This window comes from Rhizobium sp. SAFR-030, from assembly GCF_059415005.1.
In genome coordinates this window covers 165358-392244 of record NZ_JBPFDO010000004.1, presented here as the reverse complement: position 1 = coordinate 392244, position 226887 = coordinate 165358, and the positions used below count along the sequence as shown (strand labels likewise).

At 63.6% G+C, this 226887-nt stretch carries 215 protein-coding genes, 1 tRNA gene, 1 other RNA gene and 3 pseudogenes (1 of these 220 only partly in view); 117 read left to right on the top strand and 103 right to left on the bottom strand.

What is annotated here, in order from left to right:
* Position 1 precedes the first annotated feature (1 nt).
* Genes cysT through ACR65N_RS14835 form a run of 3 tightly spaced genes read left to right on the top strand, consistent with a single transcriptional unit; the run spans position 2 to position 2732 of the window.
* Positions 2 to 823, top strand: coding sequence for a sulfate ABC transporter permease subunit CysT (gene cysT, locus ACR65N_RS14845; RefSeq protein WP_440457634.1), 822 nt, complete (start codon positions 2 to 4; stop codon positions 821 to 823).
* 2 nt (positions 824 to 825) lie between these two features.
* On the top strand, positions 826 to 1713 hold the full coding sequence (gene cysW, locus ACR65N_RS14840; RefSeq protein WP_440457633.1) for a sulfate ABC transporter permease subunit CysW: 888 nt from the start codon (positions 826 to 828) through the stop codon (positions 1711 to 1713).
* Entirely contained in the window at positions 1710 to 2732 is a 1023-nt protein-coding gene (locus ACR65N_RS14835) for a sulfate/molybdate ABC transporter ATP-binding protein (protein WP_440457632.1), read from the top strand. Before cysW ends, ACR65N_RS14835 begins: the two co-directional genes overlap by 4 nt.
* Before the next feature lie 234 nt (positions 2733 to 2966).
* Here ACR65N_RS14835 and ACR65N_RS14830 read toward each other — a convergent pair whose 3' ends face one another.
* Entirely contained in the window at positions 2967 to 4403 is a 1437-nt protein-coding gene (locus ACR65N_RS14830; protein WP_440457631.1) for an NAD-dependent succinate-semialdehyde dehydrogenase, read from the bottom strand.
* 283 nt (positions 4404 to 4686) lie between these two features.
* Complete coding sequence (locus tag ACR65N_RS14825) at positions 4687 to 5181, bottom strand: winged helix-turn-helix transcriptional regulator (RefSeq protein WP_440457630.1); 495 nt, start codon at positions 5179 to 5181, stop codon at positions 4687 to 4689.
* Here ACR65N_RS14825 and ACR65N_RS14820 point away from each other — a divergent pair.
* A complete protein-coding gene (locus tag ACR65N_RS14820; RefSeq protein WP_440457629.1) occupies positions 5180 to 5764 on the top strand; it encodes a glutathione S-transferase C-terminal domain-containing protein in 585 nt (194 codons plus the stop codon). The two genes, ACR65N_RS14825 and ACR65N_RS14820, sit on opposite strands and share 2 nt — an antisense overlap.
* 78 nt (positions 5765 to 5842) lie before the next feature.
* On the opposite strand, the gene ACR65N_RS14815 is transcribed toward ACR65N_RS14820, so the two are convergent.
* Entirely contained in the window at positions 5843 to 7030 is a 1188-nt protein-coding gene (locus tag ACR65N_RS14815) for an acyl-CoA dehydrogenase (RefSeq protein WP_440457628.1), read from the bottom strand.
* Positions 7031 to 7130: 100 nt separating this feature from the next.
* Between ACR65N_RS14815 and ACR65N_RS14810 the strand changes: the two genes are divergently transcribed.
* From ACR65N_RS14810 to ACR65N_RS14740, 15 genes are all read left to right on the top strand, one after another.
* A complete protein-coding gene (locus tag ACR65N_RS14810) occupies positions 7131 to 8048 on the top strand; it encodes a LysR family transcriptional regulator (RefSeq protein WP_440457627.1) in 918 nt (305 codons plus the stop codon).
* A gap of 13 nt (positions 8049 to 8061) precedes the next feature.
* Positions 8062 to 8754 (top strand): phosphoribosyltransferase, encoded by a 693-nt coding sequence (locus tag ACR65N_RS14805; RefSeq protein ID WP_440457626.1) that lies wholly within the window; start codon positions 8062 to 8064, stop codon positions 8752 to 8754.
* Between the two features lie 85 nt (positions 8755 to 8839).
* Positions 8840 to 9895, top strand: a complete 1056-nt coding sequence (locus tag ACR65N_RS14800) for a dipeptidase (protein WP_440457625.1) — start codon at positions 8840 to 8842, stop codon at positions 9893 to 9895.
* Between the two features lie 48 nt (positions 9896 to 9943).
* Positions 9944 to 11584 (top strand): ABC transporter substrate-binding protein, encoded by a 1641-nt coding sequence (locus ACR65N_RS14795; protein WP_440457624.1) that lies wholly within the window; start codon positions 9944 to 9946, stop codon positions 11582 to 11584.
* Positions 11585 to 11602: 18 nt separating this feature from the next.
* Entirely contained in the window at positions 11603 to 12670 is a 1068-nt protein-coding gene (locus ACR65N_RS14790; protein ID WP_440457623.1) for an ABC transporter permease, read from the top strand.
* On the top strand, positions 12667 to 13596 hold the full coding sequence (locus ACR65N_RS14785) for an ABC transporter permease (RefSeq protein ID WP_430304699.1): 930 nt from the start codon (positions 12667 to 12669) through the stop codon (positions 13594 to 13596). Before ACR65N_RS14790 ends, ACR65N_RS14785 begins: the two co-directional genes overlap by 4 nt.
* Positions 13593 to 14426 (top strand): ABC transporter ATP-binding protein, encoded by an 834-nt coding sequence (locus tag ACR65N_RS14780; protein ID WP_440457622.1) that lies wholly within the window; start codon positions 13593 to 13595, stop codon positions 14424 to 14426. Before ACR65N_RS14785 ends, ACR65N_RS14780 begins: the two co-directional genes overlap by 4 nt.
* The gene (locus ACR65N_RS14775; RefSeq protein ID WP_440457621.1) at positions 14423 to 15175 is read left to right on the top strand and encodes an ABC transporter ATP-binding protein; all 753 of its coding nucleotides are present in this window, start codon (positions 14423 to 14425) and stop codon (positions 15173 to 15175) included. Before ACR65N_RS14780 ends, ACR65N_RS14775 begins: the two co-directional genes overlap by 4 nt.
* A 47-nt stretch (positions 15176 to 15222) precedes the next feature.
* On the top strand, positions 15223 to 16155 hold the full coding sequence (locus tag ACR65N_RS14770) for a LysR family transcriptional regulator (RefSeq protein WP_440457620.1): 933 nt from the start codon (positions 15223 to 15225) through the stop codon (positions 16153 to 16155).
* A gap of 132 nt (positions 16156 to 16287) precedes the next feature.
* Positions 16288 to 17820 (top strand): ABC transporter substrate-binding protein, encoded by a 1533-nt coding sequence (locus tag ACR65N_RS14765; RefSeq protein ID WP_440457619.1) that lies wholly within the window; start codon positions 16288 to 16290, stop codon positions 17818 to 17820.
* A gap of 211 nt (positions 17821 to 18031) precedes the next feature.
* Entirely contained in the window at positions 18032 to 18979 is a 948-nt protein-coding gene (locus ACR65N_RS14760) for an ABC transporter permease (RefSeq protein WP_440457618.1), read from the top strand.
* Positions 18976 to 19800, top strand: a complete 825-nt coding sequence (locus ACR65N_RS14755) for an ABC transporter permease (RefSeq protein WP_440457617.1) — start codon at positions 18976 to 18978, stop codon at positions 19798 to 19800. The genes ACR65N_RS14760 and ACR65N_RS14755 overlap by 4 nt, the downstream gene beginning before the upstream one ends.
* A gap of 21 nt (positions 19801 to 19821) precedes the next feature.
* Positions 19822 to 21258, top strand: coding sequence for an amidase (locus ACR65N_RS14750; protein WP_440457616.1), 1437 nt, complete (start codon positions 19822 to 19824; stop codon positions 21256 to 21258).
* Between the two features lie 103 nt (positions 21259 to 21361).
* Positions 21362 to 21688, top strand: a complete 327-nt coding sequence (locus ACR65N_RS14745; RefSeq protein ID WP_430304690.1) for an ElaB/YgaM/YqjD family protein — start codon at positions 21362 to 21364, stop codon at positions 21686 to 21688.
* Between the two features lie 46 nt (positions 21689 to 21734).
* Positions 21735 to 22130 (top strand): hypothetical protein, encoded by a 396-nt coding sequence (locus ACR65N_RS14740; protein ID WP_430304689.1) that lies wholly within the window; start codon positions 21735 to 21737, stop codon positions 22128 to 22130.
* A 75-nt stretch (positions 22131 to 22205) separates the two neighbouring features.
* On the opposite strand, the gene ACR65N_RS14735 is transcribed toward ACR65N_RS14740, so the two are convergent.
* Positions 22206 to 22964 carry a Crp/Fnr family transcriptional regulator gene (locus ACR65N_RS14735; RefSeq protein ID WP_440457615.1) on the bottom strand — a complete coding sequence of 253 codons (759 nt, stop codon included), beginning with the start codon at positions 22962 to 22964 and terminating at the stop codon, positions 22206 to 22208.
* Between the two features lie 132 nt (positions 22965 to 23096).
* Here ACR65N_RS14735 and ACR65N_RS14730 point away from each other — a divergent pair, with 132 nt between their 5' ends.
* Positions 23097 to 23450 carry a response regulator gene (locus ACR65N_RS14730; RefSeq protein WP_440457614.1) on the top strand — a complete coding sequence of 118 codons (354 nt, stop codon included), beginning with the start codon at positions 23097 to 23099 and terminating at the stop codon, positions 23448 to 23450.
* Between the two features lie 26 nt (positions 23451 to 23476).
* On the opposite strand, the gene ACR65N_RS14725 is transcribed toward ACR65N_RS14730, so the two are convergent.
* The gene (locus tag ACR65N_RS14725; RefSeq protein ID WP_440457613.1) at positions 23477 to 24043 is read right to left on the bottom strand and encodes an RNA polymerase sigma factor; all 567 of its coding nucleotides are present in this window, start codon (positions 24041 to 24043) and stop codon (positions 23477 to 23479) included.
* On the bottom strand, positions 24040 to 24222 hold the full coding sequence (locus ACR65N_RS14720; RefSeq protein WP_430305014.1) for a NepR family anti-sigma factor: 183 nt from the start codon (positions 24220 to 24222) through the stop codon (positions 24040 to 24042). The genes ACR65N_RS14725 and ACR65N_RS14720 overlap by 4 nt, the downstream gene beginning before the upstream one ends.
* 170 nt (positions 24223 to 24392) lie before the next feature.
* Between ACR65N_RS14720 and ACR65N_RS14715 the strand changes: the two genes are divergently transcribed.
* Positions 24393 to 25187: a response regulator gene (locus ACR65N_RS14715; protein ID WP_430304685.1), complete on the top strand. Its 795-nt coding sequence runs from the start codon at positions 24393 to 24395 to the stop codon at positions 25185 to 25187.
* A gap of 301 nt (positions 25188 to 25488) precedes the next feature.
* The gene (locus ACR65N_RS14710) at positions 25489 to 26499 is read left to right on the top strand and encodes a sensor histidine kinase (RefSeq protein ID WP_440457612.1); all 1011 of its coding nucleotides are present in this window, start codon (positions 25489 to 25491) and stop codon (positions 26497 to 26499) included.
* Between the two features lie 311 nt (positions 26500 to 26810).
* Here the strand turns inward: ACR65N_RS14710 and ACR65N_RS14705 are convergent, their stop codons facing one another.
* The 3 genes from ACR65N_RS14705 to ACR65N_RS14695 form a co-directional block, all read right to left on the bottom strand.
* Positions 26811 to 27734 carry an ABC transporter permease gene (locus ACR65N_RS14705; protein ID WP_440457611.1) on the bottom strand — a complete coding sequence of 308 codons (924 nt, stop codon included), beginning with the start codon at positions 27732 to 27734 and terminating at the stop codon, positions 26811 to 26813.
* Positions 27727 to 28737: an ABC transporter permease gene (locus tag ACR65N_RS14700; protein WP_440457610.1), complete on the bottom strand. Its 1011-nt coding sequence runs from the start codon at positions 28735 to 28737 to the stop codon at positions 27727 to 27729. The genes ACR65N_RS14705 and ACR65N_RS14700 overlap by 8 nt, the downstream gene beginning before the upstream one ends.
* Positions 28738 to 28814: 77 nt before the next feature.
* The gene (locus ACR65N_RS14695) at positions 28815 to 30518 is read right to left on the bottom strand and encodes a peptide ABC transporter substrate-binding protein (RefSeq protein ID WP_440457609.1); all 1704 of its coding nucleotides are present in this window, start codon (positions 30516 to 30518) and stop codon (positions 28815 to 28817) included.
* A gap of 303 nt (positions 30519 to 30821) precedes the next feature.
* Between ACR65N_RS14695 and ACR65N_RS14690 the strand changes: the two genes are divergently transcribed.
* From ACR65N_RS14690 to ACR65N_RS14625, 14 genes are all read left to right on the top strand, one after another.
* Entirely contained in the window at positions 30822 to 31985 is a 1164-nt protein-coding gene (locus ACR65N_RS14690; RefSeq protein ID WP_440457608.1) for a M20 aminoacylase family protein, read from the top strand.
* 27 nt (positions 31986 to 32012) lie between these two features.
* Entirely contained in the window at positions 32013 to 33860 is a 1848-nt protein-coding gene (locus ACR65N_RS14685) for an ABC transporter ATP-binding protein (protein WP_430304679.1), read from the top strand.
* Positions 33861 to 33968: 108 nt separating this feature from the next.
* Positions 33969 to 34163, top strand: a complete 195-nt coding sequence (locus ACR65N_RS14680) for a hypothetical protein (protein ID WP_440457607.1) — start codon at positions 33969 to 33971, stop codon at positions 34161 to 34163.
* Positions 34160 to 34726, top strand: coding sequence for a Fic/DOC family protein (locus tag ACR65N_RS14675; RefSeq protein WP_440457606.1), 567 nt, complete (start codon positions 34160 to 34162; stop codon positions 34724 to 34726). Before ACR65N_RS14680 ends, ACR65N_RS14675 begins: the two co-directional genes overlap by 4 nt.
* Positions 34727 to 34867: 141 nt before the next feature.
* Complete coding sequence (locus ACR65N_RS14670) at positions 34868 to 35821, top strand: sugar-binding transcriptional regulator (protein ID WP_440457605.1); 954 nt, start codon at positions 34868 to 34870, stop codon at positions 35819 to 35821.
* A gap of 145 nt (positions 35822 to 35966) precedes the next feature.
* On the top strand, positions 35967 to 37280 hold the full coding sequence (locus ACR65N_RS14665) for an ABC transporter substrate-binding protein (protein WP_430304673.1): 1314 nt from the start codon (positions 35967 to 35969) through the stop codon (positions 37278 to 37280).
* Between the two features lie 151 nt (positions 37281 to 37431).
* Positions 37432 to 38304, top strand: coding sequence for a carbohydrate ABC transporter permease (locus ACR65N_RS14660; protein WP_440457604.1), 873 nt, complete (start codon positions 37432 to 37434; stop codon positions 38302 to 38304).
* Between the two features lie 9 nt (positions 38305 to 38313).
* The gene (locus ACR65N_RS14655; RefSeq protein WP_440457603.1) at positions 38314 to 39138 is read left to right on the top strand and encodes a carbohydrate ABC transporter permease; all 825 of its coding nucleotides are present in this window, start codon (positions 38314 to 38316) and stop codon (positions 39136 to 39138) included.
* Between the two features lie 13 nt (positions 39139 to 39151).
* Positions 39152 to 40153, top strand: a complete 1002-nt coding sequence (locus tag ACR65N_RS14650; protein WP_440457602.1) for an ABC transporter ATP-binding protein — start codon at positions 39152 to 39154, stop codon at positions 40151 to 40153.
* Positions 40154 to 40198: 45 nt separating this feature from the next.
* Positions 40199 to 40975, top strand: coding sequence for an L-iditol 2-dehydrogenase (locus tag ACR65N_RS14645; RefSeq protein WP_440457601.1), 777 nt, complete (start codon positions 40199 to 40201; stop codon positions 40973 to 40975).
* Between the two features lie 61 nt (positions 40976 to 41036).
* Positions 41037 to 42518: a mannitol dehydrogenase family protein gene (locus ACR65N_RS14640; RefSeq protein ID WP_440457600.1), complete on the top strand. Its 1482-nt coding sequence runs from the start codon at positions 41037 to 41039 to the stop codon at positions 42516 to 42518.
* A 10-nt stretch (positions 42519 to 42528) separates the two neighbouring features.
* Positions 42529 to 43239 carry an HAD family hydrolase gene (locus tag ACR65N_RS14635; protein ID WP_440457599.1) on the top strand — a complete coding sequence of 237 codons (711 nt, stop codon included), beginning with the start codon at positions 42529 to 42531 and terminating at the stop codon, positions 43237 to 43239.
* A gap of 56 nt (positions 43240 to 43295) precedes the next feature.
* Positions 43296 to 44888: an FGGY-family carbohydrate kinase gene (locus ACR65N_RS14630; protein WP_440457598.1), complete on the top strand. Its 1593-nt coding sequence runs from the start codon at positions 43296 to 43298 to the stop codon at positions 44886 to 44888.
* 93 nt (positions 44889 to 44981) lie between these two features.
* On the top strand, positions 44982 to 45728 hold the full coding sequence (locus ACR65N_RS14625) for a sulfate transporter family protein (protein WP_440457597.1): 747 nt from the start codon (positions 44982 to 44984) through the stop codon (positions 45726 to 45728).
* Here the strand turns inward: ACR65N_RS14625 and nth are convergent.
* Positions 45681 to 46469, bottom strand: a complete 789-nt coding sequence (gene nth, locus ACR65N_RS14620; RefSeq protein WP_440457596.1) for an endonuclease III — start codon at positions 46467 to 46469, stop codon at positions 45681 to 45683. The two genes, ACR65N_RS14625 and nth, sit on opposite strands and share 48 nt — an antisense overlap.
* 24 nt (positions 46470 to 46493) lie before the next feature.
* Between nth and ACR65N_RS14615 the strand changes: the two genes are divergently transcribed.
* From ACR65N_RS14615 to ACR65N_RS14605, 3 genes and pseudogenes are all read left to right on the top strand, one after another.
* Positions 46494 to 46988, top strand: coding sequence for a DUF2244 domain-containing protein (locus ACR65N_RS14615; protein WP_440457595.1), 495 nt, complete (start codon positions 46494 to 46496; stop codon positions 46986 to 46988).
* Between the two features lie 95 nt (positions 46989 to 47083).
* Positions 47084 to 47968 carry a methylated-DNA--[protein]-cysteine S-methyltransferase gene (locus ACR65N_RS14610; RefSeq protein ID WP_440457594.1) on the top strand — a complete coding sequence of 295 codons (885 nt, stop codon included), beginning with the start codon at positions 47084 to 47086 and terminating at the stop codon, positions 47966 to 47968.
* A gap of 59 nt (positions 47969 to 48027) precedes the next feature.
* Positions 48028 to 48168: pseudogene (locus ACR65N_RS14605) on the top strand (ribbon-helix-helix domain-containing protein); the annotation flags it as partial.
* 26 nt (positions 48169 to 48194) lie between these two features.
* On the opposite strand, the gene ACR65N_RS14600 reads toward ACR65N_RS14605, so the two are convergent.
* The 3 genes from ACR65N_RS14600 to ACR65N_RS14590 all read right to left on the bottom strand — a co-directional run bounded on the left by ACR65N_RS14600 (position 48195) and on the right by ACR65N_RS14590 (position 49842).
* Positions 48195 to 48473 carry a BrnA antitoxin family protein gene (locus ACR65N_RS14600; protein ID WP_440457593.1) on the bottom strand — a complete coding sequence of 93 codons (279 nt, stop codon included), beginning with the start codon at positions 48471 to 48473 and terminating at the stop codon, positions 48195 to 48197.
* Positions 48457 to 48759 carry a BrnT family toxin gene (locus ACR65N_RS14595; protein ID WP_440457592.1) on the bottom strand — a complete coding sequence of 101 codons (303 nt, stop codon included), beginning with the start codon at positions 48757 to 48759 and terminating at the stop codon, positions 48457 to 48459. The genes ACR65N_RS14600 and ACR65N_RS14595 overlap by 17 nt, the downstream gene beginning before the upstream one ends.
* Before the next feature lie 105 nt (positions 48760 to 48864).
* Positions 48865 to 49842 carry a sugar-binding transcriptional regulator gene (locus ACR65N_RS14590; protein ID WP_440457591.1) on the bottom strand — a complete coding sequence of 326 codons (978 nt, stop codon included), beginning with the start codon at positions 49840 to 49842 and terminating at the stop codon, positions 48865 to 48867.
* A 175-nt stretch (positions 49843 to 50017) separates the two neighbouring features.
* Between ACR65N_RS14590 and tal the strand changes: the two genes are divergently transcribed.
* Positions 50018 to 50977, top strand: coding sequence for a transaldolase (tal, locus tag ACR65N_RS14585; protein ID WP_430304654.1), 960 nt, complete (start codon positions 50018 to 50020; stop codon positions 50975 to 50977).
* A 227-nt stretch (positions 50978 to 51204) separates the two neighbouring features.
* Here the strand turns inward: tal and ACR65N_RS14580 are convergent, their stop codons facing one another.
* The 4 genes from ACR65N_RS14580 to ACR65N_RS14565 are packed head-to-tail and all read right to left on the bottom strand — an operon-like array spanning position 51205 to position 54704.
* Positions 51205 to 52047 (bottom strand): metal ABC transporter permease, encoded by an 843-nt coding sequence (locus ACR65N_RS14580; protein WP_440457590.1) that lies wholly within the window; start codon positions 52045 to 52047, stop codon positions 51205 to 51207.
* Positions 52044 to 52904 (bottom strand): metal ABC transporter permease, encoded by an 861-nt coding sequence (locus ACR65N_RS14575; protein WP_440457589.1) that lies wholly within the window; start codon positions 52902 to 52904, stop codon positions 52044 to 52046. Before ACR65N_RS14575 ends, ACR65N_RS14580 begins: the two co-directional genes overlap by 4 nt.
* The gene (locus ACR65N_RS14570) at positions 52885 to 53817 is read right to left on the bottom strand and encodes a manganese/iron ABC transporter ATP-binding protein (protein WP_440457588.1); all 933 of its coding nucleotides are present in this window, start codon (positions 53815 to 53817) and stop codon (positions 52885 to 52887) included. The genes ACR65N_RS14575 and ACR65N_RS14570 overlap by 20 nt, the downstream gene beginning before the upstream one ends.
* Positions 53814 to 54704, bottom strand: a complete 891-nt coding sequence (locus ACR65N_RS14565) for a metal ABC transporter substrate-binding protein (protein ID WP_440457587.1) — start codon at positions 54702 to 54704, stop codon at positions 53814 to 53816. The genes ACR65N_RS14570 and ACR65N_RS14565 overlap by 4 nt, the downstream gene beginning before the upstream one ends.
* Before the next feature lie 248 nt (positions 54705 to 54952).
* Between ACR65N_RS14565 and ACR65N_RS14560 the strand changes: the two genes are divergently transcribed.
* A complete protein-coding gene (locus ACR65N_RS14560; RefSeq protein WP_440457586.1) occupies positions 54953 to 55963 on the top strand; it encodes a hypothetical protein in 1011 nt (336 codons plus the stop codon).
* A 94-nt stretch (positions 55964 to 56057) separates the two neighbouring features.
* Here the strand turns inward: ACR65N_RS14560 and lysS are convergent, their stop codons facing one another.
* From lysS to ACR65N_RS14535, 5 genes are all read right to left on the bottom strand, one after another.
* Positions 56058 to 57554, bottom strand: a complete 1497-nt coding sequence (gene lysS, locus ACR65N_RS14555; protein WP_440457585.1) for a lysine--tRNA ligase — start codon at positions 57552 to 57554, stop codon at positions 56058 to 56060.
* Positions 57555 to 57643: 89 nt separating this feature from the next.
* Positions 57644 to 59101: a glutamate--tRNA ligase gene (gene gltX, locus ACR65N_RS14550; RefSeq protein WP_430304645.1), complete on the bottom strand. Its 1458-nt coding sequence runs from the start codon at positions 59099 to 59101 to the stop codon at positions 57644 to 57646.
* Between the two features lie 145 nt (positions 59102 to 59246).
* Positions 59247 to 61019: an SLC13 family permease gene (locus ACR65N_RS14545; protein ID WP_440457584.1), complete on the bottom strand. Its 1773-nt coding sequence runs from the start codon at positions 61017 to 61019 to the stop codon at positions 59247 to 59249.
* 111 nt (positions 61020 to 61130) lie between these two features.
* Positions 61131 to 61880, bottom strand: a complete 750-nt coding sequence (locus ACR65N_RS14540) for a TerC family protein (RefSeq protein ID WP_440457583.1) — start codon at positions 61878 to 61880, stop codon at positions 61131 to 61133.
* 99 nt (positions 61881 to 61979) lie between these two features.
* Positions 61980 to 62660 (bottom strand): TetR/AcrR family transcriptional regulator, encoded by a 681-nt coding sequence (locus ACR65N_RS14535; protein WP_430304641.1) that lies wholly within the window; start codon positions 62658 to 62660, stop codon positions 61980 to 61982.
* 136 nt (positions 62661 to 62796) lie between these two features.
* Here ACR65N_RS14535 and ACR65N_RS14530 point away from each other — a divergent pair, with 136 nt between their 5' ends.
* From ACR65N_RS14530 to xylA, 5 genes are all read left to right on the top strand, one after another.
* Positions 62797 to 64002 (top strand): HlyD family secretion protein, encoded by a 1206-nt coding sequence (locus tag ACR65N_RS14530; protein WP_440457582.1) that lies wholly within the window; start codon positions 62797 to 62799, stop codon positions 64000 to 64002.
* Between the two features lie 26 nt (positions 64003 to 64028).
* Positions 64029 to 65606 (top strand): DHA2 family efflux MFS transporter permease subunit, encoded by a 1578-nt coding sequence (locus tag ACR65N_RS14525; RefSeq protein WP_440457581.1) that lies wholly within the window; start codon positions 64029 to 64031, stop codon positions 65604 to 65606.
* Between the two features lie 140 nt (positions 65607 to 65746).
* Positions 65747 to 66772, top strand: coding sequence for a LacI family DNA-binding transcriptional regulator (locus ACR65N_RS14520; protein WP_440457580.1), 1026 nt, complete (start codon positions 65747 to 65749; stop codon positions 66770 to 66772).
* A gap of 22 nt (positions 66773 to 66794) precedes the next feature.
* On the top strand, positions 66795 to 68249 hold the full coding sequence (gene xylB, locus ACR65N_RS14515) for a xylulokinase (protein WP_440457579.1): 1455 nt from the start codon (positions 66795 to 66797) through the stop codon (positions 68247 to 68249).
* Between the two features lie 95 nt (positions 68250 to 68344).
* A complete protein-coding gene (gene xylA, locus ACR65N_RS14510) occupies positions 68345 to 69655 on the top strand; it encodes a xylose isomerase (RefSeq protein ID WP_440457578.1) in 1311 nt (436 codons plus the stop codon).
* A 70-nt stretch (positions 69656 to 69725) separates the two neighbouring features.
* Here the strand turns inward: xylA and greA are convergent, their stop codons facing one another.
* On the bottom strand, positions 69726 to 70208 hold the full coding sequence (gene greA, locus ACR65N_RS14505) for a transcription elongation factor GreA (protein ID WP_440457577.1): 483 nt from the start codon (positions 70206 to 70208) through the stop codon (positions 69726 to 69728).
* A gap of 109 nt (positions 70209 to 70317) precedes the next feature.
* Positions 70318 to 70719 (bottom strand): RidA family protein, encoded by a 402-nt coding sequence (locus ACR65N_RS14500; protein ID WP_440457772.1) that lies wholly within the window; start codon positions 70717 to 70719, stop codon positions 70318 to 70320.
* Between the two features lie 162 nt (positions 70720 to 70881).
* On the opposite strand from ACR65N_RS14500, the gene ACR65N_RS14495 reads away from it, so the two are divergent.
* Positions 70882 to 71475 carry a TetR/AcrR family transcriptional regulator gene (locus ACR65N_RS14495; RefSeq protein WP_430304631.1) on the top strand — a complete coding sequence of 198 codons (594 nt, stop codon included), beginning with the start codon at positions 70882 to 70884 and terminating at the stop codon, positions 71473 to 71475.
* Positions 71476 to 71493: 18 nt separating this feature from the next.
* Here the strand turns inward: ACR65N_RS14495 and ACR65N_RS14490 are convergent, their stop codons facing one another.
* On the bottom strand, positions 71494 to 72507 hold the full coding sequence (locus ACR65N_RS14490) for a LacI family DNA-binding transcriptional regulator (RefSeq protein WP_430304630.1): 1014 nt from the start codon (positions 72505 to 72507) through the stop codon (positions 71494 to 71496).
* Positions 72508 to 72688: 181 nt separating this feature from the next.
* On the opposite strand from ACR65N_RS14490, the gene ACR65N_RS14485 reads away from it, so the two are divergent.
* From ACR65N_RS14485 to ACR65N_RS14430, 12 genes are all read left to right on the top strand, one after another.
* Entirely contained in the window at positions 72689 to 74215 is a 1527-nt protein-coding gene (locus ACR65N_RS14485; RefSeq protein ID WP_440457576.1) for a sugar ABC transporter ATP-binding protein, read from the top strand.
* Positions 74216 to 74287: 72 nt separating this feature from the next.
* Positions 74288 to 75298: an ABC transporter permease gene (locus ACR65N_RS14480; protein ID WP_430304628.1), complete on the top strand. Its 1011-nt coding sequence runs from the start codon at positions 74288 to 74290 to the stop codon at positions 75296 to 75298.
* Between the two features lie 126 nt (positions 75299 to 75424).
* Positions 75425 to 76366, top strand: a complete 942-nt coding sequence (locus ACR65N_RS14475) for a substrate-binding domain-containing protein (protein ID WP_430304627.1) — start codon at positions 75425 to 75427, stop codon at positions 76364 to 76366.
* 135 nt (positions 76367 to 76501) lie between these two features.
* Positions 76502 to 77557, top strand: a complete 1056-nt coding sequence (locus ACR65N_RS14470) for a sugar phosphate isomerase/epimerase family protein (RefSeq protein ID WP_440457575.1) — start codon at positions 76502 to 76504, stop codon at positions 77555 to 77557.
* Between the two features lie 154 nt (positions 77558 to 77711).
* A complete protein-coding gene (locus ACR65N_RS14465; RefSeq protein WP_440457574.1) occupies positions 77712 to 78884 on the top strand; it encodes a Gfo/Idh/MocA family protein in 1173 nt (390 codons plus the stop codon).
* Between the two features lie 226 nt (positions 78885 to 79110).
* Positions 79111 to 80484: a GH1 family beta-glucosidase gene (locus tag ACR65N_RS14460; protein ID WP_440457573.1), complete on the top strand. Its 1374-nt coding sequence runs from the start codon at positions 79111 to 79113 to the stop codon at positions 80482 to 80484.
* 82 nt (positions 80485 to 80566) lie between these two features.
* Positions 80567 to 81316 carry an EAL domain-containing protein gene (locus ACR65N_RS14455; RefSeq protein WP_440457572.1) on the top strand — a complete coding sequence of 250 codons (750 nt, stop codon included), beginning with the start codon at positions 80567 to 80569 and terminating at the stop codon, positions 81314 to 81316.
* A 156-nt stretch (positions 81317 to 81472) separates the two neighbouring features.
* Complete coding sequence (locus tag ACR65N_RS14450; protein WP_440457571.1) at positions 81473 to 82105, top strand: NAD(P)H-dependent oxidoreductase; 633 nt, start codon at positions 81473 to 81475, stop codon at positions 82103 to 82105.
* Positions 82106 to 82452: 347 nt separating this feature from the next.
* Positions 82453 to 83493, top strand: coding sequence for a methionine ABC transporter ATP-binding protein (locus ACR65N_RS14445; protein WP_440457771.1), 1041 nt, complete (start codon positions 82453 to 82455; stop codon positions 83491 to 83493).
* A complete protein-coding gene (locus ACR65N_RS14440) occupies positions 83483 to 84151 on the top strand; it encodes a methionine ABC transporter permease (RefSeq protein WP_440457570.1) in 669 nt (222 codons plus the stop codon). Before ACR65N_RS14445 ends, ACR65N_RS14440 begins: the two co-directional genes overlap by 11 nt.
* Positions 84152 to 84191: 40 nt before the next feature.
* Entirely contained in the window at positions 84192 to 84971 is a 780-nt protein-coding gene (locus ACR65N_RS14435; RefSeq protein WP_440457569.1) for a MetQ/NlpA family ABC transporter substrate-binding protein, read from the top strand.
* A 215-nt stretch (positions 84972 to 85186) separates the two neighbouring features.
* Positions 85187 to 87316, top strand: coding sequence for a bifunctional diguanylate cyclase/phosphodiesterase (locus tag ACR65N_RS14430; RefSeq protein WP_440457568.1), 2130 nt, complete (start codon positions 85187 to 85189; stop codon positions 87314 to 87316).
* Between the two features lie 13 nt (positions 87317 to 87329).
* On the opposite strand, the gene trhO is transcribed toward ACR65N_RS14430, so the two are convergent.
* The 3 genes from trhO to ACR65N_RS14415 all read right to left on the bottom strand — a co-directional run bounded on the left by trhO (position 87330) and on the right by ACR65N_RS14415 (position 89761).
* Entirely contained in the window at positions 87330 to 88262 is a 933-nt protein-coding gene (trhO, locus tag ACR65N_RS14425) for an oxygen-dependent tRNA uridine(34) hydroxylase TrhO (RefSeq protein WP_440457567.1), read from the bottom strand.
* Between the two features lie 109 nt (positions 88263 to 88371).
* The gene (locus ACR65N_RS14420) at positions 88372 to 89289 is read right to left on the bottom strand and encodes a CHAD domain-containing protein (RefSeq protein WP_440457566.1); all 918 of its coding nucleotides are present in this window, start codon (positions 89287 to 89289) and stop codon (positions 88372 to 88374) included.
* Positions 89264 to 89761 carry a CYTH domain-containing protein gene (locus tag ACR65N_RS14415; RefSeq protein ID WP_430304614.1) on the bottom strand — a complete coding sequence of 166 codons (498 nt, stop codon included), beginning with the start codon at positions 89759 to 89761 and terminating at the stop codon, positions 89264 to 89266. The genes ACR65N_RS14420 and ACR65N_RS14415 overlap by 26 nt, the downstream gene beginning before the upstream one ends.
* Positions 89762 to 89923: 162 nt before the next feature.
* On the opposite strand from ACR65N_RS14415, the gene ACR65N_RS14410 reads away from it, so the two are divergent.
* The 4 genes from ACR65N_RS14410 to ACR65N_RS14395 all read left to right on the top strand — a co-directional run bounded on the left by ACR65N_RS14410 (position 89924) and on the right by ACR65N_RS14395 (position 92359).
* A complete protein-coding gene (locus ACR65N_RS14410) occupies positions 89924 to 90562 on the top strand; it encodes a 2-dehydro-3-deoxy-phosphogluconate aldolase (protein WP_440457770.1) in 639 nt (212 codons plus the stop codon).
* A 106-nt stretch (positions 90563 to 90668) separates the two neighbouring features.
* Positions 90669 to 91382 (top strand): tellurite resistance TerB family protein, encoded by a 714-nt coding sequence (locus ACR65N_RS14405; protein ID WP_430304611.1) that lies wholly within the window; start codon positions 90669 to 90671, stop codon positions 91380 to 91382.
* A gap of 84 nt (positions 91383 to 91466) precedes the next feature.
* The gene (locus tag ACR65N_RS14400; RefSeq protein WP_440457565.1) at positions 91467 to 92159 is read left to right on the top strand and encodes a GNAT family N-acetyltransferase; all 693 of its coding nucleotides are present in this window, start codon (positions 91467 to 91469) and stop codon (positions 92157 to 92159) included.
* Entirely contained in the window at positions 92156 to 92359 is a 204-nt protein-coding gene (locus ACR65N_RS14395) for a hypothetical protein (protein WP_440457564.1), read from the top strand. The genes ACR65N_RS14400 and ACR65N_RS14395 overlap by 4 nt, the downstream gene beginning before the upstream one ends.
* Before the next feature lie 21 nt (positions 92360 to 92380).
* On the opposite strand, the gene ACR65N_RS14390 is transcribed toward ACR65N_RS14395, so the two are convergent.
* The 5 genes from ACR65N_RS14390 to ACR65N_RS14370 form a co-directional block, all read right to left on the bottom strand.
* Positions 92381 to 93427, bottom strand: coding sequence for a nickel/cobalt transporter (locus ACR65N_RS14390; RefSeq protein WP_440457563.1), 1047 nt, complete (start codon positions 93425 to 93427; stop codon positions 92381 to 92383).
* Positions 93421 to 94062 carry a DUF1007 family protein gene (locus ACR65N_RS14385; protein WP_440457562.1) on the bottom strand — a complete coding sequence of 214 codons (642 nt, stop codon included), beginning with the start codon at positions 94060 to 94062 and terminating at the stop codon, positions 93421 to 93423. The genes ACR65N_RS14390 and ACR65N_RS14385 overlap by 7 nt, the downstream gene beginning before the upstream one ends.
* A 63-nt stretch (positions 94063 to 94125) precedes the next feature.
* On the bottom strand, positions 94126 to 95031 hold the full coding sequence (locus ACR65N_RS14380) for a LysR family transcriptional regulator (protein ID WP_430304606.1): 906 nt from the start codon (positions 95029 to 95031) through the stop codon (positions 94126 to 94128).
* Positions 95032 to 95052: 21 nt separating this feature from the next.
* Entirely contained in the window at positions 95053 to 95391 is a 339-nt protein-coding gene (locus ACR65N_RS14375) for a type II toxin-antitoxin system PemK/MazF family toxin (RefSeq protein ID WP_440457561.1), read from the bottom strand.
* Positions 95388 to 95612, bottom strand: a complete 225-nt coding sequence (locus ACR65N_RS14370; RefSeq protein WP_440457560.1) for a hypothetical protein — start codon at positions 95610 to 95612, stop codon at positions 95388 to 95390. The genes ACR65N_RS14375 and ACR65N_RS14370 overlap by 4 nt, the downstream gene beginning before the upstream one ends.
* A 548-nt stretch (positions 95613 to 96160) precedes the next feature.
* Here ACR65N_RS14370 and odc2 point away from each other — a divergent pair.
* The 6 genes from odc2 (at position 96161) to ACR65N_RS14340 (ending at position 101127) form a co-directional block, all read left to right on the top strand.
* Positions 96161 to 97294: an ornithine/lysine decarboxylase gene (gene odc2 / locus ACR65N_RS14365; protein ID WP_430304603.1), complete on the top strand. Its 1134-nt coding sequence runs from the start codon at positions 96161 to 96163 to the stop codon at positions 97292 to 97294.
* 87 nt (positions 97295 to 97381) lie between these two features.
* Positions 97382 to 97972, top strand: coding sequence for a GNAT family N-acetyltransferase (locus ACR65N_RS14360; protein ID WP_440457559.1), 591 nt, complete (start codon positions 97382 to 97384; stop codon positions 97970 to 97972).
* 232 nt (positions 97973 to 98204) lie between these two features.
* The gene (locus tag ACR65N_RS14355; protein ID WP_440457558.1) at positions 98205 to 98897 is read left to right on the top strand and encodes an OmpW/AlkL family protein; all 693 of its coding nucleotides are present in this window, start codon (positions 98205 to 98207) and stop codon (positions 98895 to 98897) included.
* 112 nt (positions 98898 to 99009) lie between these two features.
* Positions 99010 to 100023, top strand: coding sequence for a serine hydrolase domain-containing protein (locus ACR65N_RS14350; RefSeq protein ID WP_440457769.1), 1014 nt, complete (start codon positions 99010 to 99012; stop codon positions 100021 to 100023).
* 119 nt (positions 100024 to 100142) lie between these two features.
* A complete protein-coding gene (locus ACR65N_RS14345; RefSeq protein WP_440457557.1) occupies positions 100143 to 100382 on the top strand; it encodes a hypothetical protein in 240 nt (79 codons plus the stop codon).
* Between the two features lie 52 nt (positions 100383 to 100434).
* The gene (locus tag ACR65N_RS14340) at positions 100435 to 101127 is read left to right on the top strand and encodes an SDR family oxidoreductase (RefSeq protein ID WP_440457556.1); all 693 of its coding nucleotides are present in this window, start codon (positions 100435 to 100437) and stop codon (positions 101125 to 101127) included.
* Between the two features lie 35 nt (positions 101128 to 101162).
* Here the strand turns inward: ACR65N_RS14340 and ACR65N_RS14335 are convergent, their stop codons facing one another.
* From ACR65N_RS14335 to ACR65N_RS14315, 5 genes are all read right to left on the bottom strand, one after another.
* On the bottom strand, positions 101163 to 102149 hold the full coding sequence (locus ACR65N_RS14335; protein ID WP_440457555.1) for a WD40 repeat domain-containing protein: 987 nt from the start codon (positions 102147 to 102149) through the stop codon (positions 101163 to 101165).
* An 85-nt stretch (positions 102150 to 102234) separates the two neighbouring features.
* On the bottom strand, positions 102235 to 103329 hold the full coding sequence (locus ACR65N_RS14330) for a CobW family GTP-binding protein (RefSeq protein ID WP_440457554.1): 1095 nt from the start codon (positions 103327 to 103329) through the stop codon (positions 102235 to 102237).
* Positions 103330 to 103437: 108 nt separating this feature from the next.
* Positions 103438 to 103830, bottom strand: a complete 393-nt coding sequence (locus ACR65N_RS14325) for a type II toxin-antitoxin system VapC family toxin (protein WP_440457553.1) — start codon at positions 103828 to 103830, stop codon at positions 103438 to 103440.
* Entirely contained in the window at positions 103827 to 104105 is a 279-nt protein-coding gene (locus ACR65N_RS14320; protein ID WP_440457552.1) for a type II toxin-antitoxin system Phd/YefM family antitoxin, read from the bottom strand. The genes ACR65N_RS14325 and ACR65N_RS14320 overlap by 4 nt, the downstream gene beginning before the upstream one ends.
* Before the next feature lie 55 nt (positions 104106 to 104160).
* Positions 104161 to 104952 carry a creatininase family protein gene (locus ACR65N_RS14315; protein WP_440457551.1) on the bottom strand — a complete coding sequence of 264 codons (792 nt, stop codon included), beginning with the start codon at positions 104950 to 104952 and terminating at the stop codon, positions 104161 to 104163.
* 86 nt (positions 104953 to 105038) lie between these two features.
* On the opposite strand from ACR65N_RS14315, the gene ACR65N_RS14310 reads away from it, so the two are divergent.
* The 3 genes from ACR65N_RS14310 (at position 105039) to ACR65N_RS14300 (ending at position 107644) form a co-directional block, all read left to right on the top strand.
* Complete coding sequence (locus ACR65N_RS14310; protein ID WP_430304592.1) at positions 105039 to 105554, top strand: MarR family winged helix-turn-helix transcriptional regulator; 516 nt, start codon at positions 105039 to 105041, stop codon at positions 105552 to 105554.
* Positions 105555 to 105638: 84 nt separating this feature from the next.
* The gene (locus tag ACR65N_RS14305; RefSeq protein WP_430304591.1) at positions 105639 to 106661 is read left to right on the top strand and encodes a LacI family DNA-binding transcriptional regulator; all 1023 of its coding nucleotides are present in this window, start codon (positions 105639 to 105641) and stop codon (positions 106659 to 106661) included.
* A 20-nt stretch (positions 106662 to 106681) separates the two neighbouring features.
* The gene (locus ACR65N_RS14300) at positions 106682 to 107644 is read left to right on the top strand and encodes a 2-hydroxyacid dehydrogenase (protein WP_440457550.1); all 963 of its coding nucleotides are present in this window, start codon (positions 106682 to 106684) and stop codon (positions 107642 to 107644) included.
* Between the two features lie 2 nt (positions 107645 to 107646).
* Here ACR65N_RS14300 and ACR65N_RS14295 read toward each other — a convergent pair whose 3' ends face one another.
* On the bottom strand, positions 107647 to 108399 hold the full coding sequence (locus ACR65N_RS14295; RefSeq protein WP_440457549.1) for a gamma-glutamyl-gamma-aminobutyrate hydrolase family protein: 753 nt from the start codon (positions 108397 to 108399) through the stop codon (positions 107647 to 107649).
* Positions 108400 to 108699: 300 nt separating this feature from the next.
* Here ACR65N_RS14295 and ACR65N_RS14290 point away from each other — a divergent pair, with 300 nt between their 5' ends.
* Positions 108700 to 109806, top strand: a complete 1107-nt coding sequence (locus tag ACR65N_RS14290; RefSeq protein ID WP_440457548.1) for a TRAP transporter substrate-binding protein — start codon at positions 108700 to 108702, stop codon at positions 109804 to 109806.
* A 132-nt stretch (positions 109807 to 109938) separates the two neighbouring features.
* Here the strand turns inward: ACR65N_RS14290 and ACR65N_RS14285 are convergent, their stop codons facing one another.
* Both ACR65N_RS14285 and ACR65N_RS14280 read right to left on the bottom strand, forming a co-directional pair.
* Positions 109939 to 111825 carry a TRAP transporter large permease gene (locus ACR65N_RS14285; RefSeq protein ID WP_440457768.1) on the bottom strand — a complete coding sequence of 629 codons (1887 nt, stop codon included), beginning with the start codon at positions 111823 to 111825 and terminating at the stop codon, positions 109939 to 109941.
* A gap of 13 nt (positions 111826 to 111838) precedes the next feature.
* The gene (locus ACR65N_RS14280) at positions 111839 to 112399 is read right to left on the bottom strand and encodes a TRAP transporter small permease subunit (protein WP_440457547.1); all 561 of its coding nucleotides are present in this window, start codon (positions 112397 to 112399) and stop codon (positions 111839 to 111841) included.
* Between the two features lie 292 nt (positions 112400 to 112691).
* On the opposite strand from ACR65N_RS14280, the gene ACR65N_RS14275 reads away from it, so the two are divergent.
* Positions 112692 to 112916: an aa3-type cytochrome c oxidase subunit IV gene (locus tag ACR65N_RS14275; protein ID WP_430304585.1), complete on the top strand. Its 225-nt coding sequence runs from the start codon at positions 112692 to 112694 to the stop codon at positions 112914 to 112916.
* A 97-nt stretch (positions 112917 to 113013) separates the two neighbouring features.
* Here ACR65N_RS14275 and ACR65N_RS14270 read toward each other — a convergent pair whose 3' ends face one another.
* Both ACR65N_RS14270 and rpsU read right to left on the bottom strand, forming a co-directional pair.
* Positions 113014 to 113901: a tetratricopeptide repeat protein gene (locus tag ACR65N_RS14270; protein WP_430304584.1), complete on the bottom strand. Its 888-nt coding sequence runs from the start codon at positions 113899 to 113901 to the stop codon at positions 113014 to 113016.
* Between the two features lie 117 nt (positions 113902 to 114018).
* Positions 114019 to 114249: a 30S ribosomal protein S21 gene (gene rpsU / locus ACR65N_RS14265; protein ID WP_430304583.1), complete on the bottom strand. Its 231-nt coding sequence runs from the start codon at positions 114247 to 114249 to the stop codon at positions 114019 to 114021.
* Positions 114250 to 114700: 451 nt separating this feature from the next.
* On the opposite strand from rpsU, the gene ACR65N_RS14260 reads away from it, so the two are divergent.
* The 4 genes from ACR65N_RS14260 to ACR65N_RS14245 are packed head-to-tail and all read left to right on the top strand — an operon-like array spanning position 114701 to position 119822.
* Positions 114701 to 115954, top strand: a complete 1254-nt coding sequence (locus tag ACR65N_RS14260; protein ID WP_440457546.1) for a sarcosine oxidase subunit beta family protein — start codon at positions 114701 to 114703, stop codon at positions 115952 to 115954.
* Between the two features lie 13 nt (positions 115955 to 115967).
* On the top strand, positions 115968 to 116309 hold the full coding sequence (locus tag ACR65N_RS14255) for a sarcosine oxidase subunit delta (protein WP_440457545.1): 342 nt from the start codon (positions 115968 to 115970) through the stop codon (positions 116307 to 116309).
* On the top strand, positions 116306 to 119281 hold the full coding sequence (locus ACR65N_RS14250; protein WP_440457544.1) for a sarcosine oxidase subunit alpha: 2976 nt from the start codon (positions 116306 to 116308) through the stop codon (positions 119279 to 119281). Before ACR65N_RS14255 ends, ACR65N_RS14250 begins: the two co-directional genes overlap by 4 nt.
* Entirely contained in the window at positions 119274 to 119822 is a 549-nt protein-coding gene (locus ACR65N_RS14245; RefSeq protein WP_440457543.1) for a sarcosine oxidase subunit gamma, read from the top strand. Before ACR65N_RS14250 ends, ACR65N_RS14245 begins: the two co-directional genes overlap by 8 nt.
* A gap of 21 nt (positions 119823 to 119843) precedes the next feature.
* Here the strand turns inward: ACR65N_RS14245 and ACR65N_RS14240 are convergent, their stop codons facing one another.
* From ACR65N_RS14240 to glgX, 5 genes are all read right to left on the bottom strand, one after another.
* A complete protein-coding gene (locus ACR65N_RS14240; RefSeq protein ID WP_440457542.1) occupies positions 119844 to 119972 on the bottom strand; it encodes a hypothetical protein in 129 nt (42 codons plus the stop codon).
* Complete coding sequence (locus ACR65N_RS14235) at positions 119969 to 120199, bottom strand: hypothetical protein (protein ID WP_440457541.1); 231 nt, start codon at positions 120197 to 120199, stop codon at positions 119969 to 119971. Before ACR65N_RS14235 ends, ACR65N_RS14240 begins: the two co-directional genes overlap by 4 nt.
* 12 nt (positions 120200 to 120211) lie before the next feature.
* Positions 120212 to 121453: a class I SAM-dependent methyltransferase gene (locus ACR65N_RS14230; protein ID WP_440457540.1), complete on the bottom strand. Its 1242-nt coding sequence runs from the start codon at positions 121451 to 121453 to the stop codon at positions 120212 to 120214.
* Between the two features lie 81 nt (positions 121454 to 121534).
* Positions 121535 to 122023, bottom strand: coding sequence for a MaoC family dehydratase (locus tag ACR65N_RS14225; RefSeq protein ID WP_440457539.1), 489 nt, complete (start codon positions 122021 to 122023; stop codon positions 121535 to 121537).
* Between the two features lie 59 nt (positions 122024 to 122082).
* Positions 122083 to 124053 carry a glycogen debranching protein GlgX gene (gene glgX, locus ACR65N_RS14220; protein ID WP_440457538.1) on the bottom strand — a complete coding sequence of 657 codons (1971 nt, stop codon included), beginning with the start codon at positions 124051 to 124053 and terminating at the stop codon, positions 122083 to 122085.
* A gap of 138 nt (positions 124054 to 124191) precedes the next feature.
* Here glgX and ACR65N_RS14215 point away from each other — a divergent pair, with 138 nt between their 5' ends.
* Positions 124192 to 124806 carry a TetR/AcrR family transcriptional regulator gene (locus ACR65N_RS14215; protein WP_440457537.1) on the top strand — a complete coding sequence of 205 codons (615 nt, stop codon included), beginning with the start codon at positions 124192 to 124194 and terminating at the stop codon, positions 124804 to 124806.
* 5 nt (positions 124807 to 124811) lie between these two features.
* Positions 124812 to 125258, top strand: coding sequence for an SRPBCC family protein (locus tag ACR65N_RS14210; protein WP_430304570.1), 447 nt, complete (start codon positions 124812 to 124814; stop codon positions 125256 to 125258).
* Between the two features lie 78 nt (positions 125259 to 125336).
* Here ACR65N_RS14210 and ACR65N_RS14205 read toward each other — a convergent pair whose 3' ends face one another.
* From ACR65N_RS14205 to ACR65N_RS14165, 9 genes are all read right to left on the bottom strand, one after another.
* Complete coding sequence (locus ACR65N_RS14205; protein ID WP_440457536.1) at positions 125337 to 126965, bottom strand: alpha-D-glucose phosphate-specific phosphoglucomutase; 1629 nt, start codon at positions 126963 to 126965, stop codon at positions 125337 to 125339.
* Complete coding sequence (glgA, locus tag ACR65N_RS14200) at positions 126965 to 128410, bottom strand: glycogen synthase GlgA (RefSeq protein WP_440457535.1); 1446 nt, start codon at positions 128408 to 128410, stop codon at positions 126965 to 126967. The genes ACR65N_RS14205 and glgA overlap by 1 nt, the downstream gene beginning before the upstream one ends.
* A 20-nt stretch (positions 128411 to 128430) precedes the next feature.
* Positions 128431 to 129693, bottom strand: coding sequence for a glucose-1-phosphate adenylyltransferase (gene glgC, locus ACR65N_RS14195; protein WP_440457534.1), 1263 nt, complete (start codon positions 129691 to 129693; stop codon positions 128431 to 128433).
* Positions 129694 to 129721: 28 nt separating this feature from the next.
* Positions 129722 to 131935, bottom strand: a complete 2214-nt coding sequence (glgB, locus tag ACR65N_RS14190) for a 1,4-alpha-glucan branching protein GlgB (protein ID WP_430304566.1) — start codon at positions 131933 to 131935, stop codon at positions 129722 to 129724.
* Positions 131935 to 134397, bottom strand: a complete 2463-nt coding sequence (locus ACR65N_RS14185; RefSeq protein WP_440457533.1) for a glycogen/starch/alpha-glucan phosphorylase — start codon at positions 134395 to 134397, stop codon at positions 131935 to 131937. The genes glgB and ACR65N_RS14185 overlap by 1 nt, the downstream gene beginning before the upstream one ends.
* Before the next feature lie 233 nt (positions 134398 to 134630).
* On the bottom strand, positions 134631 to 135935 hold the full coding sequence (locus ACR65N_RS14180; protein WP_440457532.1) for a vWA domain-containing protein: 1305 nt from the start codon (positions 135933 to 135935) through the stop codon (positions 134631 to 134633).
* 113 nt (positions 135936 to 136048) lie between these two features.
* Positions 136049 to 136930 (bottom strand): transglutaminase family protein, encoded by an 882-nt coding sequence (locus tag ACR65N_RS14175; protein ID WP_440457531.1) that lies wholly within the window; start codon positions 136928 to 136930, stop codon positions 136049 to 136051.
* Between the two features lie 3 nt (positions 136931 to 136933).
* Complete coding sequence (locus tag ACR65N_RS14170; RefSeq protein ID WP_440457767.1) at positions 136934 to 139333, bottom strand: circularly permuted type 2 ATP-grasp protein; 2400 nt, start codon at positions 139331 to 139333, stop codon at positions 136934 to 136936.
* A gap of 16 nt (positions 139334 to 139349) precedes the next feature.
* The gene (locus ACR65N_RS14165; RefSeq protein ID WP_440457530.1) at positions 139350 to 142673 is read right to left on the bottom strand and encodes a transglutaminase family protein; all 3324 of its coding nucleotides are present in this window, start codon (positions 142671 to 142673) and stop codon (positions 139350 to 139352) included.
* Between the two features lie 61 nt (positions 142674 to 142734).
* On the opposite strand from ACR65N_RS14165, the gene ACR65N_RS14160 reads away from it, so the two are divergent.
* Positions 142735 to 143049: a hypothetical protein gene (locus ACR65N_RS14160; protein WP_440457529.1), complete on the top strand. Its 315-nt coding sequence runs from the start codon at positions 142735 to 142737 to the stop codon at positions 143047 to 143049.
* Positions 143050 to 143053: 4 nt separating this feature from the next.
* Here the strand turns inward: ACR65N_RS14160 and ACR65N_RS14155 are convergent, their stop codons facing one another.
* Positions 143054 to 143251, bottom strand: a complete 198-nt coding sequence (locus ACR65N_RS14155; RefSeq protein WP_440457528.1) for a DUF2735 domain-containing protein — start codon at positions 143249 to 143251, stop codon at positions 143054 to 143056.
* A gap of 424 nt (positions 143252 to 143675) precedes the next feature.
* On the opposite strand from ACR65N_RS14155, the gene ACR65N_RS14150 reads away from it, so the two are divergent.
* Entirely contained in the window at positions 143676 to 144716 is a 1041-nt protein-coding gene (locus ACR65N_RS14150) for a glutamine synthetase beta-grasp domain-containing protein (protein WP_430304558.1), read from the top strand.
* Between the two features lie 124 nt (positions 144717 to 144840).
* Here ACR65N_RS14150 and ACR65N_RS14145 read toward each other — a convergent pair whose 3' ends face one another.
* Positions 144841 to 146646, bottom strand: coding sequence for a chloride channel protein (locus ACR65N_RS14145; RefSeq protein ID WP_440457527.1), 1806 nt, complete (start codon positions 146644 to 146646; stop codon positions 144841 to 144843).
* Between the two features lie 309 nt (positions 146647 to 146955).
* Here ACR65N_RS14145 and ACR65N_RS14140 point away from each other — a divergent pair, with 309 nt between their 5' ends.
* Positions 146956 to 147261: a GCG_CRPN prefix-to-repeats domain-containing protein gene (locus ACR65N_RS14140; RefSeq protein ID WP_430304556.1), complete on the top strand. Its 306-nt coding sequence runs from the start codon at positions 146956 to 146958 to the stop codon at positions 147259 to 147261.
* A 71-nt stretch (positions 147262 to 147332) separates the two neighbouring features.
* Here the strand turns inward: ACR65N_RS14140 and ACR65N_RS14135 are convergent, their stop codons facing one another.
* From ACR65N_RS14135 to cpdR1, 3 genes are all read right to left on the bottom strand, one after another.
* Complete coding sequence (locus ACR65N_RS14135) at positions 147333 to 147710, bottom strand: PH domain-containing protein (protein WP_440457526.1); 378 nt, start codon at positions 147708 to 147710, stop codon at positions 147333 to 147335.
* Between the two features lie 306 nt (positions 147711 to 148016).
* Positions 148017 to 148091: transfer RNA gene (locus tag ACR65N_RS14130), tRNA-Val, on the bottom strand.
* 105 nt (positions 148092 to 148196) lie between these two features.
* Positions 148197 to 148556: a response regulator CpdR1 gene (cpdR1, locus tag ACR65N_RS14125; protein ID WP_430304554.1), complete on the bottom strand. Its 360-nt coding sequence runs from the start codon at positions 148554 to 148556 to the stop codon at positions 148197 to 148199.
* Positions 148557 to 148736: 180 nt separating this feature from the next.
* Between cpdR1 and ACR65N_RS14120 the strand changes: the two genes are divergently transcribed.
* Together ACR65N_RS14120 and hisN are read left to right on the top strand one after the other, a co-directional pair.
* The gene (locus ACR65N_RS14120) at positions 148737 to 149621 is read left to right on the top strand and encodes an N-formylglutamate amidohydrolase (RefSeq protein ID WP_430304553.1); all 885 of its coding nucleotides are present in this window, start codon (positions 148737 to 148739) and stop codon (positions 149619 to 149621) included.
* A 280-nt stretch (positions 149622 to 149901) separates the two neighbouring features.
* Positions 149902 to 150672 carry a histidinol-phosphatase gene (hisN, locus tag ACR65N_RS14115; RefSeq protein ID WP_430304552.1) on the top strand — a complete coding sequence of 257 codons (771 nt, stop codon included), beginning with the start codon at positions 149902 to 149904 and terminating at the stop codon, positions 150670 to 150672.
* Positions 150673 to 150691: 19 nt separating this feature from the next.
* Here the strand turns inward: hisN and ACR65N_RS14110 are convergent, their stop codons facing one another.
* Positions 150692 to 151660, bottom strand: coding sequence for an alpha/beta fold hydrolase (locus ACR65N_RS14110; protein ID WP_440457525.1), 969 nt, complete (start codon positions 151658 to 151660; stop codon positions 150692 to 150694).
* A gap of 404 nt (positions 151661 to 152064) precedes the next feature.
* Here ACR65N_RS14110 and ACR65N_RS14105 point away from each other — a divergent pair, with 404 nt between their 5' ends.
* A complete protein-coding gene (locus ACR65N_RS14105) occupies positions 152065 to 152547 on the top strand; it encodes an Hsp20 family protein (RefSeq protein WP_430304550.1) in 483 nt (160 codons plus the stop codon).
* 78 nt (positions 152548 to 152625) lie between these two features.
* Here the strand turns inward: ACR65N_RS14105 and ACR65N_RS14100 are convergent, their stop codons facing one another.
* Positions 152626 to 153624 (bottom strand): bile acid:sodium symporter family protein, encoded by a 999-nt coding sequence (locus ACR65N_RS14100; protein ID WP_440457524.1) that lies wholly within the window; start codon positions 153622 to 153624, stop codon positions 152626 to 152628.
* An 88-nt stretch (positions 153625 to 153712) separates the two neighbouring features.
* On the opposite strand from ACR65N_RS14100, the gene ACR65N_RS14095 reads away from it, so the two are divergent.
* Positions 153713 to 154573, top strand: coding sequence for a LysR family transcriptional regulator (locus tag ACR65N_RS14095; protein ID WP_430304548.1), 861 nt, complete (start codon positions 153713 to 153715; stop codon positions 154571 to 154573).
* Between the two features lie 18 nt (positions 154574 to 154591).
* Here ACR65N_RS14095 and ACR65N_RS14090 read toward each other — a convergent pair whose 3' ends face one another.
* Positions 154592 to 155644 (bottom strand): threonine aldolase family protein, encoded by a 1053-nt coding sequence (locus ACR65N_RS14090; RefSeq protein WP_440457523.1) that lies wholly within the window; start codon positions 155642 to 155644, stop codon positions 154592 to 154594.
* A gap of 416 nt (positions 155645 to 156060) precedes the next feature.
* Here ACR65N_RS14090 and gltB point away from each other — a divergent pair, with 416 nt between their 5' ends.
* From gltB to ACR65N_RS14075, 3 genes are all read left to right on the top strand, one after another.
* Positions 156061 to 160779: a glutamate synthase large subunit gene (gene gltB / locus ACR65N_RS14085; protein ID WP_440457522.1), complete on the top strand. Its 4719-nt coding sequence runs from the start codon at positions 156061 to 156063 to the stop codon at positions 160777 to 160779.
* A 177-nt stretch (positions 160780 to 160956) separates the two neighbouring features.
* Positions 160957 to 162411: a glutamate synthase subunit beta gene (locus ACR65N_RS14080; protein WP_440457521.1), complete on the top strand. Its 1455-nt coding sequence runs from the start codon at positions 160957 to 160959 to the stop codon at positions 162409 to 162411.
* Positions 162412 to 162485: 74 nt separating this feature from the next.
* Entirely contained in the window at positions 162486 to 163073 is a 588-nt protein-coding gene (locus ACR65N_RS14075; protein WP_440457520.1) for a nucleoside 2-deoxyribosyltransferase, read from the top strand.
* Positions 163074 to 163080: 7 nt separating this feature from the next.
* Here ACR65N_RS14075 and ACR65N_RS14070 read toward each other — a convergent pair whose 3' ends face one another.
* Complete coding sequence (locus tag ACR65N_RS14070; protein ID WP_440457519.1) at positions 163081 to 164265, bottom strand: SGNH/GDSL hydrolase family protein; 1185 nt, start codon at positions 164263 to 164265, stop codon at positions 163081 to 163083.
* Between the two features lie 77 nt (positions 164266 to 164342).
* A complete protein-coding gene (locus ACR65N_RS14065; RefSeq protein WP_440457766.1) occupies positions 164343 to 165506 on the bottom strand; it encodes a lytic murein transglycosylase in 1164 nt (387 codons plus the stop codon).
* A 323-nt stretch (positions 165507 to 165829) separates the two neighbouring features.
* Here ACR65N_RS14065 and galU point away from each other — a divergent pair, with 323 nt between their 5' ends.
* The gene (galU, locus tag ACR65N_RS14060; RefSeq protein ID WP_440457518.1) at positions 165830 to 166714 is read left to right on the top strand and encodes a UTP--glucose-1-phosphate uridylyltransferase GalU; all 885 of its coding nucleotides are present in this window, start codon (positions 165830 to 165832) and stop codon (positions 166712 to 166714) included.
* An 87-nt stretch (positions 166715 to 166801) separates the two neighbouring features.
* Here the strand turns inward: galU and ACR65N_RS14055 are convergent, their stop codons facing one another.
* Positions 166802 to 168373 (bottom strand): outer membrane beta-barrel protein, encoded by a 1572-nt coding sequence (locus tag ACR65N_RS14055; RefSeq protein WP_440457517.1) that lies wholly within the window; start codon positions 168371 to 168373, stop codon positions 166802 to 166804.
* 129 nt (positions 168374 to 168502) lie between these two features.
* Between ACR65N_RS14055 and ACR65N_RS14050 the strand changes: the two genes are divergently transcribed.
* A complete protein-coding gene (locus ACR65N_RS14050; RefSeq protein ID WP_440457516.1) occupies positions 168503 to 169498 on the top strand; it encodes a KpsF/GutQ family sugar-phosphate isomerase in 996 nt (331 codons plus the stop codon).
* A gap of 16 nt (positions 169499 to 169514) precedes the next feature.
* Here ACR65N_RS14050 and ACR65N_RS14045 read toward each other — a convergent pair whose 3' ends face one another.
* On the bottom strand, positions 169515 to 169976 hold the full coding sequence (locus ACR65N_RS14045) for an NfeD family protein (RefSeq protein ID WP_440457515.1): 462 nt from the start codon (positions 169974 to 169976) through the stop codon (positions 169515 to 169517).
* Entirely contained in the window at positions 169973 to 170989 is a 1017-nt protein-coding gene (locus ACR65N_RS14040; RefSeq protein ID WP_440457514.1) for an SPFH domain-containing protein, read from the bottom strand. The genes ACR65N_RS14045 and ACR65N_RS14040 overlap by 4 nt, the downstream gene beginning before the upstream one ends.
* Positions 170990 to 171186: 197 nt before the next feature.
* On the opposite strand from ACR65N_RS14040, the gene queC reads away from it, so the two are divergent.
* Positions 171187 to 171906: a 7-cyano-7-deazaguanine synthase QueC gene (queC, locus tag ACR65N_RS14035; RefSeq protein WP_440457513.1), complete on the top strand. Its 720-nt coding sequence runs from the start codon at positions 171187 to 171189 to the stop codon at positions 171904 to 171906.
* A gap of 291 nt (positions 171907 to 172197) precedes the next feature.
* A complete protein-coding gene (locus tag ACR65N_RS14030; RefSeq protein WP_440457512.1) occupies positions 172198 to 173100 on the top strand; it encodes a GGDEF domain-containing protein in 903 nt (300 codons plus the stop codon).
* 82 nt (positions 173101 to 173182) lie between these two features.
* Here the strand turns inward: ACR65N_RS14030 and hemH are convergent, their stop codons facing one another.
* The 5 genes from hemH to ACR65N_RS14005 all read right to left on the bottom strand — a co-directional run bounded on the left by hemH (position 173183) and on the right by ACR65N_RS14005 (position 179808).
* On the bottom strand, positions 173183 to 174217 hold the full coding sequence (gene hemH / locus ACR65N_RS14025) for a ferrochelatase (protein WP_440457765.1): 1035 nt from the start codon (positions 174215 to 174217) through the stop codon (positions 173183 to 173185).
* Between the two features lie 153 nt (positions 174218 to 174370).
* The gene (locus ACR65N_RS14020; RefSeq protein WP_440457511.1) at positions 174371 to 176368 is read right to left on the bottom strand and encodes a 5'-nucleotidase C-terminal domain-containing protein; all 1998 of its coding nucleotides are present in this window, start codon (positions 176366 to 176368) and stop codon (positions 174371 to 174373) included.
* Between the two features lie 208 nt (positions 176369 to 176576).
* Positions 176577 to 176942, bottom strand: coding sequence for an outer membrane lipoprotein Omp10 (gene omp10, locus ACR65N_RS14015; RefSeq protein WP_430304533.1), 366 nt, complete (start codon positions 176940 to 176942; stop codon positions 176577 to 176579).
* A 364-nt stretch (positions 176943 to 177306) separates the two neighbouring features.
* Positions 177307 to 178755, bottom strand: a complete 1449-nt coding sequence (locus ACR65N_RS14010) for a homospermidine synthase (protein WP_430304532.1) — start codon at positions 178753 to 178755, stop codon at positions 177307 to 177309.
* A 135-nt stretch (positions 178756 to 178890) separates the two neighbouring features.
* Complete coding sequence (locus tag ACR65N_RS14005; protein ID WP_440457510.1) at positions 178891 to 179808, bottom strand: heme-dependent oxidative N-demethylase family protein; 918 nt, start codon at positions 179806 to 179808, stop codon at positions 178891 to 178893.
* Positions 179809 to 179935: 127 nt separating this feature from the next.
* Here ACR65N_RS14005 and budC point away from each other — a divergent pair, with 127 nt between their 5' ends.
* Positions 179936 to 180697 carry a meso-2,3-butanediol dehydrogenase gene (gene budC, locus ACR65N_RS14000; protein WP_440457509.1) on the top strand — a complete coding sequence of 254 codons (762 nt, stop codon included), beginning with the start codon at positions 179936 to 179938 and terminating at the stop codon, positions 180695 to 180697.
* 12 nt (positions 180698 to 180709) lie between these two features.
* On the opposite strand, the gene ACR65N_RS13995 is transcribed toward budC, so the two are convergent.
* Positions 180710 to 181600 (bottom strand): LysR family transcriptional regulator, encoded by an 891-nt coding sequence (locus ACR65N_RS13995; protein ID WP_440457508.1) that lies wholly within the window; start codon positions 181598 to 181600, stop codon positions 180710 to 180712.
* Positions 181601 to 181711: 111 nt separating this feature from the next.
* On the opposite strand from ACR65N_RS13995, the gene ACR65N_RS13990 reads away from it, so the two are divergent.
* From ACR65N_RS13990 to ACR65N_RS13980, 3 genes are all read left to right on the top strand, one after another.
* The gene (locus ACR65N_RS13990) at positions 181712 to 182434 is read left to right on the top strand and encodes an SDR family oxidoreductase (protein ID WP_440457507.1); all 723 of its coding nucleotides are present in this window, start codon (positions 181712 to 181714) and stop codon (positions 182432 to 182434) included.
* Between the two features lie 25 nt (positions 182435 to 182459).
* Positions 182460 to 182951, top strand: a complete 492-nt coding sequence (locus tag ACR65N_RS13985) for a carboxymuconolactone decarboxylase family protein (RefSeq protein WP_440457506.1) — start codon at positions 182460 to 182462, stop codon at positions 182949 to 182951.
* A gap of 95 nt (positions 182952 to 183046) precedes the next feature.
* Positions 183047 to 183316 carry an Atu4866 domain-containing protein gene (locus tag ACR65N_RS13980; RefSeq protein ID WP_440457764.1) on the top strand — a complete coding sequence of 90 codons (270 nt, stop codon included), beginning with the start codon at positions 183047 to 183049 and terminating at the stop codon, positions 183314 to 183316.
* 20 nt (positions 183317 to 183336) lie between these two features.
* Here ACR65N_RS13980 and ACR65N_RS13975 read toward each other — a convergent pair whose 3' ends face one another.
* The 3 genes from ACR65N_RS13975 to ACR65N_RS13965 all read right to left on the bottom strand — a co-directional run bounded on the left by ACR65N_RS13975 (position 183337) and on the right by ACR65N_RS13965 (position 187048).
* Positions 183337 to 184008, bottom strand: coding sequence for an aminotransferase class IV family protein (locus tag ACR65N_RS13975; protein WP_440457505.1), 672 nt, complete (start codon positions 184006 to 184008; stop codon positions 183337 to 183339).
* The gene (locus tag ACR65N_RS13970) at positions 183948 to 185120 is read right to left on the bottom strand and encodes an aminodeoxychorismate synthase component I (RefSeq protein WP_440457504.1); all 1173 of its coding nucleotides are present in this window, start codon (positions 185118 to 185120) and stop codon (positions 183948 to 183950) included. Before ACR65N_RS13970 ends, ACR65N_RS13975 begins: the two co-directional genes overlap by 61 nt.
* 107 nt (positions 185121 to 185227) lie before the next feature.
* A complete protein-coding gene (locus ACR65N_RS13965; RefSeq protein WP_440457763.1) occupies positions 185228 to 187048 on the bottom strand; it encodes a M3 family oligoendopeptidase in 1821 nt (606 codons plus the stop codon).
* A 229-nt stretch (positions 187049 to 187277) separates the two neighbouring features.
* Between ACR65N_RS13965 and ACR65N_RS13960 the strand changes: the two are divergent.
* The 3 genes and pseudogenes from ACR65N_RS13960 to ACR65N_RS13950 all read left to right on the top strand — a co-directional run.
* Positions 187278 to 188469 (top strand): annotated as a pseudogene (locus tag ACR65N_RS13960) (sigma-54-dependent transcriptional regulator); the annotation flags it as partial.
* Between the two features lie 146 nt (positions 188470 to 188615).
* Positions 188616 to 188822, top strand: a pseudogene (locus ACR65N_RS13955) (helix-turn-helix domain-containing protein); the annotation flags it as partial.
* 208 nt (positions 188823 to 189030) lie between these two features.
* Complete coding sequence (locus tag ACR65N_RS13950; RefSeq protein WP_440457503.1) at positions 189031 to 190947, top strand: peptidoglycan L,D-endopeptidase MepK; 1917 nt, start codon at positions 189031 to 189033, stop codon at positions 190945 to 190947.
* Positions 190948 to 191043: 96 nt separating this feature from the next.
* On the opposite strand, the gene ACR65N_RS13945 is transcribed toward ACR65N_RS13950, so the two are convergent.
* From ACR65N_RS13945 to ACR65N_RS13935, 3 genes are all read right to left on the bottom strand, one after another.
* Complete coding sequence (locus tag ACR65N_RS13945; RefSeq protein WP_430304522.1) at positions 191044 to 191313, bottom strand: DUF2312 domain-containing protein; 270 nt, start codon at positions 191311 to 191313, stop codon at positions 191044 to 191046.
* Between the two features lie 91 nt (positions 191314 to 191404).
* Positions 191405 to 191710, bottom strand: coding sequence for a DUF1244 domain-containing protein (locus ACR65N_RS13940; RefSeq protein WP_440457502.1), 306 nt, complete (start codon positions 191708 to 191710; stop codon positions 191405 to 191407).
* A gap of 15 nt (positions 191711 to 191725) precedes the next feature.
* Positions 191726 to 192529 carry an N-formylglutamate amidohydrolase gene (locus ACR65N_RS13935; RefSeq protein WP_440457501.1) on the bottom strand — a complete coding sequence of 268 codons (804 nt, stop codon included), beginning with the start codon at positions 192527 to 192529 and terminating at the stop codon, positions 191726 to 191728.
* 247 nt (positions 192530 to 192776) lie between these two features.
* Between ACR65N_RS13935 and ACR65N_RS13930 the strand changes: the two genes are divergently transcribed.
* Positions 192777 to 193184 (top strand): DUF1036 domain-containing protein, encoded by a 408-nt coding sequence (locus tag ACR65N_RS13930; RefSeq protein WP_440457500.1) that lies wholly within the window; start codon positions 192777 to 192779, stop codon positions 193182 to 193184.
* Positions 193184 to 194623: a pyruvate kinase gene (gene pyk / locus ACR65N_RS13925; RefSeq protein WP_430304519.1), complete on the top strand. Its 1440-nt coding sequence runs from the start codon at positions 193184 to 193186 to the stop codon at positions 194621 to 194623. Before ACR65N_RS13930 ends, pyk begins: the two co-directional genes overlap by 1 nt.
* An 81-nt stretch (positions 194624 to 194704) precedes the next feature.
* Here pyk and ACR65N_RS13920 read toward each other — a convergent pair whose 3' ends face one another.
* From ACR65N_RS13920 to ACR65N_RS13895, 6 genes are all read right to left on the bottom strand, one after another.
* Positions 194705 to 195745, bottom strand: coding sequence for an alpha/beta fold hydrolase (locus ACR65N_RS13920; RefSeq protein ID WP_430305003.1), 1041 nt, complete (start codon positions 195743 to 195745; stop codon positions 194705 to 194707).
* Positions 195746 to 195755: 10 nt separating this feature from the next.
* Entirely contained in the window at positions 195756 to 196370 is a 615-nt protein-coding gene (locus ACR65N_RS13915; RefSeq protein ID WP_440457499.1) for a tetratricopeptide repeat protein, read from the bottom strand.
* 91 nt (positions 196371 to 196461) lie between these two features.
* Complete coding sequence (ykgO, locus tag ACR65N_RS13910) at positions 196462 to 196587, bottom strand: type B 50S ribosomal protein L36 (RefSeq protein WP_062279996.1); 126 nt, start codon at positions 196585 to 196587, stop codon at positions 196462 to 196464.
* 148 nt (positions 196588 to 196735) lie between these two features.
* Positions 196736 to 197794 carry a 5-(carboxyamino)imidazole ribonucleotide synthase gene (locus tag ACR65N_RS13905; protein WP_440457498.1) on the bottom strand — a complete coding sequence of 353 codons (1059 nt, stop codon included), beginning with the start codon at positions 197792 to 197794 and terminating at the stop codon, positions 196736 to 196738.
* Positions 197791 to 198258: a 5-(carboxyamino)imidazole ribonucleotide mutase gene (purE, locus tag ACR65N_RS13900; protein ID WP_430305002.1), complete on the bottom strand. Its 468-nt coding sequence runs from the start codon at positions 198256 to 198258 to the stop codon at positions 197791 to 197793. The genes ACR65N_RS13905 and purE overlap by 4 nt, the downstream gene beginning before the upstream one ends.
* A 50-nt stretch (positions 198259 to 198308) precedes the next feature.
* Positions 198309 to 198512 carry a YdcH family protein gene (locus ACR65N_RS13895; RefSeq protein WP_440457497.1) on the bottom strand — a complete coding sequence of 68 codons (204 nt, stop codon included), beginning with the start codon at positions 198510 to 198512 and terminating at the stop codon, positions 198309 to 198311.
* 372 nt (positions 198513 to 198884) lie between these two features.
* Between ACR65N_RS13895 and ACR65N_RS13890 the strand changes: the two genes are divergently transcribed.
* On the top strand, positions 198885 to 199061 hold the full coding sequence (locus ACR65N_RS13890; protein WP_430304513.1) for a YdcH family protein: 177 nt from the start codon (positions 198885 to 198887) through the stop codon (positions 199059 to 199061).
* A 512-nt stretch (positions 199062 to 199573) separates the two neighbouring features.
* Here the strand turns inward: ACR65N_RS13890 and ACR65N_RS13885 are convergent.
* Complete coding sequence (locus ACR65N_RS13885; RefSeq protein WP_430304511.1) at positions 199574 to 199834, bottom strand: ArsR/SmtB family transcription factor; 261 nt, start codon at positions 199832 to 199834, stop codon at positions 199574 to 199576.
* Between the two features lie 79 nt (positions 199835 to 199913).
* Positions 199914 to 200690 (bottom strand): sulfite exporter TauE/SafE family protein, encoded by a 777-nt coding sequence (locus tag ACR65N_RS13880; protein WP_430304510.1) that lies wholly within the window; start codon positions 200688 to 200690, stop codon positions 199914 to 199916.
* A 201-nt stretch (positions 200691 to 200891) separates the two neighbouring features.
* Between ACR65N_RS13880 and ACR65N_RS13875 the strand changes: the two genes are divergently transcribed.
* The 5 genes from ACR65N_RS13875 (at position 200892) to ACR65N_RS13855 (ending at position 205837) form a co-directional block, all read left to right on the top strand.
* Complete coding sequence (locus tag ACR65N_RS13875) at positions 200892 to 201545, top strand: thiamine phosphate synthase (RefSeq protein ID WP_440457496.1); 654 nt, start codon at positions 200892 to 200894, stop codon at positions 201543 to 201545.
* The gene (locus tag ACR65N_RS13870) at positions 201542 to 202678 is read left to right on the top strand and encodes a tetratricopeptide repeat protein (protein WP_440457495.1); all 1137 of its coding nucleotides are present in this window, start codon (positions 201542 to 201544) and stop codon (positions 202676 to 202678) included. The genes ACR65N_RS13875 and ACR65N_RS13870 overlap by 4 nt, the downstream gene beginning before the upstream one ends.
* Before the next feature lie 156 nt (positions 202679 to 202834).
* The gene (locus ACR65N_RS13865) at positions 202835 to 203635 is read left to right on the top strand and encodes an inositol monophosphatase family protein (protein ID WP_430304506.1); all 801 of its coding nucleotides are present in this window, start codon (positions 202835 to 202837) and stop codon (positions 203633 to 203635) included.
* A 126-nt stretch (positions 203636 to 203761) separates the two neighbouring features.
* On the top strand, positions 203762 to 204802 hold the full coding sequence (locus tag ACR65N_RS13860) for a flagellar motor protein MotA (RefSeq protein WP_440457494.1): 1041 nt from the start codon (positions 203762 to 203764) through the stop codon (positions 204800 to 204802).
* Positions 204803 to 204805: 3 nt separating this feature from the next.
* Positions 204806 to 205837 (top strand): peptidoglycan -binding protein, encoded by a 1032-nt coding sequence (locus ACR65N_RS13855; RefSeq protein ID WP_430304504.1) that lies wholly within the window; start codon positions 204806 to 204808, stop codon positions 205835 to 205837.
* Positions 205838 to 205967: 130 nt separating this feature from the next.
* Here ACR65N_RS13855 and ACR65N_RS13850 read toward each other — a convergent pair whose 3' ends face one another.
* On the bottom strand, positions 205968 to 207767 hold the full coding sequence (locus tag ACR65N_RS13850; RefSeq protein WP_440457493.1) for an ABC transporter transmembrane domain-containing protein: 1800 nt from the start codon (positions 207765 to 207767) through the stop codon (positions 205968 to 205970).
* Between the two features lie 186 nt (positions 207768 to 207953).
* Between ACR65N_RS13850 and rpmE the strand changes: the two genes are divergently transcribed.
* Together rpmE and ACR65N_RS13840 are read left to right on the top strand one after the other, a co-directional pair.
* Entirely contained in the window at positions 207954 to 208175 is a 222-nt protein-coding gene (gene rpmE, locus ACR65N_RS13845) for a 50S ribosomal protein L31 (RefSeq protein WP_137131594.1), read from the top strand.
* A gap of 128 nt (positions 208176 to 208303) precedes the next feature.
* Positions 208304 to 209167 carry a D-alanyl-D-alanine carboxypeptidase family protein gene (locus ACR65N_RS13840; RefSeq protein ID WP_440457492.1) on the top strand — a complete coding sequence of 288 codons (864 nt, stop codon included), beginning with the start codon at positions 208304 to 208306 and terminating at the stop codon, positions 209165 to 209167.
* A gap of 93 nt (positions 209168 to 209260) precedes the next feature.
* Here ACR65N_RS13840 and rcdA read toward each other — a convergent pair whose 3' ends face one another.
* From rcdA to ACR65N_RS13785, 11 genes are all read right to left on the bottom strand, one after another.
* A complete protein-coding gene (rcdA, locus tag ACR65N_RS13835; protein WP_430304501.1) occupies positions 209261 to 209770 on the bottom strand; it encodes a protease adaptor protein RcdA in 510 nt (169 codons plus the stop codon).
* 348 nt (positions 209771 to 210118) lie between these two features.
* Positions 210119 to 210310, bottom strand: coding sequence for a DUF1192 domain-containing protein (locus ACR65N_RS13830; protein WP_440457491.1), 192 nt, complete (start codon positions 210308 to 210310; stop codon positions 210119 to 210121).
* A 15-nt stretch (positions 210311 to 210325) separates the two neighbouring features.
* Positions 210326 to 211150, bottom strand: a complete 825-nt coding sequence (locus tag ACR65N_RS13825; protein ID WP_440457490.1) for a TIGR00282 family metallophosphoesterase — start codon at positions 211148 to 211150, stop codon at positions 210326 to 210328.
* Between the two features lie 10 nt (positions 211151 to 211160).
* Positions 211161 to 211742: a 5-formyltetrahydrofolate cyclo-ligase gene (locus ACR65N_RS13820; RefSeq protein ID WP_440457489.1), complete on the bottom strand. Its 582-nt coding sequence runs from the start codon at positions 211740 to 211742 to the stop codon at positions 211161 to 211163.
* Complete coding sequence (locus ACR65N_RS13815) at positions 211739 to 213025, bottom strand: hemolysin family protein (protein ID WP_440457488.1); 1287 nt, start codon at positions 213023 to 213025, stop codon at positions 211739 to 211741. Before ACR65N_RS13815 ends, ACR65N_RS13820 begins: the two co-directional genes overlap by 4 nt.
* Before the next feature lie 200 nt (positions 213026 to 213225).
* Complete coding sequence (locus ACR65N_RS13810) at positions 213226 to 214254, bottom strand: sensor histidine kinase (RefSeq protein WP_440457487.1); 1029 nt, start codon at positions 214252 to 214254, stop codon at positions 213226 to 213228.
* Positions 214255 to 214269: 15 nt separating this feature from the next.
* Positions 214270 to 214707 carry a response regulator gene (locus ACR65N_RS13805; RefSeq protein WP_430304494.1) on the bottom strand — a complete coding sequence of 146 codons (438 nt, stop codon included), beginning with the start codon at positions 214705 to 214707 and terminating at the stop codon, positions 214270 to 214272.
* Entirely contained in the window at positions 214704 to 216203 is a 1500-nt protein-coding gene (locus tag ACR65N_RS13800; protein ID WP_440457486.1) for a sensor histidine kinase, read from the bottom strand. The genes ACR65N_RS13805 and ACR65N_RS13800 overlap by 4 nt, the downstream gene beginning before the upstream one ends.
* An 80-nt stretch (positions 216204 to 216283) precedes the next feature.
* Positions 216284 to 216442: non-coding RNA, 6S RNA (gene ssrS, locus ACR65N_RS13795), on the bottom strand.
* A gap of 81 nt (positions 216443 to 216523) precedes the next feature.
* A complete protein-coding gene (locus ACR65N_RS13790; protein WP_430304492.1) occupies positions 216524 to 216901 on the bottom strand; it encodes a cell division protein ZapA in 378 nt (125 codons plus the stop codon).
* Between the two features lie 22 nt (positions 216902 to 216923).
* Positions 216924 to 217196: a DUF4164 domain-containing protein gene (locus tag ACR65N_RS13785; protein ID WP_430304491.1), complete on the bottom strand. Its 273-nt coding sequence runs from the start codon at positions 217194 to 217196 to the stop codon at positions 216924 to 216926.
* Between the two features lie 319 nt (positions 217197 to 217515).
* On the opposite strand from ACR65N_RS13785, the gene tkt reads away from it, so the two are divergent.
* The 6 genes from tkt (at position 217516) to ACR65N_RS13755 (ending at position 226348) form a co-directional block, all read left to right on the top strand.
* Positions 217516 to 219495 (top strand): transketolase, encoded by a 1980-nt coding sequence (gene tkt / locus ACR65N_RS13780; RefSeq protein ID WP_440457485.1) that lies wholly within the window; start codon positions 217516 to 217518, stop codon positions 219493 to 219495.
* A gap of 73 nt (positions 219496 to 219568) precedes the next feature.
* Positions 219569 to 220579, top strand: coding sequence for a type I glyceraldehyde-3-phosphate dehydrogenase (gap, locus tag ACR65N_RS13775; RefSeq protein WP_440457484.1), 1011 nt, complete (start codon positions 219569 to 219571; stop codon positions 220577 to 220579).
* A 364-nt stretch (positions 220580 to 220943) separates the two neighbouring features.
* Positions 220944 to 222878, top strand: a complete 1935-nt coding sequence (locus ACR65N_RS13770) for a potassium/proton antiporter (RefSeq protein WP_440457483.1) — start codon at positions 220944 to 220946, stop codon at positions 222876 to 222878.
* Between the two features lie 71 nt (positions 222879 to 222949).
* Positions 222950 to 224149: a phosphoglycerate kinase gene (locus ACR65N_RS13765; RefSeq protein WP_440457482.1), complete on the top strand. Its 1200-nt coding sequence runs from the start codon at positions 222950 to 222952 to the stop codon at positions 224147 to 224149.
* Between the two features lie 222 nt (positions 224150 to 224371).
* Positions 224372 to 225268, top strand: coding sequence for a fructose bisphosphate aldolase (locus tag ACR65N_RS13760; RefSeq protein ID WP_440457481.1), 897 nt, complete (start codon positions 224372 to 224374; stop codon positions 225266 to 225268).
* 165 nt (positions 225269 to 225433) lie between these two features.
* Positions 225434 to 226348 carry a PhzF family phenazine biosynthesis protein gene (locus ACR65N_RS13755; RefSeq protein WP_440457480.1) on the top strand — a complete coding sequence of 305 codons (915 nt, stop codon included), beginning with the start codon at positions 225434 to 225436 and terminating at the stop codon, positions 226346 to 226348.
* 21 nt (positions 226349 to 226369) lie between these two features.
* Here ACR65N_RS13755 and ACR65N_RS13750 read toward each other — a convergent pair whose 3' ends face one another.
* Positions 226370 to 226887, bottom strand: partial view of an FAD/NAD(P)-binding protein gene (locus ACR65N_RS13750; protein WP_440457479.1) — the final stretch only. 853 nt of this gene lie beyond the right edge of the window; only the last 518 of its 1371 coding nucleotides appear in the window; its start codon lies beyond the right edge, outside the window; it ends in the stop codon at positions 226370 to 226372.

The window sequence follows — 226887 nt, the reverse complement described above, 5'->3', positions numbered from 1 at the left end:
CGTGAAACGCAATGTCCTGCCCGGATTGCGGCTGTCGCTCGGGATTACTCTCTTCTACGTCGGCCTGATCGTGGTGTTGCCGCTGGCGGCGCTGGCGGTGAAGGCCGCGAGCCTCGGTCCCTCCGAATACTGGTCGATCGTCTCGTCGCCGCGGGCCGTTGCGAGCTACCGGGTGACGCTTCTTGCGGCTCTTGCGGCGACGCTCTTCAATCTCGTCTTCGGGCTGGCGCTCGCCTGGGTGCTGACGCGCTACCGCTTTCCCGGCCGCCGGCTGATCGATGCCATGGTGGATCTGCCGTTTGCGCTGCCGACGGCGGTGGCCGGCATCTCGCTCACCGCGCTGTTTTCCAGCAACGGCTGGTTCGGCGCGCTGCTCTTAGACTTCGGCATCAAGGTGGCCTATACGCCGATCGGCATCATGATCGCCATGTGCTTCACCAGCCTGCCGTTCATCGTGCGCACGGTGCAGCCGGTTCTGGAGGATCTCGATCCGGCGCTGGAAGAGGCGGCGCAGTCGCTCGGCGGCTCCGACTGGACGATTTTCGCCAAGGTCATCCTGCCGCTGCTGATGCCGGCCCTGCTGGCCGGAACGTCCCTGTCCTTCGCCCGCTCGCTCGGCGAGTTCGGCGCCATCATCTTCATCGCCGGCAACCAGCCGATGTCGACGGAGATCACCGCATTGCTGATCTTCATCCGGCTGGAGGAGTATGACTATCAGGCGGCAGCGGCCATCGCCTCGGTGCTGCTGATCGCCGCCTTCGTCATGCTGGCAGTCACGAACTGGATGCAGGCGCGCGCCCTGCGCTACACGGTGAGGGGATAATCATGAGCCAGCCGTCTTCCCGCCGCAAACCGCCGCGCGTCGGTGACAACCCGCTCTTCCGCCGGGCGCTGATCGGCCTCGTTCTGGTGATCGGCGCGCTGCTGGTTCTGGCGCCGCTGATCGTCATCGGCGTCGAAGCGCTTAGCCAGGGCTGGAAGGCCTATGTGGCGACGCTCAACCATACCGACACTCGCCACGCAATCCTGCTGACGGTGATCACCGCGCTGATCGCCGTGCCCATCAACACGATCTTCGGGGTTGCCGCGGCCTGGGCGATCACCAAGTTCGACTTCCGCGGCAAGCGCCTGCTGCTGGTGGTCATCGAGATCCCGTTTTCCGTCTCGCCGATCGTCGCCGGCGTCGCCTACCTGTTCGTCTACGGGCTGCAGGGCCTGTTCGGGCCGCTGCTCGACGCCTACGAGATCAAGATCCTGTTCGCGCTGCCGGGGATCGTGATTGCCTCGATGTTCGTCACGGCGCCGTTCGTGGCGCGCGAACTGATCCCGCTGATGCAGGCGCAGGGGCGCGATCTCGAGGAGGCGGCGACCTCGCTTGGCGCATCCGGCTGGCGCACCTTCTTCTCCGTGACGCTGCCGAACGTCAAATGGGCGCTGCTCTACGGTGTCGTGCTCTGCAACGCCCGGGTGATGGGCGAGTTCGGGGCCGTGTCGATCGTGTCGGGCAATATCCGCGGCCAGACCAATACGCTGCCGCTGCATATCGAACTGCTCTACCACGATTACCAGGCGGCCGGTGCCTTTGCCTCGGCCTCCATCCTGGCGGTCATCGCCGTCTTCACCATCATCGCCAAGGTGGCGCTGGAGCGGCAGGGCGCCGGTCGCCGCTCCAAGCCTGCCATGGCCCCCATCACGCCGGGAATACGCCCATGAAAATCCGCCTTGATACAGTCGTCAAGACCTTCGATACCTTCCGCGCCGTGCACGGCGTGTCGCTGGAGATCGAAAGCGGCGAACTGGTGGCGCTGCTCGGCCCGTCGGGATCCGGCAAGACGACGATCCTGCGCATGGTCGCCGGCCTCGAATATGCGGACGAAGGGCGGATCTTCTTCGGCGATCAGGACGCGACGGATATCCCGGTGCGTGACCGCGGCGTCGGCTTCGTCTTTCAGCATTATGCGCTCTTCCCGCACATGACGGTGGCCGAGAACATCGGCTTCGGCATGAAGGTGTCGAAGGTGAAGCGCAGCCGGGCTGAGGTCGAGACGCGCGTTGCGGACCTTTTGCGGCTCGTGCGGCTGGAGGGTCTGGGCGAGCGCTTCCCGGCGCAGATCTCCGGCGGTCAGCGTCAGCGGGTGGCGCTGGCGCGTGCACTCGCCGTCGATCCCAAGGTGCTGCTGCTCGACGAACCGTTCGGCGCGCTGGATGCCAATGTCCGCCACGACCTGCGCCGCTGGCTGCGCGAAATCCACCGGGAGCTCGGCATCACGACGATCTTCGTCACCCACGATCAGGAAGAGGCGCTGGATCTCGCCGACCGTGTGGTGATCCTCAAGGAGGGCAGGATCGTCCAGCAGGGCACGCCGCAGGAAGTGTGCCGCGATCCGAAAGATGCCTTCGTGCTCAAATTCCTCGGCGACGCCAACCGGCTGACCGGCACCGTCATCGGCGGGCGGGCGCTTGTCGGCGAGGCAGATGTCGCGGCTTCGGACCTTGCCGACGGTCCGGCGGAAATCTTCGCCCGTCCGCGCGATCTCGACTGGTCGGCCACCGGGCCGGGTTTGGCAGCCACGGTTACCCGCGTTCTGGACCGGCCGGGCGAGCGGCGCGTTATTGCCACGGCCTCGACCGGCGAACCGCTGGAATTCGACGTGGAGCCGGAGCAGGCTGTTAGCGCAGGCGATACGGGCTTCGTGACGCTTCGGCGGGCCAAGGTGTTTCCGCTGGGGTGACGTTTGAGAAAAGTCTCCCTCTGGCTGCCCTTTTCCTGCATCAGCGGCGCGGCCGGGTTAAGCCCTTCCCGTTGTGGGGAGAGTTTGAGAATCGCCTTCCATCCTGCGCAAATGTCTTGCCCTCTGTGGGAGAGATGGCAGCAGCCAGAGTGGAAAGCCTGAAAATTACTCTGCTAAATAGAAAAAGGCGCCGGTTTCCCGGCGCCTTTTCGATTTTCAGAACGGTTAAAAACCTCAGTTCATCTGGCTGACGAAGCGGGTTTCCATGTAGGCCTCGACGGCTTCCGAGCCGCCTTCCGTGCCGTAGCCGGAATCCTTGATGCCGCCGAACGGCACTTCCGGGATCGCCAGACCATTGTGGTTGATGGTCAGCATTCCTGCTTCCAGCTTCTGGCTGAGTGCATGGGCAGTCTTCACCGAGCCGGTGAAGGCATAGGATGCAAGGCCGAAGGGCAGGCGGTTGGATTCTTCCAGCGCGTCTTCCAGCGTCGAGAAGCGGTTGACGATGGCGATTGGCCCAAACGGCTCCTCGTTCATCATCGCGGCAGAGGTCGGCACGTCGGTCAGAACCGTCGGCTCGAAGAAGTGGCCCTTGTTGCCGATCCGCTTGCCGCCCGTCTTCAGCACGGCGCCCTTCGACACGGCGTCCTGGATCATCTCTTCCATGGCCGGGATGCGGCGCTCGTTGGCGAGCGGCCCCATGGTGATGCCGTCTTCAAGCCCGTTGCCGACCTTCAGGCCTTCCGCATACTTGACGATACCGTCGATGAACTGGTCGGCGACGCCGTCCTGGATCAGGAAGCGGGTCGGCGCAACGCAGACCTGGCCGGCATTGCGGAACTTCGCCATGGCCGAGACTTCGATGGCCTTTTCCAGATCCGCATCGTTGAACACGACCACCGGCGCATGACCGCCGAGTTCCATCGTGGCGCGCTTCATGTGCTTGCCGGCGAGGGCTGCGAGATGCTTGCCGACGGGGGTGGAGCCGGTGAACGAGATCTTGCGGATGACCGGGTGCGGGATCAGGTATTCGGAGATTTCGGCCGGGACGCCGTAGACCAGGTTGACGACACCGGCCGGCACGCCGGCATCGGCGAAGGCACGGATCAGTTCGGCCGGCGAGGCCGGGGTTTCTTCCGGTGCCTTGATGATGATCGAGCAGCCGACCGAGACGGCAGCGGACAGCTTGCGGACGATCTGGTTGATCGGGAAATTCCACGGCGTAAAGGCGGCAACCGGGCCGATCGGGAACTTGATCGCCATGTTGGAGACGCCGCCGAACCGGGCCGGAATGATCTGGCCGTAGGTACGGCGGGCTTCTTCGGCGAACCAGTCGATGGTGTCGGCGGCATTCATGATCTCGCCCTTCGACTGGGCGATCGGCTTGCCCTGTTCGCGGGTCATCAACCAGGCGATCATGTCGATGCGTTCCCGCAGCAGGTCGGCGGCCTTGCGCATGATCTTCGAGCGCTCGAAGGCCGGCGTATCGCGCCAGATCTTGAAGCCCTTGTCAGCCGCTTCCAGCGCCAGGTCGAGGTCGGCCTTTCCGGCATGCGCGATCTTGCCGATGATTTCCTGCGTTGCCGGATCCTCGACCGGGATGGTCCTGCCATCGATGGCATCGCGCCATTCGCCTGCAATGAACAGCTTTACGTCGGGATAGGTGTGCATAGGGACCTCAATTCGATCTAAAAAGTCATGGGAAGCCGAACCCTGTCGCAGGGCCGCGCGTTCCCGGAAAAGGCTTGAGGCCCTGACGTAGGACAATTGGTTTCGACATTCAACGCTGATGGTCAAAAGTATGATTAAATAAAATGACAGTGAACCTGCGTCCGCCATCACCGCCATCCACCAAACCTCGGTTTTCCGACGGACCGTCAACATGGCAAGATTTGCAGGCGTCGACGCGCCTGCCGAAGAACTCGCGCTGAAGACCAGCTTCGGGTTGCAAGGCCTATGTGCCGCGACGCGCGTCGTAGGCGAGGCGGTTTTCCTCAATCGGCCGGCGGTTTGTAGAAGCCCATTCTGCAAGCTCTCGCACGGTTTCCGACAGGGAATAGCCGAGCGGCGTCAGGGTGTATTCGACCTGCGGCGGGGTGCTGGAATGAACGGTGCGCTTGACCATACCGTCGCGCTCAAGGGTCTTCAGCGTTCGTGCCAGCATTTGCTGCGAGATGCCGCCGACCTGCCGCTTGACGGCGTTGAAACGCTGCGGGGCTTCCCGAAGTGCGACGACCACCTGAATCGTCCACTTGTCGCCCACCCGGCTGAGGATCTCGCTCGCCTTGCAGCCAGCTTGCGTGTGCGCGGCAGTCACATCCATCTGACCAACTCCCAAAGATATGCTTTTGACGGCGAATTTTAGGTCACATAAATGGTCGTGGTCAACATTGTAGACCTGTGCCTTTGGAAACTCCCGGAGCTGGTCTGCAAACAAGGAGACCAGCATGATCCTCTTTTATTACCCTCTTGCCTGCAGCCTGGCCGACCACATCGCGCTCATCGAGGCGGGACTTGCCTATACGCTGGTCAGCATCGACCACGCGAAAAAGACAGCGGACGGCCGCGATTTTTTGACGATCAATCCGAAGGGCTACATCCCGACGCTCGAACTCGACGACGGGCACCTGCTGACGGAGAACCCCGTCATCCTGCACTATATTGCGGACACGAGCGGCAAGCTTCTGGCGAGGAACGGGATCGAGCGGTGGCGGACGCTCGAAGTACTCGCCTTCATGGCCTCCGAGATCCATGGCAGCTATCAACCGTTCTTCCGCAACCTTCCGGAGCCGGAGAAGGCGCGCGCCCGCACCAAGCTGAAGGCCTCCTTCGCCATTCTAGCCGACCAGATGGGTGACAAAGCGTTCCTCGTCAGCGACGAGATGACGATTGCCGATTGCTACCTCTTCTGGGTTCTGATGGTCGCACCCACGAGCGGGGTCGAACTGCCGGTAACGCTCGGCGACTATTTCGAACCTCTGAAAGTACTGCCTTCTGTGGTGCGGGCACTTGCAGAAGAGAATGCAGGCTGACGGCCCTTACCAAGCAGAAAAAAGCCCGGCCTCACTCCGCGGGCCGGGCTGTCTCGAACTTGATCGGGGTCGTGCGTATCAGAAAAACGCCTGGATGCCGGTCTGGGCACGGCCGAGGATCAGCGCATGGACATCATGCGTGCCTTCGTAGGTGTTGACGGTCTCCAGGTTCTGCGCGTGGCGCATAACGTGGTACTCGATCTGGATGCCGTTGCCGCCGTGCATGTCGCGGGCCTGGCGGGCGATGTCGAGCGCCTTGCCGCAGTTGTTGCGCTTGACGATGGAGATCATCTCCGGCGCCATGCGGTGCTCGTCCATCAGCCGGCCGACGCGCAAGGATGCCTGCAGGCCAAGCGCGATCTCCGTCTGCATGTCGGCGAGCTTCTTCTGGTAAAGCTGGGTGCCGGCGAGCGGCTTGCCGAACTGCTTGCGGTCAAGCCCGTACTGGCGGGCCCGCAGCCAGCAGTCTTCGGCCGCACCCATGACGCCCCAGGAGATGCCGTAGCGAGCGCGGTTGAGGCAGCCGAACGGACCCTTAAGGCCCGAAACGTTCGGCAGCAGCGCATCTTCGCCGACTTCGACGCCATCCATGACGATTTCGCCGGTGATCGAGGCGCGCAGCGACAGCTTGCCGCCGATCTTCGGGGCAGACAGACCCTTCATGCCCTTCTCCAGCACGAAGCCGCGGATCTCGTTGTTGTGGGCTTCCGACTTCGCCCAAACGACGAAGACGTCGGCGATCGGCGAGTTGGAAATCCACATCTTGGCGCCGCGCAGACGGTAGCCGCCCTCGATCTTTTCGGCGCGGGTCTTCATGCCGCCCGGATCGGACCCGGCGTCCGGCTCGGTGAGGCCGAAGCAGCCGATCAGTTCGCCGGAGACGAGACCCGGCAGGTACTTCTTCTTCTGCTCGTCCGAGCCGTAGGCGAAGATCGGATAGATGACCAGCGACGACTGGACGCTCATCATCGAGCGGTAGCCGCTGTCGATCCGCTCGACTTCGCGGGCAACCAGGCCGTAGGCGACGTAGCCGGCATTGGCGGCACCGTATTCTTCCGGCAGGGTCACACCCAGCAGACCGGCCTGGCCCATCAGCCGGAACAGTTCCGGCTCGGTCGTTTCGCCGAGATAAGCCTCGTTGATGCGCGGCAGGAGTTCAGACTTGCCGAACGCAGCGGCGGCTTCGCGGATCATCCGCTCGTCTTCGGTCAGCTGATCGTCGAGCAGGAAGGGGTCTTCCCAGGAAAATGCCGCGCGGTCGCTCATGTGAGCCTCCATCTAGAAAATCGTGGGCGGACTATCGGCAAAACCCGGAGGTAGGTAAAGCGCAGTTTACTCACGAAGCCATGAGCTATAGGAATGCGGGATGACCAATCTCAGCCGCCGACTCCTGCCATCGACAGCTGCTCTGGCCGCTTTCGAGTCGGTCGCGCGGCTTGGCAGCTTCTCCAGCGCCGCCGACGAGCTTTCGCTGACGCAAGGGGCGATCAGCAGACAGATTTCCGGGCTGGAAGAGCAGCTTGGCATCGTGCTGTTCGACCGCTCGTCGCGCGGCGTGGCGCTGACCGAACCCGGCCGATCCTATGCCAAGGCGATCGGCAGCGCGCTGTCGCAGATCCGCGCCGCCTCGCTGCAGGTCATGACCAAACGTCATGGCGATACGCTGAACCTTGCCATGCTGCCGACCTTTGGCACGCGCTGGCTCTTGCCGCGCATCCCGCGTTTCGTCGCCCAGCATCCGGATATCACGCTGAACTTCGCCACCCGTATCGGCATCTTCGACTTCGAGCGCGACGGCCTCGACGTGGCGATCCATATCGGCCAGCCCAACTGGCCGGGCGCCGAATGCACCTTCCTCATGGATGAGATGGTGGTGCCCGTCTGCAGCCCCAAATTCCAGGCCGACCACCCGGTCCAGTCGGCTGAAGACCTGATGCGGCTGCCGCTGCTGCACATGGCTTCCAGGCCGGGCGGCTGGGCGCATTTCTTCGAGACGCTGGGTGTTCCCGGCGCGCCGGCGCAGGGCATGCGCTTCGAGCAGTTCGCCAGTGTCGGCCAGGCCTGCAGCGCAGGCCTCGGCGTGGCGCTGATGCCGCTCTTCCTCATCGACGCCGAACTGAAGAGCGGCGCGCTGGTGCAGGCACTGCCGCAGCAGGTCCGCAGTCCGAGTTCCTATTATCTGGTGGCGCCGATCACCAAGATGGATTTTCGCCCGGTGGCGCTGTTCCGCGCCTGGCTGATCGACGAGGTCGGCCGCTACAGCAACGAACCCGACTACGCCTGAGGACCGCGCATTCATGCAGCCAAACGAGTTTCGGCCACACGATTTCTGGCAGGAGATCCATCCCGCCGGGAGTTTTTCGACCAGCGGACCCTTCGAGAGCTTCTTCCCGGCGACACTGAGGGACGAAAGACAGTTGCGGTTGCCGATCCGGCCACTGCCCGACGGGCAGCATGCGCTCTGCTCGCTGATCATCAACCAGGCAAGTTTTCCCGTCGTCGATGCGCTGGCGCAGCAGCTTGCCGAGCAGGTCGCGCCACTCGATCCGCAGGTCGTCGTCGGACTGCCGACGCTCGGCCTGACGCTTGCCGCAGCACTGGCCCAGAAGCTCGGCCATTCGCGCTACGTCGCTTGCGGCACATCCCGCAAGTTCTGGTACGACGAGGGGCTTTCCGTGCCGCTGTCGTCGATCACCACGCCGGAGCAGGCAAAGCGCCTGTATCTCGACCCGCGCATGCTGCCGCTGCTCGAGGGACGGCGGGTCGTGCTGGTCGACGACGTCATCTCCAGCGGAACGTCGATCGTCGCCGGCCTGTCGCTGATGCGGGCGGTCAACGTGCAGCCTGTCGCCATCGCTGCGGCAATGCTGCAGTCGGAACGCTGGCATGCGAGCCTCGACGCTTACGGTCCGGATTGGCGCGAACGCGTACACGGCGTGTTCCGCACGCCGCTGCTGACGCGCTCAGGCGAGGCGGGATGGCTGCCTTAAGTTCCACTTTGCGGCTTGCGGTCGGTTTCCCGATCGGCCTAGGATCAGCTTCACCTATCCTGGAATATCAATTCGGAAACTTCTGATGGAATTCGTGTTCGACGGTCACAACGACGTGCTCCTTCGGCTGTGGCGCACTTTGCGCAACGGAGCCGACCCGGTGGAGGAGTTCCTGCACGGGACGCCCGAAGGCCATATCGACGGCCTTCGCGCCAAGGCCGGTGGTCTCGCCGGCGGTCTCTGCGCAATCTACATTCCGTCCGGCGACCTGATCCTCAAGGAGCCCGATGACAGCGGCCACTATCACACGCCGCTTGCCGCGCCGCTCGATCACGCGCCGTCGCTTGGCATCGCCATGGAGAAGTTCGCGCTTGCGCTGCGGCTGGAGCGGGCAGGCGCCTGGCGGATCTGCCGGTCGACGGCAGACATTCGCTCGGCCATGGCGGACGGCATCTTCGCCGCCGTCGTGCATATGGAAGGCTGCGAGGCGATCGGCCCGGATCTTTCCGAACTGGAGGTCTTCCATGCCGCCGGACTCCGGTCTCTCGGGCCGGTGTGGAGCCGCAACAACATCTTCGGGCACGGCGTGCCGTTCGCCTATCCCTTGACGCCCGACACCGGGCCAGGGCTGACCGCTGCCGGCTTCGAGCTCGTCAAGGCATGCGACCGGATGGGGATTGCCATCGATCTCGCCCACATCACCGAGCAGGGCTTCTGGGATGTCGCCAAGACCTCCGAAATGCCGCTGATCGCCAGCCACTCCAACGTCCATGCGCTCACCCAGGTGGCGCGCAACCTGACCGATCGCCAGATGGATGCAATCCGCGAGCGGCGCGGCGTCGTCGGCCTCAACTATGCCGTGACGATGCTGCGGCCCGACGCACGCGACGATGCGGCGACCTCGCTCGACCTGATGGTCCGCCATATCGACTACATGGTGGAGCGCATGGGAATCGATTGCGTGGCGCTTGGATCGGACTTCGACGGGGCCACCGTTCCCGAGAGTATTCGCGATGCGGCCGGCAACCAGAAACTGGTTGCAGCCCTGAAAAGCGCGGGCTACGCTCAAGACGATCTTGCCAAGCTTTGCCGGGAAAACTGGATGAGGGTTCTTGGCCAGGTCTGGCGGGAAACCCGCTGAAAGACCTGCTCGCGACTTGCTCAACATAAAAAAATGGGAACATACGACATGAAGAACGCGATTGATCGCACGCTTAGAATTCTGACGACCAGCGCCGCGCTGTCGCTCGTCATGCTGTCGGCTCCGCAGGCGTTCGCCGCCACGCCGGCAGATACGCTCGTCGAGGGCTTCGCCATCGACGACATCATCTCGCTCGATCCGGGCGAAGCGTTCGAACTTTCGGCGGCCGAAGTCACCGGCAACAGCTACAGCAAGCTCGTCACGATCGACATCAGCGACACGTCGAAGGTCATCGGTGACCTTGCCGACAGCTGGACGACCTCGGAAGACGGCCTGACCTATACGTTCAAGCTGAAGTCCGGCCTCAAGTTCGCTTCCGGCAACCCGCTGACGGCAGCCGACGTCGCCTATTCCTTCGAGCGCGCCGTCAAGCTCGACAAGTCGCCGGCCTTCCTGCTTACGCAGTTCGGCCTGAAGGGCGACAACGTGACGGAAAAGGCGAAGGCAACCGACGACGCGACCTTCGTGCTGACCGTCGACAAGCCCTATGCACCGAGCTTCGTGCTGAACGTGCTGACCTCGACCGTCGCATCGGTCGTCGACAAGAAGCTGATCGAAGAGAAGGCCAAGGCCGTCACGCCGACCGCCGACTACAAATACGAGACCGATTTCGGCAACGAATTCCTGAAGACCGGTTATGCCGGTTCCGGCCCCTACAAGGTGCTGGGCTGGAAGGCCAACGAAGCCGTCATCATGGAGGTCAACCCGAACTACTACGGCGAAAAGCCGAAGCTGAAGCGGGTCGTCTACCGTCACATGAAGGAAAGCTCCGGCCAGCGTCTGGCACTGGAGAACGGCGATATCGACATCGCCCGCAACCTTGAGCCGGGTGACGTGGAAGCCGTGTCGAAGAAGGACGGCCTCAGCACGACGTCGGCGCCGAAGGGCACGCTCTATTACTTCAGCCTCAACCAGAAGAACAAGAACCTGGCCAAGCCCGAAGTTGTTGAAGCCTTCAAGTATCTCGTCGACTACGACGCGATCGGCGAAACGCTGATCAAGGGCATCGGCGAAATCCACCAGACCTTCCTGCCGAAGGGCCAGCTTGGCGCGCTCGACGAGAAGCCTTACAAGCTCGACGTCGCCAAGGCGAAGGAACTGCTGGCCAAGGCTGGCCTGGCAGACGGCTTCACCGTCACCATGGATGTGCGCAATACGCAGCCGGTGACCGGCATTGCCGAAAGCGTGCAGCAGACGCTGGCGCAGGCCGGCATCAAGCTCGAGATCATCCCGGGCGACGGCAAGCAGACGCTGACCAAGTTCCGCGCCCGCACGCACGACATCTATATCGGCCAGTGGGGTTCGGACTATTTCGACCCGAACTCGAATGCCGAGACCTTCACCATCAACTACGACAACTCCGACGAAGGCAAGAACAAGACGCTTGCCTGGCGCAACGCCTGGGACGTTCCGGAGCTGACGAAGCAGACGCAGTCGGCGCTGCTCGAGAAGGATAGCGCCAAGCGCGCGGCAATCTACGAGGACCTGCAGAAGAAGGCGCTCACCACCAGCCCGTTCGTGGTGATCTTCCAGCAGACCGAAGTTGCCGGCTATTCCGCGAAGCTGAAGGGCTTCAAGCTCGGACCGAGCTTCGACACCAACTTCGTCTACAATATCTCCAAGGATTGAACCGGTTAGGTTCCCGCTTTGAGCATCGTTGAGACACAAATGCGCGCGGGGCGCGGCAGACGCCGCGCCCACGCCCGCGGCCGGGCAATCCTCGGCTTCATCATCACCGTCATCACCACCTTCCTGGGGCTGATGGCGGTGACCTTTTTCATCGGCCGGGTCATTCCCATCGATCCGGCGCTGGCGATCGTCGGCGACCGGGCGCCGGCGCATGTCGTGGAGCGCGTCCGCGAACAGCTGGGCCTCAATCTGCCGCTGTGGCAGCAGTTCTTCCTCTACATGAAGCAGGCGCTGTCGGGTGATTTCGGCATCTCGGTGCTGACCACCAATCCGGTGATGACCGACATCAAGCGCGTCTTTCCGGCGACCATCGAACTTGCGACGCTCGGCACCCTCATCGGCTCGGTGCTCGGCATTCCGCTCGGCGTCCTGGCGGCCGTCAAGCGGGGTAGCATCGCCGACCAGATCGTCCGGATCATCGGCCTGATCGGCTATTCGGTACCGATCTTCTGGCTCGGCCTTCTGGCGCTGCTGGTGTTTTACGCCCGGCTGAACTGGGTGGCCTATCCCGGCCGCATGGATCTGGTGTTCGAATTCACCTTCACTCCGCAGACCGGCTTCTATCTGATCGATGCCCTGTGGCAGCGGCAATGGGATGTGCTGTGGGACCTGTTCCGCCACATCATCCTACCGGCCGGCCTGCTCGGCTATTTCTCGCTTGCCTATATCAGCCGGATGACGCGGTCCTTCATGCTGAACGAACTCAGCCAGGAATACATCGTGGCGGCGCGCGCCAAGGGGCTTTCGGAGACCCGCATCATCTGGTTCCACGCGCTGCGGAACGCCGCCGTGCCGCTGGTGACGGTCATTGCGCTGTCTTATGCCGGCCTGCTCGAAGGCTCGGTGCTCACCGAGACGATCTTCGCCTGGCCAGGGCTTGGCCTCTACATCACCAATTCGCTGCAGAACGCAGACATGAACGCCGTGCTCGGCGGCACGATCGTCATCGGTGCCGTGTTCATCGGCATCAACCTGTTCTCCGACCTGCTTTACCGGACGCTCGATCCAAGGACACGCAGCCGATGAGCGCCGCGACCGACCTCAAACCCTACAGCCGCGACTGGCTGCTCTCCGACCGGCCCACATCGCGCCGGCAGGCGAAGCTCGGACGCGCCTATGTCATCTGGCAGCGCTTTTCGGAAAACCGGCTGGCGCTTGTCGGGCTCGGCATCATCCTGGCGCTGCTGTTCATCGCGGCCTTCGCCGATATTCTGGCGCCGTACAATCCGGTGCAGGGTGATCTGCGCAATGCTCGCCTGCTGCCGCCCGGCACCGCCGGCTACTGGCTCGGCACCGACGACCAGGGTCGCGACATCCTCTCGCGCCTGCTGCACGGTTCGCGGCTGACGCTGTTCGTGGTGGTGCTGGTGGCAATCATCGCCGCGCCGATCGGGCTGATCGTCGGCACCGTGTCCGGCTATGCCGGCGGATGGGTCGATGCCATCCTGATGCGCATCACCGACATCTTCCTGGCGTTCCCGAAGCTTGTCCTGGCACTGGCGCTGGTTGCGGCACTCGGTCCCGGCATCGAGAACGCAGTGCTTGCGATCGCCGTCACCTCCTGGCCGCCCTATGCGCGCATCGCCCGGGCCGAGACGCTGACGTTCCGCAACTCGGAATTCATCTCTGCGGTCCAGTTGATGGGCGCGTCGCCGTTCCGCATCGTGTTGCGCCATGTCATGCCGCTCTGCACCTCGTCGCTGATCGTGCGCGTCACGCTTGACATGGCCGGCATCATCCTGACCGCTGCCGGGCTCGGCTTCCTCGGCCTCGGCGCCCAGCCGCCGCTGCCCGAATGGGGTGCGATGATCGCGTCGGGTCGCCGCTTCATTCTCGATCAGTGGTGGGTCGCGGCCATGCCGGGCTTTGCCATCCTCATCGTCAGCCTCGGCTTCAACCTGTTGGGCGATGGTCTGCGCGATGCGCTTGATCCGAAGGAGGCCGGCCAATGAGCACGCTTCTGACAGTCGACAACCTGCGGGTATCCTTCCCGACGCGCACCGGCGTTATCGATGCGGTGCGCGGCGTATCGTTCACGCTCGGCAAGGAGCGGCTCGGCATCGTCGGCGAAAGCGGCTCCGGCAAGTCGCAGACCGGCCGGGCGATCATGGGGCTCACCCCAGGCCACGCGAAGATCACCGCCGACAGGCTGAATTTCGACGGCATCGACCTCCTGTCGGCTTCGGCCCGCCAGCGACGCGATCTGCGTGGCAAGCGGGTGGCGATGATCCTGCAGGACCCGAAATACTCGCTCAACCCGGTGATGCCGATCGGCAAGCAGATCATCGAGACACTGCGAACCCACGAGCGCGTGTCGGCCAAGGAGGGCAGGGCGCGGGCGCTGGCAATGCTTGAGGCGGTGCAGATCCGCGATCCGGAACGGGTCTTCGATCTCTATCCGCACGAAGTCTCGGGCGGCATGGGCCAGCGCGTCATGATCGCCATGATGCTGATCTGCGGCCCGGAACTGCTGATCGCCGACGAACCGACCTCGGCGCTCGACGTGACGGTGCAGCTCGACGTGCTCGGCATTCTCGACAAGCTCGTGGCCGAACGTGGCATGGGGCTGATCTTCATCAGCCACGACCTGCGGCTGGTCTCCTCGTTCTGCGACCGGGTACTGGTGATGTATGCCGGCCGGGTGGTGGAGGAACTGTCCTCGGCCAATCTTTCCGAAGCAAGGCATCCTTATACGCAGGGATTGCTGAACTGCCTGCCGACGATCGGTTCTGACCGGCATCCTCTGCCGGTCCTGGAGCGCAAGCCGGAGTGGGCGGCATGACGGCGAGTGCAGTTTCCATCCGTGACATGGTTGTCGCCTTCGACGAGTTCGTGGCGATCGACGGCGTCAGCCTCGACGTGGCCAAAGGGGAATCGTTCGGCATCGTCGGTGAATCCGGCTCCGGAAAATCGACGCTTCTGCGGGCGGTGGCAGGCCTCAACGCCTTCGAATCCGGATCGCTGTCGGTCTCCGGGCACAACTATACCGGCCGCAAGCGCGACAAGAGCTTCTATCGCACCGTGCAGATGGTGTTCCAGGATCCCTACGGCTCGCTGCATCCGCGCCAGACGGTCGACCGGCTGCTGCTGGAGCCGCTCGAGATCCACGGCTTCACCGATGTCGATACGCGCATTGCCCGGGCACTGGACGAGGTGGGCTTGGGGGCCGGCTTCCGGTTCCGCTACTCGCACCAGCTCTCGGGCGGCCAGCGGCAGCGCATCGCGATTGCCCGGGCTCTGATCCTCGAGCCGAAAATCCTGCTGCTCGACGAGCCGACATCGGCTCTCGACGCGTCAATCCAGGCGGAAATCCTCAACCTGCTCGAACAGGCTCGCAAGGATCGCGGCCTGACCTTCATCATGGTCAGCCACGATCTCGGCGTCATCAGCCATATGTGCGAGCGGCTTGCGGTGATGCGCAAGGGCAAGGTCGTCGAGATGGTGTCCGTCGAGGCGCTGGAGCAGCGGGAATTCTCCGCCGATTATACGCGCCAGTTGCTGGTCGCCAGCGAAGGCTTCCGCCGGACCTGAGCGAGGTCCGGCGTCGGGAACATGTCATTGCGGCGGGCGGACCCTCCATGCAGCTTCGTGCCCTCATGTATTTCGACGAGCTGGTGCGCACCAACTCCATGCGCGCGGCCGCCGAGAACCTGAACGTCGCACCGACTGCCGTCAGCCGGCAGATCGAGAACCTCGAGCACTATTTCGGAACGACGCTGGTCGAACGCTCCAATCGCGGCATCCGGCTGACGGCAGCCGGGGAGCTTCTGGCAGCGCGGGCAGGGCGGACGCTGCGCGAGCTTGAACATGTCCACCAGCTGATCGACGACCTGCAGGGGCTGCAGCGCGGCAAGGTCACCATCTATGCCAACGGCGCGACGGTCGCCAATCTGCTGGCGCCGGTGCTGGCACAGTTCAGCCTGCGCTACCCGAAGCTGCGGTTCGAAGTCGCGATCACCAGCGCCCGCCAAGCGATCGAGGCGCTTGCCAGTGCCGAGGCGGATCTGGTGGTGACCCTGTTTGCGCAGAAGATGGCCGGGGTGAAGGTGCGGCTGCGCTCGGAGATCACCTACGAACTGATCACCTGGGGCAACCATCCGGCCGCCGGCCGCCCGGAGATCACGCTGAAGGAGATTGCCACCCTGCCGCTGGCCTTGCCGGACAAGACTTTTGGCGCCCGCCAAGCGTTCGAGGAGCAGTTCGCCAAACTTGGCATCGAGCTTGATCCGGTCTTCGTCACCGGCTCTCTGGAAATGCTGAAGGAACTGGTGCTGCGCGAGGCGGCGGTGACGCTGCTGCCGGCGCTGACCGTGCAGCGGGAGGTCGATCTCGGCCTGCTGGCCGCCATCCCGATCTCGGCCGGCAAGGGCGTGCGCACGGCCATCGACCTCTGCGTAGCGCCGGACCGTCAGCTGTCCTACGCTGCCGGCAAGCTCGTCGATTTCATCGAGGCGTTCATGCACGGTGCGGAGCATGCGAAGACCGGTTCGAGATCGAAGAAACCAGTGTAGCGATTACCGCTACACGCAGCACACAAAAATGCTAATTGTGTGTGCGCATGCGAAGTGCCACTCTCTTCGCATAAATGTCCGCCGGCCGGTCATCGACGTTCGGCAGGACGAGAAACAAGGGGATTTCGACGCATGGCCAGCAGGTTCCGCTCCAACTCGACGGCCTTGACACGCCGCGCCCTTTTCAGCCTCTCGATCACCGCCGGGCTGCTGCTCTCCACCGGCGCCTCAGCGCAGGCGGCACCGAAGACCGGGTTGACGCTCGGCATGGCGGTTGAGCCCGCAGGCTTGGACCCGACGATTGCCGCTCCAGTGGCGATCGGTCAGGTCACCTGGCAGAATATCTTCGAGGGACTGACCACGATCGATCGCCAGGGCAAGGTGCAGCCGCAGCTTGCCGAGAGCTGGTCCATCGCGCCGGACGGTCTGACCTATACGTTCAAGCTGCGCCCAGGCGTGAAATTCCATGATGGCGAAGCCTTCGACGCAAGCGTTGCGAAATTCTCCATCGACCGCGCCCGGGGCGCCGATTCCGTCAATCCGCAGAAGCGCTATTTTGCCGCGATCGACACCGTGGAAGCACCCGACGCCGGGACGCTTGTGCTGAAGCTGAAGCAGCCGGCCGGCAGCCTGCTTTACTGGCTCGGCTGGCCGTCCTCGGTCATCGTCGCGCCGAAGTCGGCAGACAACAACAAGACGACGCCGGTCGGGACCGGCCCCTTCAAGTTCGCCGGCTGGGCCAAGGGCTCCAAGGTCGATCTCGCAAAGAATGCCGACTACTGGAATGCGGCGGCTGCCGCGAAGCTGGAGAATGCAACGTTCCGCTTCATCGCCGATCCGCAGGCGCAGGCGGCCGCCCTGAAGGCCGGCGACGTGGATGCCTTCCCGGAATTCGGCGCGCCGGAGCTGATCGAGAGCTTCAAGGACGATCCCCGGCTGGCGACGGTCATCGGCAATACCGAGCTGAAGGTGGTTGCCGGCATGAACAATGCCAGGAAGCCGTTCGACGACAAGCGGGTCCGCCAGGCGCTGATGATGGCTATCGACCGCCCGTCGCTGGTGGAAGGCGCATGGTCGGGCTTCGGTACGTCGATCGGCAGCCACTATACGCCCAATGACCGCGGCTATATCGACCTGACCGGCACTCACCCGTATGACGTGGAGAAGGCCAAGGCACTGCTGGCGGAGGCGGGATATCCTGATGGCTTCGCGTTCACGATGAAGGCGCCGCAGATGGCTTATGCGCAGCGCTCGTCGCAGATGCTGCAGGCGATGCTTGCGGAAATCGGTGTGACCATGACCATCGAGACCACCGAGTTTCCGGCGAAATGGGTGGCCGACGTGTTCAAGGGCGGCAATTTCGACATGACCATCGTCGCCCATGCCGAGCCGATGGACATCGATATCTACGCTCGTGATCCGTACTACTTCGGCTACAAAAACCCGGCCTTCAACGAGATCCTGAAGAAGGTCGAGGCGACGGCCGACGCTTCCGAGCAGGAGACGCTTTACGGCGAGGCGCAGAAGATCCTTGCCGACGACGTGCCGGCGCTGTTCCTGTTCGTCATGCCGAAGCTCGGCGTGTGGGACAAGAAGGTGCAGGGTCTGTGGGAGAACGAGCCGATCCCGTCGAACGTGCTCTCCGAGGTTCATTGGGTGGAGTGATCATGACCTCCGCCGAACCGCTTGCCGTTGACGTTCCATTCTTTCCTACCGGCCATTTACTCGCCAAGGGTAGGGGTGATGCGCGGCACGCGCACGCATTGATCGAAACTCGGCGGTTCGGTCCGGTTCAGCCACCCCGATTGTGGGAAGGGCGGGGAGAGGTTCTCAAGCAGTCAGCGCTGTCGAGCCAGTTTTTGGGGACACGGCTGCGATGATCTCACTGCTTGCCCGCCGGCTCGCGGGTCTCGTCGTCACGCTGATGGTCGTGTCACTGCTGATCTTCACGGTCATGGACCTGCTGCCGGGCGATCCGGCCTCCGTCATTCTCGGTACGTCGGCAAGCCCGGATACGCTGGCGGCCCTGCAGAAGGAGATGGGGCTCGACCGGCCGCTCGCCGTTCGCTACCTCGCCTGGCTTTTCGGCGTCCTGCAGGGTGATCTCGGACAGTCCTATACCTACGGCGTTCCGGTCGCCGGACTGATCGCCGAGCGGCTGGTGGTAACGATCCCGCTCGCGCTGATAGCCGTTCTTCTGTCGGTGGCCATCGCCGTGCCGCTCGGCGTGCAGGCGGCGCGCCACCAGAACGGCCTGATGGATGTGGTCGCCGGACTGTTTTCGCATCTCAGTATCGCGGTGCCGGCCTTCTGGGTCGGGCTGCTGCTGATCATCCTGTTCTCGACGATCCTCGGCTGGATGCCGGCGGGCGGCTTTCCCGGTTGGAGCGCCGATCCGTTTGCCGCTCTGAAGGCTCTGGTGCTGCCGGCCGTGGCCCTGGCCCTGCCGCAGGCGGGGGTGCTCACCCGCGTCACTCGCTCGGCCGTGCTGGAGGTGATGAACGAGGATTTTGTTCGCACCGCTCGCTCGAAGGGCCTGTCGGAGGGGCTTGCTCTCTGGCGCCATGCCGTGCCGAACGCCCTGATCCCGGTCGTCACCATGCTCGGGCTGCAGTTCACCTTCCTGATCGCGGGGGCGGTGCTTGTCGAGAACGTCTTCAACCTTCCCGGGGTCGGCAGGCTTGCGTTCCAGGCGCTTGCCCAGCGCGACGTCGTCGTCATGCAGGACGTGGTGCTGTTCTTCGCGGCGCTGGTGATCGTCATGAACTTCATCGTCGATGTCGCCTATCTGGTGATCGACCCGAGACTGCGGGCGGGCGCATGAGAAGGCTTTCGGTTCTGCGCCGCCCGACCTTCGTCATCGGGCTCGTCGTGACGCTGTTGCTGGTGGCCGTTGCGCTCCTGTCGCTGGTCTGGACGCCGATGTCGCCGACGAAGATGCAGATCGTCCACAAGCTGAAGCCGCCGCTGGCGCAGGGACTGCTGGGCACCGACCAGTTCGGCCGCGACGTGGCGTCGATGCTGATGGTCGGCGCTTGGAACTCGCTCTCCACCTCGGCGCTCGCGGTCGCGCTTGGTGCTACGCTCGGCACCGCGCTCGGCGTTTCTGTTGCGGCCACGCGCGGCTTCATTGAAACGCTGGTCATGCGCGGCTGCGACATCGTCTTTGCCGTGCCGCCGATCCTCTCAGCCATGCTGCTCGGCGCCTTCATCGGCTCCGGGCGGTTCACGGCAATCATCGCCATTGCCGTGTTCATGGTGCCGGTTTTCGCCCGCCTGACGCTGGGTGCCGCGCGACAGATCTGGGCTCGCGACTATGTGACGGCTGCCATCGGCATGGGCCGCAACCGGACGAAGATCACGCTGACGCATATCCTGCCGAACATCTCCAACCAGATCATCGTGCAGGTGACGATTCAGCTCGGTCTGGCAATCCTGACGGAGGCCGGCCTCAGTTTCCTCGGGCTTGGCATGCCGCCGCCCACCCCCACCTGGGGGCGAATGCTGGCCGATGCCCAGACCTATCTCGGCCAGGCCCCCTGGCTCGCCCTTCTTCCCGGCCTTGCCATCGCGCTTGCGGTGCTCGGCCTCAACATGCTGGGCGACGGCCTGCGCGACCTGCTCGATCCCCGTGACCAAAGCTGACCTCGAGACGAAGACATCGCCATGAACGAACTGCTGACGTTGACCATCCGGCAGGTCCGGGACCTGTTTGCTGAGAAAAAGCTGTCTCCCGTCGAGTACTGGCAGGCGGTGGAGGAGCGTGTTGCGGCATTCGAGCCGCATGTGCAGGCGCTCTATCTGTACGATCCGGAAAGCGCCCGGGCACAGGCGGCGGCCTCGAGCCATCGCTGGCTGCACGGGGAGACGCTCGGCGGACTCGACGGGATCCCGGTGACGCTGAAGGAGCTGATCGCCACCAAAGGCCAGCCGGTGCCGCTCGGGACGAGGGCGGTCGAACTCGTTCCCGCCGCGGAAGATGCGCCGATCGCCGCGCGCTGCCGTGAAGACGGGGCGGTGATTTTTGCCAAGACCACCTGTCCGGACTACGGCATGCTATCGTCCGGTCTTTCAAGCTTCCACAAGCTGAGCCGCAATCCGTGGGACCTCAGCCAGAACCCCGGCGGATCGAGCGCCGGTGCTTCGGCGGCGGCGGCTGCCGGCTTCGGCCCTCTGCATATCGGCACGGATATCGGCGGATCGATACGGCTGCCGGCGGGTTGGACCGGGATTTTCGGCTTCAAGCCGAGCCAGGGCCGCATCCCAGTCGATCCCTATTACGTCGGCCGTTGCGCCGGCCCGATGACACGCACCGTCGAGGATGCAGCTCTGTCGATGGCGACGCTGTCGCGCCCCGACTGGCGCGACGGGACATCGCTGCCGCCCAATGACTTCGACTGGCTGGACCTCGACATCGACGTGCGCGGCTTGAAGATCGGCCTGATGATGGACGCCGGCATCGGCCTTGCCGTGGAGGAAGAGGTCGCGGATGCGGTGCTTGCCGCCGCCCGCCTGTTCGAGCAGGCGGGCGCCGAGGTGATCCCCGTTGGACCGGTCATGACGCGTGGCATGCTGGACGGCCTCGACAATTTCTGGCGGTCGCGGTTCTGGGGAGATATCGAGGCGATGAGCGATGAACGCCGCCAGATGATTCTCCCCTACATCTACGAATGGGCGAAAGGCGGCGCGGACGTCTCGGGAGCCGATGCGGTGCGCGGCTTCAACCAGACAATCGAGATGCGCAAGAGCTGCGGCAGGCTGTTTTCCGGGCTCGACGCGGTCATCTCGCCGACCAATCCGATTGTTTCCTATCCGGCGGAGTGGGCATCGCCGACCAATGATCCCGCACTGCCGTTCGAGCACATTGGCTTCACGGTCCCGTGGAACATGTCCGAACAGCCGGCGGCCTCGATCAATTGCGGATTTTCGCGATCCGGCATGCCGATCGGGCTGCAGATCGTCGGCCCGCGCTATGCGGACCAGTTCGTGCTGCGCCTGTCCAAAGCGTTTGAAACCTGGAGCGGCGGGGTGGCGGCATGGCCGGAGCCACCGTCGTCTACGGCCGGCGCGGCGGATGGAACAAAATCGGCCGATCGTCGTTGACGGGGCGAAACGGCCGACTGCGGACTTCTTCCGCGCGGGCGGGAGATGATGGGAGCAACTGTTGCTCCGGTCGTCTAACCTTCAGTTCCTTGAGGAGAACGATATGTCCATGAATTCGCCGAACGACTTTTCGCGTGCTGGCTCGCAGGCAGACATCGAGAAGCAGTTGCACCAGCTGCGCGAAGACATTGCCGGCCTGGCCCGCGCAGTCGCCGCGGCCGGCAATTCGAAGGCGGATGATCTCAAGGTCAAGGCACGCCGGGCTTCCAACGAAGCGATGGGCGCCTCTGCGCAGATGATGGATGCCGCGCGCGCCCAGGCAATGTCGATGGAAAAGGACCTGGAACGCCAGATCCGCACCAAGCCGCTGCAGTCGGTGGCGATCGCCGCCGGTCTCGGCTTCCTCTTCGCGCTGCTGTCGCGTCGCTGACATGGGCGGATTAGCGCCTCTTCTGGCGTCGCTTCTGGCGGTGGACATGCGTGCCACCGTCGGACGCCTGCGACGTACAGCCGTCTTTTATGCGATTGCCGGACTGTTCATCCTGACCGCCTATGGCGCAGGTGTTGCCGCGCTGGCGATCTACCTGTCGACGATGATGCATCCGGCGGCAGCGTTCGGTCTGATCGCCCTTGTGTCACTGATCATCGCGCTGATCGTCGTCGGCATCCTCGCTCTCAAGAACAAGGCGGAGGAACGCCATCGGCGCGAAGCTGCCGCGGGCAATCGCACGCTGATGGTGACGGCGGCTCTTTCGGCGCTTCCGATCATGATGAAGTCGCGGCCGTTGATGGCTGCCGCCGTCACTGGCGGCGTCGGTCTCGTGGTGCTCCGCATGCTGGGCGGTTCTGCCCGCAACACGCCGGGCGAATAGGCCGGTTCCGCTCTCATAGAGCATGTGTTGCGTGCCTGCGAGAGACTGCCGTCCACCGCTAATAACTGCGCTCGGTCAGATGAACGGGCGCAGTTTTTCGTTAGCTGGTCGCCAGCCTGCAATATCCATCAGCTTTTCCCGCTCCAGGGCCTCGCAGCCGCGATCCAGCCACCGGATGGTGCCGAGATCGGCCAGTTTGCGGAGCGTCTTGTTGGTATGCACCAGCGATAGGCCCAGCGTATCGGCGACGTGCTGCTGGGTCAGCGGCAGGATCTTCGGGCCATCCTCGCCGAACACGCCGACCACGTGCGCACGGTTGTCGAGGAACGACAGCAGATAGGCGGCCCGCTCGATTGCCGTGCGCCGGCCGATGCTCAGCAGGTGCTCGTCGAGCATGGATTCCTCACGCGACGCAATCCAGGTGAGGTCATAGGCCAGCGACGGATGATTGCGGAACAGCGATGTCAGTCGGTCGCGCTCGAAAATGCACAGCGTCATGCGCGTCAGCGCTTCCACCGAATGCAGCATCTCCGTCATCAAGGTGCCCTGCAGACCGATCAGGTCTCCCGGCAGGATATAGTTGAGGATCTGCCGGCGGCCGTCCTCGAGGATCTTGTAGCGGAAGCCCCAGCCGGCCATCGCCGTGTAAAGCTGCGGGTGCATTTCGCCCTCGACGATGATCGTCGCACCGGGATCGGTTGCCAATTCGCCGATCTTGAAGGACGACACGAAGGCCAGTTCTTCGGCGGTGAAATCGCGAAAGCTCTCGCGCCGACGCAAGGGACAGAGTTCGCAGGGAATTCGTGAGGGGCTTAGCGGCTTGGTCTGTGCCATCTACGACTCGGAAAATACGGGATGTTGATCGACCTTAGATGAACAATCCCGATTCCGATGTGTCTTTTTTAAATGACCGGCATCGAATTAGTTGGTCTACGCCACTTGTCCTCGTGACAAGGGAATAACCGTGTGCACGTCCTTATCATCGATGTTGAATTTCTTGTAGCCCTCGAATCGGAACAGGTTCTGGGCGATTCATTGGGATGTTCGACTGAAATCGTCGTTCCGCGCGATGCGGCAGCGTCGATCGAGACGTCGCATGCCGACGTCATCCTCATCGATACGGAGCTGCTGTCGGATCCTGTTGTGGCGCTGCTTCAACGGCGAAGCCGGACCGGAACGGGACTGGTATTCTCGTCCGTCGACAAGCGCGAGCGGCTCGGACTTGCGGATTTTCCCGGCGTAGCCGTGATTGCCAAACCATTCGACGACGAAAAGCTGGTGGAAGCCGTGCTCGCCGCCTCACAGGGCGAGATGGCTTGAACGGCTTCCACCAGCTCTAACGTCTTTTAGCTGCCGAAAGCGCGCGATGTGATCGCCGCATCGCCCGGATCAGGACCGTAGTCGCCTTCACCCGCGACGCCCAGAAGTTCCTGGAGACGGGTGCGGGCACGGCTGACACGGCTCTTGATGGTGCCGACGGCGCAGCCGCAGATCGATGCGGCTTCCTCGTAGGCAAAGCCTGCTGCGCCGACCAGGATGATCGCTTCGCGCTGGTCGTCCGGAAGCGTGTCGAGCGCCTTGCGGAAATCCTGCAGATCGAGGCGGCCATACTGTTCCGGATGCACGGAAAAGCGTTCGCTGAACAGGCCATCGCTGTCCTGAACTTCGCGACCGCGCTTGCGCATCTGGCTGTAGAATTCGTTGCGCAGGATCGTAAACAGCCAGGCACGCATGTTTGTGCCAGGCGTAAAGCTGGTCTGGTTGGCCCAGGCCTTCATGATAGTGTCCTGCACCAGGTCGTCGGCCTTGTCGTGCCGGCCGGTCAAAGAAACTGCAAAGGCGCGCAAATTCGGCAGGGATGCCAAAAGGTCGCGCTTAAAAGCGCGGTCGACGTCCTCGTCCTTGATTGTCATTTCGCAGTCACCGACTTGGCGTTCTTTTCGGCCTCGTCGAGACGCTCGAGAAGCTCCAAAAACCGATCCGGGATGCCCTCTTCCTGGACAGCGTCGTAGAACTCCCGCAGCTTGCGCGAAATCGAGGCGTTCGGCTGCGGAGCGCCTGCCCGGATGCTATTCGATTGTGCTGTCGTCATTTTTTCTTGTTTTCTGGTTTCGTCGTCACTCATCACGCAGGCAGCCTATTGCGGTATCGTCGGATGGGAATGGATGGAATTAAAAATAGTTCCCCACAGACGGAACTATTTTGTCTAGATGTCCGTTGATACCACGTAAATTGCCCATTGGGCATCAGGGGAGATTCTGTATGTCACTCACCACACGCGTTGCGTCCCACCTTCCTTATCTGCGCCGTTACGCTCGTGCCGTAACCGGCTCGCAGACGTCGGGAGACGCATATGTCGCTGCGGTCCTGGAAGCGTTGATCGCCGATGTTTCCATTTTTCCGGAGACGTCCAAGGACCGCGTTTCGCTCTACAAACTCTTCGTCAAGATCTTTGGTTCCACCGCCATCGAGATCCGCCCGATCGAATCTCCCTTCGCCTGGGAGCAGCGCGCGGTTGCCAATCTTGCCAATCTTCCCTCCCAGTCCAGGCATGCTTTTCTGCTGATCTCGGTCGAAGGCTTTACGCTTGAAGAGACGGCCGAAATCCTCGAAGTCGACATGGAAGAAGTCACCCGCCTGCTCGATGAGGCATCGCGTGAAATCTCGCGTCAGGTCGCGACCGACATCATGATCATCGAGGACGAGCCGCTGATCGCGCTCGACATCGAGCAGATGGTTCAGGACCTGGGTCACCGCGTCACCGGCATCGCTCGCACTCACAAGGAAGCCGTTGCTCTGTTCCAGAGCTCGCATCCGAAGATGGTGCTGGCCGATATCCAGCTTGCCGATGGCAGCTCGGGCATTGATGCCGTCAACGAGATCCTCAAGGCCACCACCGTGCCGGTCATCTTCATCACCGCGTTCCCGGAGCGCCTGCTGACCGGCGAACGTCCGGAGCCGGCCTTCCTGGTCACCAAGCCGTTCAACCCGGACATGGTGAAGGCTCTGATCAGCCAGGCACTGTTCTTCAACGAGGCAGTCAAGGCAGCCGCCTGAACCCAGCCTCGTACTCCATCCTGCGGAACCTTCTCAGCAACCGGACGTTTTTGGCTGCGGAAGGCTCTGCGGGATGTCTCTCAAAGAGCTTTTGTCGCACCAGGCGGCTCGACAATTGTCGAGGCGGACCTGAATCACGTGGGCTGACAGGGGCTTTCCGATAGCTGTCGCCTTGCCACAATTTCACCTTTCGTCGGGTTGTTCTGACGTGGTGAAACTCATATAACCGGCGTGTTGTCCGGTCAGGTTGCGCCTCCTGCAACTTCGAACGCACGGGCCAAAAAGAGGCGGAGTGGAATTCTTGTCGCATCAGCTGACATGGAAACAGGCTGGTGAGAGTGACGACAAGTTGCGTGAATTCTTCATGCCGGCACTTGTCGACCTCGGTGCCAGCGTCATCATCCAGGATCTCCAGCGCGACTACCTGTTTGTTACCAACCTTCCGCCCGTCTGGTCGGCCGGTCTTGGGAACGCTCCGAGCGACCTCAGCCTGTTTGGCGAGGACATCGCTGAAAAGCTGCGGTTGCTGAAGGACGGCATCGCCGAGACCGGCGAAAAGAGCCATCTCGAAGTCACCGTGAACGCTGACCTCGTCTATGAATTCCGCGTCCAGGCCATCAACCTGACGGGCGGCGGCCGGCATCTCGTAACCACAATCGTTGACCGCTCCGAGGAGCGCCACCGTGAGCGTTTGTTGCGGGCGCTGCTGCGCGAAGTCAGTCACCGGTCGAAGAACCTGCTGGCGATCATCCAGAGCATTGCGCTGCAGACGGCGCGGTATTCGGTTACGCTCGACATGTTCCTCAACAAGTTCCGCGGCCGGCTGTATTCGCTGTCGCAGTCCCAGGACCTGATCACCGATTCAAGCTGGCGTGGCGCTTATTTCTACGAGCTCGTTCAGCAGCAGACCGAGAAATACCTTCCAGAGAATGCTCATCTGGTGAGAGTGAGCGGCGACAATGTCCTGCTGACGCCGAATGCATCGCTGCACCTGGGGCTGGCGCTTCATGAGCTGATCGTCAATGCCGTGTCGCACGGATCGCTGGTCAAGAACGGTCGGGCGATCATGGTCAACTGCCACCGGGTGCAGGCCAATGGTCAGGATTCACTTGAGATCCGCTGGGAAGAGGGCCTGGTCTCGCCGGCGAGAGGGCTGACTGGCCATGAGGACGAGATGCTGAAGGCGCATTTCGGCAGTACCGTCCTCGAACGCGTTGTCCCAGCCTCGGTTAATGGCAAGGCGCGCTACCAGATCTCGCATGATCGGATCACCTACAGCCTGGTGTTCCCGATGGACCACGCTTCCGAATAGCACCTACGTCAGACATGCATCCGCGTCGCCTTTGCTAAAGAGCATTGGCGGGCGCCTGAGAAGTAGTGTCCTGAGTACAACGAAAAACGGTCTCGGTTTCCAGGGAAACCGAGACCGTTGGCCTCTTCGAGGGGGATGAAGAGTCATCTGGAAGCTTGAAGGGCGGGGGACGGGGGCGCTTCCAGATGTGTTAATAACGAGCGTCAGGATGCTTGGTTCCCGAAGGTCCAAGAATTTTTCGAAAAAAGTGGATTTGCCAGTTTTATGCGGCTGGGCGTCCCGCTTCGATCGAAGCGGAACGCCATGGCTGATCAGCGCGAAAGCGTGCGCGGGTCGAGTGCATCTCGCACGGCATCGCCAACATAGTTGACGCTAAGCACCGTCAACGAGATGGCAAGTCCCGGCCAGATTACGCGCGATGGAGTGATCTGCAGGAAGTTCGCCCCATCGAACAACAGCCGACCCCAGGTGGGGAAATCGGACGGGAAACCCAGTCCAAGGAAGCTCAGTGCCGACTCTGTGATGATGGCAGAAGCGATGCCAAGCGTCGCCGACACCATGATCGATGACAGGACGTTCGGCAGGATGTGCCGCAGGACAATCCGGTACTCGCGCATGCCACTGCTTTTCGCCGCGACGATGTACTCCTGGCTTTTCACAGACAGCACGTCGCCACGGACGATGCGCGCGGTGTGCATCCAGCTGGTGATGCCGATGACGAAGACAATCAGGATGAAGATACCTGTCTCGGGACCAAAAGCCGCCCGCAGCGTGTCGCGAAACAGCATGATGATGACCAGCAGCAGCGGCAGCAGCGGCAGGGCCAGAAACAGGTCCGTCAGCCGCATCAGCGGACCGTCGAGCCTGCGGAAGTAGCCAGACACGACGCCGACCAGCGTGCCGAGCAGCAGCGACAGGAGCATGGCGGTCATGCCAACGGCGAGCGAAATCTGGCCGCCGGCCATCACCTGCGCCAGCATGTCGTGGCCGAGATTGTCGGTGCCGAACGGGTGCAGCAGCGACGGTCCCTGGTTCTTGGCGCGGATGTCGATCTTGTTGGGGTCGACCGTGTGGACCAGCGGGCCCAGATAGACGACGACCAGGATGGCGACGAAGACGATCAGCCCCGCGACGCCGCCCTTGTGAGCGGAAAACTTGCGGCGGAAGACCTTCATCGGCGTATCGGTGTCGGCCTTGGCGAGGACCGGCGTGGTCATGATGGTCGCGTCAGTCATAGCGGATCCTCGGATCAAGGATGCCGTACAGGACGTCGGCGATCAGGTTGAACAGCACGATCAGCACCGCGAAGATGAAGGTCAGCGTCTGGACGAGTGGGATATCGGCGCCCTGCACGGCGGTGATCAGCAACTGGCCGAGCCCGTTCACGCGAAAGATCTGCTCGGTGATGATGGCGCCGGAGAAGATCGTCGGCACGCCGAGCGCGATGACGGTGACGACCGGGATCAGGCTGTTGCGCAGCACATGCACCAGCAGCACGGCCTTTTCCTTGACGCCCTTTGCGCGGGCGGTCCGAACATAATCCTGCGTCAGATTGTCGAGCATCGAGGCCCGCACGAAGCGGGTGATCTGTGAGGCGTTGTAAAGCGACAGAACCGTCACCGGCAGAACCATCTGCTTCACCTGGGCGAGGAAGCTCGACCAGTCGTTCACCTGCAGGTTCGTATCGTAGATCGACGGAAACCACTGCAGGTAGGAGGAGAAGATCACGATCAGCAGCACGCCTGTGAAGAAGGTCGGCACCGAATAGCCGACCATGGTGACGAAGGTGCCGACCTGGTCGAAGACCGAATACTGTCGGTAGGCGGAGATGACGCCGACGGGAATGGCGATCAGGATGCCGAACACATAGGCCATGCCGACGACCCATAGCGTCTGTGGCAGGCGCTGGACAATCAGATCGACGACGGGGCTGCGCGTCGCCCAGGAAAGAACCCGCATGCGCTCACCCGATCCGATGGTCAGGCCGGTCAAGCGCTCGAAGATGTTGAGGGGCTCGTTGATGAAGAACTGCTGCAGCCATTTCAGGTAGCGGATCAGGAAGGGCTGATCCAGCCCCATCGCGGCACGGATCTGCTCGCGAACTTCCGGCGGAATGGTGAGCGGCAGGTCGCCTAGCGGATCGTTCGGCGCAAGATCGAGCAGTGCGAAGATGACGAAACTTATGACAAGCAGCGTCGGTACGGCGAACATCAGTCGCCGGATCGTAAAGGTGAACATCAGTCGGTCTCCAGACGGCCTCGGAGAAGCAATTACCGGCCCCGCCCTTTGAGGGAGCGGAGCCGGCGCATCATCGATTACTTCTTGCGAGACCAGTCAGCGACGTTCCACAGTTCGCTGTCCCATGCGTTCATCTTCACACCGTTCAGCGTGACGGCATGCGAGGAGATCTGGCCGCGGTGGATGAGCGGGATGTGCGCTCCTTCGGCGGTCAGCATGTCGTTGGCCTTCTTGGCGATCTCGGCACGCTTGCCGAGATCCGCCGTCTTTGACAGTTCGGCGACGACCTTGTCGTAGTCCGGGTTGCAGTAGCGCGGCATGTTCTGCCCCTGCCAGCCATTGGCCGGTGCGGGGATCTTGTCGCACAGCCATTCCGTCAGATACTTTTCCGGGTCCGTGCCGTCGAAGTTGTTGGTGTACATTTCGACGTCGGCATAGAACTTCTGGAAGGTGTCCGGGCTTGCCGGGTCGCCGCCGAAGAAGACCGAGGCGGAAACGTTGCGCAGTTCCGCTCCGACGCCAATCTGCGACCACATGTCCTTCACCAGCGCCTGGGTGCCCTGGCGGACGGAGTTGGTCGAGGTCTGGTAGAGGTAGGAGAGCTTGACGCCGTCCTTGGCGCGGATGCCGTCGCCGCCCATCTTCCAGCCAGCTTCGTCGAGCAGCTTGTTGGCGCCTTCGATGTCCTGCTTCAGGCACCAGTCATTGGCGCTCGACACATAGGCATCGGGAGCCGGCACGATGTTGCAGGTCGGTTTGCCGGCTTCGCCGTAACCGGCTTCGTCGATGATGTCGCGATCGATCGCCATGGACAGGGCCTTGCGCACGGCCGGGTCCGAGAGCGACGGATGCTTGCCGCCTTCCTTCGTCGAGCGCTTGTCGCCAAGCGCCGGGTCGGGGTTGGTCCAGTTAAGGTTGATACGCTCGACCTGGGTGCCGAATGCGGTCACCAGTGTGCCCTTGCCGGCCTTCATCATGGTTTCGAGCACTTCCGGCTCGACCTGCATGTTCCAGCCGTAGTCGTATTCGCCGGTTTCCAGAACCGCGCGTGCTGCCGATGCCGCGTCGCCGCCGCCCTTCAGCGTCACCGTGGCGAAGGCAGGCTTCGAGGCATCGCGGAAGTTGGGGTTGGCGGTAAAGGTGATCACGTCGTTTGGCTTGAATTCCTTGACGACGAACGGACCGGTGCCGACCGGGCCAAAATTGGCTGCGGTGCAGCCCGGAGCCTTGGCACCGAGGCAATCCTTGAACTGCGCCTTCTGGATGATCGGCGACTGGGCGCCGACAAAGGCGCTGTAGGGGTAGTATTTGGGCTCGGTGAAGGACACCTTGACGGTCGCCGGATCGATCGCTTCAACCGACTTGATGCCCTGGTACTGGGCTTTCTGGGCGCAGCCGCCATCCGGAGCCGTGCAGTACTGCCAGGTGAAGACGACGTCTTCGGCGGTAAAGGCGGAGCCGTCCGACCACTTGACGCCGGGCTTCAGCTTCCAGGTGACGCTCAGCATGTCCTTGGCGACGCCGCCATTGTCGACGGTCGGGATCTCGCTGACAAGGAACGGCACCAGCTTGCCGGTTTCGTCGTAACGGGCGAGCGGCTCGATGACCATCGACGAGCTGTAGATTTCCTTGGTGCCGCCCGACAGGTACGGATTGAGCGTCGAGACCGCCTGCCAGAACAGGATCTTCAGGTCTCCGTCGGTTCCACGCTCGGCATGGGCCGATCCGGCGAGCGCCAATGCCGCCACGGTCCCTGCGAGCAGGATGTTTGTTCTCTTCATCGTTTTCCCCTTGATGATATTTATCGTTGCGGCCGTTGTGGCCACGGTCGCCAGACCACATCCCCAGCCGACTGTTTCCTCCCAGTCGGTGGTGAATTCTGCGTATCGTCTCCTTCGAGATCCCGGGCTGCACGTCCACGTTTTCGCGGTTCCGGCGCCAAATTGACCAAATTTTAAGCCATCTAAGCACAAGCCTATTTTCCGTTCAAGAACGAAAATTGAGGCTTGCTAAATCGGCCGATCCAGTCCCATTATCCCCGCCAACAAGCAGGGAAACAGCTGAAAAATAACGGGGTTGCCGCAATGCCAGTTCTCAATCGTGCCGCAGAAATGCAGGAAGAAGTTGCCGGGTGGAGGCGTCACCTTCACGAAAATCCGGAGCTTCTCTACGACGTTTTCCTGACGTCTGCGTTCGTGGCCGACAAGCTGAAAGCCTTCGGTTGCGACGTGGTGGAAACCGGCATCGGCCGGACCGGCGTCGTCGGGATCATCAAGGGAACGCTCGGCGACGGACCGGTGATCGGCATGCGCGCCGACATGGATGCCCTGCCGATCGTCGAAGACACCGGCATGCCGTGGGCCTCGAAGACCCCCGGAAAGGCGCATTCCTGCGGCCATGACGGTCACACCGCCATGCTGCTCGGGGCGGCTCAGTATCTGTGCGAGACGCGCCGCTTCGCCGGCTCGGTCGCGGTCATCTTCCAGCCTGCCGAAGAGGGTGGCGCCGGCGGTCTGGCGATGGTCGAGGACGGCATGATGGACAAGTTCGGCATCAAGGAAGTCTACGGCATGCACAATTCGCCGGGTCTGCCGCTCGGCGATTTCTCGCTGCGCAAGGGCGGCCTGATGGCGGCCGCCGACAGCTTCGAGATCGTCGTCAAGGGCAAGGGCAGCCACGCCGCGCAGCCGCATTTTTCCATCGATCCGGTTCTGACATCGGCGCATATCGTCATCGCCCTCCAGTCGATCGCCTCGCGCGGCGTCGATCCGCTGAAGTCGGTGGTCGTGTCCGTCACCACAACGCACGGCGGCGACGCCTTCAACGTCATCCCGATGGAGGTGAAGCTGACCGGCACGGTGCGGACGCTCGATCCGGCGGTGCGGGATTTTGCGGCAAAGCGGCTGGTCGAGGTGGCCGAGAGCACGGCGCTCGCGCATGGGGCGATTGCCGAGGTGACCTATCACCGGGGTTATCCGGTCACCGTCAACCATCCCGAGCAGACGGATTTTGCCGCCTCCGTGGCCGCCAATGTGTCGGGCGAGAAGCGCGTCGAGACCAATGCGCCGCCGAAGATGGGTGCCGAGGACTTTTCCTACATGCTGGAGGCGCGTCCGGGTGCCTTCATCTTCCTCGGCGTCGGCGAGACCGCAAACCTTCACCATCCGGCCTACGACTTCAACGACGAGGCGATCCCCTACGGCATCAGCTACTGGGTAACGCTTGCCGAAACCGCGCTAGCCGCCTGATCCGTCAGCGAAACCGAGGAGAAACCGGTGCTTCTTTCCGCGACACTTTCGGAGCAGACGGGGGGCGCGGTGACCCCGGTCCTCTCCGTCGAAAACCTGACGACCTCGTTCCGCGTCAATGACGAGTGGCGGTCGGTCGTCCGCAACATGAGCTTCTCGGTTGCGCCGCGGGAAACCGTCGCCATCGTCGGCGAAAGCGGCTCCGGCAAGAGCGTCACCTCGCTGTCGATCATGCGGTTGCTGCCGAAGAATTCGAGCCGCATCGAGGGCAAGGTCATGCTCGGCGGCAAGGAGTTGTTGTCGCTGCCCGAAGAGCAGATGCGCCAGGTGCGCGGCAACGACATCTCGATGATCTTCCAGGAGCCGATGACGAGCCTCAATCCGATCTTCCCGATCGGCAAGCAGATCGCCGAGGCGCTGACCGTCCACCAGAACATCTCCGGCGCGGCTGCCAAGGCCGAGGTGATCCGGCTGCTCGAGAAGGTCCGCATCCCGAATGCCAAGGGCCGGTACGATGAATATCCGCATCAGTTTTCCGGTGGCATGCGGCAGCGCGTGATGATCGCCATGGCGCTCGCCTCGAAGCCGAGGCTGCTGATCGCCGACGAGCCGACAACGGCGCTGGACGTTACCATCCAGGGGCAGATCCTCGACCTGATCAAGGATCTGCAGCAGGAGGAGGGGATGTCCGTCCTGTTCATCACGCATGACATGGGCGTTGTGGCGGAAATCGCCGACCGCACCATCGTCATGTTTCGCGGCGAGCAGGTGGAGACAGGCCTCACCGACGACATCTTCCACCGTGGCCAGCATCCCTATACGCGAGCGCTGCTGGCAGCCGTACCGCGTCTCGGCTCGATGAAGGATCGCCGCCTGCCGCTCCGCTTTCCGATCATCGACGTGGCATCCGGCGATGCGCAGCCGATGCAGGACGTGACAGACACGGTGGTCAAGAGCAAGACGCCGATCCTCGACGTCAAGGACCTGACCACGCGGTTTGCCATCCGTTCCGGCCTGTTCGGCCGCCAGACGGGCGCCGTGCATGCGGTGGAGAAGGTGTCGTTCCAGCTGTTCGAAGGCGAGACCCTGTCGCTGGTCGGCGAAAGCGGCTGCGGCAAGTCGACGACGGGTCGTTCCGTGACCCGGCTCGTCGAACCGGACAGCGGCGAGGTGACGCTCGACGGCTACAACGTGATGAACCTCGACCGTACGACGCTGCGCATCATGCGCCGCTCCGTGCAGATGGTTTTCCAGGACCCGTTCGCTTCGCTCAACCCGCGCATGTCGGTCGGCTCGGCGGTCATGGAGCCGTTCATCGAGCACAACCTCGGCACGAAGAAGCAGGCGAAGGAGAAAGCCGCCGACCTGCTGGCCAAGGTCGGTCTGTCGCCTGACATGATGCGCCGCTACCCGCACGAGTTTTCTGGCGGCCAGCGTCAGCGTGTGGCCATCGCCCGGGCACTGATGCTCGATCCGAAGGTGATCATCGCAGACGAGGCCGTCTCGGCTCTTGACGTGTCGATCAAGGCGCAGGTGTGCAATTTGCTGCTCGACCTGCAGCAGAGCTTGAAGCTTGCCTACCTGTTCATCAGCCACGACATGGCGGTGGTCGAGCGCGTCAGCCACCGCGTCGCGGTGATGTATCTCGGCGAAATCGTCGAAATCGGGCCCCGTGCCGCCGTCTTTGAGAACCCGCAGCACCCCTACACGAAGAAGTTGATGGCGGCGGTGCCGGTGCCGGATCCCTCGCGCCGCACCATCAAGCGCAACCTGGCGGCCGACGAGATCAAGAGCCCGGTCCGCGCCGCCGGTTATGTACCGCCGGTGCGGCAGTATCGCGAGATATCCGAGGGGCATCTGGTGCAGGTGGAGTAGCGTTCTCGGTCGCTGCGCCACCTCGTCGAATTGCCTGATGCGCAGATTGCTGGTAGATTTTAGTTACTCGAAATCGGGTACCGGCAGTTGGCGGAGGGCATGTCTTCCATGCGTGACAGGGACACGATCCGGCAGCGCACGCTTGAGGCCGCGCATCTGCAGGCGATAGAGAACAACCCGCTTAGCCCCGAGCAGGTTGAGATGTTCGCGATGTTCGACCGTGAGGGATGGTCGGCAGAAAAGCAGCGAAAGCATATTCTTGAGCGAGCTAGGGTCGCAGGCGCATCTCAAGCGGCGGAATGACCGACGATCCCTACGTTTACCCGGGAACGGCAGTCCTTCGAAACAAGCTCGGCATTACCGACCCCGCGACGCTTGACTACCATGAGCGAGAGATCGTCGTCATGCGAGCGCGCGAAGGCATCCCCACCGGCAATTTCGACCTCAAGCACTTGCGGTCGATCCACCGCCATCTTTTCCAGGACGTCTTTGAGTGGGCCGGCGAAGTTCGAACCGTCGAGATCTCCAAGGGGGACAGCCAGTTCCAGCTCCGCCAGTACATAGAGACCGGCATGGCCGACGTGCACCGTCGCTTGTCGCGCTCGAAACTTTTGCAAGGGCTTGAGCGCACGACATTTGCCGCGACGGCCGCGGCAATCATCGGCGACATCAATTACGTGCACCCATTCCGCGACGGCAATGGCCGCACCCAGCTTCAGTATCTGAAGCAGTTGTCGATCCGTGCCGGCCATCCGATCGATCTGACAAAGATCAATGCAACAGGCTGGATCGAGGCGTCGAAGCAGGCGCAGCTTGCGCGCTATGACCGGATGGAGACGGTGATCGGCCTGGCACTGGGTACCTGACAGCCAAGTACGCACGTTCCCCCCACGGCGTTTTCCAAGCTTATGCCTCGCGGGGCGCTGGGAGCGCTATGGTGACACCCGTATTTGACAGCGACGCGGAAAGCATGCCAGCAAAAGCCGAGGAGAACTGAAGGGCGGGGCATGGCGAAGAGGTCGGATACCCAGGGGCGATTGGACGATGCGGCGCGTGCCGGCTGGCTCTACTACGTCGCCGGGCGCACGCAGGACGAGATCGCCGCAGCGATGAGCATCTCGCGGCAATCGGCCCAGCGCCTCGTGTCGCTGGCGGTGGCCGAGCGCCTGATCAAGGTGCGTCTCGACCACCCTATCGCCGCCTGCCTGGAACTCGGAGAAGCGCTGAAGGACAGGTTCGGCCTCGTCCATGTGGAGGTCGTCCCGTCCGATCCGGCCGGGAGTTCGTCGACCGTCGGCATCGCCGAGGCGGCGGCGGCGGAAATCGAGCGCTGGCTCAGGCGCCCCGATCCTATCGTGCTGGCGATTGGCACAGGCCGTACGCTGAAAGCGGCCGTCGACCAGTTGCCGCCGATGGATTGCCCGCAGCACCGCATCGTCTCGCTGACCGGCAATATCGGGCCGGACGGCTCGGCCGCCTATTACAACGTCATCTTCTCGATGGCCGATGCGATCAAGGCGCGGCATTTCCCGATGCCCCTGCCGGTGCTCTGTTCTTCGGCGGAAGAGCGCGATGCGCTGCACATGCAGTCGATCGTGCAATCGACGCTCAAGCTCGGCGCCACCGCGGATGTCACCTTCGTCGGTGTCGGCGAACTGGGTGTCGAAGCGCCGCTTTGCGTCGACGGGTTTCTGGCACCCGACGAGATGACCAGCTTGATGAAGTGCGGGGCCGTCGGCGAGATCTGCGGCTGGATGTTCGACCGCGACGGGCAGCTGCTGGCCGAGCCGATCAACGACCGCGTGGCGAGTGTTCCCATCCCTCCACGCAGCAGTGGATCGGTGATCGGGGTGGCACTCGGCAGGCGCAAGCAGGCAGCGATTCACGGAGCGCTGACCGGTGGCCTGCTCAACGGAATCATCACCGACGAGGCGACGGCTGAGCATCTGCTCAAGCTGTGAGTAAATTTTTCCGATTTGAAAACAATGGTTTATGCATCGGGCGCTGCTGTGCAGCGACGAATGTCGCTTGACATTGTTCCAGATAAAATGAGTAATTGCCCATGGGTAAAGCGAATGCCCGTAATATTTCTTCTGGGAGGAAGATATGACATTGAAGACAATTCTGCTCGGCGCATGCTCTGCGCTGGCCTTCGTCGGCATCGCGTCCGCCGAAACCCTGACCATTGCCACCGTCAACAATGGCGACATGGTGCGCATGCAGGGACTGACGTCCGAATTCACCAAGGCAAACCCGGACATCCAGGTCGAGTGGGTCACCCTCGAAGAAAACGTCCTGCGCGAGCGCGTGACGACCGACATCGCTGCCGGTGGCGGCCAGTACGACATCGTCACCATCGGCAACTATGAAGTGCCGATCTGGGCCAAGCAGAAGTGGCTGCTGCCGCTCGACGGCCTTGGTGACAAGTACGACATGGACGACCTGCTGCCGGCGATCCGTGGTGGCCTGTCGATGGACGGCAAGCTCTATGCCGCTCCGTTCTACGGCGAATCCGCCATGATCATGTATCGCAAGGACCTGTTCGAAAAGGCCGGCCTGAAGATGCCGGACATGCCGACCTGGGAATTCATCGCCGACGCAGCCCGCAAGATTACCGACCGCAAGGCCGATGTCAGCGGCATGTGCCTGCGTGGCAAGGCCGGCTGGGGCGAGAACATGGCGTTCGTTTCGGCGCTCAACAACTCGTTTGGCGGCCGCTGGTTCGACGAACAGTGGAAGCCGCAGTTCGATCAGCCGGAATGGAAGTCGTCGCTGCAGTTCTACGCCGACCTGATGAAGGATACCGGTCCTGCCGGTGCCTCGTCGAACGGCTTCAACGAAAACCTGACGCTGTTCCAGCAGGGCAAGTGCGGCATGTGGATCGACGCGACCGTCGCCGCATCGTTCGTTTCGAACCCGAAGGACTCGAAGGTCGCCGACAAGGTCGGCTACGCGATGTTCCCGAACAAGGAAGGCGTAGACAATCACGGCAAGTGGCTGTGGTCGTGGAACCTTGCCGTTCCGGCTTCCTCGAAGAAGGCTGAATCGGCTCAGAAGTTCATTGCCTGGGCAACCAGCAAGGAATACACGACGCTCGTCGCTTCCAAGGAAGGCTGGGCCAACGTTCCTCCGGGCACGCGCACCTCGCTCTACAAGAACCCGGAATACACGAAGGCTGCCGCCTTCGCTGCTCCGACGCTTGCCGCCATGGATGCCGCCGATATCACCAAGCCGACCGTCAAGCCGGTTCCCTATACGGGCGGCCAGTTCGTCGCGATCCCGGAATTCCAGGCTCTCGGCACCACGGTTGGTCAGCTGTTCTCGGCTGTCATCGCCGGCCAGTCGACGGTCGACGAAGCGCTTGCCGCCGCTCAGGCAACGGCAACCCGCGACATGACCCGCGCCGGCTACATCAAGTAAGGTCCTCCCAAGGACAGTGTCTGCCCGGCCTCAGCGCCGGGCAGACACCACCGCGCCCCCGGTTGCGGGCAAATCCATAACAAGAAGATGCGACCATGCGAGCGCCTCCGCCGGGGCGGAACGCGTGGCCACTCAAGGGAGGGTCGCTCGAATGGCAACGCAAAATACCAAGACGTTGGCGCGGCTGATGATGGCCCCCTCCGTTATTGCGCTTCTCGTCTGGATGGTCGTGCCGCTGTCGATGACGCTGTACTACTCGTTCCAGAACTACAATCTGCTGACGCCGCAGAGCGTCAGCTTCGGTGGGTTCTTCAACTACCAGTATTTCTATACGGACCCGGCCTTCTTCCAGGCAATCTGGAACACGCTGGTGCTGGTTCTCGGCGTGCTGGCGATCACCGTCATCGGCGGCATCGCCATCGCGCTGCTGCTCGACCAGCCGATCTTCGGCCAGGGTATCGTGCGCATCCTGGTGATCTCGCCATTCTTCGTCATGCCGCCGGTTGCGGCACTGATCTGGAAGAACATGATCATGCATCCGAGTTACGGGGTGCTTGCGGACCTGGCGCGGTTCTTCGGGCTCCAGCCGATCGACTGGTTCGCCCAGTACCCGCTGTTTTCGGTGATCATCATCGTTGCCTGGCAGTGGCTGCCCTTTGCGACACTGATCCTTTTGACGGCGCTGCAGTCGCTTGACGGCGAGCAGAAGGAAGCCGCCGAAATGGACGGCGCCAACTTCGTCAACCGTTTCATCTATCTGACGCTTCCGCATCTTTCCCGCGCCATCACGGTCGTCATCCTCATCCAGACGATCTTCCTGCTCGGCATCTATGCGGAGATCCTGGTCACCACCAATGGCGGCCCGGGCTACGCATCGACCAACCTGACCTTCCTGATCTACCGCACCGCGCGTCTCGGCTATGACGTCGGGGGCGGTGCCGCAGGCGGCATCATCGCAGTCGTGCTCGCCAACTTCGTCGCCTTCTTCCTGATGCGCGCCGTCGGCAAGAACCTCGATCGATAGGAGACGAAGATGGCTCGCACAGTCACCACGCAAAGCAAGATCGCCTGGACCATCCTTGCCTGGATCGTCGCCCTGCTGATCTTCTTTCCGATCCTCTACGCCTTCATTACCAGCCTGAAGACCGAGACCGAGGCCATCGATGGTTTCAGCCTCATTCCGTCTGGCACGTTCGAGAACTACGTCACGGTTCAGACGCAGCGCGACTATCTGAAGCCGTTCATGAACTCTGTCATCCTGTCGCTCGGCTCGACCGTGCTTGCCCTGATCTTCGCCATCCCGGCGGCCTGGGCCATGGCGTTCGCACCGACCCGGCGGACCAAGGACGTGCTGATGTGGATGCTGTCGACCAAGATGATGCCGGCTGTTGCGGTGCTGCTGCCCATCTTCATCCTGTTCCGCAACTTCGGCCTGCTCGACACCCGCATCGGCCTGACGATCATGCTGACGCTGATCAACCTGCCGATCGTGGTGTGGATGCTCTACACATACTTCCGCGAAATTCCGGGCGAGATCCTGGAAGCGGCGCGCATGGACGGTGCCAACCTGTGGAAGGAAATCGTCTACGTGCTGACGCCGATGGCGGTTCCCGGCATCGCCTCGACGCTGCTCCTCAACATCATCCTTGCGTGGAACGAAGCGTTCTGGACGATCCAGCTGTCGACCACCAATGCGGCGCCGCTGACGGCCTTCATCGCCTCGTTCTCGTCACCGCAGGGCCTGTTCTGGGCAAAGCTATCGGCGGCCTCCACCATGGCAATCGCGCCGATCCTCATCCTCGGCTGGTTCAGCCAGAAGCAACTCGTTCGCGGCCTCACGTTTGGCGCGGTTAAATAAGGACACGGGTATCATGGGCAGCATTACCCTTCGCAACGTCTCCAAGCTGTTTGGGGAAGCGCAAGTCATCCCTTCGATCGATCTTGAGATTAACGACGGCGAATTCGTCGTCTTCGTCGGACCGTCCGGTTGCGGCAAGTCGACCCTGCTGCGGCTGATCGCCGGGCTGGAAGACGTCTCCGGCGGCCAGATCCTGATCGATGGCAAGGATGTCACCCAAAATGCACCGGCACAGCGCGGGCTGGCCATGGTGTTCCAGTCCTACGCGCTCTATCCGCACATGAGCGTGCGCAAGAACATCGCCTTCCCGCTGAAGATGGCGAAGATGGACCAGTCGGCGATCGACAAGAAGGTCGACGATGCGGCAAAGGTCCTGAACCTCACCGACTATCTGGAGCGTCGTCCCGGCCAGTTGTCGGGCGGCCAGCGCCAGCGCGTCGCGATCGGCCGTGCCATCGTCCGCGAGCCGAAGGCCTTCTTGTTCGACGAACCGCTGTCCAACCTCGACGCGGCGCTGCGCGGCACGATGCGCCTGGAAATCAGCGAGCTTCATCAGCATCTGAAGACGACGATGGTCTACGTGACCCACGACCAGGTCGAAGCGATGACCATGGCCGACAAGATCGTCGTGCTGAACCGCGGCAAGATCGAGCAGGTCGGATCGCCGCTCGATCTCTACAACAGCCCGGCCAACATCTTCGTCGCCGGCTTCATCGGCTCGCCGCGCATGAACCTCATCGACGGTGCCTATGCGCAGTCGAAGGGCGCCAAGACGGCCGGCATTCGTCCGGAGCACATCGGCATCTCGCGCGACAGCGGCCTCTGGACGGGCACGATCACGGTTGCCGAACATCTCGGCTCCGACACTTTCCTGCACATCAACAGCGAAGTGGGCACGCTCAACGTCCGCACCAATGGCGAGCTTGGTTACCACCACGGCGACAAGGTGTTCCTGACACCGGACGAGAGCAAGCTGCACCGCTTCGACGACAAGGGCCTGCGCATCCAGGCCTGAGAACATGGGCCTGGCAATCGGGGTCCGAGAATGAGGAATGAGACTGTGACTGGCAGACTTGAAGGTAAATCGGCAATCATCACCGGCTCGGCCCGCGGCATCGGTCGCGCGTTCGCCGAGGCCTATGTGCGCGAAGGCGCAACCGTTGCCATCGCCGACATCAATCTGGAGCGCGCGACGCAGACCGCGACCGAGATCGGCGAGATGGCCTATGCGGTTGAGCTCGACGTGACCCGCCAGGAATCGATCGACGCCGCAGTGCGTGCGGTCGAGGAGAAGACCGGCGGCGTCGATATCCTAATCAACAATGCCGCGCTGTTCGACCTGGCGCCGATCGTCGAGATCACCCGGCAGAGCTACGAGACGCTGTTCTCCATCAATGTCGCGGGCTCGCTGTTCATGCTGCAGGCCATAGCGAAGTCGATGATCGCCCGCGGCAAGGGCGGCAAGATCATCAACATGGCAAGTCAGGCCGGTCGTCGCGGTGAAGCGGTGGTGGGCGTCTACTGCGCCACGAAGGCTGCCATCATCTCGCTCACCCAGTCGGCCGGTCTCGATCTCATCAAGCACGGCATCAACGTCAACGCGATCGCGCCGGGCGTGGTCGATGGCGAGCACTGGGACGGCGTCGACGCAAAATTCGCCAAATACGAGAACCGGCCGCTCGGCGAGAAGAAGCGCCTGGTCGGCGAGGCCGTGCCGTTCGGCCGCATGGGCCGCGCAGAGGACCTGACAGGCATGGCCGTCTTCCTCGCCTCGAGCGATGCCGAGTACATCGTCGCGCAGACCTACAATGTCGACGGCGGCAACTGGATGAGCTGACCGCCCGGCATCGGGCGATCGCACCTTCCTTTTCAATTCGGGGACCCTCGAGGACCGCATCATGACTGTCACACTTTCTTCCGCAACGCTCCCAGAGGTCGCCAAGACGGCCGCCATTCCCTCCTACGATCCAGCGGGGCTGACGGCCGGCATCCTGCATTTCGGCGTCGGCAATTTTCACCGCGCCCACCAGGCGGTCTATCTGGACGATCTGTTCAACGAAGGTCTCGACCATGACTTCGCCATCCTCGGCGCCGGCGTGCTGCCGTCCGACCAGGCGATGCGCGACAAGCTGGCAGCGCAGAACTTTCTGACGACGGTGGTCGAGCAGGACAACAACAAGACGGCGGCCCGCGTGACCGCGCCGATGGTCGACATCCTGCCGGTCGGCGACACCCAGGCGATTGTTGCGGCGCTCGCGGATCCGAAGATCCGCATCGTCTCGATGACGATCACCGAAGGCGGCTATTTCGTCGATGCCTCCGGTCACTTCAACCCGAGCCATCCGGCGATCGTCGCTGACAGCCAGAACCCGACGGATCCGAAGACGGTGTTCGGGCTGATCATCGCCGGTCTCAAGGCGCGGCGCGAGAAGGGCATGGCACCGTTTACCGTCATGTCCTGCGACAACATTCCCGGCAACGGCCATGTGACGGAGAACACCGTGTGCGGCCTGGCGGAGCTTTCGGACCCCGCTTTTGCCGCCTGGATCAAGGCCAATGTTGCGTTTCCGAACTCGATGGTCGACCGGATCACGCCGGCGACCGGGCAGCGCGAGGTCGACATCCTGAAGAATGACTTCGACATCGTCGACAACTGGCCGGTGTTCTGCGAAGAGTTCAAGCAGTGGGTGATGGAAGACAATTTCCCGGCCGGCCGTCCGGCGCTGGAAAAGGTCGGCGTCCAGTTCGTCCAGGACGTGGCGCCCTACGAGCTGATGAAGATCCGCATCCTCAACGGCGGTCATGCGACGATCGCCTATCCGGCAGCGCTCCTCGACATCCACTTCGTGCACGAGGCGATGGAGCATCCACTGATCCGCGCCTTCCTCGCCAAGCTGGAGCGCGAGGAGATCATTCCGATCGTGCCGCCGGTCCCCGACACCAGCCTTCAAGACTATTACCAGTTGATCGAGCGTCGCTTCCTCAATCCGAAGATCGGCGATACCATTCCGCGCCTGGCGCAGGACGGTTCCAACCGGCAGCCGAAGTTCATTCTGCCGTCGACCGCCGACCGACTGGCGCGCAGCGAGGACGTCGTCGGCCTGGCGCTCGTCTCGGCGCTCTGGTGCCGTTATTTCGCCGGCACCACCGACAGCGGTCAGCCGATCGTCTTCAACGATGCGAGCGCCGACAAACTGCATGCAGCGGCGCTTGAGGCCAAGGACGATCCGATGGCCTTCCTCGCCTTCGACGAGATTTTCGGACTCGTATCGGGCTCGCAGCATTTCCGTCAGCGGTTTTCCCATGCTCTGGCCACGCTGTGGAGAGAAGGCACGGCAAAGACGCTGCAGCTGTATCTCGACGACCGGCTCGTCGGCTGAGGCTTGCGCCATGGACCGGAGCGGCACTCCTCTGGTGATCTTCGACTGCGACGGCGTGCTGGTGGATAGCGAACCGCTATCCATCCGCGTCCTCATCGATGCGGTGAGGGCTCATGGCGGCGAGCTGGACGAGGCGGAGGCGTATCACCGCTTCCTCGGCCGCAGCCTGGCGACCATGGTCACGGTGCTGGATGAGGATTTCGGCATCAAGGCCGACAGCGACTTTCTGGGCAAGATGCGCCACGATCTCTACGACCGCTTCAGGCACGGCCTGCAAGCGATCGAGGGCATTGCCGATGCGCTTGATCTACTCGACTGGCCGCATTGCGTCGCATCGTCCAGCCAGCCGGAGCGAATCCGCCTATCGCTGGGACTGACCGGACTCATCGACTATTTCGAGCCGCATATCTTCAGCGCCACGATGGTCGAGAACGGCAAGCCTGCGCCGGACCTCTTCCTGCATGCGGCGCGGGAAATGGGTATGCAGCCACAGGATTGCATCGTCATTGAGGACAGCCCGGCCGGCATCCTGGCTGCCAAGCGCGCCGGCATGACGGTGTTTGCGTTCACCGGCGGCTCGCACGCCGACCGTGACGAATATCGCGCGGAGATCGCAGCACTTTCTCCGGATGTCGTATTTGACGCGATGAGCGATTTGATCCACCTTGCCGAACAGCATAGACAGAGCAAGGGCGGTTTACCCGCGCGGCCGGCGCCGTGAGCCGGCCCGGTTTGGCCGACAATAAAAGCTTGGCAAGGGACGGGAATCGGACAGACATGCGGGACCACCTCGTCGCGGTCGACGTCGGCACGACCAGCGCCCGCGCCGGCATATTCGACCGGCAGGGACAGCTCCTGGGCAAGGCGCGGCACCCGATCCGCATGCGGCGCGGCGCCGATCAGCACGCCGAACACAGTTCCGAGGACATCTGGCGGGCGACCTGCCTTTCTGTTCGCGAAGCCCTCCATCAATCAGGCCTTCAGGCTGACAGGATCGCCGCCATCGGCTTCGACGCAACCTGCTCGCTGGTGGTTCGCGACACGGCGGGCAAGCCGCTCTCGGTGTCGGTGGAAGACGAAGGTTCCGACGCAGACGGCTGGGACACGATCGTCTGGCTCGACCACCGCGCCATCCCCCAGGCGGACCGGCTGAATGCCGGGGGCCACCCGGTGCTGGCCTCGTCGGGCGGCTCGCTGTCGCCGGAAATGCAGATCCCCAAGATCATGTGGCTGAAGGAGAACCTTCCGCAGCGATGGGCGAAGACCGGCTTCCTGTTCGATCTTGCCGATTTCCTCACCTGGCGGGCGAGCGGTTCGCCATCCCGGTCGCGCTGTACGCTGACCGCTAAGTGGACCTACTCCGCCAGGACCGAAGAGGGTTGGAACCACGATTTCCTGGCGACCGCCGGTCTTGACGATGCGCTGGAGCGCGGAAGCCTGCCGACCTCGACGCTTGCCGTCGGATCTTCCGTCGGCGCACTGTCCCCGGAGGCTGCCGCCGAACTCGGTCTCGATACGGGATGTGTGGTTGCCGCCGGTCTGATCGACGCCTATGCGGGGGCGCTGGGCGTGCTGGGGGCTTCCGCCGGCAGTCCCGAACTCGAGCGAAACCTGGCGCTGATCGGCGGGACGTCTAGCTGCGTGGTCGCCTTCACCCGCCGGGCGCTGCCCGGCCACAGCCTGTGGGGACCTTATTACGAGGCCGTCTTCGGCGACCATTTTCTGGTCGAAGGCAGCCAGTCAGCAACCGGCGCGCTGCTGGACCACATGGTGCGGATGCACGCAGCCGGTGGCGAGCCGGACACCGAGCTTCATCGCCGCATCGTGTCGCGGATTGCCGAGCTGCGCGAACGCGAGGGCGTGCGGTTGGGAGAGGGGCTGCACATCCTGCCCGACTTCCACGGCAACCGCTCGCCGCTTGCCGATCCCCGCGCCACCGGCGTCATCAGCGGCCTGACGCTGGACACCTCCTTCGACGGTCTCTGCAGGCTCTACTGGCGCACCTGCGTGTCGCTGGTGCTCGGGGTCCGGCATATCCTCGAGACGATGGAGACCTACGGCTACCGGATCGAGACGCTGCACCTGGCCGGCGGACATGTGCACAATCCGCTGCTGGTGGAGCTGTGCGCCGACGTCACGGGTCGCGTCGTGCGGGTGCCGGATGCCGGCGATGCGGTGCTGCTGGGCACGGCAATGGCGGCCGCCGTGGCAGGTGGGCTGCACGCCGATCTCGATGCGGCCGGCAATGCCATGGACCGCGGCGGTTCGCTGCATCGTCCGCGCCCCGACCTGCGCGATGCCTACGATCGCGACTATCGGCGCTTTCTCGCCATGCACCGCCACCGGGCGGAACTGGAAGCGATGGATTGAGACCGGCCTGAGCTCGCGCGGCCGCGCGCCGACTTGTGGCACGCCTCTGCATCCCCTACATCCAGCAAGCCATCATCGCATTCCGGAGCGCCCATGATCATCGACGCTGCACGTCTCTCCCTCATCAACCTGTTTGCCGCGGAGACGAGGTCGGTCTTCTGGAAGATGCTGGGGCTCACCTTGCTGGTGCTGGTCGGCTTGTGGTTTACGCTGAGGGGCGTCTTCATCGCCTATCTATGGCCCTATGCTGCGGATCTCCTGCCGGCGGTTCCCGACTGGGCCGGATGGCTGACCTTCATTTTCGCGATCCTGGCTGGCATCGGCCTTGCACTTGCACTGGCACTGCTGATCGCGCCGGTGACGGCGCTCATCGCCGGCCTGTTTCTCGACGATGTGGCAGAGGTGGTGGAGAAGCGCGATTACCCGTCTGATCCTGCCGGTGTCGCCATGCCGATCGGCCGGGCGCTGATCGAATCCCTGCAGTTTCTGGGAGTGGTCATTCTCGGCAACATCATAGCGCTGCTGCTGCTGCTGGTGCCCGGCGTCAATCTCATCGCCTTCTTCGTCGTCAACGGCTACCTGCTCGGTCGCGAATTCTTCGAGTTCGCGGCGATGCGGTTCCGGCCGCCCCAGGAGGCAAAGCTGTTTCGTCAGAAGCACAAGGGGACGGTGTTCCTGGCCGGGCTGCTGATCGCCGGTTTCCTCGCCATCCCGTTCGTCAACCTGCTGACGCCGCTGTTTGCGGCGGGGTTGATGGTGCACCTGCACAAGGCGATCAGCCGGCGCGATACATCATTCGCCCTTAGGCAAGGCGTCCGCCCCAACCATCTGCGCGGGTAGTTCATCCAGAGGCACCGGCACGTCATTGGTCTTTGCCGGATAGCGGCAGAGGTCAGCCATGATGCAGTGCTCGCATTCGGGACGCCGTGCCTTGCAGGTGTAGCGTCCGTGCAGGATCAGCCAGTGATGAGCGTGGAACAGGTACTGCTTTGGAATGACGCGCAGCAGATTGTCTTCGACCTGATCCGGCGTCGTGCCGGGCGCCAGCTTCAGGCGGTTCGCCAGCCGGAAGACATGCGTATCGACCGCCAGGGTCGGGATGCCGAAGGCCATCGACATCACCACATTGGCCGTCTTGCGGCCGACGCCCGGCAGCCGCATCAGCTCCGCGCGCGTGCTTGGCACCTCGCTTGCGAATTCATCGATCAGCATCCGACAGAGCGCGATGACGTTCTTTGCCTTGTTGCGGTAGAGGCCGATCGTCTTGATATGGTCGATGACGCCCTGTTCGCCCAGCGCCAGCATCTTTTCCGGCGTGTCGGCGATGGCAAACAGCGCCCGCGTCGCGCGGTTGACGCCGACATCCGTCGCTTGCGCAGACAGCGCTACCGCAACGACCAGGGTGAACGGATTGACGTGTTCCAGCTCGCCCTTCGGCTCCGGTCGTTGCACCGAAAAACGGCGGAAGATCTCCTCGATTTCGACCTTGTTGTAGGCCGTGCGCGCATGCCTGCGACCTCTCGCCGCTCCGTTTGACTTTTGCGCCGTTTGCATGTGGGATTGGATCTTCGGAGTTGCCATATTGTTTCTATGACAAGCCACAGGATGGAAGGCAACGTGGGGATGATCGACGAACCACCGGTTTTTGCCGCCGAACTGACGCCGCACCGGTCGCTGGGGCGGCGCGGTTTCCGTGTCATGCTGGCGCTAAGCGGCGGCATCTGCCTGATCTACGGCATCTTCTTCCTGGCGACCGGCGCCTGGCCGATCAGCTTCTTCTTCGGTCTCGATTTCCTGCTGCTCTGGGGTGCATTCTGGCTCAACTTCCGGTCCGGCCGCGCCCGCGAGGAGGTCACGGTGTCCCGCACCAATGTCTCGATCCGCAAAGTGTCGCCGGCCGGCCGGGTGGAAGAACACCGCTTCAACCCGTTCTGGGCGCGCTTCCGGGTGCGCCGTCACCACGAATTCGGCATCACCTCCATGCATGTGACGGGCGAGGGGCGGCTGACGGATGTCGGCGCCTTTCTTAACCCGGACGACCGCGAGAGTTTTGCCAAGGCGTTTCGCGGTGCGCTGGCGACGGTCAAGCAGCGGATCTGAGGGGCTGGCACCGGGCGGCTGGGACGCATGCAAGAATCGGGTGGCATCTGCGGTCTGCTCATGGTGAACTCGTGCTCATCAAGAGGATCCATGCCATGAACGCCTTTTCACCCGCACCCCCCACGGCCAGCGACATCACGCCCGAGGGCGCCGATTACGCCGTGGTCAAGCAGGTGATCGAGCTGATCACGCTGGACTACCGCGAGCAGCCGTCGCTCGAGCGGATCGCCGGCGAAATCGGCCACTCGCCGACGCAGCTGCAGAAAGTGTTCACCCGCTGGGCCGGGCTATCGCCAAAAGCCTTCCTGCAGGACGTAACGCTCGACCATGCCAAGCGCCTGCTGGGCAGGGACCAACTGCCGCTGCTGGAAACCTCCTACGAGGTCGGTCTCTCAGGCCCGGGTCGGCTGCACGACCTGTTCGTCACCCACGAGGCGATGAGCCCCGGCGAGTGGAAGGCGAAGGGCGGCGGGCTGACGATGCGCTACGGATTTCATCCGTCGCCCTTCGGTCTGGCGCTGGTGATGGTGACGGATCGCGGTCTTGCCGGGCTTGCGTTCGCTGACGACGAAGGCGGGCGGGATGCCTGCTTCCAGGATATGGCAAAGCGCTGGCCGAATGCTGACTATGTCGCGGATCAGCAGGCGACAGCACCATATATCGGGCGTGTGTTCGATGCCGGACGCTGGGCGGCGGAAGAGCCGCTGCGGGTGGTGCTGATCGGGTCGGATTTTCAGGTGCGCGTCTGGCAGAGCCTCCTCAAGATCCCGTTCGGCAAGGCCGTCACCTATTCCGACGTAGCCCGTGACATCGGCCAGCCGACCGCCAGCCGTGCGGTAGGCGCCGCCATCGGCCGCAACCCGATCTCGTTCGTCGTGCCCTGCCATCGGGCGCTCGGGAAGAGCGGCGCGCTTACCGGCTACCACTGGGGCCTCACCCGCAAACGGGCGATCCTCGGCTGGGAGGCGGGGAAGGTGTGAGAAGCTTCTTTCATAGGTACTGGCAAATATACCATTGGTGTAGCGTCTCCCCATCAATGATGAGGAGGCGCTTTTGCCGACCGGGATGTCATCCTGACGAACATCATCACCAGGTCATCGCTCGCCTCGTGAGTTCTAGGCGGTACCGCAACGCCTGCGAGGTCTTGCGCGAAGGCCTCCGGCTGATCGAGCAACGCGAGCAGCAAACCTCCACGGGGCCGCGATGCTATCGCTTGGTGCCGGACGTGCTGATCTTCTCCGCAAGCCAGATCTTGATCAACGACTGGTATGGAACGTCACGCTTGCCGGCGGCAACCTTGATCTGTTCCAGCAGGGAATTTGGAAGCCGCAATGAGATGGAGGTGGAGGATGGTTTCAGGTTCGGCAATCGCACCTTCGCCGCCTTGCTCCAGTCCAAGTGATCGGCGGAGTCGTGCTGTTCCCAATATACCCGCTCCTCGGCTTCCGTGCTGAACTGCGGCACGGGGTCAGGCTTCGTGCTCATAATAGCTCCGCTCCTTCCGGCTCATATCCCGGGCTGAAATTACCCGGATCTTCGTTTCGTCTGTCCGAAGCGTGAAGGTGAGATGCAGCAACCTTCCGCCATCGGTGCGGCCGAGCGCGTGGATGCGCCGCTCGCTGGAACTATGCCTGGTATCGGGTATCATCAGCAGAGGTTCGTTGAAAAACACCTGCTCGGCTTCATTCTGGCTGACATCGTGCTTATCGGCATTCTTGCGGGCATTGCCTTCATCCCACTCAAATCCGACGATCCGTTCCCAGTCGATCATCTTTGCATATTGCCATAATATACACCCGGTTCAAGACGGAGCGGAAGAAGCAGCCAAGAAACGGGCTGGGGTGTAGTCGCTGAGATCAGCGGAGGCATCCTCCGATCACGTCGCCATCTCCACCAGTCGTCTTGCGGCCGCCTCGTCGGTGATCAGCGTGTTGCAGCCGATGCGGCGGATCGTGGCGCGGATGGCCTCGGCGCGGTGGGCGCCGCCGGAAGACAGGACGATGTGCTTTGCCTTCTTCAGCGTGTCGAGGTCGACCGACATCACCCGCTCGTTGATCGGATGATCGATGGTGCGGCCCTCTGCATCGAGGAAATTGAACATCGTGTCGCAGACGCAGCCGGCATCGACCAGTTCGCGCAGCGTCGCATGGCTGATGAAGCCCTCCGACAGGGAGGTCGAGTGCGGGCCGATATCGCCACAGGAGACGATCGCCAGGTCGAGGTTCTCGGCGAGGTCGTAAATGGCCTTCAGGCCGCACTGTTCGATCAGTGCCCGCTTGGTGGCGACCGAGTCGACCAGCAGGGGCGCGAGGAACATGTAGCATTCGGCGCCCAACTGGCTTGCTAGACGCCAGGTATAGTCGATCGGGTTCGTCTGGTGGACCGCGACGATGCCGCCGAGCAGCGAGACGACCTTGCAGTTTTCGCGACGCGGCGGACGGAAGCCGGCAAGCGATGCCGTCATCGTGCGGCCCCAGCCGACGCCGATCGTCGTGTTGTCGCTGACCACCTCGGTCAGAAACTGCCCGAGTGCCAGGCCGACGGCCTTGGCTATGGAGGCGGCATCCTGCTTCTCCGGTGCCGGAACCACCAGCGCCTCGTCCAGGCCGTAAAGCTTCTCCAGCTTGACGGCGAGCTCGACACAGTCGTCGATGCCCTCGCTGATCCAGATCTGCACCTCTGCTCGTTTGACGGCTTCGTCGAGCATGCGGATGACGGTTGAGCGGCTGATGCCCAAGCGTTCCGCCACGTCCTTCTGGGTCATTCCCTGGTTGTAGTAGAGCCATGCCGCCCGCAACCGCAGAGAGGCGGCTTCGGAATAGGCAACATGGGTTTCACGCTTGAGCTTGGCCACGGGGAACCGGCCGTCCTTCCTTCGGTTTCAAGGATGGACTATCCGGCATCTGGAACAAATGTCAAATCCATTGCACAAATGTGCCTTGACTTTCCGGCTGTGCGGAGCAGATATGAAGGCAACGGAGGATCGGCCAGATTCTCGCGTCGCGAATTCAAAAGCGAAGGAAATCCGGATGGCGTCCAAACTTGAACAACTGCGTTCCATGACCACGGTCGTCGCCGATACCGGCGATATCGAGGCCGTCACGCGTCTGAAGCCGGTGGATTGCACCACCAATCCGACGATCGTTCTGAAAGCGCTCGGCACGCCGGCCTTTGCCGATCAGATCAAGGAAGCGATCGCCTGGGGCAAGAAGCAGGGCGGCAGCAGCGAAGCTGTGATCACGGCAGTGGCCGACCGCCTGGCGATTGACGTCGGTGCTGGTCTGGCGAAGATCGTGCCAGGCCGCGTGTCGACGGAAGTCGATGCCGACCTCTCCTTCGACACGCAGGCATCGATCGCCAAGGCGCACGGCATCATCGCCGCCTACAAGGAGCGCGGCATCGAACGCGAGCGCGTCCTGATCAAGCTTGCCTCCACCTGGGAAGGCATTAAGGCCGCCGAAGTGCTGCAGACGGAAGGCATCGACTGCAACCTGACGCTGCTGTTCTCCAAGGCCCAGGCCATTGCCTGCGCCGATGCCAAGGTGTTCCTGATCTCTCCCTTCGTCGGCCGTATCCTCGACTGGTACAAGAAGTTCACCGGCGAAGAGTACACATCCGAAACCGATCCGGGCGTCGTCTCGGTGCGGCAGATCTACAATTACTACAAGGCGAACGGCATCGAGACGATCGTCATGGGCGCCTCGTTCCGCAATGCAGGTGAAATCGAAGCACTGGCCGGCTGCGACCGGTTGACCATCAGCCCGGCGCTGCTCGACGAGCTGGACAAGGCCGAGGGCACGCTGGAGCGCAAGCTTTCGCCGGACAACATCACCGAGGATGCCTTCCAGCCGATCGACGAGAAGTCCTTCCGTTGGATGCTGAACGAGGACCAGATGGCGACGGAAAAGCTGTCGGATGGCATCCGGATGTTTGCCAAGGATCTCGTCAGCCTGCGCGAGATGGTGAAGAAGGAACTGGCGGCCGCCTGATCGACCTCTCAGGTCTCCGTCGAAAGAAGGCCCGCCACCCGGCGGGCCTTCTTTTTTGAGCGCGGCCGATGTCGCCTCCCGTCAGTCAGGTAGTCTGTGGTGATCAGGTACATGACGAGAGCGACCTGCAGGGCCGAATGTCGGTGTCGAATTCGCCGCGGATGTCGCGTCCGCCAGAGGCGGCCGTCGCGGATCCCGCAGATCGGTCCGCGCAAGGCGAGTTCCCGCTACGCCGGGTCAAGCCGCGGTTCGGTCTTCAGCGTCGTGCGGATGAAGGTCGCAATGAATGTCGCGGTCATCAGCAGCACGATGGTCGGTGCCGGCGCGCTGTCGATGAAGAAGCTTAGATAGATGCCGAGGAACGAACAGCCCAGCGCCACGCTGATCGCCGTCAGCAGCATAGTGTGGAAACGGCGCGTCAGCAGGAAAGCGATGGCGCCGGGTGCCACGAGGATGGCGACCGAGAGGATGATGCCGACGGCCGTCAGCGCCCCGACGACGGTCAGCGACAGGACCGCCAGCAGCCCGTAATGCAGGAGGCGCACCGGCAGGCCGATGGCGCGGGCATGCTGCGCGTCGAAGGCGTGCACCAGCAGATCCTTGCGCAGGATCCCGAGGAAGAGCACGGAGGCGAGCGCGATCAGCCCGGTTTCGAGGATATCCGACGGAGCGATGCCGAGCATGTCACCGAACAGGATGTGGTCGAGATGCACGTCGCTCTGCACGGCAACGAACATCACCAGCCCGAGCCCGAACATGCCGGAAAAGACGATGCCGAGCACCGTGTCTTCCTTGATGCGGCTGTTTTCCTTGAGGTAGCCGGCGGCCAGCGAACAGGTCAGTCCCGCAGCGAAGGCGCCGAGCGACAGCGGCAGGGATACCATGTAGGCGAGAACCACGCCGGGAAGAATGGCGTGCGAGACCGCGTCGCCCATCAGCGACCAGCCTTTGAGAACCAGGAAGCACGACAGCATCGCCATCGGCACGGCGATCATCATGGTGACGAGGAAGGCGTACTGCATGAACGGCAGCTGGAACGGCAGGATGGCGAGTTGAAGGGTCTCGCTCATGCGGCCTGCTCCACTGCCAGAGCCCGGCGGCGCCGGGCGGCGATCAGTCCGTGCTTCGGAGCGAACACGAAGGCTATGAGGAAGATCAGCGTCTGCAGGACGACGATGATGCCGCCGGTCGCGCCGTTGAGGAAATAGCTTGCATAGGCGCCGAAAAAGCTGGTTCCAGCACCGATGCAGGCGGCCATCACCACCAACCGCTGGAAGCGGTCGGTGAGCAGGTAGGCCGTGGCGCCGGGCGTCACCACCATGGCGACCACCAGGAAGGCGCCGACCGTCTGCAGCGCGGCGACTGTGGAGGCGGCCAGCAGCGTGAAGAACAGCACGCGCAGGAGGTCCGGGCGAAGACCGATGGTGCGGGCATGGTTCTCGTCGAAGAAGGCGACCATCAGGTCCTTCCACTTCAACGCAAGCACCGCAAGACTGATGCCGCCGATCAGCACCAGTTGCAGCGTGTCCTCCGGCGTGATTGCCAGGATATTGCCCAGCACGATGGTCTGGATGTTGACCGAGGTCGGCGACAGCGAGACCATGAATAGCCCAAGCCCGAAGAAGGACGTGAAGATGAGGCCGATGATGGCGTCTTCCTTCAGCTTGGTGCGCTGGTTGAGGAACAGCATGGCGCCTGCCGCAAGGCCGCCGGACAGGAAGGCGCCCAGCGCGAAGGGAAGCCCCAGCATGTAGGCGCCGGCAACGCCTGGAACGATGGCATGCGAGAGGGCGTCGCCGATCAGAGACCAGCCCTTGAGCATCAGATAGGCCGACAGGAAGCCGCAGACGCCGCCGACCAGGGCGCTGACCCAGATGGCATTCAGCATGTAGCCGTAGGTGAAAGGCTCAAGAAGCGTCTGGAACATCGACAACCTCTTTCGCCTTCGGAGCTTCTCCGGCCTTGCCCGTCGCCGTGAGCGTCGTGCGGGTGCCGTTCCCATAGGTGACGTAGGGGCGTTCGTCGTCGCTGATCACCCGCACATGCCGCACGTCTTCATCGTCGTGCAGATCGCGTCCACCAAGGACGAAATGACGGAGTACGCCGCCGAAGGCCTTTTCCAGATTGGCTTCGTTGAAGGTATCTTCGGTTCTGCCATGGGCGATGACGGTTTCCTTGACGAACACCGTGTGGTCGCAGAAGTCCGGAACGCTGCCGAGATTGTGGGTGGAAACGAGCATCACCCGCCCTTCATCGCGCAGCGATCCGAGCAGCGCAACGATCTGCTCTTCGGTGGTCACGTCGACGCCGGTAAAAGGCTCGTCGAGAAGGATCACCTGTCCTTCCTGGGCCAGCGCCCGGGCGAGGAACACGCGCTTTCGCTGGCCGCCGGACAGTTCGCCGATCTGCCGCTTGCGGAAGGCTTCCATGTTCACCCGGTGCAGCGCTTCGGTGACCTTCTCCTGGTCGTGGCGCGACGGGATGCGCAGGAAGTTCATATGGCCGTAGCGGCCCATCATCACCACGTCCTCGACAAGCACCGGAAAGTTCCAGTCGACCTCTTCCGCCTGCGGCACATAGGCGACCAGATTCTGCTTCAGTGCCTGGCGCGACGGTATGCCGAGGATCTCGACGCTGCCGCCGGACAAGGGAACGAAGCCCATGATAGCCTTGAAGAGCGTCGACTTGCCGGCGCCGTTGACGCCGACCAGCGCCGTGATCGTGCCGCGCGGAATGGTGAAGCTCGCATGCCGCAGGGCCGTATGGCCGTTGCGATAGGAGACGGTGACATCCTCGACCGCCAGGCCGGCTGATTTCGATCGGCTCTTGCCCATCATCATTGCGACAGTCCCTTCACGATGGTGCCGGTCGTCACGCTCAAGAGGTCAAGATAGGTCGGCACCGGGCCGTCCGGATCGCTCAGGCTGTCGACGTAGAGAACGCCGCCATATTGGGCGCCGGTCTCCCGAGCGACCTGCTTTGCCGGATCGGCCGACACCGTGCTCTCGGAAAAGATCACGCCGATGCGGTTGGCGCGGATGGCATCGATCACGCCTTTCACCTGTTGCGGCGTGCCCTGGCTGTCGGCATTCACGGGCCAGAGGTAAAGCTCCTTCAGGCCGAAGTCGCGGGCGAGGTAGGAGAAGGCGCCCTCGCTGGTCACCAGCCACCGCCGATCCTCAGGCAGGGCTGCCAGCGCATCACGCATCGGCGAGACGGCGGCGCGGATCTTGTCGGAATAGGCCTTGGCATTGGCGGCATAGGCATCTGCGTGCTGCGGATCGACCATCGCCAGCCCCTTACGGATGTTCTCGACGTAGATCAGCGCGTTTTCCGGAGACATCCAGGCATGCGGGTTGGGCCGTCCCTGATAGGCGCCGCCGGCGATCGCCATCGGCTCGACTCCGTCGGAAATCGTGATGCTCGGCACATCGCCGAGATTGGCGAGAAACTTGTCGAACCACTGCTCGAGATTGAGCCCGTTGCGCAACACGAGGTTGGCGTTGCGACCGCGCAGGATGTCCCTTGGCGTCGGCTGGTAATTATGGATTTCGGCACCGGCCTTGGTGATGCTTTCAACCTCCGCCGTATCGCCCGCGACGTTCTTCGCCATGTCGGCAAGGATCGTGAAGGTGGTGACCACCTTGGGCTTTTCAGCGGCCAGCGCTCCGATCGGAGCAAGGCCGAAGGCGGCTGCGACTGTTATTGCCAGGAGATGCACGAACACGGGATCTACCTTCTATTGCAACTCATTTGCATTTAACCTAGTCGCTCGCCGGCACTTGTCAACGCTATTGCAAATCAGTCGCAATAATTCGGCATCTGATGCACGCGAAAGACGCGTCGAAAATAAGATGCCTAGTGCGGGTAGAATTTTTCCATGGATTAAAGCTTCCTCAAAGATTGCCCGGCAACAGTGGCTGACGCGAGATGTTGAGTTGCGTTGAGGGGGTTGCGCATGCCGGAGGTCCGGGCGTGAAGCGCGTTAGGTTACGGCTGTCACGAACCCTCTTTGCGATAATTGGCGGCTTCGTCCTGATCGGCGGGAGCGGGGCAGCAGCTCTGTTCGTCGTCGGAGATAATCTTCTCGGACCCTCGTACCAATCGGTGAACGGGCTGGAATGCACGACGCTGCAGCTCGTCAAGATCAAGCGCGACCAGCACTACTGGGTGCGGAAATATGTCTTTACCGATGGTGGAGACGGGATTTCGCGCCTGAAGACAGCCTTGCGCGTCGCCCGATCGGTGGAAGCCTCGGAGAAGGCGGATCTCGTTCAGGTAACGGTGCTCGACAAGGCCGGACCCACGCAGCGCGCCAGCATGCGCGGACGCGCAATCGGCGCACAGGTCGTCTACATTCCCGATGCAACCCGGGCGCCGGATCTCTCGGACGTGAAATATTCAGCATTTTACGTCGAGGGAGAGCCGACGAAGAGCGGTGACTTCTATGGCCAGCGCATCGACCCGACGCTGGAGAGCGTCGAAAAGATTGCCGCGTCGCTGACGGACGGCGCCGACTGTCTCTCGCCGATCATTCCGGGTGAGGCGCACGGCAGTTCGACTGCCGGGGCACAGGGCGGAAAGCCGGATGCCGCGATTGGCGGCCACGCCGAGCCCGCGCATGCTGAGGCTGCCGATCATGGTGCAGCAACGGTCGAGCACGGCGATCAGCCGGCGGACAATGCCGGTCACGCCAACGAGCCTGCCGAGGATAAGAACGGCGATGCGGCAGATAGCGGCCTCATCAGCTACCTGAAGGGAATGATCTTCGGCCCGGCACCGACAGGCAGTCAGGGTGGGCACGACGGAAACGAGGGGCAACTCGGCGCGGTCGTCATGGCAGATCCAGCTGATCCAGCCGCTCCCCCGCCGGAGCCCGACCGTGCGGAAGGCGATGCGCCGCATCACGACGGGATCGATCCGATCAAGGTCGCGGTGCCGAAGGAGCCTCCGTCCGAGCACAAGCCGGAGCAAGGTGCGCCGTAGCTCGCGCTTCGCTGTCTTTTCTCGCTCGTACGCACGAACGAAAAACGGCCCGCCGCAAGGCAGGCCGTTGATCGGTGATCGGGGGTCGAATGTGTTAGTCGACCTTGTTGCGGCGCGCCGGAAACAGGATGATGTCGCGGATCGAGGGCGAGTTGGTCAGCAGCATGATCAGCCGGTCGACGCCGATACCGAGACCGCCGGCGGGCGGCATGCCCTGGTCGATCGCGTCGAGGAACTCGTCGTCCAGCTGCTTGTCCTTTTCGCCGCGCGCATGCGCCTGCTCGAGCTGTTCCACCATGCGGCGGCGCTGTTCTTCCGGATCATTGAGCTCGGAAAAGGCATTGCCCACTTCCCAGGCATTGCAATAGGTCTCGAAGCGTTCAACGAGGCGCGGTTCGCCCGGCACTTCCTTGGCGAACGGCGAGATGTCCTTCGGAAAATGCGTCACGTGGCTCGGCTGGATCAGCGTGCCCTCGACCTTCTCCTCGAAGATGAACGCCAGGCACTCGCCCCAGGTCCAGTCCTTCTCGACCGCGAAGCCGGCAGCCTTGGCGGCGGTGCGGGCTTCATCGTCGGTCTTCATGGCGAGGAAATCGATGCCGGTCACCTCTTTGACGGCGTCGGGCATAGGAACCCGCTTGAACGGTCCCTTGAAGGAGATCTGCTTGTCGGCGAACGTCACGTCGGTGGTGCCGTGGATGGACACTGCCAGCTGCTCGAACAGGCGCTCGACCAGCGCCATGATGTCCTCGTAGTCGGCATAGGCCCAGTAGCACTCCATCATGGTGAACTCTGGATTATGCCGCGTCGACACGCCTTCGTTGCGGAAGTTGCGGTTGATCTCGAACACCTTGTCGGAAAGGCCTGAGACCAGCGTGCGCTTGAGGAACAGCTCCGGCGCGATGCGCAGGTACATGTCCATCTTCAGCGTGTTGTGGAAGGTCTTGAACGGATCGGCGGTCGCGCCACCGTAGACGGTCTGCAGCATGGGCGTCTCGACTTCGAGGAAGCCCTCGGCCTCCATGAAGCGGCGGATGCCGGAAACGATCCGCGAGCGCTGCTGGAAGCGCAGCTTGCTCTCTTCGTTGGTCATGATGTCCAGGTGGCGCTTGCGATAGCGGATCTCGACATCCGTGACGCCGTGCCACTTTTCCGGCATCGGCAGCAGCGCCTTGGTCAGCATGGTGATCTCTTGCGCATTGATCGTCAGCTCGCCGCGCTTGGTACGGCGCACCACGCCGGTCACGCCGATGATGTCGCCGAGGTCGATCATCGGCAGCATGTCGCGTGCGGCTTCCGGCGTCGTGTCCTTGTGGCTGAAGATCTGGATCTTGCCCGAGGCGTCGCGGATATCCATGAACATGCCGGAATTGCGCGAGGAATAGACGCGGCCGGCAACGGTGACGACATCTGTCGTCTCGACGTCCGGCTCCAGGCCTTCATACTTCTCGGCAAGCTCGGCATTCGTCATGCTGCGGTGGAAATGCGCCGGATAGACATCACCGATCTTCTCGCGCAGCAGGGCAAGCTTCTGGCGGCGCACTTCGGTGGCGTCGGAGGAGAGGGCGGTTTCGGTCTTCTGTTCGGTCATTTTTTTATCTCGCCTACTTCGGGCATGGAATACACGGCGGTGCCGCGGGCTCTACCCCCACAAGGGGAGGGGACCCGTCGCATATGCCGCTACTTTTCGGCGCCCACCATCGAGGCCACCACCGTCGCGGCGGTCTTCAGGCGCTGGCGCACGACCGAGCGGCCGAGCAGCGCCATGCTGTCGAACAGCGGCAGCGAACGCTGGCTGCCCGACATGGCGACGAACAGCGGCGGCGTGACGACGCGCAGCTTCTTGCCAAGCTTGTCGGCCACAGCCCGCAGTTCCTGGTCGATGCTTTCGACCGTCCATTCCGGCATCTTCTCGAAGTCGGCCTGGACAGTGTTGAGGATCTCCAGCGTTTCAGCCGGCGTGGTCTTCATTCCGGAGAACGACGCAGGTGTCAGTCCGACGTCGCCAGCCAGCAGGAAGCCGGTGAGGTTCGGCAGGTCGCCGAGCTTCGAGACGCGGCTCTGAGCAAGCTTCAGGCCTTCGGTCAGGCGGCTGTTCTCCATGGCCCAGGCGAGCGTGCGGGCGGTGAATTCCTCCGGCGACAGCTTTTCGCGCAGCCAGCGGCCGTTCAGCCAGTCGAGCTTCTGGATGTCGAAGATGGCGCCGGCCTTGGAGAGGGCTTCCGGGTCGAACTTCGCCGTCAGTTCATCCATCGTCAGCAGCTCTTCGCCCTCGGCGATCTGCACGAAGAACAGGCCGAGGAAGTTCATCAGCGCTTCCGGCAGATAGCCAAGCGCCGAGTAGTAGGAGATCGACGTCGGGTTCTTGCGCTTCGACAGCTTCGACTTGTCGGCGTTGCGCATCAGCGAGAGGTGCATGAACTTCGGCTCGTCCCACTCGAAGTAGCGATAGAGCAGTATGTGCTTGGGCACCGATGCCAGCCACTCCTCACCGCGGGCGACGTGGGTGATCTTCATCAGATGGTCGTCGATGACATTGGCCATGTGATAGGTCGGCATGCCGTCGCCCTTGATGAGGACCTGCATGTCGACTGAATCCCACGGAATGGACACGTCGCCGTAGACACCGTCGTTGAAGTCGCAGGATCCCTCGGTCGGGATCTTCATGCGGATGACCGAGCTCTCGCCGGCTGCCATCTTCGAGGTGACTTCCTCGGCCGTCAGGTTGAGGCAGTGGCCATCGTATTTCGGCGGCTTGCCGGCAGCACGCTGGGCCTCGCGCATCTGCTCAAGCCGCTCGGGGCTGCAGAAGCAGCGGAAGGCGTGACGCTTGTCCAGCAGCTGCTGCGCGTAGGGCTGGTACATGTCCTTCCGGTCGGACTGGCGGTAGGGACCATAGGGGCCGCCGACGTCCGGGCCTTCCGCCCAGGTCAGGCCGGTCCAGCGCAGCGCCTCGAGCACCTTGTCCTCGAACTCCCGCGTCGAGCGCGTCGCGTCCGTATCCTCGATGCGCAGGATGAATTCTCCGCCATGCTTCTTGGCGAAGAGATAGTTGAAAAGCGCGATATAGGCGGTGCCGACATGCGGTTCGCCGGTCGGAGAGGGTGCGATGCGGACGCGGACGCCGGAAGTGTTCATGGGTGCCTGCTCGAACTGGAAAAGCGCCATCAGGGGCGCTGGCTTCAATCTCGGGATTGGCTGGCCTTAGGACATATTCAGCCGAAAGCGTCAAGGTTTTTGCAGGATTGCGGCAGCCGGCGCGGCCGCGATCCGCGGTGCGAGGCTAGCGGACCGGCCAGAACCACATCAGCGTCGGGACGCTGACGATGACGATCAGGAAGGACAGTGGCAGGCCGAGGCGCGGGTAGTCGGAGAACTTGTAGCCGCCTGGCCCCATCACCAGCGTGTTGCACTGGTGGCCGACAGGGGTCAGGAAGTCGGAGCCGGCGCCGATCGCCACCGCCATCAGGAATGCCTCCGGCCGGAATCCGAGCGTCGTTGCAAAGCTCACGGCGATCGGTCCCATCACCAGTACGGTCGCCGCATTGTTGAGGAACGGCGTGACGGCCATGGCGGTCACCATGATCAGGCCAAGGGCGCCGTAGGCGGGAAGGCTGTGAGCGACCTGTCCCAGCCACTGGGCGATCAGTTCGCTGCCGCCGCTGGTGCGCAGAGAGTCCGATACCGGGATCAGCGCGCCGAGCATCACCAGGATGGGGCCGTCAACCGCCTTATAGATGTCGTTGAGCGGCACGGCGCCGGCAATCGCCATTCCCAGTGCTGCGGCGAAGAAGGCCACGGCGACGGGCGTATAGCCGAATGCCGTGAGGATCATCGCGAGCGCCAGGATGCTGATCGGGATCAGTGCCTTTCGCTTGGTGCCGAGAAGGACTTCCTGCTGGGCAAGCGGCAGCAGCGCCAGATCCTGGAGCACGACCGGCAGCGTCTGACGGCCCCCCTGCAGAACGATCACGTCGCCTTCCTGAAGAACCACGTCGTGCAGCCGCTGACGCAGGCGCTCGCCGCGCCGGCTGACTGCCAGCAGGTTGACGCCGCGGGTATAGGGCAGGGCGAGGTCTTTCGCCGACCGGCCGGCCAGGCCCGAATGTCGCGAGATCACCGCTTCGATCGACAGCAGATCCTGCTGCGGCAGTCCGTTTTCGCGCAGCGGCTTGCCGGACAGCTGCAGTTTAGCCGAGGAGATCACCGTGTCGAGGACGGCCGAACGGCCTTCCAGCACGACGGAATCCTCTTCCCGCAGCGTCAGGTCCGGGAACGGCGACATGCGCGTCGCCCCACGCAGCACGGCGGTGGCGACGACCTCGCCTTCACCGAATTTCAGAAGCTCGCTGAGTGGCCGCCCGACCACCACCGACTGCGCCGTAACGGTGGCTTCGGAGGCGTAGTTGGAGATCTCCGTCGCCTCCTCGATCGAGCCGACCTGCTTGCGGCGCTCGGGCACCAGCCAATAGAAGAAGACGAGGAAAATGATGCCGACGATGGTGAGGACGCCACCCACCGGCGTGAAGTCGAACATCGTGAACGGCGTGCCGGTCATCTCGCCGCGCAGGCGTGACACGACGATGTTGGGAGAGGTGCCGATCTGCGTCATCAGGCCGCCGAGCAGGGCGGAGAACGACATCGGCATCAGGTAACGCGACGGCGACACACCGGCGCGGCGCGAAAACTGGAAGGCGACCGGCATCATGATCGCCAGCGCGCCGATGTTCTTGATGAAGGCCGACAGGAGGGCGACGACGATCATCAGCATGATGATCTGCGTCCGGACGGTCTTCAGGTTGGGGAAGAACTTCTTGATCGCGACGTCGACGATGCCGGAACGGGCAACCCCGGCCGACACCACCAGCGCACTGCCGACGATGATGACGATGTCATCGGAGAAGCCTGAAAACGCATGGTCGACAGGAACGACGCCGAGCGCCACGGCGACCACTAGGGCGCTGCAGGCAACGACGTCGTAGCGGAAGCGGTCCCATATGAAGACGGCCATCATGCCGCCGATCACGGCGAACGCGAGTATCTGTTGGGTGGTCATGCCGCTCCGGGGGGAGGGGCGGCGATAGACGCCGCCGGGGAGGAATTCGTGGCACCTAAATACAATGGCGCCACGAAAGTTCCAAGCCGCCCCGCGACCGTCCGTTACCGGTCAGTGCACAGTGCCGCGTTTGCGCTTGCGGGCGTTGCGCGCGTACATGTTGAGCACTTCCACCATCGCCGAAAAGGCCATGGCGGCGTAGATGTAGCCCTTCGGCACGTGGAAGCCCATGCCTTCGGCAATCAGCGTCGTGCCGATCATCAGCAGGAAGGCGAGTGCCAGCATGACGATCGTCGGGTTCCGCTCGATGAAGTTGGCCAGCGGCGTCGCGGCAACCAGCATCACGGTCACGGCGGCGATGACGGCGACGACCATGATCGGCAGATGCGGGGTCATGCCGACGGCGGTGATGATGCTGTCGATCGAGAAGACCAGGTCGAGCAGCAGGATTTGGCCGATGGCGGAGGCGAAGGTCGTCGTCACGGTCTTGCCGACCATGCTGTCCTTGTGATCTTCAAGGTCGACGCTGTGATGGATTTCCTTCGTCGCCTTCCAGACCAGGAAGAGGCCGCCGGCGATGAGGATCATGTCCTTCCAGGAGAAGGGATGGCCGAACACTTCGAACACCGGCGTCGTCAGCTGGACGATCCAGGCGACGGTGCCGAGCAGCGCAAGGCGCATGACGAGCGCCAGGCCGATACCGATCTTGCGGGCTCTCTCACGGTTTTCGGGCGGCAGCTTGTTCGTCAGGATCGAGATGAAGATCAGGTTGTCGATGCCGAGGACGACTTCCATCACCACCAGCGTCACCAGCGCCACCCAGGCGGCCGGATCTTGCACAAGCATCATTATGTCTTGCATTGATAATTCCCCTTGCCCTCCGGCGTGCCGGATGAGAGCGATATCGGCTTCCGGCCTGCCAAAGCAAGCCGCGGGGAAGTATACGCTTTGACCGCCGGTTTATTCCAACCGGTCGTCATCTTTTTTTGCGTAGGCGCACAGGAACATCCGCACGGCGGACTTGACCACCCGTTCGATCTCTTCGGCCGTCGGTGGTGCGGCGAGATCGCCGAACAGCCGCAGCTTGAAGAAGGTGCCGCCGCAGAGCTCGATGAATTGGCGGGCGGCGATCGAGATGTCGTCGACCACCAGTGCGCCACGCTCGACATGCTGCTCGATGAAACGCTCCAGTACGGTGCGGACATTCAGGGATTCGTTCTGGAAGAACTTGCGCGACAGCTTCGGCATGCGTGGAACGACGGCGATCATCGTGCGCATCGCCGATATCGAGCTGTCCGACGTGATGTGCTGGCAAAAGCCGATGCCGTAGCGATAGAGGCCGTCCGTCACCTCGCCGCTGCCTTCCAGGATGTCTCGCATGGAGATCGCGAGGTTCTGGCGCTCGCGCTCCATGATCGCCTGGAACAGGTCGTCCTTGCCGTTGAAGTAGACGTAGATTGTGCCCTTCGAGACGCCGGCCTCGCGCTTGATGTCGTTCATGCTGGCGGCATCGAAGCCGAGGCTCATGAAAACGCGCTTCGCGCCGTCGAGGATCTGCTCCCGCTTTGCCGGATCTTCTCCGGCAGGAAACCGACCGGGCTGACCGGCCGTATCACAGGGCGTAGACTTCGTTTCGGGCATTCCGTTTCCTGATTGTCAACCTTTTCGAACCGGTCGGTTCGATTGGCCTTGATATGTGAGATGGAAGGGACTATGTCAACCGCCATTGAACCGATCGGTTCGATCGTTCGGCTTTCTGTTTCATCGGTGACCTTTTATGACTACTTCCGCGAACAATGGACCGCTGCGCGTCGTTTCGGCCGATCAGGCCGCCACTGACAAGGTGGAGGCACGCTCCGATGCCCCGGTCGGCGAAAAGCCGTCCGCCGCTGCACCGGCTGCGACAGACGCCAAGCCAAACGAAGCGACGCCAAAGAAGAAGAAGCGCAACCCGATCATTCCGCTGCTGGTGATCGCCATCCTCGGCGGTGCCGGCTGGTACGGATATAACTGGTGGACCGACGGCCGGTTCCTGGTGTCGACCGACGATGCCTATGTCGAAGGCGATATCGCCGTCATCGCGCCGAAGGTCAGTGGCTACGTCGAGAAGGTCAATGTCGTCGAGAACCAAATCGTCAAGGCCGGCGACCCGCTGGTGACGCTCGACCAGGGCGACTATCGGATCGCCTATGAGCAGGCACAGGCGAATGTCGAAAGCGCCAACCTGGCGGTTGCCCGGATGGACGCCCAGATCGCCGGCGGCGAAGCGAGCCTGCGCCAGTCCGAGGCGCAGCTCGGCGCGCTTCGCGCCATCGTTCGCGGCGCCCAGATCACCCAGAAGCGGACCGCCGAACTGGCAGCGAAATCCGTCGGTACCACCGCCGACCTCGACAATGCACAGGTGGCGCTGGAACAAGCCGACGCCAATCTGCAGGCCGGCCAGGCCGCGGTCGCCACGGCACGCGCAAACATCGATCTTTTGCGGGCGCAGCGCACCGAGGCCGTCAACACCGTGCGTCTGCAGGAACTTGCGGTCCAGCAGGCCGAACGCGATCTCAGTTTCACCGTCCTGAAGGCGCCCTATGACGGCACCATCGGCAACCTTGCCGTCCAGGTCGGCGACTTCCTCAGCTCCGGCAAGCGTCTGGCGTCCCTCGTGCCGCTCGATGCGCTCTACGTCGAGGCGAACTTCAAGGAAACCCAGCTCGGCCATATCGTGCCTGGATCCAAGGTGCGGGTGCATGTCGATGCCTTCGAAGACCGGTCGGTCGAGGGGACGGTCCAGTCCATCGCGCCGGCATCCGGCGCGGTGTTCTCGCTGCTGCCGCCGGAAAACGCCACGGGCAACTTCACCAAGGTCGTCCAGCGCGTGCCGGTGCGCATCTCGATCCCGCGCGAGGAACTGGAGCGAGGTCACCTGCGCGCCGGCCTCAGCGTCGTCGCCGAGATTGATACCCGCACCGCGCCGGACGCATCCCGTTAAGGGAATTTCCGGCGAAGGAGTTAGCCATGGCCGCCACCACCGCCACTGCGGGCGCCATACCCGCTGATCCGCCGATGGACAGGAGAAAGCTGATCGCTTTCTTCGCCATGGTGGTCGGCATGTTCATGTCGATCCTCGACATCCAGATCGTCTCGGCGTCGCTCGCGGAGATCCAGGCCGGCCTGTCGGCCGGTTCCGACGAAATCGCCTGGGTGCAGACGGCATATCTTATCGCCGAAGTCATCATGATCCCGCTGTCGGGCACGCTTGCCCGCATTCTGTCGACGCGGGTGCTGTTCACCATCTGCGCCGCCGGCTTCACGATGGCGTCAGCGCTTTGCGCAACAGCGACCAACATCGAGCAGATGATCATCTACCGCGCCATCCAGGGCTTTATCGGCGGCGGCATGATCCCATCGGTGTTCGCTGCCGCCTTCACCATCTTCCCGGCGTCGAAGCGCTCGATCGTGTCGCCGATCATCGGCCTTATCGCGACGCTGGCACCGACCATCGGCCCCACGGTCGGCGGCTATCTCAGCAATGCCTTTTCGTGGCACTGGCTTTTCCTCGTCAACATTGTGCCGGGGATCTTCGTCACGGCGCTCGCCTGGAGCTTCATCGACTTCGACAAGCCGCAGCATTCGCTGATGAAGCGCTTCGACTGGCTTGGCCTGTTCTCCATGGCCGTGTTCCTCGGCTCGCTGGAATACGTGCTCGAGGAAGGCAACAACAAGGACTGGTTCCAGGACGAGCATATCGTTCTAGGAGCGCTCGCCATGGTGATCGGCGCGGTGATTTTCTTCTGGCGGGCGTTCCGCGTCGATTTCCCCGTCGTTGACCTCAAGGCGTTCGCCAACCGCAATTTCGCCTTCGGCTCGCTGTTCTCGTTCACCATGGGCGTCGGGCTCTACGGCCTGACCTATCTCTACCCGCTGTATCTCGGGCGCATCCGCGGCTACGACGCGCTGATGATCGGCGAGACGATGTTCGTCTCCGGCCTGGCGATGTTCCTCACGGCGCCGGTCGCCGGCATCCTGTCCGGCCGCCTCGACCCGCGGGTGATGATGGGCATCGGCTTCTTCGGTTTCGCCTGCGGCACCTACCTGATGACCAGCATGACCGCCGACTGGGACTTCTACGAGCTGTTGCTGCCGCAGATTCTGCGCGGCTGCTCGCTGATGCTGTGCATGGTGCCGATCAACAACGTGGCACTGGGGACGCTGCCGCCGAACCGGATCCAGAACGCCTCCGGCCTCTATAATCTGACGCGTAATCTCGGCGGTGCCGTCGGCTTGGCGATCATCAATACGATGCTGACGCAGCGTGCCGACGAGCATTATGCGCGGCTGTCCGAGCATGTGAACTACGGCAATCCGGCAGCCATGGACTGGCTGAACAGCGTCGGCGCCAATTTCAATACCTACGGCATGGATGGCGCCACGGCGGCGCTCAGCCGGCTGTCCGGCATGGTCACCCAGCAGGCGACGATCATGTCGTTCATCGACGTGTTCACCGGTCTGACCTTCCTCTTCGCCTCGCTCATCCTGCTGGTCGTGATGATTGCGAAGCCGAAAGCCGCACCACCCTCTGGCAGCGGGCACTAGACAAGCCCGCACATAGAATCCACCGCCTGAAAGGGGTCGTCGCGCAAGCGGCGGCCCCTTTCGCATGGGCTTCGGCGGCTGCGCATAATTTCTGATTTACGTACCTCAAAATGCAGGCTATGTCTTCCCGCGGAGGAGACATGAAGCCGACGGTTCACGACATTGCCGCACATGCGGGCGTCAGCCTTGCGACCGTCGACCGTGTTCTCAACGGCCGCGCCGGCGTGCGGCTGGTGACGCGGGAGCGTGTCGAAGCGGCTGTCTCGGCACTTGGATTCGTGCGCGACCAGGCGGCGGCGAACCTTGCCAAGGGCCGCGTCTACGCCTTCACCTTCATCCTTCCCGCCAACGATAATTCGTTCATGATCGGCCTGCGCGCAGAGGTGGCTGCCGCCGCGGCACGGGCCGCCTCCGAGCGGATCCGGCTGACGATCGTCGACGTGGCAGCCTTCGACGTTGCGGCGCTGGTCTCGGCGCTGGATGCGGCGGCGCTCGACCGGCCCGATGGCGTTGCGTTTGTCGCGGTCGACGCGGCGGCGGTTCGCGCCGCGGCGGATCGCTTGGCCGAGGCGCAGGTTCCGGTCGTGACGCTGGTCTCCGACCTTGGCGGCTCCAGCCGCACCCATTATGCGGGTATCGACAACGCCGCCGCCGGCCGGACCGCTGCGACCCTGATCGGCCGCTTCCTCGGTGGCCGGCGCGGCCCGGTGCTGCCGCTGGCCGGATCGTTGATGGTGCGCGACCACGCCGAGCGGCTCGACGGCTTTTCGAGCGTCATGCGCGACAAGTTCCCGCAGCAGCAGATCCTGTCGGTGGTCGAGGGCCGGGATGATCCGAAGGAGACCGAGCGGCTGGTGAGCCGGGCGCTGCACGATGAGCCGCAGCTTGCCGGCATCTACAGTTGCGGGGCCGGCAATCGCGGCCTGATCCGCGCCGTTTCCCGGCTACCGGCGGAGCGCCGCCCCGTCGTCGTGCTGCATGAACTGACCGAGGCGACGCGGACAGCGCTCCTCGACGAGGTGGTCGATGCAGTGCTCAACCAGGATGCAGGCCACGAGGTGCGCAGTGCCATCCGCGTCCTGAAGGCGAAGGCCGACGGATCGCCGGTGGTGACGGCGCAGGAACGCATCCGCATCGATATTTTTTTGAAAGACAACCTGCCCTGAGGGGCAGCGAAGGAGAAGACCCATGTATCTCGGATTGGATCTCGGCACGTCCGGCGTCAAGGCGATGCTGATCGACGGCGACCAGACCGTCATCGGCTCGGCTACCGCCGCAATCGACGTCTCGCGCCCGCATCCCGGCTGGTCGGAACAGGACCCGGCGGACTGGACCCGCGCGACGCAGGAGGCCGTCGGGTCGCTAAAGGCGACGCATGGCGCAGCGCTTGCCGCCGTGAAGGGCATCGGCCTTTCCGGTCACATGCACGGCGCAACGCTGATTGGCGCCGACGACAGCGTTCTGCGCCCCTGCATCCTGTGGAACGACACCCGCTCGTTTGCCGAGGCCGCCGCGCTCGACGCCGATCCGCGGTTCCGGGCGATCACCGGCAACATCGTGTTTCCGGGTTTCACGGCGCCGAAGCTTGCCTGGGTGAAGAACAACGAGCCGGAGGTGTTTGCGAAGGTCGCCAAGGTGCTGCTGCCGAAGGATTACCTGCGGCTCTGGCTGAGCGGCGAGCACATTTCCGAGATGTCGGATTCAGCCGGCACATCCTGGCTGGACACCGGCGCCCGCAAATGGTCGTCAGAGCTTCTGGCCGCGACCGACCTCTCCGAGCACCAGATGCCGGCGCTGGTCGAAGGCACGCAGCAGGGCGGCACGCTGCGCGCCGAACTCGCCTCCGCCTGGGGTATGCAGCCGGGCGTCGTGATCGCCGGCGGGGCAGGCGACAATGCCGCTTCGGCCTGCGGCATGGGCACGGTTGCCGAGGGCCACGCCTTCGTCTCGCTCGGCACGTCCGGCGTGCTGTTTGCTGCCAACGGCTCCTACCTGCCGAAGCCGGAAAGCGCCGTTCACGCCTTTTGCCACGCGCTGCCGAACACCTGGCACCAGATGGGCGTCATCCTGTCGGCCACCGACGCGTTGAACTGGCATTCGCGGATCACCGGCATGACCGCCGGAGAGCTTTCGGCCGAGGTTGGCGACACGCTCCATGCGCCGTCCGGCGTCACCTTCCTGCCGTATCTGTCGGGTGAGCGCACGCCGCATAACGACGCAAAGATCCGCGGCGCCTTTATCGGCCTTGCGCATGAGACCAGCCGCGCTGCGCTGACGCAGGCGGTGATGGAGGGCGTCACGTTTGCTATTCGCGACAGCCTGGAAGCGTTGAAATCGGCTGGCACGAAGGTCGAGCGGGTGACGGCGATCGGCGGTGGATCGCGGTCGCGCTACTGGCTGGCCTCGATTGCCACGGCGCTCGACATGCCGGTCGACATTCCGGCGGACGGCGATTTCGGCGCAGCCTTTGGCGCGGCGCGGCTGGGGCTGATCGCGGCGACCGGTGCAGATCCGCTCGCCGTCTGCAGCCAGCCCGAAACGGCCGAGACGATCGAGCCGGTGGCGGCGCTGACCGCGTCCTATCACGCGGCCTATGACCGTTACCGGGCGCTCTATCCGGCGATCAGGTCCACGATGAACTGAGGTTTTCAAGCGTCACTCCCGTTTGTCCTGCCGGACGGAGTGGGGTGAAAACCCTTGAACCAACACTGAGGCACACACCAAGGAGGAGAATACCCATGTCGACAGGCTTTTTCGGAGACATCCAGAAGATCAAATACGAAGGCACGGACAGTATCAATCCGCTCGCCTTCCGCCACTACAACCCGGACGAGGTCGTCATGGGCAAGCGGATGGAAGAGCATCTGCGCTTCGCCGTTGCCTACTGGCACACGTTCGTCTGGCCGGGCACTGATCCGTTCGGCGGTAACACCTTCGAGCGTCCCTGGTTCAAGGACACGATGGATGCGGCGAAGATGAAGGCGGATGTCGCCTTCGAATTCTTCCAGCTGCTCGGCACGCCCTACTACTGCTTCCATGATGCCGACGTGCGCCCGGAAGGCGAGAGCTTTGCCGAGAACACCAAGAACCTCAACGAGATCGTCGACTATTTTGGCCAGAAGCAGGCTGACACCGGCGTGAAGCTGCTGTGGGGCACGGCGAACATGTTCTCGCACCGCCGCTACATGTCCGGCGCTGCGACAAACCCGGATCCGGACGTCTTTGCCTTTGCCGCCGCAACCGTGAAGACCTGCATGGATGCGACGCTGAAGCTCGGCGGCGAGAACTATGTGCTGTGGGGCGGCCGCGAAGGCTACGAGACGCTCTTGAACACCGACCTCAAGAAGGAACTGGACCAGATGGGCCGCTTCCTCAACCTGGTGGTCGAGTACAAGCACAAGATCGGCTTCAAGGGCGCGATCCTCATCGAGCCGAAGCCGCAGGAGCCTTCCAAGCACCAGTACGACTACGACGTCGCGACCGTCTACGGCTTCCTGAAAAACTACGGGCTGGAAAACGAGGTGAAGGTCAATATCGAGCAGGGCCACGCGATCCTTGCGGGCCACACGTTCGAACACGAGCTGGCGCTTGCCAACGCGCTTGGCATCTTCGGCTCGATCGACATGAACCGCAATGATTACCAGTCCGGCTGGGATACCGACCAGTTCCCCAACAACGTGCCCGAAATGGCGCTGGCCTATTACCACGTGCTGGCGGGCGGCGGCTTCACGACGGGCGGCACCAACTTCGATGCCAAGCTGCGTCGCCAGTCGATCGATCCGGCCGACCTGCTGATCGGCCATATCGGCGGCATGGATTGCTGCGCCCGTGGTCTGAAGGCAGCGGCGAAGATGATCGAGGACAAGGCCCTGTCGGGTCCGCTCGACGCCCGCTATGCCGGCTGGAACGATGCGTCGAACCAGGCCATGCTGCGCGGCGAGGAAAGCCTCGAGCAGATCGCGGCGCGGGTCGAGTCCACCAACATCAACCCGCGGCCGAAATCCGGCCAGCAGGAGCTGCTGGAAAACGTGGTCAACCGCTACGTCTGAGCGACGGATACCGAAGAAAACGAGGGCCGGTGCCAACGCGCCGGCCCTTTTTTGTTGGCGCGCCGGAGGTTCAGCCGATGGCTGTGATCTCTAGCTCCTGGTCACCGACGGTGACCAGATCGCCGACCGCCTTGCCGAGCAGGCGACTGGCGACCGGAGATACGAAGGAGATCGAGCCCGCCTTTGGATCGGCCTCGTCCTCACCGACGATGCGGTAGGTCTGGACGCGGCCATCGTCGCGGGCAAAGGTCACCGTGCTGCCGAAGGCCACGGTATCGGCTGACGCGGGAGCAGCGACCACATGCGCCGTGCGCAGCCGCTCGGCCAGATACCGAAGATCGCGCAACGGCCCGGCTGCCTGCCGCCGCCGTTCGTTGACATCGTCGATGGTCATGGCGACTTCGTGCGCTTTTTGCGCCACGACCACCTGGGCTTCGAGAAGCTTCAGACCCTGTTCCGTCACGAGGTTCGGATGGGGCGAGATCGGCCGGTCCGGCAGCAGGGTTTCCGCGGCGGTTTCCGAACTTTCTTCCTTGGTAAAGGCGACGCTCACGCGGGAACTCCATGAAGACGATGACGGCGCGGAACATCGTCCCGCAGCCCTCCTGTCTATCACTGAAGCCGACCCATCGGCAATTCGGCTACCTCCGGCCAGCTGCCGGTCAGGCGCTGGTAGTCGGGATGCGGGCGATCACCTTGATCTCGAAATCGAAGCCGGCAAGCCAGGTGACGCCAACCGCCGTCCAGGTGGGGTAGGGCGGCTCGCCGAGGAACTGCTGCTTGACGGCCATGATCGTCTCGAACTGGTTCTGCGGATCAGTGTGGAAGGTTGTCACGTCGATGATATCGTCGAACGTGCAGCCGGCGGCGGCGAGCGTCGCCTTCAGGTTCTCGAAGGCCTGGATCACCTGGCGCTCGAAGTCCGGCTCCGGCGTCCCGTCGGTCCGGCTGCCGACCTGGCCGGAGACGAACAGCAGTTCGCCTGCAGGCACGGCTGCCGAATAGCCGTGCTGTTCGTAGAGCGCATGGCGGCCTTCCGGAAAAATGGGCTGGCGCTTGGTCATCATGTCGTTCCTTTGTCGCTGGATGAGGTGGCGTGCATCGGGCTGCTCGAAACCGACGCTTCAAAGCCGTCAATACATCTGATATACGAAGCGTATGTATAATTCGAATACGTCGCGTATGTCAAATGAAATACGGTACGTATGTGAAACCTTGAGGGCGTGATGGCTAGGCGACGTGTCGAGACCATGGAGGAAAACCGGGCAAAGCTGATTGCCGCGGCACGCAAGGCATTCGCAGAGAGAGGCTATGCTGCTGCCTCGATGGACGATCTGACCGCCGAGGCGGGGCTGACGCGCGGCGCGCTTTACCACAACTTCGGCGACAAGCGGGGGCTGCTGGCGGCGGTCGTTCACCAGATCGATTCCGACATGGCAGCCAGGGCCCAGGCGATCGGTGCGCGCCAGACGAGTGAGTGGGACGCGCTGCTTGCCGAAGGGGTGGCCTATATCGAGATGGCGCTCGATCCAGAGGTGCAGCGGATCGTCCTGCTCGACGGGCCGGCGGTTCTGGGTGATCCGTCGCAGTGGCCGAGCCAGAGCGACTGCCTTAAGGAGACGCAGCGCGCCGTCGAGCGGTTGATTGCCGAGGGGATCTGCAAGCCGGTCGATGCGGAAGCCGCCGCGCGGCTGCTGAGCGGCGCGGCGCTCAATGCAGCGCTCTGGGTCGCGGCCAGCCGCGAGCCGCAGGCTGTCCTGCCGAGAGCGATAGAGGCGTTCACGGTTCTGGCGCAAGGCCTGCGCGTTCGGCCGACCTGAACCGACCCTTGCTACGCCTCAGCGTCTTCCGGGCTCGGTCACCGAACCGCGAACGACGAGGTCCGGCATGATCAGGATCTCGCGCTTTTCGGCCGGCGGGTTGCTGAGGTTTTCGAGCAGCAGCGCCATGGCGTGCCGGCCGATCGCCGTGCGCGGCTGGCGGATGGTGGTAAGCGCCGGCTTCACATAGGTCGCCTGCGGCACGTCGTCGAAACCGATGACGGAGAACTCGCGCGGCAGGTCGTAGCCGCGGGCCGCAAGGCCTGCCAGCACGCCGAGCGCGGTCGCGTCGTTGACCCCCATGAAGGCGGTGGGCAGCGTGTCGCGCATGAAAAGCTGCTCGACGCCCAGGCGGCCGCTCTCCATCGTCCCGTCGCCATCCAGCACCATTCGCTGGTTCGGCGGGATCCGGGCGGCGTCCATCGCCGCGTCATAGCCCTGGCGGCGGCGCTGGTAGCCGAGCCGCGTCTTGCTGTCGCCGATGAAGGCAATCCGGCGGTGGCCGGAGGCAAGCAGGTATTCCGCAGCCTTTCGTCCGCCCGCCACATCGTCGACGCCGACGTAAGGGGTCTGGCTGCCGAACACCGGCTCGAAGACGGCGACTGACGGCGGCAGGCGGCCAGACACGACCTGATGGCCGAACGGCGCATGGCCGGTGAAGAGCACCATGCCGGCCGCCTGGTTGGAGCTCAGGAATTTCAGATATTCAAGACCCCGCTCCGGGTCGTTCTGGGTATGACCGATCAGCACGCCATAGCCGTGGGCGCGTGCCTCGTTCTCCAGGCCAATGAGGATCGACGAGAAGTTCGGGTCGCCGATGTCCGGGGCGAGCACCAGGATCATGTTGGAGCGGCCCATGCGCAGCGACCGCGCCATGGCGTTGGTCGTGTAGCCGGTGATGGCGATCGCCTGATTGACCCGCTGCCGCGTTGATTTCGCCACCTTTTCAGGTGTGTGGATGGCGCGGCTGACGGTGGCGATCGACACCTCCGCCAGGCGGGCGACATCTTCGATGGTCGCGGCACTCGTCACTGTTGCGGCCCATCCCTTTGTGTGCTGGAATTGCTCGCGACGTTACAGTCGTGACGGCCGGGGCGGAAGCCGAGGAAGCTTCGATATCCCCAAGATGCGGAAAATGTAAACCTTTACATTTGGCATGTAAAGGTTTACACAGAGGCTGACAGCGGTTGAGGAGCCGTTCGGGAGGGTTGTCATGATATTGGGTGGAGACGAGGCGCGGGCACCCGTGCTCGTGGCGGAGCGTATCTCCAAATCCTTCGGCGAGGTGCAGGTGCTGTTCAGCGTCGATTTCGACGTGCGGCCCGGCGAGATCCACGCGCTAATGGGCGAGAACGGCGCCGGCAAATCCACTCTGGTGAAGATCCTCTCCGGCTTCGAGCAGCCCACCGCCGGCCGCATTCTTCTGGATGGCGAGCCGGTCAGCCTGCCGCCGAATGGTGCGGCTGAAGCGCTGGGCATCGTCATCATTCACCAGGAATTCAATCTTGCCGATCACCTGACTGTCGCTGAGAGCCTCTTCCTTGGCCGCGAAGTCACGCGCTTCGGCATGCTCGATCGTCGCTTCATGCGCCGAGAGACCCGGCGCGTCCTCAATGAACTCGGCTCATCGATCGATGAGAATGCGCTGATCAGTTCGCTGTCGGTCGCCGACAAGCAGATGGTCGAGATCGCCAAGGCGATCAGCCGCGATGCGCGGATCATCTTCATGGACGAGCCGACGGCGGTGCTGTCGCGCGAAGAGACCGGCCTCCTGTTCAAGGAGGTACGCAAGCTGCGCGCCAAGGGCACCAGTTTCGTCTTCGTCAGCCACAAGCTGGACGAGGTGATGGAACTGACTGACCGGGTGACGGTGCTGCGCGACGGCCAGTGGGTGAAGACGGCCCCGACATCGATGCTCGACGGCGAGGCGATCGCCCAGCTGATGGTCGGCCGCGAGCTGTCGAGCCTCTATCCGGCCAAGCACGAGCCGGACGTCGATGAAGAGGTCGTGTTGTCGGTTCGTGATCTGACCACCGGCTATGTGCGGGATGCAAGCTTCGAGCTTCGCAAGGGTGAGGTGCTCGGCTTTTCAGGCCTGATCGGCTCGGGTCGTACGGAGCTGATGGAGGCGGTGGCCGGCCTGAGGTCGCGCCAGTCCGGTTCCGTCGAGATCCGCGGCAAGAGCATTCCGCCGGGCGATTTTCGCGCCGCCAACGCCCATGGTCTGGCCTACATGACCAAGGATCGCAAGGGGCACGGGCTGCTGCTTGGCGAGAAGATGACGGTCAACCTGACGCTGCAGGCGCTGGAGCAGCACCTGAAGCACGGCTATCTCGATCCGGGGAGCGAGGCCAAGGCGATGGCGCGGGCGAAGCGCCGCTTCGACATCCGCGTCCGCGACGACTTGGTGCGGGTAGGGCGGATGTCGGGCGGCAACCAGCAGAAGCTGCTGCTGGCAAAGATCATGGAAATCGAGCCGAACATCGTCATCATCGACGAGCCGACGCGCGGCATCGACGTCGGTACCAAGCAGCAGATCTACCATTTCATCGCAGCGCTGGCGCGCGAGGGCCGCTCGATCATCGTCGTCTCCTCGGAGATGCCGGAGGTGATCGGCCTCTGCACGCGGGTGGCGGTGATGCGCGAGGGACGGATCGTCGGCATGCTGGAGGGCGAGGAGATCTCCGAGCAGGTGATCATGCGCTATGCCGCCGGCCTGCGGAGACAGGCGGCCGGCTGACGCCCGCAGAGACAACACGCAATACAAGCGGCCCAGCAGGTTGCCGGGATCCGCCAGGAGGACAGGGTGGACATGACGAGCGAGACGGAAACCGAGATTGGACGGCCGCGCAGCCGGCGCTGGCGCGACATCGATCTGAGGGCGGTTGCGCCGTTCGCCGCGCTGGCGCTGCTGCTGATCATCGGGGCGCTGGTCAACCCGAACTTCATCGGTCTCACCAACCTCTCCAATGTCGCGACCCGCTCGGCCTTCATCGCCATCATTGCCGTCGGCGCGACCTTCGTCATCTCGTCGGGTGACCTCGACCTGTCGGTCGGCTCGATGGTCGCCTTCGTCGCCAGCCTGATGATCCTGTTCATGAACTCCGGCGCGATCGCCGATCCGGGACTGATGCTGGCGGCGGCGATGGCGCTGACGCTCGTCATCGGCTCGCTGTGCGGACTGGCCAACGGCCTGATCACCACCGTTGGCCGCATCGAGCCGTTCATCGCCACGCTTGGCACCATGGGCATCTATCGCGGGCTGACCACCTGGCTCAGCCAGGGCGGCGCCATCACGCTCCGCTCGGCCGAGCAGCAAGCGCTCTACCGGCCGGCCTATTTCGGCTCGGTACTCGGCATTCCGGTGCCGATCCTGATCATCCTCGTCGTCACCGCGATTGCCGCCTTCATCCTCTACCGGACACGCTATGGCCGGCACGTGACGGCCGTCGGCTCCAACCGCGACGTGGCGCGCTATTCGGGCGTCTCCGTCGATCGCGTCCGCATCATTGCCTTCGTCATCCAGGGGCTGTGCGTGGCGATCGCCGTGCTGCTCTACGTGCCGCGTCTCGGGTCGACGTCCGCCACCACCGGCATCCTGTGGGAGCTGCAGGCGATTACCGCCGTGGTCGTCGGTGGAACGGCGCTCAAGGGCGGCGCCGGCCGCGTCTGGGGCACGATCTGCGGCGCCTTCATCCTCGAACTCGTCGGCAACATCATGCTGCTGTCGAACTTCATTTCCGAATATCTGATCGGCGCCATCCAGGGCACGATCATCATCATCGCCATGCTTGTCCAGCGCTCGCTGGCACGCAGGTCCTGACGCGGTCCCGGCAGCGACGCGAAGCGTTTGCCGGCTGACTGATCGGGACCGGAAAACACCGGGGCGGGCCTTTGGGTCCCCCGTTCCGGCATGCCACGACCCTTGTGACACTTTGGGAGGAGAAACATGAAGAAGATCATTGGACTGGCCGTCGCCATGACGGCAGTATTCGGCGCCGCGCAGGCGCAGGATACGAAAACCCTCGGCGTCTCGATACCGGCGGCCGACCACGGCTGGACCGCCGGCGTCGTCTACCACGCCAACCGCGTCGCCGAGCTGCTGATGAAGGAGCATCCGGGCCTCAAGGTGGTCGTGAAGACCTCGCCGGACCCGGCAACCCAGGCGAATGCGCTGCAGGACCTGGAAGTGCAGGGCATCGACGCACTGGTCATCCTGCCGACCGATCCCGATCCGCTGGTCAACGCCATCAAGGAGATCAAGGGCAAGGGCACCTTCGTGTCGATCGTCGACCGGGCGCCGTCGACCAACGACAACTCCGTCCGCGATCTCTACGTCGCCGGCAACAATCCGGCGCTCGGCGAAGTGGCCGGCCAGTACATCAAGGACAACACGCCGGACGCCCAGGTCGTCGTTATCCGCGGCCTGCCCATCCCGATCGACCAGCAGCGTCAGGACGGTTTCGACAAGGCGATCGCCGGCTCGGGCGTCAAGGTTCTCGACCGTCAGTTCGGCAACTGGAACCGCGACGACGCCTTCAAGGTCATGCAGGACTTCCTCACCAAGCACCCGAAGATCGACGTCGTCTGGTGCCAGGATGATGACATGGCGGTTGGTGTGCTGCAGGCCATCGACCAGGCCAAGCGCACCGACATCAAGTACGTCATCGGCGGTGCCGGCTCCAAGGACATGATCAAGAAGGTCATGGACGGCGACAAGATGATCCCGGTCGACGTGCTCTACCCGCCGTCGATGGTCGGTACGGCGATGGAACTGACGGCGGCCGCGATCTACGACCAGGTCCCGGTTCACGGCACCTACACGCTCGACGCGACGCTGATCACCAAGGACAATGCCGAGAACTACTACTTCCCGGACTCGCCCTTCTGATTTTAAGCCTTAGCTATCCAAGCAGCGGTTTCGCCCGGCTCGTCCGGGCGGAGCCGATATCGACGGTTGTGCGGCTCGCCGAAATTGGGTAGCCCTGACTGTAACGTTGCAGGCATTCTCAGGGAGGAGAATTTCATGAAGACGATCAAGGGTCCCGCCATCTTCCTCGGCCAGTTCGCCGGGGATCAGGCTCCCTTCGACAGCTGGGACGGCATCACCAAATGGGCTGCCGACAAGGGCTATATCGGCGTCCAGGTACCGACCTGGGCCGGGCAGCTGATCGACCTGAAGAAGGCTTCGGAATCGAAGGACTACTGCGACGAACTCGCCGGTGTGGCACGCAACAACGGCATCGAGATCACCGAACTTTCCACCCACCTGCAGGGCCAGCTGGTCGCCGTGCATCCGGCCTATGACGAAGCCTTCGACGGTTTTGCGGCACCCGAAGTGCGCGGCAATCCGAAGGCCCGGCAGGAATGGGCCGTCGAGCAGGTGAAGATGGCGCTGAAGGCGTCACGCCATCTGGGCATCAAGGCGCATGCGACGTTTTCCGGCGCGCTTGCCTGGCCGTTCATCTATCCCTGGCCGCAGCGGCCGGCCGGCCTGGTGGAAACGGCGTTCGACGAACTGGCGCGCCGCTGGAGCCCGATCCTCGATGTTGCCGACGAGAACGGCGTCGACGTCTGCTACGAGATCCATCCGGGCGAGGACCTGCACGACGGCGTGACCTTCGAGATGTTTCTCGAACGGGTGAACAACCATCCGCGCGCCAACATGCTCTACGATCCCTCGCACTACGTGCTGCAGTGCCTGGATTATCTCGACAACATCGACATCTACAAAGACCGCATCAAGATGTTTCACGTCAAGGATGCCGAGTTCAACCCGACCGGCCGGCAGGGCGTCTATGGCGGCTATCAGGGCTGGGTGCAGCGTGCCGGACGGTTCCGGTCGCTCGGTGACGGGCAGGTGGATTTCGGCGCAGTGTTTTCCAAACTGACGGCCAATGATTTCGACGGCTGGGCCGTCGTCGAATGGGAATGCGCGCTGAAGAACTCCGAGGACGGCGCGCGAGAGGGTGCCGAGTTCGTCAAGGCGCACATCATCAACGTCACCGAAAAGGCGTTCGACGACTTTGCCGCCGGTGGCACCGACGAGGCAGCCAACCGGCGGATGCTGGGGCTTTCATAAGACCCCTCCCCACCCTCCCCACAAGGGGGAGGGCTTGACCTGGCCGCTGCCGGTGCGATCGGCGGAGACGGTCCCGCCCGGTGTCTCCCCCCTTGTGGGGGAGATGGCGGCAGCCAGAGGGGGACCTAAAGTGCATCTATCGAGGAGAAATTTCATGACCATTGAAGCGAGCAAGACCGAGCAGCGCGCCGCCAAGATCCGGCTCGGAATGGTGGGCGGCGGGCAGGGGGCGTTCATCGGCGCCGTTCACCGCATGGCAGCCCGGCTCGACGATCACTACGATCTGGTTGCCGGCGCACTGTCGTCGACGCCGGACAAGTCACTTGCCTCCGGCCGCGAACTGGGGCTCGATCCGGCCCGCTGCTACGGCTCGTTCGAAGCCATGGCGGAGAAGGAAGCCGCCCGCGCAGACGGTATCGAAGCGGTATCCATCGTGACGCCCAACCATGTGCACTTTGCTGCCGCCAAGGCCTTCCTGGAGCGCGGCATCCATGTGATCTGCGACAAGCCGCTGACCTCCAACCTTGACGATGCCAAGAAGCTGAAGGAGGTTGCCGACAAGGCCGATGCGCTGTTCATCCTCACCCACAACTACACCGGCTATCCGATGGTGCGCCAGGCGCGCGACATGGTGGCAAGCGGTGAACTGGGCGAGATCCGTCTGGTGCAGATGGAGTATCCGCAGGACTGGCTGGCCGAACCGGTCGAGCAGACCGGCGCCAAGCAGGCCGTCTGGCGCACCGATCCGGCGCAATCGGGTGTCGGCGGTTCGACCGGCGACATCGGCACGCATGCCTACAATCTCGGCTGCTTCATCTCAGGCCTGGAACTGCAGGAGCTGGCTGCCGACGTGCACACCTTCGTCGAAGGGCGCCGTCTGGACGACAACGCCCATGTGATGCTGCGCTTTGCGGGCGGCGCCAAGGGCCTGCTGTGGTGCAGCCAGGTGGCGACCGGCAACGAAAACGGCCTGAAGGTGCGGGTCTACGGCACCAAGGCGGGACTGGAGTGGACGCAAGCGGATCCGAACTATCTCTGGTTCACCCGGCTGGGCGAGCCGAAACAGCTGATCACCCGTGGCGGTGCCGGTGCCGGTCCGTCGGCTGCCCGCGTCAGCCGCATTCCGAGTGGTCATCCGGAAGGTTATCTGGAAGCGTTCGCAACTATCTATTCGGAAGCCGCAGCGGCCATCAACGCGCGCAAAACGGGCGTCGCCGTCGATCCCGCGGTGGTCTACCCGACGGTCGACGACGGGGTGAAGGGCGTCGCCTTCGTCACCGCCTGCATCGAGAGCTCGAAGAAGAACGGCAGCTGGGTGAAGGTATAAGTCCTTCCCCACGTTCCCACAGGGCCGTCGCGCAAGGCGGTGGCCCTGTGGGAGAACCAATCCGTGCCAGTTCCATGGCCTTTATATAAGTCAATTGCCGCATCGCAGTTTTTGCACTTGCCCTTCTTCACCCGGAAATCGCTTTGATCTACACCGCTGACAGATCTCGTTGGCGCAGCAAGCCTCGCCGGCGTGATCTGGCAGTGATGACCGAAGGACCCTTCCGATGATCGATCCAAAGACCCTTGCAGCCCGCTTCCCCGGCGACTTCCTGTTCGGCGTGGCGACCGCCGCCTATCAGATCGAAGGCGCTGCCAGGGCGGACGGCCGAAAGCCGTCGATCTGGGATGCTTTTTCGAAAATGCCGGGGCGGGTGCATAACGGCGACAGCGGCGACGTCGCCTGCGATCATTACAATCGACTGGACGAGGATCTCGACCTGATCAAGGAGATGGGCGTCGAGGCCTATCGGTTTTCGATCGCCTGGCCGCGGATCATCCCGGAGGGGGTCGGGCGGATCAACGAAAAGGGTCTGGATTTTTACGACCGGCTCGTCGACGGCTGCAAGGCGCGCGGCATCAAGACCTATGCGACGCTTTACCACTGGGATCTACCGCTGGCGCTGATGGGTGACGGCGGCTGGGCAGCGCGCTCGACGGCCTATGCCTTTCAGCGCTACGCCAAGGTGGTGATGGCGCGGATCGGCGACCGGCTGGATGCGGTCGCGACGTTCAACGAACCCTGGTGCTCCGTGTGGCTCAGCCATCTCTACGGCATCCACGCACCGGGCGAGCGCAACATGCGGGCGGCGCTTGCCGCCATGCACCACACCAATCTTGCACACGGGCTTGCGGTCGAGGCGATTCGCCACGTGACGCCGAATGTGCCGGTGGGCCTGGTGCTGAACGCGCATGCCGTCATTGCCGGATCGGACAGCGCCGAGGACAAGGCCGCCGCCGAGAGGGCCTTCGATTTCCACAACGGCGCCTTCTTCGGCCCGGTCTTCAAGGGCGAATATCCAAAGAGCCTGGTATCGGCTCTTGGAGACAAGATGCCCGTGGTCGAGAACGGCGATCTTGCCGTCATCAACCAGAAGCTCGACTGGTGGGGGCTCAACTATTATACGCCGATGCGGGTTCTGGACGATGCCAGGCAAGGCGCGGAGTTTCCGGCTACCCAGCCGGCGCCATTCGTCAATCCGGAAAAGACCGACATCGGCTGGGAGATCTTTCCGTCGGCGATGACCGATCTCGTCGTCGATCTCTACGATTGCTACGAGCTGCCGGAGATGTACATCACCGAGAACGGTGCCTGCTACAACACGGAGGTCGAGAACGGCGAGGTGAACGACCAGCCGCGCCTCGATTACATCAGCGATCACCTGGCTGCGGCGGCCGACCTGATCAGCAAGGGGCTGCCGGTGAAGGGCTATTTCGCCTGGAGCCTGATGGACAACTTCGAGTGGGCGGAAGGCTACAGCATGCGCTTCGGGCTCGTGCATGTCGATTACGAGACGCAGGTCAGGACCGTGAAGAAGAGCGGCAAATGGTATACGCAGCTGGCGGCGCAGTTCCCAAAAGGTAACCATAGAGCCGGTTAAAGCCACTCTCTCGCCTCGCCAAGGCTAAACTTTTACCGGACGCGGCCTATCTCAACCCTACGGACAAGAGGGAGAATTGAAGATGGCTGTCGGCTGCGCAGGGTGCAAGGACGGAAAGGCGTTCGAGGTTCCATTCTCGATGGCGTTCCAGCCGATCGTCGATCTCGATCGTCGCCGCGTGTTTGCCCAGGAGGCGCTGGTGCGCGGAAGCGGCGGCGAGGGGGCGGGAAGCGTCCTGTCGCGCGTCAATGACGAGAACCGCTATGCCTTCGACCAGCAGTGCCGGGTGAAGGCGATCGAGCTTGCGGCAAAGCTGTCGCCGGGCGCGACGGACGAATTGCTGTCGATCAACTTCATGCCGAATGCCGTCTACGAACCGCGCGCGTGCATCCGCCTGACGCTGGCGACCGCCGAACGGCTGGGCTTCCCGCTCGACAGGATCGTCTTCGAGTTCACCGAAAACGAGCGCGTCGATACCAGTCATCTGCTGCGCATCCTGGAAACCTACCGGACGATCGGCTTCAAGACGGCGATCGACGACTTCGGCGCCGGCCATTCGGGCCTCAACCTGCTGGCCCGCTTCCAGCCGGACATCGTCAAGCTCGACATGGAGCTCATCCGCGACATCGATACCCAGCCGGCGAAGAGGATCGTCGTCAAGCACACGCTGGCGATGCTCGCCGACTTCGGCATCACGCCGATCTGCGAGGGGATCGAGACGGAAGGCGAGTTGCAGGTGCTGCGCGATCTGGGCGTCAGCCTGGTGCAGGGCTATCTGCTGGCGAGACCGTCGTTCGAGCAGTTCACCCAGCCGGTGCTCCTAGCCGCCTGAGCGGCGCGCCTCGTCAGCCGGTCGTCGACCAGGTTCTCCACGGTTATCTGGCCGTGCCCACTTGTATGCGCCCATCAGATTTTTACCTAGACAGCGTCAGCATGCAGGACGGCCTCTATCGTCCTGCTGCACCAATGCCGAAGGTAAAATAAGCCTATGCTTCTCGAAAAACTCAACTGGCGCTACGCGACGAAGAAGATGGATCCCACCAGGTCCGTCTCCGACGACAAGGTCGACCGCATCATCGAGGCGGCGCGTCTGGCGCCGACCTCCAGCGGACTTCAGCCGTTCGAAGTCATCCTCGTCACCAATCCCGACATCCGCCAGCAGATCCGCGCGGTCGCCTGGAACCAGGCGCAGATCACCGAGGGTTCGCATCTCCTGGTTTTTGCTGCCTGGGACAATTACACGACTGACCGGATCAACGAGATGTTCGATCGCGTCAACGACGAGCGCAAGGTGACCAACGAGGGTTGGGAAAACTACCGCAAGATGCTGCTCGACACCTACCCGGTTCGTGACCCGCAGGTGAATTTCGAGCACGCCGCGCGCCAGGCCTATATCGGCTTCGGCATGTCGGTCGCGCAGGCAGCCTTCGAGGGGGTCGACACGACGCCAATGGAAGGCTTCGAGCCGGAGAAGGTCGACGAGATCCTTGGGCTGCGGGCGCGCGGTCTGCGCTCCGTGACGCTGCTGCCGCTCGGCTACCGGGAGCCGGAAGGCGACTGGCTGGCCGGCCTGAAGAAGGTGCGGCGCCCGACGGGCAGCTTCGTCACCACGGTCGCCTGAGGCCAACGCACAACGGGAGGTGCCGTGATACCGGCGCTTCCCGCATGTATTTTTCCGGACAGACGGTTTCTGCGGATTCGTTTTCCTCGGAAATGCGGCTGACCGATGCGATAAGCAGAGCCCTCAGATCCGGTTTGCCGGGCTATTGTATTGATCGAGGATATGTCGGGATGACGAAACGGCGTAACATGCGTCGAATGTGTTGCTTGCGCTGATCCGAGCACGCTCCTGACCTTGCCGCCACTGCGGCCACCCTGAAGAGACTACCCATGCTATCCATCAACGACACCCTGGCGCCGTCGCGCAATGGCGCGCAATCGGCTGACCGAGGCGATCCGGTCCAACCCATGGTGACCTTCGAAAAGGTCGGCAAGCGTTTCCCCGACCGCCGCGGGCAAGGCGAGTTCGAAGCCCTGTCCGGCGTCGACTATGTCGTGCCGAAGGGTGCGATTGCCGGCATCATCGGCCGCTCGGGTGCCGGGAAGTCGACGCTCATCCGGCTCGTCAACGGTCTCGAGAAGCCGACGTCCGGCCGCGTGAGGGTTGACGGCGTCGATGTTGCGGCCCTCGACGAGCCGGGCCTTCGTCGCCTGCGCCGCGAGGTCGGCATGATCTTCCAGCACTTCAATCTCCTGGCGTCGCGCACCGTCTACGGCAACATCGCCCTGCCGCTGGAGATTGCCGGGCTCGACCGCCAGGCGATCAAGGCGCGGGTCGCACCGCTCATCGATCTCGTCGGTCTGTCGGACAAGGCCGGCCGCTATCCGGCGGAACTGTCGGGCGGCCAGAAGCAACGCGTCGGCATCGCCCGGGCGCTCGCCACCCAGCCGAAACTGCTGCTGTCGGACGAAGCAACCTCGGCGCTCGATCCGGAAACCACCCAGTCGATCCTTGAACTGCTGCGCCGGATCAACCGCGAGCTGGACCTCACGGTGCTGCTGATCACCCACGAGATGGAGGTCGTCAAATCGGTCGCCTCGCATGTGGCGGTGATCGACAAAGGTTCGATCGTCGAGAGCGGCCGCACCTTCGACGTCTTCACCCGGCCGCAGCACGAGACGACGACAGCGCTGCTGTCTTCGTCGCTCGGGGTCAAGCTACCGGAATGGGTGAAGTCGACGATCAAGCCGCAGCCGGCGGAAGGCGACCGCGTCTTCGTCCGTCTGGTGTTCTTCGGCGATACCGCCTTCAAGCCGCTGACCGCGCAGCTGGTGGAGCGGATCGGCTCGAACGTCAACATCATGGCCGGCACCATCGACGAGATCGCCGGCGAACCGTTCGGGTCGCTGGTCGTGTCCTATCCCGCCGATCCCGCCGTCGTCGCGCGGGCGCAAAACTTCTATGCCGAAACCGGCCTGACCACGGAGGTGCTCGGCTATGGCGCCTGATATGCTCATCTCGCTTCTCTCGAAGGCGCTGGTGCAGACGCTGCAGATGGTGGCGATCGCCGGTGCCATCGGCACGCTGGTCGGCCTGCCGATCGGCGTCTTCCTCGCCAACAGCGCAAAAGGCGAGCTGTTCGCCGCGCCAATGACCAACCGCATCGTCGGGCTCATCGTCAACGCAGCGCGCTCGACGCCCTTCATCATCCTCGTGGTGGCGATCATCCCCTTCACCCGGCTGGTCGCCGGCACTTCCATCGGCACCAACGCGGCGATCGTGCCGCTGACCATTGCCACCATCCCCTTCGTCGCGCGGCTCATCGAGGCGGCGATCCGCGAGGTCGACCGCGGCCTCATCGAGGCGGCCCGGGCGATGGGCGCGACGCGCTGGCAGATCGTCACGAAGGTCCTTATCGCCGAAGCCAAGCCGGGAATTACGCTCGCCCTGACGCTGACGCTGGTCAGCCTGATCGGCTACTCGGCGATGGTCGGCGCAGTCGGCGGCGGCGGGCTTGGAGACCTTGGCATCCGCTACGGCTACCAGCGCTTCATGCCGGAAGTGATGGCGGCCGTCGTCATTGTGCTGATCGTGCTCGTGCAGGTCGTCCAGAGTGCCGGCGACATGCTGGCCCGCCGCTTCGACAAGCGCAACCGCAATTCCTGACCCAAATTCGAACCCCAAATAGCAATCCGGAGAGACATCCATGAAGACACTTCTTCTCGCAGCTTCCTTCGCCGCGCTTCTGTCGGCTGGCGCAGCCCTGGCCGAGACCATCAAGATCGGCGTGACGCCCGGCCCGCACGCGCAGATCATGGAGCAGGTGAAGAAGGTCGCGGCCGAGAAGGGCCTCGACCTCGAGGTCCTCGAATTCTCCGACTACGTTGTGCCGAACCAGGCGCTGACGGACGGCGACCTGCAGGCCAACTCGTTCCAGCACCAGCCCTACCTGGACAACCAGGTGAAGGATCGCGGCTTTGACCTCGTCAGCGTCGGCCAGACCGTCAACTTCCCAATGGGCATCTACTCGAAGAAGGTGAAGAGCCTCGACGAGCTGAAGGACGGCGCTTCGGTCGCCATCCCGAACGACCCGACGAATGGCGGCCGCGCGCTGCTGATCCTCGCCGACAAGGGTCTCATCAAGATCCGCGAGGGCGCAGGCCTCAAGGTGTCTCCGGCAGATGTCGTCGAAAACCCGAAGAACATCACGTTTGCCGAGCTCGACGCTGCCCAGTTGCCGCGCGCCCTCGATGACGTCGATGCCTCGGTGATCAACACCAACTACGCGCTGGAAGCCGGTCTCGACCCGGCCAAGGACCCGATCGGCCGTGAAGGCGAGAAGGCACCCTACATCAACGTTCTGGCCGTCCGCGCCGCCGACAAGGACAAGCCATGGGTGAAGACCCTGGTCGAATCCTACCACAGTGCCGCGGTCAAGGATTACGTTGCCACGCAGTTCAAGGGCGCCGTGATCCCCGCCTGGTAAGGCCCCGAGCGGCTCATTGACAACCCAACGGAAGGCTCTCTCGCTGCGGCGAGGGAGCCTTTTTCGTACGGCTGGAACCGGCGCGCGCCGTTAAGTCTAATTGAACTGTTCCAAGGCATAATCCATGGATTGGCCAGGGCTTTGGAATGCGGTTTGTCCCCTCTCATCTGAAACAATCCGCAGCGAAACTGGACCGCCGTTCGGTGGTCCGTTCGATGCTGCTGATTTTCGCGGCCGTGATGATCTCCGTGTCGGCGATGGTTTTCACCGCGCTCGACCGGGTGGGTCACTACGCCAACCAGCTCGACGAGGAGCGTTCGCGCGAAGCCGTCACCGGCGCCCTGCAGACCTTCCGCCACCAGATCCGCGCGACGCTTCACGACTATGCCGCCTGGGATGACGCCGCTGGACACATCTACCAGCAGCGCGACATCGACTGGATCGAGCGCAATTTCGGCGAGATGAGCCTCAACAGCGATCTCTTCGACGTGGTGATCGTCCTCGATCCCGTCGGCAACAGCCTGTCTGCGCATTCCGATGGCGTGCCGATCAAAGGGCTCGATCAGTACGTGACGCCTGGCGTTCTGGCGCTGTTCGAACCGCTCAAGCAACTGCCGGAGGATGCGCTGCCGGAAGTCACCGGCTTCGTCGAGACGGTCAAGGGCATCGCCGCCGTCGGCATCGGGGTGATCCGCAAGACCTCCGGCGAACGGATGGGCAAGCCGAGCGGCAACCACTATGTCGTCCTCATGCGGCACCTGGCCGGTGAGACGATCGAGCGGCTGTCGAGGGCCTATGTGCTTCCAGGCCTGCATCTGGTGCCGCCGTCGAGCGACCTGTCGCACCGGGTAGCGATCCTCGGCCCGAACGACCAGCCGATCGGCGGACTTGCCTGGGTGCCGCGCTCCCCCGGGGACGCCAGCCTTGCGCAGGTGCGGCCGCTGGTCTGGTGCGCCGTGGCGATGATCGCCATCTACATGCTTCTGCTCTTCGTCAGCGGCAACGAAGCCCTGTCGCGGATGAGCGCGGACGAAGCGGCGGCCGTCAAGCTGTCGCTCACCGACCGGCTGAGCGGTTTACCGAACCGGACCGGGCTGTTCGCCGGCATGGCCGACCTGATCAACCTAGCGCAGCGTGACGGCAAGGACGTGGCGCTTCTCTATCTCGACCTGGATGGCTTCAAGGAAGTCAACGACGCCTACGGGCATGCGACCGGCGACCTTCTGATCCGCAGCGTTTCGGCCGGATTGCGGGTGCTGGTCGGCGACGAACCTGTGCTAGCACGCCTCGGTGGCGACGAGTTCGCGGTCGCCTTCATCGGCTACGACGTGCAGAAGAACGCCGTCGAACTGGCCGAACGGGTGCTGGATTTTCTCGGTGAGCCGATCACCATCGGCGAACGCATTGCCGTCATCGGCTGCAGCATCGGGCTTGCCTTCTCCCGGCGTGGCCTCGTGCAGGGCGAAGAACTGATCCGCCGCGCCGACATGGCGATGTACCGATCCAAGGAAGAGGGACGCGGTCGCTGGACGCTCTACGACCCGGTCATGGATGACGAGCGCGAGGAGCGCAATCTTCTGGAACTCGACCTGCGGGCGGCGCTCGACCGGCAGGAGGTCACGGTGGCCTATCAGCCGGTTGTCGATGCCTGCAGCCTGCGTGTCACAGCCGTCGAGGCGCTGGCGCGCTGGACAAGAGCTGGCCATGGCCCCGTGTCGCCGGAAGTCTTCATCCCTGTCGCCGAGAGCACCGGGCTTATCGACATGCTCGGCCTTCACGTGCTGCGCACGGCCTGCAGGACGCTGGTTGCCTGGCCGGACCTAGCGCTCTCGGTCAACGTATCGCCCGGCCAGTTCCGTGATCCCGCGTTTGTCGGGCACGTGGCTGACGTTCTGACGCAGACCGGCATCCATGCCTCGCGCCTGACGCTGGAGCTCACCGAAACCTATTTCATCCAGAACCCGTCACGGGCACGCAAGACGCTCGACCTGCTGCGCCAGACCGGGGTGAAGATCGCGCTTGACGACTTCGGATCTGGCTTTTCGAGCGTTGGCTATCTGCGTCAGTTCCGTTTCGACCGAATGAAGCTCGACAAGTCGCTGGTGGATTCCATCTGCGATGACAGCAGGGCAATCGAAATGCTGCGGGCAACGGTAGCGCTGGCGCAATCGCTCGAGATGCCGGTAACGGCAGAAGGCGTGGAGACGGAGGGACAGGCGGTGGCACTGCAGAAGGCCGGCTGCGATCTCCTGCAGGGGTTCCTGTTCGGCAAGGCGGTTCCGGCAGAGGAGATCGACCAGTTGCGCGAACGGGGACCGCTGATACGGCTCCCGATCAGCGCTTAAAACGCCGCTTTTTTTAGGAGCCGAGGTGGCGTTCGCCGCGCTTGCGGGCAAGCTCGATCTGCAGTTGGCGCTGGCGGTAGCGGTCGCGATCAGCCTCCGAGCGCGTATCGTAGCAGTGCGGGCAGGAGACGCCCTCCTCGAACTTCGGCGACTGGCGGACCTCCGGCGTGATCGGCTCGCGGCAGGCATGGCAGAGGCGGTGATCGCCCTCCTTCAGGCCATGCGTGACCGACACCCGCTCGTCGAAGACGAAGCAGGCGCCTTCCCAGAGACTTTCCTGCTCGGGCACTTCCTCGAGGTATTTGAGGATGCCGCCCTTCAGGTGGTAGACCTCGTCGAAGCCCTGTTCCTTCATGAAGGCGGTCGCCTTCTCGCAGCGGATGCCGCCGGTGCAATACATGGCGATCTTCGGCTTGTTGTGCAGGCCGGCATTGTTCTTCACCCAGTCGGGAAATTCGCGGAACGTCTTGGTCTTCGGATCGACGGCACCCTGGAAGATGCCGATCGCCGTCTCGTAGTCATTGCGGGTGTCGATGACGATGGTGTCGGGATCGGAGATCAGCGCGTTCCAGTCCGTCGGCTCGACATAGGTGCCGACGATGCGCTTGGGGTCGATGTCCTCGACGCCCATGGTGACGATCTCCTTCTTGAGACGCACCTTCATGCGCAGGAACGGCATCTTCGACGCCCGGCTCTCCTTGTGCTCCAGCCCGGCAAATTCCGGCTGCGCGCGCAGGTAGGAGAGCACGGCGGCAATCCCGTCGTCCGTCCCGGCAATCGTACCGTTGATGCCCTCGCGCGCCAGCAGCAGCGTGCCTTTGACGCCGTTCTCTTCGCACAATGCCTGCAACGGCTCGCGCACGCTGTCGAAACGCTCGAAGCGGGCGAAGTGGTAGAGCGCGGCAACGCAGAAGCTGCCGGAAGGGCTGTCGGACGTGTGGTTCATGGCCCGCGAAATACTGCCTCTTCGCCTGCGACGCAACGAATTTCGGCGCAAAAGATGCCCTTTGACATTCGTCAAGCAGGCGGGGACGCCGGTCACCGTCGGTCGGAATTCACCGGTTTCGGTCTGCCGTCTCGATCCACAGCATGGCGATGATGTCGGCCTCGCGCTCCGGATCGTCGGCGAAGACAAGCTCGGCCAGTTCCAATGCCTCGCCGCGGATCGCCTGCTGACGCAGGATGATGGCGGCGATCAGCCGTGCCAGCGTGTCGCTGTCGCCGAACAGTTCAGGGTTCTCGTTGACGGTCTGGGTAAGGACGGTGAGGTCGTGCTCGTAGCCCAGCATGTCGACCAGCCGCTTCACCTCGCGTTGCTTGGCAGCCATCGCCGTCGGCCACAGGTCGCGCAGCAGCGACAGGTGCATCCAGGTCGTCTGCCCCGATTTGCGCAACTCGTGGAAGTCACCGCCGGCATGGGTGGTGCGGCAACGGGCAAGCGCATGGCGCGCCTTTGCCTGCCGTTTGCCCCAGGCCTTCGCCAGTCGCTTGGCCGTGCGGCTGCGACCATCGGCCAGATCCAGTTCGTCGAGCGCCTCAAGCGCTGCATGGCAGGTCGCGATCGCCGCGTCGATCTTGCCGGGCAGGTCGAGCTCGGCAGCCGCGATCCCGTCCCGCCGCTCGCTGAGCGCATTCAACGCGAACGACAGGGCGGCGCGCTCCTCGTCCGATGTCGCATAGCCCATCAGGTCGTCGACGGTCTCCACCAGGGCCGTCGCATCCCGCACCGCCGACAGCGTGCGGCCCATGTCTCGGATACGGACGTTCTCGCGGTGGTAGACGTCCCTGGCATCCGGCTGGATGAGCCGGTACAGCGACCGCAACCGCTTGAAGCGCTTGCGGGCTGCGTGGATCGCGGCATGCGGCCCGTCCGGCTGGTCGCTCAATTCGGCGATCGCCTTGTGGAGCTGCCCGGCAGCGACCCGGCGGAACTCGTCGGTGAAGGTCTTAAAGGGCCTGATGCGATAGGCCATGGCCAAGCTCCGCCGCCAGATTTTCGGTTGCCAGTACCATGTTCGAATAGCGACGGTCGCCGGTCACTTCGACACCGATCCAGTCGGGAAGCTGCGGCTCGTCGCTTTCGGCCTGAAGTTCGACCTCGGCGACGACGAGCCCCGCATAGACGCCTTCGAAGACATCCACTTCCCAGGTGAAGCCGGCGAAGGGAACGACATGGCGGGTTTTCTCGATGATCGTGCCGACCGTCGCGCCGAGCAGTTCGCGTGCGTCGTCGGCGGGAATTTCGTATTCGTATTCGTCGCGGGTGAGGGTTCCGTCGCCGACCTTGAAGGTGAGTTTCGCCTGCACGTCATTCACCAGCCGGACGCGCAGGTTGCGATCGTCGGCGGCAACGATGTAGGCTTGCCGAAAGCTCGATGCGGAAACGGCGCTGTCGCGCCAGTCGTCGGAACGGACGAGAAACTTGCGTTCGATTTCCTTGGCCATCGCTGATCCCGGTTTTGCAACGGCTCTAACCTATTGCAGTCTATCGCATCCGACCAGTACCCGGCGGACCGGCGAGGATCGTTTTTCCTCGACAGGCCGAAGGCACCGCGCTATCTCACCCTTCGGATTTCAATCGTTTCAATGAATGCGGGAGTTCTGATGATGGCCGCCAAGACCGACAGCTTGCTCGCCACCCTGAAGCTGCAGCCGGTGGTGCCGGTGCTGATCGTCGAGGACGTGGCCTCGGCCGTGCCGCTGGCGCGGGCACTGGTTGCCGGCGGCCTGATGGCAATCGAGATCACCATGCGCACGCCGGCAGCACTGGACGCGGTTCGTGCGGTCGCCGCCGAAGTCGAAGGTGCACGCGTCGGCGCCGGCACCATCCTCAACGCCCGTGATTTCGAAGCAGCCGTCAAGGCGGGCTCGACCTTCATCGTCAGCCCGGGCGTGGCGCCGGGCGTGCTTGCCGCCGCCAGGGATTCCGACGTGCCGCTGCTGCCGGGTGCTGCAACGGCGAGCGAAGTGATGACGCTGCGCGAAGCGGGCCACGACGTCATGAAGTTCTTCCCCGCCGAACAGGCCGGTGGCGCTGCCTATCTGAAGGCGCTGTCGTCGCCGCTCGCCGGCACGCTGTTCTGCCCGACGGGCGGCATCTCGCTCAAGAACGCCCGGGATTACCTGTCGCTGCCCAACGTCGTCTGCGTCGGCGGTTCCTGGGTGGCGCCGAAGGAAATGGTCGCGGCCGGCGACTGGGCGGGCATCACCAAGCTTGCGGCGGAAGCTGCGGCGCTGAACGGCTGATCGCTCCGAGCCTCCTTCTGACAATCGCGTTATCGGTGTCGCGGAAATTTGTATTCCGCGTGACCGTGCCTATCTCCGGGTGAGCCCCAATCGACAGGAGATATGGATGTTCGACGCAAAGAAGCTTCTTGACCAGTTCCTCGGCTCGCAGATGCCCGGTCTTCCGGACAGCGTCAAAGGTCGCGCAGGTCAGTTCGGCGACATCGCGAAGAACAATCCCTTGAAGACCGCCGGCATTGCCGCCGCCCTTCTCGGCACCAAGACCGGCCGCAAGATCGCCGGCAACGTCGTCACCGTGGGCGGCATCGCCGCGGTCGCCGGCCTCGGCTATCTCGCCTACAAGAACTACAAGTCGGGCCAGTCGCCGCAGGCGGCACTGCAGCCGGCACCGGCTGCTGCCGAACCGATTGCGCTGCCGCCGCCGGATTCGGCCTTTTCCCTGCAGTCGCCGCAGCTTTCCAACGATTTTGCGCTGACGCTGGTGCGCGCGATGATTTCAGCCGCCAAGGCAGACGGCCATATCGACGCGGCCGAGCGCGCCAACATCATGGAAAAGGTGCATGACGTCGATCTCGGCGACGAGGCGGAGGCGTTCATCCGCCAGGAGCTTGCCAATCCGGTCGACATCGACGATCTCGTCGCGGCTGCCCGCACCGAGGAGCAGAAGGTAGAGCTCTACACCGCGACCCGCCTGACCATCGATCCCGACACCCGGGCAGAGCGCGGCTATCTCGATCTGCTTGCTGGTCGGCTGGGTCTGCCGGATGCGCTCATCGACCATATCGACGCGACTGTCTCCTCCGCCAAGGTATCGGTCTGATCAAATCCGGCGCGCCGGCGAAAGCCTGATTGCCTTCGGCGCGCCGCTCGCCTAATCCTCTCGTCAACGACGAGGGGAGAGTGCATGCGCGATCTGAAGGACTTCAAGGGCTGCCCGCCGCCGGCACCGGTCCGGCTCGAAGGGCAGTATGTGATCGCCGAGCCCTACGAGCGTGCCGTCCACCTGCGCAGCCTCTGGGATGCGCTGGGCGGCGAAGGCACCAACGACCTCATCCGCTACTTTCCCAATCCGCCCTATGAAGCACCAGAGCAGTTCGCCGACTGGCTGGACGGCATGAACCGTGCCGGCAGCCTCGTCACCCTGGTGTTTCGCGACAAGGCGAATGGCGACGTCGTCGGCATGGCGAGCTACATGCGGCCGGATCCTGCCAACGGCGTGGTCGAGGTCGGCTCGGTGGCGCACGGGCAGGCGATGAAGCGTTCGCCGCTGGCCACCGAAGCTCATTACCTGATGGCGCGTCACGTGTTCGACGATCTCGGCTACCGCCGCTACGAGTGGAAGTGCCACAACGAGAACGAGCCGAGCAAAGTCACCGCCATCCGCTACGGCTTCACCTTCGAGGGCGTCTTCCGCCAGCATATGGTGTCGAAGGGCGCCAACCGCGACACCGCTTGGTTCTCGATGATCGACAGCGAATGGCCGCTGATCCGACAGGCGTTCGAGGATTGGCTGGCGCCCCAGAATTTCGACGCTGACGGCCGGCAGAAACGGCGGCTGGAGGATATCCGTGCCGCTCTTCAGGAGGCCCGCCCATGAGCGGCGGCAGCGGCAAATCGTCGGCGATGGCTGCCGGCCTGATTTTCTTCGGCTTCATGCTGCTGTTCTTCGTGATGCCCGGCATCATGACCTGGCTCGCCGAATTTTCGCCGTGGCTGGCCGCCGCCTTCGGGACGCTCGCCGTCCTGTCGTTCTTCCTGATCTTCTGGCTGAGGGCGCGTCACCAGCGTCGTCGCTGATCGCTCGCCTCTCGGCAGGCTTCATCCCGCCTGCATCATGACGCCCTGCAGCGACGCGCCAAGCAGGGCAAGGCCGATCAGCAGGATGAACAGCGCGCCGCAGAGTTCGATGCCGACCGTGATCCGCCGGGCTGCCTGCGAGCGCGGACCCGCAAGCCGAACGGCGATATCCTTGGCGGTGACGGCGAGCAGGGCCAGGATCGATACGGTGATGGCGGTGCCGAGCGACATGGCGAGCACCGAGAGCGCGCCGCCGATGTAAAGCCCGTTGAGAATCGAAAAGCTCATGACCAGGATGGCGCCGGAGCAGGGCCGCAGGCCGACCGCGATGATCGCCGACCAGGCTTCGTGCAGGCTGAAGTCGCGGCTTTGGAGCGCGGCCGGATCGGGAATGTGCAGTTCGCCGCAATCGGCACAGTAGCTGCCGGGTGCGAGGTCCGCATGGGTGTGGTCGACCTCAATCGCCTGGAAGCGCAGACCTGTCGGCCCGGTTCCTGGCGATGCGCCCGAAAAGATCGGCAGCGAGGATGTTCGCGGGCGGATCTCGTAAAGCTTGCGCAGCAGAAGCCAGGCGCCGAACATCGCGATGATGGCAAAGCTCGCGACTTCCATTGCCCAGGTGGCCTTGGTCATGGTGATGCCGGTGCCGCGCAGCAGCAGATAGGCGGCCGCGACCAGAACAATTGCCATGGCGCCCTGCAGCAGGGCGGAGATCAGCGAAATGGTGATACCGCGCTTCAGCGCCGTCTCGTTGGCGATCATGTAGGACGAGATCACCGCCTTGCCGTGGCCCGGACCCGCGGCATGGAAGACGCCATAGGCGAACGACAGGCCGACCAGTCCCTGGAGCGCCCACGGATCCTCGCGCATGGCCCTCAGTGCACCCCCCAGGGCCCGGTAGAAGGACTGCTGGTGCATGTTGATCCAGGCAAAGAACGGGCCGAGGAACCCGCCGGTATTGAAGGAGGGTTCGGCGGCACCGACGCCGAGCGGCGACTGCGCGTGGGCAGTGAAGGCTGCAAATGCAAGGATCAGCAGGCCGAGCGGTAGAGTGCGCCGGATCAGCATGTCACTTCCAGGCGGGTGGCGAACAGCTTTGTCATGTTGGTGCCGGTCGGGTCGTTGAAGAAGGCGTCGGTGAGGGTGTTCTTGTTTTCAGCAATCACCTCGTCCGGATCCGGACGCACCACCTTGTGGGCGCAGGCGGCGAATGCCTTGCCTTCCGGCTTCAGGTCGCCGTCGGAGGGAAAATCCACGGCGGTATAGAGCGACGGGTCGTAGACGCCGAAGGTCAGCTTGCCCTTCAGCGGCACCGGTGCCGCCGGCTTGACGGCAAAGAACACCAGCACCTGCTGGTCCTGATAGGTGACGTGGATGGCGTCCGGCTTGCCGATCTCGACAGGTTTTCCGTCGACGCTGATCGTCGTGAAATAGTGAAATTCGGACAGCGAGTTGCGCATCACCTCGCCGAGCTCGGCCAGTTCCGCCTCGTCAAGCTTCAGGTCGGTGTTCTTGTCGAAATCCAGGAGAACGCTGGAGGAGAACATCTCGTCGAAGCGCCAGACATTGCGCAGTTCGGAGACGTGGCCGCTGTCGTCGGCCAGCACCTCGAGCCGCGCATCGACGAAGATGTGCGGATGGGCGAGCGCCGGTAGCGGTGCCAGTGTCAGCGCGGCCGCAACGAGCCACTTCCTGTCGATCATGAGCTAATCCTGAAGACGTTCGTCTCGGTGTGCCGGGCAAATGGGACGGAATTTCGTCGCCCGTCAATGCTGCTCGGACTGCGCCTGGCGAAACCAGGCCGTCAGGAAATCGACGAAGCTGCGGACTTTCGCCGGCAGGTACCGTCGGTGCGGGTAGACGGCGTAGATGCCGCGGTCCTTGGGGATGTAGTCGTCGAACAGCGTCACCAGTTCGCCGGACTTCAGATAGGGCAGTGCGATGAAATCCGGGACCATGGCGACGCCGAGCCCGGCGCGGGCCGCACGCAGCGTGCCCTGCGGACTGTTGACCTCGAACGATCCGGATACCGGCACCGAAATCGTCCCGCCTTTCGGATCCTGGAAACGGATGCTGTTATGCGCGCGTACATTGGTGTCGATGATCACCGGCTTGTTGGCCAGATCCTGGGGATGCACCAGCGGACTGTAGCGTGCGACGTAATCCGCTGTCGCGCAGGCGTAGACGCGGAAGTCGGAGATCTTGCGGGCGATCATGCCCGAATCCTCCAGCTTGGTGATTCGGATCGCGAGGTCGAAGCTTTCCTCGATGAGGTCGACGAATCGGTCTTCGGCGACGATCTCCAGCGAAACCTCCGGATTGCTGCAGGCGAAATCGATCAGCGACTGGCCGACCTCGGCATCCATGAAGGTGCGCGGCACCGAGATGCGCAACCGACCCTTGAGGTCCGCATTGTTCTCGCGCACGAGATCGGCAAGGCTGTCGATCTCCTTCAGGATGTCGGCGGCTGTACGAAAATAGGTATGCCCCGCCTCCGTCAGCGAAAACTGTCGTGTCGTGCGGTTGAGCAGCAGGGCGCCGAGGTCGTCCTCGAGCTCGCGCACGTATTTCGACAGAAGCGCCTTCGATCGGCCGGTGCGGCGGGCGGCGGCGGAAAAGCCTTCCGCTTCGACGACGTCTATGAAGGCCCGCATGCGGGTAAGTGTGTCCATGGCGACGTGGATGCTCCGAGGTCAGGAGCCTTCTGTCTCCGCCAGACCGAGCAGAAACACAAGCATGCCACTCAACCGTTGCATGTCTTGCTCGGTAAGATGCCCAATTTTCCTGCCGATTTTCGTGCGCGGCACAGCGATGAGCTTGTCGGTCATGATCTGCGAGGGCAGTTGCAGTCCGTTGCTTGGTGTCGGTTCAACGGAAATGCGAAAGTCGAGATCGACGAGCGTGGATGTGATTGGGCAGGCGATGATTGATGGATAAGCATCACTGATGGTGTTCGTCTGCACCAGGACTGCCGGGCGTGGCTTTCCATAATCGCCTGACGTCGAGACTATAACGACGTCGCCTCGCTTCATTCCTGAGACATCCAGCCGGATTCGTCTTCGCCCCAGTCGGCGACTTTCTCCATCCATTCCAGAATTGCGTGTTCTTCCTCCGGATCAAGCGCTGCGATGGATGCCTTGACACGTGCCAGCACTTCCGGGTCCTTCATGTCAGGCAGCGACCCGTAGATTTCAGATCTCAAGACGTGCTTGGAAAGGTTCGCATCGATGCTTTGCGTCTTTGCCGTCGGCATTTGATCTCTCCAGCCCCGCTCCCCTCGAAGGAATATAGTTCCACGCATGCCCTTGCGCAAATCCACCACAAAAGCCCGGGCAAGATTTATTCACCATGCCGAAAAAATCTCTTGATTGTGAAGGCGAATGTTCTTATCTCCCGCTCAGCCCAAAGTCGCACGTGCCCATGGGTGTCCGCTGGTCCTCTAATTGGTGAGGATACGGTAAGGTACCTGGAATTAACCCCTCCAGTCGCTATCTCGGCCTTTCGAGAAATGCGAGGACATCTGAAGCAACGACGGTGCGGGCCTTTTTGTTCTCTTCCGGCTTTCCATCAGCCGGGGTTACTGAAGAGGCACACCATCATTGCCGGAAGTGCGGTTGGGTTCATCCCCGTCCAATCCATGGCAGACAAAGCCGGATCAAAGCTCTTGGCAGGGCGTTGGTCCACATCATGCGCGTTTGAGCGCGATCGCAGCTCCGGGATTTCCACCGGCCGGGCAGCGATTCGTCGTCTTGCGCGCCTTTGTCCTCCGGTTCTCCGGAGAAGCTTATAGGGATTAGGCTGATGACGACCGCTCGCATTCTTGACTTCCTGCGTACCGAACGCCCGGAAGGTCCTTGCCTCGTCGTGGACCTCGACGTCGTGCGCGACAATTACAGCGCCTTCCGTCACGCTCTGCCGGACAGCTCCATCTATTACGCCGTGAAGGCCAATCCCGAGCCCGCAGTCCTGAAGCTGCTCGCATCGCTCGGCTCGAACTTCGACTGCGCATCGGTTGCAGAAGTGCAGATGGCGCTTGCCGCCGGCGCTTCGGCTGACCGCATCTCGTTCGGCAACACGATCAAGAAGGAGCGCGACGTCCTGCGTGCCTTCGAACTCGGCGTCGGCCTGTTTGCCGTCGACAGCCATGAGGAAGTCGAAAAGGTCGCGCGTGCCGCTCCCGGTGCCAAGGTGTTCTGCCGCGTCCTGACCGATGGCGAAGGCGCCGAATGGCCGCTGTCGCGCAAGTTCGGCTGCGTACCGCAGATGGCCGTCGACGTTCTGGTCTATGCACACCAGCTGGGCCTGGAATCCTACGGCGTATCGTTCCACGTCGGTTCGCAGATGACCAAGGTCGATGCCTGGGATTCGGCTCTGTCGGATGCCAAGCGCGTCTTCGCTTCGCTCGCCAAGCAGGGCATCTACCTGCAGATGGTGAACATGGGCGGCGGCTTCCCGACCAAGTACCTGCGCGACATCCCGTCGGCCGAAGAATACGGCCAGGCGATCTTCTCTGCGCTGCGCAAGCATTTCGGCAACAACCTGCCGAAGACCATCATCGAGCCGGGTCGCGGCATGGTGGGCAATGCCGGTGTCATCAAGGCGGAAGTCGTGCTGGTGTCGAAGAAGTCGGACAACGACGAAAACCGCTGGGTCTTCCTCGACATCGGCAAATTCGGCGGTCTCGCCGAAACCATGGACGAGGCCATCCGCTACCCGATCCGCACGACGCGCGACGATGATGCGATGGAGCCCTGCGTGATCGCCGGCCCGACCTGCGATTCGGCCGACGTGCTGTACGAGAAGAACATGTATCCGCTGCCGATCTCTCTGACGATCGGCGACGAGGTTCTGATCGAAGGCACCGGCGCCTACACGACGACCTATTCGGCCGTCGCCTTCAACGGTTTCGACCCGCTGAAGTCCTACGTCATCTGACGCGTCGCAGGCTCCGGTTCATCCCGGAGCCTGCTCTCACCCCTTCCTTTCGAGCCGCTTGAACGGTTTTGAGCTTCGGAGGCCGCCATGGCCGCTGTTCTTGACGCTGTGCGCGCATTTCTTGCGCCGACCACCTTCGTCATTGCCGAGGAGACGTCTGCCGATGTCGTCGCACGCGAACGCCTGCTCGATCGCGCCATGGGCGGCGACCGACGCAAGAAGTCGTCGGAAAAGCTGCGCCGTGGCCGGCTGCCGGCCGAGGGCCTGGCGCTTGTTGCGCATGACCGGGACGGCAAGCTGATCGGCACCGTCCGCCTGTGGAATGTCGAGGCCGGCGTCGGCGCCGATGGCGTTGCCGTCGATGCGCTGCTGCTCGGGCCGCTGGCTGTCGATTCGGCTGAGGAAGGCAAAGGCGTCGGCTCGGCACTGATGCGTGCCGCGATCGCCGAAGCCAAGCGGCGCGGGCACGGCGCCATCCTGCTGGTCGGCGACGCGCCCTATTACGCGCGCTTCGGCTTTGCCGCTGAGCCGACGCAGCACCTGGTGATGCCGGGACCGTTCGCTCGCGAACGCTTTCTGGCGCTTGAGCTGCGGGCCGGCTGGCTTGCCGGCGCGGCAGGCATGCTGACGGCCAGCGGCCGCAAGCTGTCGCGCCCGGCCTATCGTCGCGCTGCCTGAGGGTTCCGACGCTCGATCTGCACGAGAAAGCTCCTGTCGCTGGAAACATCGGCGGGAGCTTTTTTATGCGCCTATCCGCGCGGTCCCGGTGCCTCTGCGACAGAATGACCAAGGGGTAGAGGTCCTGTGTCTGATCATCGTCAAGTGCGTTTGATCGAGGTCAACCCTCTGAAGAACCTCAGTGATACTCCCTCGCGTCATCGACACTCGATGACTTGAAGGAGATTGACATATGATCAACAGTCGGAAAACCGGAGCGGCCGTGTGCGCAGCGGCGGCGGTCCTACTGCCGGCACTGGCAAGTGCGGCAGACCTTGCTTCGCCGACGCCTGAACCGGCAGCCGCGGCAGCGCTCGCCGAAGCGCACAGCCCCTGGCAGATCCGCGTGCGCGCACTCGGCGTGATCCCCAATGACAAGGGTTCGGTGGACGGCGTCGCCGGCTCCGACCTTGAGTATTCCAACTCGATCACGCCGGAACTGGATATCTCCTACTTCTTCACCGACAACATCGCCGCCGAACTGATCCTCGGCACGACAAGTTCGCGGATTTCAGGTGCCGGATCGCTTGCCGGTATCGACGTCGGCAAGACCTGGATCCTGCCGCCGACGCTGACCCTCCAGTACCACTTCACCGATTTCGGCGCCTTCAAGCCCTATGTTGGCGCAGGCGTCAACTACACGTTCTTCTACAACGCATCCGAGGAGGCCGGGTTCAGCAACCTCAAGGTCGATCACCATCTGGGCGCCGCCCTGCAGGTGGGCTTCGACTACATGTTTGATGAGCACTGGGGCCTCAATGTCGACGTGAAGAAGCTTTTCCTCGAGACGGAGTGGAGCGCCACGCATTCGGCGCTCGGGCCGCTTTCGGGCAAGGCGAAGCTTGATCCCTGGCTGCTTGGCGCCGGTGTGACCTACCGGTTCTGATGCTTCCACCAGTCGTTCGCCGGGCGGCATCACCTCACGCCGGGCTCACTTTGGAGTGAGTCCGGCATAGAAGGCTCTGGCATCCACGTGCCGGTAACCTACCTTGTCGTTGATGCTCACACGCCGCCATCTTCTTTATTCCGTTCCCGTCATGCTCACGGCTTTCCGCGCCACGGCGCAGCAGCCGGCTGCCGCGCCGCCGCTGCTCGCCGACATCCTCGTCCGGGCAGAGCGGTTGAAAACCCTGCAGGCGGTGATCGTGTCGCGTCAGGGCGAGACACTGGCCGAGCGTGGCTACCACGGGTTTGCACCGCAGGATCCGACCAACATCAAATCGGCCTCGAAGTCGATCATCTCGGCGATGGTCGGGATCGCTATCTCGAAGGGGCTGCTGGAAGGGACGGACCAGCCGATCGCGGCAATCCTCAGATCGGATCTTCCGGATGCTCCCGATCCCCGGCTCGCACGGGTGACGGTCGGCAATCTCCTGTCGATGCAGTCCGGCATGGATCCGCTCTCCGGCCCCAATTACGGTCGATTCGTCGCCAGCCGCAACTGGGTGCGCTTTGCGTTGGACCAGGACTTCGTCGAGGATCCCGGTGGGTCAATGCTCTACTCGACGGCATCGAGCCACCTGCTCTCGGCAATCCTGACGAAGGTCGGGCGAAAGCCGACGCTGCAGCTGGCCCGCGAGTGGTTCGAGCCGGTAGAGGGTTTCCGCATCTCTTCCTGGTCGCGCGACCGGCAGGGCATTTACCTCGGCGGCAACCAGATGGCGATGACCAGCCGCTCGCTGCATGCCTTCGGCGAGCTGTACCGCCGCGGCGGCCGCACGACCGCCGGCATCCAGGTGGTGCCGGAAGACTGGGTGCGGACCTCATGGCAGCAGCGCACCAACTCCCGCTTTTCCGGCGACGGCTATGGCTACGGCTGGTTCCTCAAGCAGATCGGCGGCGAGGACGTCCGCTTTGCCTGGGGCTATGGCGGCCAGATGCTCTACATCGTGCCGCGGCTTGCCATGACGGTGACCATGACGTCCGATCCCGAAGCGCCCTCGGCCCGGACGGGCTATCGCGACCAGCTGCATGCGCTGCTGGCCGAGATTACCGCCGCGGCATCTGCCTGAGGCGGGGACCGATCTGCGACGATTTGTAAACCAGATCGTTCTAAGGGAGGGTCCCTTCCACGGAGAGGCGGCGACATGCGCGTCGCCCGGCCGACCATCCTCACCTTCCAGAGCATCCCATGAAAATCATCCGTCTCGCCCTCATCGTCGTCATCGCCGCCGCCTTCGTCATCGGTGGCCGCTGGTATATGTACATTTCCAACACCGACAGCCCCTACAACGAGGTGGGCATCGAGATAAACAGCCGCATGCCCGCGCCCCTGCGCAAGTGGGGCTGTGACAAATTGCATGCCACCTTCGGCAATGTGCTGCCGCCCTACGGCTGCCAGGCGGGCGCCGAAAACCGTGACTGGCTTTAACGCTCCAGTTCCAAATCTGGACGCTGGCGCGTCACGACCTATCTGTGGCTGCATGAAACACGCAATCATCACGGGCGGTGCCGGCCTTATCGGCACAGGGATCTGCCGGACGCTGATCGGGCAGGGTTGGGCCGTCGCCTCGTTCGACATGAAGGATACGGCCGCGGATCTGCAGGAGGCCGGTGTCCGGCATGTGTTCTGCGACGTGACTGACGAAGCCTCGGTTGCCGGCGCGTTCGCCGAACTCGGCTGGTCGAGACTGGATCTGCTCGTCAACAATGCCGGCATCGCAACGCCGGCGAACGGGCCGATTGCCGAGATGTCGCTCGACCAGTGGCGTGAGGTGACCGACAGCCATCTGACGGCTGCCTTCCTGATGACCCGCTCAGCGGTGCCGCTGATGGGAGAAGGCGCCTCGATCATCAACATGGCGTCGACGCGCGCCTTCATGTCCGAGCCGCAGACGGAAGCCTATGCGGCATCCAAGGGCGGGCTGGTGGCGCTGACCCATGCGCTTGCAGTCAGTCTCGGGCCGGACATCCGCGTCAACGCCATTGCTCCTGGCTGGATCTCCGGCGACGAGGATCTTCGGCCGGAGGACCAAGAACAGCATCCAGTCGGCCGCGTCGGCAGGCCCGACGATATCGCCGATGCGGTGGTTTACCTGGCGACTGCCGGCTTCATAACCGGACAGGTTCTGACGGTTGATGGCGGAATGACGCGCAAGATGATCTACGCCGAGTAGATCGGCTCGCCCAATCCGATGCTGGGGGGAAGGTGTCAGGCCGCGATGTCGATGACGCCGCAGTCGCCGGCTTCCGAGCCGAAGGCCAGCAGCTTGCCGTTGCCGCTCCAGCTCATGGCCGTGATCGCGCCCTTGCCCGGACGGCGAAGCAGCGCCTCCTTTGCGTCGCCGACCCTGACCCCTAGGATCATGCCGTCGATGAAGCCGATCGCCAGCACTTCCTCAGCCGGGTGGAAGGCCACGCAGGTCGCCATGATGTTGGCGCGGGTGCCGAGCTCCAGCGGTGCTCGACCCATCGGGCCGTCCTTGCCGGAAAATGGCCAGACGATCGCGGCGGGTGCGCCGGACGAGGCGAGCCACTTGCCCTTTGATGACCAGGAGAGCGACTTCACCTTGGCCGGGTAGCCGGTCATGCGCATGTGGCGCGCTTCGCCTGGCTTGCCGTCCAGCTTCCATCCGTGCAGGGCGTTTTCCTGCATCATGGTGACGAGGAACCGTCCGTCGGCCGAGAAGGTGACGCCGGTATGGGCGCCCTTCCATTCGAGATCGGCCGGCGGCGCGGTGGTGTTGACCCAGTGCAGCGAGACACCGTTGTAGCGTGCGGCGGCGATCCGCAGTCCCTTGGGAGCGAAGGCCAGCGCTTCGACGGTACGCTGCTCGACGAATTCCTTCACCGTGCCGTCTGTGAGCACGACGAAGCTCGACTTGCCCTGCGCATAGGCGACCGCACCCTGAGGTCCGCCGGCAACCACGGAGATCCACTTTCGCGGCACCTCGGCGATCTGCTTCAGGCTGCCGTCAGCGGCGATCCGCAAGACCTTGCCATCCTCGCCGCCGGTGATGAGCGAATTGCTGAACGGGTCGCGGATGCAGGTCAGCAGACCGTTATGCGCCTCGGTGACCTTTTCGCCGCCATCCAGGCGGCGGATCTCGCCGCTGGCGGTTGCGAAGAACGGGGTGTCGCCGAGAAAATGCGTGGCGATCACATGGCCTTCAAGATCAAGCGGGGCAACAGTCGGCATTCAGGCAGTCTCTCTCGTCGGCGTTCCGAAGCGGGGCGTGCTGACGGCATAACGCGATCCTGGGACCGCGTCACGCCGTTCATCGTCAGGCAGTCGCCTGGCAGGCGAGGAAGCTCTGCTCGATCTTGGCGCGATCGAGGTCACGACCAATGAAGACGAGGCGGCTTTCGCGCTTCTCGCCGTCTTTCCAGGCGCGTTGGTGATCGCCTTCGACGATCATGTGAACGCCCTGCACCACATAGCGCTCGGCATCGTCCTTGAATGCGATGATGCCCTTCAGCCGCAGGATGTTCGGGCCGTCCGTCTGGGTGATCTTCTGGATCCACGGGAAGAACCGTTCGGGGTTCATCTCGCCGCCGCGCAGGGAGATCGACTTCACCGTGACGTCGTGGATCGCCGATGGCGCGGCGTGGCCATGATCATGATGATCGTGGCCGTGGTGGTCGTGATGATGGTGGTCATGATCATGGTGGTGATGGTCATGGTCGCAATCCGGGCCGCAGACGTGATCCTCATGACCGTGCTCGAGGAAATGCGGATCGTTCTCCAGCGCCCGTTCCAGGTTGAAGGCGCCCTGGTCGAGCACGCGGGCAAGATCGACGCCGGAGCGGGTGGTCTTGTAGACGCGGGCCGTCGGGTTGATGGCACGAACGATCTCGTCGATGATCGCCAGTTCGTCCGGCGTCACGAGGTCGGTCTTGTTGATCACCACGACATCGGCGAAGGCAATCTGATCTTCGGCCTCGCGGCTGTCCTTGAGGCGCAGCGGCAGGTGCTTGGCATCGACGAGTGCGACGACGGCATCGAGCTCGGTCTTGGCACGCACGTCGTCGTCCATGAAGAAGGTCTGCGCGACGGGAACCGGATCGGCAAGACCGGTGGTCTCGACGATGATGCCGTCGAAGCGGCCGGGGCGGCGCATCAGGCCCTCGACGACGCGGATCAGGTCGCCGCGCACCGTGCAGCAGACGCAGCCGTTGTTCATTTCGTAGATCTCTTCGTCCGACTCGACGATCAGGTCGTTGTCGATGCCGATCTCGCCGAACTCGTTGACGATGACGGCATACTTCTTGCCGTGGCTTTCCGACAGGATGCGGTTCAAGAGCGTCGTCTTGCCGGCGCCGAGGTAGCCGGTGAGGACGGTCACGGGAACGGGCTTCTGGATTGCTGTATCGGCCATGGGAACCTCCGGGGGATGGGCGCTCGCGAGATGGAGCGGCAGCGGTTGGGGACCATATAAGGCCTCGTGTTCCGCAGTTCAAAGCCTTTTGTATGTTATAAGATCACATCATGCCGGCGGCAGCGCCGATCGGACATCGGTCTGGGCGAAATCGTTGCCGACGAACAGCAGCGGGCAGCCGAATTCCTTGGCGGTGGCATAGGAAAAGCAGTCGCCGAAGTTGAGGGCGGCGCGGTGAAAATTCCGGCCATAGGCTCGATAGGCTTCGGCGGCCAGTTCGGCGCGGGCGGCGGTCAGGTCGATGATTTCGATGCCGAGGGCAACCAAGACGTCACTCATCTCGGTCTCGTAGCCCTTCTGGGCGGCAACGATTAGTGCTTCTGTGACGGATGCCGCCGACATTAAGGATCGAACTGAACTGGACAATGCAACCTGACACGCCGCTGCTTCCGGCTCACCCTTAAGAACGGCGATCAGCGCGGACGTATCAACAGCGATCACTTCGGCAGACCGTTTTCATCGTAGAGAAAATCCTGACTGCGCGCGGCGGAGACTTCTGGGAATCGATCGGGCTTCTGCCGAACACGCTCCTGAATTGCGGCTATGGCTCTGGCGCGTGCTTCACTCGTGACCATTGGCGCCGTCTGGGCAGGCCGATGCGGCACAATCCGCGCGACAATTTTGCCATCCTTCGTCAACAGCACATCCTCGCCGCCTTCGACGCGAACGAGGAGTTCCTCCAGATTGTCTTGGGCTTCCTTGACGGAAATCTGCATGGCATGAACCTCCGGTCTTCAGGAAAGGTATGCCTTCTCCGGCGGGCGCGCAAGATCAGCGCAGAACCGACACATCGAACCGGTGCACGTCCTCCAGCAGTTCAATCATCCCGTTCACCGCGTGGCTCACAAGAGCCTCGCCGCGTTCGGCGGTCGCAGCACCGGCATCGCCGGCGACGCCCTGGACGTTCAGGTCCGACATCTTCCAGCCGAACGCATGCGGGCCATAGGCGCGCAGATGCCTGAAGTCGCGGGCGAAGTCCGCCTGACGCGACGGGAAGGCGGCAGCCTTCTGCATATCCACCCTGTCCGGGTAGAGCGCCAGCATCACCGAGGTCTCGATGTCGCCGCCGTGAATGTCGAGTGCCTTGGCGTCCGGCGCAATCCAGCCATCGGGTTGGCCGAAGCGCGTCCAGCTCGTCGCCACCGCCAGCATGTTCAGCCGCACCCGTGCCTCCGTTGCGACGATGGTCATCAGCGGGGCGTTGCCGCCATGGGCGTTGAGCAGCACCAGTTTGCGGATGCCGAGAGCCGAAAGGTCTTCGGCGATCCTCAGCCATCGGTCGATGGCCTCGCCGAAGGTCAGGGTCTTCGTGCCTGCCACGTCCATGTGCTCGATCGAATAGCCGATCTCCTCCACCGGAAGGAAGGTGACGGGTAGAGAGGAAGGCATCCGGTCGATTACTCGCGCGACGAGGCCAGCGGCGATCAGGCTGTCGGTCTCGAAGGGGAGGTGCGGACCGTGCTGCTCATGAGCGCCGAGCGGCAGGACAGCAATCCAGTCTGACCGGTCGGCAGGCTGCAGCGCCCGATCATTGTCGGCAAAGCGGGGCTTTGGCAGCGGCATCTGGCGGTAACTTCCGGGTTTGGCTATGGATAGTCGTTGTAAAATCATAGACCGTTTGAACCGCTGCGGTAAACCAGGCGAGGGGCATGAGTAAGAAGAAGGGCGAAAAGCGCGAGGAGAAGCGCGGCAAGGCCGGCAAGAAGAAGAGCGCCATGCCGATCGCCGATCTTGCACCGGCGCTGACGCAGGCTGCCCGCTCGATGCGGACCCACCTGTCGCGCAACCTCGCCGAGGCCGGTCTCTATGCCGGTCAGGACAGCGTGATCCTGCAGCTTGCCGCCGATCCCGGATTGACACCGGGGCAGCTCGCGCAGCGGCTGGGCGTCAAGGCACCAACGATGACGCGCACCGTCGGGCGCATGGAGGCGCAGGGTTTTCTGGAGCGCAAGGCCGACAGCACGGACGCGCGGCTGATCAAGATCCACCTGTCGGAAACCGGGCGACAGAGCCTCGATCGCATCCACAAGGCAATCGCAGACAGCGGCGCTCAGGCGGTCCAAGGGCTTACGCTGAAGGAAACGCGGGCCCTGTTGAAATTGCTGAAAGCGGTCGATCGCAACCTCAACGGCATCGAACCGATGGTGGACGAGGAGCTCGAGTGACGGCTTTATGACGGGCATTGCCGGGTCGGCTTAAACTGTTTAAATCATTTTAAGCCGATCGCAGAAGATCTCCGGGGAGGGGCCGTGGCTCAGAAAATCAAGCTTTCCACCATCGCCGAAAGCCTCGGTCTTTCGACGGCGACCATCTCGCTTGCCTTGCGCGACAGCCCGCTGGTGGCCGTCGATACACGCGAGAAGATCAAGGAGCAGGCACGGGCTCTCGGCTATATCTACAACCGCCGGGCCGCCAGCCTCAGAACCTCGCGATCCGGCATCATCGGCGTCGTCGTGCACGACATCATGAACCCCTTCTACGGCGAAATCCTCAAGGCCATCGAGAGCGAGCTCGATCGCAGCCGGCACACCTTCATTCTCTCCAATCACTACGATTCGGTTGAAAAGCAGCGCACCTTCATCGAGACGTTGCTGCAGCTCGGCGGTGACGGTGTCATCATGTCGCCGGCCATCGGCACGCCCATCGAAGACATCAAGCTGGCGGAAGCCAACGGCATGCCGGCCATTCTCGTGGCACGCTCGATGGATGGTGTCGATCTGCCGACCTATCGCGGCGACGACAGCTACGGCATCTCGCTTGCCACCAACCACCTGATCGGCCTTGGTCACCGCACGATCGCAATGATCGGCGGCACCGACCAGACCTCGACCGGCCGCGATCGTTACCAGGGCTATGTCAACGCTCTGCGCAAGGCCGGCATCGAGGTCGATCCCGACCTGCGCATTCCCGGGCCGCGCTCCAAGCAGGGCGGTTTCGAAGCGGCCGTGCACTTCCTCTCCCTGCCGCAAAAGCCGACGGCTGCGGTCTGCTGGAACGATCTGGTTGCCATCGGCGTCATGAACGGCATCGCGCGCGCCGGCCTGTTGGCCGGGTCGGACATTTCGGTGACCGGCTATGACGATCTCGAGGAGGCATCAATTGCCACGCCGTCGCTGACGACGGTGTGGAACGGCCAGACAGAGGTCGGAAGACTTGCCGCGCGGGCGCTTCTCGATAGACTGGCGGGCAGCCATGAACCCGATGGCATCCACCTCATCAAGCCGGAGATGCGCATTCGCCAGTCCACCGGCCCGTTTCGCCCTCGTGCCTGACCGAACAGGAATCCTTGCCGATGACCGATAACAAGTCCACCGTGCTCATCCCGGGCCGCATGCATCCGCGTGCCCTGGAGCGTCTGACCGCCGCTTTCGATGTCGTGCAGACCCAGCCGGGTTCCGAGCTCGATCTGTCGCCGGAGACCAAGGCGAAGGTGAAAGGCGTGGCGACCATCAACCGCATGCCGGCCGAATGGATGGACCAGTTGCCGAACCTGCAGGTCGTTTCGAACTTCGGCGTCGGCTACGACGGCGTCGATGCCAGACATGCCGGGGAAAAGGGCGTCCTCGTCACCAACACGCCCGACGTCCTCAACGACGAGGTGGCGGACACGACGATCGGCCTGCTGATCAACACCGTGCGCCGCCTTCCGCTGGCGGAAACCTATCTGCGGGAGAAGCGCTGGGAAAACGAAGGTCCGTTTCCGCTCACGCCGCTATCGCTGAAGAATCGCCATGTCGGTCTGCTGGGACTTGGCCGCATCGGCATGGAGATCGCCAAGCGGCTGGAACCCTTCAAGGTCAGGATCAGCTACCACACCCGCACGGAACGCACCGATGTCGCCTACGATTACGCGCCGTCACTGCTCGATCTTGCGACCTCCGTCGACACGCTGATCTCGATCATTCCGGGCACGCCCGAGACGCACAAGATCATCAATGCGGACGTGCTGAAGGCGCTTGGGCCGAACGGCGTCTTCATCAATGTCGGCCGGGGCGCAAGCGTCGACGAGCCGGCGCTGATCGAAGCGCTGAAGACGGGGACGATCGCCGCTGCCGGGCTGGACGTCTTCTACGACGAGCCGCGGGTGCCCGAGGCGATGTTCGATCTGCCGACCCTTTGCATGCTGCCGCATGTCGCTTCGGCCTCGGTTCCGACCCGCAACGACATGGCCGACCTGGTGGTCGACAATCTGATCGGCTGGTTCCGCGACGGCAGCGTGCTGACGCCGGTGCCGGAGACGCCGGTCAGGAAGTAGTCTCAGCGCCCGGCCGCATAGGCACGCACGGCATCCCCGAAGGCTTCGAAAAGGGCACGCGAGGGCGTGTCCGTTTCCGCCCAGTATTCCGGGTGCCACTGCACGCCGACCGCAAATCCCCTCGCATCGATCACCGAGACGGCCTCGATGGTGCCGTCCTCGGCGGTCGCTTCCACCTGCAGGCGTGACGCCGTCTCGCCGATCGCCTGACGATGCAGCGAATTGACCTGTACCTCGCCGGCAAGACCCAGGTACTGCGCGATGCACGAGCCTTCGCGCACGAAGACCGGCTGACGGATGGAGTACATTCCATCGCGTTCCTCCACCGGCGGCTTGCGGTGATCCCACCGGCCCGGCTGATCCTGGATCTCGCTCACCAGCGTTCCGCCCAGCGCGACGTTGAGTTCCTGGATCCCGCGGCAGATGGCAAGCAGCGGAACGCCGCGATCAAGGGCGCCACGGATCAACGGCAGGCTTGTTGCATCGCGCGCGGTGTCGAAGGGTCCGTCGGCCTCCGTCGCTTCCAGTCCGTAGAGGGACGGATGGACGTTGCTGGCGGAGCCGGAGATCAGGACGCCGTCCACCCGGTCGAGAACAGCGTCGATATCGGCTCCCTCGGCCAGTGCCGGAACGAGCAGTGGCATGACCTTGGAAACCTTCAGGGCGGCATCGACGTACTGCGTCTGCACGGCGTGCCAGTCGGCGCGGGCCAGATGGCGAATGTCTGCCGGAATGGCGATGAGCGGCAAGGGCATGCGGGGATCTCCGGGCAAGGTAGGCGCCGGGTTCATGATCCTCCAATTGGTTCAAGTCAAGATCGACCACCAGCGCGACAGTCGGCGTTGGCGTTGGGTTTGGCAATCCGCCTGGTTTCAAGTCGCTGGCAAGCGAAGGGCGCACTCCGGACGTTAGACGAAAGTATCTATCGGTTTTCCGCGTTTGCCGGCCCCCAGTATTATTGGCTTCTTGCACGCCAAAACCGGGCATGGTTACTTTGTTATGGCGCAGGCAAGGGGAACAGGATTGCCGGCTGCCATAACCCGGGGAGGTTTTTCATGGATCGTCGTGCATTCTTCAAGAAGGCGGCAGTGACCGGTATCGGCGCTGCAGCTGCAACCACGCTTGCGGCGCCGGCTCTGGCGCAGGCCCTGCCGAAGATAAATTGGCGCCTGACGTCATCGTTTCCGAAGTCGCTCGACACGATCTACGGCGGTGCCGAGGATCTTGCCAAGCACGTCGCTGCCGCTACCGACGGCAATTTCGCGATCCAGACGTTTGCAGCCGGCGAAATCGTACCCGGCCTGCAGGCGGCCGACGCCGTGTCGTCGGGCACGGTCGAGATGTGCCACACCTGCTCCTATTATTATGTCGGCAAGGACCCGACATTCGCGATCGGGACGGCGATCCCCTTCGGGCTCAATGCGCGGCTGACCAATTCCTGGTTCTATGAAGGAAATGGCAACCGACTGATGAACGAGTTCTATGCCACGCACGGCCTCTACGGCTTCATCGCCGGCAATACCGGCGCCCAGATGGGCGGCTGGTTCCGCAAGGAGATCAATACGGTCGAAGACTTCAAGGGAGTCAAGATGCGCATCGCCGGCCTCGCCGGCCGGGTCGTCGAGAAACTCGGCGTCGTGCCGCAGCAGATCGCCGGCGGCGACATCTATCCGGCACTGGAGAAGGGCACCATCGATGCGGCCGAATGGGTCGGTCCGTATGACGACCAGAAGCTCGGCTTCTACAAGGTCGCCAAGTATTACTACTACCCGGCCTTCTGGGAGGGCGGTCCGGTCATCCATGCCTTTGCCAACAAGGAAAAGTTCGACGCCCTGCCGAAGGCTTACCAGGCAGCGCTGCAGGATGCCTGCGCCTTTGCCAACACCAGCATGATGGCCAAGTACGACAAGAAGAACCCGATCGCCATTCGCGAACTGGCGGCGCAGGGCACGGTGCTGCGGCCGTTCAGCCAGGACATCCTCTCGGCCTGCTTCGACGCTGCCAAGGAGGTGTATGCCGACATCTCGTCCAAGAACCCGACGTTCAAGAAGATCTACGACGACCAGGTGGCGTTCAAGAAGGAAGCCTATCTGTGGATGCAGCTGTCGGAATACACCTATGACACGTTCATGATGATCCAGCAGCGCAACGGCAAGCTCTGATCGCTCCGAAGGACATTCTTCGACAGACGGAAAAGCCCGGTGCCTGCGCACCGGGCTTTTTCATTTCTGCCGCCATTCTGGAACATCTAGGCGTGGCCGGCCCGGTGCCGATCAAGCCGGCGCGGGCTGCCTCTACAATTTCGGCGGCTGGCTGAGATCCGGCTGCGGGGCTGGAGCCGGAGAGGCTGGCGCAGGTCCGGTCGCCGGCTCGCCTGGAAGTCCCTGTAGGGGCGGCAGGCCGAACGCCGGCGTCGTCGGCTGCGCCGGTTGCGTGCCTGCCGGCGGCGGATCGCCGCCGAGGTTGAGCGGCGGCAGGCCCATCTGCGGAGCCGATCCGGCACTGCCTCCGCCGATCGGGGGAAGGCCCAGCGGGTTGGCACCGCCGTCGAGGGCACCGGGGCCGGAGCCGGGCAGCTGAATCTCCTGGGTCGACGGGTCGGGGAGTGGATTGTCCGTCTTGTAATGCATCACCAGGCCGGGGAAGGCGATGACCACCAGGATCATCACGAACTGGATGATGATGTAGGGGAAGACGCCCTTATAGATCTCCTTCGTCCTGACGCCCGGCATGGTCTTTCCGGTGACCTTGTCGACCCAGCTGCCGACCGGCGCGATGGAGCGCAGGAAGAACAGCGAGAAGCCGAACGGCGGGGTGAGGAACGACGTCTGCAGGTTGATGCCGAGGATGATGCCGAACCAGACGAGGTCGATGCCCAGCTTGTCCGCCACCGGCGCCAGCAGCGGCACCATGATGAAGGCGATCTCGAAGAAGTCGAGGAAGCAGCCGAGAATGAAGACGATGATGGTAACGACGACCAGGAAGCCGTATTCGCCGCCGGGCAGGGCGAGCAACAGCTCTTCCATCCAGACGTTGCCGTTGATGCCGTAGAAGGTGAGGCCGAAGACGCGTGCACCGATGAGGATCATCATGACGAAGGCGGAAAGGCGGGTCGTCGCGTCCAGCGCATTCTTGACGATCGACAGCGACAGGCGTCGCTTGGCGAGCGCGAGGATGAGCGCGCCGGTGGCGCCCATGGCGCCGCCTTCCGTCGGCGTGGCGATGCCGAGGAAGATGGTGCCGAGCACCAGGAAGATCAGTGCCAGCGGCGGAACGAGAACGATGATCACCTGCTCGGCAAGGCGCGAGATGATCTTCTTGTCGCTGCGGCTGTTGAACAGGGCCACGCCGTAGACGGCGATTACCGCGAACGCCAGCGCCGCGACGAACCGCCACTCCTCGCTCGCAACGCCGAGGAACAGCAGGTTGATGCCGATGAAGTAGAGGCCAACGGCCAGCACCATCATCACCAGCAGCGACGTGACGCCATTGCCGAGGGTCCGGGCTTCCGGCGGAAGGGCAGGCGCCCATTCCGGCTTCAGCATCGAGACGGCGAAGATGTAGGCGCAGTAGCTGGCGATGATCAGCAGCGCCGGGTAGAGGGCGGCCACGTACATGTCGCCGACCGAACGGCCGAGCTGGTCGGCCATGACGATCAGCACCAGCGACGGCGGCACGATCTGCGCCAGCGTTCCCGATGCGGCGATCGTGCCGGAAACCAGCGGACGATTGTAGCCGTAGCGCATCATGATCGGCAGCGAGATGAGGCCCATGGCCATCACCGAGGCGGCGACGACGCCGGTGGTGGCGCCGAGCAGCGCGCCGACCAGGATGACCGCGTAGGCAAGTCCGCCGCGAATAGGCCCGAACAGCTGGCCGATCGTGTCCAGCAGGTCTTCCGCCATGCGCGATCGCTCAAGGATGATGCCCATGAAGGTGAAGAACGGGATCGACAGCAGCGTGTCGTTGTACATGATCCCGTAGATGCGCTCGGGATGCGATTGCAGCAGTGGCCAGAACAGCCGGATGTCGGGCGAGATCGCCGACAGTTCGACGCCGACGACGAAATAGAGAAGACCGCCGGCCGCCAGGGTGAAGGCGACAGGATAGCCTAGCAGCAGCATGCCCATCACCGTCGTGAACATGACGAGCGGCAGGTTGTGGGCGACGAGGTGAATGATGTCAGCGAGCATCTCAGACCTCCCGTGCAGCCGCTCGGGCGTCTTCGGACAGATCCTCGCGCGGATCAGCCATTCGTCCCGTGACGATGGCGAAGCGCTTGATGATCTCCGAGAAGGCCTGGGCGAGCAGCAGCCCGAAACCGACGAGCACGACGAGCTTGGCCGGCCAGATGATGAGGCCGCCGGCATTGCCGGAAATTTCGCCGGAGGTGAAGGAGAGCCAGAACCACGGCCAGGCGAGATAAGTCATCAGCCCGGCGAAGGGTACGAGGAAGATCGCGTGCAGCACCAGGTCGATGATATCGCGGGTGCGCTTGCTCCAGGTCGAGGACAGGATGTCGATCCGCACATGCTCGTTCTTCAGCAGCGCATAGGCGGCCGCCAGCATGAACACCGTTCCGTAGAGGTACCACTGCACCTCCAGCCAGGCGTTGGAAGAAATGTCGAAGGACTTGCGCAAGATGGCGTTGCCGGAGCTGATCAGCACCGCCGCCAGAAGCAGCCATGAGACCCAACGGCCTATGAACCCCGTCACCGCATCGACGATGCGGCTGACAGCAATGAGAATAGCCATGCGTTCCCCCCGAACTAATGCCTTGTTGCTAATCCCATAAGTCCGAATGCCTTCCGCGCGCAACACGTCAAAAGTCGCGGAGCCCCCGCTTTCCCGCATTTTGTGTCGCCAGATGCATGAATGACGCAAGAATTTGAAAGCAGAGCTGGGTGACAGCGAGAGAGCTACAGCATGCGGTGATTTCGCTGTCGCAATTGCCACTCCGGTTGATCTTGTGTAGCTTCGGGCGAAACACGGATTTGGACGAGCGCGGCCTCCTATAGGGGCCGGCGCAGTATCGGGAGGGGACATCATGGACGATCATCATAGCGGGCCGATCGAGACGGGCGCGACGATGGATTATCGCGAGCACGAGAAGACCTACACCTCGTTTCTTGCTGGCGCGAAGTGGGGCACGATGATGGTGGTGGTGCTGATGCTGGCGATGGTCGGCGGATTTTTCGCCGGCGGCGGCCTCATCGGCGGCCTCTTGCTGTTCGTCATCCTGAACGCCGCCGGGTTCTACCTGCTGCGCTGATCGCGCACGCGGACTCACATTGGAATGGTGAACGAAGAAGGCCCGGATCACATGATCCGGGCCTTCTTGTAACGTCATCTATCCGGCAGCAGAAGCGTCAGCCGCTGGCGCCGCGGGTACGGGCAACGCCATCCTGCGCCGGCTTGTAGTTCGGATCCAGGCGGACGGCGTGGCTGTAGGACTTGAAGGCCCGGCCGCGGTCGCTCTTGCGCTCATAGACCAGCGCCTGGTTGACCCAGGATTCGGCGAGCTTGTCGTTCAGCTCGATCGCGTGGTTGAAGTCGGCGAAGGCATTGTCGTCGTCGTTGAGCGCCAGATAGGAGACGCCGCGGCCGTTATACGGTTCCGGCGAGGACGGCGACAGCGAGAGGGCCTTGGAGAAGTCCTCGATCGCCTGGGCGTGCTGGTTACGGACCTGATAGATCAGGCCGCGATTGTGCCAGGCCCGGCCGTCGGTGGTTTCCAGCTGGATGGCGCGGTTGAAGTCGGTGAACGCTTCGTTGGTTCGGCCGGCCTGGCGGAAGATGTTGCCGCGGCCGATGAGCGCGACGTCGTAATCCGGGTTCAGCTGCAGCGCCGTGTTGTAGTCGTTCACCGCTTCCGATGGCTTGCCCATGTTGCGGTAGACGAGCGCGCGGTTGGCGTAGGCCTGGTAGAACCGTGGGTTCATCTGGATCGCACGGTTGAAGTCGTCAAGCGCACGACGGAAATCGCCGGCCCGTCCATAGGCGGTGCCCCGGACGTTGTAGCCTTCTGGATCCTGCGGATTGGAGCTGATCACCGACGACAGCGAAGCGATGTTCTGCTCGGAGCCCTGGGCGCTGTCCAGGCGGATCAGGTCCGTGCTCGTCGTCGACTGGCAGCCGGCGAGCGTCAGGCCGGCCAGCAACAGAGCGCTACGCGACAATCCGTTCTTTGAAAGGCGGCGAGAGTGGTCTCGGGCAACGGAAGCGGCATGCGAAATTGCGGCGGTCATGGCGGCCATCAGGCGCAGGTCCTCGTGTGACGACGAACTATAACGGTCCAGGGGAAAATCAAAAAAGCGGTGGCGAACCAGTCGCCCCCGCCTTCAATCACGAAAAAACGTCGAAAACGCGGCCGATCAGCGACCGGCGGTACGGGCAGCCGGCAGCAGGCCTTCGCGCTGCATGCGCTTGCGCGCAAGCTTGCGGACGCGGCGAACGGCTTCAGCCTTTTCGCGGGCGCGCTTCTGAGACGGCTTCTCGTAGAAATCGCGCATCTTCATTTCACGGAAAATGCCTTCGCGCTGCATCTTCTTCTTGAGAGCGCGGAGAGCCTGATCGACGTTATTGTCGCGGACAAGTACCTGCACGTGAATCCCGTTCCTTTGGTTCTTCGAGTTGACCGCCCCGAAACTGTCCAGTCCGGAACGAAGCAATAGGTTGCGCGCGGCGTTCAAGCCGGGCGATTGGTGAGGCAGATAACAGATGGCCATGGGGAAGTCTAGCCGACTTGCAACCCCCAAGGTGGAAATTCGCCTGAACCGCCTAGGCTACAGGGCTTGTGTTGCAGGGTTGCTGCATGTTCCGGGGCTGCTTGCGAGAGGTTCGACGTGTCTGATCGGTCGCCGATGCGGCGCAGTGCTGGCGCCGATCCCGTGGAATCAGTGCGGCAAGCGCTGCATGCCCCGCACAGATGTTGCGTGTGTCGAAAGCAGTGGTTGAATGCGTCGCAAAGCAGCCATTGCGGCGCATGTTGATTTGCGATCAGTATGGCTCTACCCAAGGGCCGGTTCCCATGGGTGCTAAGGAGCGACAAGCGGCATGCGCAAATATTCCGTCTTCGCGGTGGTCAGAGAAGCCATGCGCAGCCACAAGGGATGGGATCCGCACTGGGTCTCGCCGGAGCCGCGATCCGCTTATGACGTGATCATCATTGGCGGTGGCGGACATGGTCTGGGTGCTGCCTATTACCTGGCCAAGGAACATGGCATCACCAATGTCGCGGTGATCGAGAAGGGCTGGCTGGGCGGCGGCAATACCGGCCGCAATACCACCATCATCCGCTCCAACTATCTTTATGAAGAGAGCATGGACATCTACGAGCATTCCCTGAAGCTCTGGGAAGGCTTGAGCCAGGAGCTCAATTATAACGTCATGTATTCGCCGCGCGGCGTGATGATGCTGTCGCACAACACCCATGACCAGCAGAGCTTCAAGCGCCACATCAACGCCAACCGGCTGTACGGCATCGACAACGAATGGCTGACTCCGGAGCAGGCGAAGAAGTTCTGTCCGCCGCTCGATATCTCCGGCACCGCTCGCTATCCGATCAACGGCGCGGCGCTTCAGAAACGCGGCGGTACGGCCCGCCACGATGCGGTCGCCTGGGGCTATGCCCGCGCCGCATCGGATCGCGGCGTGCACATCATCCAGAACTGCGAAGTGACCGGCATCCGCCGCGGTCCGGCCGGCGAGGTGATCGGCGTCGAGACCAGCCGCGGCTTCATCGGCGCCAAGAAGATCGGCGTGTCCGCCTCCGGTCACTCATCGATGCTGATGCAGATGGCCGATGTGCGGGTGCCGCTGACCAGCAACCCGCTGCAGGCGCTCGTGTCGGAGCCGCTGAAGCCGATCTTCCCGTGCGTCGTCATGTCGAACACCGTGCACGCCTACATCTCGCAGTCCGACAAAGGCGAGCTGGTGATCGGTGCCGGCACCGACCAGTACCACTCCTACAGCCAGACCGGCGGGCTGCAGATCATTACCCACACGCTCGACGCAATCTGCGAGCTGTTCCCGATCTTCCGTCGGGTGAAGATGATGCGCCAGTGGGGCGGCATCACCGACAACACGCCGGACCGTTCGGCGATCCAGAGCGTCACGCCCGTGCCGAACCTGTTCGTCAACTGCGGCTGGGGGACCGGCGGTTTCAAGGCCACGCCCGGCTCGGCCAACCTGTTCGCCTGGCTGATCGCCAAGGGGGAGCCGCACCGGCTGGCCTCCGGCCTCAACCTCGATCGCTTCCGCACCGGGCGGCTGATCGACGAGGCGGCTGCGGCTGCGGTGGCGCATTGACGCGAGGAAGACCATGTTTCTGATCCACTGCCCTTATTGCGACGACGACCGCGCAGAGCTGGAATTCCGCTGGGCCGGCGAGGCGCACATCGCCCGGCCCGAGAACATCGCGGCGATCTCGGACGAGGAGTTCGCCGAGTTCTTCTTCCTGCGCGACAATACCAAGGGCGTCGCCTATGAGCGCTGGCGGCACATTCACGGCTGCGGCCGGTTCTTCAACGCCATCCGCGATACGGTGAGCGACCGGTTCCTGATGACGTACAAGGCCGGACTGCCAAAGCCGCCTCTGCCCGAAACCGGTGCCACGGAAAAGACCGTCGAGACCTATGAACAGACGGAGGGAGACGCCCGATGAGCTCTTCCCGGACCATCGGCGATTTCCGCATCAAGGGTGCCGGTCGGCTGACGCCCGCCCGCACCGCCCGCTTCACCTTTGATGGCAAGAGCTACACCGCCCTTGAGGGCGACACGGTCGCCTCGGCGCTGCTCGCAAACGGCGTCCACCTGATGGGCCGCTCGTTCAAGTATCACCGCCCGCGCGGTGTGCTGTCGGCCGGTGCCGAAGAACCGAACGCACTCATCGACGTGGCGCGCGATGCTGCCCGCCGTCAGCCAAACGTGCGCGCCAGCGTGCAGGAGGTTTTCGACGGCGCGATCATCCGGTCGCAAAACCGCTGGCCGACGCTCGCCTTCGACACGGGGGCCATCAACAACCTGCTGTCGCCGTTCTTTGCCGCCGGCTTCTATTACAAGACCTTCATGTGGCCGAAGGAGGCCTGGGCGAAGCTCTACGAACCGATCATTCGCCGCGCTGCGGGCCTCGGCGTCGCGCCGACGGAAGCGGATCCCGACCATTACGCCAACCGGTTTGCCCACTGCGATGTCCTCGTCGCCGGCGCCGGCATCGCTGGCCTGACGGCAGCGCTGTCGGCGGCAGAGACGGGCGTCGAGGTCATTCTTGTCGACGAGCGGGCGGAAGTCGGCGGCGCACTGCTGTTCGACGGTACGACCACCATCAACGGTCAGCCCGGTTTTGAGTGGGCGCAGGATGCGGCGGCCCGGCTTGAAGCGATGCCGAACGTGACGGTTCTGACCCGCACGACGGTGTTCGGCTACTACAACCACAATTTCATAGGCCTCGTCGAGCGGGTGACCGATCATCTGCCGAACCCCGGCCGCCACCTGCCGCGCGAGCGGTTGTGGCAGGTACGGGCGAAGAAGGTCGTTCTGGCGACCGGCGCCATCGAACGGCACATGGTGTTTGCCAACAACGATCGACCCGGCATCATGCTGGCGTCTGCGGCGCGCACCTACCTCAACCACTATGGCGTTTCCGTCGGCGCGAAGGTCGGCGTCTACACGGCGCACGATTCCGCCTATGAGGCAGCCATCGACCTGAAGCGGGCAGGCGTCGATATCGCCGCCATCGTCGATTGCCGCAGCGAACCGGGGGAGGCCGTGGTTACAGCTGCACGCAGCCTCGGCATCGAGGTGCTGACCGGTCACTCGGTCGTCGATACGTCCGGGCGCCTGCGCATCTCGTCGATGACGGTTGCCCGCAACGGCTCGAAGACTAACCGCAAGATTGCCGTCGACGCGCTTCTGATGTCCGGCGGCTGGACGCCATCGGTGCATCTATTCTCGCAATCGCGCGGCAAGCTCAAGTTCGACAAGGCGAGCGACCGGTTCCTGCCGGATCTTCATGTGCAGGACTGCGTTTCCATCGGCGCCTGCAACGGCACGGACGACCTTTCCGCACTGCTCGCCGAGGCCTCGGCGGCCGGCGGCGGACCGGTCTCAGTATCCGGCACATCTACCTTTGCTTGGACCGGCGGCATGATCGGTGCGGCGGAAGGTGCGGGCAAGGACAAGACCGTCAAGGCCTTCGTCGATTTCCAGCACGACGTGACGGCAAAGGATATCCGCCTTGCCGTGCGCGAAGGCATGCACTCGATCGAGCACATCAAGCGCTTCACCACGAACGGCATGGCCTCCGACCAGGGCAAGCTCTCCAACATGCATGGGCTGGCGATCGCTGCCGAGATGCTCGGTCGAGAGATCCCGCAGGTCGGTCTCACCACCTTCCGGGCGCCCTACACGCCCGTCACGTACGGAACGCTGGTCGCCCATTCGCGCGGCGACCTGTTCGACCCGGCCCGCAAGACGCCGCTTCACGGCGAACTGGCAAAGGCCGGGGCCGCCTTCGAGGATGTCGGCAACTGGAAGCGCGCCTGGTATTTCCCGCAGCGCGGCGAGGACATGGCAGCGGCGGTCAACCGCGAATGCCGGACGGTGCGCGCGACTGCCGGCGTGTTCGACGCCTCGACTCTCGGCAAGATCGAGGTTGTCGGCCCCGATGCGGCAATATTCCTCAACCTTCTCTACACGAATGCCTGGGATACGCTGAAACCCGGCAAATGCCGCTATGGAATCATGACCCGCGAGGACGGCTTCATCTATGACGACGGCGTCGTCGGGCGTCTCGCCGAGGATCGCTTCCATGTGACGACGACGACAGGTGGTGCGCCGCGCGTGATGGCGCACATGGAGGATTACCTGCAGACCGAGTTCCCGGATCTCAAGGTCTGGCTGACCTCGACGACGGAGCAATGGGCGGTGATTGCGGTACAGGGCCCGAAGGCGCGCGACATCATCGCGCCATTGGTCGACGGGCTGGACCTGTCGAACGAAGCCTTCCCCCACATGAGCGTTGCCGAGTGCACCATGATGGGCGTGCCGGCGCGGCTTTTCCGCATGTCGTTTACCGGCGAGCTCGGCTTCGAAGTCAACGTGCCGGCCGATTATGGTGCGGCAGTCTGGAAGGCGATCTCGGAGCGGGCGGAAGGCATGGGCGCCTGCCTCTACGGCACCGAGACCATGCATGTGCTGCGCGCCGAGAAGGGCTACATCATCGTCGGACAGGATACCGATGGGACCGTGACGCCGGACGACGCCGGGCTCTCCTGGGCGGTGTCGAAGAAGAAGACGGATTTCGTCGGCATCCGGGGACTGAAGCGTCCGGACCTGATGCGCGACAACCGCAAGCAGCTGGTCGGTCTCTTGACCCGCGACCCGATCGAGGTGCTGGAGGAGGGTGGGCAGATCGTCGCCGATCCCGACCAGCCAAAGCCGATGACCATGCTCGGTCATGTCACGTCGGCCTATTGGTCCGAGAACCTCGGCCGGTCGATCGCCATCGGTCTGGTTGCCGGCGGTCGCGCGCGGATGGGAGAGACACTCTACGTGCCGATGAAGGACAAGGTGGTGGAAGTGGAAGTCACCGACATGGTGTTCTTCGACAAGGACGGAGGCCGTATTCATGGTTGAAACTGCACTGCGCAGCCTGCCGCTGTCCGGCGCCCATGGCGGTTCTGCCGTCGTCAGCCTGTCGCCCGCCGCCCCCGCGACCCGAATCTCGCTACGCGTCCGCGCCGAAGACGTGGCCGCGCTGTCGTCGGGGCTCGGCCTTGATCTCCCAACAACGGCGAAAACGTCGACGTCCGGGAACGGCCTGACGGCACTCTGGCTCGGTCCGGATGAGTGGCTGCTGATCGGCGAGGGCGAGAGTGACCTGATGAGGACGCTCGGTGGCTCAAGCGTGCTGCATTCGGCGACCGACATCTCGCACCGCAATACGGCGATCCTGATCTCCGGTCCTGGCGCTGCCCTAACTCTGAACGGCGGATGCCCGCTCGATCTGTCGCTGAGGGCATTTCCGGTCGGTGCCTGCGCCCGCACGCTGTTCGGCAAGATCGAGGTCGTGGTTTTCAGATCGGCAGAAGACGCGTTTCGCATGGAATGCTGGCGCTCGTTTTCCGACTACGCGTTCGGCCTGCTCCACGAGGCGGCCGAGGATGCGGCGCTATAGCGTCCTCCATCCTCGCAGCTTTTACTCTCCCGGGTGGCGCTGTTTCTGCTTGCGGTCCAGATCCCGCTCGTGCAGGCGCATGGCGATATAGGCGACCGAGACGATGATCGCCGGCAGTACAATCGAGTAGTAGAACCAGAAGTCGGTCATCGCAGCCTCCTCAGCGTTCTTCTTGCCAGATAATGTAGTGCAATTGCGAGAAGCGACCAAGTCAGCAAGCTCGTGACGATCTGCCAGGCTGAAGTGGTCCCTAGGACAGCGACGTTATAGCCGTAACCGACCAGCGGCGTCGCTATGCCGACCGTAAAGCAGGAGGTCGATGCTCGATCGAAGGCATTCGCGAGCAGCTTCGTCTGTTCAATGGCCGCCATGTTCATGATCATCGCCCCCTAAAGCGACAGATCCAGCGCCTTCTCCCGCCCGATATACTCGCGCTGCCTGTCCGTCACGTAGTCGCGCACGATGGGTGCCGCATCGCGCGAGCGCGACAGCTGCATGTGGAAGACCAGTTGGCTTCCGGTGCGGAACATCATCTCGGCGCTGATCAGGTAGAATTCCCACATGCGCGCGAAACGGTCATCGTAGAGCGCGATCACCTGGTCGCGGTTCTTCTCGAAGCGTTCCGTCCAGTGCCGCAGCGTCTCGGCGTAGTGGATGCGCAGGAACTCAAGATCGGTCACCCACAGGCTGTTCTGTTCGACGACCTCGAAGACCTCCGATAGGGCCGGCGAATAAGCGCCGGGGAAGATATACTTGCGCAGCCAGGGGCTCGCCATGCCGGGCGGGCTCATATGGCCGATCGAGTGGATGACGGCGAGCCCGTCGTCCGGCATCAGGGCATTCAGCTTCTTGAAGAACTCGTCGTAGTGATGAACGCCGACATGCTCGAACATGCCGACCGAGACGATGCGGTCGAAGGTGTCGGTGACATCGCGGTAGTCCTTCAGCTCGAACTTGACGCGATCCGACAGCCCCGCCTTGGCCGCACGCTCGGAGGCCAGCGTCTGCTGTTCCGTCGACAGCGTGACGCCCGTCACCTGGACGTCCTCCAACGATGCCAGGTAGAGCGCCAGATCGCCCCAGCCGCAGCCGATATCGAGGATCTTCATGCCCGGTTTCAGGCAGAGCTTTGCGGCCAGCAACCGAAGCTTGTTGCGCTGAGCCTGCTCGAGCGTCTCGTCCGGTTCGCGGAAATAGGCGCAGGAGTAGAGCATGTTGTCGTCGAGGAAGAGCTTGTAGAAGTCGTTGCCCAGATCGTAGTGATGCGCGACGTTCTGCTGCGCCTCTCCCTTGCGGTTCGACTGCTGACGCTTGCGAAGCCTCATCTTGATGGCACGCAGCACCTTTTGCAGCGGGTAGGAACCGAGCGACAGGCGGTTGACCGAAAACAGCGTCAGGAAGTCGCGAAGGCTCGATCCCTCCTCGAAGCGCATGGTGCCGTCCATGTAGGCTTCGCCCGCTGCAAGCTCCGGGTTGAAGACCAGGCTGCGGTAGAGCTTGGGATCCGTGAGCCGCATGGTCACGGAGAGCCCCGGCGTTCCCTCGAAGACGTGGCGGGCACCGGTTGCATCGATCACCGTGAGGCGACCCTTGCGGATGAAGGATTTCATCATGTGGGAGAGCGGGAACATCAACACCTCTGCATGGGATGGAAGAACAGGGGCATGCGCAGTTTCCCGGAGGCGCCAGGGCGCGTTCCGTCAGTATCGAGATCAGGCGTCGTTCGGCCGGTCCTCGGGATCGAATTGGACGATGGTCGTCCAGGTGGCGGTCAAGGCGGGCTTGCGCTCGTTCTCGATATCGACCGTTACGTCATAGGTCGTCATCAGCATGCCGGCGCCGCGAAAGCGCGCTTCGGTGAGGGTGAAGCGGCCGCGGATCCGCTTGCCGGTGCGCACCGGCGAGCCGAAGCGGATCTTGTCGAAGCCGTAGTTGAGGCCCATCGTCTGCTCGCGGATGTGCGGCAGCGAATCGTAGTTCATCGCCGAAAGCAGGGACAGCGTCAGGAAGCCGTGCGCGATCGTGCCGCCGAATGCGCTTTCGGCGGCGGCACGTTCCGGATCGACGTGGATGAACTGGTGATCGTGGGTGGCCGTCGCAAAGGTGTCGATCATCGTCTGGTCGAGCGTGATCCAGTCCGAGACGCCGATCTCCTGACCAACCAGATCCTTTACGTCCCGTAGCGAAATCTCACGCGGCATCGATACCTCTGATTCTGTCGCTCGACCTCTTCAAGTCTTACAGTTTTTCAGTCACTTCACTAGGGGTTCTCTGCCGTTGGCAGCGGAATGGCGAAGGTCACCGAACGTGGATCCACGACGAACTGCCGCCCATCTCTCCCAGTCATCAGATCGCGCCAGTCCTGATCCGGGAGGGTGACCGTCGAAGCAGACCGGCCACGAGTGAAGATGACGGCGAGACGGGTGTCCGATCCCGCGTCCCGATCGGCCGTGCGCAGCACCATTGTCAGATGCGTCGCATCGGCTGCCTGCCATTGCTCTGCGGTCATCGGCAGACCATCGGCGTCCAGCCACTCCACATCACCATCCTGTCCAGTAAAGAAGCCGGTCTCGGAGAAGACCTGGAACCGGCGGCGGATCTGCGCCAGCCTGCTTGCATGCTCGACCAGCGTCTCGTCGAGCGTCGACCAGTGGACCCAGGTGAGGGGGTTGTCCTGCGCGTAGGCGTTGTTGTTGCCCTGCTGCGAGCGTCCGCCTTCGTCGCCGGCAGTCAGCATGATCGCGCCGCGGGTCGCAAACAGTGTCGACAACAGCGCCTTCACATCGGCGCGCCGCGCGTCGTTGATCGCCGCGTCGGCAGAAGCGCCCTCGGCGCCGTTGTTCCAGGAGTGGTTGTCGTCATGGCCGTCGCGATTGTTCTCGCCGTTTGCCTCGTTGTGCTTGTGGGCGTGCGAAACGAGATCCATCAGGGTGAAGCCGTCATGGGCTGCAAGGAAGTTGACGCTGCGGGTGTGCGTCTGGCCATGTCCCGAGAAGATGTCGGAGGAACCGGCAAGAGCACTCGCCAATGCCCCGGTCATTCCGGCATCGCCGCGCCAGTAGCGGCGCAGGTCGTCGCGCGCCCGGTCGTTCCATTCCAGGAATGGAGGCGGGAAATTGCCGAGCTGGTAGCCGCCCGGACCGATATCCCAGGGTTCGGCGATCAGCACGCGGTCTTTCAGCAGGTCGTCACCGAAGATCGCTGCCAGCGTCTCGCTGTCGCGCGAAAATCCCTGAAGGCTGCGGCCGAGCACTGTTGCAAGGTCGAAGCGGAAGCCGTCGATGCCAGCGTGCGAGACGAAATGGCGGAGCGTGTCAACGATCAGGCGGCGCACCTGCGGATGATCGCAGGCAACCGTGTTGCCGGTACCGGTATCGTTGATGAGGGTTCCCGGATCGCCGGGCATGTGATGGTAGTAGCTGAGGTTGTCCAGCCCGCGCATCGACAGCGTCGCGCCAAAACGGTCGCTTTCGCCCGTGTGGTTGAACACCAGGTCGAGGATGGTGCCGATTCCCTCGCGGTGGAGCGCCGCCACCGTCTCGGCAAGTTCGCTCATGCCGCCCGGCGCCAGCCGCGGATCAAGTGCCATGAAGGCCACCGGATTGTAGCCCCAGCCATTGGTCAGTCCGAGCGCCGGCAGGTGCCGCTCGTCGATCCAGGCGGTGATCGGCAGCAATTCCACGGCCGAGACGCCGATGCGCTTCAGGTGGGCGATCACCGACGGATGCCCAAGCGCGGCGATCGTCCCACGCATCGTTTCGGGGATGTCCGGGTGCAGCATGGTGAACGGCCGGACTGCGACCTCGTAGATCAGGCCGCCCCGGGTGAAGCGTGGCGGAGCCGTGGGTACGGCGACGTCCCGAGTGACGACGCCTTTGGGAACCAGATCGGCGGTGTCGACGCCGAACTGCGAGAGCCGTGGATCATGGCGGAAGGCGCTGTCCAGCTCTTCGGCGTAAGGGTCGACCAGCAGCTTCTGCGGGTCGAACCACAGGCCGCGATCGGGATCGTAGGGTCCGGAGGCGCGATAGCCGTAGCGGGCGCCGGGCCGCAGATCTTCGACCTCGAGCGAGAAGATGTCGCCTTCCCCTCGCTGCATCGGCAGGCGCCGCATTTGGGTCCTTCCCGCCGCGTCGAAGAGGCAAAGCTCGATCCCGGTCGCATGGGCGGAGAAACAAGAGAAGCGGACACCCGTTGCGGTCGGAACGGCCCCTAGCGGCGATGCTGTCATGATGCTCCCGGATCTGCGTTCAGCGCGGTCCGCTCATTGTTAGCTGACTTGCTTGCCGCGTACAGCCAAAACTTCTTGACGCCATACCTCTTGGTATGTTCATTAGCTCCATACCGGTTGGTATGGAGGATCCCACGCATGCAGCAGCAGAGCATGTCGCAGTCGCGGCTTCTCGAAGCCGCCCTGTCGTTGATCCGCAGCAAGGGCTATGCGGCGACGACTGTGGATGCGATCTGCGCGACTGCAGGCGTGACCAAAGGCAGTTTCTTCCACCATTTCAGCAGCAAGGAAGATCTTGTCCTGCAGGCGGTCGGCTTCTGGAACCGCTTCACCGAGGAGGTGTTTGCGCAGGCCGCCTTCGCCAGGGTCGCCGATCCGCGGGACCGCCTGCTCGGCTATGTCGACTTCCGCATTCAGATCCTCGACATGGAGGTCGCCGAGTTCACCTGCCTGCTCGGCACGCTGGTGCAGGAGACCTACCAGACGCATCCGCAGGTGAGGACGGCCTGCGATGAGGGCATGTCGCGCCATATCGCGGTGCTGACCCGCGACATTGCGGCTGCCAAGGAACTCTATGCGCCTAACGCCGAATGGACGCCGGAGAGCCTCGGCTACTTCATCCAGGCGGTGTTGCAGGGCTCATTCATCTTCGCCAAGGCGAAGCTCGAAGCCCAGGTTGCCCGCGACAACCTCGGTCACCTGCGGGCCTATCTGGAAACCGTTCTGCCAATCGATCGTCAACAGGAGGAGTGAAAACGATGACGCATACGATACGTCTGCACAGGGTGCTGAAGGCGGCGCCGGACAAGGTCTACCGGGCTTTCGTCGATCCGGACGCTCAATGCAAATGGGTGCCGCCCTATGGCTTCACCGCCAAGATGCACCACGCCGAGCCCGTCGTCGGCGGGACGTTCAGGATGTCGTTCACGAACTTCACGACAGAAGAGACGCACAGCTTCGGCGGCTCCTACCTGGAGTTGGAGCCCGGCAAGCGCATCCGCTATACCGACGTGTTCGACGATCCCAATCTGCCGGGTGAGTTGTTGGTAACGGTCGACTTCAAGCCGGTCTTCTGCGGAACGGAACTCAGCATCACCCAGGAGGGTGTGCCCGAGGCCATTCCGGAGGCGGCCTGCTATCTGGGCTGGCAGGAATCGCTGGTCCAACTGGCGAACCTGGTCGAGCCCGACATCCGGCAGGACTAGCCCGATGCAAATGCGGCCCGTTCCGCAGGAACAGGGCCGCATTGAGATCATGGATGTCTGGCCTGCCGGCGGGCCAAATCAGGTGATGACGGTCGGGGCGTCGCGGCCGGTGCGGGTCTTGATGCCGGCGATCTCGTCGGCAACGGCGATCAGATCTGCGAGCGCTTCCTGCGTCTCGATGCCGTGGCGTCCGGCGTCCGGCTCGTAACGCTCGACATAGAGGCGAAGCGTAGCGCCGGAGGTGCCGGTGCCGGAGAGCCGGAAGACGACTCGGCTGCCGCCTTCAAAGAGCACGCGAATACCCTGGTTCTTCGACACCGAACCATCGACCGGATCGTTGTAGGCGAAGTCGTCGGCGGCAATCACCTTCAGGTTTCCGAACGACTGGCCGGGCAGGTCGGCAAGCTTGTCGCGCAGGGCAGTCATCAGGCCATTGGCGGCGTCCGTCTCGACCTCCTCATAGTCGTGGCGCGAATAGTAGTTGCGGCCGTATTCCGCCCAGTGCGCCGTGACGATCTCCTTGACGCTCTGCTTACGGGCCGCGACGATGTTCAGCCAGAACAGTATCGCCCACAGGCCGTCCTTCTCGCGCACGTGGCTGGAGCCGGTGCCGAAGCTTTCCTCGCCGCAGACCGTCACCTTGCCGGCGTCGAGCAGGTTGCCGAAGTATTTCCAGCCGGTCGGCGTTTCGTACATGCCGATGCCGAGCTTTTCGGCCACGCGGTCGGCGGCGGCACTGGTCGGCATCGAGCGGGCGATGCCGGCGATGCCATCCTTGTAGCCGGGCGCGCAGGTGGCGTTGGCGGCGATCACCGCAAGACTGTCCGACGGGGTGACGAACATGCCCTTGCCGACCACCATGTTGCGGTCGCCATCGCCATCCGACGCGGCACCGAAGTCCGGGCCGTCGACGCTCATCACGTCGTCATACAGTTCCTTGGCGTGGACGAGGTTGGGATCGGGATGATGGTGGCCGAAGTCCGGAAGCGGGATCTCGTTGCGGACCGATCCGGGTGCAGCGCCCAGGCGCTTTTCCAGGATCTCGACGGCATAGGGGCCGGTCACCGCGCTCATCGAATCGATCACCACGCGGAAACCCGAGCCGATCAGGCTGCGGATGGCGGGAAAATCGAACAGGCTTTCCATCAGCTCGGCATAGTCGGCAACCGGGTCGATGACCTCGACCGTCATGCCGGCAAGGTCGAAGCTGCCGACCGTATCGAGATCGACGTCGGGGGCCTCAACGATCTTGTAGATCTCGATGACCTTGGTGCGGGCGTAGATGGCATCGGTGATCTTTTCCGGTGCCGGTCCGCCGTTGCCGATATTGTACTTGATGCCGAAATCCTCGGTCGGGCCGCCGGGATTGTGGCTTGCCGACAGCACAATGCCGCCGAAGGCGCCGTATTTGCGGATGATGTGCGAGGCGGCCGGCGTCGACAGGATGCCGCCCTTGCCGACCATCACCTTGCCGAAGCCGCTTGCCGCTGCCATCTTCAGCGCCTTCTGGATGACCTCGCGGTTGTAGTAGCGGCCGTCGCCGCCGATCACCAGGATCTTGCCCTCGTAGCCTTCCAGGCTGTCGAAGATCGCCTGGATGAAGTTCTCCGCGTAGTTTTCCTGCTGGAAGACCGGCACCTTCTTGCGGAGCCCGGAGGTTCCCGGTTTCTGGTCCTGGTACGGAGCGGTGGATACGGTCTTGATCATCAATGCGAACCTTTCGGTAGAAGGCTGGAATAGAGTTTGTGGTACAGCGCGGCGCTGTTTTCCCACGATACGTCGGAGGTCATGCCCTGCTTCTGGATGCGCGCCCAAGTCGGCCTGTCCCCATAGAGGCGAACGGTGCGGCGGAGCGCCCGTTTCAGGCTTTCGAGCGTCACCGGGCCGAACGAAATGCCGGTTGCGGCATCGGCGGCGAGTGCTGCGGGATTTGCGTCGATCACTGTGTCGTTGAGGCCGCCGGTGCGCGATACGACCGGCACGCAGCCGTAGCGCAGCCCGTAGAGCTGGGTGAGACCGCAGGGCTCGAAGCGCGAGGGGATCAGGATCGCGTCGGAGCCGGCCTGCATCAGGTGCGACAGCGGCTCGTCGTAGGCGACGGAGAGGCCGACACGGCCCGGATGGCGATAGGCTGCCGACCGCAGTGCGTTGACGATGGCCTCATCGCCTGAACCCAGAACCGCAAGGCGGCCTCCCAGCGAAACGATCTCGTCGACAGCATCGGCAACCAGATCCAGCCCCTTCTGCCAGGTCAGCCGCGAGATGACGCAGAACAGCGGCCCGTCATCCTCGATTAGGCCGAACCGAGCCTCCACAGCGCGCTTGTTCAGCGGTCGCGCCTCGAGGTCGTCGATGCCGAAGGGGTGGCTGACGGAGGGATCGGTATGCGGGTTCCAGACGTCCGTGTCGATGCCGTTGACGATGCCATGCAGGTCGCCGATGCGACGGTTCAGCAGGCCTTCCATGCCCATGCCGAACTCCGGCGTCAGGATTTCCTCGGCGTAGGACGGGCTGACGGTGCTGACCGCCCAGGCCGTCTGGATGCCGGCCTTCAGGTAGCTGACCTGGCCGAAATACTCGATGCCTTCGACATCCATGGCCTGCGCCGGCAGGCCCAGCGCACCAAAAATCTCGCCGCCGAAATTGCCCTGGAAGGCGATGTTGTGGATGGTCATCACGCTGGGCAAGGCAGGTTTGCCGGAATAGCGCATGTAAGCGGGTACGAGACCGGTCTGCCAATCGTGGACATGCACGAGATCCGGCTGCCAGCCGGGCAGCTCTCCGGCCGCGATCCGCGCACCGGCAAGCGAGAGCGCGGCGAAGCGCCGCCAGTTGTCGGGATGATCCTTGCCATGCACGTCGACATAGGGCCCGCCGGCACGATCGAAAAGGGCAGGGGCATCAAGAACAAGAAGATCAAGCCCGGCCACCTGCGCTTCCAGGACGTCGGCCCGCACGCCCAGAAGGTCGTCGAAGCTCATCCGGATTGCCACCTCGCGCAGTGCTGCCATCACTGCCGGATAGCCTGGCACCAGCGTCTTCGTCGCCACCCCGCGCTTTTTAAGCGCCAGCGGCAGAGCGCCCGCGACATCCGCGAGCCCTCCAGTCTTGATCAGCGGATAGAGTTCGGAAGCGACCGAAAGAACCTTCATCCCACGCCTTTGCCCGACCCTCACAGGTCCAGTTTGTCGATCATCGCCTGGGTAATCAGGCAGATCCCGTTTTCGCTGCGGCGGAAACGCTTCATGTCGACCTCCGGATCCTCGCCGACCACCAGGCCTTCGGGAATGGTGACGCCGGCATCGATGACGACGTTGCGAAGCTGCGCCCGCCGCCCGATGCGCACGTTCGGCAGCACGACCGCGCCATCCAGCCTTGAGTAGGAGTTCGCCCGAACGCCGGTGAACAGCAGGCTGCGGTGCAGCGCCGAGCCGGAGATGATGCAGTCGCCCGATACGACGGAAGACACGGCCGATCCGCGGCGGTCCTCGTCGTCATGGACGAATTTCGCCGGCGGGTTGATCTCGGCATAGCTCCAGATCGGCCAGGACTTGTCGTAGATGTCGAGTTCCGGCGTGATGCCCGTCAGGTCGATATTGGCCTGCCAGTAGGCGTCGATGGTACCGACGTCGCGCCAGTAGGCTTCGGTTTCGAATTCCGAGCGGACGCAGGAGCCGGTAAACCGGTGAGCGACCGCCTTGCCATTTGCGACGATCCACGGGATGATGTCCTTGCCGAAATCGCGGCTGGAGCCGATCTGCGCGGCATCGCGTTTCAGCGCTTCCATCAGGTATTTCGTGTGAAAGACGTAGATGCCCATCGAGGCGAGCGCGTGATCGGGCTTGTCCGGCATGCCGGGCGGATCGGCCGGCTTCTCGACGAAGGCGATGATCTCGTCCTTGTTGTTGACGTGCATGACGCCGAAGCCGGTGGCCTCCATGCGCGGCACTTCCAGGCAGCCGACGGTGACGTCGGCGCCTGAATCGACATGCTGCTGCAGCATGTACTCGTAGTCCATCTTGTAGACGTGATCGCCGGCGAGGATGACCATGTATTCAGGCGCATAGGCCTCGATGATGTCGATGTTCTGGAAGACGGCGTCTGCCGTTCCCTCGTACCACTGGGTTTCCGACACGCGCTGCGAGGCGGGCAGGATGTCGAAGCTCTCGTTGCGTTCCGGCCGGAAGAAGTTCCAGCCGCGCTGCATGTGGCGGATCAGCGAATGCGCCTTGTACTGGGTCGCCACGCCGATGCGCCGGATCCCCGAGTTCAGCGCATTCGACAGGGCGAAGTCGATGATGCGGGCCTTGCCGCCGAAATACACGGCGGGCTTGGCCCGCCGGTCAGTGAGCTCCTTCAGTCGGCTTCCGCGTCCTCCCGCGAGCACGTAGGCCATGGCATCGCGCGCGAGCGGCTGGATGCGCTTTGTCGTCACGGTTAGTCCTCCCATTATGCGGTATGCATCAGTTTTCCGGTTCGAGCATGATCGTCGCGAGCGGCGGCAGTGTGACTTCGGCACTGATGGTGCCGCCGGCCGATACCGCCTGCACCTTCCCCCCATTGCCCTTGCCGCTGCCGCCGTAGATTTCTGCGTCGGTGTTGAGGATCTCGCGCCAGCGGCCGGCAACCGGCAGCGGCACGCGGTAGTTTTCCCGCAGCACCGGCGTGAAGTTGGTGATGACGGCCACCGGCTTTTCGCCCGGCGCCTTGCGCAGCCAGGCATAGACCGAGTTCTCCGAGTCGTCGGCCACCAGCCATTCGAAGCCGTCCGGCTCGCAGTCCCGGGCGTGCAGCGCCGGCTTCGAGCGATAGGAGAAGTTCAGGTCGCGCACCAGGCGGCGCACACCTTCGTGCGGATGATAGTGAAGGAGGTTCCAGTCGAGGCTTCTCGCCTCGCTCCATTCGCTCCACTGGGCAAATTCCTGGCCCATGAACAGCAGCTTCTTGCCGGGATAGCCCCACATGAAGGCGTAGTAGGCCCGCAGGTTGGCGAATTTCTGCCAGTCGTCGCCGGCCATCTTGGCGATCAGCGAGCCCTTGCCGTGCACGACCTCGTCATGGCTAAGCGGCAGCACGAAGTTCTCGGAATAGGCGTAGACGAGACCGAAGGTGAGCTCGTGGTGGTGATGCTTGCGGTGGACCGGCTCACGCTTCAGGTAGCTCAGCGTGTCGTGCATGAAGCCCATGTTCCACTTGAAGCCGAAGCCGAGGCCGCCTTCGTGGACCGGATGCGAGACCTTCGGCCACGAGGTGCTTTCCTCGGCAATGGTCATGACGCCCGGATGCGCGGAATAGCTCAGCGTGTTGAGCTTCTGCAGGAAGCGGACAGACTCGAGGTTTTCGCGGCCGCCGTACTCATTCGGCACCCATTCGCCGTGCTTGCGGGAATAATCAAGGTACAGCATCGACGCCACCGCATCGACGCGCAGACCGTCGAGGTGGAATTTCTCGGCCCAGTAGAGCGCGTTGTTGATCAGGTAGGACAGAACCTCGACGCGGCCGAAATTGTAGATCGCGGTGTTCCAGTCCGGATGGAAACCCTGGCGAGGGTCGGCATGCTCGTAGAGAGCGGTCCCGTCGAAATGCCGCAGGCCGTGCGCGTCGGTCGGGAAATGGGCCGGCACCCAGTCGAGGATGACCCCGACGCCGACCTTGTGACAGCCGTTGACGAAGCGGGCAAAGCCTTCCGGCTCGCCGAAGCGGGCGGTCGGCGCATAGAGGCCGGTTGTCTGGTAGCCCCAGGACGGATCATAGGGATGCTCGGTGACCGGCAGGAATTCGATATGGGTGAAGCCCATGTCGACGACATAGGGGATCAGCTCGACCGCCAGTTCGTCCCAGCTGAGAAAGGTGCCGTCACTGCGCTTGCGCCAAGAGCCGGCGTGCACCTCGTAAATCGAGATGGCCTGACGACGATGATCGGCCTTCTCCCAGAACGCCCGGTGTTCGGCATCTTCCCACTTCTGCACCAGTTCCGGTGCGGCGACCGACGCCGTCTGCGGACGCAGTTCGGCACGCCGTGCATAGGGATCGGCTTTCAGCGGCAGCGGTTCGCCGGTCTTGCCGATGATCTCGAACTTGTAGGTGGCGCCTGGCCGCACATCCGGGGCAAAGATTTCCCAGATGCCGGTGTCGGTGCGCAGCCGCATGACATGCCGGCGGCCGTCCCAGTTGTTGAAGTCGCCGACCACCGAAACCCGCGAGGCATTCGGAGCCCAAACGGCGAAGTGGAAACCTTCCACCCCCTCATGCTTCAGCGGATGCGCGCCCATCTTGTCGAACAGCCGCAGATGCGAGCCTTCGCGGACGAGGTAGTCGTCCATCGGGCCGAGAACCGGGCCGAAGCTGTAGGGATCGGTGAGCGCCCATTCGACATCGCCGCGACGCGCGCGGTAGCGCACCGCCCGCGGACCGCTGAGCGAGACGATGCCCTCGAAGAACCCGGCCTCATGACGCCGTGTCAGTTCGCCGATCTCGCTGCCATCGAGCGCCAACGCGGTCACCGCGTCGGCACCCGGGATGAAACAGCGAGCGATGACGCCGCCGCCGATCTTGTGCGTGCCGAGAACGGCGAAGGGATTGCCATGTGCACCACGGATGATCGCCTCGATCTCGGGAAGTGGCAGCTGGCCGCTGGTCTGGCCGTCCTTGCCGAGCTCCTTGGGCGCGTGGTTCATCAGGCTCTCCAGATCTCCGACGCGTATTGGCGGATCGTCCGGTCCGACGAGAACCAGCCCATCCGCGCCGTGTTGCGGATCGTCTTGCCGTACCAGGCGGACGGATCCGACCAGATCTGGTCGACGTCGCGCTGCGCCTTGGCATAGGCATCGAAATCGCCGGCAACGAGGAACCAGTCGTTGTTGTAGATGCCGTCGGTCAGGCCGGCAAAGCGCTGCCGGTCATCGGGGGAGAAGACGCCGGAGGCGATCGCCGACAGTGCCTGCGACAGCTCCGGGGAGGCTTCGATGACGGCGCGCGGATCGTAGGCGTCGGCGCGGGTCTGGGCGACTTCCTCGGCGGTCATACCGAAGATCACGATGTTCTCTTCGCCGACGTGGTCGCGCATCTCGACATTGGCGCCATCGAGGGTGCCAATGGTCAGCGCGCCGTTCAGCGCGAACTTCATGTTACCAGTGCCGGATGCTTCCATGCCGGCTGTCGAGATCTGCTCCGACAGGTCGGCGGCGGGCACCATGACTTCCGCCAGCGTGACGTTGTAGTTGGGAACGAAGACGATCTTCAGCAGGCCGCGCACCGCCGGATCGTTGTTGATGACGCGCGCCACGTCGTTCGCCAGTTTGATGATCAGCTTGGCGTTGTGGTAGCTCGGCGCCGCCTTGCCGGCGAAGAATTTCACCCGCGGCACCCAATCCAGCTCCGGATGCGAGCGGATCTGGTCGTAGAGGGCGACCGCCTCGACGATGTTGAGGAGCTGGCGCTTGTACTCGTGGATGCGCTTGATCTGGATGTCGAACATCGCCGACGGATCGAGACGGATGCCCATGCGGCTGCCGACGAGGTTGGCAAGCTGCACCTTGTTGGCGCGCTTCACGGCGGCGAATTTTTCCTGGAAGGATGCGTCGTCGGCGAAAGCGTCGAGCGCCTTCAGGGCTTCCGTGTCGTCTTCGAAACTCGGTCCGATCGCCTCGCGGATGAGATCGGTGAGACCCGGGTTGCACTGCATCAGCCAGCGGCGCGGCGTGATGCCGTTGGTCTTATTGTTGATGCGGGTCGGGTAGAGCGCGTGGAAATCGGCAAACACCGTTTCCTTCATCAGTTCGGTGTGCAGCGCGGAAACGCCGTTGATCGAGTGGGAGCCGACAAAGGCCAGGTTGCCCATGCGCACGCGCCGCTCGCCACCTTCGTCGATCAGCGAGATCGACCGGATCTGGGTCTCGTCGAACGTCTTTTCCTTGCGCGCCTCGAGCAGGATCTTGGTGTTGATCGCATAGACGATCTGCATGTGGCGCGGCAGTAGGCGCTCGAACAGCGGCACCGGCCAGCTTTCCAGCGCTTCCGGCAGCAGCGTGTGGTTGGTGTAGGAGAAGGTCTTGCGGGTGATCTCCCAGGACTCGTCGAAATCCATGCCATGGACGTCGACCAGCAGGCGCATCAGCTCGGCGATCGAGACGGCAGGATGCGTGTCGTTCAGCTGGATGGCGACCTTGTCGTGCAGGTTGATGAAATCCGGATACTGCTGCAGGTGGCGGCGCAGGATGTCCTGCAGCGAGGCGGAGGAGAAGAAGTACTCCTGGCGCAGGCGCAGTTCCTGGCCCGCCGGGTTGGCATCGGCCGGATAGAGAACGCGGGTCAGCGATTCCGCCTTGTTGCTTTCACGCAGCGCGCCGATGTGATCGCCGGCGTTGAAGGCGTCGAGCAGGATCGGGTCGATAGGCTGTGCCGACCAGAGCCGCAGCGTGTTGACGCGCTTGCCGCGCCAGCCGACGATCGGCGTATCATAGGCCATGGCAATGACGCGTTCGGCCGGCTTCCAGACGAAGCGCGGCGGCTCGTCATAGGCGCCGACGCTTTCCACCGAGCCGCCGTAGCCGATTTCGTAAGAGCTTTCACGGCGCTCGAATTCCCAGGGGTTACCGTGGGCAAGCCAGGTTTCCGGCAGTTCCACCTGCCACCCGTCGGCCATCTGCTGGCGGAACAGGCCGTGCACGTAGCGGATGCCGTAGCCGTAGGCCGGAATGTCGACGGTTGCCATGCTCTCCATGAAACAGGCAGCGAGACGGCCAAGACCACCGTTGCCGAGAGCCGCATCCGGTTCAAGGCCGGCGATCACGTCGATATCGACGCCGAGCGATGTCAGCGCGTCGCGGATTTCCGACAGCAGGCCGAGATTGCTGACGGCGTCGCGCATCAGGCGGCCGATCAGGAATTCGAGCGATAGGTAATAGACGCGCTTGTCACCGGTCTTGTAGACGCGGCGGGTGCTGTCCATCCATCGGTCGATAATGCGGTCACGCACCACCAGGATGGATGCCGTCAGCCAGTCGTGCGGCTTGGCGACCTTCGCGTCCTTGCCGATGCGATAGGTCAGGCGCTCGATGATCTCTTCCGCCATGATCTGCGGGTTTGAACTGCGGGGAGCGGGCTGGGGAATATCCACCGAAGACAGGCTGTTGTTCATCAGGTCGCCACTTTGCTTTTTGTCGTCAATCACCGCGGGGGCCGGTTCGGATAATCCGGCGCATGTCTGGCGACAGTTTATGCACCGTTGCGAGACACATGCAATCGCCCATCGCGATGTTCTTGACGCTTGGCTTCCAGCAGATGCTCTCGTTCGTCAAGTGGCTGTAGGAAAACGACAAAAGCGCCCGCCGATATCGGCAGGCGCTCGTCAGTCCGGGAATGCGACCGGTATCAGTTTGTCAGGCGGGTGGCGGTCTTGGCGGCTTTGCGGCCGATGTCGCCGAAAGCGGTGACCAGCGCTGCCATGTCGTTGGACTCGTAGTAGTTGTCGATGTTGGTGGCGCAGGCCTTGAGCAGGTCCTTGCCCTTGTCGGGCGCCATGAAGGCGACCGTGAAGATGGTGATGTTGTCCTTCTTCGCATTGGCGCAGGCAGTCCGGACCTTGTCGTCGATCCCACGGTTCCAGCTGCTGGAATTGCCGGTCATCTCGCCGTCGGTCATCAGCACCATGAAGCGAGCAAAGCTGGGATTACCCTTGGCCTTGTGCTGCGTGGCTTCGGTGGTGTTGGTCGAAATCAGATCGGCAAAGCCTACCGCCAGGGCGCCGCTCGCATCCGTGCCGCCGGTCGGGACGCTTGGAAGATCGCTGACGTACTTCGCGGCTGCCGTCGTGCCCCAGGCGGGCTTCTGTTCGTCCTGCGTCTCGTGCGTGTAGGAGACAGCGCCGATGCGGATCAGCTTCTTTGCCGCCTCTTCGCGCAGCGCCGTGCCCGTGGTGTCCGGGGCGGAGGCCTTCTGCAGCTCGCCGAACATCATCGTGGCTGCTGCCTTCAGAGCTTCGATCTTGATGACGTAATTCGGCACATCGCGCGTTTTCGTCACCGTCGTCGTGCAGCTGTAGGCTCGGCCCCGCCAGTCATAGCAGGTGGAGTTGACCTGTTCCTGATAGCTCTCTGTCTTCGTCGGCTTGACCGGGTTGACCGTCGTCGTGTCCCAAGCCATCGAACCGGAGCGGTCGAGGACCAGATACATCGACAGCGCGTTGCCTTCGCGGGCGCTGGCCGCGACGCTCGAAATCGTCACCGGAACGCTGTCCGGTCCGATCAGGCGGGTCAGCGGATTGAGCGGCACGCTGTGGGTCGTCGTCATCTTGACGTCGAAGGCCTTGCTCGAGCCGCCGGTGGCGGTCACCGTCGCCTCGACGGAGGTGTTCTTCAGGAGCTCCGCCTTGGCGAGGGCAATTTCCTGTTCCGTCACACCGCTCTGGCGCATCTGCGCAAGGTACTGGCCGAGCAGGTAATTCTCGACGACGGATTCCGCCTCGTTGGCGCTGATGTCGTCCTGGGACATCTTCGAAGCGGCAGCCAGCGTCGCAGCATCGGCGACCGATTGCAGGTTAGACTTCTCCTGCATCACGTTGGTCAGATCCACCGCCATGCCTCCAACGCCGATCGTGATCGGAAGAAGCAAGGCGGTCGTCATGGCGAAATTGCCACCACGATCCTTCAGCATTCGAGACAGTGAAACCCAGCTCATCGTCGGCCATCCAGAGTTCGCTTGATTGAACACGGTCAGGCATAGAGGAAGAGGTTGGGGAAACCGCTAACGGAAACGCTCGCATTTGAACGAAGCGCCCGAAAGCGGAGCGTTTATTGCCGGATCGGAACGACATCCACCGCCTGGACGGTCTTGTGGCTTCCGTAGCTCTTCAGGATACCGATCATCGGCGCCACCTCCGAATAGTCGCGGCCGTAGCCGACGACGATGTGGTCCGACCCTGCCGCGATATTGTTCGTCGGATCGAGCTCGACATAACCGGTGGCGGTGCCGCACCAGACGCGCACCCAGGCATGCATGGCATCTGCGCCTTCCAGCCGCTCCTTGCCGGGTGGCGGAATGGTGCGCAGGAAGCCGCTCACATAGCCGGCGGGGATGCCGAGGCTGCGGAGCGCGACAATCATGATGTGGGCGAAATCCTGGCAGACGCCGCGCTTCAGGCGGAAGGCCTCGCACGGCGTCGTATCGACCGTCGTCGCCTTCGCATCATAGGCAAATTCGCCGTGGATGCGGGCGCAGAGCGCGGTGGCGATCTCGCGCACCGTCTGGCCCGGCTTCACCGTGGCGCGGGCAAAGGCTGCGATCGCCGGCTCTTCCGGCAGCCGCGGGCTCGATCCCACCAGGTGATGAGGAGAGCCTGCATCGACCGAGCGGGTGTCGGAGAGTTCGTGTTCGAGCTTGGCCAGTTCCGGCGAGAGGTCGGCCGTCAGGGGAACTGCATCCACCTGAACGCGTGCCTGCATGCGGATGTCGAGCCGCTCGTGCGGCGAACGGAACAGGACTGAGGTCGCCTGCAGGCCGAAGAAATCGACGAAGGTCGTCCGCTCGTCCGGCGTCGGCGAGACGCTGATCGAGCCGGCGACCAGACGCTGGCGGTGGGAGATCGACAGCGGCATGATGCGCAGGATGTGGCGAGCGCCGGAGGCCGGTACCTCGTAGACATAGCCCATGTGCAGCGAAAGGTCGTAGAGCATCGGCTATCCAAAATAGGTCCGGGCAATGAGATCGGAGAGCCGCTCCATCTCGTCTTCCAGCTTGTCGTAGACGTCAGCCGTCATCGCCTCGGTGGTCATGACCGCCAGCCCGGAATGCAGGCGCATCGCCTCCCGGTCAAGCTCCGACATCTGGCCGGTCCCGTAGGGGTGCGGCAACTGCTCGACTTCGGTGCGGATCTCGTTCAGCTGGAAGAGGATCGAGCGCGGGTTGAGCGGGTCGAGCGCCAGGAGATCGGTCACCGTCAGGCGGGCGGTGTTGACGTTGTAGCGACGGCGGTGGGTCATGACGCTGTCGCCGATTTCCAGCAGCATGTCGAGAGAACCGTCGGGAGCGGCCGGTCCGGACATGTGCCCGAGAAGGCGGGTCATGTGCAGGCCGCGCTCCAGGTAGCGGCCGATCGACAGGAAGCGCCAGCCGGTGAAGCGATACATGTTTTCGTGCACCAGGCCGGCGAAGCCCGCGAGCTTGCGCAGGAGCACGGTCATCGCATGGGCGGCATCGTCGCCCGCCTGGACCGCATCGTGGAAACGTTTTGCGGTCTTGGCCAGGTCGTTCAGCGCCAGCCAGCCATCCAGCGAGAAGCGGTCGCGGATGTTGCTGGCCGAGTAGATGGCGCTGTCGATGTTGCGGATCAGCGGTTCCGGCAGAGCCTCCGACATGTCCATGTCGATGCCCTTCAGGTAGCGCGTCACGTCGGCGAGCAGCGGCGCGTCCGGGTCGGCCGATTCGGCATAGCGCATGTGCCAGGCGCGCAGGATGCGCAGCGCCCCTTCGGCGCGCTCGATATAGCGTCCGAGCCAGAACAGGTTATCCGCTGCACGGCTCGGCAGGCTGCCGGGCATGTTGCGGGTAAAGGTCTCCTCCGGCGTCAGCAGGCTTTGGCGCTCGACCGGCTTGTCGGAGACGATCCAGACGTCGGCGGCGGTGCCGCCCGACTGCATGGCAATTGCGGCGACGTCGTCGCCGTTGCCAATCCGGGCAAAGCCGCCCGGCATGATCTGCCAGCCGTTTTCGGTGCGGGCGGCAAAGACGCGCAGCGACATCGGCCGCGGGATGAGCCTGCCGCCGGCATAGGCCGGGGTTGTCGAGAGCGTTACGAGCTCCTGTCCGACGAGCCTTCCGCCTTCCGCTGCCAGCCAGTCCGAGACGGAGGGCTTGTCCGCTCCGCGCGGCGACGAGCCAAGCACCGAGCGGCCGTTATCCTCGAAGAATGGCAGCCGTGAATAGGCGGGGCCGATGACCATGCGCTCGATATTGTCGGCGACGTGCCGGCGTTCGTCCTTCTGCCCGCACCACCAGGTGGCGATCGATGGCAGTAGCAGTTCCTCGCCGAGCATCCGCCGCGAGATCGTCGGCATGAAGGCGAGCAGGGCGCGCGTTTCCAGAATGCCGGAGCCGAGCGCATTGACGATAGTGACCGATCCGGCACGCAGCGCCTGGACCATGCCGGGCGTGCCGATATGCGAGGTCTGGTTGAGCTCCAGCGGGTCGGAATAGGAGGCGTCGAGACGTCGCCAGAGCACGCCGATCGGCTTCAGGCCGGCAACGGTGCGCACCATCACCCGGTCATTAACGACCGCAAGGTCCTCGCCTTCGAGCAGCATGAAGCCGAGGTAGCGAGCAATGTAGGCGTGCTCGAAATAGGTCTCGTTCGCCGGGCCGGGTGTGAGGACGGCGATGCGGTCGTCCGGATAGCGTTTGTGCGCCTGCAGAGCATCGCGGAAGGCGCCGAAGAAGGAGGCGAGGCGGTGGACATGCGTCTCGCCGTAGATGTCGGAGAAGGCGCGTGTCGTTGCAACGCGATTTTCCAGCGCGAAACCGGCACCGGAGGGCGCCTGGGTGCGGTCGGCAAGAACCCACCAGTTGCCGTCCGGGCCGCGGCCGATCTCGAACGAGACGAAGTGAAGGTAGTGGCCGTGCGCCGGCTTGACGCCCACCAGCGGCCGCAGGAACTCCGGATTGGAGCCGACCAGCGCCGGCGGTAGGATGCCTTCGCGCACCAGCATGCTGTCGCCGTAGATGTCCGCGACGATTTTCTCCAGCAGCTCGGCGCGCTGGACGAGACCGGCCGACACCTTCTCCCACTCGCGGCCATCGATGAGGACGGGTACGTGCGAAATCGGCCAGCTGCGTTCGCCGCTCTCTTGCGAACCGTAAGCCCTGTAAAAAACACCGGCATCGCGCAGGTAGCGGTCGGCACGGGCGAAGCGTTCGTGAAGCTCGGCTTCCGACATTCGCCCGAGCGCGCCAATCAGGTTCTGCCACACCGGCCGGATCTGGCCGTGGACGTCCAGCATCTCGTCGGGGACGCCGGGAAGCGGGCGATAGCCGAGGATCGGGTCTTCGGTAATTGCCCCGGTGCTTTTCTTGATTTCGCTCACCGGGGCACGTGCCACGTCAGACTCCTATCGGCCGACGCAGGTCGAGAGTCAGCGGAAACTCCGGCGATTCTTTTTCCGACATCAATTCATACCGGCCGGTCGTATGCCCCCAAGGCTCGAAGCGCGCAAGCCTGCGGGCCTCCGCCTCGTTGCCATTTACCGGGAAAGCCTCGTAGTTGCGGCCGCCGGGGTGCGCCACGTGGTAGATGCAGCCGCCGATCGAGCGTTGCGACCAGGTGTCGTAGATGTCGAAGGTCAGCGGCGAATTGACCGGCAGCACCGGATGCAGGCCGGCCGACGGCTGCCATGCCTTGAACCGGACGCCGGCGACCGAAACGCCGGAGGCGCCAGTGGGTTTCAGCGGTACGGCGCGGCCGTTGCAGGCCACCGTGTAGCGGGAGGGATTGCTGGTTTCGAGGCGAACCTGCAGCCGCTCGACGGAGGAATCGACGTAACGCACAGTGCCGCCGATCGCCCCCTGTTCGCCCATCACGTGCCATGGCTCCAGCGCCTGGCGCAGTTCCAGCTTCGTCCCCTCGTATTCGACTTCGCCGAAGAACGGGAAGCGGAATTCCAGCTGCGCTTCGAACCATTCCGGGCGCAGTTCGAAACCATGGTCTTTGAGATCGGCCAGCACGTCGAGGAAATCCGCCCAGACATAGTGCGGCAGCATGAAGCGGTCGGCCAGCGCCGTTCCCCAGCGGACGAAGGAGCCTTGCGCCGGGTTCTTCCAGAAGCGGGCGATGAGGGCCCGCACGAGCAGTTGCTGGGCAAGCGACATGCGCGCATTGGGCGGCATCTCGAAGCCGCGGAATTCGACGAGCCCAAGGCGACCGGTCGGACCATCCGGCGAAAACAGCTTGTCGATGCAGATTTCCGAGCGATGGGTGTTGCCGGTGACATCGGTCAGCAGGTTGCGGAACAGGCGGTCCACGAGCCAGGGCAGGGGCGCAGCGCCGCCCGGGGGCGGAACCTGGGCCAGCGCGATCTCCAGCTCGTACAGGCTGTCATGGCGAGCCTCGTCGATGCGCGGCGCCTGACTGGTCGGGCCGATGAACAGTCCGGAGAACAGATAGGAGAGCGACGGATGGCGCTGCCAATGCAGCACCAGGCTTTTCAGCAGGTCGGGGCGCCGCAGGAACGGACTGTCATTGGGATTGGCGCCGCCGACCACCACATGGTTGCCGCCGCCGGTTCCGGTATGACGCCCGTCGATCATGAACTTGTCGGCGCCGAGCCGCGCCTGGCGGGCTTCTTCGTAGACGGCGGTGGTGATGTCGACGCAGTCCTTCCAGTTCGAGGCGGGGTGGATGTTGACCTCGATGACACCGGGATCGGGAGCGACACGGATGACGTTGATGCGCTCGTCGTGCGGCGGGGCATACCCCTCGATATGCACGGCGAGCTTCAGCTTGGCCGCGGCATTTTCGGCGGCGGCGACCAGTTCGAGGTAATCCTCGATCTTTTCGACCGGCGGCATGAAGACGCACAGCCGGCCGTCGCGCGGCTCGACGGAGACTGCCGTGCGCACCGCGCCGCCGATCTCGCCCAAGACCTGCTCGACACGTCCGAGGTTTTCCGCGTCCCCGGCCTTGAAGGAGGATTCAAGCATCGCCCGGCCGGCCGGCACGATGGCATCCGGCAGCGGCGCGCGGGGAATTGAAGGGTCCGCCTCGTGAATATAGGGGAACTGCGAGGGCGGCACGTAGGGAAGCTTGCCCAGCGGCAGCCGATAGCCGACGGGGCTGTCGCCCGGCACCAGAAAGACGCGGCCGCGTCTCGTCCGCCAGCGTTCGCTGACCCAGCGCGGGCCGTCGGCGCGGGCGTTCCACGCCTGGACCGGCAGCACATAGCCGCTCGGTCGCGTCAGACCGCGCTCGAACACGCGGGCGATGCGGCTGCGCTCCTCGGCGTCCGTAAGCTTCGAATTGGACGGGTCGACATTGTCCGGCAGGTTGGCCTCACGCAGGATCCATTCGCCGGGATCCTCGAAGGCCGGCACCACCATGTCGGGAGCCACGCCGAGCTCGCCTGCCATCTCCTGCAGCAGACGGGCGGAATCCTCGTCGCGCACGCCGTAGTCGCGGCCTTCCTCGGCAACCAGATCCGGATTGCTCCAGATCGGCTTGCCGTCACGGCGCCAGAACAGCGAGAAGGTCCAACGCGGCAGGCTTTCGCCGGGGTACCATTTGCCCTGGCCGTAATGGAGGAAGCCGCCGGGCGCGAAGCGCTCCCGCAGGCGACGGATCAGCACGTCGGCACGATCACGCTTGGTCGGGCCGACCGCGTCGGTATTCCATTCCTCGGATTCGAAATCGTCGATCGACACGAAGGTCGGCTCGCCGCCCATCGTCAGCCGGACGTCCTCTGCCTTCAGCACCTCGTCGACTCGCTCGCCCAAATCATTGAGGGCGTGCCAGCTGTCGTCGGAAAACGGCTTGGTAATACGCGGATGCTCGGCAACGCGCGACACGGTCATGGCGAAGTCGAAGCTGGTTTCGGCCTGCCCGTAATAACCGCCGGAGATGGGCGCGGCATTGCGGTAGTGGGGCGTGGCGGCCAGCGGAATATGGCTCTCGCCCGTCAGCAGGCCGGAGGTCGGATCAAAGCCGATCCAGCCGGCGCCCGGCAGATAGACCTCGGCCCAGGCATGCAGGTCGGTAAAGTCGTGCTCGGTGCCGGAGGGGCCATCGAGCGCCTTCAGGTCGGGGGTCAGCTGGATCAGGTAGCCGGAGACGAAGCGGGCGGCGAGGCCGAGGTGGCGCAGGATCTGGACGAGCAGCCAGCTTGTGTCGCGACAGGATCCCCTGCCGGTCTCGAGCGTCTGCTCCGGCGTCTGAACACCCGGCTCCATGCGGATCACATAGCCGATCTCGCTCTGCAGGCGGGCGTTGATGGCGACGATCATATCGACGGTATGCTGGCCGGGACTGCGGTCGAGCGTCGCCAGGAACGCGTCGAGCAGTGGCCCCGTCGGCTCCGGCTTGCGGTAGATGGAGAGATCCTCGACCAGCGCCTCCGGGTAATCGAAGGGCCAGCTCGTCGCCTCCTCTTCGACGAAGAAGTCGAAGGGATTGTAGACCGACATGTCGGCGATCAGGTCGACCTCGATCTTCAGCTCCGTCGCCGGCTCCGGAAAGATGAAGCGGGCGAGGTAGTTGCCGTAGGGGTCCTGCTGCAGATTGACGAAGTGATTGGCCGGCGAGACTTTCAGCGAGTGGCTGAGGACGCGGGTTCTGGAATGGGCGGCCGGCTTGAGGCGGATGATCTGGGGCCCGAGACGGACCGGTCTGTCATATTTGTAATGCGTCAGATGGTAGATGCTGGCTTTGATCGACATGGAGCTCCTTGCCGGACCATATGCGTGTGCCCGAACGCCGCGAAGAAGCCAAGTGTGTGCAATGCAAGAGAACAATGCAAGCCGGATTACCCGCGAGGAGCGCGGCGCGGCACTCGCCTGCGGAAAGCAGAAGCCAAGATCAACGGTGAGTATGATCGCCGGATGCACCGGCCATCATCTGCGGCATTACAGATCGCGCCGGCGAACGGAGCAGATTGAGCTGACGGATGTGCCTTCGAATGAATCGGATTGCCACATTCCCGGGCGTTGGCAGCGCCTGTCAACCAAATCGATACCGGGCAAGCGCCTGCTCCTGCACACGAGACAGGCGACCGCACAACAATTGACCGCGTTCGCCTTTTATTTGGGCAAATGACGCATCAGTTCGCCTTGGGCGGCGTCGGCTCCACCAGGGCCTCCTGATGATACCAGCTTCCACCGAAAGCGAGATCGGCAAAGCGCGCCTTCTCTGCCTGAACGTCTTGCTCGAGGCGATCCGCACCGAGCGCCGCGGAGCGCATGGCGCGGGTCGGGAAGGGAATGATTTGCGCTGTCGGTCTTTCGGAAGCGGTATTCATCTGGGCTATCCTTGGTTCATTCTTCCAGTCCGCTGAGGCGTTTTTGCCTATTATATAATCACGATGCTTTCTTTTGCATCTTCTCAGTGGTTCATTTGTAACCAATATGCATATTTTGACATCATCTTGCAAGCGATTAGGCAGAGGATCGCGTGATCGATGAACGGGCGGCTGCACCCTGACTGATCCGGTCAACGAGGCTTGTCAGGAAGGGTTCCAAAGCGCTGCCGTGCGACCTCATCCGTCGGTGATGGGGGGTCGTCGCTGTCCGAGCTGCTTCTGCCGAGAGCAAGAGTAATACGGGCCGGGCGTCGTCTGGCACGCTATATGCATCTGTGGAAATAGTCCCCACGCTGGCGCCCATGAGGCGGCGTCTTCCGATTGGGATGTGCTACATCAGGCAGCATAGAAACGAGAGAGACCTATGACGAAATACAAGCTCGAGTACATCTGGCTCGACGGCTACAAGCCGGTGGCGAACCTTCGCGGCAAGACGCAGATCAAGGAATTCGACGAATTCCCGACGCTCGAACAGCTGCCGCTCTGGGGCTTCGACGGCTCCTCCACGATGCAGGCTGAAGGTCATAGCTCGGACTGCGTGCTGAAGCCTGTCGCCATCTACCCCGACCCGGCCCGTACCAACGGCGCCCTGGTCATGTGCGAAGTCATGATGCCGGACGGCGTCACGCCGCACGCCTCCAACAGCCGCGCGACGATCCTCGACGACGAAGGCGCCTGGTTCGGCTTCGAACAGGAATACTTCTTCTACGAGAACGGCCGTCCGCTCGGCTTCCCCGAGCAGGGCTATCCGGCTCCGCAGGGTCCGTACTACACGGGCGTCGGCTTCAAGAACGTCGGCTCGGTTGCCCGCGAGATCGTTGAAGAGCACCTCGACCTCTGCCTCGCCGCCGGCATCAACCACGAAGGCATCAACGCCGAAGTGGCCAAGGGCCAGTGGGAATTCCAGGTCTTCGGCAAGGGCTCCAAGAGCGCTGCCGACCAGATCTGGATCGCCCGCTACCTGCTGCTGCGCCTTTGCGAACAGTACGGCATCGATGTCGAATTCCACTGCAAGCCGCTCGGCGATACGGACTGGAACGGCTCGGGCATGCACTGCAACTTCTCGACCAAGTTCATGCGCGAGATCGGTGGCAAGGAATACTTCGAAGCGCTCATGGCTGCCTTCTCCAAGAACTGGCAGGAGCACATCGACGTTTACGGCCCGGACAACCATCTGCGCCTGACCGGCAAGCACGAGACGGCACCGTGGAACAAGTTCTCCTATGGCGTTGCCGACCGCGGCGCCTCGATCCGCGTTCCGCACTCCTTCGTCAACAACGGCTACAAGGGCTATCTCGAAGATCGCCGCCCGAACAGCCAGGGTTGCCCGTACCAGATCGCTTCCGTCGTCCTGAAGACGATCGCCGAAGTGCCGACGGCCGATTACGCGAAGAACGCTGCCTGATCCTGTCCGGCATCATCTGATTGACACAACTACAAACGGCACCGGAGCGATCCGGTGCCGTTTTCGTTTGTTCCATGGAGACTGTCATCGCCGGCCACCGGCGAGCCGGGTTCGTGCTGTGCAGTCAGGCCTGCAGCTCGCCGACCGCTTCGCGCCGCTGCCGGTCGAGCTCTTCGCTGTAGCGCCGCAGCGTATGGGCTTCGCTGAGCTGGCCGACGACCCGCCGATCGATGAGGTTGTTGATCACCGCCAGCGCTTCGGCGTGCGACTGGTCGAAGATCCCCGCCGCCTGCTTGGCGTTCATATTCGGCAGCAGGAAGTCGTTCTCGTGGCCGATGAAATCCGCCAGCTGAGTGCGCGGCTTGGTGGCCTCGACCTCATCCGCGTAGACGTCCGGAAGAGAGATGATCCCGGCATAGCGCTCGTCGTCGTCGAGCAGGATGACCCGCTTTGCCGACCCGAGCGGAAACGCTTCGCGGAATTCGTCCAGGGATGCGCCGAGCCGGGCGCATTTGACGTCGGCGCGCATCAGCTTGTCGACGGTGAGGGTGCGGATCCAGCCGACGTCGTGGGCGCTGCGGATGCTCTCGCCGCGCAGATGGAAGCGCCAGGTGGCAAACGAGTAGCCGAAGGTGGTGCGCACGACCACCGAGGAGGTGATGACGGCCGCCAGCACCAAGGCGGTGATCGGGAAGTCGGCGGTGATTTCCAGCGCCAGGAAGGTCATGGTCAGCGGCCCGCCGATGATGGCGACCGCAAGCGCGCTCATGCCGACCACCGCAAGCACGGTGGGCGTCAGCGAGCCGCTGGTGATGTAGTCGGCGGGGGCGGCGAAGATCATGCCGATCAGCGAGCCCATGAACAGCGAGGCGAAGAACAGCCCGCCGCGGAAGCCGGAACCGATCGAGACCGCCGAGGCCAGCGATTTCATCAGCAGGATGCCGAGGAGAAGATGCACCGGTGTTCCGCCGTCGAGGTTCAGGTGCAGCGCGCCGTGGCCGGCCGAGAGGACCTGCGGGGTGACCATGGCCAGAAGCCCGACGACGATGCCGCCGATCGCCGGCCGCACAAAGGCCGGGGTTGAGCTCTTGCGCGCCAGCTCCTCGACCAGCGCGACGCCTTGCATGATCAGGATGCCGGCGCCGGCGCAGATGGCGCCGAGCAGGATCGCCGGCAGGTAGTCGGCCGGCGTGATGATACCGATCTCGCCGACCTCGATCAGGAAGCTGTCGCCGGAAAGGGCGCGGGCGACGAAGGTGGCAATGATCGCCGAGATGACGACCGGCGCCAATGCCACCATGCTGTAGGTGCCGATGATCAGCTCAAACGCGTAGAAGGCGCCGGTCAGCGGCGCGTTGAAGGCCGCGGCAATGGCGCCCGCGGCCCCGCAGCCGACCAGAATTCGCATGTCTTCGCGGCGCAGCCGCAGCTTCGTGCCGAGCTTGGAGCCGATGCCGGCCGATAGCTGCGTGTAGCCGGCCTCCAGACCCACAGATGCGCCGAAGCCGTTGGAGATCAGGTTCTGGACGGCAACGATGACGCTGTCGGTCAACGAGATGCGGCCGCCGAACAGGGCATTGGCTTCGATCGGGTCGACGATCTGGCGCTTGCGCTTGCGCGACAGGATATAAAGGAAAAGCCCGAGCAGGATGCCGCCGCAGATCGGCGCCAGCAGCACCAGCAGCTTGTTGTCGATGGTCGACGAGCTCAGCCACTCCGACATGCCGATGCCGAAGATCATGCTGTGCATGCTGCGCGACACCCAGCTCATGCCGCTGACGGCGGCTCCGGCGGCAAGCCCGATGGCGATGCTCGAGAAGATCAGTCCGATCTCGCTGCCGCGGGCGAAGGCCTTTCTCTTGACGAGCTTCAGGCGGGCAACGAGGGCCTTGACGGGCGGAGCAGCGGAGACTGTCTCAATCAGACGCATTATCTTTCCGAACTTCTTTCACAGCCGGGCGCCGGCTCGAGTGCCTGGCCGACAAAGCCGCTTCGTCCGAGGCCGGTGCCGCTCGACGCGTCCGGCCTGACGGTGTCTCTGGAACCAGACTTCGGTGCGAAGCGCAAGGCAGACATGGGCCTCACCCCAAGGCTGTCAAGTCTGCCGCGCCGGTGCGGCAGATCCTGTCTTGCCTGCTCTTAGCGGATGGCGTCCGACACCATGATGAACGCCTGATTCAGCCAGCGTTCATTTGTCCGGGTGCAGCTTTCTCCTCGCCATCATCACGAGGGTTCCATCATGAAGGCCTTGATACTTGCAGCTGCTGTTGTTCTTGCCGGTGCCGCATCCGGCGTCGCACAGCCGATGCCGACCACACGTCCGGCGCCACAGTCGTCGTCAAACCATCTGGTTCAGCAGGTCGACTACGCCTGCGGCCCGGGCTGGCGTCTCAATCGCTGGGGAGACTGCGTTCCGCGCCGCGGACCGCCGCCGCGGCCCCGCTACTGGCGCGACGATGGTCCGCCGCGGCATTGGGGCCCGCCGCCGCGCCACTGGCGCGATCGTGGCCCGGACCGCCACTGGGGACCACCGCCCCGCTGGTAGTCTCGCGGATAGCATATCAAGCACGGCCGGATCCTTGTGGTCCGGCCGTCGCCGTTTCAAGAAGCCGCAGGCTAGCGGCTGATGCCGGTTGCCAGCGCCCGCTGGATGGAACGCACATCGCTGCCCTTGCCGAGCGTCCGCTCGATCGGCGCCGGACTGCCGGACACCCAGATCCGCAGCTCCGAATCAAGATCGAAGGTGCCGGCCGTCTCGACAGAGAAGCGGGTGATCGCGCGGTAGGGGATGGTGGTGTAGTCGACCTTGCTGCCGGTCATTCCCTGGATGTCGACGAGGATCAGCCGGAACTGGGTGAAGACGAAAAAGTCGCGCACGACGCGAAAGGCAAGCTGCGCCTCCTCACCATCGATCAGAACGCCGTCGAGGCGCTTGCGCAAATCGGCTGGATCGACGCGCGATCCATGCCCGAGAAGACTGTCGAACAACCCCATGGGTCCTCCTGCACGTGATGGAAGGGACGCGGCGTCGGATCTGCTGCCGCTCTGCAGGAGATAGGGCAGGGCGCGCGCAAGTCATCCTTTCCGTAACGATGGTCCGACCGGTGCTCGTCAGAAGACGTTGCTCGAACGTGGTCTGGAGGAATGGTGTTGTCGGGCACTGAGAGGCAGGGCCTGATTGCGCCTGACGCGCGCCCTTCGATCATTAGAGTTCTGCCAGTCAGGCCACTGCAGCGGCTTGCTCAAACCCCAGAAACGGAAAAATCCGCCGAAGCGGATTTTTCAACGTTTTGAAGAGGATGGTGGGCGTAACAGGGATTGAACCTGTGACCCCTACGATGTCAACGTAGTGCTCTCCCGCTGAGCTATACGCCCATCCGTGGCCGCGGTAAACCATACAAAAGGTCTGGCCGTCAACCGCTAATTTTCCGCGCCGACTGCTTTTTTTCAAGCCGCCGCGAGAAGCCCGGAAAACCGGGCTCAGGCGACCAGAAGCTTGTTCACCTCGTCGACCAGATCGCGCAGGTGGAAGGGCTTGGAGAGCACCTTGGCATCCTTCGGCGCCTTCGAATCGGAATTCAGAGCGACGGCTGCGAAGCCGGTGATGAACATCACCTTGAGGTCGGGATCGAGTTCCGTCGCACGACGCGCCAGTTCGATGCCGTCCATTTCGGGCATGACGATGTCGGTGAGCAGGAGGGAGAAGGGTTCCTCGCGCAGGCGGTCGTAGGCGCTTGCTCCGTTGTCGAAGGAGGTCACCTTGTAACCCGCCTTTTCCAGCGCCTTCACAAGGAAGCGGCGCATGTCGTTGTCATCTTCGGCGAGGAGGATTTTTTGCATCGTCAGGACCGTTTTTGGTTTTTCGTTGTTCCGGAGGCTCCGACACTAGCCTATCGGCAGTAAAAAACCAGTGAATGGCGGGTCGCGAGCATCCTTCTATGGGATGGAGATAGTATGGACTTCGCCGCATGCAACTGGCAACATATCGCTTTGATGAGTTCTGGACATGGTAAAGGCCGAATGGATTGGATGACGGGCGATTGCGATCCCTTCGAGGTGCGGGAGCCCGAAACGCAGACCATTCCCTTCGTCTTCAACTCTCCGCACAGCGGCCGTGACTATCCGGCAGGCTTCCTGGATGCTGCGCGTCTCGACGAGACGGCCATCCGCCGCTCCGAGGATCATTTCGTCGACGAACTGTTTGCCGACGCTCCGCTGTTCGGGGCGCCGATGCTGGTGGCGAACTTTCCGCGCGCCTACCTCGACGTCAACCGCGAGCCCTATGAACTCGACCCGCGGATGTTCGACGGGCCGCTGCCGTCGTTCGCCAATATCGGCTCGATGAGGGTGGCCGGCGGTCTCGGCACCATTCCACGGATCGTCGCCGAGAACATGGAGATCTATCGCCACCGACTGCCGGTCGGCGAGGCGCTGGCGCGCATCGACGCGCTCTACAAACCCTATCACGCCTGTCTCCGCCGGCTGATCGCCCGCACGCATGCCCGCTTCGGGCTGTCGATCCTCATCGATTGCCATTCTATGCCGGGCAACATTCGCCTGGCCGGCTCGGACATCCGGCCGGATTTCATCATAGGCGATCGCTACGGCACCAGCGCATCGGCAGAACTGTCACGCGTCGCGCTGCATATTCTAGAAGACATGGGCTTTCACGCGGTGCGCAACAAGCCTTATGCCGGCGGCTTCATCACCGAGCATTACGGTCGGCCGGTGCGCGGCCTGCATGCGCTGCAGATCGAGGTCAACCGGGCGCTCTATGTCGACGAGGCGACGCTCGAGAAAAAGCCGGAATTCGATCTGGTGGCTGCGGCACTGTCGACCTTCATGCGCCAGATGGTGGATTTCGCTGCCGGCTTCAGCATCGACGGCGCGCTTGCGGCCGAATAGAGGGCCACTTTCTCCACCAACAGTTCGAAGACATCTGGCCGCGGCAGGCGCCGGGCAAAAAAAACCGCGCCTTGAGGCGCGGCTTGAGTCTAGGGAGGAAACACCCAAGGAGGGTATTTACAGTCAAAGACTGTGATCTGACGGTAGGTGGCATTTGCTCAATTGTCAAGCAATTATTGGCGGTGATTATTCTGCAGGCAATGCCTCACGCGCTGCGGTCTCTTGTCGATCCGCCATGATCGTCTAGAAAGAGGCGTCCTCATCAGCTCCGGAACCCGCCATGCTTCCAGACCGCGCTTTCTTCGATAGCCTTGCCGACGCCGCCCGGCGCGAAACGCTGCCGCGTTTCCGATCCGGCACGTCCGTCAGCAACAAGCTCGCCTCGGGGTTCGACCCGGTCACCGAGGCGGATCAGGCAGCCGAAGCGGCCATCCGCGAGCTGGTCACCGCCTGGTATCCGGAACACGGCATGCTCGGCGAAGAGCACGAATCCTTCGGCCTCGACCGCGAGCATGTCTGGGTCATCGATCCGATCGACGGCACGCGCGCCTTCATCTCCGGCGTGCCGGTCTGGGGAACGCTCATCGGTTTCTATTCAGGCGGCCGCGCGCGGCTCGGCATGATGGACCAGCCATTCACCGGCGAACGCTATTTTGCCGACGGGGAACGCTCCTGGTATCGCGGGCCCGACGGCGAGCGGCAGATCCGGACGCGCGACTGCGGGTCGCTGTCGCAGGCGACGCTGTTCACCACGTCCCCGCACATCTTCAACGCCGCAGAGATTGAGCGCTATCGGTCGGTCGAGGCCAAGGTGCAGCTGTTCCGCTACGGCGTCGATTGCTACGCCTACGCGCTGCTGGCGGCCGGCCATGTCGACCTTGTGATCGAGAACAACCTCAAGCCCTATGACGTGGGGGCATTGATCCCGCTCATCGAGCAGGCTGGCGGCATCATCACCACCTGGGATGGCGGGCGGCCGGAAAACGGTGGAAACATCATCGCTGCCGGCTGCCGCAGCGTCTACGATGAGGCGCGCGCGCTGCTGGCGTGACCTGGAGAATAACCGGTCTTCAGGCTTCGGAGTCGGAAAAATCGGCCACCTGCTCGCTGCCGGGCATGAAGGCCTCGATCGCTGCCATCGCCTGTCGCCGGTAGATGTCGCGTTCGTGGAACACTTCATGGCGGGCGCCGGTGATGGTCACCAGCTGGGCGGCGCGAAAATTCCGCGACAGGGTTTCCTGCGCCGCATAGGGCACCACGCCGTCGCGCATAGGGGCGATCAGCAGGGTAGGCGTGGTGATGCGGGTCAGGTGCGCCTGTTGCGTCGCGCGACTTGCGGCAGCCAGCGTCTCATGCAGCCATCGCGCCGTCGGCGCACCAATCGTCAGCTCGGGATGCGCGGCGATGATTGCCGCATTGCGATTGAAGCGAGCGAGATCCGATGTCAGCGGATTGCCGGGAAAGGGACGGTTGCTCTGGTCCTTGCCCATCGACCGGCTGCCGAGCCCCAGTCGTGACAACGTCGCCGATAGCAGCCGCACCCAGCGCTCCGGCATCGCCTGATTGGTCAGCGCGATGAACGGCGCGGCAAGCGCCATGCGGTCGATCCGGTTCGCCAGCCGCGGCGCCGCCGACAGCGCGATCAAGGCGCCGGTGGAATGGGCGATCAGGAAGAACGGCAGACGGGCGTCCGGCAGGACGATCTTTTCGAGGAACAGGTCGAGATCGCGTTCGTAATCGGAGAACCGCCGGACATGGCCCTTGCGGGGCGCCTTCAGCAGTCGCGCCGAGCCGCCCTGGCCGCGCAGGTCGAAGGTCGCGACCCATAGCCCCATGGCGTTCAGCTCGCGGATCGTCTCGTAGTATTTCTCGAGGAACTCGTTGCGGCCCTGCAGCAGCACGACCGTGCCACGGGCCGGCGACATCTCCGAGCGGAAGATCGCGTAGCGCAGCCGGGCCCCGCGAACACCCTCGAAATAGCCGGCCGTATGGTTGGGCGGGGTCGGGTTGTCCGGCGTGGAGAAGAGGATGTCGTCCATGGCTGCACCGTTCTGCATCGATGTCTGGAGGGATAGGGGGTGCCCCGGTTGACGTCAAAGAAAAAAGCCGGCGCGGGAAAGGACACCCGACGCCGGCTGAAAAAATGACTGAAGCGAAGGGACGTGCCTTCAGTCGCCGGAGGCAGATACTTCCGGTTGCCGCAGTTCTAGTGCGGCGCCGATGAACGGCTGCGGAACCCCCCGTTCATGGGCCATTCAGCGGCATCCGCCGGCGCGCGAAAGCGGCCCCAATTTTTTCGCGGCGAAAGGTCTTGAAGCCGAATTTTGGGCTTCCCATCTGTTTGTCACGGACGCCGAAAGGGTCCGTGACAGCGGCCGGGGCAGCCATTCGGGGCGCCGGCCGGACCATTGAAAACCGCAAACGTCGCTTCCAGGAGGACACCATGCGTCACGTCGATTTTTCGCCGCTCTATCGCTCCACCGTCGGCTTCGACCGTCTCTTTTCCATGCTCGACGGCGTCAGCCAGCCCGAGCAGGCACAGACCTACCCGCCCTACAACATCGAACGGACTGGCGAGACCACCTACCGCATCACCATGGCGGTGGCCGGCTTCGATGAAAAGGAACTCAGCATCGAGGCCCATGCCCATGTGCTGAGCGTCAAGGGCGAGAAGTCTGAAGAAGATGGCGCCGAGAAGAGCGAATACCTCTATCGCGGCATCGCAAAGCGCGCTTTCGAGCGCCGCTTTCAGCTGGCCGACCACGTCGAGGTTCAGAGCGCATCGCTGAAGAACGGTCTGCTGCACATCGACCTGCTTCGCAACATTCCCGAAACGCTGAAGCCGCGTCGCATCGCAATCGCAGCCGACGTCGTGGAAACCGCAAAGACGATTGATGCCCAGCCTGCACCGCAGCAGGTGAACTAAGGCTCCATCACCTTCAGGGTTCTTGAAGGGCCTCTCCCGGCAACGGGAGGGGCCTTTTGCGTACGCCCGGAGCTGGCGTCAGACGACTTCCGACTGGACTGCCATCGGTACCGCGGTCGCGGCCTTCCGCGTCGCATATTTCTGGGCGATCACGGCGCAGACCATCAGCTGGATCTGGTGGAAGAGCATCAATGGCAGGACGATGGCGCCGATGCTCTGGCCGGCGAAGATGGCGCCCGCCATGGGCACGCCCGAGGCAAGGCTCTTCTTCGATCCGCAGAAGGTGATGGTAATCTCGTCTTGCTTGTTGAAGCCGAGGAGCCGGCTGCCGAACATCGTGATGCAGAGGACGACGGCGAGCAGGGCGATGTCGAGGCCGATCACGACGCCGATGTCGGTGATCGAGAAGGTCTGCCAGAGCCCTTCGTTGACGGATTCGCTGAAGGCGAGATAGACGACCATCAGGATCGAGCCGCGGTCGACGGGCGACAGCAGTTTCTTTTTTGAGCGGATCCACTTGCCGATCCACGGTTCAAGAACCTGGCCGAGGACGAACGGCGCCAGAAGCTGCAGCAGGATGGTTTCCAGCGCATCAAGCGAGAAGCCGGCGGTGCCGCTGGTGGTCATCATCAGGCCGACCAGAAGCGGCGTCAGGAACATGCCGAACAGGTTGGACGCCGATGCGGAGCAGATCGCGGCGGGCACGTTGCCACCGGCAATCGAGGTGAAGGCGATCGACGACTGGACGGTGGAGGGCAGCACGCAGAGAAACAGAATGCCGACATACAGTTCCGGCTTCAGGATGTCCGACGGCACGAAACCCAGGCCGAGGCCGAGCAGCGGGAAGATCGCATAGGTGACCGCAAGGATCGTCAGGTGCAGGCGCCAGTGCAGGACACCGGCGATCACCACGTCACGCGACAGGCGGGCGCCGTGCAGGAAGAACAAAAGGGCAATCGCGCATTTGGTGGCGATGCCGAAATACGCGGCGAAATCGCCCTGGGCGGGCAGCAGCGAGGCTATGATGACCGTCAACACCAGCATCAGGGTGAAACGGTCCGGCAGGAAACGGCTCATGATGGATCTGTCCTCAGAGAATGGACCTCAGCCCTTGCTCATCATGAAGCAAGATGCAACCACTAACAGTTATCATGGATCGTGATCGATGCTGAACCTGACCCATCTTGCGAGCTTCGTTACGCTGAACGAGACCGGCAGCTTCACGCTGGCCGCCGAGCGGCTGGGACTGGGGCAGCCGACGGTCACACAGCATATCCAGCGGCTGGAAACCGCGCTCGGGCGGCAGCTCATCGACCGCACCACGCATCAGGTACGGCTGACGACGGAGGGCGAGGCACTGCTCGGTTACGCGCGCAGCATGCTCGACATGAACGGCAAGGTGATGTCGCTGTTCGGCGAGAGCCGGTTGCGCGGTCGGCTGCGGCTCGGCGTCTCCGAAGACGTGGTCGCCAACCGGCTGACCGGCATCCTGGAAGACTTCATCCGCCTCTATCCGCTCGTTGACCTTGAGCTGACGGTGGCACTCAGTGCCAATCTCTATCAGATGCAGGAGCTCGGCGAACTCGATTTGGTGCTCGCCAAGCGGCATATCGGCGAAGCGCACGGGCGGCTGATCTACCGCGAGCCGCTGGTCTGGCTGGCGCGCGACGCCGACCTTCAGCGTCTGCGCGACGCCGAGATCCTGCCGCTGATCGCCTTTCCGGCGCCGAGCATCACCCGCAAGGCGGCACAGCTGGCGCTTGACCGGGAAAAACGTGCGTGGCGGATCGTCTGTACCTGCGGCAGTCTTGCCGGGCTGACTGCGGCGGCGCGGGCGGGAATGGGTGTTCTGGTCCAGCCTCGCAGCATGGCGCCGTCCGGCCTCCGGGAGATTTCCGGAGACAGGCTGCCGGTGCTCGGTGACGTGGAATTCGTGCTGGTGCCGCGGCGTGGCGCCGATGCGGCATTGGTCGAGGCGCTGTCGAACCTCATCGTCAAACGCATCACGCCGCAGGGTGCGACGTGATGCGGGTCTCGTGGCGGTTCAGCCGGCGGCGATGACGTCGAGGAAGGCGTCGACGTCTTCCTTCTCGGTCGCAAAGCTGGTGACCAGGCGGATCAGCTGCTCATGGCCCTGGACGGGTTCGGCCATGTCGTGCGGCTCCAGCCAGTCGTAGAACTTGGCGCCCTTGTCCTGGGCGGCCTTGGCCGTGTCCTTGGGAATGACGGCGAAAACCTCGTTCGAGCTGGTTGGCCAGGCGACGCGGGCGCTGTTGGAGGCGGCAAGCCCGCCGCGCAGCCGGTCGGCCATCGAATTGGCGTGGGCGGCAAGGTTCAGCCACAGATCGTCCTGCAGGTAGGCCTCGAACTGCGCGGCAATGAAGCGCGACTTCGAGAACAGTTGCGCCGAGCGCTTGCGGATGAAAGGCAGTTCCTTTGCCATCGCCGGATCGAAGAAGACGATCGCTTCGGCGCACCAGCAGCCGTTCTTGGTGCCGCCGAAGGACAGCACGTCGACGCCGCGCTTCCACGTCATCTCGGCCGGCGTCGCATCAAGCTGCACCAGGGCGTTGGCAAAGCGTGCGCCGTCCATGTGCAGCGGCAGGCCATGGTCGTGGGAGATGCGGGCGATCTGCTCGATCTCGTCGAGCGTGTAGATCGTCCCCACTTCGGTCGCCTGGGTCATCGACACCGCCGTCGCGCGGCCGTGGTGGACGGCATCCTGCGGATAGCGCGCAATGCGGCTCGTCAACTGCTTCGGGTCCATCTTGCCGAGCGCGCCATCAACCGGCGACATGCGCATGCCGCTGAAGAAATCCGGTGCGCCGCATTCGTCCTCGATGACGTGGGCCTCGGCATGACAGAAGGCCACGCCGCCCGGCTTTGCCAGGCTCGCAAGGGCCAGGGAGTTGGCGGCGGTGCCGGTCGCGACGAAGAAGACGGCGACCTCGCGCTCGAAGATTTCGTTGAAGCGCTTCTCGATCGCCTGATCGAGGGCGCTGGTGCCGTAGGCGGCGGCAAAGCGGGTCGATTCCCGCATCAGCCGCTCATTGATCGCGGGATGGGCGCCGGCCCAGTTATCCGAAGCAAAGAACATGGAAGATGACTTTCAGTGCAGGTGAGGGAGGAAGCCGGACATTAAGCCGATCCACTGTCGGATCAATAGGGTTTCGCCTCCGAGCCGTCAGACGACCATTGCCACGGCAAGGATGAACAAGGCCCGGCGGAGAATGGAGCAATATTCTGTCTCCGTGGTTCGGTTTGCGGTAACTTGAGAAAAAGATCCCCTTCGGATTTTGCGCGGGCGGCCTTGCGTGGGAACACGATCTCTGCCATAAAAATCTGGAAGTAGGGCAGTCATGCTGTCCTATTTTACGCATTTGACCCGCAGAAATGGTTAACCTTCTCCTTCCGGTTGGCTGTATCCTGCGGTGCACACGTCGACGACAGCACAGATTGCGGGTGTCATGGACGGGCAACTCTCGCCTCAGGCAAACGACAGGAGGAATGACGATGACCAAGACAGACGCACTCAACGGACCTGCCGCAGGCAAAGCCGTGGACGCTGCCGCTTCGGTTCCCGCTTCGTTTCCGGGCCTGCCGCAGCGCCAGGGGCTCTACGACCCGCGCAACGAGCACGATGCCTGCGGCGTCGGCTTCATCGCCCACATGAAGGGCCAGAAGTCACACCAGATCGTCAAGGACGGGCTGTTCATCCTCGAGAACCTCACCCATCGCGGTGCCGTCGGCGCCGATCCTTTGATGGGCGACGGGGCGGGCATCCTGGTGCAGATCCCCGACCGCTTCTTCCGCGAGGAGATGGCCAAGCAGGGCATTACCCTGCCGAAGGCCGGCGAATATGCGGTCGGCCATCTGTTCATGCCCCGCAAGCCTGAAGAGATCGAGCATTACAAGCAGGTCGTGAAGGACGTCATCGCCGAAGAGGGGCAGCAGTTCCTCGGCTTCCGCGACGTGCCGGTCGACAACGCGTCGCTGTCCAAGGCGCCGGAGATTGCAGCCACCGAGCCGCATCACTGTCAGGTCTTCATCGGCGCCGGTCGTGACGCGGCGACCAATCCCGACTTCGAGCGCAAGCTCTTCCTCATCCGCAAGGTCATCTCCAACCGCATCTATGATGCGTTCGGCGGCGTCGACATGGGCTTCTACCCGGTCTCGCTGTCGTCCTCGACGATCGTCTACAAGGGCATGTTCCTCGCCTACCAGGTCGGCGCCTACTACAAGGACCTGTCGGATCCGCGTTTTGAGACGGCCGTTGCGCTCGTTCACCAGCGCTTTTCCACCAACACCTTCCCGTCGTGGAAGCTCGCGCACCCGTACCGCATGGTCGCCCACAACGGCGAGATCAACACGCTGCGCGGCAACGTCAACTGGATGGCCGCCCGCCAGGCCTCGGTCTCTTCGCCGTTCTTTGGTGAAGACATCTCGAAGCTCTGGCCGATCTCCTACGAGGGCCAGTCCGACACGGCCTGCTTCGACAACGCGCTGGAATTCCTGGTGCGCGGCGGCTATTCGCTGGCGCATGCGGTGATGATGCTGATCCCCGAAGCCTGGTCCGGCAACCAGTCGATGTCTCCGGAGCGCAAGGCGTTCTACGAATACCATGCAGCGCTGATGGAGCCTTGGGACGGCCCGGCAGCCGTCGCATTCACCGACGGCAAGCAGATCGGCGCGACGCTCGACCGCAACGGCCTGCGCCCGGCCCGCTACGTCGTCACCTCCGACGACCGCATCATCATGGCTTCCGAGGCCGGCGTCCTGCCGGTACCGGAAGAAACCATCGTCAAGAAGTGGCGCCTGCAGCCGGGCAAGATGCTGCTCATCGACATGGAGAAGGGCCGCATCATTTCCGACGAGGAAGTGAAGAGCGAGCTTGCCACCAAGCATCCCTACAAGAACTGGCTGGCGCGGACGCAGATCATCCTCGAGGAACTGAAGCCGGTGGAGCCGCGGGCGCTGCGCCGCGACGTCTCCCTGCTCGATCGCCAGCAGGCGTTCGGCTACACGTCCGAAGACACCCGCATCCTGATGTCGCCGATGGCGACGACCGGCCAGGAGGCCATCGGCTCGATGGGGACCGACACGCCGATCTCGGCGATGTCGGCCAAGTCGAAGCTGCTCTACACCTACTTCAAGCAGAATTTCGCGCAGGTCACCAACCCGCCGATCGATCCGATCCGCGAAGAGCTGGTGATGAGCCTCGTCTCGTTCATTGGGCCGCGCCCGAACATTCTCGACCATGACGGCATGGCGAAGGCGAAGCGCATGGAAGTGCGCCAGCCGATCCTCACCAATGGCGACCTGGAGAAGATCCGCTCCATCGGCCACATGGAGGACCATTTCGACACCAAGACGCTCGATTTCACCTATGACATCGAACGCGGCGCCGAAGGCATGCCCGGCATGCTGGATCGCCTGTGCGAGCGCGCCGAAGCGGCGGTCAAGGGTGGCTACAACATCATCGTGCTGTCCGACCGCCAGATTGGTCCGGACCGCATCGCGATCCCGGCTCTGCTGGCGACGGCGGCCGTCCACCATCACCTGATCCGCAAGGGTCTGCGCACCTCGGTCGGCCTCGTGGTGGAATCCGGCGAACCGCGCGAGATCCATCATTTCTGCTGCCTTGCCGGCTTCGGTGCCGAGGCGATCAACCCGTATCTCGCCTTCGATACACTGATCGACATGCACAAGAAGGGCGAATTCCCGAAGGAGGTCTCGGAGGAGGAGGTCGTCTACCGCTACATCAAGGCGGTCGGCAAGGGCATCCTCAAGGTCATGTCCAAGATGGGCATCTCGACCTACCAGTCCTATTGCGGCGCGCAGATCTTCGACGCCATCGGCCTGTCGTCGGAGCTCGTCAACAAGTACTTCTTCGGCACGGCAACGACCATCGAGGGCATCGGCCTGACGGAGATCTCGGAAGAAACCGTCGCCCGCCACCTGTCGGCGTTCGGCAAGGATCCGATCCTCGCTTCGACGCTCGATATCGGTGGCGAATATGCCTACCGGATGCGCGGCGAAAACCACGCATGGAGCCCGGACGCCGTTGCCTCGCTGCAGCACGCCGTGCGCGGCAACAGCCAGGAGCGTTACCGCGAGTTCGCCGGGATGGTGAATGATACGGCGCTCAGGATGAACACCATTCGCGGGCTGTTCAAGATCAAGGGCGCAGCCGACATCGGCCGCAGCCCGGTCTCGGTCGACGAGGTCGAGCCTGCCGTCGATATCGTCAAGCGCTTCTCGACCGGGGCGATGTCCTTCGGCTCGATCAGCCGCGAGGCGCACACGACGCTGGCGATTGCCATGAACCGGATCGGTGGCAAGTCGAACACCGGCGAGGGCGGCGAGGAGAGCGATCGCTACCTGCCGCTGGCCAACGGCAACCAGAACCCGGAGCGCTCGGCGATCAAGCAGATCGCCTCCGGCCGCTTCGGCGTGACGACCGAATATCTGGTCAACGCCGACATGTTGCAGATCAAGGTGGCGCAGGGCGCCAAGCCCGGCGAGGGCGGCCAGCTGCCCGGTCACAAGGTCGATGCGACGGTCGCCAAGACCCGCCACTCGACCCCGGGCGTCGGCCTGATCTCGCCGCCGCCGCACCACGACATCTATTCGATCGAGGATCTGGCACAGCTGATCTTCGACCTGAAGAACGTCAACCCGGAAGCCGATGTCTCCGTGAAGCTGGTCTCGGAAGTCGGCGTCGGCACGGTTGCCGCCGGCGTCGCCAAGGCGCGCGCCGACCACATCACGGTTGCCGGCTTCGATGGCGGCACCGGCGCGTCGCCTCTGACTTCGCTGAAGCATGCCGGCAGCCCCTGGGAGATCGGCCTTGCTGAAACCCAGCAGACGCTGGTGCTGAACGGCCTGCGTTCGCGCATCGCGCTGCAGGTGGACGGCGGCCTGAAGACCGGCCGCGACGTCATCGTCGGGGCGCTGCTGGGCGCCGACGAGTTCGGATTTGCCACGGCGCCGCTGATCGCTGCCGGCTGCATCATGATGCGCAAGTGCCACCTCAACACCTGTCCGGTCGGCGTTGCGACGCAGGACCCGGTCCTGCGCAAGCGTTTCAAGGGCACGCCGGAGCACGTCATCAACTACTTCTTCTTCGTTGCCGAAGAGGTGCGCGAGATCCTCGCCTCGCTGGGCTTTACTCGGCTCGACGACATCATAGGTGCCTCCGAGCTTCTGGAGAAGGACGAGATGCTCGCCCACTGGAAGTCCAAGGGGCTGGATTTCTCAAAGATCTTCCACAAGGTCGCCGCGCCGAAGAGCGCCACCTACTGGACCGAGCGGCAGAAGCACCCGATCGACGAGGTGCTCGACCGCAGGATGATCGAAAAGGCTATGCCGGCGCTCGAGAGCAAGGAATCGGTGGTCTTCGAAGTGCCGATCAAGAACGTCGACCGCTCCGCCGGCGCGATGCTTTCCGGTGCGCTTGCCAAGCGCTGGGGCCACAAGGGGTTGAAGGACGACACCATCCACGTGACGCTGCGCGGTACGGCCGGCCAGTCGTTCGGCGCCTTCCTTGCCCGCGGCATCACCTTCGATCTGGTGGGCGACGGCAACGACTATGTCGGCAAGGGCCTGTCGGGCGGCCGGATCATCGTCCGCCCGCCGGAGAACTCCAGGCTGGCGGCTGAAAACGCCATCATCGTCGGCAACACGGTGCTCTACGGTGCCATCACCGGCGAGTGCTACTTCCGCGGCGTGGCCGGCGAACGCTTCGCCGTGCGCAACTCGGGTGCGGTTGCCGTCGTCGAAGGGGTCGGCGACCACGGTTGCGAATACATGACCGGCGGCATCGTCGTCGTGCTTGGCGAAACCGGACGCAACTTTGCCGCCGGCATGTCGGGCGGCGTCGCCTACGTACTCGACGAGCAGGGCGATTTCGCCAAGCGCTGCAACATGGCGATGGTCGAACTCGAACCGGTTCCGGAAGAGGACGACATGCTGGAGAAGCTGCACCACCACGGCGGCGACATCATGCACAAGGGACGCGTCGACGTAACCGAGGACATGACCCGGCACGACGAGGAGCGGCTCTACCAGATGGTCTCCAACCATCTGCACTACACGGGCTCGCTGCGCGCCAAGGAGATCCTCGACCGGTGGACCGAGTACCGCCCGAAATTCCGCAAGGTCATGCCGGTCGAGTATCGCCGTGCACTGGAGGAAATGGAGCGCATGCGGATGGGTGTCGCTGCGGAGTAATTGGGTCCGCCCCTCACCCCGCCTCCGCTTCGCTCGGCGCACCCTCTCCCCGCAAATGGGGCGAGGGGAGCACGCAGAAGTTGCGGCGGAGGTCCTTCTCTCCGCCAAAGCGAGGAGAAGGTGCCGGCAGGCGGATGAGGGGCCCTTCGAAACACAGGATTGGATTAGGGGTTATACATGGGCAAGGTTACGGGTTTCATGGAAATTGACCGGCAGGTGGCAAAATACCAGCCGGCCTCGGACCGTATCCGCCACTTCCGCGAATTCGCCATCCCGATGTCGGATGCGGAGGTCACCAAGCAGGCGGCGCGCTGCATGGACTGCGGCATCCCTTATTGCCACGGACCGACCGGCTGTCCGGTGCATAACCAGATCCCGGACTGGAACGACCTCGTCTACAACAACAAGTGGGAGGAGGCGATCCGCAACCTCCACTCCACCAATAACTTTCCGGAATTCACCGGCCGCGTCTGCCCGGCGCCATGCGAAGAAGCCTGCACGCTGAACCTCGAAGATGCGCCGGTCGCCATCAAGACGGTCGAGCAGGCGATTGCCGACAAGGCCTATGAGCTCGGCTTCATCGCGCCGCAGCCGGCCACCATCCATACCGGCAAGAAGGTCGCCGTCATCGGGTCCGGACCTGCCGGCCTGGCGGCTGCCCAGCAGCTCGGCCGTGCCGGCCACGAGGTGCATGTCTTCGAGCGCGAGAGCAAGCCCGGCGGGCTGCTGCGCTACGGCATCCCCGACTTCAAGATGGAGAAGAACTTCATCGATCGCCGCGTCGAACAGATCAAGGGCGAGGGCGTGACCTTCCATTGCGGCGTCAATGTCGGCGTCGACATGACGATGCAGCAGTTGCTCGCCGATCACGATGCGGTCGTCTACTGCGGCGGCTCGGAAACCCCGCGGCCGGCAGGCATACCGGGCGTCGACCTGCACGGCGTTTATGACGCGATGCCCTATCTGGTGCAGCAGAACCGCCGCGTCGGACGCGAGAACATCGACAGCGTCGGCTGGCCGTCGGAGCCGATCCTGGCCGGCGCCAAGCATGTCGTCGTCGTCGGTGGCGGCGATACGGCGTCCGACTGCGTCGGCACCGCGTTCCGTCAGGGCGCCGTCAAGGTGACCCAGCTCGACATCCGCCCGATGCCGCCGGAAAAGGAAGACAAGCTTGCGGTCTGGCCGTTCTGGGCCACCAAGATGCGTACCTCGTCCAGCCAGGCAGAGGGTGCCAACCGAGAATTCCAGGTCGCTACGCTGGAATTCGTCGGCGAGGAAGGCCAGCTGACCGGCGTGCGTTGCTGCCAGGTGGACGAGCGCCGCAAACCGATCGCCGGCACCGACTTCATCATCAAGGCCGATCTCGCCTTCATCGCCATCGGCTTCTCCGGCCCGGCCAAGGATGGCGTGCTGACCGAGATGGACGGCGTGCTGGAGCTGAACACCGACCGCCGAGGCTCGACCAATGTCGTTGCCAACGAGCGCGACTACCGCACCTCGGTGGACAAGCTGTGGGCTGCCGGCGACGTTCGCCGCGGCCAGTCGCTGGTCGTCTGGGCGATCCGCGAAGGCCGCCAGGCGGCACGGGCCGTCGACCAGGCGCTGATGGGCAGCACCGTCCTTCCGACCTGATCAACCTCGTCTCCCCTCAGCCCGGCCACCCGCCGGGCTGATTTCGTTTTGCCAGACCGCTGCCGGGGCCGGACATGACCGTGAAACTGTACCTTGCCGGCCCTGAAGTCTTCTTGCCGAACGCCCGCGAGATCCTCGATGCAAAGGCGGCGATGACGCGCGAATACGGTTTCGAGCCGATCTGCCCGGGAGACATCTTCATCGAGCCGGCGCCGACACGCCACGAATTCGGCCTGAAGATCAGCGCCGTCGACGAGGCGATGATGGATCGCGCCGACGGCGTGATCGCCAATCTTACTCCGTTTCGGGGCATCGCCGCCGATGTCGGGACGGCGTTCGAACTCGGCTACATGTGCGCGCAGGGCAAGCTGGTCGCCGCCTACACGAACATGACCGCCAACCATTTTGCGCGGACCCGCGACTTCTATGCCGGCTATGTGCGGGAAGGATCGGACGGCCGCAAGCGCGGGCCGGACGGGCTGTCGATCGAGGATTTCGAGATGATCGACAACCTGATGCTGGATGGCGGCATCAGGCGCCGGGGTGGCCATATCGCGGTTCACGACGCGGCACCGGACGCACTCTATACGGACCTGACGGGCTTCAAGGAGTGTCTCTCGATGCTCGCCGCCGCACGCCTGCAGGAAGCCGGGCGTCGTTAGTGCACCGTCAGGGCGTGGTGCCGGTTACGGTTGCGCTGTAATAGTCGACCCGCCCGACAGGCGCTTCCGGCAACTGGCCCCTGGTGAGCAGCAGGTTGCGGGGCGTCTCGGTGATCGACGGCTGCGGCGAGGTTCCGCCGAGGAGGTCGCTTCCGCCGTCGAGTTCCGGATCGGAGAGGCTGATCGGCTGGCTCGGCACCGCGGCTTCGGCTTCCGGCGGCAGGCTCGACAGGATCGGCAGATTGCCGGCATCGAGGCGAATGAGATCGCCGATACCAAGCTCGCCCAGATGACGGCGCGCGACCTTTTCCACATAGAAGGCCAGCTTGCGCTTGCCTGCTTCGGTAAATCCGATGCCGTCGGCGCTGCGCAGCCTGACCTGCTGGCCGTTGATATCCGAGCCGGTGACGATGAACTGGCCGCTCTCGCTGACAAAGCCGTCCCAGATGTCGATGAACTCGCCTCCGGCCTTTTCGACGGCCTGCCGGTAGATGCCGTTGAGGGTGACGGCGTCGGCGGTCAGCGACGGTGACTGAAATGCCGGCAGGCCGACCCACAGCAGCGGCAGCTTCTGCTGCTGAACGAGGCTGGCGACGCGCCCAACGCGCGCATCATATTCGGCCAGCCAGGCATCGGTGCGAAATTTCTCACGCGTTTCGCCAATGGTCATCGCCTGCCGGTCGTTGGCGCCGATCATCACCACAACCATCGCCGGCTTGAACTCGTTCATCAGTGCCGGCAGTTCCTGCGGCCAGTCGTGGAAATCCTGGCGCACGAGACCGGAAGAACCGGATCCCTTCTCGACCACGAGGACCGAAGGATCCTCGGCGAAGGCGGCTTCCAGCCCCTTGGCGACGCCCAGCGCGGTAAAGTCGCCGACCACCAGGATCTTGCGGGCATTCTCCATCTTCTCGACCGGCGCGGGTGCCGTCTCGGCCTTCACCGCCGGCGCACGCGCGGCAGGAGCAGCAGGCCGGGAGGGAGAGACGATGGCCGGCTGGCGGCTGCGCTGGCGACGCGGCTCCCGTTCGATGATCGATGGCTGGCGACGTTGCTGCGGCGGGTCGTTGAAGATCATGTCGAACAGCGTCCGCCGCTGCTGGGCGGATGCGGGCGTCAGATCGGCAGCGGCAACGAGGAGAACGGCGCCCATGGCAATGCCGCGGCGAAGGAACAGCCTTCCGCTCAACATCTGCCTCGTCTCCTCTGTTCGCCGCGCCGGCTGTTGATGGCCGACGCCCGCCTATGTGGCGCGCGCCCGGCGGCTCGTCAATTGCGCAAAGCCTTCAGCAGGCCCTTCGACGGCTCGCCATCGCTCTGCATGCCGAGACGCGACTGGATGGCGCTGATGGCGGCCTTCGAGCCGGAACCGAAATTACCGTCGATCTCGCCGTCGTAATAGCCCATTTCCTTCAGCCGGCTCTGCAGCTCGAACTTCTCGCGAATGTCCAGCGTGCCGTTCGGGCGCGGCCAGGACTGCATCATGCCGCCATGCCCGGCAATCTCGTCGGCGAGCAGGCCGACCGCGAGCGCGTAGCTGTCGGCGGCGTTGTAGCGTTTGACGACGAAGAAGTTCTTCAGCATCAGGAAGGCCGGACCGTTTGACCCGCCGAGCAGCTTCAGTTCGGCGCGATCGCTGGCGCGCGGAAAGCCCTTGCCGTTCGGCCGGATAAAGCCGAGGGCTGCCCACTGCGTCAGGGTCTTCGTCTGCCCGGCATAGCGAGCGGCACCCGCCGGCATGACGGCTTCGTAGCCCCAGGTATGGCCAGACTGCCAGCCGTTCTTCGCCAACAGGTTGGCGGAGGTGGCGAGCGCGTCGGGGACCGAGTTCCAGATGTCGCGGTGTCCGTCGCCATCGGCATCGACGGCGTAGAGCAGGTAGCTGGTCGGGATGAACTGCGTGTGGCCCATGGCGCCGGCCCAGGAACCGGTCAGGTGGTTTGGCGTCACGTCGCCCGACTGGAGGATCCTCAGGGCGGCGATCAGCTGGGTGCGAGCGAACTTGGCGCGCTTGGGGTCGGCCCAGGCGAGCGTTGCCAGGGCCTGCGGCACGTGATGCAGCCGGTCGCGGTTCTCGAGGACGGCACCGTAGTTCGATTCCATCGACCAGATGGCGAGCAGGATGTGCTTGTCGACGCCGAAGTGTTTTTCCAGCGCTGCAAGCGTGCGCCCGTGACGCGACAGCATCTCGCGGCCGATCTTGACCGTATACGGGTTGACGCGGGAATCCAGGTAATCCCAGATCTGCGACTTGAACTCCGGCTGGTAGCCGGCCTTGTCAAGCACGTCCTTGTCGGGTCCGCTGATGCCGGCAAACGCCTTGTTATAGGTGGAGCGGCTGATGCCGCTGGCAGCCGCGGTGCCGTAGAATTCGCTGACCCATGCCTTGAAACCTGCGTCGGCTTTGGCATCTATGCCAGTGGTCGCTAACATCAGGGCAGCGAGGGCGGAGAGCGCGAGGCGATGGGTGCTGAGAAGTTTCATCGGCAATCATGTTCCTTCATCTATCCGGTCTCAAACTGTGCCAGGATCGGGAACGACGCCCTGGCTTCGCGACAGGGTAGGATGATAGGTGTCAACAAATTCTTTACCATGTGGACACGCTTTTGTCATTCGTCGTGAAAAGGTACAGATTGACAGCTACCAGCCATGGCGTTCGACGCCGAAGGACAGCCAGCCGTGGCGCTTGACGCCATAAGATTTGCCAGTGGTGGCGCATGACGCCACATGAATTCTAAGTGCTTTAGGAGGCATGAGTGGGACAACAGAAGATCCGTAAAGCCGTATTCCCCGTCGCAGGTCTGGGAACGCGTTTTTTGCCGGCGACCAAAGCCGTCCCGAAGGAAATGCTGACGGTCGTGGACAAGCCCGTCATCCAGTATGTCGTCGATGAAGCGGCGGAAGCCGGCATCGAGCATTTCGTCTTCGTCACCGGCCGCGGCAAAGGGGTCATCGAAGACTACTTCGACATCCAGTTCGAGCTTGAGCAGATGCTGCGCGAGCGCAACAAGAACGCCGAGCTTACGCTTCTCGCCGATCTCCTGCCGACCGCCGGCACGGCAAGCTTCACCCGCCAGCAGGTTCCGCTCGGCCTCGGCCATGCCGTCTGGTGCGCCCGCGACATCGTCGGCGACGAGCCGTTCGCGGTTCTGCTTCCCGACATGATCATGTCGTCGGAGAAGAGCTGCCTCAAGGGCATGGTCGAGGTCTACGACAAGACCGGCGGCAACGTGCTCGCGGTCGAGGAATGCGATCCCGACCAGGCGCACAAGTACGGCATCGTCGGCGTTGGCGACAAGGTCGGCGACGAAGGCTTCAAGATCACCAAGATGGTCGAGAAGCCGGCCAAGGGCACGGCGCCGTCGAACTTCTTCATCAATGGCCGCTACATCCTTCAGCCGGAGATCTTCAAGATCCTCGAGACGCAGGAACGCGGTGCCGGCAACGAGATCCAGCTCACCGACGGGATGCTGTCGCTCGCCAATTCCCAGGACTTCTCGGCCTACCACTTCAAGGGCGAGACCTATGACTGTGGCGCCAAGGATGGCTTCATTCTCGCCAACCTCGCTTTCGCCCTAAAGCGCGACGACATCCGTCCGCTGATCGAGGGTCCGCTGAAGACGATCACCGGCAGGCTCTGAGCCGCTTCAGCAGCAGATAACGACGTGAAGCCCTGCGGCATGCCGCAGGGCTTTTTTCATGGGCAATTTGATGACGAAAGAGCGCCGTCAGCGGCGAAGGCTGATGCCGAGGCCGGCGCGCACCAGATTGCTGTCGGCGCCGGCCGCGCTGTCGGTGTGCTCGTAGCCGACATTGGCGGTGATGTCGAAATAGCGGTTGATATTCCAGATCAGGCCGGCACCAAGCTGCCAGTTCAGCTCGTCGCGGGTGTTGCGGAAGTCCCGCAGCGTGGTCGAGGCGGTCAGGCGCCCGGTCAGGTCGTCGCGCAGCAGATGCGAAAGGCCGGAGCTCAGCTGGTAGTCGATCCAGCCGCTTTCGCCGGGCGTGGTGGAATCCTGAACGGTTGTGCGCAGGCCAAGATCGACATCGGTGCCACGGTGCGGCGACCAGATGACCGAACCATCGGCGGTCAGGGCCTCAAGCGATCTCAGCCGCGTGTCCTCGTAATCAACAACCGCGTAGCCGACGCCGAGTTCGCCGCGCAGTTTCTCGCCGAAATCGAACTGCACGCCACCGCGGCCGCCATAGCTGTCGGACGAGCGGGCATAGCCCGACGCGTCGAGTTCGTTGTCGTAGCGCGCTTTGCCGAGCGTCGCCTCGATGAACGGGATGAGTGCCGGAGAGATCTCGTAGCCCAGCCGCAATCGGCCTTCGACGGCGGTGCGGTCGCGTTCGGCAAGCGAGAAGGTCGTGCCGTCGGTCAGCCTTGCGTTACCATAGACGGTGCGCGTGGCGGCAATTGCCGCAGTGCCGCGCAGGATGCCGAGGTCGCGCTCCAGAGAGGCGCCGCCGGTATAGCGGTTGACGCCGGCCTGCGTGGCAGCGCCCGATACCGCGTTCGGATCATTGGTGTCCTCGCGCTCGAAGGCATAGCCGCCGGTTACGTGGCCGATGGTGTCGTCGGCGAAATCGAGCCGCAGGTCGCCATCGATCCGACCTTCGGGCTTCGTCGCGCCACTGCCGCTGATGTTGCGCTCATAGGTGCCCTCGCCGGTGACGGTGAGCGCGTGCCGCGCCCAGTCGGAGGTGAGGGAGAGGTTGCCGGTCGTCGCCAGATAACTGCGCCGGATGTCGGTGCCGGCGGTTTTCGTCCGCTCCGTGTTGATGCTCTCGTTGACGGTCGGGCGCAGCGTGAACGAGCCGAGCCGGACGCCCATGCCATCGTCGCGCGAGAGCGGCGTATCGCCGGCCTCGATCGCCGTTTCGGCAGGATTTTGCGGTGCCTCGATCAGCTGGTTGATGTCGTCGGCATCAAGGCTGTCGGCACCGTCGAGCGGAGCGCCCTGCAGCATGGCGCCTCCGCGCAGGGCCGTGCTGCCGATCGAGGATGATGTGGTGGTGGACGACGAGCCAGTCGCGGACTGACTGTCTGCGTCGTCTGTCGCGCCCAAGGTGTCTGTGCCGATGCCGGATGCCGAATAGGGCGGCTGGGCAGCGGCGGTCGTGCTGCGCGATGCGCCGGCGGGTCTTGCGGTGTCGAATGGGCTTGCGGCATTCGGGGCAGGGGCGGTCTGCGCCCACGGGCTCGTCGCGGGCAGGAGCACGCTGCAGGCAAGCAGGATGACCACCGGCGCTTTCGGCCGGGCGGTGAAGCCGCCGGGGACTGTCGTGGTCGTCATTTTGCCTGCCTGGCCGTGGAAATGCTTACCCAAACGTAAACCGGTCTGGTTAACGTTTGGTTGAAGAGCAGTCTTGCTCCGTCTGCGCCTCGCATGGACTTTTTCATCGGCCCGCGATAATGCTCCGCCATGACCAGCCAAACCCTGACAAGCCCCGAAACGGATCCCGTACGATCGGCCCTGCAGACCATCGCCATCGAGAAGCGCGGTCTTGAAGCACTTGAAGCGGCGCTGAACGGCGAGCTCGCCGAGCCGATGCGGCAGGCGGTCGAGATGATCTCGAAGATCGGCGGAAGGGTGATCGTCACGGGCGTCGGCAAGAGCGGCCATATCGGCGCAAAGCTTGCAGCGACCTTTGCCTCGACGGGCACGCCGGCGTCGTTCGTGCATGCGGCGGAAGCCAATCACGGCGATCTCGGCATGATAGCCGGCAACGACCTGGTGATCGCGCTGTCGAAAGGCGGCGAAAGTGCCGAACTGCGCAGCATCCTTGCCTATACGCGGCGCTTCTCCATCCCGCTCATTTCGCTGACGTGTTCGGCGCAATCCTCGCTGGCGCGCGCCTCGGATCTTGTGCTGTTGCTGCCCAACGAGCAGGAGGCCTGCCCGCACGGCCTGGCGCCCACGACGTCGACACTGATGCAGCTTGCCATCGGCGACGCGCTGGCGATCGCGCTGCTGGAAGCGAGAGGCTTTACCGCCACCGATTTCCACACCTTCCATCCCGGCGGCAAGCTGGGTGCGAGCCTTGCCCATGTGCGTGACATCATGCACACCGGCGAGCGTCTGCCGATCGTCTCGCGCGGGACGCCGATGACGGAGGCTGTCGTCACCCTGTCGCACAAGCACTTCGGCTGCGTCATCGTGCTGGAGGAAGACGGAACGCTGGCCGGGATCGTCACGGAAGGCGATATCGCCCGTCACCTGACGCGCAATCTGGGGGCTCTCTGCGTCGACGACATCATGACCGCGGCGCCGAAGACGGTCGGGCCGGAGACGCTGGCGACCGCGGCGCTGGCGCTGATCAACAAGCACAGCATCGGCGCGTTGGTCGTCATAGACGAGACGCGCCGGCCGCTCGGGCTCGTGCATTTCCACGACCTGCTGCGGATCGGCGTCGCCTGAAGGCTGTCGCTGCGCCTCAGGCGATCGGCTCGACCAGCAGTTCGCTGCCCGTCCATTCCGCCACCCGCACCCGCATGCCGGCCGGCAGGTCCGGCCCAGAGACCGACCACCAGGTATCGTCGAGCCGGATGCGGCCGCGTCCCTCGCGGATCGGCTCGGCAAGCGTTGCGGTGCGTCCGACAAGCGAGGCACCGCGGCGATTGAGCAGCGGCTGGTCGCTGGAAGTTTCCGAGCTTGCGAAATACCGGCGGCCGGCAAGCGTAGTCCCCGCCGACAGCAGCGCGAACAGGATCAGCTGCAGCTGCCAGCTCCACAGGGCGCTTTCCCAGGCGATGAGCGACACAGCGCCGACCACCAAAGCGGCAAGCCCGATCCAGACGAGAAAGACGCCGGGCGCCACGAGTTCGGCCGCCAGCAGGCAGAGGCCGACGATCCACCAGACCCACGGGCCGAGCCGGATGGCCAGATCGGCGATCATGACCGCGATGCCGGAGGCGTGCGGTCGAGCGGGTTGACGGCCGGCGTCGAACGGGGCGGGGCCACCCGGCGCGTAGCATTGGCGGCCGCATCGCCGCCGTCGCCGAAGACCTCGCGAGCGATCGCGCCGATGCCGCCCAGCGAGCCGATGAGGGCTGACGCCTCCATCGGCATCAGCACGATCTTCGAGTTGTTGGCGGTGCCGATTGCTGCCATCGCCTCGGTATATTTCTGGGCGACAAAGTAGTTGATGGCGTTGACGTCGCCGGCGGCGATCGCCTCGGAGACGACGCGCGTGGCCTTGGCTTCGGCTTCCGCCAGCCGCTCGCGCGCCTCGGCCTGCCGGTAGGCCGCTTCCCGCTCACCCTCGGCCTGCAGCACGGCTGCCTGCTTGGAGCCTTCGGCGCGCAGGATCTGCGCATTGCGCGAGCCTTCCGCCTCCAGCACCTGGGCGCGCTTCTCGCGCTCCGCCTTCATCTGCCGACCCATGGATTCGACCAGATCGCGCGGCGGCTGAATATCCTTGATCTCGACGCGCGTGACCTTGATGCCCCAGGGGCCGACGGCCTCGTCGACGACGCGCAGCAGCCTTTCGTTGATCACCTCGCGGTTCGACAGCAGTTCGTCGAGATCCATCGATCCCATCACCGAGCGGATGTTGGTCATCGTCAGGTTCTGGATGGCGTTTTCCAGGTTGGAGATCTGGTAAGCGGCCTGCGCCGCATTCAGCACCTGGTAGAAGGACACCGCGTCGGCGGACACGCTGGCATTGTCCTTGGTGATGACTTCCTGCGTCGGGATGTTGAGCACCTGCTCCATGACGTTCATCCGCGCGCCCGTCCGCTCGATGAAGGGAACGATCAGGTTGAGGCCCGGCTCCAGGGTCCGCGTGTAGCGGCCGAACCGCTCGACCGTGTACTGATAGCCCTGCGGCACGGTCTTGATGCCGGCGAACAGGACCAGGATGACGAACACCACGAGGGCGACGACGACGATGTCGAGACCGGAAAACATCTAGGCAACACTCCCTTTGCCACCCGTCAGATGCGCGGGCGGCTTGCCCCTAACATCGGCAACCGGGGCGGGATTGGCAAGGTCTGGAGACCGGCGGCGGCCTCTGCTGGCAGAGCTTGCATGGGCGTGGCGATCGTCTATGAGGATGGTCTGCCATACCGGTCGCAGCCTACCCGGTCAAAACAAGGACACCCATCATGAAGACACTCGTCGTCTGCTCCGGCGGACTGGATTCCGTTTCGCTTGCCTACAAGATTGCCGTGGAACAGGACCTGGTCGGCCTGATTTCCTTCGATTACGGCCAACGGCACAGCAAGGAACTGGCCTATGCGGCGCGGGCTGCCGAGTGCCTCGATGTGCCGCATCAGATCATCGACATCACCGCGATCGGAGCCCACCTCAGCGGTTCGGCACTGACCGACGACATCGACGTACCGGACGGCCACTACGCCGAGGAGACGATGAAGGTGACCGTCGTTCCCAACCGCAATGCGATCATGCTCAGCATCGCCTTCGGGGTCGCGGCCGCAGGCCAGGCGGAGGCAGTGGCCGTCGCGGTGCACGGCGGCGATCACTTCCTCTATCCTGATTGCCGCCCGGGTTTCATCGACAGCTTTCAGGCGATGCAGGATCAGGCGCTGGACGGCTACGCCCAGGTTAAGCTGCAGGCGCCGTTCGTCGCCGGTTCGAAGGCAGACATTGTGACCGAAGGTGCACGGCACGGCACGCCGTTTGCCGAAACGTGGTCCTGCTACAAGGGCGGCGCGCTTCACTGCGGCCGCTGCGGCACCTGCGTCGAGCGGCGCGAAGCTTTCCATCTTGCCGGCGTCGAGGATCCGACGCAGTACGAGGACGCTGATTTCTGGAAAACGGCCACCGCGGATGGCGGCAAGGGTTTTCGCGCCGAGGAGGTCTAGTCCGTTTGGCTGCGGAAGAGTGCGTCTCTTTGCGGCACAGCCTACTACCGAAACCGGCCCCATCAGCAGAGGTTTCGCCGGCCGGCCGGTGCATCAATGCACGTGGTAGGGCGCGCCATAAGTGGCTGATACGCCTCACGGTTGATAAGTGGCTGCTAACGAAAGCGATTTGTGGAAAAGGCCCTTGGCGACCGCAGTTTTGATCGAAACCGAACGATCCGGTTAACCTTCCGTTTGCGGTCTGCGCCTAGCGTCCGTCGGCCTGAGATTTCTCAGAAGGAGATATTCGGAATGAATCCGAAACTGTTACTGGGCACTATTCGCAATTCGCTGATGGCCCGGATTTTCGGCATGTGCTTCATTGCCATTCACCTGCCGCTGGTTGTCGCAATCGTCTATCTGGCCAGCGGATTTGCGTCGCATCCGGTATCGATCGTCACCGTGCTGCTTGTCGCGACGCTGGTCGGCACCGTTGCCTGCCTCTCCGGCCTTTGGTGGTTCATCCGGCCCCTGAAGGTGCTGGTCGGTGCCATCGAGCGCTACCATGTCGATGGCACGCCGGTGCGTCTCGCGCTTCGTCGCAATGATGAGGTGGGCGTTCTTGCCCGCTCCGTCAGCAGCACCATGTCCGAACTCGACGGTTTGACGAAGAAGCTCCGGCACCAGGCGACGACCGACACACTGACGGGTCTCGGCAATCGCCGATCTCTCACCGAGCGCGTCGCCAGCGAACAGGCACGCGCAGCCCGCGAAGGCGTGCCGGTGACCGTGGTGCTGTTCGACCTCGATCGCTTCAAGGAGATCAACGACAATTACGGACACGATGTCGGTGACAGCGTGCTGATGGCCATCGGCGAGGTGGTGCGCGACAACCTGCGCCGCTACGATGCCGGTGCCCGGATCGGCGGCGAGGAATTCTGTCTGATGCTGCCGCGGACCCGCGAAAGCGACGGCCTGGCGATTGCCGACCGTTACCGGAAGCAGTTCGAGCGGACCATCGTTCCGCCGCTGATGAAGGGGCGCATCACGGCGAGCTTCGGCGTCTACGAGGCGTCACCGGGCGAAAGCCTGCAGCAGATGCTCAGATGCGCCGACGAGGCGCTCTACCGCTCGAAGCAGGCCGGTCGCAATCGCGTCTCCCGCTACACTTCGGCCAACAGGCAGGGCGAGCCGCCGCACCTCAACCCGCGCTGATGGCGCGGCCGGTATCCGCCGGCCTGTCGCCGGGCCGGCATCTTCTCCAGCCGGAACGCAGAACAGCGTGAGGCGCGAAGCCTTACAGCCAGCCTTGCAGTTCTCGCCGCACGACGTTTTCAAGCACGCGCATTCCGTCGGCGCTGTCGTTCAGACACGGGATGTGGGCAAACTGCTCCCCGCCGTTGTGGAGGAATGTCTCGCCGGCTTCCTCGGCGATTTCCTCGAGCGTTTCGAGACAGTCGGAGACAAAGCCGGGATTGAGGATGGCGATCCGCTTCACGCCGTCCTGCGCCAGTTTCTCCACCGTCTTGTCGGTATAGGGCTGCAGCCATTCTTCCGGCCCGAAGCGCGACTGGAAGGTCACCATCAGCTTTTCCTTCGACCAGCCGAGGCGGTCGCGCAGCAGCCGCGTCGTCTTGTAGCACTGGCAGTGGTAGGGATCGCCCTTCTTGAAGTAGGACACCGGGATGCCGTGATAGGAGGTCAGGACAACCTCCGGCTCCCAGTCGAGCCCGGCCAAGTGCTGTTCGATCGAGTTGGCCAGCGCGTCGATATAGACCGGATCATCGGCGTACTGGGGAACCGTCCGCAGCGCCGGCTGCCAGCGCATCTTCAGCAGCGCCTTGAACGCCTCGTCGTTCACAGTGGCCGTGGTGGCGGCCGCATATTGCGGATAGAGCGGGAAGAGCAGGATCTTCTCGCAGCCGGCCTTCTGCATCTCGTTCATCTTCGCCTGGATGGCCGGCTGACCATAACGCATCGCCCAGTCGACATGCACATGCGGGCTGTCCTTGAAACTCTCCGCCAGCTTTTCCGCCTGGTTGCGGGTGTAGGTGCGCAGATAGCTTTCGTCGAGATCGCGGTTCCAGATCGACTCGTAGGCCTTGCCGACCTTCTGCGGCCGCTTGTTGAGCACGATGCCGTAGAGGATCGGGTACCAATAGACCCGCGACCACTCGATGACGCGCTTGTCGGACAGGAATTCGGCGAGGTAGCGGCGCATCGACCAGTAGTCGGTGCCATCCGGCGTCCCGAGATTGACGAGCAGCACGCCGACCTTGCCGAAGCGGACGTCAGGATGGTCGGACGGCAGGTGGACTGCGGAAGCATTCATCATCAAGTCATTCCTGGAAAACGAAGAGGGGCAAAGCGTTCTACGGGAGAGCCTCGCCGACGGTTCTATGTAGAAACAAAAAACGGCCCGGGGAAGCCCCGAGCCGTCCTGCAGGTTGTGACATGTCGTCCATGAAAGGACGACGATTGCCAATCAGTTCGCCGGAAGCTGCAGCTCGGCGCCGATGGCGATGATGTTCGGATTGCGCAGCGTGTTGGCGCCGGCGATCTTCGTCCACTCCTCGCCGTTGCCGTAGGTCGCTTCGGCGATCTTCCACAGCGAGTCGCCCTTGACCACGGTGTAGGTCTTCGGGCCGGCCGGTGCTGCGGGAGCAGCAGCGGTGGTCGCAGCCGGAGCTGGTGCTGCCGGAGCGGCAGGTGCCGCAGCGGTGGGGGCAGGGGCCGCAGGAGCCGGTGCTGCCGGGGCAGGTGCTGCTGGAGCCGGAGCCGCCGGAGCAGGTGCGGCAGGCGCCTGAGCGGTGGTGCCGGCCGGCGGGGCGGCGGGAGCAGGCTTCGGTGCCGGCTTGTAATCGGCCGGCGTCAGGTCGGTAATGCGGCCGTCGGTGTAGGGCTTGTACGGATTGTGGGCGGCGAGGTAGTCGGCGGTCGCCTGTTCGAGGTTCGGACCGAAGTCGTAGGCGTTCTGCGAAGCGGTCGCGAAGATCTTGTAGCCGTCGCCGCCGCCGCGGACGTAGTTGTTGGTGACGACGCCGTAGGTCTTGGCCGGGTCCATGGCAACGAAGGCATCGCCTTCCTTGACCTGCACGTCGCTGATGCGGCTGCCGACCGGCTTTGACTTGTCGAACGAGAACTTCATGCCGGCGACCTGCGGGAAGCGTCCGCCTCCGTCGTCGATCTGGCTGACGCCGTTCTCGAGCGCGGTGACGAGGTCGGCACCCTTGATCTGGAAGGTGGCGACGGTGTTCTGGAACGGCAGGACCGTCAGCACTTCACCCATGGTGATCTCGCCAGCATCGATCGAGGCGCGCAGGCCGCCGCCGTTCTGGATCGAGATGGTGATGCCCTGGTCCTTGACGCGGTCGAGCTGCGCATCGGCGAGCAGATTGCCCATCGTGCATTCCTTGGCGCGGCAGCTGCGGCGGTCGCCGTCGATGGCGGATTCGGCGCTGCCGACGACCTTCTTCTTCAGCTCCTCGATCGGCGCCTTCAGTTCGTTGATGCGGGTGACGGTGGCGGCATCCGGGGTGAACTTGGAATCGACCGGGATCGGCTCGCCATCGGCGGACTTCACGACGCCGGCGTCATCGAACACGACCTTCAGGTCGCCCAGATAGCGCGAGTACTGGAAGGCCTGGACCACAGGGACCTTGTAGCCGCCGGGATTGTCCACCCAGGTCGGGTAGGGCCCTTCGGCGCCCTTCACCGTGTTCGACAGCAGCGTGTGGGTGTGGCCGCCGACAACGACGTCGACATCCGGGACCTTGGCGATGAAGGAGAGGTCGCGCGGATAGCCGACATGGGTGAGCGCGATGATCTTGGTTACGCCCTCGGCTTTCACCGCTTTGACGGCATCGGTAATCTTGGCGATGTCGTCTGCGATGGTGACGTTGGGACCGGGATTGGCGATGTCCGGCGTATCGTTGGTGACCGCGCCGACGATGCCGATCTTCTGGCCGCCGACGTTCAGGACGATATAGGGCTTGATCCGATCGCCGATCTTCGAGGCTGCACTGGGCAGCACGTTGGCGGTGACGACCGGAAACTGGATCTTGTCGAGGAAGGTGGCCAGCACGTCGTCCGAATCGTCGAATTCATGATTGCCGACGGTCATCGCGTCGAACTTCATGGCGTTGAGCATCTCTGCCTCAGTGGCGCCCTTATAGGTCGTGTAGAACAGCGAGCCCTGGAAATTGTCGCCGGCGTTGAGCAGCAGGACGTTCTTGTTGTCGGCCTTCAGGGCGTCGCGCGTCTGGTTGATCGCCGTCAGCAGGCGAGCTGCCCCGCCGAAGCACTCGTTCTTGCCTTCTTCTTCGGCCGAGCAGGTGCTGTCGGACTTGTTGACCGACTCGATGCGCGAGTGGAAATCGTTGATGTGAAGGATGTTCAGCTCGAAATCGGCGAGCGCTCCGGTTGCGGATAATGCGATCGCCGAAGCGGTCAGCATACCCAGTCCAAGCGTCTTCTTCCTCATCGTTACTCTCCTTTTGCAGGCCGCTGTCAAAGGCCCGTTCCGCCTCAATTTAATTATTCAATGTGACAGTCTTGCTGCATGCCATGCTTTCATCAACACAAGTCGTGTTCAAGCTGAAATGTGACAGCATTTTCGTCCGTCGCAGGCGGCGAAACGAAAAAGGCCCCGCGTGAGCAGGGCCTTGCAACGATGCGCGGGAGTGCAGCGATCAGCTGCGTCGCGAAAGCGAGAACTGCGAGCCGCTGTCAGCCGTGCAGTTGAGCTGCGACTGCGAGACGAGCGCGCAGTTGACTCGCGACTGCGTCTGGCGGACGAGCGAGGTCATGTTGATCTCGACGATGCTCGGCTGTGGCTGGGTGTAGGTGCCGCTCGCCAGCAGAGCGTTGTTGTCGGTCGCGCGGGTGCTGAACGTGCCGCCCTGGAACGTCGAGACGATGCCGTTCGGATCGACCCAGGTGCCTTCGACGCCCTGCCGCTGCGGCGCCGTCTGGGCGACGGGCCTCGGCTGCGGGGATGACACACAGGCCGACAGCATTGCCGCAGCCACAAGGGCGAGGCCCACTTTGATCTTCATACTTCGTCTCCAGCGATTCGGCTGTCCGGTCTTGGTGAGCGAACCATGCCGCCCGACACCCATGTAATGCAAGATGCGGGCTTGGGAAGACCCGGCAAAAGGCGGCAGTATCCCCAAAAGAGAAAACCGCCCGCGATTTCGGCGGACGGTTCTGAGCTATGCGGGGTCAATGTGTCTGAAGAAGTCCCCCTCTGGCCTGCCGGCCATCTCCCCCACAAGGGGGAGAGGACCCGGAGGCAGTGCCCCGCCCAAATCGAGGCCTGCCGGGGCGGGTGACTGCCCGGATGGAGCTCAAGGGCGGCGTCCGGGTTAAGCCCTCCCCTTGTGGGGAGGGTTGGGAGGGGCCTTTTTCAGATAAAGCGGTTCAGCGAACCAGGATGTTCTTGAACTGCCACGGATCCTTCTCGTCGAGGTCTTCCGGGAACAGGCCCGGGCGGCCGTCGAGCGGCGTCCAGTCGGTGTAGTGACCTTCGACCGGACCGAGATACGGCGACTGCACTTCGAGGCAGCGCTTGTAATCGACTTCGTCGGCTTCGACGATGCCGGCCTTCGGGTTTTCGAGCGCCCAGACCATGCCGGCGAGAACCGCCGAGGTTACCTGCAGGCCCGTGGCGTTCTGGTAGGGCGCGATGCGGCGGGTTTCTTCCAGCGACAGGCGCGAGCCGTACCAGTAGGCGTTCTTCTCGTGGCCGTAGAGCAGCACGCCGAGTTCATCGACGCCTTCCTCGAGTTCGTCCTCATCGAGAACGTGCAGGACCGGCTGCTGATGACCGCCATTGCCGAACATCTCGTGCAGCGACAGGACCGCATCGTTGGCCGGATGGTAGGCGTAATGGCATGTCGGCCGGTAGACGACTTCGCCGTCCTTCTCGACGGTGAAATAGTCGGCGATCGAGATCGACTCGTTATGGGTGACGAGGAAACCGTATTGCGGGCCGGGCGTCGGGCACCAGGTGCGCACGCGGGTGTTGGCACCCGGCTGCTCCAGGTAGATCGCCGCCTTGCAGCCCTTCTTGTGCTTCTTGGCGTTCTTGGGCATCCAGTTTTCATGGGTGCCCCAGCCGAGTTCTGCCGGCTGCAGGCCTTCCGAGATGAAGCCTTCGACGGACCAGGTGTTCCAGAAGACGTTGAGCGGCTTCGGGTGCTTGGTGAGCTGCGTGTCGCGCTCGGCGATGTGGACGCCCTTGACGCCGAGCTTCTTCATCAGCTTGGCCCAGCCTTCGCGGTCGTGCTGGTCCGGCTCGTCGAACTTCAGGCCGGTGTCGTTGGCGAGGTTGACCAGTGCCTGCTTGACGAACCACGAGACCATGCCCGGGTTGGCGCCGCAGGTGGAGACGGCCGTCGTGCCGCCCGGGTTCTTCTTCTTCTCGTGGCGCACGGTCTCGCGCAGCGCGTAGTTGGTGCGCTCGGAGTTCTTCATGCTCTTGTCGAAGTAGAAGCCGAGCCAGGGCTCGACGACGGTATCGATGTAGAGGACGTCGAGCTTGCGGCACATCTTCATCAGGTCGAGCGAGCCGGTATCGACCGACAGGTTGACGCAGAAGCCCTGGCCTTCGCCTTCCGTCAGCAGCGGCTTCAGCAGCTCCTTGTAGTTCTCCTTCGTCACATATTCCTTGATGTGACGGACGCCGTGCTTCTTGAGGATCTCCATGTCGGAGGGCTCCTCGCGCGGATCGATGACGACCATCCGGCTCTTGTCGAACTTGAAGTGGCGCTCGATCAGCGGCAGCGTGCCGCGGCCGATGGAGCCGAAGCCGATCATCACGATGGGGCCGGTGATTTCGGCATGAACCGGGTAGGTCTGGTCAGTCATGTTTCTGTCGCTCCTTCGGTCCCCCGGCCATCGAGGTAGGGCCCTGTTGTCGGCACGGTTTGCTGGCCGCCGCGCCCTTGGCGGCGGTCTAGATCACAAAAAACCGTCATAATAAAGAGGCGGAATACTACAGGATCATTGCAGATCCTGCACAATATCTCGTTGCTCCGCCTCCTGCCTCAGCATCGCGATCATCGGCCCGCGCTTGGCCAGCAGGCCCTTGTAGGCCGCCTGTTCCGGCGTCAGCGCCTCCAGCTGATCGGCCAGCGACAGCATCAGCCGCGCCGCGTCCGGCTGGCGGGCGAGGATGGTGACCGGGTCGACGTAGATGCGAATGGTGAAGAGGATGTCGCCCGACAGCGGCAGCTTGCGCAGGCTCTGGCGCTCGATGCGCAGGAAACTTTCCGCCGGCGGCAGGTCGGGCACCTTCCGCTCGCTCTTCGGCTTCGGCGTGAACAGCGCGTCGTTCCAGTTGACCGACCAGTTCATCCGCCGGACCAGCCGATCGGCCGGCAGGCGATCGAACATCCGGCTGATCAGGTCGGCGTTGCGGCTTCCGGCCTGGAAGTCCGGCACGTCCGCATGCACCTCGTCCATCGACCTTCCGAACTTCTCGTCGAGAGACCAGGAGGAGGGGAAGGCGACGAAGGCGGCGGCGATCCGCCAGCCGCGATCGCTGCGACGCATGATCACCAGATCGTCCTGCACGAGGAGGCCGGCCCTCACCAGCGGTGGCAGTGATGTGTCGGCGAGGTCGACCGGATGGGCACCGGCGATCAGCATCCGGCTTCCGTCGCGGCTGTAGCGGCTTCGGTGATGATCCACCAGATAGGACGACAGGAGATCCAGCACCTCCCTCTGGGCATCCTCGGTCCCGGGCTCGGCGCGAAAGATCTCGTCGCGGTGGCTTTCGAGCAGCGCATGCTTTTGTGCCAGATAGGCGCCAAGATCGGCGTCCGGCTCGATCCAGTTCTCCGGTGAGAGCTGTTCGAGACCGATCGTGAACGGCGTCGAGGAGCCGTCATAGGGTGTATAGGCAGGTTGATGGTTCATTCGTCTTGCCGGCAGGTTTTCGGGTGGGCCCAGCATAGCAGCTTTCGCCCCGGCTGCGGAACCATCCACCGGAGATGCGGTTCTGCCTGCTGGCGGCGGGACCGGATTTCCACAAAGGAGAGGTTTGATGAGGCGTTTCGAAGACAAGGTGGTGATTGTCACCGGAGCCGGGTCGGGCATGGGCAAGGCGACCGCGGAACGCTTTGCTTCCGAAGGCGCCAAGGTGGTGCTGGTCGGCCGCCAAGCCGACAAGCTCAAGAGCGTTGCCGCCGGCCTGCCCAGCGAACGCGTCCTCGTTCAGCAGTGCGACGTGTCGCACGAGGCGCAGGTGGATGCGATGGTGCAAAAGACACACGAAACGTTCGGCCGGCTGGACGTGCTGGTCAACAATGCCGGCGTGCATGCCGAAGGCGATGTCGAAAACACCTCCACGCAGGACTGGCGCAAGGTGATGGCGACGGACGTCGACGGCGTGTTCTTCGCCAGCCGCGCAGCACTGCCGCACCTGAAGACGGCGAAAGGCTCGATCGTCAACGTCGCCTCCGTTTCCGGAACCGGCGGCGACTGGGGCATGGCAGCCTACAATGCCGCCAAGGGCGCCGTCGTCAACCTGACGCGAGCCATGGCCCTCGACCACGGCAAGGACGGCGTGCGGGTGAACTCCGTCTGCCCCAGCCTGACGCGTACCGACATGACCGAGGAGATGATGAGCGACCAGGCGCTGCTGGCCAAGTTCAACGAGCGGTTCGCGCTTCAGGATCCGGCAGAGGCCGAAGATATCGCGCCGGTCATCGCCTTTCTCGCCAGCGACGACGCCCGCTTCGTCACCGGCGTCAACCTGCCGGTCGACGGCGGCATCTCCGCGTCGAACGGCCAGCCGGCGCAGTAAGGCGGATCTCCATCATCCGGGCCGCCGAAGGTGGTCGATCAGAGCCCTGAGCTTTGGTGCCATGTTGCGGCGGCTCGGATAGTAGAGATAGAAGCCCGGGAAATAGGGGCAGTATTCCTCCAGCACCGTGACCAGTTCGCCGCGATGGATCGCCGGGCGGAAGGTTTCTTCCATGCCGAAGCTGATGCCGGCACCGGCAACCGCGAGCCGTATCATCAGGCTCATGTCGGTCGTCGTAATGGTATCCGCGACGACGACCGAAAACTCCTTGCCGTCCTCGGCAAACTCCCACCGGTAGGGCGGCACGTGCGGCGAGATCCGCCAGCCGATGCAGCGGTGGCCGGACAGCTCGCGCGGATGAGCGGGCGTGCCGAACCGCTCGAGATAGGCCGGCGCGGCGACCACGAGCTGCCGCTGCCTGGCCGAGACAGGCACGGCAATCATGTCCTGGGCGATGACTTCGCCGAGCCGAACGCCGGCATCATAGCCTTCCGCGACGATATCCAGTTCTTCGTCGGTGACGGTGATGTGCAGCTTTACCTCGGGGTTGGCTTCGGCGAACGCCGCAAGCAGCGCGCCCGACAGAAAGCTCTCGGCGATCGATGACACCGCAAGGCGCAGCACGCCGCGCGGGCGGCCCTGCAGGTTGCCCATGGCCTCGATCGCGGCCTGCATGCCCGACAGCGCAGGCGCCACGTCCGCATAGAGCCGCTCACCCGCCTCCGTCAGCGCCAGGCTGCGTGTCGTGCGGCTTAGAAGCGCGATGCCGAGCGTCGCCTCCAGCTTGCGGATCGTCTGGCTGACGGCCGAGCGAGTAACGCCCATCCGATCCGCGGCGCGCCGAAAGCTCTTTTCCTCGGCGACCAGGGCGAACACCGCAAGGGCGTTGAAGTCGGTCAGCATTGGTTAGTTTTCCTTTCCAGTCCGGAAAACAATGGATGGTTTATCGCGACAATGGCCGAGGGCTATCTTCCGATCAACCGCAAAGACGCGGGACAGTGGAAGGAATACGTCATGGAAAAGATCGTTCTCATCACCGGTGCATCGAGCGGCATCGGCGCCGGGATCGCCCGCGAACTGGCTGGGGCCGGCATGACCGTCGTGCTTGGCGCGCGCCGCACCGACCGGCTGGAAGCGCTGGCGGAAGAGATCCGCGCCGCAGGCGGCACGGTGCAGACCCGCAGCCTCGACGTCACGGATCACGCCGACGTCTGCGCCTTCGTCGAAGCCGCACGTCAGGAATTCGGCCGTGTCGACGTGATCGTCAACAATGCTGGCGTCATGCCGCTGTCGCTGATGGCCTCGCTGAAGGTCGACGAATGGGACCGCATGGTCGACGTCAACATCAAGGGCGTGCTCTACGGCATCGCCGCCGTCCTGCCGGAGATGACCGCGCGCGGATCCGGCCACATCATCAACATCGCCTCCGTCGGCGCGCTCAGCGTCTCGCCGACCGCCGCCGTCTACTGCGCGACCAAGTACGCCGTGCGGGCGATCTCGGACGGCTTGCGGCAGGAGCGCCAGGACATCCGCGTCACCTGCATCCATCCGGGCGTCGTGGAAAGCGAACTCGCCGACACGATCACCGATCCGGCGGCTGCTGAAGGCATGAAGAGCTACCGGGCGATTGCCCTGAAGCCCGATGCCATCGGCCGCGCCGTCCGCTTTGCCATCGAGCAGCCGGACGATGTCGACGTCAGCGAGATCGTCGTTCGACCGGTGCGGTCGCAGTACTGAGGATTGAACCACACAGGAGGCTAGCATGCTCCAGCAGATCCGAACCAATCTGACAGCGGCGAGCGCCGCTGCGTTTCTCAGCCTGACGCCGGATGCGGCAGCGGCCCAGACCGTCGAAGAGCGGCGGGAACGGGGTGCTGCGGTGATCCGCAACCTCAACAACGGCATGGCGCAGCCGACCCTCGAAGGCATGCGCCGGGAGTTCCCGTTCCTGGCCGAGGCGACCGAAGCCTATGCGCTTGGCGACGTCTGGTCACGGCCCGGCCTCGATGATCGGACGCGGCAGCTGGCGGCCGTCGCTGCCTTCGCCGCCATCGGCGAGACGGCCCTCATGACGGTGCATGCGGGCTACGCGCTGAACATCGGCGTGCCGCAGGAAGAGCTCAAGGAGGTCATCTACATGGTGACCGTACCGGCCGGCTTCCCGAAGGCGATCGCCGCCTCGCAGGCGCTGTCGAAGCTGTTTGCCGAGCGACGCGACGCCGCCGCAAATCCAGCCGGGGGGAACGCGCCATGAGCCAGCCGCTGCTGATCATCATCGTCGCCGCCATCATCACTGGATCTGCGTCGCTCGGCGCAGTCTTTACCCAGCTTTCCCATGCAGAGGCACCCATGACCGCTCAAGTCCAGACCGAAACCCAGGCGCCCGGCCATCCCTATGTCGGGATGTGGGTCACCGAAGACAGGCACGTCCGTCACGACCTTCTGGCCACAGGCCGGTACGACGAGGCGCGTGGCAACCGGCAGAGCGCCTACCAGGGGCGCTACGTCGTGACCGGCAACCACATCGACTACTGGGACGATACCGGCTTCACCGCCGACGGCGAGTTCATCGACGGCGTGCTGCACCACGGCGGGATGATCCTCTATCGCGAACGGTAGGACGCGATGCGCAGGCGCGATCACTCCGGTTCGGCGAGGGCCGCGGGAATCAGCCCGCGCAGCGAATTGCCGACGAAGACCTGCCGGCCCTTGAGGTCGGCGGGTTTCAGCACTTCCGATCGTGCCCGGCGCTCGCGGATGAGGTCCGCCCGCAGCACGCCCGGCAGCAATCCGCAACTGAGGGGCGGCGTCAGAAGCTGTCCATCCTCGGCTTGCACGAACAGGTTGGTGATCGTGCCTTCGCAGAGTTCGCCGCGCTCGTTGAGCAGCAGGACCTCGTCGGCCTCGTCCTTGCCGAACTCGGCGCGGGCGGCGTCGTAGGGCTCGCGGCGCGTCGTCTTGTGGCGAAACAGGCTGTCGTCGGAGGAAAGGCGCTGCCGGGCGATGCGCAGCCGCCACACGCGGCCGGCCTCTTCCGCCACGAAGGGCGTTGCCGTCACCTCGACCTTGCCGCGGAAGGTCATCGTCAGGCGGACGCGCAAAGGCGTGTCGCCGCTTGCCACGATCCCCAGCTGTTCAAGCGCATCCACAGGCTGGCGGAAACCCAGCGCATCGGCCGAACGGGCGAGCCGGCGCATATGCTGCTCCAGTCGAATGAAGCCGCTGTCGGGCTCCCAGCGCATGGTCTCGATCAACAGGAAATCTGCCGACTGCTTGCCTGGCCTACTGCGAACCGCGCCTTGAGGAGACATTCTTCATATTCCGCCTGTGCCTTCGAATCGAAGACGATCCCGCCGCCGACATTGAAAACCGCGCGGCCATCGTTGAAAAGGGTCAGCGTGCGGATGGCCACCGAAAAACGCATTGGGCCGGCCGGATCGCACCAGCCGATGGCGCCGCAGTAGACGTCCCGCGGCCCGGTCTCCAACTCGCCGAGGATGCGCATCGCCCACATTTTCGGCGCGCCCGTGATCGAGCCGCAGGGGAAGAGGGCGGCCAGGATTTCCGGCAGCCCGATCTGCGGCAGGAGATTTGCCCGCACGTGGCTGACCATCTGGTGGACGGTCGGGTAAGTCTCGATCTCGAACAGTTTCGGGACGGACAGGCTGCCCACCTCGCTGATGAGGGAGACGTCGTTGCGCAACAGGTCGACGATCATCCGGTTCTCTGCCAGCGTCTTCTCGTCGGTCAGCATAGACGCGATGATCCCGGCGTCCTCGTCCGGGTCACTGCCGCGGGCTGCCGTCCCTTTCATCGGATGGGTCTCGATGAAGCCGTCGCCATCGACCGCGAAGAACAGCTCGGGCGACCGCGACAGGATGACTGGGCCGCCGAGATCGACCAGCGCGCCGTAGCGGACCGGCTGGCGGGCGACCAGGGAATGAAACAGTGCCTGAGGATCGCCCGACCAGCTTGCGGTGATCGGCATCGTCAGGTTCGCCTGGTAGCAGTCGCCGCGCCGCAGATGGTCGTGCAGCCGGTCGAACCGCTGCCGGTACGCCTCGAAGTCCCAGGCCGGAGCGGCGTCGGTGAGACGGGCCGGATGCGCGGCATCCGCTGGAGACGGAGCGGCGAGGGGATGATCCTCGGCGGGCGGCCTCTCGAAGATCCCCATGCAGACGAGCGGCGTGTCGCGGTTGTCGACGATCAGGTGCCGCAGCTTGTCTTCGTAGATATGGCCCGCCTCGTAGGACAGATAGCCGGCCAGCCAGCAGCCGGAACGGCGCGCCGCCTCCAGCCGTTCGAGGGCCGGCATAATCTCGTCGGCCGTCCGCGCAAGGACAATTTCCCGCGGTTTGTCGAAGACGAGGCTCCGGCCGCTTTGATCGTCGCGAAAGAGCGCGTAGGGCTGGTGATCTTGCATGGTGTTCTCGGGTTGCGGCTGCCCCTCGTCCGGCTGCCGCCAGCTTCTCCCCGCCGACGGGGAGAAGCGATCTGCCGCGGTGCCTTAAGCCTCATCGCTACCGGCGATCAAGCCTTGTCGAGTGCTTCCAGCTCGTCGATCAGGCCTTCGATCATCGACAGGCCCTTGTCCCAGAAGGACGGGTCGGTGGCATCGAGGCCGAAGGGCTTCAGAAGCTCCGAGTGATGCTTGGTGCCGCCGGCCTTCAGGAGCTCGAAATACTTCTGCTGGAAGCCGCTGTCGGCGTTCTGGTAGACGGCATAGAGGGAGTTCACCAGGCAATCGCCAAAGGCATAGGCATAGACATAGAAGGGCGAGTGGATGAAGTGGGGGATGTATGTCCACCAGCTCTCGTAGCCTTCGGAGATGCGGATCGACGGCCCGAGGCTCTCGTCCTGCACCGACAGCCACAGCTCGCCGATCTGCTCCGATGTCAGTTCGCCGTCCTTGCGGGCCGTGTGCAGCTTGCGTTCGAAATCGTAGAAGGCGATCTGGCGGACCACCGTGTTGATCATGTCCTCGACCTTCTGGGCGAGCATCGCCTTGCGCTCGCGCCGGTCGGTGGTCTTTTCCAGCAGCGCCCGGAAGGTCAGCATCTCGCCGAACACGGAGGCCGTCTCCGCCAGCGTCAGCGGCGTCTGGCACATCAGCGCCCCCTGACCCCCGGCCAGCACCTGGTGCACGCCATGGCCAAGTTCGTGGGCAAGCGTCATCACGTCGCGCGGCTTGCCGAGATAGTTCACCAGCACATAAGGGTGCGCCGAAGGCACCGTCGGATGGGCGAAGGCACCCGGTGCCTTGCCCTGACGCGCCGGCGCATCGATCCACTGCTCGTCGAAGAAGCGCCGGGCGATATCGGCCATCTCGGGTGCGAAGCCTGCATAGGCGGACAGCACGGTGTCTCTTGCCTGGTCCCAGGGGATCAGCGCCTTCGGCGTCTCCGGCAGCGGCGCGTTGCGGTCCCAGAAATTCATCTGCTCCATTCCGAGCCACTTTGCCTTCATCGCATAGTAGCGGTGCGACAGCCGCGGATAGGCCTGCTTGACGGCAGCCGCCAGCGCATCCACCACCTGCCGCTCGACGCGGTTGGCGAGATGGCGTGAATCGGCGATGTCCTCGAACCCGCGCCAGCGATCGGCGATTTCCTTGTCCTTGGCGAGCGTGTTGGTGATCAGGGTGAACACCCGGAGGTTCTCGCCGAACGTCTTGGAGAGCGCCTGCGCCGCCACCCGGCGCGTCTCTTCCTCTGGTTCCTGCAGCAGGCTCAGCGTCCGCTCCAGCGGCAGCGTTTCGCCGTTCACCTCAAAGCGCAGCTCGGCCATCGTCTCGTCGAACAGCCGGTTGAAAGCCGCAGCACTGGTCATCGACTTTTCGAGGAACAGCTGCTCCAGCCTGTCGTCCAGCTGATACGGCTTGTCCTTGCGCAGGTCGAGGATCCACGGCCCGTAATGCGCGGTGCGAGGATCGGCCGAGAGGCTGGCATCGATCACGTCATCCTCGATGCGGTTGAGTTCCAACGCGAAGAACAACAGATGCGCCGAGAGATCGGTCAGCTTCGATTGCACGTCGCCGTAGAACTTGCCGTTTGCCGGACTGGACGTGTCGGAGAAATAGGTGAGTCCGGCGAACGAGCCGATCCGGCCGACGAGGTCGTCGATCGCCTCGTAGTCGGCGATCGCTGCGCCCAGACCCTCGGCTCCGGTCTTCGATGCCGCCTCGGCAAGCCTGCCCTTCCAGCGCGCCTCGAATGCTTTCGCCATGTCGAAGGCTTTCGACAGGTCGCTGCGGAACGTGTCGCTGTCCTTCGACGGGTAGAGATCCTCGAGCCGCCAGACCGGCAGATCGCCGAGCACGGCGTCGGGGGCGGTTGCCGCATCGGTGGCCGACAGTAGACGCTGACGATCGAGGCGATGGTGGAGGAGGGTGGTTGAAGCTGTCAAGATCGGTCTCCCATCGAGGTTCTGTCGTCGTCGTTGACGCAATTCGAAGCGAACAGGTTGTTTTCACGGCTGACGGTTAAAATGCAAGCGTTTCTCAGAACGGGATGTTTAACCCCATCTGAGACAACCGGTGCCATGGGTCCCGCAGTGGGACACGGTACTGAAGTACGGAGCAGACATGACGGCCCATATTCTTGTTGTCGATGACGATCCCGTCCAGCGTCGCCTGTTGAAGAATGCCGTGGAACGTCACGGCCATGTTGCGCATGTGGCCGAGAACGGCCGCATCGCGCTCGAGTTCCTCAAGCGTAACCGCCGGCAGTTCAACGTAATCGTGCTCGACCTGATGATGCCGGAACTCGACGGCCTCGGTTTCCTCCAGGCGGCAGCCGAACTGGGCATCGATACGCCGGTCATCGTGCAGACCGGGCAGGGCGGCATCGAAACGGTCGTTCAGGCAATGCGCGCCGGCGCCTTCGATTTCGTCGTCAAGCCCGTGTCGCCCGAGCGTATTGCCGCCTCCATCGCCAATGCTCTGAAGCTCGACAACCGCGAGAACAAGGTACGCTCGGTGCGCAAGACGAAAGGCGCCAGCGTCAGCTTCGGCGACATCGTCTCGGCCAGCCCTGACATGCTGCGCGTCATCGATCTCGCGCACCGCGCGGCACAGTCCAACATTCCGGTCGTGCTCGAAGGCGAATCGGGCGTCGGCAAGGAGATGGTCGCGCGTGCCGTCCAGGCCGGCGGCGACCGTGCCAACAAGCCGTTCATCACCGTCAACTGCGGCGCCATCCCGGCCAATCTGGTCGAGAGCATCCTGTTCGGCCACGAGAAGGGCGCGTTCACCGGCGCCACCGATCGCCATACGGGCAAGTTCATGGAGGCCGACGGCGGCACGCTGTTCCTCGACGAGATCGGCGATCTGCCGCTCGACGTCCAGGTGAAGCTGCTCCGTGCCGTGCAGCAGGGCGAGATCGAGACGGTCGGCGCCGGCAAGGTGCAGAAGGTCGATGTGCGGCTGATCTCGGCCACCAACAAGGATCTGATCGAGGAAGTTCGCGCCGGTCGGTTCCGCGAAGACCTCTATTATCGGCTCAACGTGTTTCCCATCACCATCCCGGCGCTGCGTCGCCGCAAGGAAGACATCCCGCATCTGGCACGGGTGTTCACGGAACGCTTTTCCGCCGAGCAGAAGCTCGAGCGTCCGCTGCAGGTCGGTGCAGGCGCCATGGCACTGCTCACCGCCTACGACTGGCCCGGCAATATCCGCCAGTTGGAGAATGCGGTCTTCCGCGCCGTCGTGCTTGCCGAAGGTCCCGAACTGACGGAACGGGATTTCCCGCAGATCGCTGCGCAGGTTCCGGATTACCAGTCGCTCGAACTGCTGGCGACTGCGCCCGTGCCCGCCGCTTCCGAACCGCAGTCTTACGACGAGGCGGAACAACGGGAAATGTCGGACCTGCTGCGCGCAGCACGTTCCGAATCAGCCCGCTCTCAGATGATGTTCAATGGACCGGAAAACGTCATCGTCAGCACCAATGATGCCGGCGAGGTCCGCAAGCTTGCCGATGTCGAGGAAGAACTGATCCGCTTTGCACTGAAATTCTACCGCGGCCAGATGAGCCAGGTGGCGCGCAAGCTCGGCATCGGCCGCTCGACGCTCTACCGCAAACTCAAGGATTACGGGATTGACCCCGACGACCCTTTGAAAGAGGCGGCGTGAAGCCGACGTCGCCTCCGAACCCCTGACCTCATGTCTGTCTGTGCAATTCCCGGCGACTATGCTAGGTTACTTTCCGTCAACCTTTCAGTAGGCATTTGTTGACTATGAAAGAAGTGCTTGTGCATGTGTGGCACATTTGCCATCGTGTCACCGCAATTCACGGTCATGTGAGGCAGCACCGGATGTTGCCTGTCGGACGGGGAAAGTCTTGCTATATCAGTATGCAGATTCAACGCCTTCGGGTGACAACGGACGGCGCACGGCGAGCCGCTTCATAGCCTCGCTCGTGAAACGCGCCACGGCCGCTTTGGTTTCCCTGGCGCTATGCGCGACGATGATCGGCGTTCCTGCCGGATCGGCTTCTGCTGCCGGCGAAACGCGCAGTCTCAAGCTCTATTTCGTGCATACTGGCGAGCGCGCCCAGATCACCTTCAAGCGGAACGGCCGCTACGACCAGAAGGGTCTGCAGGAAATCAACCGCTTCCTGCGCGACTGGCGTCGCAACGAGCCGACCCGGATGGATCCGCGGCTGTTCGACCTCGTCTGGGAAGTCTATCGGCGCGTCGGCGCCAGCGATTACATCCACGTCGTCTCCGCCTATCGTTCTCCGACCACCAACGGCGCGCTTCGTTCGCGCACCAAGGGTGTCGCCAAGAATTCCCAGCACATGCTCGGCAAGGCGATGGACTTCTTCATCCCAGGCGTGAAGCTTGCAACGCTGCGCGAGACCGCTATGCGGCTGCAGGTCGGCGGCGTCGGCTTCTATCCGACCTCCGGCTCGCCCTTCGTGCATCTCGATGTCGGCAGCGTCCGCGCCTGGCCGCGGATGTCGCGCCAGGAACTGGTGCGGATCTTCCCGAACGGCAACACCATGCACCTGCCGGCCGATGGCAAGCCGCTGCCTGGCTACGAACAGGCTGTTGCCGATTACAAGCGCCGCGTCGGCGCCGATTCGATCCAGATCGCCAGCACGGCCGGAGGCGCTCCGTCGTCGAGCTCGCAGAAGAAGCCGAGCAACCTGTTTGCCATGCTGTTCGGCAACAACGGCGATGAGGACGAAGATGCCGATGCCATCGCCGCCCCGTCCAACGTGCCGCAGCGCCCGGCTACCCGCGCGCCTGTCGCCGAAGACTCGGAAGAGGCCGCAGCCCCGGTCATGGTGGCCGCCGCCACGCCGCCCAGAGCCGAACTGACGGCCGCGCCTGAAATCGCTGCTCCGGTTCCGCAGACGCGACCTGCCTTCCGCGACGACGCTGCAACCGGCGGGCTCGCCAACGCTCTCTATTCGCCGCAGCGCAATGCCGCCCAGGAAGCCATGCAGGCTGTGATGCCGACCACACCGGTGACGCCGCTTGCCCGGCCTGTTCCCGAGGGCGAAAGCTTCGTCGACCTGGCGAGCATGAAAATTCCGGTGCCGACGCTGCTTGGTCCACGCGGGCTGAAGGGCGATGCGGAGCCATCCTCGGCGATGATCGCGTCACTGGGTACCGAGACCACTGGAGAAGTGCTTCTCGCCAGCGTTCCGGTTCCGGCACAGCGTCCGCAGGCGGCGCTCGCGGCACCGGTCCAGGTTGCCGCCGCGGCACCGTTTGCTGAAAGACCCGCGGTCGCGCCGCATGTGGCAGTTGCCACTGCAACTCCGGCTCCCGTCACTGCCCAGCAGGATCTGACGCCCGAACTGATTGCCGAGCTGGCGCGCAGCGCCGAGCCGCAGACGGCGACCGCCTATGCGGCGACGCCTATCGCCCGGCCTCAGCAGGTGGCACTGGCATCGCCGGCAACCGGCGACAACAATGCACGCGTCTTCAACGACGGGTTCGACATGCCCAAGCGCACCGCGCCTGCCAGCCAGCCGACGAAGGTGGTGAAGGGTGGCGCGGTCTCCAAGCTCGGCGGACGCCCGGCCAACCCGGATACCAAGGTCCTGACCGGCGACGTGCTCAGCCAGTGGGCTGTCGCGACCAACCGCACCGACACCGCGGCCTCGATGAAGGCACCGCGGCTGGTTGCGCGCGCCTTCAACAGTGAAGTGACGACTGGCTATGGCGGCGGGTTCAAGCCGGTCTCGGCGGCCGTGGCAATCGATCCGAACCGCTTCAGCGGCGCCAATCAGGTCAAGCCCTGAGGCATCCGCTACCCGGACCATGGACATGAAGACATAAGAAACCCGCCGGAGCGATCCGGCGGGTTTCTTCAGTGTCGTCTTTGTCGGTCTGGTTGATCAGGCCGCTTCGTCGGCCGGTGCGGCAATCATGCCGAGCGCCTGCAGATAGGTGTCGAGGATCAGGTCCTCTTCCATCCGCTCCTGCTCGTCCTTCTTGCGCAGGGCGATGACCTTCTTGAGGATCTTGGTGTCGAAGCCCATCGATTTGGCTTCGCCGTAGACGTCCTTGATGTCGTCGGCGATGGTCTTCTTTTCTTCTTCCAGTCGTTCGATGCGCTCGACAAAAGCGCGGAGTTGGTCGCGGGCGACGCCATGAGCATCAGACATCGGGGGCTCCTGTCTCTTTGGGCAAATTCAGTGGTGGTGTCACCTGCCGTGAAGCGTCGGCGAGGTCAAGGCGTTTCGCGAAAGCGAGGCCTCATTTGTGCGGGTTGTTGTCGGCGAATGCGGCTTTTTGAAAGTCGTTTGCGTCCGGCTGGTGATGGGTCTTCCACTCCTCGTAGGGCATGCCGTAGACGATTTCGCGGGACGCGTCCTTGCTCAGCGGGACGCCGGATTGCTCTGCCGCCTCGCGATACCAGTTGGACAGGCAGTTGCGGCAAAATCCGGCAAGGTTCATCAGGTCGATGTTCTGAACGTCGGTGCGCGCCTGCAGATGCTCGACGAGACGGCGGAAGGCGGCCGCTTCGAACGCCTGGCGCTGCTGCTCGGTCAGTTCGCTCATGGTCTTCTCCTTGTGTCAGTCTGCGGGAGACGGGTAGGCGCCGGTCCGCGAGGGAAAGCGGCGAACCTCGTGCAGCGCCGGATCGGCATTCAACTGCTCGAAGATGTGCGCCAGCCGGTCGACCCAGGCCGCCACACCGTCGGCATCGCCGATCAGGTCCTGCCGCACCTCCAGAAGAGCGTGCGGAAGGCCGGTCATCATGCAATGACGGTACATGGTATCGTTCTTCAGTGCCCCGTCATAGGGTTCGTTGTCGCCGATCAGCAGATCCCCCGGTTGCCGTAGCAGGTCGAGAAGTGGCTCCACGGCGCGGGCATCGGCATCCCACAGCACCGCTGCATGCCAGGGCCGGGCCACGCCCTTCCAGGCAGGCGTATAGGAATGCAGCGACAGGACCAGCGGCGCCTTGCCGGATGCCTCGCTGACGTCGGCGATCTGGTCGGCCACCGCGTGATGATAGGGGCGGTGGTAGGTGTCCAGCCGGTGCTGCCACTCCTCCGGGGTGATCGGATGATTACCGGGAATGATGGCGCCGTCGGATATCCTCATGATCAGCGTCGGATCGTCTTCGCCGCGATTGGGGTCGATCAGCAGCCGCGAGAAGCAGGACAGGACGGCCGGAACCTCGAGACGCGCAGCGAGCTGCCGGGTCAGAGCTTCGACGCCGATGTCGTAGGCGATGTGGCGACGGAAGGCGCTGTCGTCCAGCCCGAGGGATCCATAGCCCGGCGGCAGCCGGTTCATCGCATGGTCGGCCAGCAGGACCATGCCTTTGTCATAAAGACCGGGTATCACCTCATGTGAACTGAAAACCTGCATGCCATCCACGTGTCGGACCCCTCTGCTTGCCGTCTGTGTTCGCATACCGAAAGGCTGGGGCGCAAGCGTGGTTCAACTGAAGTCAACCGGTCAGCAACCGATTATAATCGATTAGATTTCATTGACTTTCGGATGGCGCGGGGTCAAGACAGTGCTCATGATCTCTCATGGAGTCCCAACGGAAGCCGTGTCGAAAAGACTATTGTCCCTTCTCTCGCCGAGAGTGCTGCCATCGATCGCGTTTGCGATGGTGAGCTTTCCCGTCCTCTCCTTCGCCACCGTGGCGCATGCCGATTTTCGTGTCTGCAACGGCACGCAAAACCTCGTCGGCGTGGCCATCGGCTATCGCGCCAGCGAAGGCTGGGTGTCGGAAGGCTGGTGGCAGGTGCCTGCATCCAGCTGCGCGACCCTGATCGAGGGCGAGCTGCAGTCGCGGTACTACTATCTCTATGCGGAAGACGCCGCGCGCGGCGGCCGCTGGACCGGCGACGTCAACATGTGCGTGGCCGAAAACGAGTTCAAGATCACCGGCGTCGACGACTGCTTTGCCCGCGGCCATCAGCGCATGGGTTTCAAGGAATATGACACGGGTCGTCAGGGAAGCTGGATGGTCCAGCTGTCGGACACACCCGGGACGCAAGAAGGCCAGAACTGATGAAGCGCAATCGCAAAGTGAAGATCCTCGCAACGCTCGGGCCCGCCTCGTCCGAGGAGGCGATGATCGAGAAGCTGCACCAGGCTGGCGCCGATCTCTTCCGCATCAACATGAGCCATGCAAGCCATGACGTCATGCGCATGCTGATCCAGCGCATCCGTGCGGTCGAAGCCCGCTGCGGTCGGCCAATCGGCATCCTCGCCGACCTGCAGGGCCCGAAGCTGCGCGTCGGCAAGTTTGCCGAGACCAAGGTGACGCTGCAGCCCGGCCAGACCTTCACACTCGACAACAACCAGGAGCCGGGTGACGCAAACCGCGTCTACCTGCCGCATCCGGAAATTCTCGAAGCGGTAAAGCCGGGCGACCGGCTGCTCATCGACGACGGCAAGCTGGCGCTGCGCGCCGTGCAGTGCGACGGCACGAGCATCGTCTGCACCGTCGTTTCCGGTACCTCGATCTCCGATCGCAAGGGCGTCAGCCTGCCCGACACACTGCTCGCCGTCGGCGTGCTGACCGACAAGGATCGGCTTGATCTCGACGCCGTCCTGGCGACCGAGGAAGTCGATTGGGTGGCGCTGTCGTTCGTCCAGCGGCCGGAGGATCTGGCCGAGGTGCGCAAGATCTCCAAGGGCCGGGTCGGCCTGATGTCGAAGATCGAGAAGCCCCAGGCGATCGAGCGCATCGAGGAAATCATCGAGCTTTCCGACGCGCTGATGGTAGCGCGCGGCGATCTGGGCGTCGAGATGCCGCTCGAAGCGGTTCCCGGCCTGCAGAAGCAGCTGACGCGCGCCTGCCGCCGCGCCGGCAAGCCGGTCGTCGTTGCCACCCAGATGCTGGAATCGATGATCACCGCCGCCGTTCCGACACGCGCCGAAGTGTCCGACGTCGCCACGGCCGTCTTCGAAGGTGCTGACGCGATCATGCTCTCGGCCGAATCTGCGTCAGGTCAGTATCCCGTGGAAGCGGTATCGACCATGGCGTCGATCGCCAGCACGGTCGAGAAGGATCCCTACTACTCCAACATCATCTACGCACAGCGTCCGCAGCCGGAAGCCACAGGCGCCGATGCCATCTCGCTTGCCGCGCGCCAGATCGCCGAAACGCTGAAGCTGTCAGCCATCGTCACCTACACCTCGTCGGGCACGACCGGCCTGCGCGCCGCCCGCGAGCGTCCGCAGGTGCCGATCATCGCGCTGTCGCCCATCGTCCAGACGGCCCGCCGTCTGTCGGTCTGTTGGGGCATGCACTGCGTCGTGGCGCAGGAGCCGACGGATATGGACGACATGGTCAACAAGGCCTGCCGCATCGTCGCCTCTGAAGGTTTCGGAAAGCCCGGCGACCGGATCATCATCTCTGCCGGTGTTCCGCTCGGCACGCCGGGCGCCACCAACATGCTGCGCATCGCCTATATCGGCCCGGACGGCCAATCGGGCGTCTGAGCCGGCGCGCAATTTTCTGCGAGATATTCAGCCGCGCCGTGGACACACGGTGCGGCTTTTCCATTCGAGCTGATGTGGTTGCTATGGCTGGACGCTGTCCGGCCCGGCCGCCGATGCGTTCTCCGCGGCCACGCGTTCGTCGACCTTGAGCGCCATCGCCTGCAGGTCGCGCTCCTTGCCGGACAGCTTCTCGATGGCTGCGATCGCAAGATCGGTCGCCACGTAGTCGGTCTTGTGACCGACGCCTTTCAGCCAGACCAATTCCGAATTTGCGATATCGCGCTTCAGGCCGACGGAATGGATCTGCGGGAGCACGATCGTGTCGCGGTCGCCGGTGATGATCACGGCGGGCGTCTCGATCTCCGTGTAGCGGGGCGAGATGCGCGTCACGTAGGCGAGCAGATTGTTCACGTCGATGGCGTTGTTACGAAACTCGTCCGGTCGCAGCACCAGGGCAGGGGCGCCGTCTTCCAGATAGGTCTTGCGGGGCAGGTTGGGCGCGAAGACGGCCTTCGTCGCCGTGTCGATCAGCGTCAGGCCGGCCGGCATCACCAGCGTGTGGCTGAACAGCCATCCGATCACCGGGGCTGCCGTCACGCTGTAATGCCAGGCGATGCCGCCCGGCCACGGATGCGTGGCGGGCGACAGGAAGAGCGTGCCGATCGTCCTGTCCGGGTGGAGAAGGGCAAAGCTCGCGGCGACTGCGCCGCCGAACGAGTGGGCGACGATGATCGCCTTCGACATGCCGAGCTTGCCCATCAGCGCCGCGATCGCAGCCGCCTGTCCGTCCGGGTAGCCGTTCTCAGGCCCGCCGCGCTCCGAATAGCCGTGCCCCGGGCGATCGACGAACAGCATTTCGGCGCGACCCTTCAGCGGGTCCAGGAAGGCTGCCTGCTGGTCCCGCAGGTTGCCGCTGGCGCCATGAATGAAGACGATCGGCGGCAGGTCGGCGTCCGGGCCGGCGGGCACGTGCAGCGCGTTCAGCCGGTAGCCCCCGATATCGATCTGCGTGCCGATATTGGGGAAGCGTTCCTCGATCACATGCGCCTGCCAGGCGGTGAAGCCGAAGGCGCCGGCGAGGAGGCTTGCGAGAAGGATGAGGATGACGAGAACGTATGACAGGAAGAATGCCTCAGGTGCGGTTGCCGGCCAGTTTCTCGGAAAGCTTGGTCATGTTTTCCTGGGCGTCGCGCTCCGCCGGATAGATCGCCAGGAATCGCTCCCAGGCTTTCAGTGCCAGTTCGTCCTCGCCGCTTTCAGTAAGGATGGTGGCCATGCCGGCGATGGCGGCGAAATGGTTGGGCTCGCGCTGCAGAACCTGCTGGATGTCGGACATCGACTTGCGCGGATCGCCCATCGCATAGTGGAGGGTCGCCCGCTTGTTCCAGCCCTCGACATAATCGGGATCGAGCAGGGTGACGCGGTCGAGGAAATCGAGCGCCGCGGCGTTCTTCTTTTCGGCCACCGATTTGGCGGCCCACTGCATCAGGAGGTTGACCGTCGCGCTGCCTGAGTCGTTCCAGCCGGACAGCAGCTGGCTGGCAATGGAGCGCGCCTTGTCCGCATCACGCTCGCGTTTCAGCGAATCGAGCAGCTTTGCGGTGGTGGCCTGCGGCGACGTCGACCCTGGCGCCATGGCCTCCGAGGGCGGAGCGCTTGGCCCGGTCGTCAGATCTTGCTCCTGCGCCAGGGCGGGCAGGGCGAGCAGAGATGTAAGAATCAGACCGGCGAAACGAAAAAGGCGCATGCGGAATAGGTAATCCGCCTGCGCCGAAGATCAATCCGAAAATCACACGTTTCGAAAACGTGATCCGGTGCCGGAAGACCGGCGACCGCAATCAGCCCTGACGAGCCTTGAAGCGCGGGTTGGCCTTGTTGATGATGTAGACGCGGCCCTTGCGGCGAACCAGACGGTTATCGCGGTGACGGGCCTTGAGCGCTTTGAGCGAGTTCTTGATCTTCATTGTACTGGTCCGCGTATTTCAGGCCGTTTGCGGCCGTCGTGTCTCTGACAATCAAAAGCACGCCAAGGGGCGCGCTCTTAAGGATGGGAGGCTGATACAGGTTCACCCTATGCCTGTCAACCGCGGGAGGCCCGGCTACGCAGGCATTTCACCGCAAAAGCTGCGTCACGTGGCCCATCTTGCGGCCGGGGCGCGCGTCGCGCTTGCCGTAGAGATGGACAAGCGTCCGCGGTCGCGCCAGCCAGTGCGGCAGGCTGTCGATATCGTCGCCGATGAGGTTGGTCATCACGCAATCGGAGTACCTGGCAGGGTCGCCGAGCGGCAGTCCGGCGACGGCGCGGATGTGCTGCTCGAACTGCGAGATGACGCATGCGGCCTCCGTCCAGTGGCCGGAATTGTGGACACGCGGAGCGATCTCGTTGGCAATCAGCCCGCCGTCGGCCATGACGAAGAACTCCATGCCGATGACGCCGACATAGTCGAGTGCAGCAAGCAGTTTCGATGCCGCCTCGCGTGCCGTCCGGGCAGTTTCGTCGGAAATCCGGGCCGGCAGGGTGGAGGTGTGCAGGATGCCGTTGCGGTGGACGTTTTCGGCGACGTCGAAACAGACGACCGTTCCATCAATGGCGCGCGCCGCGATCACCGAGACTTCGCGCTCGAAGGCGACGAAGCTTTCGAGAATCAGCGGCACGCCGCCCATCGCGTCGAAGGCGCCGCTCGCATCCTCGTCGGCCGAGCGGAAGACCCGCTGGCCCTTGCCGTCGTAGCCCATGCGGCGGGTCTTCAGGACGCCCTTGCCGCCGAAGTCGGCGAGTGCTGCCGCAAGATCGGCCTGACTGTCGACGGCCCGGAAACCGGCGGTCTCGATGCCGCAGCCGTTGAGGAAGCGCTTTTCGGTCAACCGGTCCTGCGCCACGTCGAGCGCCTTCGGTGGCGGATAGACGGGGCGAGAGGCCGCCAGCCGCTCGGCGGCGCTCACCGGCACGTTCTCGAATTCATAGGTCACGACGTCGCAGGCGGCAGCCAGTTCGTCGAGTGCGGCGGGATCGTCATAGGCGGCGACGATCTGCCGGTTGGCCACCTGGGCTGCGGGACAATCCGCCTGCGGCTCAAGGATGATGGTCCGGAAATTGAGGCGGGCGGCTGCCATCGCCAGCATGCGGCCGAGCTGGCCTCCGCCGATGATGCCGATTGTGGGGAGCGTCATGGCGCCTCGTCGATGGGATAATCTGCAACGGATGCGGTCTGGCGGGTGCGGTACTCGTCGAGCCGGTCGGCGAGGTCGTCGTCCGACAGCGCCAGCACGGCGGCCGCGAGCAGGGCGGCGTTGACGGCGCCTGCACGGCCAATCGCCAGCGTTCCGACGGGAATGCCGGCCGGCATCTGGACGATTGAATAGAGACTGTCGGTGCCCGACATGGTCTTCGACTGGACTGGCACGCCGAATACTGGAAGCGGGGTCAGAGCTGCCACCATGCCAGGCAGATGGGCGGCGCCGCCGGCCCCGGCGATGATGATCTGGAAGCCTTCGTCGCGGGCGCCTTTGGCAAAGGCGAACATCCGCTCGGGCGTGCGATGGGCGGAAACGATCCGCGCCTCATAGCCGACATCCAGGGCGTCCAGCGTGTCGGCGGCGTTCTTCATGGTCTCCCAGTCGGACTGGCTTCCCATGATGATGGCTACCGGCGGTCTCTCCTGCGGCACGCTTGCGTCCTCCGTCGTCACGCGATGATGTCGGGAATAATCTGGTCTTCGATCTGGCTCATCCGGTCCTTGATGGCGAGCTTCTTCTTCTTCATGCGCTGAATGCGCAGTACCTCGCAGCCGGTGGCGATCATGGCATTGATGGCGGCGTCATAATCCTCGTGCTCCTGACGCAACCGCGCCAGCGCCAGCCTGACATCCGCCTGTTCCTGATCGGCCATGTATTCTGTCCCCACTCTTCGTTCCGGTCTTGTCGCGCCGGGGAATGCCGGTCAAGCTCCTAGCATCAAAGCTTCAAAACGACTAGACCGCCGATCGGCAAATATCCGGCGCGCCCGATCACCACCGGATTGATGCCGGCGGCGCAAGTCACCAATGCCGTCAAGCCGGCTTCAGTCGTTCGGGGAGGGTGCGGGGCGGAGACGGGCAGCAGGCGGCGCTGCCCCTATATTAGCACAATCATGAATTTGCCCCCGAGAAAACACGATTTCGCCTTCGACAACGATGCGAGGCCGTGTCACACTTCCTTCGCAAACCTGATGCCATCGGCTCACGGCGAGCTGGTGGCAGGAGAACAAGGAAGGACGTGCCACATGACCATCCAGGCTCATATCGCATCGCTTGAAAAGAAGCATGGCGCTCTCGACGAGGAGCTTCAAGACATCATTGCCTCTCCCTCTTCCGACGACCACCAGATTGCCGAGGTGAAACGCCGCAAGCTCCGCCTCAAGGATGAGTTGACGCGTCTTCGCAACACGACCAGCCACTGATTTCTTTCACGAGCGCTATGAGTTTGTCATAGCACCTGGCCGTCGCCCCTGGGCAAGCGTACCGCGCCCGGCGGCGGCCACACCAGCAGATCCTGGCGTTCAGCCGACTGCTGCATAATCGATTTCCGCAAATCTCTGATGGGCCTGTTGTTCAAGACAGGCCCGGTTGTGCCGGCCGACCACGTCGCAGCCGTGCATCGGGTCCCACGACTGGCAGTGCATCCGATGTTGCGCGGTCAGCCGATGAGGCAAAACCTTCTGTTTCCCAGCAGATTTTCTGACGGTTTTACAGCGGTCGGTCGCTCCGGCGCGGTGGATGACCGGCGTCCCGGATCGCCGCCGTGTGTCCCAGCGGAGCTCAAGCTTCCCAGGCAAGACCACGGTCATCCATCGCGAACCGTGGACATCACGAGGACAATCGAGCGTTCGATGCGGGCCGGCGTTCGATCCCGGTTCCGCGCGTCTTGCACGCTGCATTCTCGCTCACTGTCGCTAACGTGGTGCAAAGCACATCACTGCCAGAACTGGTCGATCCACAGGTTAAGCTTCCGGAAGCCTTTGGCGTTGATCGCATAGATGCGCCGGGTGCCTTCGGAGGTAACGGTCACGAGATTACTGTCCAGCAGCGCCTTGAGATGCTGCGAGACCGCCGGTCGGCTGATCGGCAGTCCTTCCGCCAACTGATTGACGGTCCGCGGCGAACGCCTCAGTTCTTCCAGCAGATGACGCCGGTTGGGATCGGAGATGGCGGCAAATGGATCAGGCGTCGACATGAGGGTTAACCTACGCGAACGTCAGAATTCCGGCAAGTTGAATTGTTGGCTTATGCTTCGGCTTCGTCAGGAATACTGTTTAGAACGGCAGCGCGTCCCACAGAAGCTTGATCGATGCCAGCAAGCCCAGCCCATAGGCAAGCGGATAGAAGGCGTCAGGCTTCATGCGCTTGACGATGAAGGCGCCGGCCATGGTGGTGACGAGGGCGACCGGAAGAAGCGTGATGGAGGTCGCGAGATTGCGGGTATCGAGAGCCCCGAGCGCCACGTAGGGGATGATCTTGATGGCGTTGACCAGTGCGAAGAAGCGGACGCTGGCGCCCGTATAGTTCTTCGGATCGAGCTTCATGGGCAGAGCGTAGATCTGGAACGGCGGCCCGCCGGCATGGGCGACGAAACTGCCGTAGCCGCACAGCGTTCCCCAGAACATCGCCGGCCCCCAGCGGTGGCCCGCTGGAACAATCGGTTCCCGGGCGCGCGGGCCATAGGTCTGGTAGAAGTAGCGGCCGGCGAAAATGATCATCGACAGGGCGATGACGAAGCGCAGCGCATCCGGCGGAACGAGCGCGGAGGTCGCCCAGCCGAGCGCCACGCCGATCATGCCGCCGGGCAGGAACATCAGCAGCAGCTTGCGGTCGTTGAACTTGCGCCAGGCATATAAAGCGACAACGTCCATGACGATGAGGATCGGCAGGAAGATCGCCGCGGCATCGATCGGGCTGACGACGAGCGCCAGAAGCGGCACGCCGATCAGTGCAAATGCGCCACCCAGTCCGCCCTTCGACAAGCCGACAAGTGCGACTGCGGGGATGGCGGCGGCAAAGAAGATCGGATCGGGGAGGGCAAAGCCAAGCATGAAACAGCAAATGTTGATCAAAATGCTTCATGGGTCTATCGAACTTCCGAGGCGATGACGAGCCCGGATGCGGATCAACTTGCATTTCACATGCGGCGAGGATCTGATCTGCGGAGAAGCCTCTGCTATATCGTCGATCCGGGGAGAACCGGGCGACCCGACTACGGCCCCGCGGGGCACGACTGCCAGATGGGATTGAGAATGACTTATGCCGACAACCGCTGCCGACTGGTGCTGATCGTTCCCGATATCGAGGACGACGACAAGGCTGCCGAAGCCGTGGAACATGCGCTGCGCGGCGGCGATGTCGCCTCGGTGATCCTGCCGCAATACGGCATGAACGATTCGGCGTTCCAGACGCGCGCCGAACGCCTGGTGCCGCTGATCCAGGCCGCCGAAGCTGCAGCGGTGGTTGCCGGCGATACCCGCGTCGCCGGGCGAGCGAAGGCCGACGGGCTACACATCGTCGGAACGGCCGAGGAGCTCGGCGAGGCAATCGGCAAGTTCTCGCCGAAGCTGATTGTCGGTGTCGGCGCGGTGGCCGAGCGGCACACGGCGCTGGAAATCGGCGAGCTGCGGCCGGACTACGTGTTCTTCGGCAAGCTCGACGGTGACATCAAGCCTGAGGCGCATCCCAAGAATGTCGCACTTGGCGAATGGTGGGCATCGATGGTCGAGATCCCGTGCATCGTGATGGGCGGCACCGACATTGCTTCGGTGCTCACCGTCGCCGAGACCGGCGCCGAATTCGTCGCGCTTCGGCTGGCCGTCTTCGATAGCCCCGCAGGCTGTGCCGCAGCCGTCGCAGAGGTCAACGCCATCTTGGACGAAAAAGCGCCACGGTTTGACGCTTGAAGGTCGCTATGCGTCGCTCGTCAAACCTTGTCCTTGCTTCCTCGCTCGCTCTTGCGGCGCTGGCCCTGCCGTTTTCCGGTGTGAAGCCAGCATCGGCGCAAGGCTCGCAGCGGGCGCTAACGCGACCTGTCGATCCGAATGCCGGGACCATCCGTAAGGACAACAAGCCGTCGCCGGGGACCGCAGACGGGAAGGGCAGCCGGCCCGGCGAGGACGATCCTTACCCTTCGAGCGGAGTGACGCTTTACCAGCGCATGGGCTCGACGCTGCCGCCGCTGCCACCCGAAAAGCCGTATAGCGGGCCGATCGACGACGCCTACGGCGCCTACCAGCGCGGTCTCTACGTCACGGCGCTGGAAAAGGCCTTGCCGCGGGCGCAGGCGGGTGACGCGGCGGCCCAGACGCTTGTCGCGGAAATGATGTCGCGCGGCCTCGGTATCGCGCACAGTTCCAAGGATGCCGCCTTCTGGTACGGCCAGGCGGCTGAACGCGGTGATCCGGCGGCGATGTTCCAGTATGCCCTGCTGCTGATGCAGGGGCGCGACGTTACGCGCGACAAGAGCAAGGCCGACGATTACATGCGGCGCGCGGCGGAAGCCGGCAACGCGTCGGCGCAATTCAACCTGGCGCAGATCCTGATTGCGGACAATCCCGGCGAGAAGGGCCTGAGGCTGTCTCTCCCCTTCTACGAAAAATCCGCCGAGCAGGGCATTTCCGACGCCCAGTATGCGGTTGCCCAGCTTTACGTCTCGATCGGCGACCTGCCGGCGGAGAAGAAGGCGAAGGCGCGCGAGTGGCTGTTGCGGGCGGCCAAGGCGGGCTTCGATACCGCCCAGCTCGACATGGGCATCTGGTACGTCAACGGCGTCGGCGGCGAACGCGACTACGAAAAGGGCTTTGAATGGCTGCGGATCGCCGCCCTGCGTGGCAATGTTGTGGCGCAGAACAAGCTCGCGCATCTCTATATCAACGCGCTCGGGACGCGACCGAACCCGGTCGAGGCCGCCAAGTGGTACGTGCTGTCACGCCGCGCCGGGCTGGCGGATCCGGCGCTCGAGGACTTCTACCTCGGCATCGAGGAAGAGCAGCAGAAGCAGGCCATCGATCTCGCCAACAAGTTTCGACGCGGCTGATCGTCCGGCAACCCGAGCGTTCTGACGGTGCCGAATGCCGCCAGACTTGAATTATCAGCGGTTTTGTGGTTGTGAACGCCGCTAATCACGAAAAACCGGAAGTACCGCGTCCCTGCTGATCGGGGACACCCGCCCTATACCCCCAAGGATCCTTCGATGGCTCGCTCCGCTCTTCTCAACGTCATGGTTCAGGCTGCGCTCAAGGCCGGCAAGTCGCTGTCGCGCGATTTCGGCGAAGTGCAGAACCTACAGGTTTCGGTCAAGGGCCCGAGCGACTTCGTCTCGCAGGCCGATCTCAAGGCGGAAAAGATCGTCCGTGACGAGCTGCTGAAGGCGCGGCCGACCTACGGCTTCATCGGCGAGGAGGGCGGCGAGGAGAAGGGGACCGACGGCGCGCACCGCTGGATCGTCGATCCGCTCGACGGCACCACCAACTTCCTGCACGGCATTCCGCAATTTGCCGTGTCGATCGCGCTGGAGCGCAACGGCGAAGTGGTTGCAGGGGTGATCTTCAACCCGGCGACCGACGAGCTGTTCACCGCGGAAAAGGGCGGCGGGGCATTCATGAACGATCGCCGCATCCGCGTTGCTGCCCGTCGCGTGCTGTCCGATTGCGTCATCGGCTGCGGCGCGCCGCATCTCGGCCGCGGCAATCACGGCAAGTTCCTGGTGGAGCTGCGGCATGTGATGGGCGAAGTCGCTGGCATCCGTCGCTTCGGCGCGGCAGCGCTCGATCTCGCCTATGTCGCCGCCGGTCGCATCGACGGCTTCTGGGAAGTGGAACTGTCGCCCTGGGACATGGCGGCAGGCCTCATCCTCATCCGTGAAGCCGGTGGTTTCGCCAGCGACATGAAGGGCGGCACCGACATCTTCGAGCAGGGAAGCGTCGTCGCCGGCAACGAACTCATTCACAAGCAGCTGCTCGAGGTCGCCAACCGTCCCGTGCCTTCGCGTTGAGCGGGTCTGGTCGCGGCATTTCGCGCGCCCGCTGAAAACTCTTTGTTTTCCGGGCCGCCGTCACTTCAATTCGTCTCATTTTTGAACTAGCCTCCGGCCACTTATGGTACGGAGGTTGCGTGCAACATGGCGAATGATACCCTCGGGGACGTGAACGGTTCGGAATATGCTCCCCGCAGTCTTGGGTACAAGCTTTCGAACCCCGTGCCCTTCTTGTGGACGATGGTGATCTTCCTGATCATCATCGCCTTCATCGCCGCAATCCTCTACCGGCAGGCGCATACCGCCTTCATGACCAATCCGGGCCTTAACGGCCTGATCCTCGGGGTTCTGGCGATCGGTATCATGCTGATCTTCACCCAGGTCATCAGCCTCATTCCGGAAGTTCGCTGGTTCAATTCCTTCCGGGCAGCTGGCAGCGCCGACCGGGTCGGGCGCGAACCGAAGCTTCTTGCGCCGATGCGCGCGCTGCTGGGACGTCGCCAGAAGGTGGCGCTGTCGGCCTCCGTCCTGCGGTCAATCCTTGATTCGATCGGCACGCGGCTCGACGAATCGCGCGACATCTCCCGTTACCTGATCGGCCTCCTGGTGTTCCTCGGCCTGCTCGGCACCTTCTGGGGCCTCATCGGCACCATCGGCTCCATCAGCGAGGTGATCCAGGGTCTTGATCCCAATTCCGGCAATGGCAGTGACGTGCTGAACACGCTGAAAAGCGGCCTGACTGCGCCGCTCGCCGGCATGGGCACGGCATTCTCCTCGTCGCTTCTCGGTCTCTCCGGATCTTTGATCCTCGGCTTTCTCGATCTGCAGGCGGGCCGCGCCCAGAATCGGTTCTATACCGAACTCGAAAACTGGCTGTCTTCGGTCACCGAAGTCGATGAGCAGCGGGCTGAATCGGTCGTCGAAGGTGGAGGTTCGAGCGACGAGCTGCGGCGGGTGACGGAACAGCTGCGCAAGCTGGTTGCTCTGCAGGGCAAGGCGGATGCCGGCCAGACCGAACGTTCTCTTGCAGCCATGAGCAATCTTGCGGAAGGCATCCAGGGCCTCGTCAAGAACATGCGCAACGAGCAGCAGATGCTGCGGGACTGGATCGAGGCGCAGCAGGAAGAGTCAAAGGCCATGCGCCGGACGCTCGACCGGCTTTCCGACAAGATCGGGGGCAAGTAGACCATGGCGCTCAGCCGCAATCGCCGCCGGGAGCGCAGCATCGACTACTGGCCAGGCTTCGTCGACGCGCTGTCGACGCTGCTTCTCGCCATCATGTTCCTTTTGACCGTGTTCGTGCTGGCGCAGTTCATCCTCGGCCGCGAGATCACCGGTCGGGACGAGGTGTTGAACCGGCTGAACAGCCAGATCGCCGAACTGACCGAACTGCTGGCGCTGGAGAAGGGCGGCCGGCAGGACGTCGAGGATACGCTGGCCAACCTCCAGGCATCGCTGTCGCAGTCGGAGAGCGAGCGGTCGCGGCTGCAGTCGCTGCTCGACCGTGGTGCCGGCTCGAATGATGCGGCCACCAGCCGTATCGGCAACCTCACCGAGCAGTTGAGCCAGGAACAGCAGGCAAGCGCCAGGGCGATGAGCCAGGTCGAACTGCTCAACCAGCAGATCGCCGCTCTGCGCGCCCAGATCGCGGCCGTCGAGGCGGCGCTCCAGGCTTCAGAGGCCAAGGACCAGTCGTCACAGGCGAAGATTTCCGACCTCGGACGGCGGCTGAACGTGGCGCTTGCGCAGCGCGTGCAGGAGCTCAACCGCTACCGCTCGGACTTCTTCGGGCGGCTGCGCGAAATTCTGTCGGACCGCGAAAACATCCGCATTGTCGGCGACCGATTCGTCTTCCAGTCGGAAGTGCTGTTTCCGGTCGGCGGCGCCGATCTTGACCAGGCCGGCTACGCCGAGATGGACAAGCTGGCGGCGGCGATCATCGAGCTGGCGCAGGAGATCCCGCCGGAGATCAACTGGGTACTGCGCGTCGACGGGCACACAGACAATGCGCCGCTGGCCGGTACCGGACGCTACCGCGACAACTGGGAGCTGTCCTCGGCACGTGCGACCTCGGTGGTCAAATACCTGATCTCCAAGGGCGTGCAGGCGAACCGTCTCGTCGCTGCGGGCTTCGGCGAATTCCAGCCATTGACGGCCGGTGACACGCCGGCGGTCCGTTCGCAGAACCGCCGCATCGAGCTGAAGCTGACGGAGCGGTAGGCGCTACCGCCTGTGCCCTGAGGCGAGCCAACAGTCTTGCAATCTTTTCGCGCCCGGCAAAATTGGTCCGGGCGCCTTATCACGAGATCGGACCTTCCGTCAGGCAGGCATCCAGCCGCGCGCTGGCCTCCTACTGGGCTGCGAGAAAGCCCTGCGCGCCGACCTCGAACTGCAGCCGTGCCAGGCCGGCATAGAGGCCGCCCTTGGCCACCAGCTGCTGGTGCGTGCCTTCCTCGACAATGCGGCCATCCTGCATCACCAGGATGCGGTCGGCCTTCAGCACGGTCGCCAGCCGGTGGGCGATGACGATCGTCGTGCGGTCCTTCATCAGCCCGTCCAGCGCCGTCTGCACCAGCGTCTCGCTTTCCGCATCCAGCGCCGACGTCGCTTCGTCGAGCAGCAGGACCGGGGCGTTCTTGAGGATCGCCCGGGCAATCGCGATTCGCTGCCGCTGGCCGCCCGAGAGCGTGATGCCGCGCTCGCCGGCCATCGTCTCGTACCCATTCTCGAGGCGGGTGATGAACTCGTCCGCCTGGGCTGCAATCGCCGCCTGGTGCACAGCTTCGCGGCTGGCATCCGGCCGGCCGAAGGCGATGTTGTCGTGGATCGAGGCGGCAAAAATCGTCACGTCCTGGGGCACGATCGCCAGGCGCGAGCGCAGTTCCGCAAGCCTTGCCTGGCGCAGGTCAACGCCGTCGAGACGGACCGCTCCGCTCGAGGGATCATAGAAGCGCATCAAGAGCGACAGCAGTGTGCTCTTGCCGGCCCCGGACGGGCCGACGACGGCCACCATCTCGCCGGGGCTGACACGGAACGACAGGTTGTCGACCGTGACGGTGCTGACGCGGCTTGGATAGGCGAAGGAGACCTGATCGAACTCCACTTCGCCGCGGGCCGGCGAGGGGAGGGCGACCGGATGTTCCGGATCGCGGATGGCCGGGACCTCGCGCAGCAGTTCCGTCAGTCGTTCGGCGGCGCCGCCGGCCTGCGAAAGTTCACCCCAGACCTCCGAAAGCTGGCCGAGCGAGCTCGCGGCAATTACCGAATAGAGGACGAACTGGCTGAGCGTCCCGGCGCTGATCGTGCCGTTCAGCACGCTCTGGGCGCCGTACCACAGCACGCAGACGATGCTGCCGAACACCATCAGGATGGCAAAGCCGGTCAGCAGTGCGCGCGAACGGATAGCGGAGCGGGCTGCGCCATAGGTTGCTTCGACCGTTGCGCCATAGCGGTTGCCGGCGGCCGTCTCGGCCCCGAAGGCCTGCACGGTGCGGGTGGCGGCGATCGTCTCGGAGGCGAAGGCTGAGGTTGCGGCAAGCGTATCCTGTGCTGCCCGGGCGCGGCGGCGCACCGAGCGGCCGAAGCCGACGAGCGGGAAGACGATGAGCGGGATTGCTGCCAGCACCAGTGCCGACAGTTTCGGGCTCGTGAGGATCATCATGCCCATGGCGCCGAAACAGAGGATGACGTTGCGCAGCGCCTGCGAGGCGGCCGAGCCGAAGGCCGACTTGATCTGCGTCGTGTCGGCCGTCAGCCGCGAGACGATCTCGCCCGATTGGTTGACGTCGAAGAAGGCCGGCGACAGCGAGGTGACGCGGTTGAAGACCTCCCGCCGCAGGTCGGCGACAACCCGTTCGCCGATGGTGATGACGTAGAAGTATCGCATGGCGCTGGAGACCGCGAGCAGCACCGCCAGCACCATCAGCATGCCGAAATAGCTGTTGATGAACGCGCCGTCGGCTGCCACGAAGCCGTGGTCGATCATCCGCCTGACGGCGAGCGGCAGCACCAGCGTCGTGCCGGCCGCCATCGCCAGGAAGAAGACGGCCGCAGCCACCATCGACTTGTAGCGCAGCACATAGGGCATCAGGCGCATCAGGGGCTGCGGAGAGCGGCGGGTGGTGGCAGGCTCGGTCTGGCTATCGGTCACGATGACCCCGTGTTCTGTCCCGCCAAGTCACGGGTGCGGGTACTTGTGCTTTGAGAGACCTTCCTGTATAGGCTCCGCATCGAATTGGGAAGCCGTGGCCGGAAGCGGTCTGCGGCTTCATGTACGGAATAGGGGCGCTCGCTGCAATTGCGACAAATGGACCCCGCACAGCAGGAATAGAGTGTCATGAAGGCCAGCATTCATCCCGACTACCACATGATCAAAGTCGTCATGACCGACGGCACCGAGTACGAAACCTTTTCGACCTGGGGTTCGGAAGGCGCGGTCATGAACCTCGAAATCGACTCGAAGTCGCATCCGGCATGGACCGGCGGCAACCAGCAGCTGATGGACCGCGGCGGCCGCGTCTCGAAGTTCAACAAGCGGTTCGGCGGCCTCGGCCTCTAATCCGGATCTGGGACCCCATGTCCTGCGGGTCCGTCCTGTTCTACTGCAACCGTCCGAAGCAAGCGCTCCGGACGGTTTTCGTTTTGCGCCTGGCGCATCCTGCTTTTCCATCGCAGCGCGAGTTCTCCATGTCTTCGATCCTTCGCCACCTGTCCTCCCTCATGCTCACCGCCGGTCTTGTCGCCGCGACTGCGCTGCCGGCCTTGAGCGGGCAGGCGAAGCTGCTCGTCGATGCGCGCACCGGCGCGGTTCTGGAATCGGAGAACCCGCAGGAGCTGAACTACCCCGCATCGCTCACCAAGATGATGACGCTCTACATGACGTTCGAGGCGCTGCACGACGGCCGCTTCACCTGGGATACGCGGCTCACCATGTCGGAGAACGCCAACGGCAAGGAGCCCTTCAAGTTCGCCATCGGCGCCGGACGGACGATTACGGTCCGCGAGGCGGTAATGGGCATGATCGTGCTGTCGACCAATGATGCAGCCGTGGCGGTGGCCGAGACGCTGGGCGGTTCGGAAGCCGGATTCGGTGACATGATGACCGCCAAGGCGCATCAGCTCGGCATGACGCGCACGGTGTTTCGCAATCCGGCAGGCCTGCCGGATCCGAACCAGGTGACGACCGCAGAAGATCTTGCGCGGCTCGGCATGGCGCTGATGCGCGATTATCCGGAAGAATTCAAGCTGTTCTCGACCCGCACCATCGTCTTCCGCAGCATGAAGCTGCGCGGCCACAACGGCGTGCTCAACACCTATCCCGGCGCCACTGGCATGAAGACCGGCTTTACCGAGGCATCCGGCTACAACCTGGTGACCTCCGTCGAGCGCGACGGTCACACGCTGGTCGGTGTGGTGCTCGGCGGCAAGTCGGCGCAGCTGCGCGACGAGGAGATGAAGGCGATGATGGACCGGCACCTGCCGCCGCTCGTGGAGCATTCGGTGGTTCACGCAGCACCGGGCAAGGTCACGGGGACGACGGTTCAGCAGTAACCGCGCCGTCGGTGACATCCGGCAGCATAGGTCGAACCAAGACACGAAAAAGCGGGCGCTGGGCCCGCTTTTTTCATTGAGAGATCATCTGGATCAGTTGGTGAAGGCAGTGCGCAGCAGATCGAGCTGGGCGCGGACGCCATTCTCGTTGTCCGGCACGATGGCTTCGTGCGGGCGGTAGATCTCGCGATCGAGCAGTGCCACGCGGTTCTGCAGGCGCAGCGAGCGCTCCACCAGGTCGCGGAAGGATTCCGGCAGGTCGCCCCAGCCGGGCGCCATGCGGTCGACATTGAAGCCGTCCAGCCGCACCTTGTTCTTCTCGGCTAGCACCTGATCGTAGCTCATCTCGCCGTTGTTGACGGCGCGCTGCAGCAGGAGCCACGACGCCATCTGCATCAGCCGGGTCGTCAGACGCATGGACTCGGCAGCGTACAGTACCGTTGCCAGGCGCGGCAGTACCTTGGAAGCGGCACGTCCGGGACCATCCAGATAGGCGGCGGTCTCTTCGACCAGCGACATGCCTTCAGCGTACAGAGCCTTGAACTGCGGCGAGTTAGCGGCGCGGCCTGCGAAACTGACGGTATTCAATACCTGTTCTGACATCGATATTATCCTGCTAACGCATCCACTTGATCAGGCAATGACGGAGCCCAGCAAAAGGTTCCGTTAGCTCAAGTTCATACTGCGAAGATGATACGTGTATCCGAAATCCGCAAGCCAATTCTTAAAGAAGGGTTAATTCCCACAGTTTACACGCGCAGGCAAAAAAAAGAGCCGCAAAAGCGGCTCTGAAGGTAAAACAGGGAGAAATCAGACCAAAATCGCCGAGTGGAGAAACCGTCTGAGTCCGGCAGAACCGGACAGCTCCGATAATTACCGAAAATGCTTAACATGCCGTTAATAAGGCGCTCCGAAGTATAACAGGCCGCGGCCTCAAGTTGTTCTTCGGCCTCAGCTCTTGAACAGGTTCTCGGCAGCGCGTCGGCCGGCACCCTTCTCTTCGCGGTCCGCTTCAAGGCGGGCGATCTCCTGCCTCAGGAGCGCGATGCGTCGGTCTATGTCGTCGACCGACAGCGACGAAAGGTCGCTGCCGATCTCGTGCTGCACCGGCCTCTTGGGGCGGTCGTCGTCGAACATGCTCATCCGTCGGACACTCCGTCAGTTCCAGAACGAGGGGATGGTTTCGGCCAGTCGTGGCCCGAGGCGCAGCGGCGCGATCTTTTCCGCCAGTCCGCTCGTATCGGAGATCTCGACGCCGACGCCGCAGATCGTCGCGGGGCCGCTTGCCGCCTCGAAGCGGCCCTTCGGCATCTTCGAGATGAACCGGTTCAGCGGCTCTTCCTTTTCCATGCCGAGCGACGAATCATAGTCTCCGCACATGCCCGCATCGGACATGTAGGCGGTGCCGCCGTTGAGGATCTGGTGGTCGGCGGTCGGCACATGCGTGTGCGTGCCGACGACGAAGCTGGCGCGTCCATCGACGAAGTGGCCGAAGCACTGCTTCTCGCTTGTCGCTTCCGCGTGAAAGTCGAAAATGATGGCGTCGGCCTGTTCCTTGAGCGGGCAGGCGGCCAGAAGGGCCTCGGCGCTTTTGAAGGGATCGTCGAGTTCGGGATGCATGAACACCCGGCCCATGATGTTGGCAACCATCACCCGTGCGCCATTGCGGGCATAAAAGACGCCTGAACCCTTGCCGGGCGTGCCGGCGGGGTAGTTGGCGGGGCGCAGGAACTGGTCGTGACGACCGGCAAACGAGACGGCTTCCTTCTGGTCCCAGACGTGGTTGCCGGTGGTCACCACGTCAGCGCCGGCATTGATCGTCTCGAGGAAGATGTCCTCGGTGATGCCGAAGCCGCCGGCAGCATTCTCGCCATTGACGATGACGAAGTCGAGTTTAAGGTCCGATACGAGGCCTGGCAGGCGGTCCCAGACGGCCGTGCGGCCCGTCTTGCCTACCATGTCGCCGAGAAACAGAAGTCGCATGCCACTCCGATCAGGGTTCGAAACGTCTCCAGCCGCTCTCCGTCAATACGGCGTGCAGGCGGACGTCGTGGGGTTCTGCGGGAACTGATGCCACCTCCTGGCAGTCAAAGGCAATGCCGACCAGCCGCGGAAACAAGCCTTTTTTGTGCAATTGAGCGATCGCCCTGTCGTAGTAGCCGCCGCCATAGCCGATGCGCTGTCCGTCGGCGTCGAAGGCCGCCAGCGGCACCAGCATGACGTCTGGATCGAGCACTTCGGCGTCCGGACCGGGCCCGACGGTGCCGAAGCCCATCGAGATCAGCGGCGCGCCGGGCACCAGCTCGCGAAAGACGATGGTCTGGCGGTCGAGGATCACCGGAAGGCAGAGACGCGCGCCGCGTTGCTTGAGGCATGTCATCAAAGGCCGGATGTCCGCCTCGGAGCGGATGGGCGAAAAACCCGAGACGATGGTTCCGTGCTCGATGGCGAGACCGGTGTCGCCATGCTCGGCCATTGCCAGGCTCGCCTCGATCCGTGTTTCAGTCGGCAGGGAATCGCGGGCATCGAGGCGCTCGGCGCGCAGGCGGGCTTTTTCGTCCGCCGCGCTCGTCATGCCTCTTCGGACACCCGCCGCACGAGCAGCTTGTCGATCCGCCGGCCGTCGAGGTCGATGACCTCGAACACCCAGCCGTTCCATACGAAGCTCTCGCCGAGTTCGGGCAGGTGCTTCAGTGCGTCAAGGACGAAACCGGCGACCGTCTCGTAATCAAGGTCGTCCTTCATCGAAAAGCCCATCTGGTGGGCGAACTCGTCGATAGGCAGCCAGCCGGCCACCAGGAAGGAGCCGTCGTCGCGCTGAACAATGGCCGGCTCCTCGATCTCGTTCTCCTCGAAGACGCCGGTGATTGCCTCGAGGATGTCGCCGGAGGTAATAATGCCTTCGAAGTGACCGTATTCGTCGTAGACCAGAACCATCTGGGCCGGCGCCTTGCGCAGAGCCTGGATGACATCCAGCGCTCCGCTGAGATCGGAGACAACGGGGGCCTCGCGCATCAGGCCGCGGATGTCGATGTCCTTGTTCTGGCCGACCGCGTCATAGGCATCCTTCATGAAAAGGACGCCGATAATTTCGTCCGAGGAGCCGTTGCGGATTGGCAGGCGCGAGCGGTGGGTGGCGCGCAACTGCTGGCGGATCTCGGCCGGATCGTCTTCGATGTCGATCACTTCGACGTCGCGGCGTGGGGTCATCAGGCCGCGGGCGGCCCGGTCGGCAAGCCGCATGACGCCGGAGATCATCGCCGATTCCTGCGATTCGATGACGCCGGCGCTGTGTGCCTCGGCGAGAACGGTGCGGATCTCTTCGTCGGTCACCTTGTCGCCTGACTCGCCCTTCTGGCCAAGCAGAGCAAGGATTGCGCTGCCGGACGTGTTGAGCAGCCAGACCAGCGGAAGGGCCACCTTCGACAGAAGCAGCATGGCCGGCGCGACCCGCGAAGCAACCGATTCGGGCGCCCTGAGTGCGATCTGCTTGGGAACCAGTTCGCCGACGATCAGCGACAGGTAGGTGATGGCGACAACGACCGAGCCGACGCCGAAGCCATCGGCAAGTGCCGGCGACAGGCCCTGTTCGCTCAGCCAGCCGGACAGGCGAGCGCCGAGCGTCGCGCCGGAGAAGGCGCCTGACAGGACGCCGACCAGAGTGATGCCGATCTGCACGGTGGAGAGGAAGCGGCCGGGATCTTCGGCGAGCCGAATGGCGACGCTCGAGCCCTTGTTGCCCTGCTCGGACATGACCCTCAACCGGACGGGGCGGGCGGAGACGACCGCCAGTTCCGACATGGCGAGAACGCCGTTGAGGAGAGTCAGGAGGACGACGATGAGTATTTCGGTTATCAAAAGACGCTCACTTGTTGACGTCAAGGATGGGACTGAGCCTCAGTGCCGAACAATCCCGGATCAGGCGATGGGCCGGCCGATCCTGCCGCGCCAACACCGAAAGCGAATTTAAGTTCCCTCGGCGCCGGCGACTGACGTTCCGATAATCTTAGCGGGCAGGCAGGCGCATTGCAATCGATGTTCCCGAACCGCCCCGACCATCAGAGGTCGAGTTCAAGCTCGGCGCGCGTGCCGCGTGCGACCGGCACGTAGTGGATCGTCGATCCGAGCGTCGAGGCCATGGAACGGACGATGCGGCTGCCGAGCCCGGTGCCCTTCGGATTGGATCCCTCGACGAGGCCGATGCCGTCGTCCTCGACGGCGAGCAGTGCCTGGCCGTCGCCGCTGCGCCTCAGGATGACGCGGACTTCTCCTTCGGTGCCGGCCGGATAGGCATATTTGATGGCGTTGGTCAGCAGCTCCGTGACGATCATGCCGACAGAGACCGCCCGGTCGGACGTCAGCGACACAGGTTCCGCCTCGAGCCGGATCGAGGGGCCCTGACTTTCGACATTGACCGACCGTTGCACCTCCTGCACCAGCGTTTCGAGGTACTTGGCCATCTCCACATGACGAACGTCGTCCGAGGTGTAGAGACTGCGGTGCATGCCGGCGACCGCGGTGATCCGCGCCTGGGTTTCGGCCAGTGCCTCGCGCACCGATTCGTCCTTGCTGTTGGTCACCTGCAGCCGGATGAGGGCTGCGACGAGCGCCAGACTGTTGGCAACGCGATGATTGACCTCGGCCAGCAGCACTTCGGCGCGTTCCTTGCCGAGGCGGATCTCCTGGTCGGCCCGCTCCTTCTCGCGCCGCAGCTCGGCCGTGGCGATCGCCTGGTGCAGGGCGCTCTGCATCAGCGACCAGAATTCCTCGCCGACCGTCTTGATCACATAGTCTGAGGCACCGTTCTTCAGCGCATCGACGGCAATCGTCGCCTCGCTCGAGCCGGTGACGTAGATGGTCGGGAGGTTGATGCCACGGGCGTTCAGCTGGCGCAGGATGTCGAGGCCGGTCTCGCCGCGCAGGTAGTGGTCGAGCACCACTGCGTCGAACCGGCCATGCTCGAGAGCCGCCAGGCACGCTTCTCCATCGAGGACATGATGCACGTCATAGCCGAGCCGTCCGAGCGAACGCTGGGCGAGGCGACCGAGTGCGACATCGTCATCGACATAGAGAATGGTCTGCGACATCGGCTCCAGCGGCGTTCAAGGGATCTGCATGACGGAGAAGAACAGGCCCAACTGCCGGATGGCATTGGCAAAGCTGTCGTAGTCCACCGGCTTGGTGATGTAAACGTTGGCGCCGAGATCGTAACAGCGCTGGATTTCCCGCTCGTCATCGGTGGTGGTGAGGATGACCACCGGCAGGCGCTTGGCATGCGGATTCGACTTCACCTTCTCGAGGATGTCGATGCCTGACATGTCCGGGAGGTTGAGGTCGAGCAGGATGAGCATGTAGCGACCCTGGATGTTTTCGCCGGAGCGGTCGGTGCCAAGGATGTAGTCGAGCGCTGCATTGCCGCTGGTGAACGGCACGATCTCGTTGTTGACGCCGGCGCGGCGGACGTTCTTCTCGATGAGGCGGGCATGGCCTTCATCGTCCTCGACCATCACGATGGTGACTTCGCGGCCTGCTGCTTTCATGACCCGGTACTCCTGACATGCTGGGAAAGATCCATCGGCAGCCGGATGATGAAGGTCGAACCGCTGCCGAGCGTCGAGGTCACGGTAATCTCGCCGCCTAAATTTCTGACTAACGAGCGGACATGGGCAAGGCCGATGCCTTCGCCCGGGCTGTCCTGCAGGCCGGAGCGGCGGAACAGCTCGAAGACGCGCTCGTGGTCTTCGGGCGCGATGCCACGGCCATTGTCTGCGATCTCGATGCGCAGCGCGTTGCGGCCGGTGATGAAAGCCCTGACGGAGATGCTGAGCGGCCGCTCCGGGTGCTTGTACTTGACGGCGTTGTCGAACAGGTTGCCGAATATCTGTTCGAGCGAGAAGCGGTCGGTGACGAGCGCGCGGGCGGCCGCGACGGAAATGCTGATCTCGCCGCCGGCTTCTGTGACCTGGTGGTTGATGCTGTCGGAGGTGGCTTCCAGAAGCTCCTGCAGGTCGACGCGCTCCGGCTTCAACTCCCGCCTGCCGTCGCGGGAAATCTTCAGGATGGCGTTGATCAGGCCGTCCATCTTGCGGGTCGAGGAGCGGATGAAGGAGATGGCTTCGGGAAGATCTTCCTCGACAGCCAGCCGGGCGGCGCGGATCTGGTCTTCAGTCGGCTTCTGCTCGTCGGCCAGAATGACCGTGCTCACCGATTTCAGCGTCTGATCGAGTTCGCTGGTGAAGCCCATGATGTTGACCAGCGGCGCGCGCAGGTCGTGGCTGACGATATAGGCGTAGCGCTGGATTTCGCGGTTGGCCTGGATGAGATCATCGGTGCGTTCGTTGACCCGTTCCTCAAGGCTGGTGTTGAGTGCCTCGACCTCCCGGTGAGCACGCGACAGTTCACGAACGTGCTGGACGACGATGAGGATCGCGCCGCCGATGACGATCATGATGACAAGTCCACCGCCGACCGTGAACCAGGTCAGGACGGACGACGTGTCGCGCAGGTCCTGCACATCGGAATTGAGGCGCTTGTCGAGATCGCGGATCAGCGTCACGAGCAGGCTGCTGATGTCGTCCATAATCTCGCGGCCGGTGGCCTTGCGCACGATGTCGATCGCCTGGTCGAACTTGCCGGCGTCGGCAAGCGCCACCGTCGACTTCAACTCGTCGAGCCTGCGTTCCAGCAGCACGTTGAACTGCTCGATGGGAAAGCCGATCACCGTCTGGTTTTCGTAGGTCTGCTTCAGGCGGCTCCGCTGCCTCTCCATCCCCTGGGTGGCTGCGATATAGGGTCTCAGAAACTGCTTGTCGCCGCTCAACAGATAGCCGCGCTGGCCGGATTCGGCGGCCCGCAGGTAGAGGATCATGTCGGAGGAGGCGGCGCGCAGTTCCCGCAGCTTGATGACTTCATCGAAGTAGCTCTGGGTCATACGCGACAGCACGACGGAGGCAATGACGATGCCCGCCAGAACCGCGGCGCCGACCATCAGCATGAGCAGCGACGAGCGCGCAAACTTGGTATTGAAGATTGCCATCGGGCTTCCGTGACCTGTCCGTTGGACAAGGGCATCGGGCGGCTGGCCCCGGAAGTCAAGGGAGCGACGGCAGAATGAAAGTGCGATCCACGGCAACCGATGGAGGTTTACGATCCTGGGTGCCTACAAACGTAGGTGGGCGCCGTATGTCCAAGCCCACGGGCCTGGCCAGGGACAGCTCCCTTTGGATCGAGTATGGCCCCAGGGATTGTGGTTCCTGTCGAGAAGCGCAGAACGCAACGTCAATATAGGCGCGATTTCAGCCGCTCGCCAGTGGGATCTTCAAGGAAAACGCAAGTGCCCGCCGGATGAGCGGGGGATCAGCTGGATTGGCTGCCGGGGCGGGCGTTCAGCTTGGCGGTGATGCCGTTCAGACGGCCCGCCAGATCGCCGATCGCGGCGACCAGCGTCGCCTCGTGCTTCTGCAGTTCCTGGCTGGCGCCGTCCTGGGTCGAGCGCAGGCCCTCGACCTCTTTCTCCAGCGCCGCGATGCGGCGGTTGGTCTCCGACAGCTCGTCCATCACCATGATGCCGGCCATGACGGTGACCCGCAGGTCGCCGATCTCGCCGAACTGGCTCTTCAGGTGCCCGACATAGCGGTCAAACTGCGATGCCAGATCCTCCAGGTGACCCTGCTGACCCTCTTCGCAGGCCATGCGGTAAGCCTTGCCGTCGATCGTTACCGTTACCTGCGCCATGCGCTTCTGATCCCCTGATGGACTACCGGTCGAGAACGGCGCGGATGGTTTCCATGGCCGTCACAAGTCGCCGGGAGACCTCGCGATTGACTTCTTCGAGCCGGTTGGCGCGGAATTCCGACTGATCCAGTTCCTGGGCCAGCCGTGCGCGATCGGCATGCACGCGACGGACCTCGCCTTCGACATCGGCAGCTTCTCGCTGCCGTTCGAGGCGGGCATCCAAGGCGTTCTCGAGGCTGTTCACGGCAGCCGAGAGCTCGGATATGGCTGCGTTCAGGGTCTTGTCCAACGGCATCCTGCTGGGTCTTGAAGCCGACACGGCGAAGTTTCGAATCGTGCCGGCCGGCTTGACTGTCTGGCGAGCACCCTAAGTGGCAGACCGTGGACGGTCAATAAAGTGACAGCCGGCCGAGGAACGTCAGCTGTGGATCGCCGTTCGGGAGGCGCTGTCCGAAGGCGGAACCGGGGCATTGCGGCGGGCTTCCCGTTCGCCTTGCACAGCCTCCCGGGCGGCCCCATTTGTTGACTTGGGCGTGGCACCTGATAAGGATCGACCGCGCCTCATTTGGTCCCGCGCGGGACCGTGATTGACACTGCAAACCAGCGGGCTAGCCATGACCTCTCCTGACAAACACAATCGGATGGCAAATGCGATCCGTTTCCTCGCGATGGATGCCGTCGAGAAGGCCAATTCAGGCCATCCGGGTCTGCCGATGGGTGCCGCGGATGTCGCCACGGTCCTTTTCAGCCGCTACCTCAAGTTTGATCCGAAGAACCCGCTCTGGCCGGACCGCGACCGCTTCGTGCTGTCGGCTGGCCATGGGTCGATGCTCCTCTATTCGCTCCTCTACCTGACGGGTTACGAGGACATGACGATCGAGGATATCAAGCAGTTCCGCCAGCTGGGCTCCAAGACTGCCGGCCACCCCGAATACGGCCACGTTTCAGGCATCGAGACGACCACCGGGCCGCTCGGCCAGGGTCTTGCCAATGCCGTCGGCATGGCACTTGCCGAGAAGAAGCTCTCCAACGAGTTCGGCGGCGACCTGCAGAACCACTTCACCTACGTGCTCGTCGGCGACGGCTGCCTGATGGAAGGCATCAGCCAGGAAGCCATCGCCATGGCTGGCCACCTGAAGCTGAACAAGCTCGTGGTCTTCTGGGACAACAATTCGATCACCATCGACGGCGCCGTGTCGCTGTCGGATTCGACGGACCAGATCGCCCGCTTCAAGTCGGTGCACTGGAACACGATCGAAGTCGACGGTCATGACCAGGAGGCCATCGCCGCGGCCATCGAGGCTGCCCAGAAATCCGACCGTCCGACCTTCATCGCGGCCAAGACCATCATCGGTTTCGGCGCCCCGAACAAGCAGGGCACGCACAAGGTGCACGGCTCGCCGCTCGGCGCCGAGGAAATTGCCGCAGCCCGCAAGGCGCTGAACTGGGAATCGGAAGCCTTCGTCGTGCCGGCCGACGTGCTGGATGCCTGGCGTCTCGCCGGCCTGCGCTCCACCAAGGCCCGCAAGGAATGGGAGGAGCGGCTTGCCGCTACCCCGAGCGAGACCCGCGCTGAATTTGTCCGGCGCTTTGCCGGCGACCTGCCGGGCGGCTTCGACAGCGCGATCGATGCCTTCAAGCGCAAGATTGCCGCAAATCCGCCGACGGTCGCCACCCGCAAGGCCTCCGAGGATACGCTCGAGGTCATCAACGGCCTGCTGCCGGAAATGCTCGGTGGCTCCGCCGACCTGACGCCGTCGAACAACACCAAGACCAGCCAGATGAAGTCGATCACGCCGACCGACTTCTCCGGCCGCTACATGCACTACGGCATCCGCGAGCATGCGACGGCCGCTGCGCTGAACGGCATCTCGCTGCATGGCGGCCTGATCCCCTATTCGGGCGGCTTCCTGATCTTCTCCGACTACTGCCGTCCCTCGGTGCGCCTGGCTGCGCTCATGGGCATCCGCGTCGTGCATGTCTGGACGCATGATTCGATCGGCGTCGGTGAAGACGGCCCGACCCACCAGCCGGTCGAGCATCTCGCGTCGCTGCGGGCTATCCCCAACCTGCTGCTGTTCCGCCCGGCCGACGAGACCGAGACCGCTGAATGCTGGCAGCTGGCGCTGAAGGAAAAGCACCGCCCGTCCGGCCTGGCGCTGACCCGCCAGAACCTGATGCCGGTGCGCACCGAATACGAGGAAAAGAACCTCTGCGCCCAGGGCGCCTACGAGCTTGTCTCGTCGAGCGACGCCAAGGTGACGATCTTCGCCTCCGGTTCGGAAGTCGAAATCGCTGTGAAGTCGGCGCAGGCTCTGGAAGCCAAGGGTGTCGCCACGCGCGTCGTCTCGGTGCCCTGCGTCGAGCTTTTCATGGGCCAGTCGGACGATTACCGCCGCGCCATCATCGGCCGCTCGCCGGTCAAGATCGCCGTGGAAGCTGCGGTGCGCGAGGGCTGGGATACGTTCATCGGCAATGACGGCACCTTCATCGGCATGAAGTCGTTCGGTGCATCGGGTCCGGCCAAGGATCTCTACAAGCATTTCGGCATCACCGTGGAAGCCGTGGTCGCCGCAGCCGAAGCCAAGCTTTGAGCTTTGAGGGGCGCTGCAGTAACCGGCGCCCCCGCCCATTTCCAAAAAGCCCACTTCAAGGGAGTGAATGCATATGACTGTCAAGGTTGCCATCAATGGCTTCGGCCGCATCGGCCGCAACGTTCTGCGCGCCATCGTCGAATCGGGCCGAACCGATATCGAAGTCGTCGCGATCAATGATCTCGGCCCGGTCGAGACGAATGCCCACCTGCTGCGCTATGACAGCATCCACGGCAAGTTCCCCGCAGACGTCAAGGTCGAAGGCGATACGATCATCGTTGGCGGCGGCAAGCCGATCAAGGTGACGGCTGTCAAGGATCCGGCCCAGCTGCCGCACGGCGAGCTCGGCGTCGATATCGCCATGGAATGCACCGGCATCTTCACCGCCCGCGACAAGGCGGCGCTGCACCTGCAGGCCGGTGCCAAGCGCGTCATCGTGTCGGCTCCGGCCGACGGCGCCGACCTGACGGTCGTCTTCGGCGTCAACCACGACAAGCTGACCAAGGATCACCTTGTCATCTCCAACGCCTCCTGCACGACCAACTGCCTGGTGCCGGTCGTCAAGGTCCTGAACGATGCGATCGGCATCGATCACGGCTTCATGACGACGATCCATTCCTACACGGGCGACCAGCCGACGCTCGACACCATGCACAAGGACCTGTACCGCGCCCGCGCCGCAGCCCTGTCGATGATCCCGACCTCGACCGGTGCCGCAAAGGCCGTTGGCCTGGTGCTGCCGGAGCTGAAGGGCAAGCTCGACGGCACCTCGATCCGCGTGCCGACCCCGAACGTCTCGGTCGTCGACTTCAAGTTCGTCGCCAAGAGGAACACCAGCGTCCAGGAAATCAACGAAGCCATCAAGTCGGCCTCGAACGGCCAGCTGAAGGGCATCCTCGGCTACACCGAAGAGCCGCTCGTTTCGCGCGACTTCAACCACGACAGCCATTCGTCGATCTTCGCGATCGATCAGACCAAGGTGCTCGAAGGCAACTTCGTGCGCATCCTCACCTGGTACGACAACGAGTGGGGCTTCTCGAACCGCATGTCCGACACGGCCGTGGCGCTCGCCAAGCTCATCTGATCCGTCGGGTCACAAAGCATCGCATCTGGAGGCGGCCGGTTACCGGTCGCCTCTTTTCGTTCGGGGCTTTCGCAGGCGTGCGTGACACGGCTGCATCCCGATCGCCAAACCGTACGGCCGGTGCCGTTTCTGCCCTTCTCTTGCCGGATTCGATCCCGCGTAATGATCGGGTCGTCTGATTCCTCGCCGGCGCCATCCGGATCCGTATAGTTCCCCATAGTCCGCCGCTTATCCGGCGGCGTTTCGGCAAGGTCATACTGGCCGGCCGGCGGGACCTGCGGACCACCCGGGAGGTCCAGGAAAGGACGCAGCTTCGCGCCGGTTGCACGAAGCTGACGAGTGCAAGGCAGGAAGGGCAGGGGTCTTGGAGGCATTCTACATCATAGTGCTGGTGAGCACGATCCTGGTCCTGGTTGCCGCCTTCTCCAGTCTCCTTGCTTTCCGCTTCGGTGCACCGCTGCTGCTCGTCTTCCTGCTGATCGGCCTTGTCGCCGGTGTCGACGGCCTCGGCATCGATTTCAGCAACTACTCGATGGCCTATGTATTGGGATCGCTGGCGCTGGCGGTCATCCTGTTCGATTCCGGCTTCGGCACCTCGCTGCATGCCTTCAAGATCGCCGCCGCTCCGGCGATCACCATGGCGTCGCTGGGGGTCATCCTCACCGCGTCGATCTTTGCCTGCGCCGCATCGCTTCTTCTCGATCTCACTTGGCTGGAAGGCCTGCTGCTCGGGTCGATCGTCGCCTCTACGGACGCGGCTGCGGTATTTTTCCTGTTGCGCATCGGCGGCATCCACATCCGTGACAAGGTCCGCTCGTCGCTGGAGGTCGAATCCGGCACCAACGATCCGATGGCGGTGTTCCTGACGGTGGCTCTCGTCGAACTGATCAGCGCCGGCCACGGCTCGTCTGGGTTCAACCTTGAACTTCTGGCGATGTTCGTGAAGCAGATGGGGCTCGGCGGCGTGGTCGGCCTGCTCGGCGGCATGATGATCGTCAACGTCCTCAACCGGCTGCCGGTCGATCGCGGGCTGGCGCCGATCTTCGTTTTGGCGCTGGCGCTGCTGGTGTTCTCCTTCACCGGCGCGATCGGCGGCAGCGGTTTCCTCGCCGTCTACGTCGCCGGCATCTATGCCGGGAACCGCAAGATCTTCGCCAAGGAGGCGATCACGCGCTTCCAGGACGGACTGACCTGGCTGGCGCAGATCATCATGTTCCTGGTGCTCGGCCTGCTCGCCACCCCTTCGGATTTCCCGCAGATCCTGCTGCCGGCAATCGGCCTTGCGCTGTTCCTGATCTTCGTCGCCAGGCCTATCGCCGTGTGGCTCAGCCTTCTGCCTTTCGATTTCACCCAGCAGGAGATCGGCTTCGTCGCCTGGGTGGGCTTGCGCGGTGCCGTGTCGATCCTGCTCGGCATCATGCCGATCCTCGGCGGGATCGACGCCAGCCATGTCTACTTCAACACCGCCTTCATCATCGTGCTCGTGTCGCTGCTGCTGCAGGGCTGGACGATCAAGCCGGTTGCCGAGCGGCTCGGCCTGATCATTCCGCCACGGATGGGCGAGGTCGACAAGGTGGAACTCGATCTGCCGGGGCGGGCCAATCACGAACTGATTTCCTACCGGGTGATCAAGGATTCGCCGGTGCTGCGCGGCGAGCGGATCCCCCGATGGGCGATGCCGTCGCTGGTCATCCGCGACGGGCGCAGCATGCGCTATCAGTATGCCGGGCGGCTGCGGGAGAACGACCAGATCTACCTGTTCATCGCACCCGGCTATTCGCGGCTGCTCGACCGGCTGTTTGCGAGCCGCGCGCCGGTGGACGAGGACGACGCGGACTTCTTCGGTGCCTTCGCGATCTCGCCGTCTCGTCCGGCGAAGGAGCTCGACGCGGCCTACGGTCCGGGGCTCCTGTCGGTTGCCGAGCAGGGGATGACGGTCGGCGACCTGATGACGTACCGGCTGGGCGGCAGGGCGGACTATGCGGACCGGGTGCGTCTGGGTTCGATCATCCTCATCGTCCGCGATCTCGACGAACACGAGCACATCCTTTCCGTCGGCATTTCGCTCGAACCCGTGGAGCCGGCGACGCGTCTGCCGATCTTCATCAACATGCGCGAGATCGCCCATCGGGTGCGCGATGCCATCCGCCGCAGCCGCGGAAGGCCGGTGCCGGGCTCTTCACCGGTGGCTGCCGGGCCGGCTGCCGCAGCGCAGGCGCCACCCTCGGCAACGCCATCCGACGACCTGCCAGAAACCCTGTCGGACCCACGTCCGGACGAGGGGGAAAATAGGGCGTGACTGCCTTGCGTCGCCGCTCAGGTGGGCTATGGTCCCGATCGCATTCCCATAACCTACAGTGGATTTCAGACATGCCGGCCTTCAAGACCCTTGACGATCTCACCGACATCGCGGGCAAGCGCGTTCTCGTGCGCGTCGATCTCAACGTTCCTGTATCGGGCGGCAAGGTCACCGATACGACCCGCATTGAACGTGTCGCACCGACCATCCTGGAGCTGTCGGGCAAGGGCGCGAAGGTTATCCTCCTGGCGCATTTCGGCCGCCCCAAGGGCGCCCCTGTCGCCGACATGTCGCTGAAGCTGATCGCGCCGTCGGTCGAGTCGGTGCTCGATCACTCGGTCCTGTTCGCCGACGACTGCATCGGCGAGCCAGCTGCGACAGCGGTGGCCGAGATGCAGAACGGCGACATCCTGCTGCTCGAAAACACCCGGTTCCACGCCGGCGAAGAGAAGAACGGTCCGGACTTCACCGCGGCGCTGGCCGCCAATGGCGACATCTACGTCAACGATGCATTCTCGGCGGCTCACCGGGCGCATGCTTCGACGGAAGGGCTTGCCCACCATCTGCCGGCCTATGCCGGCCGCACCATGCAGGCTGAGCTCGAAGCGCTGGAAAAGGGGCTCGGCGAGCCCGTGAAGCCGGTCGTCGCGATCGTCGGCGGCGCCAAGGTGTCGACCAAGATCGACCTGCTGATGAACCTGGTAAAGAAGGTCGACGCGCTGGTGATCGGTGGCGGCATGGCCAACACCTTCATCGCCGCGCGCGGCACGTCGGTCGGCAAGTCGCTCTGCGAGCACGACCTGGCGGAGACCGCCAAGCAGATCATGATCGAGGCGGCGAACGCCAAATGCGCCATCGTCCTGCCGGTCGACGGTGTTGTCGCCCGGGAGTTCAAGGCGGGCGCTGCGAACGAAGTGGTCGATATCGACGCCATTCCGGCCGACGCCATGATGCTCGACGTCGGGCCGAAATCGGTCGAGGTGATCACCGGCTGGATCGAGCGCGCCGAAACGCTGGTGTGGAACGGTCCGCTCGGCGCCTTCGAGATCGAGCCCTTCGACGCGGCGACTGTCGCTGCGGCGAAGGTTGCCGCCGCGCAGACCAAGGCCGGCAAGCTGGTTTCGGTCGCCGGCGGCGGGGATACGGTGTCGGCGCTCAACCACGCCGGCGTTGCCGACGACTTCACCTATGTCTCGACGGCCGGCGGGGCCTTCCTCGAATGGATGGAAGGCAAGGAACTGCCCGGCGTCGCAGTGCTGACCCGCGGCTGAGCGACCGCGTGCAGTTAGCGCATGCGGGGCACCTGCCAAGGGCTCCGCATGCGGATGTTAACCGCTTTTAAAATAATCGGATATTTTAAACGATTGAAAGAAATTCAATCGTTTCAAGCTTTAAGCATAGGATTTCCTTGCAAAAAAACTTCTGTTATCCGCGTGTGATAGCGAACTTGATACAAGCGTAGTACGCCGACTTTAAGGGACAGGAGTGTAAGCATGGGATACGCCAAGATGTTGGACAGGATGGGTTCAGCGCCCGGCTTCATCGCCGCACTGGATCAGAGTGGCGGTTCAACACCGGGAGCCCTGCGTCTCTACGGCGTGTCTGAAAAGGATTATCAGGGCGACGAGGAAATGTTCCGCCTGATGCACGCCATGCGCGTCCGCATCATGAGCGCCCCCGCCTTTAACGGCGACAAGGTCATCGGCGCCATCCTGTTCGAGCGGACGATGGATGGCGATGTCGATGGCCAGCCTGTGCCGTCCTACCTCTGGGAGAAGCGCGGCGTCGTGCCGTTCCTGAAAGTCGATAAGGGTCTGAACGCGGAAGAAAACGGCGTCCAGACGATGAAGTCGATGCCCGATCTCGATACGCTCCTGATCCGCGGCCGCGAGAAGGGGATGTTCGGAACCAAGATGCGGTCGGTGATCGCCCATGCGGACAAGGCCGGCATCGCCGCCGTTGTCGAGCAGCAGTTCCAGGTGGCCCGTCAGATCATCGGGCAGGGCCTCATGCCGATCATCGAGCCGGAAGTTTCCATCAACAGCCCGACGAAACAAGAAGCCGAAGCAATCCTCCGCGACGAGATCGTCGAGCAGCTCGACAAGCTTCCGGCCGGCGAGACCGTCATGCTCAAGCTGACGATCCCGACGGTCCCCGACTTCTACGCACCGCTCGTCGCCCATCCGTCGGTGGTGCGCCTCGTCGCGCTGTCAGGCGGCTACAGCACCGCCGATGCCTGCGAAAAGCTCAGCCATAACCATGGCATGATCGCCAGCTTCTCGCGCGGCCTGACGGAAGGCCTGCACGTGACGATGAGCGATGCGGAATTCGATGCCAGGATGGCGGCGACGATCGACCAGATCTACGCGGCAAGCGTCAACAAGGTCTGATACGCGCCTGAAGCGCTGCCGCGCGCATTCTGTGGAGGAGATAGGAGGGTCGCCCCGGAAACGGAGCGGCCCTTCAGCGTTTCCGATGTATTGCTTCAAAAACTCTGGCTGGTCGCGCTCATCAGGCGGCGGATAGGGTAGCGCAATCAGCAGAGGGAGCCGGTCATGGCCGAAGCCGCATTCGTCACCGTCGATGTGTTCACCGAAGAGCGGTTCGCCGGCAATCCACTCGCCGTTTTCACCGACGCGCGCGGTATCGACGACGACGCGATGCAGAAGATTGCCGCCGAGTTCGGCTATTCGGAGATCACCTTCGTTCTGCCGCCCGATGATCCCGCTCACGATGCGCGGGTGCGGATCTTCACGCCGACGACCGAAGTTGGGTTCGCCGGCCATCCGAATGTCGGCACCGCCTTCGTTCTCAGCCAGCAGGCCTTGCTGTTCGGCAAGCCCGTCGGCGACATCCTGCGGTTCGAGGAGGGGGCAGGGATCGTCGAGGTGCAGATCATCCGCGACGGTGGCCAGGTGACGGGTGCGGCGATCCGTGCGCCGCAGCCTTTATCGGTCGGTCGGGAAATTTCGCTGCCGCTCGTTGCCGCCTGCGCGTCGCTGCCAGAAGCGGCGATCCGCATCGACCGCCACCCACCGCTGTTGCTGTCGGTCGGCCTTTCGTTTGCGTTCGTCGAAGTTGCGGATTTGGCAGCGCTTGTGGCGGCAAGGCCCGATACCGCGGCCTTCCGGGATGCGGCGGCGAGGATGACGCCGGACGGTGATTTCCCGTTGTTTCTCTACGTTGTCGATCCGCAGGATCCAGCCAAGCTTCGCGCCCGGATGTTCGCGCCGCTCGACAATGTGCCGGAGGATCCGGCCACCGGAAGCGCCTCCGGGGCGCTTGCCGCCTACCTCGCCAGCCGCGAGCCGTTGGTCGACGGCAGGCTCGACTACATCATCGAGCAGGGGATCGAGATGGGGCGGCCGAGCCACATCGAGGTGTCCGTCGAGAAGCGTGGGGGTGCGGTCGACGGCGTCACTATCGCCGGGCGATGTGCGGTGGTGATGCGCGGAACGATCTCGCTCTAGCGCGTCGGCTCCAGATCCGCCTCAGGCCGCAGCGCCGATGCTGACGGCCTGGGCGATCTCCGATGCGACGGCCTGGGCCTGCACGCGAATGTCCGGCACAGCGGTGATCTCCCAGAAGCGTCCGGCGGTCAGCGCGCCGACGGCGAAGATGTGCGGATGCACGCGTCCATCCGCAGCGACCAGATGCGCCCGGTCGTCGACCACGACACCGAGACCCAGAGGATCGCCCTGCAGGAGGCCGCGCTGGGCCATCGTCTGGAGCAGCGGCGAGTGTCTGATCCCGGCGCGCTCCATGCCCGTGCAGTTGACGATCCAGTCGGCGCCGATCCTGTTCATCTCCGCGCTGCCGCGGCTGCGGTAGGTGATCAGGGCGCCGGCGCCGCTTGCCTCGATGCGCTGCAGGTAGCCGGCGTGCACCTTGACCGTGCCGTCGTCGATGAGCGTCTGGAATTCCCGGCCGACATCCGGCGCCAGACGATGGCGGTGCACGGTCCACCAGGCCAGCGCGTGGCGGAGAAACCGGCCTTTTTGCGCGACCG

Coding starts and splice junctions, on each gene's coding strand:
- ACR65N_RS14775 (WP_440457621.1), top strand. CDS start 14,423: ATGACGGCGAGTGCAGTTTCCATCCGTGACATGGTTGTCGCCTTCGAC.
- pyk (WP_430304519.1), top strand. CDS start 193,184: ATGAAGCGCAATCGCAAAGTGAAGATCCTCGCAACGCTCGGGCCCGCC.
- ACR65N_RS14090 (WP_440457523.1), bottom strand. CDS start 155,644: ATGTTCTTTGCTTCGGATAACTGGGCCGGCGCCCATCCCGCGATCAAT.
- ACR65N_RS14370 (WP_440457560.1), bottom strand. CDS start 95,612: ATGCCGACGGCAAAGACGCAAAGCATCGATGCGAACCTTTCCAAGCAC.
- ACR65N_RS14735 (WP_440457615.1), bottom strand. CDS start 22,964: ATGGCACAGACCAAGCCGCTAAGCCCCTCACGAATTCCCTGCGAACTC.
- ACR65N_RS14045 (WP_440457515.1), bottom strand. CDS start 169,976: ATGATCGCCGATCTGGCCATCCGGCTCGGCCCGTGGGTCTGGTGGATC.
- ACR65N_RS14695 (WP_440457609.1), bottom strand. CDS start 30,518: ATGAAGAGAACAAACATCCTGCTCGCAGGGACCGTGGCGGCATTGGCG.
- ACR65N_RS14615 (WP_440457595.1), top strand. CDS start 46,494: ATGGAAGGCAACGTGGGGATGATCGACGAACCACCGGTTTTTGCCGCC.
- ACR65N_RS14165 (WP_440457530.1), bottom strand. CDS start 142,673: ATGTCGATCAAAGCCAGCATCTACCATCTGACGCATTACAAATATGAC.
- ACR65N_RS14580 (WP_440457590.1), bottom strand. CDS start 52,047: ATGAGCGAGACCCTTCAACTCGCCATCCTGCCGTTCCAGCTGCCGTTC.
- ACR65N_RS14320 (WP_440457552.1), bottom strand. CDS start 104,105: ATGCAGATTTCCGTCAAGGAAGCCCAAGACAATCTGGAGGAACTCCTC.
- ACR65N_RS14105 (WP_430304550.1), top strand. CDS start 152,065: ATGCGTCACGTCGATTTTTCGCCGCTCTATCGCTCCACCGTCGGCTTC.
- ACR65N_RS13915 (WP_440457499.1), bottom strand. CDS start 196,370: ATGCGCCTTTTTCGTTTCGCCGGTCTGATTCTTACATCTCTGCTCGCC.
- ACR65N_RS14020 (WP_440457511.1), bottom strand. CDS start 176,368: ATGAGGAAGAAGACGCTTGGACTGGGTATGCTGACCGCTTCGGCGATC.
- ACR65N_RS13765 (WP_440457482.1), top strand. CDS start 222,950: ATGCCGGCCTTCAAGACCCTTGACGATCTCACCGACATCGCGGGCAAG.
- hisN (WP_430304552.1), top strand. CDS start 149,902: ATGCTTCCAGACCGCGCTTTCTTCGATAGCCTTGCCGACGCCGCCCGG.
- ACR65N_RS13935 (WP_440457501.1), bottom strand. CDS start 192,529: ATGCAGGTTTTCAGTTCACATGAGGTGATACCCGGTCTTTATGACAAA.
- ACR65N_RS14135 (WP_440457526.1), bottom strand. CDS start 147,710: ATGGGGTTGTTCGACAGTCTTCTCGGGCATGGATCGCGCGTCGATCCA.
- ACR65N_RS14360 (WP_440457559.1), top strand. CDS start 97,382: ATGGCCGCTGTTCTTGACGCTGTGCGCGCATTTCTTGCGCCGACCACC.
- ACR65N_RS14150 (WP_430304558.1), top strand. CDS start 143,676: ATGACGAAATACAAGCTCGAGTACATCTGGCTCGACGGCTACAAGCCG.
- ACR65N_RS14485 (WP_440457576.1), top strand. CDS start 72,689: ATGATATTGGGTGGAGACGAGGCGCGGGCACCCGTGCTCGTGGCGGAG.
- ACR65N_RS14405 (WP_430304611.1), top strand. CDS start 90,669: ATGTTCGACGCAAAGAAGCTTCTTGACCAGTTCCTCGGCTCGCAGATG.
- ACR65N_RS14595 (WP_440457592.1), bottom strand. CDS start 48,759: ATGATCGACTGGGAACGGATCGTCGGATTTGAGTGGGATGAAGGCAAT.
- ACR65N_RS14240 (WP_440457542.1), bottom strand. CDS start 119,972: ATGACCGACTTCTGGTTCTACTACTCGATTGTACTGCCGGCGATCATC.
- ACR65N_RS14185 (WP_440457533.1), bottom strand. CDS start 134,397: ATGAACAACAGCCTGTCTTCGGTGGATATTCCCCAGCCCGCTCCCCGC.
- hemH (WP_440457765.1), bottom strand. CDS start 174,217: ATGAATGCTTCCGCAGTCCACCTGCCGTCCGACCATCCTGACGTCCGC.
- ACR65N_RS14665 (WP_430304673.1), top strand. CDS start 35,967: ATGACATTGAAGACAATTCTGCTCGGCGCATGCTCTGCGCTGGCCTTC.
- ACR65N_RS14065 (WP_440457766.1), bottom strand. CDS start 165,506: ATGTTAGCGACCACTGGCATAGATGCCAAAGCCGACGCAGGTTTCAAG.
- ACR65N_RS14095 (WP_430304548.1), top strand. CDS start 153,713: ATGCTGAACCTGACCCATCTTGCGAGCTTCGTTACGCTGAACGAGACC.
- ACR65N_RS14660 (WP_440457604.1), top strand. CDS start 37,432: ATGGCAACGCAAAATACCAAGACGTTGGCGCGGCTGATGATGGCCCCC.
- ACR65N_RS14835 (WP_440457632.1), top strand. CDS start 1,710: ATGAAAATCCGCCTTGATACAGTCGTCAAGACCTTCGATACCTTCCGC.
- ACR65N_RS13945 (WP_430304522.1), bottom strand. CDS start 191,313: ATGTCTGATGCTCATGGCGTCGCCCGCGACCAACTCCGCGCTTTTGTC.
- ACR65N_RS13805 (WP_430304494.1), bottom strand. CDS start 214,707: ATGAAAGCAGCAGGCCGCGAAGTCACCATCGTGATGGTCGAGGACGAT.
- ACR65N_RS13785 (WP_430304491.1), bottom strand. CDS start 217,196: ATGCCGTTGGACAAGACCCTGAACGCAGCCATATCCGAGCTCTCGGCT.
- glgA (WP_440457535.1), bottom strand. CDS start 128,410: ATGAAGGTTCTTTCGGTCGCTTCCGAACTCTATCCGCTGATCAAGACT.
- ACR65N_RS14635 (WP_440457599.1), top strand. CDS start 42,529: ATGGACCGGAGCGGCACTCCTCTGGTGATCTTCGACTGCGACGGCGTG.
- cysW (WP_440457633.1), top strand. CDS start 826: ATGAGCCAGCCGTCTTCCCGCCGCAAACCGCCGCGCGTCGGTGACAAC.
- ACR65N_RS13895 (WP_440457497.1), bottom strand. CDS start 198,512: ATGGCCGATCAGGAACAGGCGGATGTCAGGCTGGCGCTGGCGCGGTTG.
- ACR65N_RS14295 (WP_440457549.1), bottom strand. CDS start 108,399: ATGCCCTTGCCGCTCATCGCCATTCCGGCAGACATTCGCCATCTGGCC.
- ACR65N_RS14210 (WP_430304570.1), top strand. CDS start 124,812: ATGACGCATACGATACGTCTGCACAGGGTGCTGAAGGCGGCGCCGGAC.
- ACR65N_RS14785 (WP_430304699.1), top strand. CDS start 12,667: ATGAGCGCCGCGACCGACCTCAAACCCTACAGCCGCGACTGGCTGCTC.
- ACR65N_RS14820 (WP_440457629.1), top strand. CDS start 5,180: ATGATCCTCTTTTATTACCCTCTTGCCTGCAGCCTGGCCGACCACATC.
- ACR65N_RS14380 (WP_430304606.1), bottom strand. CDS start 95,031: ATGGACACACTTACCCGCATGCGGGCCTTCATAGACGTCGTCGAAGCG.
- ACR65N_RS14675 (WP_440457606.1), top strand. CDS start 34,160: ATGACCGACGATCCCTACGTTTACCCGGGAACGGCAGTCCTTCGAAAC.
- xylA (WP_440457578.1), top strand. CDS start 68,345: ATGTCGACAGGCTTTTTCGGAGACATCCAGAAGATCAAATACGAAGGC.
- ACR65N_RS14385 (WP_440457562.1), bottom strand. CDS start 94,062: ATGATCGACAGGAAGTGGCTCGTTGCGGCCGCGCTGACACTGGCACCG.
- ACR65N_RS14545 (WP_440457584.1), bottom strand. CDS start 61,019: ATGACCACCCAACAGATACTCGCGTTCGCCGTGATCGGCGGCATGATG.
- ACR65N_RS13800 (WP_440457486.1), bottom strand. CDS start 216,203: ATGGCAATCTTCAATACCAAGTTTGCGCGCTCGTCGCTGCTCATGCTG.
- ACR65N_RS14395 (WP_440457564.1), top strand. CDS start 92,156: ATGAGCGGCGGCAGCGGCAAATCGTCGGCGATGGCTGCCGGCCTGATT.
- cpdR1 (WP_430304554.1), bottom strand. CDS start 148,556: ATGCAAAAAATCCTCCTCGCCGAAGATGACAACGACATGCGCCGCTTC.
- ACR65N_RS14110 (WP_440457525.1), bottom strand. CDS start 151,660: ATGGACGACATCCTCTTCTCCACGCCGGACAACCCGACCCCGCCCAAC.
- ACR65N_RS14435 (WP_440457569.1), top strand. CDS start 84,192: ATGAAGACACTTCTTCTCGCAGCTTCCTTCGCCGCGCTTCTGTCGGCT.
- ACR65N_RS14335 (WP_440457555.1), bottom strand. CDS start 102,149: ATGCCGACTGTTGCCCCGCTTGATCTTGAAGGCCATGTGATCGCCACG.
- ACR65N_RS14235 (WP_440457541.1), bottom strand. CDS start 120,199: ATGAACATGGCGGCCATTGAACAGACGAAGCTGCTCGCGAATGCCTTC.
- ACR65N_RS14215 (WP_440457537.1), top strand. CDS start 124,192: ATGCAGCAGCAGAGCATGTCGCAGTCGCGGCTTCTCGAAGCCGCCCTG.
- glgB (WP_430304566.1), bottom strand. CDS start 131,935: ATGAACCACGCGCCCAAGGAGCTCGGCAAGGACGGCCAGACCAGCGGC.
- ACR65N_RS14460 (WP_440457573.1), top strand. CDS start 79,111: ATGATCGATCCAAAGACCCTTGCAGCCCGCTTCCCCGGCGACTTCCTG.
- ACR65N_RS14100 (WP_440457524.1), bottom strand. CDS start 153,624: ATGAGCCGTTTCCTGCCGGACCGTTTCACCCTGATGCTGGTGTTGACG.
- ACR65N_RS14040 (WP_440457514.1), bottom strand. CDS start 170,989: ATGTTTTCCGGTCTCGACATCGTCGTCGTCGCCCTCGTGGTGTTCGTC.
- ACR65N_RS14145 (WP_440457527.1), bottom strand. CDS start 146,646: ATGCGTCTGATTGAGACAGTCTCCGCTGCTCCGCCCGTCAAGGCCCTC.
- ACR65N_RS14640 (WP_440457600.1), top strand. CDS start 41,037: ATGACTGTCACACTTTCTTCCGCAACGCTCCCAGAGGTCGCCAAGACG.
- ACR65N_RS14250 (WP_440457544.1), top strand. CDS start 116,306: ATGAGCTCTTCCCGGACCATCGGCGATTTCCGCATCAAGGGTGCCGGT.
- ACR65N_RS14475 (WP_430304627.1), top strand. CDS start 75,425: ATGAAGAAGATCATTGGACTGGCCGTCGCCATGACGGCAGTATTCGGC.
- ACR65N_RS14330 (WP_440457554.1), bottom strand. CDS start 103,329: ATGGCCGATACAGCAATCCAGAAGCCCGTTCCCGTGACCGTCCTCACC.
- ACR65N_RS14205 (WP_440457536.1), bottom strand. CDS start 126,965: ATGATCAAGACCGTATCCACCGCTCCGTACCAGGACCAGAAACCGGGA.
- ACR65N_RS14825 (WP_440457630.1), bottom strand. CDS start 5,181: ATGCTGGTCTCCTTGTTTGCAGACCAGCTCCGGGAGTTTCCAAAGGCA.
- omp10 (WP_430304533.1), bottom strand. CDS start 176,942: ATGAAGATCAAAGTGGGCCTCGCCCTTGTGGCTGCGGCAATGCTGTCG.
- ACR65N_RS13855 (WP_430304504.1), top strand. CDS start 204,806: ATGGCGCTCAGCCGCAATCGCCGCCGGGAGCGCAGCATCGACTACTGG.
- ACR65N_RS14600 (WP_440457593.1), bottom strand. CDS start 48,473: ATGAGCACGAAGCCTGACCCCGTGCCGCAGTTCAGCACGGAAGCCGAG.
- ACR65N_RS14755 (WP_440457617.1), top strand. CDS start 18,976: ATGAGAAGGCTTTCGGTTCTGCGCCGCCCGACCTTCGTCATCGGGCTC.
- ACR65N_RS14155 (WP_440457528.1), bottom strand. CDS start 143,251: ATGAATACCGCTTCCGAAAGACCGACAGCGCAAATCATTCCCTTCCCG.
- ACR65N_RS14450 (WP_440457571.1), top strand. CDS start 81,473: ATGCTTCTCGAAAAACTCAACTGGCGCTACGCGACGAAGAAGATGGAT.
- odc2 (WP_430304603.1), top strand. CDS start 96,161: ATGACGACCGCTCGCATTCTTGACTTCCTGCGTACCGAACGCCCGGAA.
- ACR65N_RS14075 (WP_440457520.1), top strand. CDS start 162,486: ATGACCGTGAAACTGTACCTTGCCGGCCCTGAAGTCTTCTTGCCGAAC.
- ACR65N_RS14375 (WP_440457561.1), bottom strand. CDS start 95,391: ATGAAGCGAGGCGACGTCGTTATAGTCTCGACGTCAGGCGATTATGGA.
- ACR65N_RS14260 (WP_440457546.1), top strand. CDS start 114,701: ATGCGCAAATATTCCGTCTTCGCGGTGGTCAGAGAAGCCATGCGCAGC.
- nth (WP_440457596.1), bottom strand. CDS start 46,469: ATGGCAACTCCGAAGATCCAATCCCACATGCAAACGGCGCAAAAGTCA.
- rpmE (WP_137131594.1), top strand. CDS start 207,954: ATGAAGGCCAGCATTCATCCCGACTACCACATGATCAAAGTCGTCATG.
- ACR65N_RS14795 (WP_440457624.1), top strand. CDS start 9,944: ATGAAGAACGCGATTGATCGCACGCTTAGAATTCTGACGACCAGCGCC.
- ACR65N_RS14690 (WP_440457608.1), top strand. CDS start 30,822: ATGCCAGTTCTCAATCGTGCCGCAGAAATGCAGGAAGAAGTTGCCGGG.
- ACR65N_RS14750 (WP_440457616.1), top strand. CDS start 19,822: ATGAACGAACTGCTGACGTTGACCATCCGGCAGGTCCGGGACCTGTTT.
- ACR65N_RS13940 (WP_440457502.1), bottom strand. CDS start 191,710: ATGAGCGAACTGACCGAGCAGCAGCGCCAGGCGTTCGAAGCGGCCGCC.
- ACR65N_RS14540 (WP_440457583.1), bottom strand. CDS start 61,880: ATGCAAGACATAATGATGCTTGTGCAAGATCCGGCCGCCTGGGTGGCG.
- ACR65N_RS14740 (WP_430304689.1), top strand. CDS start 21,735: ATGCGTGCCACCGTCGGACGCCTGCGACGTACAGCCGTCTTTTATGCG.
- ACR65N_RS14610 (WP_440457594.1), top strand. CDS start 47,084: ATGAACGCCTTTTCACCCGCACCCCCCACGGCCAGCGACATCACGCCC.
- ACR65N_RS14400 (WP_440457565.1), top strand. CDS start 91,467: ATGCGCGATCTGAAGGACTTCAAGGGCTGCCCGCCGCCGGCACCGGTC.
- ACR65N_RS14275 (WP_430304585.1), top strand. CDS start 112,692: ATGGACGATCATCATAGCGGGCCGATCGAGACGGGCGCGACGATGGAT.
- ACR65N_RS14500 (WP_440457772.1), bottom strand. CDS start 70,719: ATGACCAAGCGCCAGCCCATTTTTCCGGAAGGCCGCCATGCGCTCTAC.
- tal (WP_430304654.1), top strand. CDS start 50,018: ATGGCGTCCAAACTTGAACAACTGCGTTCCATGACCACGGTCGTCGCC.
- trhO (WP_440457567.1), bottom strand. CDS start 88,262: ATGAACCACACGTCCGACAGCCCTTCCGGCAGCTTCTGCGTTGCCGCG.
- ACR65N_RS13890 (WP_430304513.1), top strand. CDS start 198,885: ATGACCATCCAGGCTCATATCGCATCGCTTGAAAAGAAGCATGGCGCT.
- ACR65N_RS14625 (WP_440457597.1), top strand. CDS start 44,982: ATGATCATCGACGCTGCACGTCTCTCCCTCATCAACCTGTTTGCCGCG.
- ACR65N_RS13810 (WP_440457487.1), bottom strand. CDS start 214,254: ATGTCGCAGACCATTCTCTATGTCGATGACGATGTCGCACTCGGTCGC.
- ACR65N_RS14680 (WP_440457607.1), top strand. CDS start 33,969: ATGCGTGACAGGGACACGATCCGGCAGCGCACGCTTGAGGCCGCGCAT.
- ACR65N_RS14440 (WP_440457570.1), top strand. CDS start 83,483: ATGGCGCCTGATATGCTCATCTCGCTTCTCTCGAAGGCGCTGGTGCAG.
- ACR65N_RS14830 (WP_440457631.1), bottom strand. CDS start 4,403: ATGCACACCTATCCCGACGTAAAGCTGTTCATTGCAGGCGAATGGCGC.
- lysS (WP_440457585.1), bottom strand. CDS start 57,554: ATGACCGAACAGAAGACCGAAACCGCCCTCTCCTCCGACGCCACCGAA.
- ACR65N_RS14765 (WP_440457619.1), top strand. CDS start 16,288: ATGGCCAGCAGGTTCCGCTCCAACTCGACGGCCTTGACACGCCGCGCC.
- ACR65N_RS13985 (WP_440457506.1), top strand. CDS start 182,460: ATGCTCCAGCAGATCCGAACCAATCTGACAGCGGCGAGCGCCGCTGCG.
- ACR65N_RS13790 (WP_430304492.1), bottom strand. CDS start 216,901: ATGGCGCAGGTAACGGTAACGATCGACGGCAAGGCTTACCGCATGGCC.
- ACR65N_RS14480 (WP_430304628.1), top strand. CDS start 74,288: ATGACGAGCGAGACGGAAACCGAGATTGGACGGCCGCGCAGCCGGCGC.
- gap (WP_440457484.1), top strand. CDS start 219,569: ATGACTGTCAAGGTTGCCATCAATGGCTTCGGCCGCATCGGCCGCAAC.
- ACR65N_RS14345 (WP_440457557.1), top strand. CDS start 100,143: ATGAAAATCATCCGTCTCGCCCTCATCGTCGTCATCGCCGCCGCCTTC.
- ACR65N_RS13755 (WP_440457480.1), top strand. CDS start 225,434: ATGGCCGAAGCCGCATTCGTCACCGTCGATGTGTTCACCGAAGAGCGG.
- ykgO (WP_062279996.1), bottom strand. CDS start 196,587: ATGAAGATCAAGAACTCGCTCAAAGCGCTCAAGGCCCGTCACCGCGAT.
- ACR65N_RS13880 (WP_430304510.1), bottom strand. CDS start 200,690: ATGCTTGGCTTTGCCCTCCCCGATCCGATCTTCTTTGCCGCCGCCATC.
- ACR65N_RS13905 (WP_440457498.1), bottom strand. CDS start 197,794: ATGACGCTCCCCACAATCGGCATCATCGGCGGAGGCCAGCTCGGCCGC.
- ACR65N_RS13995 (WP_440457508.1), bottom strand. CDS start 181,600: ATGCTGACCGACTTCAACGCCCTTGCGGTGTTCGCCCTGGTCGCCGAG.
- ACR65N_RS14030 (WP_440457512.1), top strand. CDS start 172,198: ATGAATCCGAAACTGTTACTGGGCACTATTCGCAATTCGCTGATGGCC.
- ACR65N_RS14270 (WP_430304584.1), bottom strand. CDS start 113,901: ATGGCCGCCATGACCGCCGCAATTTCGCATGCCGCTTCCGTTGCCCGA.
- ACR65N_RS14720 (WP_430305014.1), bottom strand. CDS start 24,222: ATGACGACAGCACAATCGAATAGCATCCGGGCAGGCGCTCCGCAGCCG.
- ACR65N_RS13975 (WP_440457505.1), bottom strand. CDS start 184,008: ATGTCTCCTCAAGGCGCGGTTCGCAGTAGGCCAGGCAAGCAGTCGGCA.
- ACR65N_RS14810 (WP_440457627.1), top strand. CDS start 7,131: ATGACCAATCTCAGCCGCCGACTCCTGCCATCGACAGCTGCTCTGGCC.
- ACR65N_RS14300 (WP_440457550.1), top strand. CDS start 106,682: ATGACCGATAACAAGTCCACCGTGCTCATCCCGGGCCGCATGCATCCG.
- ACR65N_RS14780 (WP_440457622.1), top strand. CDS start 13,593: ATGAGCACGCTTCTGACAGTCGACAACCTGCGGGTATCCTTCCCGACG.
- ACR65N_RS13885 (WP_430304511.1), bottom strand. CDS start 199,834: ATGTCGACGCCTGATCCATTTGCCGCCATCTCCGATCCCAACCGGCGT.
- ACR65N_RS14530 (WP_440457582.1), top strand. CDS start 62,797: ATGACTACTTCCGCGAACAATGGACCGCTGCGCGTCGTTTCGGCCGAT.
- rcdA (WP_430304501.1), bottom strand. CDS start 209,770: ATGTCAGAACAGGTATTGAATACCGTCAGTTTCGCAGGCCGCGCCGCT.
- ACR65N_RS14180 (WP_440457532.1), bottom strand. CDS start 135,935: ATGAGCTGGGTTTCACTGTCTCGAATGCTGAAGGATCGTGGTGGCAAT.
- ACR65N_RS14120 (WP_430304553.1), top strand. CDS start 148,737: ATGGATTGGATGACGGGCGATTGCGATCCCTTCGAGGTGCGGGAGCCC.
- ACR65N_RS13980 (WP_440457764.1), top strand. CDS start 183,047: ATGACCGCTCAAGTCCAGACCGAAACCCAGGCGCCCGGCCATCCCTAT.
- ACR65N_RS14705 (WP_440457611.1), bottom strand. CDS start 27,734: ATGACTGACGCGACCATCATGACCACGCCGGTCCTCGCCAAGGCCGAC.
- ACR65N_RS14455 (WP_440457572.1), top strand. CDS start 80,567: ATGGCTGTCGGCTGCGCAGGGTGCAAGGACGGAAAGGCGTTCGAGGTT.
- ACR65N_RS14390 (WP_440457563.1), bottom strand. CDS start 93,427: ATGCTGATCCGGCGCACTCTACCGCTCGGCCTGCTGATCCTTGCATTT.
- ACR65N_RS14355 (WP_440457558.1), top strand. CDS start 98,205: ATGATCAACAGTCGGAAAACCGGAGCGGCCGTGTGCGCAGCGGCGGCG.
- ACR65N_RS14670 (WP_440457605.1), top strand. CDS start 34,868: ATGGCGAAGAGGTCGGATACCCAGGGGCGATTGGACGATGCGGCGCGT.
- ACR65N_RS14080 (WP_440457521.1), top strand. CDS start 160,957: ATGGGCAAGGTTACGGGTTTCATGGAAATTGACCGGCAGGTGGCAAAA.
- ACR65N_RS14225 (WP_440457539.1), bottom strand. CDS start 122,023: ATGCCGCGTGAGATTTCGCTACGGGACGTAAAGGATCTGGTTGGTCAG.
- ACR65N_RS14310 (WP_430304592.1), top strand. CDS start 105,039: ATGAGTAAGAAGAAGGGCGAAAAGCGCGAGGAGAAGCGCGGCAAGGCC.
- ACR65N_RS14700 (WP_440457610.1), bottom strand. CDS start 28,737: ATGTTCACCTTTACGATCCGGCGACTGATGTTCGCCGTACCGACGCTG.
- ACR65N_RS14010 (WP_430304532.1), bottom strand. CDS start 178,755: ATGACTGACCAGACCTACCCGGTTCATGCCGAAATCACCGGCCCCATC.
- ACR65N_RS13865 (WP_430304506.1), top strand. CDS start 202,835: ATGGCTCGCTCCGCTCTTCTCAACGTCATGGTTCAGGCTGCGCTCAAG.
- ACR65N_RS14770 (WP_440457620.1), top strand. CDS start 15,223: ATGCAGCTTCGTGCCCTCATGTATTTCGACGAGCTGGTGCGCACCAAC.
- ACR65N_RS14050 (WP_440457516.1), top strand. CDS start 168,503: ATGACCAGCCAAACCCTGACAAGCCCCGAAACGGATCCCGTACGATCG.
- ACR65N_RS14650 (WP_440457602.1), top strand. CDS start 39,152: ATGGGCAGCATTACCCTTCGCAACGTCTCCAAGCTGTTTGGGGAAGCG.
- ACR65N_RS14245 (WP_440457543.1), top strand. CDS start 119,274: ATGGTTGAAACTGCACTGCGCAGCCTGCCGCTGTCCGGCGCCCATGGC.
- ACR65N_RS14055 (WP_440457517.1), bottom strand. CDS start 168,373: ATGACGACCACGACAGTCCCCGGCGGCTTCACCGCCCGGCCGAAAGCG.
- ACR65N_RS13760 (WP_440457481.1), top strand. CDS start 224,372: ATGGGATACGCCAAGATGTTGGACAGGATGGGTTCAGCGCCCGGCTTC.
- ACR65N_RS14520 (WP_440457580.1), top strand. CDS start 65,747: ATGAAGCCGACGGTTCACGACATTGCCGCACATGCGGGCGTCAGCCTT.
- ACR65N_RS14465 (WP_440457574.1), top strand. CDS start 77,712: ATGACCATTGAAGCGAGCAAGACCGAGCAGCGCGCCGCCAAGATCCGG.
- ACR65N_RS14570 (WP_440457588.1), bottom strand. CDS start 53,817: ATGATGATGGGCAAGAGCCGATCGAAATCAGCCGGCCTGGCGGTCGAG.
- ACR65N_RS14470 (WP_440457575.1), top strand. CDS start 76,502: ATGAAGACGATCAAGGGTCCCGCCATCTTCCTCGGCCAGTTCGCCGGG.
- ACR65N_RS14725 (WP_440457613.1), bottom strand. CDS start 24,043: ATGACAATCAAGGACGAGGACGTCGACCGCGCTTTTAAGCGCGACCTT.
- xylB (WP_440457579.1), top strand. CDS start 66,795: ATGTATCTCGGATTGGATCTCGGCACGTCCGGCGTCAAGGCGATGCTG.
- ACR65N_RS14430 (WP_440457568.1), top strand. CDS start 85,187: ATGCTGCTGATTTTCGCGGCCGTGATGATCTCCGTGTCGGCGATGGTT.
- ACR65N_RS13820 (WP_440457489.1), bottom strand. CDS start 211,742: ATGACGAGCGCGGCGGACGAAAAAGCCCGCCTGCGCGCCGAGCGCCTC.
- ACR65N_RS14410 (WP_440457770.1), top strand. CDS start 89,924: ATGGCCGCCAAGACCGACAGCTTGCTCGCCACCCTGAAGCTGCAGCCG.
- ACR65N_RS14715 (WP_430304685.1), top strand. CDS start 24,393: ATGTCACTCACCACACGCGTTGCGTCCCACCTTCCTTATCTGCGCCGT.
- ACR65N_RS13825 (WP_440457490.1), bottom strand. CDS start 211,150: ATGCGACTTCTGTTTCTCGGCGACATGGTAGGCAAGACGGGCCGCACG.
- ACR65N_RS14445 (WP_440457771.1), top strand. CDS start 82,453: ATGGTGACCTTCGAAAAGGTCGGCAAGCGTTTCCCCGACCGCCGCGGG.
- ACR65N_RS14800 (WP_440457625.1), top strand. CDS start 8,840: ATGGAATTCGTGTTCGACGGTCACAACGACGTGCTCCTTCGGCTGTGG.
- ACR65N_RS13970 (WP_440457504.1), bottom strand. CDS start 185,120: ATGCAAGATCACCAGCCCTACGCGCTCTTTCGCGACGATCAAAGCGGC.
- ACR65N_RS14005 (WP_440457510.1), bottom strand. CDS start 179,808: ATGAACCATCAACCTGCCTATACACCCTATGACGGCTCCTCGACGCCG.
- ACR65N_RS14280 (WP_440457547.1), bottom strand. CDS start 112,399: ATGGCTATTCTCATTGCTGTCAGCCGCATCGTCGATGCGGTGACGGGG.
- ACR65N_RS14805 (WP_440457626.1), top strand. CDS start 8,062: ATGCAGCCAAACGAGTTTCGGCCACACGATTTCTGGCAGGAGATCCAT.
- ACR65N_RS14420 (WP_440457566.1), bottom strand. CDS start 89,289: ATGGCCTATCGCATCAGGCCCTTTAAGACCTTCACCGACGAGTTCCGC.
- ACR65N_RS14535 (WP_430304641.1), bottom strand. CDS start 62,660: ATGCCCGAAACGAAGTCTACGCCCTGTGATACGGCCGGTCAGCCCGGT.
- ACR65N_RS13840 (WP_440457492.1), top strand. CDS start 208,304: ATGTCTTCGATCCTTCGCCACCTGTCCTCCCTCATGCTCACCGCCGGT.
- ACR65N_RS14760 (WP_440457618.1), top strand. CDS start 18,032: ATGATCTCACTGCTTGCCCGCCGGCTCGCGGGTCTCGTCGTCACGCTG.
- ACR65N_RS13875 (WP_440457496.1), top strand. CDS start 200,892: ATGACTTATGCCGACAACCGCTGCCGACTGGTGCTGATCGTTCCCGAT.
- gltX (WP_430304645.1), bottom strand. CDS start 59,101: ATGAACACTTCCGGCGTCCGCGTCCGCATCGCACCCTCTCCGACCGGC.
- ACR65N_RS14340 (WP_440457556.1), top strand. CDS start 100,435: ATGAAACACGCAATCATCACGGGCGGTGCCGGCCTTATCGGCACAGGG.
- ACR65N_RS14070 (WP_440457519.1), bottom strand. CDS start 164,265: ATGTTGAGCGGAAGGCTGTTCCTTCGCCGCGGCATTGCCATGGGCGCC.
- ACR65N_RS14745 (WP_430304690.1), top strand. CDS start 21,362: ATGTCCATGAATTCGCCGAACGACTTTTCGCGTGCTGGCTCGCAGGCA.
- ACR65N_RS13990 (WP_440457507.1), top strand. CDS start 181,712: ATGGAAAAGATCGTTCTCATCACCGGTGCATCGAGCGGCATCGGCGCC.
- ACR65N_RS14525 (WP_440457581.1), top strand. CDS start 64,029: ATGGCCGCCACCACCGCCACTGCGGGCGCCATACCCGCTGATCCGCCG.
- ACR65N_RS14160 (WP_440457529.1), top strand. CDS start 142,735: ATGCAAGAGAACAATGCAAGCCGGATTACCCGCGAGGAGCGCGGCGCG.
- ACR65N_RS14230 (WP_440457540.1), bottom strand. CDS start 121,453: ATGTTCCCGCTCTCCCACATGATGAAATCCTTCATCCGCAAGGGTCGC.
- purE (WP_430305002.1), bottom strand. CDS start 198,258: ATGGGAAGCCAGTCCGACTGGGAGACCATGAAGAACGCCGCCGACACG.
- glgX (WP_440457538.1), bottom strand. CDS start 124,053: ATGACAGCATCGCCGCTAGGGGCCGTTCCGACCGCAACGGGTGTCCGC.
- ACR65N_RS14815 (WP_440457628.1), bottom strand. CDS start 7,030: ATGAGCGACCGCGCGGCATTTTCCTGGGAAGACCCCTTCCTGCTCGAC.
- ACR65N_RS14415 (WP_430304614.1), bottom strand. CDS start 89,761: ATGGCCAAGGAAATCGAACGCAAGTTTCTCGTCCGTTCCGACGACTGG.
- tkt (WP_440457485.1), top strand. CDS start 217,516: ATGACCTCTCCTGACAAACACAATCGGATGGCAAATGCGATCCGTTTC.
- ACR65N_RS14350 (WP_440457769.1), top strand. CDS start 99,010: ATGCTCACACGCCGCCATCTTCTTTATTCCGTTCCCGTCATGCTCACG.
- ACR65N_RS14575 (WP_440457589.1), bottom strand. CDS start 52,904: ATGTTCCAGACGCTTCTTGAGCCTTTCACCTACGGCTACATGCTGAAT.
- ACR65N_RS14495 (WP_430304631.1), top strand. CDS start 70,882: ATGGCTAGGCGACGTGTCGAGACCATGGAGGAAAACCGGGCAAAGCTG.
- ACR65N_RS14630 (WP_440457598.1), top strand. CDS start 43,296: ATGCGGGACCACCTCGTCGCGGTCGACGTCGGCACGACCAGCGCCCGC.
- queC (WP_440457513.1), top strand. CDS start 171,187: ATGAAGACACTCGTCGTCTGCTCCGGCGGACTGGATTCCGTTTCGCTT.
- ACR65N_RS14655 (WP_440457603.1), top strand. CDS start 38,314: ATGGCTCGCACAGTCACCACGCAAAGCAAGATCGCCTGGACCATCCTT.
- ACR65N_RS13860 (WP_440457494.1), top strand. CDS start 203,762: ATGGCGAATGATACCCTCGGGGACGTGAACGGTTCGGAATATGCTCCC.
- ACR65N_RS14315 (WP_440457551.1), bottom strand. CDS start 104,952: ATGCCGCTGCCAAAGCCCCGCTTTGCCGACAATGATCGGGCGCTGCAG.
- ACR65N_RS14290 (WP_440457548.1), top strand. CDS start 108,700: ATGGATCGTCGTGCATTCTTCAAGAAGGCGGCAGTGACCGGTATCGGC.
- ACR65N_RS14255 (WP_440457545.1), top strand. CDS start 115,968: ATGTTTCTGATCCACTGCCCTTATTGCGACGACGACCGCGCAGAGCTG.
- ACR65N_RS13830 (WP_440457491.1), bottom strand. CDS start 210,310: ATGAGCATGTTCGACGACGACCGCCCCAAGAGGCCGGTGCAGCACGAG.
- ACR65N_RS13930 (WP_440457500.1), top strand. CDS start 192,777: ATGGTGAGCTTTCCCGTCCTCTCCTTCGCCACCGTGGCGCATGCCGAT.
- budC (WP_440457509.1), top strand. CDS start 179,936: ATGAGGCGTTTCGAAGACAAGGTGGTGATTGTCACCGGAGCCGGGTCG.
- gltB (WP_440457522.1), top strand. CDS start 156,061: ATGACCAAGACAGACGCACTCAACGGACCTGCCGCAGGCAAAGCCGTG.
- ACR65N_RS14140 (WP_430304556.1), top strand. CDS start 146,956: ATGAAGGCCTTGATACTTGCAGCTGCTGTTGTTCTTGCCGGTGCCGCA.
- ACR65N_RS14175 (WP_440457531.1), bottom strand. CDS start 136,930: ATGCTCTACGACCTTTCGCTGCACATGGGCTATGTCTACGAGGTACCG.